Origin of the sequence: Streptomyces sp. MMBL 11-1, assembly GCF_028622875.1 — a bacterium.
GTDB lineage: Bacteria > Actinomycetota > Actinomycetes > Streptomycetales > Streptomycetaceae > Streptomyces.
The window spans coordinates 7,581,008-7,806,028 of sequence record NZ_CP117709.1; the positions used below are offsets into that span (position 1 = coordinate 7,581,008).

Annotated in this window: 208 protein-coding genes and 4 pseudogenes (2 of these 212 only partly in view); 117 read left to right on the top strand and 95 right to left on the bottom strand. The window is 72.2% G+C overall.

Going from position 1 to position 225,021, the window contains the following annotated elements; all coding sequences use genetic code 11:
• A protein-coding gene (locus PSQ21_RS33440) for a DMT family transporter (RefSeq protein ID WP_274035114.1) crosses the window boundary here: on the bottom strand, window positions 1–720 show its 5' portion. 453 nt of this gene lie to the left of the window's left edge; 720 of the gene's 1,173 nt are visible here — the first part of the coding sequence; it begins with the start codon at window positions 718–720; the stop codon falls past the left edge of the window.
• Between the two features lie 242 nt (window positions 721–962).
• On the opposite strand from PSQ21_RS33440, the gene PSQ21_RS33445 reads away from it, so the two are divergent.
• On the top strand, window positions 963–1,667 hold the full coding sequence (locus PSQ21_RS33445) for a (2Fe-2S)-binding protein (protein WP_274035115.1): 705 nt from the start codon (window positions 963–965) through the stop codon (window positions 1,665–1,667).
• A gap of 23 nt (window positions 1,668–1,690) precedes the next feature.
• Here PSQ21_RS33445 and PSQ21_RS33450 read toward each other — a convergent pair whose 3' ends face one another.
• The gene (locus PSQ21_RS33450) at window positions 1,691–2,053 is read right to left on the bottom strand and encodes an STAS domain-containing protein (RefSeq protein ID WP_274035116.1); all 363 of its coding nucleotides are present in this window, start codon (window positions 2,051–2,053) and stop codon (window positions 1,691–1,693) included.
• Window positions 2,054–2,286: 233 nt separating this feature from the next.
• Window positions 2,287–2,802, bottom strand: a complete 516-nt coding sequence (locus tag PSQ21_RS33455; RefSeq protein ID WP_097868030.1) for a MarR family winged helix-turn-helix transcriptional regulator — start codon at window positions 2,800–2,802, stop codon at window positions 2,287–2,289.
• A gap of 86 nt (window positions 2,803–2,888) precedes the next feature.
• On the opposite strand from PSQ21_RS33455, the gene PSQ21_RS33460 reads away from it, so the two are divergent.
• A complete protein-coding gene (locus PSQ21_RS33460; RefSeq protein WP_274035119.1) occupies window positions 2,889–4,064 on the top strand; it encodes a PP2C family protein-serine/threonine phosphatase in 1,176 nt (391 codons plus the stop codon).
• A 36-nt stretch (window positions 4,065–4,100) separates the two neighbouring features.
• On the opposite strand, the pseudogene PSQ21_RS33465 reads toward PSQ21_RS33460, so the two are convergent.
• The 6 genes and pseudogenes from PSQ21_RS33465 to PSQ21_RS33490 all read right to left on the bottom strand — a co-directional run.
• A pseudogene (locus PSQ21_RS33465) lies at window positions 4,101–4,220 on the bottom strand (winged helix-turn-helix transcriptional regulator); the annotation flags it as partial.
• Between the two features lie 63 nt (window positions 4,221–4,283).
• On the bottom strand, window positions 4,284–4,739 hold the full coding sequence (locus PSQ21_RS33470) for an ATP-binding protein (protein ID WP_274036067.1): 456 nt from the start codon (window positions 4,737–4,739) through the stop codon (window positions 4,284–4,286).
• A 96-nt stretch (window positions 4,740–4,835) separates the two neighbouring features.
• The gene (locus PSQ21_RS33475; RefSeq protein ID WP_010058886.1) at window positions 4,836–5,279 is read right to left on the bottom strand and encodes a response regulator; all 444 of its coding nucleotides are present in this window, start codon (window positions 5,277–5,279) and stop codon (window positions 4,836–4,838) included.
• Window positions 5,276–6,895: a sensor histidine kinase gene (locus tag PSQ21_RS33480; protein WP_274035121.1), complete on the bottom strand. Its 1,620-nt coding sequence runs from the start codon at window positions 6,893–6,895 to the stop codon at window positions 5,276–5,278. Before PSQ21_RS33480 ends, PSQ21_RS33475 begins: the two co-directional genes overlap by 4 nt.
• 1 nt (window position 6,896) lies before the next feature.
• Entirely contained in the window at window positions 6,897–8,132 is a 1,236-nt protein-coding gene (locus PSQ21_RS33485) for a PP2C family protein-serine/threonine phosphatase (RefSeq protein WP_274036069.1), read from the bottom strand.
• Window positions 8,133–8,250: 118 nt separating this feature from the next.
• A complete protein-coding gene (locus tag PSQ21_RS33490; RefSeq protein WP_274035122.1) occupies window positions 8,251–9,144 on the bottom strand; it encodes an RNA polymerase sigma factor SigF in 894 nt (297 codons plus the stop codon).
• Between the two features lie 301 nt (window positions 9,145–9,445).
• On the opposite strand from PSQ21_RS33490, the gene PSQ21_RS33495 reads away from it, so the two are divergent.
• Entirely contained in the window at window positions 9,446–10,930 is a 1,485-nt protein-coding gene (locus PSQ21_RS33495; RefSeq protein ID WP_274035124.1) for an SDR family NAD(P)-dependent oxidoreductase, read from the top strand.
• 356 nt (window positions 10,931–11,286) lie between these two features.
• Window positions 11,287–11,463 carry a hypothetical protein gene (locus tag PSQ21_RS33500; protein WP_274035125.1) on the top strand — a complete coding sequence of 59 codons (177 nt, stop codon included), beginning with the start codon at window positions 11,287–11,289 and terminating at the stop codon, window positions 11,461–11,463.
• Window positions 11,464–11,479: 16 nt separating this feature from the next.
• Here PSQ21_RS33500 and PSQ21_RS33505 read toward each other — a convergent pair whose 3' ends face one another.
• From PSQ21_RS33505 to PSQ21_RS33515, 3 genes are read right to left on the bottom strand one after another with little or no spacing between them, the layout of a single operon-like run.
• On the bottom strand, window positions 11,480–12,934 hold the full coding sequence (locus PSQ21_RS33505) for a lipase maturation factor family protein (protein WP_274035126.1): 1,455 nt from the start codon (window positions 12,932–12,934) through the stop codon (window positions 11,480–11,482).
• A 22-nt stretch (window positions 12,935–12,956) separates the two neighbouring features.
• Window positions 12,957–13,469 carry a DUF1990 family protein gene (locus PSQ21_RS33510; protein WP_274035127.1) on the bottom strand — a complete coding sequence of 171 codons (513 nt, stop codon included), beginning with the start codon at window positions 13,467–13,469 and terminating at the stop codon, window positions 12,957–12,959.
• Entirely contained in the window at window positions 13,466–14,308 is an 843-nt protein-coding gene (locus PSQ21_RS33515; protein ID WP_274035129.1) for a YndJ family protein, read from the bottom strand. Before PSQ21_RS33515 ends, PSQ21_RS33510 begins: the two co-directional genes overlap by 4 nt.
• 165 nt (window positions 14,309–14,473) lie before the next feature.
• On the opposite strand from PSQ21_RS33515, the gene PSQ21_RS33520 reads away from it, so the two are divergent.
• From PSQ21_RS33520 to PSQ21_RS33555, 8 genes are all read left to right on the top strand, one after another.
• A complete protein-coding gene (locus PSQ21_RS33520; RefSeq protein WP_274035130.1) occupies window positions 14,474–15,574 on the top strand; it encodes a DUF6777 domain-containing protein in 1,101 nt (366 codons plus the stop codon).
• Window positions 15,575–15,698: 124 nt separating this feature from the next.
• Window positions 15,699–17,762: a SpoIIE family protein phosphatase gene (locus tag PSQ21_RS33525; protein ID WP_274035131.1), complete on the top strand. Its 2,064-nt coding sequence runs from the start codon at window positions 15,699–15,701 to the stop codon at window positions 17,760–17,762.
• A gap of 126 nt (window positions 17,763–17,888) precedes the next feature.
• Window positions 17,889–19,256: a wax ester/triacylglycerol synthase family O-acyltransferase gene (locus tag PSQ21_RS33530; RefSeq protein WP_274035132.1), complete on the top strand. Its 1,368-nt coding sequence runs from the start codon at window positions 17,889–17,891 to the stop codon at window positions 19,254–19,256.
• 36 nt (window positions 19,257–19,292) lie between these two features.
• Window positions 19,293–20,153: an Fpg/Nei family DNA glycosylase gene (locus tag PSQ21_RS33535; RefSeq protein WP_274035133.1), complete on the top strand. Its 861-nt coding sequence runs from the start codon at window positions 19,293–19,295 to the stop codon at window positions 20,151–20,153.
• A 79-nt stretch (window positions 20,154–20,232) separates the two neighbouring features.
• Complete coding sequence (locus PSQ21_RS33540; RefSeq protein WP_274035134.1) at window positions 20,233–20,985, top strand: LytR/AlgR family response regulator transcription factor; 753 nt, start codon at window positions 20,233–20,235, stop codon at window positions 20,983–20,985.
• Between the two features lie 87 nt (window positions 20,986–21,072).
• Entirely contained in the window at window positions 21,073–21,435 is a 363-nt protein-coding gene (locus tag PSQ21_RS33545; RefSeq protein ID WP_274035136.1) for a hypothetical protein, read from the top strand.
• On the top strand, window positions 21,432–22,937 hold the full coding sequence (locus PSQ21_RS33550) for a sodium/solute symporter (protein ID WP_274035137.1): 1,506 nt from the start codon (window positions 21,432–21,434) through the stop codon (window positions 22,935–22,937). Before PSQ21_RS33545 ends, PSQ21_RS33550 begins: the two co-directional genes overlap by 4 nt.
• Complete coding sequence (locus PSQ21_RS33555) at window positions 22,934–24,124, top strand: sensor histidine kinase (protein ID WP_274035138.1); 1,191 nt, start codon at window positions 22,934–22,936, stop codon at window positions 24,122–24,124. Before PSQ21_RS33550 ends, PSQ21_RS33555 begins: the two co-directional genes overlap by 4 nt.
• A gap of 9 nt (window positions 24,125–24,133) precedes the next feature.
• On the opposite strand, the gene PSQ21_RS33560 is transcribed toward PSQ21_RS33555, so the two are convergent.
• Window positions 24,134–24,649 (bottom strand): hypothetical protein, encoded by a 516-nt coding sequence (locus tag PSQ21_RS33560; protein ID WP_274035139.1) that lies wholly within the window; start codon window positions 24,647–24,649, stop codon window positions 24,134–24,136.
• 112 nt (window positions 24,650–24,761) lie between these two features.
• On the opposite strand from PSQ21_RS33560, the gene PSQ21_RS33565 reads away from it, so the two are divergent.
• Window positions 24,762–24,959, top strand: coding sequence for a zf-HC2 domain-containing protein (locus PSQ21_RS33565; protein ID WP_097936591.1), 198 nt, complete (start codon window positions 24,762–24,764; stop codon window positions 24,957–24,959).
• Here the strand turns inward: PSQ21_RS33565 and PSQ21_RS33570 are convergent.
• Window positions 24,893–25,465 carry a sigma-70 family RNA polymerase sigma factor gene (locus tag PSQ21_RS33570; RefSeq protein WP_274035140.1) on the bottom strand — a complete coding sequence of 191 codons (573 nt, stop codon included), beginning with the start codon at window positions 25,463–25,465 and terminating at the stop codon, window positions 24,893–24,895. The genes PSQ21_RS33565 and PSQ21_RS33570 overlap by 67 nt on opposite strands.
• Window positions 25,466–25,733: 268 nt before the next feature.
• On the opposite strand from PSQ21_RS33570, the gene PSQ21_RS33575 reads away from it, so the two are divergent.
• Window positions 25,734–26,930, top strand: a complete 1,197-nt coding sequence (locus PSQ21_RS33575) for a CapA family protein (protein ID WP_274035141.1) — start codon at window positions 25,734–25,736, stop codon at window positions 26,928–26,930.
• A gap of 7 nt (window positions 26,931–26,937) precedes the next feature.
• On the opposite strand, the gene PSQ21_RS33580 is transcribed toward PSQ21_RS33575, so the two are convergent.
• Window positions 26,938–27,399: a universal stress protein gene (locus tag PSQ21_RS33580; RefSeq protein WP_274035142.1), complete on the bottom strand. Its 462-nt coding sequence runs from the start codon at window positions 27,397–27,399 to the stop codon at window positions 26,938–26,940.
• A 152-nt stretch (window positions 27,400–27,551) separates the two neighbouring features.
• Between PSQ21_RS33580 and PSQ21_RS33585 the strand changes: the two genes are divergently transcribed.
• Window positions 27,552–28,403, top strand: coding sequence for a polysaccharide deacetylase family protein (locus PSQ21_RS33585; protein ID WP_274035143.1), 852 nt, complete (start codon window positions 27,552–27,554; stop codon window positions 28,401–28,403).
• Between the two features lie 88 nt (window positions 28,404–28,491).
• Here the strand turns inward: PSQ21_RS33585 and PSQ21_RS33590 are convergent, their stop codons facing one another.
• Complete coding sequence (locus tag PSQ21_RS33590; protein ID WP_274035144.1) at window positions 28,492–29,154, bottom strand: class F sortase; 663 nt, start codon at window positions 29,152–29,154, stop codon at window positions 28,492–28,494.
• A 325-nt stretch (window positions 29,155–29,479) separates the two neighbouring features.
• Between PSQ21_RS33590 and PSQ21_RS33595 the strand changes: the two genes are divergently transcribed.
• A complete protein-coding gene (locus PSQ21_RS33595) occupies window positions 29,480–29,962 on the top strand; it encodes a hypothetical protein (protein WP_097868952.1) in 483 nt (160 codons plus the stop codon).
• 91 nt (window positions 29,963–30,053) lie between these two features.
• On the opposite strand, the gene PSQ21_RS33600 is transcribed toward PSQ21_RS33595, so the two are convergent.
• Window positions 30,054–30,611: a hypothetical protein gene (locus tag PSQ21_RS33600; protein ID WP_274035145.1), complete on the bottom strand. Its 558-nt coding sequence runs from the start codon at window positions 30,609–30,611 to the stop codon at window positions 30,054–30,056.
• 183 nt (window positions 30,612–30,794) lie between these two features.
• Window positions 30,795–31,559, bottom strand: coding sequence for a bestrophin-like domain (locus PSQ21_RS33605; protein WP_047180050.1), 765 nt, complete (start codon window positions 31,557–31,559; stop codon window positions 30,795–30,797).
• A gap of 1,578 nt (window positions 31,560–33,137) precedes the next feature.
• On the opposite strand from PSQ21_RS33605, the gene PSQ21_RS33615 reads away from it, so the two are divergent.
• Window positions 33,138–33,956: an SAM-dependent methyltransferase gene (locus PSQ21_RS33615; RefSeq protein WP_274035146.1), complete on the top strand. Its 819-nt coding sequence runs from the start codon at window positions 33,138–33,140 to the stop codon at window positions 33,954–33,956.
• Window positions 33,953–36,127 (top strand): putative bifunctional diguanylate cyclase/phosphodiesterase, encoded by a 2,175-nt coding sequence (locus PSQ21_RS33620; RefSeq protein ID WP_274035147.1) that lies wholly within the window; start codon window positions 33,953–33,955, stop codon window positions 36,125–36,127. Before PSQ21_RS33615 ends, PSQ21_RS33620 begins: the two co-directional genes overlap by 4 nt.
• A gap of 39 nt (window positions 36,128–36,166) precedes the next feature.
• Here PSQ21_RS33620 and PSQ21_RS33625 read toward each other — a convergent pair whose 3' ends face one another.
• Window positions 36,167–37,063, bottom strand: a complete 897-nt coding sequence (locus PSQ21_RS33625) for a LysR family transcriptional regulator (protein ID WP_274036071.1) — start codon at window positions 37,061–37,063, stop codon at window positions 36,167–36,169.
• A 132-nt stretch (window positions 37,064–37,195) separates the two neighbouring features.
• Between PSQ21_RS33625 and PSQ21_RS33630 the strand changes: the two genes are divergently transcribed.
• From PSQ21_RS33630 to PSQ21_RS33640, 3 genes are read left to right on the top strand one after another with little or no spacing between them, the layout of a single operon-like run.
• Window positions 37,196–37,864 carry a succinate dehydrogenase gene (locus tag PSQ21_RS33630; RefSeq protein ID WP_274036072.1) on the top strand — a complete coding sequence of 223 codons (669 nt, stop codon included), beginning with the start codon at window positions 37,196–37,198 and terminating at the stop codon, window positions 37,862–37,864.
• Window position 37,865: 1 nt separating this feature from the next.
• Window positions 37,866–39,815 carry a fumarate reductase/succinate dehydrogenase flavoprotein subunit gene (locus PSQ21_RS33635; protein ID WP_274035148.1) on the top strand — a complete coding sequence of 650 codons (1,950 nt, stop codon included), beginning with the start codon at window positions 37,866–37,868 and terminating at the stop codon, window positions 39,813–39,815.
• Complete coding sequence (locus PSQ21_RS33640; RefSeq protein WP_274035149.1) at window positions 39,812–40,558, top strand: succinate dehydrogenase/fumarate reductase iron-sulfur subunit; 747 nt, start codon at window positions 39,812–39,814, stop codon at window positions 40,556–40,558. The genes PSQ21_RS33635 and PSQ21_RS33640 overlap by 4 nt, the downstream gene beginning before the upstream one ends.
• A gap of 88 nt (window positions 40,559–40,646) precedes the next feature.
• On the opposite strand, the gene uvrA is transcribed toward PSQ21_RS33640, so the two are convergent.
• Together uvrA and PSQ21_RS33650 are read right to left on the bottom strand one after the other, a co-directional pair.
• Window positions 40,647–43,061 carry an excinuclease ABC subunit UvrA gene (gene uvrA / locus PSQ21_RS33645; protein ID WP_274035150.1) on the bottom strand — a complete coding sequence of 805 codons (2,415 nt, stop codon included), beginning with the start codon at window positions 43,059–43,061 and terminating at the stop codon, window positions 40,647–40,649.
• Window positions 43,062–43,134: 73 nt separating this feature from the next.
• Window positions 43,135–44,226 carry an MsnO8 family LLM class oxidoreductase gene (locus PSQ21_RS33650; protein ID WP_274035152.1) on the bottom strand — a complete coding sequence of 364 codons (1,092 nt, stop codon included), beginning with the start codon at window positions 44,224–44,226 and terminating at the stop codon, window positions 43,135–43,137.
• A gap of 125 nt (window positions 44,227–44,351) precedes the next feature.
• On the opposite strand from PSQ21_RS33650, the gene PSQ21_RS33655 reads away from it, so the two are divergent.
• Window positions 44,352–44,840, top strand: coding sequence for a phosphatase domain-containing protein (locus tag PSQ21_RS33655; RefSeq protein ID WP_274035154.1), 489 nt, complete (start codon window positions 44,352–44,354; stop codon window positions 44,838–44,840).
• On the opposite strand, the gene PSQ21_RS33660 is transcribed toward PSQ21_RS33655, so the two are convergent.
• Window positions 44,841–45,056: a dodecin gene (locus PSQ21_RS33660; RefSeq protein ID WP_007451468.1), complete on the bottom strand. Its 216-nt coding sequence runs from the start codon at window positions 45,054–45,056 to the stop codon at window positions 44,841–44,843.
• 203 nt (window positions 45,057–45,259) lie between these two features.
• Between PSQ21_RS33660 and PSQ21_RS33665 the strand changes: the two genes are divergently transcribed.
• The 3 genes from PSQ21_RS33665 (at window position 45,260) to PSQ21_RS33675 (ending at window position 48,502) form a co-directional block, all read left to right on the top strand.
• Window positions 45,260–46,516, top strand: a complete 1,257-nt coding sequence (locus PSQ21_RS33665) for an extracellular solute-binding protein (protein WP_274035155.1) — start codon at window positions 45,260–45,262, stop codon at window positions 46,514–46,516.
• Window positions 46,517–46,802: 286 nt separating this feature from the next.
• Window positions 46,803–47,624: a GNAT family N-acetyltransferase gene (locus PSQ21_RS33670; RefSeq protein WP_274035156.1), complete on the top strand. Its 822-nt coding sequence runs from the start codon at window positions 46,803–46,805 to the stop codon at window positions 47,622–47,624.
• Window positions 47,621–48,502, top strand: coding sequence for a lysophospholipid acyltransferase family protein (locus tag PSQ21_RS33675; protein ID WP_274035158.1), 882 nt, complete (start codon window positions 47,621–47,623; stop codon window positions 48,500–48,502). The genes PSQ21_RS33670 and PSQ21_RS33675 overlap by 4 nt, the downstream gene beginning before the upstream one ends.
• On the opposite strand, the gene egtD is transcribed toward PSQ21_RS33675, so the two are convergent.
• From egtD to egtA, 4 genes are read right to left on the bottom strand one after another with little or no spacing between them, the layout of a single operon-like run.
• Window positions 48,445–49,407: an L-histidine N(alpha)-methyltransferase gene (egtD, locus tag PSQ21_RS33680; protein ID WP_274035160.1), complete on the bottom strand. Its 963-nt coding sequence runs from the start codon at window positions 49,405–49,407 to the stop codon at window positions 48,445–48,447. The genes PSQ21_RS33675 and egtD overlap by 58 nt on opposite strands.
• Window positions 49,404–50,159: an ergothioneine biosynthesis protein EgtC gene (gene egtC / locus PSQ21_RS33685; protein WP_097868966.1), complete on the bottom strand. Its 756-nt coding sequence runs from the start codon at window positions 50,157–50,159 to the stop codon at window positions 49,404–49,406. The genes egtD and egtC overlap by 4 nt, the downstream gene beginning before the upstream one ends.
• Window positions 50,159–51,562, bottom strand: a complete 1,404-nt coding sequence (gene egtB, locus PSQ21_RS33690) for an ergothioneine biosynthesis protein EgtB (RefSeq protein ID WP_274035161.1) — start codon at window positions 51,560–51,562, stop codon at window positions 50,159–50,161. Before egtB ends, egtC begins: the two co-directional genes overlap by 1 nt.
• Window positions 51,559–53,061 carry an ergothioneine biosynthesis glutamate--cysteine ligase EgtA gene (gene egtA / locus PSQ21_RS33695; protein WP_274035162.1) on the bottom strand — a complete coding sequence of 501 codons (1,503 nt, stop codon included), beginning with the start codon at window positions 53,059–53,061 and terminating at the stop codon, window positions 51,559–51,561. Before egtA ends, egtB begins: the two co-directional genes overlap by 4 nt.
• A gap of 146 nt (window positions 53,062–53,207) precedes the next feature.
• Here egtA and PSQ21_RS33700 point away from each other — a divergent pair.
• Window positions 53,208–53,465 (top strand): annotated as a pseudogene (locus tag PSQ21_RS33700) (poly(ADP-ribose) glycohydrolase domain-containing protein); the annotation flags it as partial.
• A gap of 100 nt (window positions 53,466–53,565) precedes the next feature.
• Here PSQ21_RS33700 and PSQ21_RS33705 read toward each other — a convergent pair.
• Window positions 53,566–54,033: a type II toxin-antitoxin system PemK/MazF family toxin gene (locus PSQ21_RS33705; RefSeq protein ID WP_274035164.1), complete on the bottom strand. Its 468-nt coding sequence runs from the start codon at window positions 54,031–54,033 to the stop codon at window positions 53,566–53,568.
• A gap of 146 nt (window positions 54,034–54,179) precedes the next feature.
• On the opposite strand from PSQ21_RS33705, the gene PSQ21_RS33710 reads away from it, so the two are divergent.
• Window positions 54,180–55,202 (top strand): LacI family DNA-binding transcriptional regulator, encoded by a 1,023-nt coding sequence (locus PSQ21_RS33710; protein WP_274035165.1) that lies wholly within the window; start codon window positions 54,180–54,182, stop codon window positions 55,200–55,202.
• A 55-nt stretch (window positions 55,203–55,257) separates the two neighbouring features.
• Window positions 55,258–55,530, top strand: a complete 273-nt coding sequence (locus PSQ21_RS33715) for a hypothetical protein (protein WP_274035167.1) — start codon at window positions 55,258–55,260, stop codon at window positions 55,528–55,530.
• A gap of 183 nt (window positions 55,531–55,713) precedes the next feature.
• Here PSQ21_RS33715 and trxA read toward each other — a convergent pair whose 3' ends face one another.
• Window positions 55,714–56,112, bottom strand: coding sequence for a thioredoxin (trxA, locus tag PSQ21_RS33720; RefSeq protein ID WP_274035169.1), 399 nt, complete (start codon window positions 56,110–56,112; stop codon window positions 55,714–55,716).
• A 126-nt stretch (window positions 56,113–56,238) separates the two neighbouring features.
• Here trxA and PSQ21_RS33725 point away from each other — a divergent pair, with 126 nt between their 5' ends.
• Window positions 56,239–57,684, top strand: a complete 1,446-nt coding sequence (locus PSQ21_RS33725) for a dihydrolipoyl dehydrogenase family protein (RefSeq protein WP_274035170.1) — start codon at window positions 56,239–56,241, stop codon at window positions 57,682–57,684.
• 197 nt (window positions 57,685–57,881) lie between these two features.
• On the opposite strand, the gene PSQ21_RS33730 is transcribed toward PSQ21_RS33725, so the two are convergent.
• Both PSQ21_RS33730 and PSQ21_RS33735 read right to left on the bottom strand, forming a co-directional pair.
• On the bottom strand, window positions 57,882–58,187 hold the full coding sequence (locus PSQ21_RS33730; RefSeq protein WP_274035173.1) for an AzlD domain-containing protein: 306 nt from the start codon (window positions 58,185–58,187) through the stop codon (window positions 57,882–57,884).
• Window positions 58,184–59,005: an AzlC family ABC transporter permease gene (locus PSQ21_RS33735; RefSeq protein ID WP_274035174.1), complete on the bottom strand. Its 822-nt coding sequence runs from the start codon at window positions 59,003–59,005 to the stop codon at window positions 58,184–58,186. Before PSQ21_RS33735 ends, PSQ21_RS33730 begins: the two co-directional genes overlap by 4 nt.
• A 96-nt stretch (window positions 59,006–59,101) precedes the next feature.
• Here PSQ21_RS33735 and PSQ21_RS33740 point away from each other — a divergent pair, with 96 nt between their 5' ends.
• Window positions 59,102–59,719, top strand: a complete 618-nt coding sequence (locus tag PSQ21_RS33740) for a CGNR zinc finger domain-containing protein (RefSeq protein ID WP_274035176.1) — start codon at window positions 59,102–59,104, stop codon at window positions 59,717–59,719.
• 23 nt (window positions 59,720–59,742) lie between these two features.
• Here PSQ21_RS33740 and PSQ21_RS33745 read toward each other — a convergent pair whose 3' ends face one another.
• On the bottom strand, window positions 59,743–59,901 hold the full coding sequence (locus PSQ21_RS33745; RefSeq protein ID WP_274035177.1) for a hypothetical protein: 159 nt from the start codon (window positions 59,899–59,901) through the stop codon (window positions 59,743–59,745).
• 187 nt (window positions 59,902–60,088) lie between these two features.
• Window positions 60,089–60,943, bottom strand: coding sequence for a pentapeptide repeat-containing protein (locus tag PSQ21_RS33750; RefSeq protein ID WP_274035178.1), 855 nt, complete (start codon window positions 60,941–60,943; stop codon window positions 60,089–60,091).
• Window positions 60,944–61,210: 267 nt separating this feature from the next.
• Here PSQ21_RS33750 and PSQ21_RS33755 point away from each other — a divergent pair, with 267 nt between their 5' ends.
• Window positions 61,211–62,602 carry a PP2C family protein-serine/threonine phosphatase gene (locus PSQ21_RS33755; RefSeq protein WP_274035180.1) on the top strand — a complete coding sequence of 464 codons (1,392 nt, stop codon included), beginning with the start codon at window positions 61,211–61,213 and terminating at the stop codon, window positions 62,600–62,602.
• A 53-nt stretch (window positions 62,603–62,655) separates the two neighbouring features.
• Here PSQ21_RS33755 and PSQ21_RS33760 read toward each other — a convergent pair whose 3' ends face one another.
• Window positions 62,656–63,018, bottom strand: a complete 363-nt coding sequence (locus PSQ21_RS33760; protein ID WP_274035181.1) for a helix-turn-helix transcriptional regulator — start codon at window positions 63,016–63,018, stop codon at window positions 62,656–62,658.
• 190 nt (window positions 63,019–63,208) lie between these two features.
• Here PSQ21_RS33760 and PSQ21_RS33765 point away from each other — a divergent pair, with 190 nt between their 5' ends.
• From PSQ21_RS33765 to PSQ21_RS33775, 3 genes and pseudogenes are all read left to right on the top strand, one after another.
• Entirely contained in the window at window positions 63,209–63,538 is a 330-nt protein-coding gene (locus tag PSQ21_RS33765; RefSeq protein WP_274035182.1) for an STAS domain-containing protein, read from the top strand.
• Window positions 63,539–63,993: 455 nt separating this feature from the next.
• Window positions 63,994–65,358 (top strand): MBL fold metallo-hydrolase, encoded by a 1,365-nt coding sequence (locus tag PSQ21_RS33770; protein WP_274035183.1) that lies wholly within the window; start codon window positions 63,994–63,996, stop codon window positions 65,356–65,358.
• A 138-nt stretch (window positions 65,359–65,496) separates the two neighbouring features.
• A pseudogene (locus PSQ21_RS33775) lies at window positions 65,497–65,912 on the top strand (TSUP family transporter); the annotation flags it as partial.
• A 21-nt stretch (window positions 65,913–65,933) separates the two neighbouring features.
• Here PSQ21_RS33775 and PSQ21_RS33780 read toward each other — a convergent pair.
• Complete coding sequence (locus PSQ21_RS33780) at window positions 65,934–66,221, bottom strand: metal-sensitive transcriptional regulator (RefSeq protein ID WP_274036074.1); 288 nt, start codon at window positions 66,219–66,221, stop codon at window positions 65,934–65,936.
• A 435-nt stretch (window positions 66,222–66,656) separates the two neighbouring features.
• Here PSQ21_RS33780 and PSQ21_RS33785 point away from each other — a divergent pair, with 435 nt between their 5' ends.
• The 3 genes from PSQ21_RS33785 (at window position 66,657) to PSQ21_RS33795 (ending at window position 69,029) form a co-directional block, all read left to right on the top strand.
• Window positions 66,657–67,928, top strand: a complete 1,272-nt coding sequence (locus PSQ21_RS33785) for an APC family permease (protein WP_274036076.1) — start codon at window positions 66,657–66,659, stop codon at window positions 67,926–67,928.
• A gap of 230 nt (window positions 67,929–68,158) precedes the next feature.
• A complete protein-coding gene (locus tag PSQ21_RS33790; RefSeq protein ID WP_274035185.1) occupies window positions 68,159–68,674 on the top strand; it encodes a DUF4396 domain-containing protein in 516 nt (171 codons plus the stop codon).
• Window positions 68,675–68,798: 124 nt separating this feature from the next.
• Entirely contained in the window at window positions 68,799–69,029 is a 231-nt protein-coding gene (locus PSQ21_RS33795; RefSeq protein ID WP_274035186.1) for a hypothetical protein, read from the top strand.
• Window positions 69,030–69,254: 225 nt separating this feature from the next.
• Here PSQ21_RS33795 and PSQ21_RS33800 read toward each other — a convergent pair whose 3' ends face one another.
• Window positions 69,255–70,652 (bottom strand): NAD(P)-binding domain-containing protein, encoded by a 1,398-nt coding sequence (locus PSQ21_RS33800; protein ID WP_274035187.1) that lies wholly within the window; start codon window positions 70,650–70,652, stop codon window positions 69,255–69,257.
• Window positions 70,653–70,900: 248 nt separating this feature from the next.
• Between PSQ21_RS33800 and PSQ21_RS33805 the strand changes: the two genes are divergently transcribed.
• Window positions 70,901–71,272: an ArsR/SmtB family transcription factor gene (locus tag PSQ21_RS33805; protein WP_274035188.1), complete on the top strand. Its 372-nt coding sequence runs from the start codon at window positions 70,901–70,903 to the stop codon at window positions 71,270–71,272.
• Window positions 71,273–71,280: 8 nt separating this feature from the next.
• Window positions 71,281–71,799, top strand: coding sequence for a GNAT family N-acetyltransferase (locus tag PSQ21_RS33810; protein WP_274035190.1), 519 nt, complete (start codon window positions 71,281–71,283; stop codon window positions 71,797–71,799).
• Between the two features lie 53 nt (window positions 71,800–71,852).
• Here the strand turns inward: PSQ21_RS33810 and arsB are convergent, their stop codons facing one another.
• Together arsB and PSQ21_RS33820 are read right to left on the bottom strand one after the other, a co-directional pair.
• Window positions 71,853–72,971 carry an ACR3 family arsenite efflux transporter gene (arsB, locus tag PSQ21_RS33815; RefSeq protein ID WP_274035191.1) on the bottom strand — a complete coding sequence of 373 codons (1,119 nt, stop codon included), beginning with the start codon at window positions 72,969–72,971 and terminating at the stop codon, window positions 71,853–71,855.
• Window positions 72,968–73,276: an ArsR/SmtB family transcription factor gene (locus PSQ21_RS33820; RefSeq protein ID WP_274035193.1), complete on the bottom strand. Its 309-nt coding sequence runs from the start codon at window positions 73,274–73,276 to the stop codon at window positions 72,968–72,970. Before PSQ21_RS33820 ends, arsB begins: the two co-directional genes overlap by 4 nt.
• Window positions 73,277–73,374: 98 nt before the next feature.
• Between PSQ21_RS33820 and PSQ21_RS33825 the strand changes: the two genes are divergently transcribed.
• Window positions 73,375–73,785 (top strand): arsenate reductase ArsC, encoded by a 411-nt coding sequence (locus PSQ21_RS33825; protein ID WP_274035195.1) that lies wholly within the window; start codon window positions 73,375–73,377, stop codon window positions 73,783–73,785.
• A 643-nt stretch (window positions 73,786–74,428) separates the two neighbouring features.
• A complete protein-coding gene (locus PSQ21_RS33830) occupies window positions 74,429–75,631 on the top strand; it encodes an MraY family glycosyltransferase (RefSeq protein WP_274035196.1) in 1,203 nt (400 codons plus the stop codon).
• A gap of 17 nt (window positions 75,632–75,648) precedes the next feature.
• Here PSQ21_RS33830 and PSQ21_RS33835 read toward each other — a convergent pair whose 3' ends face one another.
• On the bottom strand, window positions 75,649–76,536 hold the full coding sequence (locus PSQ21_RS33835) for a glycosyltransferase family 2 protein (RefSeq protein WP_274035197.1): 888 nt from the start codon (window positions 76,534–76,536) through the stop codon (window positions 75,649–75,651).
• Window positions 76,537–76,604: 68 nt separating this feature from the next.
• Here PSQ21_RS33835 and PSQ21_RS33840 point away from each other — a divergent pair, with 68 nt between their 5' ends.
• The 3 genes from PSQ21_RS33840 (at window position 76,605) to PSQ21_RS33850 (ending at window position 80,669) form a co-directional block, all read left to right on the top strand.
• Entirely contained in the window at window positions 76,605–78,818 is a 2,214-nt protein-coding gene (locus PSQ21_RS33840; RefSeq protein ID WP_274035198.1) for a hypothetical protein, read from the top strand.
• Between the two features lie 154 nt (window positions 78,819–78,972).
• On the top strand, window positions 78,973–79,953 hold the full coding sequence (locus PSQ21_RS33845; protein ID WP_274035199.1) for a metallophosphoesterase family protein: 981 nt from the start codon (window positions 78,973–78,975) through the stop codon (window positions 79,951–79,953).
• Complete coding sequence (locus PSQ21_RS33850; RefSeq protein ID WP_274035200.1) at window positions 79,950–80,669, top strand: 4'-phosphopantetheinyl transferase family protein; 720 nt, start codon at window positions 79,950–79,952, stop codon at window positions 80,667–80,669. The genes PSQ21_RS33845 and PSQ21_RS33850 overlap by 4 nt, the downstream gene beginning before the upstream one ends.
• 18 nt (window positions 80,670–80,687) lie before the next feature.
• Here the strand turns inward: PSQ21_RS33850 and PSQ21_RS33855 are convergent, their stop codons facing one another.
• Window positions 80,688–81,350, bottom strand: a complete 663-nt coding sequence (locus PSQ21_RS33855; RefSeq protein WP_274035201.1) for a hypothetical protein — start codon at window positions 81,348–81,350, stop codon at window positions 80,688–80,690.
• A 109-nt stretch (window positions 81,351–81,459) separates the two neighbouring features.
• Window positions 81,460–81,825, bottom strand: a complete 366-nt coding sequence (locus tag PSQ21_RS33860) for a tetratricopeptide repeat protein (RefSeq protein WP_274035202.1) — start codon at window positions 81,823–81,825, stop codon at window positions 81,460–81,462.
• 147 nt (window positions 81,826–81,972) lie between these two features.
• Between PSQ21_RS33860 and PSQ21_RS33865 the strand changes: the two genes are divergently transcribed.
• Entirely contained in the window at window positions 81,973–82,938 is a 966-nt protein-coding gene (locus PSQ21_RS33865) for a pirin family protein (RefSeq protein WP_274035203.1), read from the top strand.
• A gap of 699 nt (window positions 82,939–83,637) precedes the next feature.
• A complete protein-coding gene (locus PSQ21_RS33870; protein ID WP_443334413.1) occupies window positions 83,638–85,239 on the top strand; it encodes an ISL3 family transposase in 1,602 nt (533 codons plus the stop codon).
• A gap of 8 nt (window positions 85,240–85,247) precedes the next feature.
• Here the strand turns inward: PSQ21_RS33870 and PSQ21_RS33875 are convergent, their stop codons facing one another.
• The 4 genes from PSQ21_RS33875 to PSQ21_RS33890 form a co-directional block, all read right to left on the bottom strand.
• Window positions 85,248–85,547, bottom strand: coding sequence for a hypothetical protein (locus tag PSQ21_RS33875; protein ID WP_397989443.1), 300 nt, complete (start codon window positions 85,545–85,547; stop codon window positions 85,248–85,250).
• A 1,411-nt stretch (window positions 85,548–86,958) separates the two neighbouring features.
• Window positions 86,959–87,930, bottom strand: a complete 972-nt coding sequence (locus PSQ21_RS33880; protein WP_274035204.1) for a pentapeptide repeat-containing protein — start codon at window positions 87,928–87,930, stop codon at window positions 86,959–86,961.
• Window positions 87,927–88,256 carry a hypothetical protein gene (locus PSQ21_RS33885; RefSeq protein WP_274035205.1) on the bottom strand — a complete coding sequence of 110 codons (330 nt, stop codon included), beginning with the start codon at window positions 88,254–88,256 and terminating at the stop codon, window positions 87,927–87,929. The genes PSQ21_RS33880 and PSQ21_RS33885 overlap by 4 nt, the downstream gene beginning before the upstream one ends.
• Window positions 88,253–88,687 carry a DUF6313 family protein gene (locus tag PSQ21_RS33890; protein WP_337961692.1) on the bottom strand — a complete coding sequence of 145 codons (435 nt, stop codon included), beginning with the start codon at window positions 88,685–88,687 and terminating at the stop codon, window positions 88,253–88,255. The genes PSQ21_RS33885 and PSQ21_RS33890 overlap by 4 nt, the downstream gene beginning before the upstream one ends.
• 460 nt (window positions 88,688–89,147) lie before the next feature.
• On the opposite strand from PSQ21_RS33890, the gene PSQ21_RS33895 reads away from it, so the two are divergent.
• A complete protein-coding gene (locus PSQ21_RS33895) occupies window positions 89,148–89,351 on the top strand; it encodes a hypothetical protein (protein WP_274035206.1) in 204 nt (67 codons plus the stop codon).
• 360 nt (window positions 89,352–89,711) lie between these two features.
• On the opposite strand, the gene PSQ21_RS33900 is transcribed toward PSQ21_RS33895, so the two are convergent.
• Together PSQ21_RS33900 and PSQ21_RS33905 are read right to left on the bottom strand one after the other, a co-directional pair.
• Window positions 89,712–90,209 carry a GNAT family N-acetyltransferase gene (locus PSQ21_RS33900; RefSeq protein ID WP_274035207.1) on the bottom strand — a complete coding sequence of 166 codons (498 nt, stop codon included), beginning with the start codon at window positions 90,207–90,209 and terminating at the stop codon, window positions 89,712–89,714.
• Between the two features lie 504 nt (window positions 90,210–90,713).
• On the bottom strand, window positions 90,714–91,325 hold the full coding sequence (locus tag PSQ21_RS33905; protein ID WP_274035208.1) for a TetR/AcrR family transcriptional regulator: 612 nt from the start codon (window positions 91,323–91,325) through the stop codon (window positions 90,714–90,716).
• 66 nt (window positions 91,326–91,391) lie between these two features.
• On the opposite strand from PSQ21_RS33905, the gene PSQ21_RS33910 reads away from it, so the two are divergent.
• Both PSQ21_RS33910 and PSQ21_RS33915 read left to right on the top strand, forming a co-directional pair.
• Entirely contained in the window at window positions 91,392–92,387 is a 996-nt protein-coding gene (locus tag PSQ21_RS33910; protein WP_274035209.1) for a VOC family protein, read from the top strand.
• A gap of 72 nt (window positions 92,388–92,459) precedes the next feature.
• A complete protein-coding gene (locus PSQ21_RS33915; protein ID WP_274035210.1) occupies window positions 92,460–93,320 on the top strand; it encodes a helix-turn-helix domain-containing protein in 861 nt (286 codons plus the stop codon).
• A 113-nt stretch (window positions 93,321–93,433) separates the two neighbouring features.
• On the opposite strand, the gene PSQ21_RS33920 is transcribed toward PSQ21_RS33915, so the two are convergent.
• Window positions 93,434–94,711 carry a hypothetical protein gene (locus tag PSQ21_RS33920; protein WP_274035211.1) on the bottom strand — a complete coding sequence of 426 codons (1,278 nt, stop codon included), beginning with the start codon at window positions 94,709–94,711 and terminating at the stop codon, window positions 93,434–93,436.
• 480 nt (window positions 94,712–95,191) lie between these two features.
• Here PSQ21_RS33920 and PSQ21_RS33925 point away from each other — a divergent pair, with 480 nt between their 5' ends.
• Window positions 95,192–95,920, top strand: a complete 729-nt coding sequence (locus PSQ21_RS33925; RefSeq protein ID WP_274035213.1) for an HAD family hydrolase — start codon at window positions 95,192–95,194, stop codon at window positions 95,918–95,920.
• Window positions 95,921–95,956: 36 nt separating this feature from the next.
• Here the strand turns inward: PSQ21_RS33925 and PSQ21_RS33930 are convergent, their stop codons facing one another.
• Window positions 95,957–96,553, bottom strand: coding sequence for a GNAT family N-acetyltransferase (locus tag PSQ21_RS33930; protein WP_274035215.1), 597 nt, complete (start codon window positions 96,551–96,553; stop codon window positions 95,957–95,959).
• 159 nt (window positions 96,554–96,712) lie between these two features.
• Between PSQ21_RS33930 and PSQ21_RS33935 the strand changes: the two genes are divergently transcribed.
• The 8 genes from PSQ21_RS33935 (at window position 96,713) to PSQ21_RS33970 (ending at window position 108,519) form a co-directional block, all read left to right on the top strand.
• Window positions 96,713–98,053, top strand: a complete 1,341-nt coding sequence (locus PSQ21_RS33935) for a condensation domain-containing protein (protein WP_274035216.1) — start codon at window positions 96,713–96,715, stop codon at window positions 98,051–98,053.
• 161 nt (window positions 98,054–98,214) lie between these two features.
• Window positions 98,215–98,817, top strand: coding sequence for a GTP cyclohydrolase I FolE (gene folE, locus PSQ21_RS33940; protein ID WP_274035217.1), 603 nt, complete (start codon window positions 98,215–98,217; stop codon window positions 98,815–98,817).
• Window positions 98,814–100,745, top strand: a complete 1,932-nt coding sequence (locus PSQ21_RS33945) for an AMP-binding protein (RefSeq protein ID WP_274035218.1) — start codon at window positions 98,814–98,816, stop codon at window positions 100,743–100,745. Before folE ends, PSQ21_RS33945 begins: the two co-directional genes overlap by 4 nt.
• Entirely contained in the window at window positions 100,742–105,211 is a 4,470-nt protein-coding gene (locus tag PSQ21_RS33950) for an SDR family NAD(P)-dependent oxidoreductase (protein WP_274035219.1), read from the top strand. The genes PSQ21_RS33945 and PSQ21_RS33950 overlap by 4 nt, the downstream gene beginning before the upstream one ends.
• Complete coding sequence (locus PSQ21_RS33955; protein WP_274035220.1) at window positions 105,208–105,765, top strand: 6-pyruvoyl trahydropterin synthase family protein; 558 nt, start codon at window positions 105,208–105,210, stop codon at window positions 105,763–105,765. The genes PSQ21_RS33950 and PSQ21_RS33955 overlap by 4 nt, the downstream gene beginning before the upstream one ends.
• Complete coding sequence (locus PSQ21_RS33960; RefSeq protein ID WP_274035221.1) at window positions 105,762–106,622, top strand: alpha/beta fold hydrolase; 861 nt, start codon at window positions 105,762–105,764, stop codon at window positions 106,620–106,622. The genes PSQ21_RS33955 and PSQ21_RS33960 overlap by 4 nt, the downstream gene beginning before the upstream one ends.
• The gene (locus PSQ21_RS33965; RefSeq protein ID WP_274035223.1) at window positions 106,619–107,833 is read left to right on the top strand and encodes an MFS transporter; all 1,215 of its coding nucleotides are present in this window, start codon (window positions 106,619–106,621) and stop codon (window positions 107,831–107,833) included. Before PSQ21_RS33960 ends, PSQ21_RS33965 begins: the two co-directional genes overlap by 4 nt.
• A 23-nt stretch (window positions 107,834–107,856) precedes the next feature.
• On the top strand, window positions 107,857–108,519 hold the full coding sequence (locus PSQ21_RS33970; RefSeq protein WP_274035225.1) for an NADPH-dependent F420 reductase: 663 nt from the start codon (window positions 107,857–107,859) through the stop codon (window positions 108,517–108,519).
• A 14-nt stretch (window positions 108,520–108,533) separates the two neighbouring features.
• On the opposite strand, the gene PSQ21_RS33975 is transcribed toward PSQ21_RS33970, so the two are convergent.
• Entirely contained in the window at window positions 108,534–110,648 is a 2,115-nt protein-coding gene (locus PSQ21_RS33975; protein WP_274035227.1) for a penicillin acylase family protein, read from the bottom strand.
• Between the two features lie 323 nt (window positions 110,649–110,971).
• Between PSQ21_RS33975 and PSQ21_RS33980 the strand changes: the two genes are divergently transcribed.
• Genes PSQ21_RS33980 through PSQ21_RS33990 form a run of 3 tightly spaced genes read left to right on the top strand, consistent with a single transcriptional unit; the run spans window position 110,972 to window position 114,665 of the window.
• Window positions 110,972–112,288 carry a lysine N(6)-hydroxylase/L-ornithine N(5)-oxygenase family protein gene (locus tag PSQ21_RS33980; RefSeq protein ID WP_274035229.1) on the top strand — a complete coding sequence of 439 codons (1,317 nt, stop codon included), beginning with the start codon at window positions 110,972–110,974 and terminating at the stop codon, window positions 112,286–112,288.
• Window positions 112,285–112,866: a GNAT family N-acetyltransferase gene (locus PSQ21_RS33985; RefSeq protein WP_274035230.1), complete on the top strand. Its 582-nt coding sequence runs from the start codon at window positions 112,285–112,287 to the stop codon at window positions 112,864–112,866. Before PSQ21_RS33980 ends, PSQ21_RS33985 begins: the two co-directional genes overlap by 4 nt.
• Window positions 112,863–114,665 carry an IucA/IucC family protein gene (locus PSQ21_RS33990; protein ID WP_274035231.1) on the top strand — a complete coding sequence of 601 codons (1,803 nt, stop codon included), beginning with the start codon at window positions 112,863–112,865 and terminating at the stop codon, window positions 114,663–114,665. The genes PSQ21_RS33985 and PSQ21_RS33990 overlap by 4 nt, the downstream gene beginning before the upstream one ends.
• A gap of 141 nt (window positions 114,666–114,806) precedes the next feature.
• On the opposite strand, the gene PSQ21_RS33995 is transcribed toward PSQ21_RS33990, so the two are convergent.
• The 11 genes from PSQ21_RS33995 to PSQ21_RS34045 all read right to left on the bottom strand — a co-directional run bounded on the left by PSQ21_RS33995 (window position 114,807) and on the right by PSQ21_RS34045 (window position 129,623).
• Window positions 114,807–115,298 (bottom strand): hypothetical protein, encoded by a 492-nt coding sequence (locus PSQ21_RS33995; protein WP_274035232.1) that lies wholly within the window; start codon window positions 115,296–115,298, stop codon window positions 114,807–114,809.
• Complete coding sequence (locus PSQ21_RS34000; RefSeq protein ID WP_274035233.1) at window positions 115,295–117,784, bottom strand: molybdopterin oxidoreductase family protein; 2,490 nt, start codon at window positions 117,782–117,784, stop codon at window positions 115,295–115,297. Before PSQ21_RS34000 ends, PSQ21_RS33995 begins: the two co-directional genes overlap by 4 nt.
• A 269-nt stretch (window positions 117,785–118,053) precedes the next feature.
• The gene (locus PSQ21_RS34005; protein ID WP_274035235.1) at window positions 118,054–119,589 is read right to left on the bottom strand and encodes an FAD-binding oxidoreductase; all 1,536 of its coding nucleotides are present in this window, start codon (window positions 119,587–119,589) and stop codon (window positions 118,054–118,056) included.
• A 95-nt stretch (window positions 119,590–119,684) separates the two neighbouring features.
• Window positions 119,685–121,475, bottom strand: a complete 1,791-nt coding sequence (locus PSQ21_RS34010) for an FAD-dependent monooxygenase (protein ID WP_274035236.1) — start codon at window positions 121,473–121,475, stop codon at window positions 119,685–119,687.
• Complete coding sequence (locus PSQ21_RS34015; protein WP_274035238.1) at window positions 121,472–122,965, bottom strand: class I adenylate-forming enzyme family protein; 1,494 nt, start codon at window positions 122,963–122,965, stop codon at window positions 121,472–121,474. Before PSQ21_RS34015 ends, PSQ21_RS34010 begins: the two co-directional genes overlap by 4 nt.
• Entirely contained in the window at window positions 122,952–124,211 is a 1,260-nt protein-coding gene (kynU, locus tag PSQ21_RS34020; RefSeq protein ID WP_274035239.1) for a kynureninase, read from the bottom strand. Before kynU ends, PSQ21_RS34015 begins: the two co-directional genes overlap by 14 nt.
• Before the next feature lie 87 nt (window positions 124,212–124,298).
• Window positions 124,299–124,808 (bottom strand): flavin reductase family protein, encoded by a 510-nt coding sequence (locus PSQ21_RS34025; RefSeq protein ID WP_274035240.1) that lies wholly within the window; start codon window positions 124,806–124,808, stop codon window positions 124,299–124,301.
• Window positions 124,805–126,100: a cation:proton antiporter gene (locus PSQ21_RS34030; protein ID WP_274035242.1), complete on the bottom strand. Its 1,296-nt coding sequence runs from the start codon at window positions 126,098–126,100 to the stop codon at window positions 124,805–124,807. Before PSQ21_RS34030 ends, PSQ21_RS34025 begins: the two co-directional genes overlap by 4 nt.
• A gap of 70 nt (window positions 126,101–126,170) precedes the next feature.
• On the bottom strand, window positions 126,171–127,766 hold the full coding sequence (locus PSQ21_RS34035) for a tryptophan halogenase family protein (protein ID WP_274035243.1): 1,596 nt from the start codon (window positions 127,764–127,766) through the stop codon (window positions 126,171–126,173).
• A gap of 55 nt (window positions 127,767–127,821) precedes the next feature.
• A complete protein-coding gene (locus tag PSQ21_RS34040) occupies window positions 127,822–128,712 on the bottom strand; it encodes an alpha/beta hydrolase (RefSeq protein ID WP_274035244.1) in 891 nt (296 codons plus the stop codon).
• Window positions 128,712–129,623 (bottom strand): tryptophan 2,3-dioxygenase, encoded by a 912-nt coding sequence (locus PSQ21_RS34045; RefSeq protein WP_274035246.1) that lies wholly within the window; start codon window positions 129,621–129,623, stop codon window positions 128,712–128,714. Before PSQ21_RS34045 ends, PSQ21_RS34040 begins: the two co-directional genes overlap by 1 nt.
• A gap of 609 nt (window positions 129,624–130,232) precedes the next feature.
• On the opposite strand from PSQ21_RS34045, the gene PSQ21_RS34050 reads away from it, so the two are divergent.
• The 13 genes from PSQ21_RS34050 to PSQ21_RS34110 all read left to right on the top strand — a co-directional run bounded on the left by PSQ21_RS34050 (window position 130,233) and on the right by PSQ21_RS34110 (window position 142,892).
• Entirely contained in the window at window positions 130,233–130,709 is a 477-nt protein-coding gene (locus PSQ21_RS34050; protein ID WP_097868787.1) for an RrF2 family transcriptional regulator, read from the top strand.
• Window positions 130,710–130,831: 122 nt separating this feature from the next.
• Window positions 130,832–132,481: an MFS transporter gene (locus tag PSQ21_RS34055; RefSeq protein WP_274035248.1), complete on the top strand. Its 1,650-nt coding sequence runs from the start codon at window positions 130,832–130,834 to the stop codon at window positions 132,479–132,481.
• Window positions 132,482–132,525: 44 nt separating this feature from the next.
• Window positions 132,526–134,178: an AMP-binding protein gene (locus PSQ21_RS34060; protein ID WP_274035250.1), complete on the top strand. Its 1,653-nt coding sequence runs from the start codon at window positions 132,526–132,528 to the stop codon at window positions 134,176–134,178.
• A gap of 38 nt (window positions 134,179–134,216) precedes the next feature.
• Window positions 134,217–134,498 (top strand): acyl carrier protein, encoded by a 282-nt coding sequence (locus tag PSQ21_RS34065; protein WP_274035252.1) that lies wholly within the window; start codon window positions 134,217–134,219, stop codon window positions 134,496–134,498.
• Window positions 134,495–135,535, top strand: coding sequence for a hypothetical protein (locus PSQ21_RS34070; RefSeq protein ID WP_274035254.1), 1,041 nt, complete (start codon window positions 134,495–134,497; stop codon window positions 135,533–135,535). Before PSQ21_RS34065 ends, PSQ21_RS34070 begins: the two co-directional genes overlap by 4 nt.
• Window positions 135,532–135,783 carry an acyl carrier protein gene (locus PSQ21_RS34075; RefSeq protein WP_274035256.1) on the top strand — a complete coding sequence of 84 codons (252 nt, stop codon included), beginning with the start codon at window positions 135,532–135,534 and terminating at the stop codon, window positions 135,781–135,783. Before PSQ21_RS34070 ends, PSQ21_RS34075 begins: the two co-directional genes overlap by 4 nt.
• Window positions 135,784–135,818: 35 nt before the next feature.
• Window positions 135,819–136,460 carry a 4'-phosphopantetheinyl transferase family protein gene (locus PSQ21_RS34080; protein ID WP_274035258.1) on the top strand — a complete coding sequence of 214 codons (642 nt, stop codon included), beginning with the start codon at window positions 135,819–135,821 and terminating at the stop codon, window positions 136,458–136,460.
• Between the two features lie 15 nt (window positions 136,461–136,475).
• Window positions 136,476–136,952, top strand: coding sequence for a PaaI family thioesterase (locus PSQ21_RS34085; protein ID WP_274035259.1), 477 nt, complete (start codon window positions 136,476–136,478; stop codon window positions 136,950–136,952).
• A 56-nt stretch (window positions 136,953–137,008) separates the two neighbouring features.
• Window positions 137,009–138,598 carry a class I adenylate-forming enzyme family protein gene (locus PSQ21_RS34090; protein WP_274035260.1) on the top strand — a complete coding sequence of 530 codons (1,590 nt, stop codon included), beginning with the start codon at window positions 137,009–137,011 and terminating at the stop codon, window positions 138,596–138,598.
• Window positions 138,599–138,612: 14 nt separating this feature from the next.
• Window positions 138,613–139,944: a cytochrome P450 gene (locus PSQ21_RS34095; RefSeq protein WP_274035262.1), complete on the top strand. Its 1,332-nt coding sequence runs from the start codon at window positions 138,613–138,615 to the stop codon at window positions 139,942–139,944.
• Complete coding sequence (gene thyX, locus PSQ21_RS34100; protein WP_274035263.1) at window positions 139,941–140,738, top strand: FAD-dependent thymidylate synthase; 798 nt, start codon at window positions 139,941–139,943, stop codon at window positions 140,736–140,738. Before PSQ21_RS34095 ends, thyX begins: the two co-directional genes overlap by 4 nt.
• A gap of 51 nt (window positions 140,739–140,789) precedes the next feature.
• Window positions 140,790–141,791: a beta-ketoacyl-ACP synthase III gene (locus tag PSQ21_RS34105; RefSeq protein ID WP_274035265.1), complete on the top strand. Its 1,002-nt coding sequence runs from the start codon at window positions 140,790–140,792 to the stop codon at window positions 141,789–141,791.
• 360 nt (window positions 141,792–142,151) lie between these two features.
• The gene (locus PSQ21_RS34110; protein ID WP_274035266.1) at window positions 142,152–142,892 is read left to right on the top strand and encodes a dienelactone hydrolase family protein; all 741 of its coding nucleotides are present in this window, start codon (window positions 142,152–142,154) and stop codon (window positions 142,890–142,892) included.
• Between the two features lie 84 nt (window positions 142,893–142,976).
• On the opposite strand, the gene PSQ21_RS34115 is transcribed toward PSQ21_RS34110, so the two are convergent.
• Window positions 142,977–144,365, bottom strand: a complete 1,389-nt coding sequence (locus PSQ21_RS34115; protein WP_274035268.1) for a hypothetical protein — start codon at window positions 144,363–144,365, stop codon at window positions 142,977–142,979.
• 123 nt (window positions 144,366–144,488) lie between these two features.
• Entirely contained in the window at window positions 144,489–145,754 is a 1,266-nt protein-coding gene (locus PSQ21_RS34120; protein WP_274035269.1) for an MFS transporter, read from the bottom strand.
• Between the two features lie 712 nt (window positions 145,755–146,466).
• On the opposite strand from PSQ21_RS34120, the gene PSQ21_RS34125 reads away from it, so the two are divergent.
• The 9 genes from PSQ21_RS34125 to PSQ21_RS34165 all read left to right on the top strand — a co-directional run bounded on the left by PSQ21_RS34125 (window position 146,467) and on the right by PSQ21_RS34165 (window position 155,308).
• Entirely contained in the window at window positions 146,467–147,417 is a 951-nt protein-coding gene (locus PSQ21_RS34125; RefSeq protein ID WP_274035271.1) for an acetaldehyde dehydrogenase (acetylating), read from the top strand.
• Complete coding sequence (gene dmpG / locus PSQ21_RS34130; RefSeq protein WP_274035272.1) at window positions 147,414–148,427, top strand: 4-hydroxy-2-oxovalerate aldolase; 1,014 nt, start codon at window positions 147,414–147,416, stop codon at window positions 148,425–148,427. The genes PSQ21_RS34125 and dmpG overlap by 4 nt, the downstream gene beginning before the upstream one ends.
• A 39-nt stretch (window positions 148,428–148,466) precedes the next feature.
• Window positions 148,467–149,336, top strand: a complete 870-nt coding sequence (locus PSQ21_RS34135) for a cupin-like domain-containing protein (RefSeq protein WP_274035274.1) — start codon at window positions 148,467–148,469, stop codon at window positions 149,334–149,336.
• Window positions 149,333–150,586 carry an 8-amino-7-oxononanoate synthase family protein gene (locus PSQ21_RS34140; RefSeq protein WP_274035275.1) on the top strand — a complete coding sequence of 418 codons (1,254 nt, stop codon included), beginning with the start codon at window positions 149,333–149,335 and terminating at the stop codon, window positions 150,584–150,586. Before PSQ21_RS34135 ends, PSQ21_RS34140 begins: the two co-directional genes overlap by 4 nt.
• Entirely contained in the window at window positions 150,583–151,452 is an 870-nt protein-coding gene (locus PSQ21_RS34145; protein ID WP_274035277.1) for an HpcH/HpaI aldolase/citrate lyase family protein, read from the top strand. The genes PSQ21_RS34140 and PSQ21_RS34145 overlap by 4 nt, the downstream gene beginning before the upstream one ends.
• Entirely contained in the window at window positions 151,449–152,474 is a 1,026-nt protein-coding gene (locus tag PSQ21_RS34150) for an ornithine cyclodeaminase family protein (protein WP_274035279.1), read from the top strand. Before PSQ21_RS34145 ends, PSQ21_RS34150 begins: the two co-directional genes overlap by 4 nt.
• Window positions 152,461–153,819 carry a hypothetical protein gene (locus tag PSQ21_RS34155; protein WP_274035281.1) on the top strand — a complete coding sequence of 453 codons (1,359 nt, stop codon included), beginning with the start codon at window positions 152,461–152,463 and terminating at the stop codon, window positions 153,817–153,819. The genes PSQ21_RS34150 and PSQ21_RS34155 overlap by 14 nt, the downstream gene beginning before the upstream one ends.
• Before the next feature lie 90 nt (window positions 153,820–153,909).
• On the top strand, window positions 153,910–154,464 hold the full coding sequence (locus tag PSQ21_RS34160) for a MaoC family dehydratase (protein WP_274035283.1): 555 nt from the start codon (window positions 153,910–153,912) through the stop codon (window positions 154,462–154,464).
• Between the two features lie 178 nt (window positions 154,465–154,642).
• A complete protein-coding gene (locus PSQ21_RS34165) occupies window positions 154,643–155,308 on the top strand; it encodes an ATP-dependent endonuclease (protein WP_274035284.1) in 666 nt (221 codons plus the stop codon).
• Between the two features lie 43 nt (window positions 155,309–155,351).
• On the opposite strand, the pseudogene PSQ21_RS37915 reads toward PSQ21_RS34165, so the two are convergent.
• From PSQ21_RS37915 to PSQ21_RS34180, 4 genes and pseudogenes are all read right to left on the bottom strand, one after another.
• A pseudogene (locus PSQ21_RS37915) lies at window positions 155,352–155,466 on the bottom strand (LacI family transcriptional regulator); the annotation flags it as partial.
• A 52-nt stretch (window positions 155,467–155,518) separates the two neighbouring features.
• On the bottom strand, window positions 155,519–157,666 hold the full coding sequence (locus PSQ21_RS34170; RefSeq protein ID WP_274035285.1) for an iron ABC transporter permease: 2,148 nt from the start codon (window positions 157,664–157,666) through the stop codon (window positions 155,519–155,521).
• A 2-nt stretch (window positions 157,667–157,668) separates the two neighbouring features.
• Entirely contained in the window at window positions 157,669–158,643 is a 975-nt protein-coding gene (locus tag PSQ21_RS34175; RefSeq protein ID WP_274035286.1) for an ABC transporter substrate-binding protein, read from the bottom strand.
• An 8-nt stretch (window positions 158,644–158,651) separates the two neighbouring features.
• Window positions 158,652–159,452 carry an ABC transporter ATP-binding protein gene (locus tag PSQ21_RS34180; RefSeq protein ID WP_397989529.1) on the bottom strand — a complete coding sequence of 267 codons (801 nt, stop codon included), beginning with the start codon at window positions 159,450–159,452 and terminating at the stop codon, window positions 158,652–158,654.
• Between the two features lie 523 nt (window positions 159,453–159,975).
• Here PSQ21_RS34180 and PSQ21_RS34185 point away from each other — a divergent pair.
• Window positions 159,976–160,419 carry a subtilase-type protease inhibitor gene (locus PSQ21_RS34185; RefSeq protein WP_274035289.1) on the top strand — a complete coding sequence of 148 codons (444 nt, stop codon included), beginning with the start codon at window positions 159,976–159,978 and terminating at the stop codon, window positions 160,417–160,419.
• A gap of 232 nt (window positions 160,420–160,651) precedes the next feature.
• Here the strand turns inward: PSQ21_RS34185 and rpsR are convergent, their stop codons facing one another.
• From rpsR to rpmG, 4 genes are all read right to left on the bottom strand, one after another.
• The gene (gene rpsR / locus PSQ21_RS34190; RefSeq protein ID WP_274035291.1) at window positions 160,652–160,900 is read right to left on the bottom strand and encodes a 30S ribosomal protein S18; all 249 of its coding nucleotides are present in this window, start codon (window positions 160,898–160,900) and stop codon (window positions 160,652–160,654) included.
• Between the two features lie 101 nt (window positions 160,901–161,001).
• Window positions 161,002–162,156 (bottom strand): CobW family GTP-binding protein, encoded by a 1,155-nt coding sequence (locus tag PSQ21_RS34195; protein ID WP_274035293.1) that lies wholly within the window; start codon window positions 162,154–162,156, stop codon window positions 161,002–161,004.
• Window positions 162,153–162,407 carry a type B 50S ribosomal protein L31 gene (locus PSQ21_RS34200; RefSeq protein ID WP_103511914.1) on the bottom strand — a complete coding sequence of 85 codons (255 nt, stop codon included), beginning with the start codon at window positions 162,405–162,407 and terminating at the stop codon, window positions 162,153–162,155. The genes PSQ21_RS34195 and PSQ21_RS34200 overlap by 4 nt, the downstream gene beginning before the upstream one ends.
• Window positions 162,408–162,466: 59 nt before the next feature.
• A complete protein-coding gene (gene rpmG, locus PSQ21_RS34205) occupies window positions 162,467–162,631 on the bottom strand; it encodes a 50S ribosomal protein L33 (protein ID WP_003964410.1) in 165 nt (54 codons plus the stop codon).
• Window positions 162,632–162,702: 71 nt separating this feature from the next.
• On the opposite strand from rpmG, the gene rpmB reads away from it, so the two are divergent.
• Both rpmB and rpsN read left to right on the top strand, forming a co-directional pair.
• Window positions 162,703–162,939 (top strand): 50S ribosomal protein L28, encoded by a 237-nt coding sequence (gene rpmB, locus PSQ21_RS34210; RefSeq protein WP_030584778.1) that lies wholly within the window; start codon window positions 162,703–162,705, stop codon window positions 162,937–162,939.
• Window positions 162,939–163,244, top strand: coding sequence for a 30S ribosomal protein S14 (gene rpsN, locus PSQ21_RS34215; RefSeq protein WP_097871825.1), 306 nt, complete (start codon window positions 162,939–162,941; stop codon window positions 163,242–163,244). Before rpmB ends, rpsN begins: the two co-directional genes overlap by 1 nt.
• Before the next feature lie 70 nt (window positions 163,245–163,314).
• On the opposite strand, the gene PSQ21_RS34220 is transcribed toward rpsN, so the two are convergent.
• On the bottom strand, window positions 163,315–164,592 hold the full coding sequence (locus PSQ21_RS34220; protein WP_274035297.1) for a hypothetical protein: 1,278 nt from the start codon (window positions 164,590–164,592) through the stop codon (window positions 163,315–163,317).
• 190 nt (window positions 164,593–164,782) lie between these two features.
• Between PSQ21_RS34220 and PSQ21_RS34225 the strand changes: the two genes are divergently transcribed.
• From PSQ21_RS34225 to PSQ21_RS34275, 11 genes are all read left to right on the top strand, one after another.
• Window positions 164,783–165,769, top strand: coding sequence for an ABC transporter substrate-binding protein (locus PSQ21_RS34225; protein ID WP_274035298.1), 987 nt, complete (start codon window positions 164,783–164,785; stop codon window positions 165,767–165,769).
• The gene (locus PSQ21_RS34230) at window positions 165,766–166,827 is read left to right on the top strand and encodes a FecCD family ABC transporter permease (RefSeq protein ID WP_274035300.1); all 1,062 of its coding nucleotides are present in this window, start codon (window positions 165,766–165,768) and stop codon (window positions 166,825–166,827) included. The genes PSQ21_RS34225 and PSQ21_RS34230 overlap by 4 nt, the downstream gene beginning before the upstream one ends.
• On the top strand, window positions 166,824–167,882 hold the full coding sequence (locus PSQ21_RS34235; RefSeq protein ID WP_274035301.1) for a FecCD family ABC transporter permease: 1,059 nt from the start codon (window positions 166,824–166,826) through the stop codon (window positions 167,880–167,882). The genes PSQ21_RS34230 and PSQ21_RS34235 overlap by 4 nt, the downstream gene beginning before the upstream one ends.
• Before the next feature lie 187 nt (window positions 167,883–168,069).
• Window positions 168,070–168,900 (top strand): ABC transporter ATP-binding protein, encoded by an 831-nt coding sequence (locus PSQ21_RS34240; protein WP_274036084.1) that lies wholly within the window; start codon window positions 168,070–168,072, stop codon window positions 168,898–168,900.
• Window positions 168,901–168,970: 70 nt separating this feature from the next.
• Window positions 168,971–169,105, top strand: a complete 135-nt coding sequence (gene amiA / locus PSQ21_RS34245) for a streptamidine family RiPP (RefSeq protein ID WP_257139051.1) — start codon at window positions 168,971–168,973, stop codon at window positions 169,103–169,105.
• A gap of 127 nt (window positions 169,106–169,232) precedes the next feature.
• Window positions 169,233–170,216 (top strand): hypothetical protein, encoded by a 984-nt coding sequence (locus PSQ21_RS34250; protein WP_274035303.1) that lies wholly within the window; start codon window positions 169,233–169,235, stop codon window positions 170,214–170,216.
• Window positions 170,213–171,835 (top strand): CocE/NonD family hydrolase, encoded by a 1,623-nt coding sequence (locus PSQ21_RS34255; RefSeq protein ID WP_274035305.1) that lies wholly within the window; start codon window positions 170,213–170,215, stop codon window positions 171,833–171,835. Before PSQ21_RS34250 ends, PSQ21_RS34255 begins: the two co-directional genes overlap by 4 nt.
• Complete coding sequence (locus PSQ21_RS34260; RefSeq protein WP_274036086.1) at window positions 171,832–173,199, top strand: YcaO-like family protein; 1,368 nt, start codon at window positions 171,832–171,834, stop codon at window positions 173,197–173,199. Before PSQ21_RS34255 ends, PSQ21_RS34260 begins: the two co-directional genes overlap by 4 nt.
• A gap of 14 nt (window positions 173,200–173,213) precedes the next feature.
• The gene (locus tag PSQ21_RS34265) at window positions 173,214–174,746 is read left to right on the top strand and encodes a nitroreductase family protein (protein ID WP_274035306.1); all 1,533 of its coding nucleotides are present in this window, start codon (window positions 173,214–173,216) and stop codon (window positions 174,744–174,746) included.
• Window positions 174,743–176,482, top strand: coding sequence for an ABC transporter ATP-binding protein/permease (locus PSQ21_RS34270; RefSeq protein ID WP_274035307.1), 1,740 nt, complete (start codon window positions 174,743–174,745; stop codon window positions 176,480–176,482). The genes PSQ21_RS34265 and PSQ21_RS34270 overlap by 4 nt, the downstream gene beginning before the upstream one ends.
• The gene (locus PSQ21_RS34275) at window positions 176,479–178,311 is read left to right on the top strand and encodes an ABC transporter ATP-binding protein (RefSeq protein WP_274035308.1); all 1,833 of its coding nucleotides are present in this window, start codon (window positions 176,479–176,481) and stop codon (window positions 178,309–178,311) included. The genes PSQ21_RS34270 and PSQ21_RS34275 overlap by 4 nt, the downstream gene beginning before the upstream one ends.
• A 19-nt stretch (window positions 178,312–178,330) precedes the next feature.
• Here the strand turns inward: PSQ21_RS34275 and PSQ21_RS34280 are convergent, their stop codons facing one another.
• The 3 genes from PSQ21_RS34280 to PSQ21_RS34290 form a co-directional block, all read right to left on the bottom strand.
• Entirely contained in the window at window positions 178,331–180,790 is a 2,460-nt protein-coding gene (locus PSQ21_RS34280) for a SpoIIE family protein phosphatase (protein WP_274035309.1), read from the bottom strand.
• Between the two features lie 228 nt (window positions 180,791–181,018).
• Window positions 181,019–182,251, bottom strand: coding sequence for a glycoside hydrolase family 26 protein (locus PSQ21_RS34285; protein ID WP_274035311.1), 1,233 nt, complete (start codon window positions 182,249–182,251; stop codon window positions 181,019–181,021).
• Window positions 182,252–182,373: 122 nt separating this feature from the next.
• Window positions 182,374–183,663 carry a cytochrome P450 gene (locus tag PSQ21_RS34290; protein WP_274035312.1) on the bottom strand — a complete coding sequence of 430 codons (1,290 nt, stop codon included), beginning with the start codon at window positions 183,661–183,663 and terminating at the stop codon, window positions 182,374–182,376.
• A gap of 253 nt (window positions 183,664–183,916) precedes the next feature.
• On the opposite strand from PSQ21_RS34290, the gene PSQ21_RS34295 reads away from it, so the two are divergent.
• Both PSQ21_RS34295 and PSQ21_RS34300 read left to right on the top strand, forming a co-directional pair.
• Window positions 183,917–184,402, top strand: coding sequence for a tyrosinase family oxidase copper chaperone (locus PSQ21_RS34295; RefSeq protein ID WP_274035314.1), 486 nt, complete (start codon window positions 183,917–183,919; stop codon window positions 184,400–184,402).
• Between the two features lie 19 nt (window positions 184,403–184,421).
• Window positions 184,422–185,285: a tyrosinase family protein gene (locus PSQ21_RS34300; protein WP_274035316.1), complete on the top strand. Its 864-nt coding sequence runs from the start codon at window positions 184,422–184,424 to the stop codon at window positions 185,283–185,285.
• Window positions 185,286–185,352: 67 nt separating this feature from the next.
• On the opposite strand, the gene PSQ21_RS34305 is transcribed toward PSQ21_RS34300, so the two are convergent.
• The 11 genes from PSQ21_RS34305 to PSQ21_RS34355 all read right to left on the bottom strand — a co-directional run bounded on the left by PSQ21_RS34305 (window position 185,353) and on the right by PSQ21_RS34355 (window position 198,199).
• Window positions 185,353–185,634 (bottom strand): chaplin, encoded by a 282-nt coding sequence (locus PSQ21_RS34305; protein WP_274035317.1) that lies wholly within the window; start codon window positions 185,632–185,634, stop codon window positions 185,353–185,355.
• A 140-nt stretch (window positions 185,635–185,774) separates the two neighbouring features.
• The gene (locus tag PSQ21_RS34310; protein ID WP_274035318.1) at window positions 185,775–186,926 is read right to left on the bottom strand and encodes a GNAT family N-acetyltransferase; all 1,152 of its coding nucleotides are present in this window, start codon (window positions 186,924–186,926) and stop codon (window positions 185,775–185,777) included.
• Window positions 186,923–187,597, bottom strand: a complete 675-nt coding sequence (locus PSQ21_RS34315) for a lipopolysaccharide biosynthesis protein (protein WP_274035319.1) — start codon at window positions 187,595–187,597, stop codon at window positions 186,923–186,925. Before PSQ21_RS34315 ends, PSQ21_RS34310 begins: the two co-directional genes overlap by 4 nt.
• Complete coding sequence (locus PSQ21_RS34320) at window positions 187,594–188,730, bottom strand: glycosyltransferase (RefSeq protein ID WP_274035320.1); 1,137 nt, start codon at window positions 188,728–188,730, stop codon at window positions 187,594–187,596. The genes PSQ21_RS34315 and PSQ21_RS34320 overlap by 4 nt, the downstream gene beginning before the upstream one ends.
• On the bottom strand, window positions 188,727–189,539 hold the full coding sequence (locus PSQ21_RS34325; protein ID WP_274035321.1) for a polysaccharide deacetylase family protein: 813 nt from the start codon (window positions 189,537–189,539) through the stop codon (window positions 188,727–188,729). Before PSQ21_RS34325 ends, PSQ21_RS34320 begins: the two co-directional genes overlap by 4 nt.
• Window positions 189,529–191,259, bottom strand: coding sequence for a murein biosynthesis integral membrane protein MurJ (gene murJ, locus PSQ21_RS34330; RefSeq protein WP_274035322.1), 1,731 nt, complete (start codon window positions 191,257–191,259; stop codon window positions 189,529–189,531). The genes PSQ21_RS34325 and murJ overlap by 11 nt, the downstream gene beginning before the upstream one ends.
• Window positions 191,256–192,620, bottom strand: a complete 1,365-nt coding sequence (locus tag PSQ21_RS34335; RefSeq protein ID WP_274035323.1) for an O-antigen ligase family protein — start codon at window positions 192,618–192,620, stop codon at window positions 191,256–191,258. The genes murJ and PSQ21_RS34335 overlap by 4 nt, the downstream gene beginning before the upstream one ends.
• A gap of 2 nt (window positions 192,621–192,622) precedes the next feature.
• Window positions 192,623–194,104: an exopolysaccharide biosynthesis polyprenyl glycosylphosphotransferase gene (locus tag PSQ21_RS34340; RefSeq protein WP_274035325.1), complete on the bottom strand. Its 1,482-nt coding sequence runs from the start codon at window positions 194,102–194,104 to the stop codon at window positions 192,623–192,625.
• On the bottom strand, window positions 194,101–195,267 hold the full coding sequence (locus PSQ21_RS34345; protein ID WP_274035326.1) for a glycosyltransferase: 1,167 nt from the start codon (window positions 195,265–195,267) through the stop codon (window positions 194,101–194,103). Before PSQ21_RS34345 ends, PSQ21_RS34340 begins: the two co-directional genes overlap by 4 nt.
• A gap of 1,263 nt (window positions 195,268–196,530) precedes the next feature.
• Window positions 196,531–196,677, bottom strand: coding sequence for a hypothetical protein (locus PSQ21_RS34350; protein WP_274035328.1), 147 nt, complete (start codon window positions 196,675–196,677; stop codon window positions 196,531–196,533).
• 118 nt (window positions 196,678–196,795) lie between these two features.
• Window positions 196,796–198,199 (bottom strand): cytochrome P450, encoded by a 1,404-nt coding sequence (locus tag PSQ21_RS34355; RefSeq protein WP_274035329.1) that lies wholly within the window; start codon window positions 198,197–198,199, stop codon window positions 196,796–196,798.
• A gap of 270 nt (window positions 198,200–198,469) precedes the next feature.
• On the opposite strand from PSQ21_RS34355, the gene PSQ21_RS34360 reads away from it, so the two are divergent.
• From PSQ21_RS34360 to PSQ21_RS34370, 3 genes are all read left to right on the top strand, one after another.
• Window positions 198,470–199,306, top strand: a complete 837-nt coding sequence (locus PSQ21_RS34360) for a helix-turn-helix domain-containing protein (protein WP_274035332.1) — start codon at window positions 198,470–198,472, stop codon at window positions 199,304–199,306.
• An 82-nt stretch (window positions 199,307–199,388) separates the two neighbouring features.
• A complete protein-coding gene (locus PSQ21_RS34365; RefSeq protein WP_274035333.1) occupies window positions 199,389–199,859 on the top strand; it encodes a cupin domain-containing protein in 471 nt (156 codons plus the stop codon).
• Entirely contained in the window at window positions 199,856–200,575 is a 720-nt protein-coding gene (locus PSQ21_RS34370; protein WP_274035334.1) for an SGNH/GDSL hydrolase family protein, read from the top strand. The genes PSQ21_RS34365 and PSQ21_RS34370 overlap by 4 nt, the downstream gene beginning before the upstream one ends.
• Window positions 200,576–200,663: 88 nt before the next feature.
• On the opposite strand, the gene PSQ21_RS34375 is transcribed toward PSQ21_RS34370, so the two are convergent.
• The 6 genes from PSQ21_RS34375 to PSQ21_RS34400 all read right to left on the bottom strand — a co-directional run bounded on the left by PSQ21_RS34375 (window position 200,664) and on the right by PSQ21_RS34400 (window position 205,748).
• Window positions 200,664–201,290 (bottom strand): cysteine hydrolase family protein, encoded by a 627-nt coding sequence (locus PSQ21_RS34375; protein ID WP_274035336.1) that lies wholly within the window; start codon window positions 201,288–201,290, stop codon window positions 200,664–200,666.
• 115 nt (window positions 201,291–201,405) lie between these two features.
• Complete coding sequence (locus tag PSQ21_RS34380; RefSeq protein WP_274035337.1) at window positions 201,406–202,455, bottom strand: polyprenyl synthetase family protein; 1,050 nt, start codon at window positions 202,453–202,455, stop codon at window positions 201,406–201,408.
• Complete coding sequence (locus PSQ21_RS34385; protein WP_274035338.1) at window positions 202,452–203,510, bottom strand: tetratricopeptide repeat protein; 1,059 nt, start codon at window positions 203,508–203,510, stop codon at window positions 202,452–202,454. The genes PSQ21_RS34380 and PSQ21_RS34385 overlap by 4 nt, the downstream gene beginning before the upstream one ends.
• Window positions 203,511–203,734: 224 nt before the next feature.
• Window positions 203,735–204,382, bottom strand: coding sequence for a TetR/AcrR family transcriptional regulator (locus PSQ21_RS34390; protein WP_274035339.1), 648 nt, complete (start codon window positions 204,380–204,382; stop codon window positions 203,735–203,737).
• Complete coding sequence (locus PSQ21_RS34395) at window positions 204,379–205,059, bottom strand: DUF4166 domain-containing protein (protein ID WP_274035340.1); 681 nt, start codon at window positions 205,057–205,059, stop codon at window positions 204,379–204,381. The genes PSQ21_RS34390 and PSQ21_RS34395 overlap by 4 nt, the downstream gene beginning before the upstream one ends.
• Window positions 205,056–205,748, bottom strand: a complete 693-nt coding sequence (locus PSQ21_RS34400) for a hypothetical protein (RefSeq protein WP_274035341.1) — start codon at window positions 205,746–205,748, stop codon at window positions 205,056–205,058. The genes PSQ21_RS34395 and PSQ21_RS34400 overlap by 4 nt, the downstream gene beginning before the upstream one ends.
• A 144-nt stretch (window positions 205,749–205,892) precedes the next feature.
• Here PSQ21_RS34400 and PSQ21_RS34405 point away from each other — a divergent pair, with 144 nt between their 5' ends.
• Genes PSQ21_RS34405 through PSQ21_RS34415 form a run of 3 tightly spaced genes read left to right on the top strand, consistent with a single transcriptional unit; the run spans window position 205,893 to window position 208,217 of the window.
• On the top strand, window positions 205,893–206,570 hold the full coding sequence (locus tag PSQ21_RS34405) for an ABC transporter permease (protein ID WP_274035343.1): 678 nt from the start codon (window positions 205,893–205,895) through the stop codon (window positions 206,568–206,570).
• Window positions 206,571–206,598: 28 nt separating this feature from the next.
• Window positions 206,599–207,270 (top strand): ABC transporter permease, encoded by a 672-nt coding sequence (locus PSQ21_RS34410; RefSeq protein WP_274035345.1) that lies wholly within the window; start codon window positions 206,599–206,601, stop codon window positions 207,268–207,270.
• Window positions 207,267–208,217 (top strand): ABC transporter substrate-binding protein, encoded by a 951-nt coding sequence (locus PSQ21_RS34415; protein WP_274035347.1) that lies wholly within the window; start codon window positions 207,267–207,269, stop codon window positions 208,215–208,217. Before PSQ21_RS34410 ends, PSQ21_RS34415 begins: the two co-directional genes overlap by 4 nt.
• 13 nt (window positions 208,218–208,230) lie before the next feature.
• On the opposite strand, the gene PSQ21_RS34420 is transcribed toward PSQ21_RS34415, so the two are convergent.
• The 3 genes from PSQ21_RS34420 to PSQ21_RS34430 form a co-directional block, all read right to left on the bottom strand.
• Window positions 208,231–209,136 carry a nitroreductase/quinone reductase family protein gene (locus PSQ21_RS34420; RefSeq protein ID WP_274035349.1) on the bottom strand — a complete coding sequence of 302 codons (906 nt, stop codon included), beginning with the start codon at window positions 209,134–209,136 and terminating at the stop codon, window positions 208,231–208,233.
• A gap of 336 nt (window positions 209,137–209,472) precedes the next feature.
• On the bottom strand, window positions 209,473–210,297 hold the full coding sequence (locus PSQ21_RS34425; protein ID WP_274035350.1) for an aldo/keto reductase: 825 nt from the start codon (window positions 210,295–210,297) through the stop codon (window positions 209,473–209,475).
• Between the two features lie 156 nt (window positions 210,298–210,453).
• On the bottom strand, window positions 210,454–211,617 hold the full coding sequence (locus tag PSQ21_RS34430) for a betaine/proline/choline family ABC transporter ATP-binding protein (protein ID WP_274035351.1): 1,164 nt from the start codon (window positions 211,615–211,617) through the stop codon (window positions 210,454–210,456).
• Between the two features lie 188 nt (window positions 211,618–211,805).
• Between PSQ21_RS34430 and PSQ21_RS34435 the strand changes: the two genes are divergently transcribed.
• On the top strand, window positions 211,806–213,101 hold the full coding sequence (locus PSQ21_RS34435; RefSeq protein ID WP_274035352.1) for an alpha/beta fold hydrolase: 1,296 nt from the start codon (window positions 211,806–211,808) through the stop codon (window positions 213,099–213,101).
• A gap of 50 nt (window positions 213,102–213,151) precedes the next feature.
• Here the strand turns inward: PSQ21_RS34435 and PSQ21_RS34440 are convergent, their stop codons facing one another.
• Window positions 213,152–213,724, bottom strand: coding sequence for a rhodanese-like domain-containing protein (locus PSQ21_RS34440; RefSeq protein WP_274035354.1), 573 nt, complete (start codon window positions 213,722–213,724; stop codon window positions 213,152–213,154).
• A 172-nt stretch (window positions 213,725–213,896) separates the two neighbouring features.
• Here PSQ21_RS34440 and PSQ21_RS34445 point away from each other — a divergent pair, with 172 nt between their 5' ends.
• The 11 genes from PSQ21_RS34445 to PSQ21_RS34495 all read left to right on the top strand — a co-directional run.
• Window positions 213,897–214,631 carry a PIG-L deacetylase family protein gene (locus tag PSQ21_RS34445; protein WP_274035355.1) on the top strand — a complete coding sequence of 245 codons (735 nt, stop codon included), beginning with the start codon at window positions 213,897–213,899 and terminating at the stop codon, window positions 214,629–214,631.
• 62 nt (window positions 214,632–214,693) lie between these two features.
• Complete coding sequence (locus tag PSQ21_RS34450; protein WP_097867970.1) at window positions 214,694–215,290, top strand: helix-turn-helix domain-containing protein; 597 nt, start codon at window positions 214,694–214,696, stop codon at window positions 215,288–215,290.
• Window positions 215,291–215,410: 120 nt separating this feature from the next.
• Entirely contained in the window at window positions 215,411–216,376 is a 966-nt protein-coding gene (locus tag PSQ21_RS34455; RefSeq protein WP_274035356.1) for an NADPH:quinone oxidoreductase family protein, read from the top strand.
• Complete coding sequence (locus PSQ21_RS34460) at window positions 216,373–217,566, top strand: acyl-CoA dehydrogenase family protein (RefSeq protein WP_274035357.1); 1,194 nt, start codon at window positions 216,373–216,375, stop codon at window positions 217,564–217,566. The genes PSQ21_RS34455 and PSQ21_RS34460 overlap by 4 nt, the downstream gene beginning before the upstream one ends.
• Window positions 217,563–218,681, top strand: coding sequence for an acyl-CoA dehydrogenase family protein (locus tag PSQ21_RS34465; RefSeq protein WP_274035358.1), 1,119 nt, complete (start codon window positions 217,563–217,565; stop codon window positions 218,679–218,681). Before PSQ21_RS34460 ends, PSQ21_RS34465 begins: the two co-directional genes overlap by 4 nt.
• A gap of 135 nt (window positions 218,682–218,816) precedes the next feature.
• On the top strand, window positions 218,817–220,433 hold the full coding sequence (locus PSQ21_RS34470) for an ABC transporter substrate-binding protein (protein ID WP_274035359.1): 1,617 nt from the start codon (window positions 218,817–218,819) through the stop codon (window positions 220,431–220,433).
• Between the two features lie 23 nt (window positions 220,434–220,456).
• Window positions 220,457–221,422, top strand: a complete 966-nt coding sequence (locus PSQ21_RS34475) for an ABC transporter permease (RefSeq protein WP_274036088.1) — start codon at window positions 220,457–220,459, stop codon at window positions 221,420–221,422.
• Window positions 221,415–222,272, top strand: a complete 858-nt coding sequence (locus PSQ21_RS34480; protein ID WP_274035360.1) for an ABC transporter permease — start codon at window positions 221,415–221,417, stop codon at window positions 222,270–222,272. The genes PSQ21_RS34475 and PSQ21_RS34480 overlap by 8 nt, the downstream gene beginning before the upstream one ends.
• Window positions 222,269–223,267, top strand: a complete 999-nt coding sequence (locus PSQ21_RS34485) for an ABC transporter ATP-binding protein (RefSeq protein ID WP_274035362.1) — start codon at window positions 222,269–222,271, stop codon at window positions 223,265–223,267. Before PSQ21_RS34480 ends, PSQ21_RS34485 begins: the two co-directional genes overlap by 4 nt.
• Window positions 223,260–223,940, top strand: a complete 681-nt coding sequence (locus PSQ21_RS34490; protein ID WP_274035363.1) for an ABC transporter ATP-binding protein — start codon at window positions 223,260–223,262, stop codon at window positions 223,938–223,940. Before PSQ21_RS34485 ends, PSQ21_RS34490 begins: the two co-directional genes overlap by 8 nt.
• 204 nt (window positions 223,941–224,144) lie before the next feature.
• A protein-coding gene (locus PSQ21_RS34495) for a phosphatidylinositol-specific phospholipase C/glycerophosphodiester phosphodiesterase family protein (RefSeq protein ID WP_274035365.1) crosses the window boundary here: on the top strand, window positions 224,145–225,021 show its 5' portion. Its footprint extends 2 nt past the window's final position; 877 of the gene's 879 nt are visible here — the first part of the coding sequence; it begins with the start codon at window positions 224,145–224,147; only part of the stop codon is in view: it crosses the right edge, with 1 base visible at window position 225,021.

Consider the following 225,021-nt stretch of genomic DNA (forward strand, 5'->3'; position numbering starts at 1 on the left):
GAACAGCGTGAGACCGATCGCGGCGGCCACCACCGGGTTGACCACCGTCACCGTCGCGAGCGGCGCCGTGAGGCCCGCGTCCCGGTAGGCGGCCTGGGACAGGAACAGGCCCGCCGCCGCGAGCCCGGCGATCACCAGCAGCGGCAGCGCGCCCGAGCGCAGCGACCCGGACGTCCACTCCACGGCCACGGTCTTGGTGAACACCGAGGCCATGCCGAACGCCGCGCCCGCGCCGGTGGCCAGGACGATGCTGCGCAGGGCTGGCCGCCGCAGCGTACGGGCGAGGACGACGAGCGCGCCGACGGCCCCGAACGTCAGTGAGGCCAGCAGGATCTGTTCGGGACCGTTCAGGGTGTGCGGCTCGGCGTTCCCCGTGAGTGCCAGCAGCCCCCCGAGCCCGGCCGTCGCCATCAGGGCGCCGCGCCAGGCCGTCGCCCCGGCCCTCCGCCCGACGAACAGAGCCGCCATCGGGAGGGCGAAGACGATCGTCAGCGCGCCGAGCGGCTGGACCAGGCTGAGCGGGCCGTAGGCGAGCGCCACCACGTGCAGGACCGCCCCGGTCCCGTTGAGGAGGACGGCGACCCACCACACGCCGTTGCGCAGCAGGGCGTGCCAGGAGGTGTCATCAGTCGCGGCCACGCGTTCCTGGATGATCGCCCCGGCCGCGTAGGCGACCGCGGAGATCAGTGACAGGAGCACGGACAGCGCAAGGGAACTCATGTACACCACGATGTCCCGTCCGGGGCCCCACGTCGTCGTCCTTGAGAGTGCACTTCGGCCTACTGCCCCAGTAGTACGGCCGTCGGCCCGACGTCCTCCTCCCGACGGTAGTCCTCTCACCCTCAGGCGTCAGAAGTTACCGCCCGGCGGATACGGTGAGCCGCGACGGCGACACCGCCGGTGCCCGTACGGCCGGTCACGAAAGCGGTCCGGAAACGGGCCGGGAACCGAGGGGGCAGGACATGGACCTGGTGCTACTGGCGTCGGTCGGTGGATTCTTCGCGCTGCGGACCACCCCGGTGCCGGGTGGTGGCCACCGGCCGCTGGAGGAGTTGTACGCGGGGGACGACGGTCCTCTCGCCGCGCGTGTCGACAAGGTCGCGGCCCGCCTCGCGGCCCCCGAACGCAGGGTCGCCGCCTCCATCGCCCACCTCGGGCTCGCCGCCCGGCTCTGGTCCCTCGCGCTGGGCCCGGCCGCGCTCTTCGGGCGGTTCCCCGCCCTGACGCCCGGTGCCCTCCACTGGGACCCGGCGGCCACCTCGCCGGACGACCTGTGGCTCGCGGGGACGACCGAGCTGCCCGGCACGGCGGCCCGGATCCGCGAGGAGGTCCAGTACGGGCATCTGGACCCGCTGTCCGAGGCGCTCCGGCGCGACGGTGCCATCTCCCCGCAGCTGCTGCGGGGCAACGCGGGGTCCGCGCTCGCCGGAGCCGTACGCGAACTCGTCGCCTTCGCACGCGCCCACGACCGGCCGGACGTGGCCGGACGGGCCCGCGCACTGGCGGCCGAGCTCTTCGACGACGAGGCGCTGCGCCACACCGGGGCCCCGCACGGCCCGGCGTTCCGGCGGCGCAGCTGCTGCCTGTACTGGCGCTGCCCGGGCGGCGGGCTGTGCGGGGACTGCGTGTTCGACCGGGCACCAGGGCCAAGGGCGGCGGGACGGTAGCCGTCCCGCCGCCCCCGGGCACGTCAGGAGGGCAGAACGGCGTCGATGGCGGCGTCCACGGACGGCAGGACGGGCAGAGCGGTGTCGAGGCCGATCATCTCGATGAGGCGGCGCATGAACGGGGACGGGGCGGCCAGCCGCAGCCGGTCGCCCAGGGCGGTGTGTCCCTGGAGGAGCACGTTCACCGTCGTCGAGTCAGCGAAGCCGACGCCGGAGAGATCCACGACGACCGGGCCGGAGCCGTGGCCGGCCGCGGAGGTCAGGGCGAGTCCCAACGGTGCGACGCTGTCGATATCGAGATCACCCGAAACGGTGAGGACCGATGCGTCCCGTTCCTGCCGGGTGGTGATTCTGACGGCTCTGTCTTCGTTGGGCGATGAAAGCACGGAAGGCACCTCAGGCGGGTCGGAAGGGGGTGGAGAGCCGTTCTGCCGGACAGGTCGGCGTGGTTCCGTCCCTGGTCGCGGCGGGTACGGGTAACGATAGAAGTAACAGTTGCCATTTGACAACATTCTCCAGCGGGTAACAATCTGATCCCCAGCGGTCGCTCGGCCGGCAGGCGAAGACGGAGAGCCGAGGGCGGAGAGCCGATGGATGCGGAAGCAGGAGCTGGATGAGGCTAGGCGCTGTCGGCGACATCATCGCGGAGTGGAGGGGCGGCCGTATCCCTTCGCGGGGAAAGGCGCTCCGAAGCGGCGGCGTGGAAGGCCGCGAGCCCCTCGGCGAGGGCGGCGAGGGCGGCGGGATCCATGCGCTCCAGCACGGCGTTCAGTTCGCCGGCGCGCAGGGCCCGGTATTCTTCGAGAAGGGTGCGGCCGCGCATGCTCAGCCGCAGTTCCACTTCGCGCCGACTGGTCGGGCTGGGCGCCCGCAGGACGAGCCCCATCGCCTCCATCCGGTCGCAGAGCCTGCTGACGGAGGGAGCGCGCGAGCCCAGGGCTTCGCCCAGCGCCCGCAGATTGGTGCCTTCCTGCTTCTCGATCACGAGCAGGGCCCGAAGCTGGGAGGGCGATACGGTTCCCGAAGCCGCCGATTCCTGGCCCCGGCCCCACAGCACCTCCAGCAGCTCCGAGGCGGCGACGGCGTCTGCGGACGCCTGTTCGCGACTGCTCGGGCGAAATCCTCGGTGGGGCATTCAGCCACTGTGTCACCCGTCGGGCCCGCTTGTCAGCCCTGTCCCGGCCCCTACCACGTCAAGGGACGAAGATTGCGCGAGAGACCGTGAACAGACGAACGGACATCGAGGCCGCGGTACGGGCCGCCGCGCCGCACGCCCTGCTGGCCACCCTGCGCACCAAGCTCTGCAGCGTCTACGGGGCCCTCGCGGTGGAGCTGCACCTCGCCGACTACGGTCTGCGGGTCCTCAAGTCCCTGGACCGTCCCGACGACGAGAACGAGCCGCTGTCCCTCCACAACAGCCCCGAGGGCCGGGCGTTCGGCAGCCAGAAGCCCCGCGAACAGCAGGTCCGGCACGACGACGCCGTCGACCACCATCTGCCCGTGACCGTACGGGGCGAACGGCTCGGCATCCTCACCGTCCGGCTGCCCCAGGCGCTGTCCACCCCGGAGCTGGTCGGCGAGCTCACCCACATGGCCGACCTGCTGGGCCACGAGATCCTCGTCGCCGAACGGGACACCGACCTGTACCAGCGCGCCCGGCGCACCACCCGCCTCACCCTCGCCGCCGAGATGCAGTGGCAGCTGCTGCCCGCCCGCGCGTGCACCGCCGCCGAGTTCGCGATCGGGGCCCAGCTGGAGCCCGCGTACGCCATCCACGGCGACAACTTCGACTGGGCCGCCGACGCCGACGAACTGACCCTCGCGGTGACCAACGGCATGGGCGAGGGCATACAGGCCTCCCTCCTCACCAATCTCGCCGTCAACGCCCTGCGCAACGCCCGCCGGGCCGGCATCGGCATCGCGGACCAGGCGGCCCTCGCCGATCAGGCGATCTACGACCAGCACCGCGGCGCGTCCCACGTCTCCACCCTGCTGCTCCGCTTCGAGCTGGCGACCGGCCGGGTGGGCGTCGTCGACGCGGGATCGCCCCAGCTGTGGATGCAGCGTGGCCGCGAGGTCCGTCGGATCGAGCTGGAAGCGCAGCTGCCGCTCGGCATGTTCGAGGAGTCGCAGTACAGGGCCCAGGAGTTCCAGGTGGAGCCCGGCGACCGGCTGCTGCTGCTCAGCGACGGCGTCTACGAGGCGGTGTCCCCGCTGGGAGAGGCGTACGGGGAACGCGCGCTGGCCCGTGCCATCCAGTCGACCCGGCTGCTTCCGGCCGCAACCGTCCCGCGAGCGATACTCGGCGAACTGGCGGAGTACCGGGGCACCGAGACGCTCGACGACGCGCTGGTGCTGTGTCTGGACTGGTTCGGCCGACCGGACGACGAGGGCTGAGCCGGCCCCGAAGCCACGGGCCTCCCGCCGCGCCCCTCAGCCGTCGAAGGCGCGGCGGGAGGCCTCGATGTGGCCGATGTGCTCATGGGCCCAGTCGCACATCGCCTGGACCGTCCGGCGCAGGCCCTGCCCCGGCCCGGTGAGCGTGTACGTGACGGGAGACCGCCGTGCCGCGCGGGCGGGGGCCCGGACGGACAGCGGGCGGGGTGCCGGCCGGGCTCAGGTGCTGAGTTGGAACTCCGCCCGGATCCGTTTGCCCACCGGCACCCGCTCGGCCGTGAGCCGGTCGCACAGGGCCACCACGATCTCCATGCCGTGACCGCCGAGGCGGGAGGGGTCGGGGGCGTACAGCACGGGCATCGCGGTGCTGCTGTCGTACACCGTGACGCTGATGAGCCGCGCGTTGCCCTCCAGCTCCAGCAGGTAGGGGCCGTGGCTGTAGCGGTCGGCGTTGGTGACCAGCTCGCTCACGGCCAGCATCAGGTCGCTGCGCGTGTGATCGCCGATCGGGGCGAGGCATTCCACCGCGAGTCTCGTCAGGAAGCGGTCGGCGAGCGCACGGGCCAGCGCGATGCAGCCCGGCTCGCCGTCGAAGACCTCGGCGCTGAGCAGTACCTCGGCGGGAGCCAGCCCCTGACCCGGATCTTCCGGTGGGGAGGTGACCTGTTCGTTCATGTGCTCCAGCCAGGGCGCCGCAGTGAGGTCGGGAACCTTTTCCGCCATGCGTCTACCCGTGGCGAACGATCCCACTCCAGGAGATCCGGCACGATCCTACGCACGTCCGGGCAGCCGCACCACGGTCACGAAGAACTCGTCGATCTGGCGCACCGCCGCGATGAACTGATCGAGGTCCACCGGCTTCGTCACATACGCGTTGGCGTGCAGCTTGTAGCTGCGCAGGATGTCCTCCTCGGCGGAGGACGTGGTGAGCACGACCACGGGGATGAGAGCGAGTTCGGGGTCGCCCTTGATCTGTTCCAGCACCTGCCGGCCGTCGTACTTGGGCAGGTTCAGGTCCAGCAGCACCAGGTCCGGGCGGGGAGCCTCGGCGTACTCGCCGCGCCGGTAGAGGAAGTCCAGCGCCTCCTGCCCGTCGCGCACGACGTGCAGGGTGTTGCGGATCTTGTTGTCCTCGAAGGCCTCACGGGTCATCAGCTCGTCGCCGGGGTCGTCCTCGACGAGCAGGACCTCGATGGGCTGGACAGGGGTGTTCACGAAGGATCTCCCGGCTGGCTGGTGAGCAGGGCGGGAGCGAGCAGCTCCGCCGTGGTGTGCGTGGGCACCTCGGGCGCCACGGGCAGGGTGAAGTGGACGCGCGTGCCTTCGCCCGGTTCGGGCTCCAGCCAGATCCGGCCACCGTGGAACTCGATGATCTTCCGGCAGAGCGCGAGGCCGATGCCCGTGCCCTCGTACTCGTCACGGGCGTGCAACCGCTGGAAGATGACGAACACCTTGTCCGCGAACTCGGGCGCGATCCCGATTCCGTTGTCCGACACCGTCAGGTGCCAGTCCTCGTCCTCCCGTACGCAGGTGATCGAGATCCGGCACGGGACGCCCGCCCGGCGGAACTTCACCGCGTTGCCGACGAGGTTCTGCCAGACCATCGTGAGCGCGGTCGGGTCCCCGAGCAGTTCGGGCAGGGACTCCGGCCGCTCGATCACCGTCCCCGACTCCTCCACCGCGAGGGTCAGATTAACCAGGGCGCGGTCCAGGGCCCGGTCGAGCTCGACCGGCTTCCAGCTCTCGTGCACCCGGCCCACCCGCGAGAACGTCAGCAGGTCGTTGATGAGGACCTGCATCCGCTTGGCGCCGTCCACCGCGAAGGCGATGTACTGCTTGCCCCGCTCGTCGAGTTCCTCGCCGTACCGCTTCTCCAGGAGCTGGCAGAAGGACGCGACCTTGCGCAGCGGCTCCTGGAGGTCGTGCGAGGCGACGTACGCGAACTGCTCCAGCTCCGAATTGGAACGGCGCAGCTCCTCCGTCTGCTCCGCGAGCAGGGACTCACGGTTCTGCGCCTCGGCCAGTTCGTCGGCCAGCCGCCGCCGCATGTCCTCCACTGCCCAGGCCACGGCCTGGACGTCGGACGGCCCCTTGATCTCGATCCGCGTTCCGAAGGCCTGCGACCGGACGCGGTCGGAGGCGTCGCGCAGCCGGTTCAGCGGGACGCCCACCACCCGGTGGAGCAGCAGGCTCAGCGCCGCCACGGTCAGTACGAAGACGCTGACCAGCGCGATCAGTACCCGGTCGCGGGTGGTGCGCGCCGAGTCGAGATCGGCGCGCGCCTGGTCGCGGGCCTCGGCGAGATGACCCTGCTGGGCGCCGTACGCCCGCCGCAGCTGGTCGAAGTCCGCCTTGCTGCGCTGCAACTGCGCGGAGGTCGCGGCCTCGCTCGGCCCCTGCGCCCGGACCGTCGCCACCAGCGGCTCGGCCTTGCTCCGCCGCCACTTCTCGGCGGCGGAGGCGATGGCGTCGAGGTCATCGGCGTACCGGCTGCCGGGGCCCACGAGGTGCCGGACCTGTGCGAGGCGCTCCTGCTCGGCGGCCTTCCCCGCCTCGTACGGTTCGAGGAAGGAGCCATCGCCGGTCAGCGCGAATCCCCTGATCCCGGTCTCCTGGTCGAGGAGGGCGTTCTGGAGCTGGAAGGACGCGGACCTGGCGGGCTGGATGCGGTCCACCAGGTCGGTCGTGCGGTCGGAGATCCGGGCCATCACGAGCCCGCCGATCACCAGACAGGCGCAGACCACCACGATGAATCCGCCGAGGATGAGATGGACCCAGTTCTGCACGGACAGCCGCGCGGCGAGACCGCCCGGCGCCGGTTCCTTCGTCATGTCACCGCTCATCGGATTCCGACCCCCAGCCCAGATGCAGAACGGCCACATCGTCCGCGAGCCCGCCGTAGGGAGCGGCCCCCTCCGAGGCCCCCGCGACCAGGGAGTCGACGAACGGGCGGGCCGGCAGATGCCCGTTGGCCCGGGCCATCGCGAGCAGCCCTTCCTCACCGAGGCGGCTGCCGGGCCCGTTGCGCCCCTCGAAGAGCCCGTCCGTGAAGAGAACGAGACCCGCACCGGGTGCGAGCGGGATGTCGACCGTCGGCCACCGGCCGGCCCCGGGCAGCAGCCCGAGCGCCATGCCGCCCTCGGGCTCGACCCAGGTCACGTCCGTGCCCTCACGCAGCAGCAGGCCGGGATGACCGGCGCGCAGGACCTGCGCGTGCCCTTGCCCGGGCGGGAACGCCAGCGAGGTGACGGTGGCGAACACGTGCGAGTCCGAGCGCTCGGCGACCAGGATCTCCTCCAGCAGGGCTATCTGCTCCGGGTGCGACGTACCGCACAGCACGGCGGTACGCCAGGCCACCCGCAGACACACACCGAGGGCGGCCTCCGCGGCGCCGTGCCCGGAGACATCGCCGATCACCGCGTGGACCGTGCCGTCCGAGGTCTGCACCACGTCGTAGAAGTCACCGCTCAGCAGCCCGTGGACCCGCCCCGGCTCGTAACGGGCGCGCGCCCGGAAGCGGTCGTCCCGCAGCAGGGGGACGGGCAGCAGCCCGCGCTCCAGCCGGGCGTTCTCCTGGGCGATCAGCCGGTTGGCGCGCAGCGCGGCGGCGGCCCGTTCCACTTCCTTGCGCTGCAGGGCGTAGCGGACCGCGCGCGAGAGCACCTCCGGGTCCAGACGGCCCTTGACCAGGTAGTCCTGGGCGCCCCCCGCGACCGCGCGGAGCCCGGTGCCGGACTCCTCCAGGCCGGTGAGGACGACGATCGCGGCGTCGCTGTCGGACTCCAGTATCTGGCGCACGGCGTCCAGGCCGTGGACGTCGGGGAGATGCAGGTCCAGGAGCACGCACACGGGGGCGGTGGCCGCGCGCAGGAAGGCGCGCGCCTCGGCCAGGGTCTTGCACCAGGTGAGGGCGGAGTCCAGCTCGCTGTCGGTGAGCATCTCCTCGACGAGCAGAGCATCCCCCGCGTCGTCCTCCACGAGCAGGATCGACGCGTTCACACTCCACAGCGGGCCCTCGGGGTGGTGCGAGGCCCCGACCTGCTGGGAGGGAATTCCGGAGATGCCCACAGGAAGCGGTGCGGTGCCGGTGGGCGACTCGGTCAACCCCCTCCACCTCCTTGTCCGACGGCGCGGTTCGTACGGCCTGATCGTCAGGAAGCATATGCGAGCGAGGGGCCTCTCAGATTCACGCCTCGACGCTCATCCCCTTGCGCAGCTGCTGGACGATCCTGCTGAGCAGCCGCGACACGTGCATCTGGGACACACCCAGCTCCGCGCCGATCTGCGACTGCGTCATCTCCGCACCGAACCGCATCTGCACGATGCGGCGCTCCCGGTCGTCGAGCCGGTCCAGCAGCGGGGCCAGGGTGTGCAGGTTCTCGACGGTCTCCATGGCCGGATCCGTCTCACCGAGGACATCGGCGTACGCCCGCTGCTCCTGGCCGGAGTCGCTGTCCGCGGAGGGGGTGTCGAGCGAGCCGGCCGAGTAGCCGTTGGCCGCCACGAGCCCCTCGATGATCTCCTCCTCGGGGAGGTCGAGGTGGGCGGCCAGTTCCTTGACGGTGGGGTCGCGGTCGAGCTCCGCGGAGAGCTGCTCCTTCGCCTTGGCGAGATCCACCCGCAGCTCCTGGAGCCGCCGCGGCACATGTACCGACCAGGTGGTGTCGCGGAAGAAGCGCTTGATCTCCCCGACGATGTAGGGCACGGCGAAGGTGGCGAACTCGACCTCGCGCGACAGGTCGAACCGGTCGATGGCCTTGATCAGGCCGATCGTGCCGACCTGGATGATGTCCTCCGTGTCGTCGCCGCCGCGGTTGCGGAACCGGGAGGCGGCGAAGCGCACCAGGGAGAGGTTCATCTCGATCAGGGTGTTACGCGCGTACTGGTGCTCGTGGGTGCCCTCCTCCAGGAGCTGGAGCCGGTCGAAGAAGATCTTCGACAGAGCCCGTGCGTCCTGCGGGGCGATCTTCCCGGCGTCCTCGACCCAGGGCAGCTCTCCGGTGACGTCCGCTGTCCGCGCACTGGTCCGACCGCCGCTCAGCGGCGTCGTTCCGGCGGCTCGCACTGACATCGCCGTCATGGTCTCACCCTCCTGCTGCCCGATGTGTCGGACGGTCGCTTGCCCGGTCCTCGCGAAGTCATGCGTCCTTTCTTCCGTTTCTTTTCCGGCTTCCTTTCCGACGGCTCGGGTCCGAGGGCGTCTGCCGGGCCTCCCGGGCCTCCTCCGCCGGAGCCCGCTCGTGGGCGAGGCCGTTCCCCACCCGTACGCCACCCGTACGGCGCTCGAACAGAGCAGTGGCCCGCGCATGGCAAACTTGGGCGGGGTGTTTCGGCCTGCGGTGATCCACGACCCGCGGTGAGAAGATGACAGAGGAACGGCAATGACGGTGACAGAGGACAGCCCGGAGCTCGCTCCCGGAATCGAGGAGTTCGGTCCCGGTATCGACCCGGAGCGGCTGGCCGTCTGCCTGAGCGTGCTCGACGAGCTCGACCGGATCGAGGTGGACCACCCGGACGCCATCGCCGTCCGCCGGGCCACCGCCGGGATCTACCGCACCGTGAAGCAGCGCCGCCGTCAGGAGCGCCGCGCGGCGAAGACCGCCCACGACCGGGCCGTCACCGAGGCCACGGCGACCGGCTCGGCCGAGCGCATCGACGACGAGACGCAGGGCGTGCTGCCCTCCTCCTCCGCCCAGGCCGAGATCGCGGGCATCCTCCAGCGGCCCCGGTCCTGCTACATCTGCAAGACGCGGTACGTCGAGGTCGACGCCTTCTACCACCAGCTCTGCCGGTCGTGCGCCAAGGAGAACCGCTCCCGCCGCGACGCCCGCACCGATCTGACCGGACGCCGGGCACTGCTCACCGGCGGCCGGGCGAAGATCGGCATGTACATCGCGCTGCGGCTGCTGCGCGACGGCGCGCACACCACCATCACCACGCGCTTCCCCAACGACGCGATCCGCCGCTTCAAGGCGATGGAGGACAGCGACGAGTGGATCCACCGGCTGAAGATCGTCGGCATCGACCTCCGCGACCCGGCCCAGGTCGTCGCGCTGGCCGACTCGGTCGCTGCCGAGGGCCCGCTGGACATCCTGATCAACAACGCGGCCCAGACCGTGCGCCGCTCCCCGGGGGCCTACAGAGAGCTGGTCAACGCCGAGTCGGCCCCGCTGCCCGCGGGCGAACTGCCCGTCGCCGAGGTCATCGGTACCTTCGGCAGCGGCACGGTCGACCGGGTCGCCGCGCTGCCCACCGCCCGCAAGGAGGGCCTGAGCGCCCAGGACGTCACGGACCTCGCCCTGGTCACCGGCTCCGCCTCGCCGGCCCGGATCGCGGCGGGCACCGCGATCGACGCGGGAGGCCTCGTCCCGGACCTGCACGACAGCAACAGCTGGATCCAGACGGTGGAGGAGGTCGAACCGATCGAGCTCCTCGAGGTCCAGCTCTGCAACTCCACCGCGCCGTTCATCCTCATCAGCCGGCTGCGCCCGGCGATGGCCGCGACCTCCGCGACCCACGCGTACGTCGTGAACGTCTCGGCGATGGAGGGCGTCTTCAGCCGGGGCTACAAGGGCGCCGGTCACCCGCACACCAACATGGCCAAGGCCGCGCTGAACATGCTGACGCGCACCAGCGCCCAGGAGATGTTCGAGAAGGACGGCATCCTGATGACGGCCGTGGACACCGGCTGGATCACGGACGAGCGCCCGCACCCGGACAAGATGCGCCTCGCCGAGGAGGGCTTCCACGCACCCCTCGACCTGGTCGACGGCGCGGCCCGGGTCTACGACCCGATCGTGCGCGGTGAGGCCGGCGAGGCCCTCTACGGCTGCTTCCTCAAGGACTACGCTCCCGCCAATTGGTGACCCGAACGGCTCAACCGGCGCGGCGGTCTCCGCGCGACGGCCGAGAACCCGGCCCAGGATGTTCCCTGGGCCGGGTTCTCGCTGTACCCGGTGGCCGAAAGTGAGCTACCGCACACATTCTATCGAGCGCGGAGGCGCTCATTTGGTTACGCTGAGGCGAACGGACGCCATCGAGGAGCCCACGAAGGTTCCCCGACCGTCCTGGGACATGGCCGGAAACCCGGCCGCTGTTCCGCCTCACACCGGCGCCACCGCGACCGACGTTTACCAACCCCCTGCCCCGCGCGGGGCGGTCGCGCCCCGGCATCGCCGGAGCGACGGCGGGCCCCGGGCGACGCGACACGAAGGAGTGCGCGGTGACGACACCGGAACTGACCGAGCGCGAAATGCGCCCTGCCGAACGGAAGACGGGGCGGCCCGGCCGCCCCGAGAAGCTGCGGAACATCGAGGTCTGGGCCAGATCGGCCCCGATCCGGCTCGCCGGATACGAGGACGACCTCGCCGAGCCGCACATCCTGCCCGGCATCGACTGAGGCATCGGCTGACCGCTCAGCGCGTCCCGCGGCCCGTCTCCCCGCTCTCCCGCTCCGGCGGCAGCGGCCGGGAGACGGGCCGCAGGAATTCCCGGACGTAGGTGCGGTGCCACCAGCAGCCGGTGGCCCGCAGTTCCCGGAGCCCGGTGAACCGGTAGCGGAACACCCGGGCGCGCACCTGCCGGGGCGGCCCGTCGGGGAACGGGTTGTGCCCGAGCAGCCGGAGCGTGTCCCGGTCGCCGTCGAGCAGCCGCTCGGCGAAGGGTCCGAACCAGGGACGGGCGTACGCGGGGGAGAGCGCCGCGAACCACATCATCCAGTCGAGCCGCAGATGGTACGGGGCGTACAGACGCGGCAGCCGCCGCGGATCGCCGGGCTTGCCGCGGAAGCCGTACTCCCGCCACTCGGTCCCCGCACGCCCCACCGGATCGGCGCTGCCCTCCACCACGACCTCCAGCCGCGTCCGGCTGATGGAACCGAACGCCCCGTAGGTGTTGACCAGGTGCAGCGGATCGTAGGACCGGTTCATCGCCTGTCGCCGCGAGAGCAGATTGCGCACCGGGCGGTAGCTGAGCACCAGCACCAGGGCGGTGACCGCGATGACGACCGCCTCGTACCAGAGGGGCGGGGCGGCCTGCTCCGGCGGCGGCCCGGCCAGGGGGGTCCAGTCGATCGCCGAGAGCGCCAGCGTGATGGTGAGCCAGTTCAGCCAGGCGAAGTTGCCCGACAGGACCAGCCAGAGCTGGGTGAGGACCATCAGACCGGCCGCCGCACTCGCCACCGGCTGCGGGGTGAACAGCAGGAAGGGGACCAGCAGCTGGGTGAGATGGTTGGCGGCGACCTCGATCCGGTGCACGGGCCTGGGCAGATGGTGGAAGAACCAGCTCAGCGGCCCCGGCATCGGCTGGGTCTCGTGGTGGAAGTCCAGGCACGTCAGCTCCCGCCAGCACGCGTCCCCGCGCATCTTGATCAGCCCCGCGCCGAACTCCACCCGGAACAGCAGCCACCGCAGCAGCCACAGCACCAGCACCGGCGCGGCCGTGTCCCCGGTGCCGAGGAAGACCGCCAGGAACCCCGTCTCCAGCAGCAGCGACTCCCAGCCGAAGCCGTACCAGACCTGCCCCACCTGGACGATCGACAGATACAGCACCCACGGCAGCGCCCAGAGCAGCATGCCGCCCCACAGCGGCAGCAGCCCGTCGAGACCGGCGATCAGGGCCACGGACACGGCGCAGCCGCTCCAGGCCACGATGGCGAAGAAGCGGTCCGAGTAGTGCAGCCGGAAGAGCCCCGGAGCGGCCCGCCAGGAGGTGCGCCGCAGCAACTCGGGGACGGGCAGCATGCCGCGCTCGCCGATCAGCGCCCGGAACTGGAGCGCGGCGGTGAGGAAGGCGGCCAGATAGACCACGGCCAGAGCCCGCTGGAAGATCAGCCGGCTCAGCCAGTAGCCGTCCGCGGTGAACCATTCCATCCCTGCCAGTATCGGCCAGGAGTCAGCTCCCGGCGACGATACGGCGCAGCGTGCGGCCGAGCCTGCGCGCGTACCAGCGCTGCGCAAGCGGCACCAGAGGTCCGGCGAGCCGGGTGTACCAGGAGGCGGGGCGCGAGAACGCCAGCACCGTGAACCACACCGTGCCGTCGTCCGCGAGCTCCACCACGAAGCACTCCTCGCCACGCTCCGGATGTCCGGCGAGGGTGCCGTAGCCGAAACCGGTGCGGCCGTCCTCCCCGTACGCCGTCCAGATCACCTCGCAGGGGGCCGTGAAGCGCAGCGGTCCGAGGCCCAGGGAGACCCGGACGCCGCAGCCAGGCTCCGCGCGGCGCCCCGGGGACTCCACCCGCGCGCCCGAGGCGCGGTGCATCCGCCACTCGGTGACCGCCGCTCCGGCGGCCGCGAAGTCCGGCTCGCCGCGGCCGATCCGGGTGCGGTGGTGGAGGTGGTGGTAGCCCCGGGGGAGCGGGCCGAGGCGGGTCGCGCCGACCTCCGGGTAGGTGAGGGTGCTCATGCGGTGCTGCCTCCGGTGCGGTCGGGTCCTTCGGTGCGGATGCGCCGCCAGGCCAGCAGCGAGCAGAGCGCGAAGCCCAGCGCGTTGCCCAGGCCATGGGTGGCGGCCATCCAGGTCAGGGTGGGGTGGGGCAGCCCGGTCGCCTCGCCGAGCGCCCAGCTCAGCGCGAGCAGCATCGTCGCCACCAGGACGCCCGCGGAGGCGAGCAGCAGGAACCGCGTCGTCCCGTCCCGGCCGTCGGCGCGCCCCATGCGCCAGGTCAGCAGGCCGACCGTCCACATCCCGGCCGTGAGAACGAGGGCTCCGGCGAGTTCGGCCCAGTCGTCGAGGAAGTACCCGACGAGGACGAGCAGGGTGCCCAGCGGCACGCTCAGTGCGGCGAAGCGGCCCGCCGGTCCGTTGGAGACCCCGAGGACCAGCCCGGCGATCAGGGCGGCGGCGAACCCGGCGAAGTGGAAGTGCGGCACGGTCAGCGCGAGGATGTCGAGGCCGAATCCGAACAGTTCGTGCCCCGACCGTTCGGCGACCAGCGCGATCGCGGCGACGGCCGGGGTGACCAGCGCGGTGATCAGCGCGATCGCCGCCGGGCCGAGGCCCCGGCCGCGGACCGCCCGGCGCGGGGCGTGCAGGGCGAGCAGGATGGTCCCCAGCGCATAACAGCAGGCGAGCGCCGTGGCCGCGGTGGAGCGCGGCAGCCACAGGGCGGCGGCGCCCGGCACGGCGAACAGCGGCCAGAGCAGCCGGATCCGGTCCAGCTCCCGCAGCCCGGTCAGCCGCAGCCCCGCCGGCACGACGACGAGCATGCCCAGCATCACGATGGCGTTGACCAGTGCGGTCACGACTCCCCCTGATTTGAACGTGTTCAAGTCCCGAGAGTGAGAGTAGAGGGTTTATTGAACACGTTCAAGACGGGGGTGGTGGGCGACTGCCCGCTTGCGGGACCGTGCCCGGTGCGGCACAGATGGTGACACCCATCCGTTCCCCGGGACAGGCAGGAGAGCTCTGTGCGCTCACCCAGACGTATCCGGCGTACGGCGCTCGCCGCGCTGTCCGCCGGAGTGCTGTTCGCCGTCGCCGGCTGCGGCGACGGCGGTGACCGGACGGCGAAGGGCACCACGGGCACCGCGGAGGCCAAGGACGTTCTCCTCCAGCCGCTCGCGTCCCCCGGCCCCGGTCCGTTCACCGAGTCCACGGCGCGGGAGACGGCCTCCCCGTCCGCCACCGGCGCGCCGGACGCCGAACCGACCTCCGCCACCCGGACGGTCCATCCGGTCTCCGGCGCCGTGCCGGGGCTCTACGGCGGCACCCGGTCGGTCGCCGCCTGCGATGTCGAACGGCAGGCCGCCCTGCTGCCCGACGACGAGGACAAGGCGCGCGCCTTCGCCGACGTGTCCGGTATCGAGGCCGTGCAGATTCCGGGCTACCTGAGGTCCCTGACCCCGGTCGTCCTGCGTGTCGACGCCCAGGTCACCAATCACGGCTACAGCGCCGGTTCGGCCACCGCCTTCCAGGCCGTGCTCCAGGCGGGCACCGCCGTCCTGGTCGACAGCCGGGGGATGCCCCGTGTCCGCTGCGTCTGCGGCAACCCGTTGGGCCCGCCCGTGGTCGCGGACGGGAAGGTCGCGCACCGGGGGGAGCGCTGGCCCGACTACGACCCCGCGCGCATCGTGGCCGTCGAGCCCGGTGTCAAGGCGGCCACCAGTCTGATCATCGTGAACGCCGACGACAACACCTGGATCGAGCGGGTCGTGGGCGACAGCGGCGGCCGCGACCGCACCCCGGACGACCCGCCGCCGTTCGAGCCCGACGCCGACCTGCTCTTCCCGTCGCCGGGCCGCCCCTCCGAATCCGCGCCCGCGGACCCCACCCCGTCCGGTCCGGCCCCTTCCGGCCCCGCCGAGCCGGAAGGGCCCACGGACCCCGGACCCCCGGAGCCGTCCGACGACTTCGGAGACCCGCCGCCCGAGGGGCCGTGGGAGTACGAGGAGGAGGGGGGTCCGGACGTCGCGCCGGAGCCGACCCAGGTCTTCCCCGCCGAGCCGGACGAACCCGTCGGGCCGGACGAGCCCATGGAAGCGGGCCTCGGCGACGTGTTCGCCGGCTGACCGGCCCTGGGCCCAGACCTTCGCGCCCCGTCGGTGGAATCCGTACGGCGCTACCTCGGCGCCGTACGGACCGGCCGAGGAATCGGACAAGAAGAATCGGATAAATGGTGGCAAAGTGGCCCACATGGATGATCGGGTAGCGGGTGCCCTGTCACTCCCCGAAGACTGGCCCGCCCACCCGGACCTCAGCCTCGCCCTGAACCGTATGGGCAGCTTCGACTGGGATCTCGACACCGGCCTCATGCACATGGACCAGGCCGCCCTCGACGTGTTCGACCTGACCGCGGACGAGTACGACGGCCGGCCGGCCTCGCTGGCACCGCGCGTGCCGACGGACGAGGCCCAGCGTCTGGACGGAATGGTCTCGCACGCGCTGAAGAGCGGGCGTACCGACTACGGCGCGTACTTCCGCATCCAGCGGCGGGACGGCACGCTGCGCTGGACGCACACCCAGGGCTTCGTGCGCCGGGACGGGACCGGCCGCCCGCGCCGCATCATCGGGATCGTCCGCGACGCCACCCAGGAACTGGCCGACTCCGCGGCCCGGCGCGAGCTGGACGGGGAGCGCCGCCAGCGCACCAGCCTGGTCGAGGGCACCACCGCCGCGCTGGCCCACGCCCGTACCGTCAAGGACGTCATCGCCGTCCTCAAGAACTCCCAGGGGCTCGCCCACCTCGGGGCCACCAGTCTCGTCATGGGTCTGCTGGAGTCCGGCCGCATCCACCTCGTGGCCGACGGCCCCGAAGGCGCGTACATCCCCGGTACCCGGTACACCCGGGTGGACGAGCCGTACCCGATGAGCGAAGTGGTGCGCACCCTGACCCCCCGCTTCATCGAGTCCGCCGACGACTTCGCCGCCTCCTACCCGATCCTCTGGCCCGGCATCAGCCACCTCGGGATCACCTCCGCCGCCTACATGCCGCTGATCGCGCAGGCCCGGCCGATCGGAGCACTCGGCCTCCTCTACCGGGACAAGGGGGGCTTCACCGCCGACGAACGCAATCTGCTGATGGCGCTCGGCACCTCGATCGCCCAGAGCCTCCAGCGCGCGATGCTCTACGAACAGGAGCACGACCTCGCCGAGGGGCTGCAGCAGGCGATGCTGCCGCGCCGGATCCCGGCCGTGCCCGGGGCGCAGGTCGCCGTCCGCTACCGCTCGGCCCGCCTCGGCCGCGACATCGGCGGCGACTGGTACGACCTGATCCCGCTGCCCGGCGGCCGGGTCGGCGCCGTCATCGGGGACGTCCAGGGGCACGACACCCACGCCGCCGCCGTCATGGGGCAGCTCAGGATCGTCCTGCGCGCGTACGCGGCCGAGGGGCACAGCCCCGCCACGGTCATGGCGCGCGCCTCCGTCTTCCTCCACGAGCTGGACACGGACCGCTTCGCCACCTGTACCTACGCCGAGGTCGACCTCACCACCGGCGTCGTCCAGGTGGTCCGCGCCGGACATGTCGACCCGCTGGTACGGGACGTGGACGGGAGCTGCCGCAGGATGCCGTCCGAGGGCGGCCTGCCGCTCGGCCTCTCGGCGGAGTTCGGCCGGCTGGAGTACCCGGTCGGCACGGTCGAGCTGGACCCCGGCCAGACGATGATCCTTTTCACCGACGGCCTCGTCGAACTGCCGGGCTCCGACCTCGACGAGGGCATGCAACTGCTCACCGCCCTCGTCACCAACGGCCCCCGGGACCTCCAGAACCTCGCCGACCAGCTCTGCGAGGCCGTCGACGAGCGCGGCGGCCAGGACGACGTCGCCCTCCTGCTGCTGCGCCGCCGGGCCGCGCACGCCCCGCAGCCGGGCGGCCGGCTCCAGCAGCACGTCGCCCAGAACGACCCCGAGGCGCTGAGTTCGTCCCGCCACATGATCCGGGCAGCGGTCCGGGCCTGGGGAGCCAAGGACCGGGCCGACGAGATCGAGCTCGCGGCCGACGAACTGATCACCAACGCGCTCATGCACACCGACGGCGGTGCCGTCGTGACGATCCGGGTACTCGCCGGAACCGAGCGACGGCTGCGCGTCGACGTCGAGGACCGCTCCAGCGCACTGCCCAGACGCCGCGACGCGGGGGAGTCGGGGGTGTCCGGGCGCGGACTGATGCTGGTCGACCGGCTGGCCGACGTCTGGGGAGTGGAGTCCCGGGGCAGCGGCAAATGCGTGTGGTGCGAATTCCTCATTCCGGCCCGCTGAGCACCGCACCGCGACGTAACAGTACGTAACATGTCTGTGCTTGACCGTAACCGACCGCAAAGGATTGACTGCGGAGAGACCGGCCGCACCCCGGCCCTGCCGCCTTCGACGACATGAGGCCCTCCGTTGGGTACCGAGCTTCTCGCCCCGCTCGATCTCGCTTTCTGGCACCTCGAATCGGACGCCCATCCGATGCACCTCGGCGCGCTCGCCGTCTTCGCACCGGCGCCCGGCGCGGGCCCGGAGCGGATCCTCGACCTGCTCGGCACCCGCGCAGCCGCGATTCCCCGGCTGCGCATGTGCGTACGGGACGTCCTGCTGCCGGTCGGCGGCAAGGCCTGGACGGTCGACAAGGACTTCGACGTGCACCGGCACGTCAGCCATGCGGCCGTGGAGGACGGCGACTTCATGGCCGGGGCCGGGCGGCTGGCCGCCGAACTGATGGAGCGACCGCTCGGGCGCGGGCTGCCGCCCTGGCGGATGTACCTCATCGGCGGCGCGGCGGGCGGGCCCTTCGCCGTCCTGGTCAAGCTGCACCACGCCCTGGCCGACGGGATGCGGGCGGTCGCCATCGGAGCCGGGATCTTCGACGAGATCGCCGCCGTCACCAGCGCCCGCACCGCTGCCCGGGGCCGCCCCGCCGTCCCGCCCCGCTCCTGGCTGCCCGACCCCCGCGAGATGGCGGGCATGGCTCTCGGCCGGATCGGAGAGGTCGGCCGGGCGCTCGGCGTGGGGGCCTCCGTCGTCCGCGCCGGCCGCCTCGACCTGCGCTCCACGACCGCCTTCACCGCCCCCTCCAGCGGCACCCGCCGCCTGGCCACCGCCGACCTCGACGCCGGGGACCTCCAGCGGATCCGACGGGCCGAGGGCGGCACCGCCAACGACGTCCTCCTCGCCGTCGTCGCCGGTGCGCTGCGCCGCTGGATGGCCGGGCGCGGCGAGCAGCTTCCCGCCGCCGACCCGCGCGCCCTGGTCCCCGTCTCCCGCCGCAGGCCCGGGGGCGCCTCCGCCACCGGCAACCGGCTCTCCGCCTATCTGCTCGGCCTGCCGGTCACCGCGGCCGACCCGCGCGAGCGGCTCCGGGCGGTCCGGACGGCGATGGACCGCAACAAGGCGGCCGGACCGCTGAAGGGCGCCGGGGCCGTCGCCGTACTGGCCGACCAACTGCCGCCGCTGGCCAGCCGGTTCGGCGCACCGCTGGCGGCCAACGTCGCCCGTGTGCTCTTCGACGTGCTGGTCACCAGCGTGCCGCTGCCCCGCTCCGCGCTCTCGCTGGGCGGCTGCCCGCTGACCGCCCTCTACCCCATGGCGCCGCTGGCCCGGGGCCAGGCCCTCGCGGTGGCCCTCTCCACCTACGGCGGCCGGGTGCACGTGGGGCTGGTGGCCGACGGCAAGGCGCTGCCCGACCTCGACCGGCTCGCCGCCGCGGTCGAGGAGGAGTTCACGGAGCTGTACGCCGTCATCACCGGCACGGACCGCTCACCGGTGTCCTGACAGGCAGCCGTCCAGCCACTGGGGCAGTCTGGAGCCATGCCCGAACTGCCCGAAGTCGAAGCCCTGCGGGTCTTCCTCGACGACCACCTGGTCGGCAAGGAGATCGCCCGCGTCATCCCGCTGGCGATCAGTGTCCTGAAGACGTTCGAGCCGCCGCTCACCGCCCTGGAAGGCGCGGCTGTCACCTCGGTCGCCCGCCACGGCAAGTTCCTCGACATCGAGGCGGGCGGCCTCCACCTGTGCACCCACCTCGCCCGGGCCGGCTGGCTCCGCTGGAAGGACTCCTTCCCGGCCACCCCGCCCCGCCCCGGCAAGGGGCCCCACGCGCTCCGCCTGACGACCGTCGACGGCGACGGCTTCGACCTCACCGAGATGGGCACCAGGAAACGCCTCTCGGTCCACCTCGTCCACGACCCCCAGGACGTCCCCGGAATCGCCCGCCTCGGCCCGGACCCCCTCGCCGACGCCTTCGACCGCGCCGCGTTCACCGCGCTGCTCGCCGGGGAACGCCGTCAGATCAAGGGCGCGCTGCGCGACCAGTCGCTCATCGCGGGCATCGGCAACGCCTACAGCGACGAGATCCTGCACGTCGCGAAGATGTCCCCGTTCAAACGCACCGCCGACCTCGACGAGGACGACGTCACCCGCCTGTACACCGCGCTGCGCACCACACTCGAGGACGCCGTCGCCCGCTCCAGCGGGGTGGAGGCAGGGAAGCTCAAGGCCGAGAAGAAGACCGGGATGCGGGTCCACGGGCGTACCGGGGAGACCTGCCCGGTCTGTGGGGACACCATCCTGGAGGTCTCCTTCAGCGACTCCTCGCTCCAGTACTGCCCCACCTGCCAGACCGGCGGGAAGCCGCTCGCGGACCGCAGGCTCTCCAAGTTCCTGAAGTGACCACCGGCCCGGTTTCCCCCGGGCCACCGGTCCCGAGACCTCTGGGGGGCACGGGACGGATCCCCTAAACTCCGGCCTCATGCTGCGCGTACTCGCCGTCGACGACGAACAACCCGCCCTGGAGGAACTCCTCTACCTCCTGCGCGCCGACCCTCGTGTCCGCAGCGCCGAGGGCGCCACCGGTGCGACCGAGGCACTGCGCCGCATCGGCGGCGCCGTGGACGCGGGCCCCGATGATCCGTCCGCGATCGACGTGGTCTTCCTCGACATCCACATGGCCGGTCTCACCGGACTCGACGTCGCCCAGCTCCTCGCCGGATTCGCCGCGCCCCCGCTCATCGTCTTCGTCACCGCGCACGAGGGCTTCGCCGTCCACGCCTTCGACCTCAAGGCCGTCGACTACGTCCTGAAACCGGTCCGCCGCGAACGCCTCGCCGAAGCCGTCCGCCGGGTCGCCGAGCAGGTGGGGGACCGGTCCGCACCGGTCCACGACAGCGCGGGCGACCAGATACCGGTCGAACTGGGCGGCGTCACCCGCTTCATCCCCATCGACGAGATCGAGTACGCCGAGGCGCAGGGCGACTACGCCCGCCTGCACACCGCCACCGGCAGCCACCTCGTGCGTATCCCGCTCACCACCCTGGAGGAGCGCTGGCGCTCCCGCGGCTTCGTCCGGATCCACCGCCGCCACCTCGTGGCGCTCGGCAGGATCGACGAACTGCGCCTGGACGCGGGCAGCATGAGCGTGCGCGTCGGGGAGGCCGAGCTGGCCGTCAGCCGCCGCCACGCCCGCGCCCTGCGCGACCTCCTGATGCGCCAGGGCGGCCGCTGAAGCAAGGCGTGAGGCCCGCCGCTGACCTGGGGAGTCCTTCTCCGAACCCTTCCCAGTACGGCCCGCCGCCGCCTACACTCCGAGCCCATGTCCGCAGAGCCACCGCCCCGGCGAGAAGTGGTCACGGGGGAGCCGCGGCGGGTGCGCCCGCTGCCCCGTTACCGCACCCAGTCGGAGATCGACGAGCAGACCGCCCTCGGCGGCGCATACGTGCGCTCGCTGATGCGCGGTCAACTGCGCGCCGGGCTCACCGTCTTCGTCGTCCTCGCGCTCGTCGCGGGGACCCTGCCGCTGCTCTTCGCAGCCCTGAACAGCTCCGCCCTTGTCTGGACGGTGCTCGGCTTCGCCACCTATCCGCCGCTCACCCTGGCCGCCTGGTGGTACGTCCGCCGGGCCGAGCGCAACGAACGCGACTTCGCCCGACTGGTGGAGGGCCGCCCCGCCCCGTGAGCACCCCCGATCACCTGGCGTCCTGGGTGGCGGTCGCCCTCGTCGTCCTCGCCACCGTCCTCGTCGGCGGATTCGGCCTGCGCATCTCCCGGACGACCTCCGACTTCTACGTGGCCTCGCGCACCGTACGGCCCCGCCTCAACGCCGCCGCGATCAGCGGCGAATACCTCTCCGCCGCCTCCTTCCTCGGCGTTGCCGGTCTCGTCCTCGTCCACGGACCCGACATGCTCTGGTACCCGGTCGGCTACACCGCCGGATACCTGGTGCTCCTGGTCTTCGTCGCCGCCCCGCTGCGCCGCTCGGGGGCGTACACCCTGCCGGACTTCGCCGAGGGACGGCTCGAATCGCGGCAGGTCCGCCGCCTGGTCAGCGCGCTCGTGGTCGGCGCGGGCTGGCTCTACCTCGTGCCGCAGCTCCAGGGCGCCGGGCTCACCCTCAAGATCCTCACGGGCGCTCCGGGCTGGCTCGGCGACGTCCTCGTCGCCACCGTCGTGACCGCCGCCGTCGCCGCGGGCGGCATGCGCTCCATCACCTTCGTCCAGGTCTTCCAGTACTGGCTCAAGCTCACCGCCCTCCTTGTCCCCGCCCTCTTTCTCGTGCTCGCCTGGCAGGGCGACGGCCGGCCCCGGGTCAGCTTCGACGACCAGCTCACCGTCTTCCGTGCCGACCATCCGCTGTACGCCACCTACGGGCTGATCGTGGCGACCTTCCTCGGCACCATGGGCCTGCCCCATGTCGTCGTCCGCTTCTACACCAGCCCGAACGGCCGCGACGCCCGCCGCACCACCGTCGCCGTCCTCGCCCTGGTCGGCTTCTTCTATCTGCTCCCGCCGATCTACGGCGCGCTCGGCCGGCTCTACACGCCCGAACTGCGGTACGGGGGAGACGCGGACGCCGCCGTCCTGCTGCTCCCCGCCCGTCTCATCGGCGGACTGGGCGGCGACCTCCTCGGGGCGTTGATCGCCGGCGGGGCGTTCGCCGCGTTCCTGTCCACCGCCTCCGGGCTCACCATGGCCGTCGCCGGAGTCATCACCCAGGACGTCCTGCCCTCGCGCGGGGTACGCCACTTCCGGCTCGCCACCGTCCTCGCCATCGCCGTACCGCTCGCCGGTTCCCTGCTGGTGAGCCGGGTGCCGGTGGCCGACGCGGTGGGCATGGCCTTCGCCGTCTCCGCCTCCTCCTTCTGCCCCCTGCTCATCCTCGGCATCTGGTGGCGGCGGCTCACCCCGCCCGGGGCCGTCGCGGGGCTCCTGCTGGGCGGCGGCTCCGCTCTCGTCGCGGTGGCCATCACCGTCAGCGGAGCCGTACGCCCGCCGGGGTGGCCGCACGCCCTGCTCGCCTGGCCCGCCGTCTGGTCCGTTCCCGTGGGGTTCCTCGCGATGATCCTCGTCTCGCTCGCCACGCCGGGGCGGATACCCCCGGGCACCAATGCCGCCATGACCCGCTTCCACCTCCCCGAGGCCCTCTCCTCGGCACGGTCCGCCGCGGGGCGGGAACGATGACCGGGGCCGCGATCGCCGTTCTCCTCGTCCTGGCCACGCTGCTGCTCGGCACCGGGTACCTGCTGGGCCGCCGAACCGCCCGGCCGCTGCGCCCCAGCGATGTCGGCACGCCCGTCGAGCACGCCACGTTCGAGACCCTGCACACCGCGTCGCTGGCCGCCCCGCCGCTGCGGGCCGGACTCACCGAGGAGAGCGCCCGGCGCGCCGCCCGCCGGCTGCGCTCCCTCCTCGGCACCGACGCCCTCTGCCTCACCGACCGGGACCGGGTGCTGGTCTGGGACGGCACCGGGCACCACCACGGCAAGGACGTCCAGGAGCACCTGCGGGCGCTCCTGGACAACGGCCGCCGTACCGCCTTCGACAGTGGCTGCGCCGACCTCGACTGCCCGCTGCGCTGGGCCGTCGCCGTCCCGCTCACCGTCGACAACCGGGTCCTGGGCGCGCTCGTCGCCTACGCCCCGCGCGAATCGGCGGTGCTGGCCCGGGCCGCGGGGGAGGTGGCGCGCTGGGTCTGCGTCCAGCTGGAACTGGCCGAGCTGGACCGCTCCCGTACGCAGCTGATCGAGGCCGAGATCAAGGCCCTGCGGGCGCAGATCTCCCCGCACTTCATCTTCAACTCGCTGGCCGCGATCGCCTCGTTCGTCCGCACCGACCCCGAGCAGGCCCGCGAACTGCTGCTGGAATTCGCCGACTTCACCCGCTACTCGTTCCGCAGGCACGGGGAGTTCACCACCCTGGCGGACGAACTGCACTCCATCGACCAGTATCTGGCCCTCGTCCGCGCCCGCTTCGGCGAGCGCCTCGCCGTGACGCTCCAGGTCGCCCCCGAGGTGCTGCCGGTGGCGCTGCCGTTCCTGTGCCTCCAGCCGCTGGTGGAGAACGCCGTCAAGCACGGCCTCGAAGGGGCGGTCACCCGCAGCCGCATCACCATCAGCGCCCTGGACGCCGGCTCGGAGGCCGAGGTGGTCATCGAGGACGACGGAACCGGCATGGACCCCGAACGGCTGCGGCAGATCCTGCGCGGCGAGGGCGGCGCCTCCACCGGTATCGGTCTGCTCAACGTGGACGAGCGGCTGCGTCAGGTCTACGGCGACGACTACGGCCTGGTCATCGAGACCGGGGTCGGGGCCGGCATGAAGATCACGCTGCGGCTGCCCAAGTACCGCGCCGGGGTGCACGGTTCCTGAAGCGGAGGCTCAGCACAGATGGACGGCCAGATGCCCCAGCGGCAGCCCCAGCTGCCAGGCGGGGGTCCAGACACGGACCTCCTGGTCGCCCGCCGGGCCGGCCCCGGCGTCCCACGGAGCGGGGCCGATCGCGTCCAGGTCCGCCGCGAGCAGTTCGGTCTCCTCCAGCCAGCGCCAGGCCGCCCGCGCCAGCGCCAGATCGGGGTCGCCGGGCTCGGTGTTCCCTCCCGCCTCCGCCAGCCGCTCGCAGATCCAGGCGCGCCAGCTGCACTCGTACGCCGTGAGCACCCGCAGTTCGTCGACCCGCGGTTCGGGCAGGGCCCCGGCAGAGGGAACGTCGCGGGTCAATCCGCACAGGAACATCGTCAGCGCGAGGGCGTCGCGCCCCGCCCGGAACTCCAGGGTCGTCGGCTCCATCAGCTCGCCGGTCCGTAGCAGCTCGTCGGCGATGTACTCGGTGGACAGCCAGGTCATCGGTACCCGGAGCCCGTTCCCACCGGTCCCATCCATGTCCTCGGGACGCATCCCGTCTCGCCTCTTTCCTTGCTCGGTGCCGGGCTTCCCGCAGCATTGAACCGGGGACGGGCGCCCCGCGTGGGCAGAAGGGGAGGATCGCCCAGGAGATGCGAGGCTGCGAATGAGTGCCGACCCCGGCGACGACCCGCATGTGCGGCTGCTGCTGGGCGCGTACGTCCTGGACGCCCTGGACGCCGAGGAGACCTGCCGGGTCGCCCGCCATGTCCAGGGCTGCGACGGCTGCGCCCGGGTCTACGTGGAGGTGGCCGAGGCCTCCGCCCTGCTGGCGCTGCTCCGGGCGGAGGATTTGAGGGAGTAGCCGGGCAGCGTCCGCGCGAGGACCCGCAGCGCGTAGTACGAGCGGGACTTGACGGTCCCCGCGGGGATGCCGAGCGCCTCGGCCGTCTCGCCGACGCTCAGCCCGCGGAAGTAGATCTGCACCAGCACCGCGCGGTGCTCGGGGCTGAGGGTGCGGACCGCCTCGCGGACGTCCAGGGCGCGGACGGCGCGGTCCGTGGCGTCCAGGGCGTCCGGGGTGCTCTCCAGCACCGTGTCGCTGACCTCGACGGGGCGGGCCTGGCGGGAGCGCCGCGCGTCGATGGCGAGGCGGCGGCCCACGGTGAACAGCCACGGCCGCATCGAGTCGTAGGGCGCGTCGAAGGCCTCGGGGTGCTGCCAGGCACGGACCAGGGTCTCCTGCACCAGGTCCTCGGCCCGCTGCCGGTCGCCGAAGGTCAGGCCGAGGAGGAAGTGGAACAGGGCGGGGCCGTGCTCCCGCTGCAACTCGACGAGGGTCCGCTCGTCGGTCGTCGTGGTGGTCCTCATGAACGCCCTCTCCCGCCGCGGCCCCTGACGGCCTCGCTGCCGACTTGGCGTATACGAACGCATTCGGCCGCGTGAAAACAGGCGGTGCGCGGAGGCGTGCGACGAGCGGTCGCTCAGTGCGGCGAATGGTGCGGTGAACGGTCGAGGGGCCGTCGGGGTCGGGCGGTACGACCAGTTCAGCTAGGTATGCGGCACTGCTCCTTGCTTACGCGGTATGAAGATATATGTAGTCGGATGGTCGTAATCATCCGAACATGGAGCCGAGCAGATGACGCAGCGCATCCGACCGGGCACGGTGGCCGCCCTCGCCCTCCTGCTCGCCGCGGCCACCGGCTGCACCGGGCAGCAGCCCACGGCCCCCGCGCCGAGCGGACCGCCTGCCGCCCGGGGCGCCGGCGGCCAGCACGCCGAGGGCCCCCGCCCCTTCACGCTTCTCGCCGCCGGCGACGTACTGCCGCACTCCTCCGTGATCGACCGGGCGGCTGTCGACGCGGGCGGCCAGGGCTACGACTTCGCCCCGATGCTGGCGGGTGTCGCCCCGGTCGTCTCCGGCGCGGACCTGGCGTTCTGCCACATGGAGACGGTGTACGGCAAGGAAGGTGGCCCGTACACCGGCTATCCGAGCTTCAAGTCGCCGCCCGAGGTCGCCGCCGCCCTGCGCACCACCGGGTTCGACTCCTGCTCCACCGCCTCCAACCACACCCTCGACGACGGGGCCGAGGGGGTCCGGCGCACGCTCGGAGCCCTGGACAGGGCGGGCATCCGGCACGCCGGCTCCGCCCGCACCGCCGCCGAGGCCGCCCGGCCCACGATCCTGCCCGCCGGGCCGGGGAAGGGCGCGGCCAAGGTCGCCCACCTCGCGTACACCTACGGCACCAACGACATCCCGGTCCCCGCCGACCGGCCCTGGACGGTCAACGTGACCGACGAGCGCCGCATCATCGAGGAGGCCAGGGCGGCCCGGCGGGCCGGTGCCGACGTCGTCGTCCTCTCCGCCCACTGGGGCACCGAATGGCAGGACGAGCCCGACGCGCAGCAGCTGGAGCTGGCCCGGCGGCTCACCGCGTCCGCCGACGGGGGCCGCCCCGACCTTGATCTGATCATCGGCACGCACGCCCATGTGCCGCAGGCCTACGAGAAGGTCAACGGGACCTGGGTGGTCTACGGCATGGGCGACCAGATCGCCGGCGCGATGATCAACTACGAGGGTGTCCAGGACCCGCGGGGCAACCAGAGCTCGATGGGCCGCTTCACCTTCGCGCCGCCCGCGAAACCCGGCGAGCGCTGGACGGTGAAGAAGGCGGAGTTCGTCCCGCAGTGGTACGACACCGTCACGGGGCGCGCCGTCAACCTCAACGCCTCCCTCGACGACGGGGCCGAGCACCTCCGCGCGGTCCGCGACCGCATCCGCGCCGTGGTCCTCGGCCGGGGGGCGGAGAGCGACGGGCTCCTCATGGGCAGGTGAACGCCCTCTACGGCACCACGGTGACCGGCCAGAGCCCCGCCTTCACCAGCCGCACCGCGACCGAACCGATGAAGCGGTGCCCGGCCGACTCCGAGGTCCCGACCACCACCGCGTCCGCCTTCAGCTCGCCGGCCGCCGTCACCAGCCCGCTGTAGGGGTCGCCCCGGAAGGTGTGGAACTCCCAGCGCAGGTTGCCCGCGTCGCTGAAGCGCTCGGCCGCCGCGCGGATCTCGGAGACCAGGTCCTCCGCGACCTCCCCCGTGGTGTCGCCCACCGGCACGCCCAGTGCCGCGCCCGCCGTCATGACCGGCTGGACGTACACCAGGGCCAGCATGGCGTTCTGCCGGCGGGCCAGTCCGGCGGCGTAGGCCGCCGCGCGCATCGACGAATCGGAGCCGTCGAGCCCCGCGACGATCACCTTGGGGCCGTCGGTACCGCGTTCGAACTGGTGAGGCTGCTGCTCTGTCACGGCTCCGAGGCTATCGGCTCGTCCTGGTGAGACGGGCCCGGGCCGCCGACCAGCCCGGACTAAAACGGGCATACTGCTTCGATCGGGTACAAAACGGTTGAAGCTCGGTGTCGGCGGGCGGAGCGGACGTCGGGCCGTGCGAGCAGTTGGCCATGAGAAGTGATCACACCGGACCCGGGCGCCGCACCCTGCTGAGGTTTGCCCTCGGCCTCGGAACCGCCACCGCCGTGCACCTGATCGCCGCCGATCCGGCGTCGACGCCCAGCCGCCCCGCACACGCCGCGGACACCCCGCCCGCCGGGGCCGCGGGCCCCCCGGGACACGTCCGGGGCCGGCCCTCCCCGTACCGGCTCGAACCCATGACCGCCAACACGCCACCCCGGTTCAGACCGGCCAGGCCGCCCGTGCGCGTCCGGCCCTTCGAGCATCTCCCCGAGATCGGTCACTCGATGGTCCTGAGCTTCGACGACGGCCCCGATCCGCTCTACACCCCGGACATTCTGGCCACCCTGCGCGAGTACCGGGTCCGCGCGATGTTCTTCGTCTGCGGAGAGATGGCCGACGGCAACCCGGACCTGCTGCGCGAGATGGCCGACGACGGGCATGTGGTGGGCAACCACACCTGGTCCCACCCGCTGATCCCGAAGCTCTCCCGCCCCGCGATCCGCGACGAACTGGGGCGCACCAGCGAGGTGGTGGACCGGACGCTCGGCGCCCCGCCGCTCTGGTACCGCGCGCCCTACGGCGCGTGGAACCGCAACTCCTTCGAGATCGGTGCCGCGTTGGGCATGGAGCCCATGGCCTGGACCGTGGACACGCTCGACTGGAAGACGCCGGGCGTCGGCACGATCGTCCGCCGGGTGCTCGGCGGAGCGGCGCCCGGCGTCGTCGTCCTCTCGCACGACGCGGGCGGCGACCGCTCGCAGAGCGTCGCGGCCCTGCGCCGCTACCTTCCCCGGCTGCTGGACTCCGGCTACCGCCTCACGGTGCCGCGCCGCATCTGAGCGGCGGAACGCGGCACCGCGCACGACGGTGCCCCCGGCTCGGCCCACCCGGGCCGCCGGGGGCACGTTCGTACGCGGTGCGCCGCTGTCAGCGGGTGTCGACGAGCCTGGCGAAGACCACCACGTTGCCGTCGTAGCCGCCCGCCTTGGAGTAACCCCCGCCGCAGGTGATGACGCGCAGCTCCGCGTGGCCGGTGTCGCCGTAGACCCGGGGGCCCGGGAAGTCGTTCTTGGAGAAGACCTCCACCCCGTAGACCTCGAAGATCCCGACCCGGCCGTCGTAGCGGGCGACCTCGACCCGGTGCCCCTTCTGGAGCGAGCCGAGACCGTAGAAGACCGCGGGCCCGGACATGTTGTCGACGTGACCGACGACCACGGCGGTGCCGCTCTGGCCGGGGGCGATGCCGTTCTGGTACCAGCCGGCGAGGTTGGGGTCCTCGGCGGGCGGGGCGTCGATCCACCCGTTGGCGTCCAGATTGACGTCGATGACCGGGGCGTCGACGTCGATGGACGAGATCTTCACCCGGGAGGCCGGGGCGTACGGCAGCGGCTGGACCGGCTCACCCTCCACCGGCGGCCCCGCGGTGTCCTTGCCCAGGTCCAGGGAGGCGGCCGCCGCGGGCTGCGGGGGGCCGGCCTCCCCGAACTCCGTGCCGTTGCGCATGAGGGCGAGGCCGCTGAGCAGCACCAGGGCGACCGCACCCCAGGGCACACGTCTGGTCCGCTCGGCGCCAGCGTAGTCCCGGCCCATGGCTCTCCCTTCGTCGCGACGCTGTGAACGTTAAGGGGGCCGTGTCCGGGCGGCGATCGGAGAGAGGCGAACGGGTGGCGGCGGGACCGGGGCCCCTCCGGATGGCTGCCCATCGGAGTAATGAGCAGATAAAAGTTCTGACGGCCCGTGACCTGCGACTCCGTCAGGTTCGGGGGTTTTCGTACGGCGTGTCGCGTCACCGTGGTGGAGCAACGCCGAAGTGCGAGCAGCCGATCCGCTGGTGAGTGTTCGTCATGGGAGGCGTTCTCGTCGATCCAGCCCGGGGGACAAGCCCTCGGGGCGTTTCCCGCTGGAGGTTCACACGATGCGTGTCTCACGCGCTCTCGCGGTCACCGCGACCGCCTTCGCGGCCGTCGGGCTGGCGGCCCCCATGGCCGCCGCCACCAACGGCCCGGTCAACGTCGCCGTCAATCCGCACTCCGTCCACCAGGGTGGCACGCTCAAGATCACCGCACAGGGCTGCGGCCACGGCGGCAAGGTCTGGTCGAACGCGTTCCCGACGACCACCCTCTCGTCGGGTGACGGCACCAACTACGCCCATGCCCGGGTCCGGAACAACACCACGCCGGGCCAGTACCACCTCTCCGTGAAGTGCAGTGACAACGACCGGATCGCGACGCACAAGTTCACCGTGCTCGCCGGAAACGGCGCGCAGGGCGGGCTCGGCGGCTCGATGGGTCCGAGCTCCGTGGAGATGCAGGTCGGCGGCGGTCTGGTGGCCGCGGCGGCCGTCGGCGGCGCGGTCTTCCTCGTCCGGCGCCGGCGGCCGAGCCATGCGGCGTTCTAAGGCGTCGAACCTCCCGCCCGGCCCGATACGCCCGTCGCCCCGAGTCCTGGACCAGGACCCGGGGCGACTGCCGTGCGCCGCATGTTCGCGATCAGTGGCGGCGGTCGGAGTTGCGGCGGCGCGCGAAGTAGAGGGCGCCCGAGGCCGCCACGGCCACCAGGGCGGCTCCGGCGGCGACCTCCACCGTGTCGGTGGTGCCGGAGCTGCCGCCGAGCCCGCCGCGCACGCCGCCCGGCACGAGGACGGTCGAACTGGCGGTCGGAACGGTGGTGGGCCTCGGGGTGGGGGTGCTCGTGGCACCGCCGGTGATCGTCAGGTTGACGTTCCGCGAGGTGCCGGTGGAGCCGCACGCGAACGTCACCGCGTACACGGCCCCTCGGCGGGCGTCCGCGTCGATGGTGGCGGTGGCCGTCGTGGAGCCACTCGGGATGGTGGTGGTGTCGAAGATGCCCGACGTGACGGTCGTCTCGCCCGTGCAGCCGCCGGCGCCGAGGGTGACCCGGCCGCCCGGTGCGATGACCGATGGGGTGATCGTCGGATTGAACGTGCTGGTCGCCCCGTCCGGCGCGGCGTGGGCGGCGGACGGGGCCAGCAGCGTCAGGGCACTGGCGCCCAGCAGGGCGAGCGGTGCGACACGTATCGCGCGCATGGTTGATCCTCCGGGATCCCCGAGGGGCAGCTGCGGAACCAATTTCCACATAGCAGGAAAAATGCACCTCGATGCCCGACACGCTAGGAGCGGTCCCCCCGGCCCGCGATCGGGGTCCGGCGAATGGGTCAGCGGTGTCCCCCGCCCGGCTCACCGACCGGCTCGCGGGCCGGGGGCGCGGACTCAGCGGGCGGCCCCCGGGAACATGTCGAGGAACGGATCCGCGGTGGCCGAGATGCCCCGGCCGAAGGGTGCGTCGAAGTCCCAGATCAGGAAGAGCAGGAAGGCGATCAGCGCGCTGAACAGGCCCGCCAGGAGCAGTTCGCGGAACGTTCTGCGGATCTGGAGGGTGAAGATGAGCCCCACGGTCACCAGCGCCCCGATGATCAGCCCGAACCAGACCACCCCCGGCATCGTCGCGCCGGCGTTCTGCCCGCGTGTGCTGCGCGCGTCGTCCGCCGCCGCTACCTGGTCGACCAGCGGCTGGTAGGCCTGCCCCTCGTGATCGGTCGTGGGCACGTAGTCGGTGACGTCCGCCCGGACCTTGTCCAGCAACTGTGTGCCGCGCTCGGTGAGGGTGTTGTGTTCGGACATCACCTTCCACTCGTCGTGCACCACATGACTGACATAGGCGTCGACGTCCGCCCGGATGCGATCGCGGACCTCCGCCGGATAGACGGAGGCCCGCGCCTGCACCTCGTGCAGCGCCTGGGCCTCGATGCGTACGGACTCCTGGGCGGCGCTGCGCCCCTCCCACACACCGGCGATGGCGAGCCCCAGGACGATCGCGTAGACCACGCCGATCATCATCGTCATGTACTCGATGACGTCGGGCGTCTCGGACGGGTCGTCGTCATCCCCGATCCGCCGGTTGTTCAGGACGGCGATGGTGAGGACGACCGCGCAGGCGGAGGCCATGGCAATGCTCAGTACGAGCCATTCGGACATGCATCTCTCCTGGTCAGCGGGACGATCGCGGTCGCAGCACGGCAACGGCGAACACCGCCGGGGCGGTGATGAGCAGCGTCAGGGACACCAGTGACGGCCCGCTCCGCGGCTGCTGGCGGGTGGGTTTGCGGTACGCCGGCAGCGCGACGGGCCGGGGGCGCGGTGGCTCGGTCCGCTCCGGGGGGCTCGGTGAGGTCGAGGGCTTCGGCGGGGGTGCGGGCGCCGGCGGCGGGGACGGTTTCGGCGGTGGCGGAGGAGGCGGTGGAGGAGGCGGAGGCGGTTCCGCGATCACCGGTGGCGGTGGCGGTGGCGGTGGAGGAGGCGGAGGCGGCTCCGCGACCACCGGTGGCGGGGGAGGAGGTGGCGGTTTCGGCGGTGGCGGTGGCTTCGGCTCGGAGACCGCGACGCAGCCCCCGTTCCCCGCCACGGCGACCGAGGAACCGCCGTCGCCCTGCCCGATCGTGGCAACCGCGCAACTGTCGGCTGTCGCGGGCAGCGGTGCGGCTGTCAGCCAGAGAAGGGCGGCGGTTGCCGTGAGCCGCGCGATGCGTGATCCGTACACGACCGGGAGCATGATCCACGCCGGCGGGGAACACGCGGTACCCGTGGGTGATTCGCCTGATCGTGCGAATAATGGGCCGTTCGTGTTTACGCCCCGTTCCCCGGCCCGCCCCGCTCTCCTCGGCCTTCTTTCGAACGCGATCCCGCCGACAACCGAAGGAAGCCGGCCAACTCACCGCCCAGCAGAGCGAGAAGCCCGGGGAGGCACTCGTCGGCAGCGTGTGCCGCACGCTCTGCCGGCTCGACAGGGACACCACGAACCCGCCCGAAGCACCGGTACGCGAAGGGCACCGCCCATGACCAGGTCAACCGGCAGCGGGCGGGCGGCATCCGGTTCGCCGCGGCCCCGGCGGGAAGAAGTCGACGAAGAGCGCCGAGAGCGCGGGCGCGGGCGAACCGGCCGATGCCGCAGGGTTTTCGGTCCGCAAGAATCCGGAACTCGGTGACCTCGTGGTGGACAGCCGCGATCTGACGGTTTACCGCTTCACCGAGGAAGCGGCTGGCCGATGAAGACCGGGTGCACGGGCGACTACCTCAAGAAGTGGCCGGTTATGGCCCCCATGGCCAAAAACGCGGTGGATGGTGTGACGAAGTAGGGATCCGTCACCTTCGACCGCCCGGCCGGGGTCGAGCAGCGGACCATCGACTGCCGCCCCCTCCACACCTGCGCGGGCGACGCCAAGCCCGGCGACCACAACGGACAAGGGCGGCGGCACCCGGTATGCCGTTTCCCCCGATTCCGAACTCGTCGGCGCTTCCCGGTAATCGGTCCCGGTCGAATACGGCCCAGGAACCCCAAGTGGCCCCGAATCGCCGGGAAACGGTGTCCGGAGTGCCGGTCCGTCGCTGTGCGCATACACGGAGCGACGGAGTGGCCGTGGATGCCACCGGAGTGTGACCAATAACGGATCGCTAATTTCCGTTTCCACTCGCTCTCTTGGCGGCCGATCAGTAGCCTCTGGTCAACACTGACCATGAACATGGCCGGATCGCCGTGGCGACTTGTTGGAGACATCGATGGAGCGTCCCGCCTGGGCACCGCAGGGCATTGACATTTCGGTGCCAAGCGTGTCTCGCATGTACGACTTCTATCTGGGCGGATCGCACAATTTCGAGGTGGACCGGGAAGCCGCGCGCAAGGCCATGGAGTTCCTTCCGGGCCTTCCCAAGATCATGCAGGCCAATCGCGCCTTTATGCGCCGGGCTGTCCGCCATGCCGTCGACATCGGCATCGACCAGTTCCTGGACATCGGTTCCGGGATACCGACCTTCGGCAACGTCCACGAGGTCGCTCAGGCCGCCGACCCCCGGGCCAAGGTGGCCTACGTCGACCACGACCCGGTCGCCGTCGCCCACAGCCAGGCCGTCCTGGAAGGCAACGACCGCGCGGTCGTCGCCACCGCCGACCTGCGCCGTCCCAAGGAGATCCTGACCGACCCGGATGTCACCGGACTGCTCGACCTGGACCGGCCGGTGGCCCTGCTGCTGGTCGCGGTGCTCCACTTCGTCGAGGACGCGGACGACCCGTGCGCCGCGGTCGCCGAGCTGCGCGAGTCGCTGGCCCCCGGCAGCCTGATCGTCCTGACCCACGCCTCGTACGAGGGCATCCCGCTGCCCAAGGAGGAAGCGGCCGGTACGGTCGGCGTCTACCAGAACATCCGCAACCCGCTGATCATGCGCTCGCGCGAGGAGATCGGCCGGTTCTTCGAGGGTTACGAGATGGTCGAGCCGGGGCTCGTGTCGATGCCCGAATGGCGGCCCGACACCCCGCAGTCCCCGGAGCAGGAAGACCCGTACGCCTTCTCGGGCTTCGCAGGGGTTGGGCGCAAGGCGTGAGCATCCCCGCCCAGGCGTCCGGGGAACCGGACGCGGAGCCCGACGGTCCGGAAGGCCGGCTGCGGAGATTCGCCAGAATCTGGAGCCGGGCCATCTTCCCCCTGACGGCCACCTCTCTCACCCGGCCGGAGTTCGAACAGCATCTGCTGCCCCTGGCACGCGAGCTGAACAGCATCCTGCACGCCCATCCCTTCGACGCCTCGCCCGCCCAGCGGATCGGTGAGGCCCTGATCGACGCTCACTGCACCGACCCGGACGCACTCAGCTCCACGCTCGGCGTCGTCGACTCCTACCTCGTCCTGTACTGCGGCGGCAACGGACCCGGCGTGCTGTCCACCGAGGACGGCCGGGCGCGCTGCGCACGGATCCAGCACACCCTCGCCGCCGGCTTCACCGGGGCCCTGCGCGAGCGCACGCTCGCCGAGCAGGAAGCCATCGCCCGCTCGGCGCTGACCGCCCGGACGAACGCCGAACAGGCCCTGCACGCGACGGAGGCCCGGTTCCGCGCGGTCTTCAAGGACGCGGCCATCGGCATCGGCGTCGCCGACCTGGACGGGAACATCCTGGAGATCAACGACACCCTCACCAAGATGTTCGGCGGGCTGGAGAACCACGTCCGCAGCCACAAGGTGAACGAGTGGGTCCACCCCGAGGACTCGCCGCAGGTGTGGAAGTTCTACGACGAGCTGGTACGCGGCGAACGCGACCACTACCGGGTCGAGAAGGCGTACTACCGCAACGACGGCACGGTCCTGTGGACCAACCTCACCGTCTCGCTGCTGCGGGACTCCGAAGGCCGCCCCGAATACCAGCTCGCGCTGATGGAGGACACCACCGAGCGGCGGCTCCTCAATCTGCGCCTGCGCTACGAGGCCACCCACGACGCGCTCACCGGACTGCCCAACCGGACGCTGTTCTTCGAGCGCCTGGAGAAGGCCCTCACCGCCCAGGAGGGGGTCCGCTTCGGCCTCTGCTATCTGGATCTCGACGGCTTCAAGGCCATCAACGACAGCCTCGGCCACGCCGCCGGTGACCGCCTCCTGGTCGAGGTCGCCGACCGGCTCCAGAGCTGCGCCACCGCTCCCGGCGAGATGGTCGCCCGGCTCGGCGGCGACGAGTTCGTGGCGCTGACCACCGGCCCGGACACCGCCGACGAGGTGGACGAACTGGCCGGCCGCATCCTGAACGCGCTCGCCACCCCCATCCGCCTCGACGGCCGCGAGCTGACCGTCCGCGGCTCGATCGGCGTCGTCGAGGGCCCTTCCGGGGAGCGCAGCGCGGCCGAGGTGCTGCGCAGCGCCGACATCACGATGTACCGGGCCAAGGCGGCGGGCGGCAACCGCTATCAGCTCGCCGACGCCGAGGCCGACGCGCGCGCCATCACCCGGCACGGGCTGACCACCGCGCTCCCGGCCGCCCTGGACCGCGGCGAGTTCTTCATCGAGTACCAGCCGCTCGTGCATCTGGGCGACGGCACGGTGCACGGCGCCGAGGCGCTCGTACGGTGGTGCCATCCGCAGCACGGGGTGCTCGGCCCCGACCGGTTCATCCCGCTCGCCGAGCACACCGGGCTCATCGTGCCGCTCGGGCGCTGGGTGCTGGAGGAGTCCGTACGGCAGGCCAACTTCTGGCAGGAGCGGCACAGCGACGGAGGCCCGCTGCGGATCAACGTCAACCTCTCGCCGACCCAGCTGCACCACCCCCACCTCGTCGCCGAGACGGTCGACGTGCTGGAACGTTCCGGTCTCGAACCGGGCGCGCTCTGCCTGGAGGTGACCGAGTCCGCCCTGATCGGCGCCGACGACGATCTCCTCAAGCCGCTGCGGCAGCTCGCGGAGATGGGTGTCGACATCGCGCTCGACGACTTCGGCACGGGCTACTCGAACCTGGCGAACCTGCGCAGGCTGCCGGTGAGCGTGCTGAAGCTGGACCGTACGTTCACCCGGGGCATGCAGCAGCACCCGGCGGACCCGGTGGATATGAAGATCGTCGAGGGCATCGTGTCGCTGGCCCACAGCCTGGAGCTGGCCGTCACGGTGGAGGGCGTGGAGACGGGCGCCCAGGCCGAGCAGCTGCGACTGCTGGGCTGCGACACCGCCCAGGGCTGGTACTACGCCCGCCCCGGGGCTCCGGACCGCATCCACTCCCTGCTGCTGGCGGACGCCATCTGAACCCGGCCGGGGCGCGCAGGGCCTTCGCGTCCCGGCCGGTCAGCCGGAGACCGGCCGGCGCTCCAGCAGCATCCGCTGGAGTTCGCGCGCGGCCCGGGGCGGGGCCACGTCGCTGCGGTGCGCGAGCGCGATCGTGCGCCGCAGCCCGGCGCCGGCCAGCGGGGTCCTGCGCAGGTCGTGGCCCGCCCGGGCGGCCGCCATGCTCGGCACCACGGCGATGCCGAGCCCCGCCCGTACGAAGCCGAGCACGGCGTCCATCTCGCCGCCCTCGACGGTGAAGGTGGGCTCGAAGCCCTCCGCGCGGCACGCGGCCAGGGTCAGCTCCCGCAGGTTGTACCCGTGCCGGAACATCACCAGGGGCGCCCCCTCCAGATCCGCGATCCGGATTCGTCCGCCCCGCCCCGGGGGCGGCTCCGCCGCCGAGGACACCACCACCAGGTCCTCGTGCAGCAGTTCCACCGTGGTCAGCGCGGGGGAGCCGGCCGGCAGGGGCAGCACCACCAGGGCCAGGTCGAGCGCCCCCCGCGCCAGCTGGCGCACCAGGTCGTGCGAGCCACCCTCCTCCAGCAGCAGCCGCACCCCCGGGTGCCGGTCGTGGAAGGCGCGCAGCATGTCCGGCAGCAGCCCGGTGCACAGGCTCGGCGTCGCCCCCAGCCGCACCCGGCCGCTGCGCAGCGAGACCAGCTCCTGGACCTCCTGCCGCGCCGTCTCCGCGTCGGCGAGGATCCGCCGGGCGAGCGGCAGCAGAGCCTCGCCCGCGTCGGTGAGGGCGATGTTGCCCCGGGCCCGGCTGAACAGGTCCGCACCCAACTCCGTCTCCAGCGCCCGGATCTGCTGGGAGAGCGAGGGCTGCGACACATGCACCGCCTCGGCGGCCCGGGTGAAGTGCCGGGCCTCGGCGACGGCCACGAAGTAGGTGAGCTGTTGGAAGTGCACCATCCGACGATACCGTCGATCGATAGTGAACGCCTATGGAGATCAGCCAGACCATGTCTTGGACTGATCGGGCTGTTCGCCCCTACCGTCGTGTTCATGGCATTGGCAACGCGGACGGACCGACGGCCGTCGATGACGCGTACGCTCTGGGACTCGACCGTCGGCAAGAAGACGATCATGGCCGTGACCGGTCTGGTCATGCTCGGATATCTCGTCGCCCACATGGCGGGCAATCTGAAGATCTTCTTCGGACCCGGCGAGTTCGACGGGTACGCCCACTGGCTGCGCACCATGGGCGAACCGGTTCTCCACTACGAGTGGGCCCTGTGGATCGTCCGGGTGGGGCTGGTCGTGGCCGTCGTGCTGCACGGAATCTCCGCGTACCAGCTGAGCCGGCGCGACATCAGGGCACGCCCGGCCAAGTACGTCCACAAGAGGCCCCGGGCGAGCTACGCCACCCGGACCATGCGCTGGGGCGGGATCATCCTCGCGCTCTTCATCGTCTGGCACATCCTCGACCTGACGACCGGCCACGTGCACACCAGCTTCGAGGCCGGGCACCCCTACCAGAACGTCATCGACACCTTCTCGACCTGGTACGGCAACGTCATCTACATCACCGCGGTGCTCGCCATGGGCCTGCACGTCCAGCACGGCTTCTGGAGCGCCGCGCAGACCCTGGGCGTCGGCAGCGCGACCCGCGAACGCATCCTGAAGACCCTCGCCAACCTCCTCGCGGCAGTGCTGACGGTGGGCTTCATCTCCGTACCCGTCGCCGTCATGACCGGAGTGGTGAGCTGACATGCCCGACTACACGCAGTACGGAACGGGCGAGCCCCTTCTCGACACCAAGGCCCCCCAGGGCCCCGTGGCCGAGCGCTGGGACACCCGCCGCTTCCAGGCGAAACTCGTGAACCCCGCCAACCGGCGCAAGCACACCGTGATCGTCGTCGGCACCGGACTGGCCGGCGGAGCCGCCGGCGCCACACTCGCCGAACAGGGCTACCACGTCGTCCAGTTCTGTTTCCAGGACTCTCCCCGGCGCGCCCACTCGGTGGCCGCCCAGGGCGGCATCAACGCCGCGAAGAACTACCGCAACGACGGCGACTCCATCCACCGGCTGTTCTACGACACCGTCAAGGGCGGCGACTTCCGCGCCCGGGAGTCCAACGTCCACCGGCTCGCCCAGATCTCCGTGGAGATCATCGACCAGTGCGTCGCCCAGGGCGTCCCCTTCGCCCGCGAGTACGGCGGTCTGCTCGACAACCGCTCCTTCGGCGGCGTCCAGGTCTCCCGTACGTTCTACGCGCGGGGCCAGACCGGGCAGCAGCTCCTCCTCGGTGCGTACCAGGCGCTGTCCCGGCAGATCGCGTCGGGCGGCGTCGAACTGCACGCCCGTACCGAGATGCTGGACCTGATCGTGGTCGACGGCAAGGCGCGCGGCATCGTCGCCCGCGACCTGGTCACCGGGAAGATCGACACCTACTTCGCCGACGCGGTCGTCCTGGCCACCGGCGGCTACGGCAACGTCTTCTACCTGTCGACGAACGCCATGAACTCCAACGCCACCGCCGTCTGGCGGGCGCACCGGCGCGGCGCGTACTTCGCCAACCCCTGCTTCACCCAGATCCACCCCACCTGCATCCCGCGGACCGGCGACCACCAGTCCAAGCTCACGCTGATGAGCGAGTCGCTGCGCAACGACGGCCGCATCTGGGTCCCCAAGGCCAAGGGCGACGACCGCCCGGCCAACAAGATCCCCGAGGACGAGCGCGACTACTACCTGGAGCGGATCTACCCCGCCTTCGGGAACCTGGTGCCCCGCGACATCGCCTCCCGCGCCGCCAAGAACGTCTGCGACGAGGGGCGCGGCGTCGGCCCCGGCGGGCAGGGCGTCTACCTGGACTTCGCCGAGGCCATCGGCCGGATGGGCCGCAAGGCCGTCGAAGCCAAGTACGGCAACCTCTTCGACATGTACCAGCGGATCACCGACGAGGACCCCTACACGGTCCCCATGCGGATCTACCCCGCCGTGCACTACACGATGGGCGGCCTCTGGGTCGACTACGACCTCTCCACCACCATCCCCGGCCTCTTCGCCATCGGCGAGGCGAACTTCTCCGACCACGGGGCCAACCGGCTCGGGGCCTCCGCCCTGATGCAGGGCCTCGCCGACGGCTACTTCGTCCTGCCCTCCACGATCAACGACTACCTCGCCCGCAATCCGCACACCGACACCGTGGACGAGGGGCACCCCGCCGTCGTGGAGGCCGTGGCCGAGACCGAGGACCGGATCAACCTGCTGCTCTCGGTCGACGGCGACCGCACCCCCGACTCCTTCCACCGCGAGATCGGTGAACTCATGTGGGAGTACTGCGGGATGGCCCGCACCGAGGACGGTCTGCGCAAGGCGCTCGCGAAGATCCCGGAAATCCGCGAGGAGTTCTGGCGCCGCATCAAGGTCCCCGGCACCGGCGAACAGTTCAACCAGTCGCTGGAGAAGGCGAACCGCATCGTCGACTACCTGGAGCTCGCCGAGCTCATGTGCCTCGACGCCCTGCACCGCGCCGAGTCCTGCGGCGGCCACTTCCGCGCGGAGTCCCAGACCCCGGACGGCGAGGCCGAGCGGCACGACGAGGAGTTCTCCTACGCCGCCGCCTGGGAGTTCACCGCCACCGGCGACGCCCCTGTCCTGCACAAGGAAGACCTCGTCTTCGAGTACGTCCACCCCACCCAGCGGAGCTACGCATGAAGCTCACCCTGCGCGTCTGGCGTCAGCGGAACGCCGACGAGCCCGGCGCCATGGCCACCTACGAAGTCGACGGCATCTCCGCCGACATGTCGTTCCTGGAGATGCTCGACACCCTCAACGAGGAACTCACCCTCGCCGGGGACGAGCCCGTCGCCTTCGACCACGACTGCCGTGAGGGCATCTGCGGCGCGTGCAGCCTCGTCATCAACGGCGACGCCCACGGCCCGGAGCGCACCACCACCTGCCAGCTCCACATGCGGTCCTTCGCCGACGGCGACACGATCGACATCGAGCCCTGGCGGGCCTCCGCCTTCCCGGTCATCAAGGACCTGGTCGTGGACCGCTCCTCGTTCGACCGGATCATCCAGTCCGGCGGATACATCTCCGCCCCCACCGGCACCGCCCCGGACGCCCACGCGACCCCGGTGCCCAAGCCGGACGCCGAGCTGGCCTTCGAGAACGCCGAGTGCATCGGCTGCGGCGCCTGCGTCGCGGCCTGCCCCAACGGCTCGGCCATGCTCTTCACGGCCGCCAAGGTCAATCACCTCAACGTCCTGCCGCAGGGCGCACCCGAGCGCGAGACCCGCGTCCTGGACATGGTGGCCCAGATGGACGACGAGGGCTTCGGCGGCTGCACCCTGACCGGGGAGTGCGCCACGGCCTGCCCCAAGGGCATCCCGCTGCCCTCGATCGCCGCGATGAACAAGGAGTGGCTGCGGGCCACCCGCAAGGTCCGCCGCTGACACGGAAGCCGATCCGTACGGCCCCGGAGCCCCGAGCCCGGGGCCGTACGCGATCAAGACCGTCCGGCCCTCCGGAGCCCGTACGGGATCAGCGCCGCAGCGCCCTCGCCAGATACGGCGCGGTAGGGCTTTCGGCCCTGCCCGCCACCTCGGCCGGGGTACCGGCCGCGACGATCCGGCCACCCCGGTCACCGCCCCCGGGGCCCAGGTCGATGACATGGTCCGCGCCCGCCACCACGGCCATGTCGTGCTCCACGACCACCACCGTGCTCCCGGCGTCGACCAGGGAGTGCAACTGCCGCGTCAGCACCTCCACATCGGCCGGATGCAGTCCCGTCGTCGGCTCGTCCAGCAGATACAGCGTGTGCCCGCGCCGGGTGCGCTGGAGCTCAGCCGCCAGCTTGATGCGCTGCGCCTCACCGCCGGACAGCTCCGTGGCGGGCTGACCGAGCCGCAGATAGCCGAGCCCCACGTCCAGCAGGGTGGTCAGCGCGCGCTCGGCGGCCGGCGTCCCGGCGAAGAAGGACGCCGCCGACTCCACGGTCAGATCCAGGACCTGGGCGATCGTCAGCCCGTTCAGGGTGACGTCCAGGGTCTGCGGGTTGTACCGCGCGCCGTGGCAGTCCGGGCAGGGCGCGTAGGTGCTCGGAAGGAACAGCAGCTCCACCGAGACGAAACCCTCGCCCTGGCAGGTCTCGCACCGCCCGCCGCTCACGTTGAACGAGAACCGCCCCGCGCCGAAGCCGCGCTCCCGGGCCGTCTCCGTCCGCGCGAACAGCTTCCGCACGGTGTCGAACAGACCGGTGTACGTGGCCAGATTGGACCGGGGCGTACGGCCGATGGGCTTCTGGTCGACCTGGACGAGCCGGTCCACCGCCTCCAGACCGGTGGCCGCCGAGCAGTACCGCTCACCCGGACCGGGCTCCTCGCCCGCCTGCCGGTCCGCCAGCACCCCGGCGAGCACCTGTCCGACCAGGGTCGACTTGCCCGAGCCGGACACCCCGGTCACCGCTGTGAAGACCCCGAGCGGGAACGCCGCGTCCACGCCCCGCACATTGTGCCGCTCCACGCCGGTGAGCCGGATCCATCCGGACGGCTCCCGTGGCTCCCGTACGGGCGCGGGCTCCTCCTCGAACAGGAACCGCCGCGTCGCCGACTCCGGGACCTGGGCGAGCCCTTCGGGCGGCCCGCTGTGCAGCACCCGCCCGCCGTGCTCCCCGGCCAGCGGACCCACGTCCACCAGCCAGTCCGCCCGCCGCACCACGTCCATCTGGTGCTCCACCACGAAGACCGTGTTCCCGGCCTCCTTCAGCCGGCTCAGCACTCCGAGCAGCGCCTTGGTGTCGGCCGGGTGCAGCCCGGCCGACGGCTCGTCCAGGACGTAGACGACGCCGAAGAGCCCCGAACGCAACTGCGTTGCCAGCCGCAGCCGTTGCAGCTCGCCGGAGGACAGCGTCGGGGCCGTCCGGTCCAGGCTCAGATAGCCGAGCCCCAGCTCCGTCACCGTCCCGATCCGCGCCAGCAGATCACCCGTCAGCACCCGGGCCGTCTCCTCGCCGCCCGCCCCCGCCCCGGACAGCACCTCGGCCAGCGCGGACAACGGCAGCCCGGCCAGCTCCGCGATGGTCCGCCCGGCGAAGGTCACCGCCATCGCCTCGGGCCGCAGCCGGCTCCCGCCGCACACCGGGCACGGGACGCTGGTCAAGAAGCGCTCCGCCTTCGCCCGCAAAGCCCGGCTCCTGGTATCGGCGAAGGTGTGCAGCACATAGCGCCGCGCGCTCATGTACGTGCCCTGGTAAGGGCGTTGGATCCGGCCCGCGTCCCGCACCGGATGCACCGTCACCACCGGCTGCTCGTCGGTGAACAGAATCCACTCCCGGTCCTCCGCGGGCAGCTCGCACCACGGCCGGTCGACATCGTGCCCCAGCGCGTCCAGCACGTCCCGCAGATTCTTGCCCTGCCACGCCCCCGGCCACGCGGCGATCGCCCCCTCACGGATCGACAGCGAGGGGTCCGGGACCAGCAGCTCCTCGTCCGTCCGGTGGATCCGCCCCAGCCCGTGGCACTCCGGGCACGCTCCGGCGGCGGTGTTGGGGGAGAAGGAGTCGGAGTCGAGCCGCTCGGCCCCCGGCGGATAGTCCCCTGCACGGGAGAAGAGCATGCGCAGCGAGTTGGAGAGCGTCGTCACCGTCCCGACGGACGACCGGGCCCCCGGGGCGGAGCGCCGCTGCTCCAGCGAGACGGCGGGCGGCAGCCCGGTGATCTCCCCGACGGCGGGCGCGCCCACCTGATGGATCAGCCGCCGGGCGTAGGGGGCCACGGACTCGAAGTAGCGGCGCTGGGCCTCCGCGTAGATGGTCCCGAAGGCGAGCGAGGACTTCCCGGACCCCGACACGCCCGTGAACACGGTCAGGGTGTCGCGCGGGATGTCGACCCGGACGTTCTTGAGGTTGTGCTCGCGGGCGCCGCGCACGCGGACGTACGGATCGTGGGGGGAGTGCATGGGGCTCGGCTCCGTACGGGTGGTTACTGACGCCTGGTGGGACAGGACGTCCGGCGGGACAAACAGTCCGATTCTAGGCGTCGGCGCCGACGGCGGCCCCCGGGACCCGGTGGCTGTCGGACGTCGAGGCCCCGCCGGGGGACCGTCCGTCGGCCAGGTCGCGGGGCCGGGCGATCCGGGCGAGCCGCCGCAGCGAGTCCACCAGCCCCTCCCGGTCGTACGTGCTGGTCGTGACGAGCACCTCGTCCGCCCCGGTCTCCTCGATCGCCCGCTCCAGCTGAGCGGCCACCTGGTCCTCGGTGCCGTATACATGGCCGTCGAGCCCCCGCTCGTACAGCGCCCGCTCCTTGGCCGACATGGTGAGGGCCTCGACGCGCTCGGCCGGGGCCAGCGGCGGAAAGTCCCCGTGCGTACGGGAGTACGCCATGGCCCACGCCTCCGGTACGAGCAGCCGGCGGGCCGCCTCCTCGGTGGCGGCGACGGCCACCGTGCCCGCGACGATCACCTCGGGCCGCCCGGCGCGGGCGGAGGGGCGGAAGTCGCGGCGGTAGACCTCGACCGCGCGCAGCACCTTCTCCCGGCCGCGCAGATCGCCGATGACGAGGGGGAGCCCGGCGGCCGCGGCGACCGACGCGCCCTCCCCGATCGCCAGGACGTACGCGGGGATGCGCAGGCCCTCCGCCGGACGGGCGTGCACCCCGGGGTGGGCCTGCTGGGTGCCGTCGATCCAGCCGAGCAGTTCGGTGAGCCGTCCGGGGAAGTCCTCGGCCTCCTCCTTGCCGTGACCGAGCGCCCGGCGGACGCCGTCGGTGAACCCCACGGAGCGACCGAGTCCCATGTCGATCCGGCCGGGAAAGAGGGAGGCGAGCACTCCGAACTGCTCGGCGACGACCAGTGGCCGGTGGTTGGGCAGCATCACTCCGCCGGTGCCGACCCGGATGGTCGAGGTCGAGGCGGCGACGGCGGCGGCCAGCACCGTCGGCGCGGACCCCGCGACTCCCGGCACGCCGTGGTGCTCGGAGACCCAGAAGCGGTGGAAGCCGAGTGCCTCTGCCTCCCGGGCCAGGTCGACGGTGTCGCGCAGCGCCCGGGGGGCGTCGTGCCCCTCACGGGTGCGGGAGCGGTCCAGGACGGAGAAACGGGTCGAGGCGATCACAGAGCTCACGCTGTGTTCAACACCCTCGTTCCCCCAGGATTCCCGTCCCCCGGATTCCCGGGGACACCACCGCTCGTCCCGGAAGGCCGCGCGACGGCCGGGGCAGGGCCCGGCGGGCTCCCTAAGCTGGGGGAGTGAACGACGACGCACGGCCGCTGGCCGTATTCGACCTGGACGGCACGCTCGCGGACACCGCGCACCGGCAGCACTTCCTGGAGGGCGCGAAGCGCGACTGGGCCGGCTTCTTCGCCGCGGCCGCGGAGGACCCGCCGCTCGCGGAGGGGGTGCGGATGGTGCTCGCGAGCGCCGAGGAGTGCCGCATCGTCTATCTGACCGGACGGCCCGAGCGCTGCCGTCGCGACACCGTGCGATGGCTGAGCCGTCAGGGGCTGCCCGAGGGCACGCTGTTCATGCGGCGCAACGACGACCGGCGCCCCGCACGCCGGACGAAGCTGGACGTCCTCCGACGGCTGGGGCGGACGGGTCACGTGCGCATGCTCGTGGACGACGACGAACTGGTCTGCGATGCGGCCCAGGTGGCCGGATTCGCCGTGGTGCGTGCCCGCTGGGGCGACCCGTCGGCGGCGCTGAAGGATGCCCAGGAGCGCGAGGGGCGTACCTGATCAGGCACTTTCGTCAAGACGGAAGCCCACCTTCAGGCCGACCTGATAGTGCGCGATTCGGCCATCTTCGATATGGCCCCGAACTTGATTAATCTCGAACCAATCGAGATTGTGCAACGTTTCCGCCGCTCTTGCGACGCCGTTCCGGATCGCCGCGTCGATGCCCTCCTCGGAGGTTCCTACGATCTCGGTGACCCGATAGGTGTGATTTCCCATGGTTTGTCTCCTCTCCTGTGACCACGTTGCCCCAATCCGAGGTCTCCCGCGAGGGGGAGCGTGGGATGAATCGGGACGAGCGACCGCCTTGACCTACTCAATGGTCCATACCAAAATTCAGCCAACTACCCGTGCGAGCGCCGCCCGCAATCCCCCCACATCGGGTCCCGATTTCGTTGTGCCGTTTCGCAGAAGGTGACCACGTGAAGAACCGCATATTGGCCGGAGCCATCGCGCTTGTCTCGTCCGTCGCGCTCGGCGGATGCGGCTTCCTACCTGGCTCGGGCAGCGGTGACCGCACGGTGACGGTCTGGCTGATGAAGGACAGCGTCTCGCCCGGCTTCCTGGACAAGTTCACCCGCTCGTACGAGGAGGAGAACCCCTCGATCGAGCTGGAGTTCAAGATCCAGGAGTGGAGCGGCATAGGTCCCAAGGTTCTCTCCGCGCTGGAGGGCGACGACGCCCCGGACGTGATCGAGGTCGGGAACACCCAGGTCGCCCAGTACGCCGAGAGCGGCGGCCTGCGCGATCTGACCCTCGAATCGATGCGCGACCTCGGCAGCGAGGACTGGCTGCCCGGCCTGGCCCAGCCCGGCAGCATCAACGGCGTGCAGTACGGCATCCCCTGGTACGCGGCCAACCGCGTGGTGATCTACAACAAGGAGATCTTCGAGGAGGCGGGCATCGACTCCCTCCCGAAGACGCGCGATCAGTGGATCGCCGCCACCGAGAAGCTCAACAAGGCGGGCAACCAGGGAATCTACCTGGCCGGTCAGAACTGGTACGTGCTCGCCGGATTCATCTGGGACGAGGGCGGCGAGCTCGCCGACGAGAACGGCGGCGACTGGCAGGGCGCCCTGGACACCCCGGAGGCCCTGGCGGGCATGAAGTTCTACCAGGAACTCCAGGCGCTCGGCGACGGTCCGACGGACGCCGACGAGGAGAAGCCCCCGCAGACCGACGTCTTCGCCAAGGGCGACGTCGCGCAGATCATCTCGACCCCGGGCAGCGCCGCGCTCATCGAGCAGAAGAATCCCGAACTCAAGGGCAAGCTCGGCTACTTCCCCATTCCCGGCAAGTCCTCGAAAGCCCCCGGCTCCGTATTCACCGGAGGCTCCGACCTCATCGTCCCGAAGAAGGCCGACGAACGCACCGCCGGCATCGCCGTCGTGAAGGCGTTGGCGAGCGAGAAGTGGCAGACGGAGCTCGCCCGGGGCATGAGCTACGTCCCCAACAAGCCGAGCCTCGCCCACGTCATCGAGGGCGACGAGGGCACCGCGGCGATGGCCGAGGGCGCCACCCGCGGTCGTGCCACCCCCAACTCGTCCCAGTGGGCCAGGGTCGAGGCGGAGAACCCGATCAAGCCCTACATGACGGCCGTGCTCGAGGGCGGCGACCCGGCCCGCGAGGCCAAGGCCGCCTCCGAGCGCATCACCGCCATACTCGCCGGCAGCGGCTGATCCTCCCGGGCGGCGGCCGCGGGGACACGTCGCCCGCGTGAGGGGACGCGCCGTGCCCGGGGAGACGCCGCGTGCGGGGGCGCGCCTCGCATGGGGACACGCCGTCCCTGGGCACATGCCGCGCCCGGGGACACGCCGTCCCTGGGGATTCAGCCGTCGCACATCCCCGCTCCCCACAACGGTCACGTCGAATCCAGCCGGTGACGGAAGAAGTAAGGGGCCGGGCCGTCGCACCCCGCGACAGCACCGGCAGCGCCACTCCCCTCTTCCGTCACCGGAGACCGCCATGACCGTGCTGCCCGTCGCCCCGCTCCCCGCCTCCGCCCCCGGCCCCGCCCTGGCGGCGGCCCCTGGCCCCGCCGCCGACGCCCCGGAACCGGCCTACCGGGTCTCCCTCGCCACCTGCCGGGAAGACGTACGCGCGGCCCAGCGCCTGCGCCACCTGGTGTTCGCGGGGGAGCTCGGAGCCCGCCTGGAAGGGCCCGAACCCGGCCTGGACAGCGACGCCTTCGACGCGTTCTGCGATCACCTGCTGGTCCGTGAGACCGCCACCGGGGAGGTCGTCGCCACCTACCGGCTGCTGCCGCCGGACCGCGCCCGCATCGCCGGACGCCTCTACGCGGAGAGCGAGTTCGACCTCACCCGGCTCGCCCCGATCCGTGACGACCTCGTCGAGGTCGGCCGCTCCTGCGTCCACCCCGCACACCGCGACGGTGCGGTCATCGCCCTCGTATGGGCCGGGCTCGCCCGCTACATGGAGCGCACCGGCCACACCTGGATCGCGGGCTGCTGCTCCCTGCCGCTGGCCGACGGCGGCGCGACGGCGGCCCGGAGCTGGAACACCGTTCGCGCGGGTCACCTCGCGCCGGAGGAGCACTGGGTCACCCCGCACCGCCTCTGGGACTCCTCCGCGCACGGCACGGAAGCCGGCTCCCGGGCGGACCTCCCGCCCCTGCTGCGCGGCTACCTCCGGCTCGGCGCCCAGGTCTGCGGAGCCCCGGCGTACGACCCCGACTTCAACGTCGCCGACCTGTACGTCCTGCTGTCGCTGCGCCGCACCGACCCGCGCTACCTGCGCCACTTCCTCTCCCTGGCCCCGTTGCGATGAGCGTCTGGCTGCCCGTCGCCCCGTGCACCCCGGACGGCTGCGCCCGGCACACCGGAGCCGTACGCGCTCCGCTGCCCGCCGCCCTCCTGCTGCTCGCCGGCTGCGCACTGGTCCTGCTGGGGGTGGCCTGCGTTCCGCTGGTCCGGCTGCTCGGGGCCGCACCGCGGCGCGGCCTGACACGGAGCTGGGCGCGCGCCCTTCCCCGGGCCTTCGGCGTACGCGTCACCGTCCGGCGGCACGCGCCGGAAGCCGAGACGGGCGGCGAACTCGTCGTCGCCAACCACATCTCCTGGCTCGACATCCCGCTGATCGCCTCGGTACTGCCCGGCCGGATGGTCGCCAAGAGCGAGATCCGGCGCTGGCCCCTGCTCGGCCCCCTCGCCGCGCTCGGCGGCACCCTGTTCATCGAACGCGACCGGCTGCGCGCCCTGCCCGCCGCCGTACGGGCCCTCACCGCGGCCCTGCGCTCCGGCTCCCGGGTCGTGGTCTTCCCCGAGGGCAGCACCTGGTGCGGACGGGGCGGCGGCGCGTTCCGGCCCGCCGCGTTCCAGGCGGCGATCGACGCCGGCGCGACGGTCCGGCCGGTCCGCATCGCCTACCGCACCGCGGAGCACCACGGCGGACCGGCCGCGGGCGCCGTCGCGTTCGTGGGGACCGACCCCCTCGCCGCCTCCCTGTGGCGGGTGGTGCGGGCGGCCGGGCTCACCGCCCAGGTCGACGTCCTCGCGCCGATCCCCGCGGCCGGCGAGAACGGCCGCCGCGCCCTGGCCCGCAGAGCACGAGCGGCCGTCCTCGAACCCGAGGTCCCCCTCCGGTCCCGTCAGACCACGGTGGCCAGCGACAGGGCGAACCGCCCCGCCGCGTCCGTCCACCACTGAGTCAGCCGCATACCGGCGGCGGCCAGCTCCTCGCGGACGTCCTCCCGCCGGAACTTCGCCGACACCTCCGTACGCAGCTCCTCACCGGCCTCGAACGGCACCACGAGGTCGAGCTCCCGGATCTTGACGCCCAGCGCCCGGCGGGCCCGCAGCCGCATCTCGATCCACCGGTCCCTGGGATTCCACACCGCGAGGTGGTCGAAGTCGTCGAGCGGGAAGTCGGCCCCCAGCTCACGGTTGACGACGTTCAGGACGTTCTTGTTGAAGGCCGCCGTCACCCCGGCCGCGTCGTCGTACGCGGCCACCAGCGTCTCCTCGTCCTTCACCAGGTCCGTGCCGAGGAGCAGCGCGTCGCCGGGGGAGAGCAGCGAGCCCACCGAGCGCAGGAACGCCGCCCGCTCCTCCGGCAGCAGATTGCCGATCGTGCCCCCCAGGAACACCACCAGCCGGGGCCCCGGCGTTCCCGGCAGGGCCAGGCCGCCGGTGAAGTCCGCGATCAGCGCGTGGACGGACAGCCCCGGGCGCTCGGCGAGCAGCGACTCCGCCGCCCCCCTCAGCGCGCTCTCGCTCACGTCCACGGGGACGTAACTGTGCAACCCGGGGAGCGCGTCCAGCAGATGACGGGTCTTCTCGGACGACCCCGAGCCCAGCTCGATCACGGTCCGGGCGCCCGACGCGGCGGCGATCTCCTCGGCGCGAACCTGGAGGATCTCGCGCTCCGCGCGGGTCGGGTAGTACTCCGGCAGCCGGGTGATCTCCTCGAACAGCTCGCTGCCGCGGGCGTCGTAGAACCACTTCGGCGGCAGGGTCTTGGGGTGCCGGGTCAGGCCGCTGAGGACGTCGGCGCGCAGCGCCGCGTCCGTCGCGTCCACCGGCAGGGTGCGGGTCAGCAGGAAGGGACTCACGCGGTGGGCTCCTTGAGCGGGGTGAGCAGGACGTCCGTGGAGGTCGCGACCAGCAGCGTGCGGTCGGGGACCTCGCGCCAGAGCGGGTCGTCGTCGTACGGCTCCGAGGCGACCGCGGTGCGGCGGCCCGGCGTCGTGAGGTACCAGAGAGTGTCGCCCCAGGCGGTCGCCGTGATCGTCTCCCCGTCGGTGAGGAGCAGATTCAGCCGGGAGCCGGGCGCGGCGGCCGCGACCTCGCGGACGGTCTCCGCGACGGCGCGCGGCAGATCGTCCCCGGCGTCGGTCCGGTGGCGGATCAGCGCCCAGATCAGCGCGGAGTCGTTACGGGCGGCCAGGGACAGCAGCCTCTCGGCCGGCAGGACGGCGGCCGCGTCGGCGAGTGAACCGGGCCAGCCCCGCACCATCCCGTTGTGGCTGAACAACCGCCGCCCGCCGGTGTACGGCGCGGCCGCGGCCTCCCCGTCCGCACCCGCCTCGGTGGCGTCCCGTACGGCGGCGAGCAGGGCGGTGCTGCGGACCACCCGGGCCAGATCGGTGAAGGTCTCGTCGCCCCATATCGGGCCCTGCCGGCGATAGCGTCCGGGCACCGGGTCCCCGTCCGCGTACCAACCGACCCCGAAACCGTCCGCGTTCACCGTGCCGTAGCGCTGGCGGCGCGGAGCCCAGGACTGCCGCACCAAGGCGTGCGGGGGCCGGAGAAGAATGTCGCCGAGCGCCACCGGTTCGCCCACATAGGCGATATGACGGCACATCAGGCATCCCTCGCAGTCCGGAACCCGGAGAAGATCTGCCGTCGCACCGGCAGGTCCCAGTTGCGGAAGGTGCCCCGGCAGACGACCTCGTCCACGGCGAACGAGCCGCCGCGCAGCACCTTGTGCCCCGGCCCGAAGAACACTTCCGAGTATTCGCGGTAGGGAAACGCCACGAATCCCGGGTAGGGCAGGAAGTCGCTGGAGGTCCACTCCCACACATCGCCGATCAACTGCCCGGCGCCGGAGGGCGAACGTCCCGCCGGATACGCCCCGGACCGCGCCGGACGGAGGTGGCGCTGTCCCAGATTGGCCCGCTCCGGCGTCGGATCCTCGTCGCCCCAGGGGTAGCGACGGGAGCGGCCGGAGGCGGGATCGTGGCGGGCGGCCTTCTCCCACTCGCTCTCCGTGGGCAGCCGCCGGCCCGCCCAGCGGGCGTACGCGTCCGCTTCGTACCAGCTGACGTGCAGGACGGGCTCGTCCTGTGGCACCGGCTCGGTCACCCCGAACCGGCGGCGCATCCACTGCCCGTCCTCCCGCCACCAGAACAGCGGTGCGGCCAGGTCGTGTTCACGGACCATCGCCCAGCCCTCGGGCGCCCACCAGTGCTTCGTCCGGTACCCGCCGTCCTCGATGAAGCGGACGTACGCGCCACAGGTGACCGGCGAGGTGTCCAGGTGGAACGCCGCCACGTCCCGCCGGTGCGCGGGCCGTTCGTTGTCCAGGGCCCACGGCTCGGCCGAGGTCCCCATGGTGAACGGGCCCGCGGGAATCAGGACTTCGTCCGCGAGTGCCTCGGCGCCGGCGGGTGCGGGCGGAGCGGGCGCGGTGAGCGCCGCGGGACCCGCACGCAGCTGATGTGTGATCAACATGGTCTCGTCGTGCTGCTGTTCGTGCTGCGCGATCATGCCGAAGGCGAACCCGGCCCGCTCCAACGGGCGTCCGCCCTCGTGGAGCGGCGCGCCCTCCAGCAGCTCCAGGGCTCTCCCCCGTACGTCGGAGGCGTACGTCCTGGCCTCGGCGGGGGCCAGCAGCGGCAGCGAGGGGCGCGAGGCGCGCGTGTGCTCGAAGGCGTTGTACAGCCCGTCGATCTCCGGGCGCAGCGCCTCCCGGCCGCCGACGGCGCGCAGCAGCCACTGCTCCTCCTGGTTGCCGATGTGCGCCAGGTCCCACACCAGCGGCGACATCAACGGGGAGTGCTGGGCGGTCAGTTCGCCGTCGTCCACGCAGTCGGTGAGCAGTGCGGTGCGCTCGCGCGCCGTCAGCAGCGCGTCGAGGGCGCGCCGCCGCAGGGCCTCCGGATCGATGCCGGTCGGTACGGCGAAGCCGGTCGACGCGGTGGAGCCGTCCGGATCGAAGGCGTCGGAGTGCTCGCGGTGGCGGGTGTCTTCACGGTGCTCGGTCATGCGGAGGCCGCCTTTCCGGGACGCGGCGGGTTCGGCGGGATCGTCGGCGGGCCGGGGACCAGGCCGTCAGGCCCGCGGGCGGGCCGGTCGACAGACCGTCTCGGCACCTCGGGACCGGCCGGCGGGACAGGGCCGGCCGACGGGGTGGGACCGGCCGACGGGGTGGGGCCGGTCGTCACGCCCGGACCGGTCAGCGGACCCGGACCGGTCAGATGCGTCAGATCGGTCAGATCGCCGGGCTCCGGCAGGTCGTCGGCCGGGCATCGGCCCCGGTCGACATAGCGGTCGGTGAAGGCGGCCACGGTGGCGCGCACCGCCTCGCTCGCTCCCATCCGCTCCAGCGCCGGGAGCGCCGCACCGAAACAGGCGGTGGCCGCGGCCCGCAGCTCCGGGTCGGCGAGCCCCTCACGGGCGGCTGCCGTCCAGAGCGGATTACGTGGTGCCGCCGCTGGGCCCGCCGTCTCGGCCAGCGGCTTCACGGTGCGGTACACGGTCTCGGCGGCCTCCGGGTCGTCGAACAGGGCCGTGGTGACGGCGAGCGGCACCAGCCACCCGTCGGGCCCGCTCTGCGCGTCGATCATGCGCAGTTCGAGATGACCACGCGGCCGGACCGGCGGGAACAGGGTGGTGAGGTGGTAGTCGAGATCGGCCCGCACCGGCGGCCGGGGCGACCCCGTACGGATCCACTCGCGGAAGGTGAGTCCTTCCGGCACGGCCCAGGGGCCCTCCTCGCACCGGACGCACAGCACGGTCGTGTCCAGCACATGCGCGGCCCAGGCCTCGCGCGGGGCCCGCCCCGAGCCCGGTGCGAGGGTCCGGCCCGGGTCGAGGTCGGCCCACAGCGACTGCCGGGTGGAACGCCAGCCCGTCCGGCGGCCCTGCTGGAACGGCGAGTTCGCGAACGCGGCCACCAGCACCGCCCCCAGCAGGTGCGCGAGCTGCCAGCGCCGTCCGTAACCGAGCGGCCCCGGCTCCTCCTCGCCCGCGTCCAGGCAGACCTGGACCGATGCGGAGGTGCACATCATCGCCCGCCCGGCCGGCCCCGCACGGTCCAGAGCCGTTTCCATCGCCTCGTAGCGCGGCTCCCGGAGCCTGCGGCGCGGCGGCCGCCACGGATCGACGCCGAGCCCGACCGGTGCCAGCCCCGCCGTGTCGAGCGAGGCGCGGACCGCCGCCAGATCGGCCGCGGTGCTGTCGACGCACTCCATGAGGGAGCCGGCCGGCTGTGAGCTGAGCTCCAACTGCCCGCCCGGCTCGAAGGTCAGCGCCGCGCTCAGCGGCAGTGCGCGGACCGCCTCGACGGCGCTGTCCAGCCGTTCGCGGCCGACCGGAAGATCAGGCCGTTCCCGGTCGTGGATGAGCCATTCGAGTTCCACACCGACGGTTCGAGGAGGGCCCGTCTTGAAGCAAATGCCGCGCAGTAAATCCTCTGCCCCGCTCTCGTCGAGGGGGGCGGCGTCCGGGCGCGAGCCGGTTGCGCCGGGAATGTCCAAGCCCATGAGGGCCTCCTTCTCAGCTGCGTACCTACCAGCCAAACCCGTACCCGGAGATCGCACAAGGGTGCCCCCGGGTCGGGTAAATCCGGTTGCGCCCAGGCCGGGTTCCCCGTCAGCATGCCCCGTATGCACCACATGGGGGAGGGCCGGTGAGCGCGCGGCCGCTCGGCATCGCGCGCGGGACGGCAGCGGTCGTCGAGGACGGGAGATACCGCGACGCGGCAGGTCGGACGGTGTCCGTCGAACGGGCCGTGACCGCCGCGCTGTGCGGAACCAGGCCCTACGGACCGGACCCGGTGCCCGTCGCAGCCCCGGACGACGACCGCACCCCGCGCATGGAGGTCACCGGCGAGAGCAGCCTCGCCGCGGCCCGCCGCATGACGGGCGAGGGACCCGGCCGGGCCGCCTCCGGCCGGACCTTCACATGACCCGGGGAGCGGCGTCCGGAGCGGGCCGGGAGACCAGCCCGTGCCCGGCGGGCCGCATCACCGCCCACCGCGCCGCCCCTCAGCTCCAGCCGTACCGCTCGCGCAGCCGCCCGGCGACCCGGTCGAACCGCTCCCGGTCCAGGGCGCACGCCTCCCGCCGCATCCCGTCCTCGTGGACGCGCAGCACCCGGTCGAGACCGGCCCAGGAGGGCCGCCCCGAGCTGTCCCAGGGGCCCGCGCCCAGCGCCACCCACTCGTGTTCCCGGTCGTGCTGCTTGCTGGAGAGCTGGACCGCGAGCAGCGTGCCCGCCTCCTCGCGGGCCACGACGAGTACCGGCCGGTCCTTCCCCCGCCCGTCGCTCTCCTCGAAGGGCACCCAGGTCCAGACGATCTCACCCGGGTCGGGATCGCCGTCGCGATCGGGGGCGTAGGAGGTGCGCACGGGGCCCACATCGTCGGGATCGACCTGCGCCGTGGCGGTCGGCCCGCTGCTACCGGGCACGTCAAAGGGGTTGTCGGAACGGTACGCGCTGTCGGGGAACGTCATCGCAACACCGTAGAACCTCCACCGCCCGATCCCGGGAGCGGGGCGTCGGACTCAAGACCGCGGGGCGGCGTTCCGGCCAGTGTGACCGAACCTGCGGGCCCCGGGCCGAAACCCGCTCCCACCGGTCTGGAAGACTGCCCGACGCCATGAGCCAGTTACCCAAGCAGCCCGCCGGAGTCTCCGTTCCGACCAGCGCCGATGTCGCGCGCCTCGCCGGAGTGTCCCGGGCCACCGTGTCGTACGTACTGAACAACAACGCCACCGTCCGGATCAGCGAACCCACCCGACGCCGGGTCAGGGAGGCCGCCCTCCAGCTCGCTTACGTTCCGCACGCGGCTGCCCGCAGCCTGCGCGCCGGACACAGCCGCATGGTCCTGTTGCCCTCCGGCCACATACCGGCGGGACCACTGCACCAGTACTTCTTCGAGGAACTCCAGTCCGGGCTGCGCCGCCTGGACTACACCGTCGTCCAGTACGGCAGCGTCGGTCTCACCGCCGACGAGGCGGCCACGGCCTGGGCCGAACTGCGGCCCGTCGCCGTCGTCGTACCGCCGGGCATCGCCCTCACCCCGCACGGCACGGGCATCCTGACCCGCTCCGGCGCCAAGGCGGTGATCACCCTGGGCCCCGGCCCGGTGGCCGGAGCGCACGGCCTGGTCATGGACCAACGCCAGGTAGGCGCCAGCGCGGTGGAACACCTGCTGGCCCGCGGCCGTCGCCATATCGGCGTGGTCATGCCCCAGGAACCGGGCCGGGCGCCCTTCTCCGAACCCCGTCTCATCGGGGCACGTCGCGTCGCCGAACCGGCGGGGGCCCGCGTATGCCCGCTCCCGCTGCGGTACGAGGAGGAGTCCGCTCATGAACTGGCCGCCCGCTGGCCGGAACTGGGACTGGACGCGGTGTTCGCGTACAACGACGAGTACGCCATGCTGCTGATGCGGGCACTCCAGGACGCGGGGGTGACCGTGCCGGCCGACACGGCGGTGATCGGCGCCGACGACTCCCTCATCGGCAGACTGCTGCGTCCCCGGCTGAGCACCGTCCGGATGGAGCTCGCCATGCCGCAGCCGCTGGCCGAGACGATCGACCGCATGGTCCAGCACCCGGGCGGGCCGCCGGTCCATCAGGATCTGCTCCGCACCAGCGCCGTGCACCGGGAATCCAGCTGACCGCCTCCGGCGCGACGACATGCGCGACCCACCGCGGATGTCTAGCGTCGGAGGCATGAGCCACCCGCAGAGTTATGAGCTCCTCCTGATCCCCGACCACAGCAGGACACGGACCGGGGCCCCCGGCCGGCCGATCCGGTCCGCGGTCGTCGCCGCCACCGGTGAGACGGGGGCCTCGGGCTACCCCCGGTACGCGGGTCAGGGCATGGAGGCGGACGTCGATCCGGAGACCCGGACGGTGGAGGCCGTGCTCATCGACGGCGAGGAACTGGACTACGGCATGTCGGTCCGCGTCGCCGGGGCCGAGGGAGAGCGGCCCGCGTCCTGAGAGCGGGAAGAGGCGGGCGGCCCCGAGAACACGGGCTCGCCGCGCGCCCTGGCAGGACCGGGACGCCGGCACGGCACGAGGGTCACGCGCGCCCGGACACGACCGAGGGCCCCGACCGCGTACACCGTAACCATGCATGGTGTCGGTCGGGGCCCAGGGCCGTACCGCGCTCCGGCAGGGCGCCTACGGGGCCTCCTGCTGCCCCTGGCCCGACTCGGCTGCCCGCTTCTGCTCCTCGACGGACTTGCGGACCTCGTCCATGTCCAGCTTCCGGGCCTGCCCGATGACGTCCTCCAGAGCCGCCGCGGGCAGCGCACCGGGCTGCGCGAAGACCGCGACGTTGTCGCGGACGATCATCAGCGTCGGGATGGAACGGATCTCGAAGGCAGCCGCCAGCTCCTGCTGCGCCTCGGTGTCGACCTTGGCGAAGACCAGGTCGGGGTGGCGCTCGGAGGCCGAGTCGTAGACGGGCGCGAACCGCAGGCACGGGCCGCACCAGGAAGCCCAGAAGTCGATCAGGACGAAATCGTTGTCGCTGACGACCTGATCGAAGTTTTCCTTGGTGAGCTCGACGGTGCTCATACTGGGGGTACCTCTTCCTCTGCCGGTGGAGACCTGACGGTTTCTGTCCGGCACAACGGTGGCTGCACGTGCGCTATTCCGCCTGCCCATGTGGCCGGGGCGCACACCCGCGAGGACACTGTTCCCATGACTGATGCAGGGATGAAATCCGAGCGCGCCTCCTACGACGTGGTGATCATCGGCGCGGGCCCGGTGGGCGAGAACGTGGCGGACCGGGCCCGCGCCGCCGGGCTCTCCGCAGCGGTGGTGGAGTCCGAGCTGGTCGGCGGCGAATGCTCCTACTGGGCATGCATGCCGAGCAAGGCGCTGCTGCGTCCCGTCGTCGCCCGCGCCGACGCCCGCCGGGTGCCGGGACTGAGCGCCGCGGTGCGGGGCCCGCTGGACGTGGAGGCCGTCCTCGCCCACCGGGACGAGGAGGCGAGCCATTGGAAGGACGACGGCCAGGTCGCCTGGCTGGAGAGCGTCGGAGCGGACGTCTACCGGGGTACGGGCAGGCTCGCCGGCCCCCGCTCGGTCACCGTCACCGCCCCCGACGGCACGGAGCACCGGCTCACGGCCCGGCACGCCGTCGCCGTCTGCACCGGCTCCCGGGCCGTCGTCCCCACCCTCCCCGGCGTCGACGAGGCCCGCCCCTGGACCAGCCGCGAAGCCACCAGCGCCAAGGAGGCTCCGGGGCGGCTCGTGATCGTCGGCGGGGGAGTCGTGGGCGTGGAGATGGCGACGGTCTGGCAGGCGCTGGGCTCGGAGGTGACCCTGCTGGTCCGGGGCAGCGGTCTGCTCCCGAGGATGGAGCCCTTCGCGGGCGAGCTGATCGCCGACGCGCTGACGGAGGCCGGGGCCCGGATCCGTACGGGCGTCTCGGTCACCGCGGTCCAGCGCCCCGCACCGGACGGCCCGGTCACCGTCGACCTGGGCGACGGCGACAGCATCGAGGCCGACGAGATCCTCTTCGCCACCGGCCGGGCCCCGCGCACGGACGACCTGGGCCTGGAGACGATCGGTCTCGAACCCGGCTCCTGGCTCACCGTGGACGACAGCTGCCTCGTCGAGGGCACGGACTGGCTGTACGCGGTCGGGGACGTCAACCACCGCGCCCTGCTGACGCACCAGGGCAAGTACCAGGCCCGCATCGCGGGCGCGGCGATCGCCGCGCGCACCGGGAAGACCGCACTGGACACCGCACCCTGGGGCGCCCACGCGGCCACCGCCGATCACGCGGCCGCCCCCCAGGTCGTCTTCACCGACCCGGAGGCCGCGTCCGTCGGCCTCACCCTCGCCGAGGCCGAACGCGCGGGCCACCGCGTACGCGCCGTGGACTACGACCTCGCCTCGGTCGCGGGCTCCGGCCTCTACGCCGACGGCTACCGGGGCCGCGCCCGGATGATCGTGGACCTGGACCGTGAAATCCTGCTCGGCGTCACCTTCGTCGGCCCGGGCATCGGCGAACTCCTGCACTCGGCGACGATCGCGGTCGCGGGGGAGGTCCCGATCGACCGCCTGTGGCACGCGGTCCCGGCGTACCCGACCATCAGCGAGGTGTGGCTGCGGCTGCTGGAGACCTTCAGAGGGTAGGGACCGCCGTCATCACCGGCAGCACCACCACGGTGGGGCGCCGCGCTCTGGCCCGGTAGGTGACGCTCTCCGGCAGGCAGCGGTGGGACCGTGCGGTGTGCGTCATCCAGGACCTTTGGCACCTGATGCTCCCCGGCTCACCGGTGAGGGGAACAGGCCCGCCGGTAACGCCGACGGGTCGACGACCGCGCACGTGCCTACACCCATATGCGCAGAGCCGCCGTCACGGCGACTGCGGCCACCAGAGCCACGGGGAGCGGGGCCCGGTGCCGAAGGAGCAGCGGAACCACCGCGAGTCCGGCGATCACCGTGGGGTCGAGCGCGGTCCAGCCGGGACCCAGTACGGCTACGACGACGAATCCGGCGAGGAGGGCGGGGGCGGAGAGGGCGATCGCCGACTGTGCTCGTGGGGGCAGGGTGCGCCCGCCGAAGAGGGCGGGGCCGAAGGCCTTGCAGGCGAAGCTGACGGCGGCGACGGCGGCGATGGTGAGCCAGAGCTTCATGGTGCGACGTCTTCGTCGGAGCGGGCGGAGCGCAGGGCCCTTCCAGGCGTTTCGGCCGGCCCTGCGGCTTGCGTGGTCTCGGCCACCGCCGTCTCGTCCGTTTCGTCGGTCTCTCGGTGCCGGGAGGGTGTCCTGAACAGGGCGACGAGAGCCGCTAGCGCCGCGCCCACCAGGGCGGGGCCCGCGGGCAGGAAGACGATGAGTCCGGCGGCGATCGCCGCGCCGAGCAGGGCCGGCAGGCGGTTGATCCGTTCCCGGCGGACTTCGTTGAAGAGGAGTGCGAGGAAGAGCGCGGGTGTGAGGACGTCCAGTCCGAGCCGGTGCAGGAGATCGGGGTCGGGGGACACCACCACGCCGAGGGCGGTGCCCGCCACCCAGGCGGGCCACTGGATCGCGGTGGCGCCGAAGAGCAGGTACCGGTCGAACCGTCCTCCTCCAAGGTGGGCGGCGGCCCAGGAGCCGTCCACCACCGTTTGGCCTTCGAGCGCGCGGCGGAACCGGCCGCCGTGCAGGTCGCCGGCGACCGCGATACCCATGGGGATGAAGCGGCTGTTGATCAGTGCCGCGGACATCACGGCGCCGGCCACACCGCCGCCGGAGCCCAGCGTGGCCACCAGGGCGAATTGGGCGGACCCCGAGAACACGGCCATCGAGCAGATCACGGGCGCGAGAAATCCCCAGCCCTGGGAGGTGCTGATCGCGCCGAAGCTCACGGCGAGGAGGAAGGAGGCCGCCGCGAGCCCGGACCCGGTTCTGAGTCCGGAGAGGAAGCTCGCACGCGGTGAGACGGCTGCCTTCGCTGATCGGGGACTGCCCATCGCTTCATCGTAACAGTCATAAACGCTTATGGGCGTTATAAGAACGACTACGATGAGGGTGTGACGAGTAAGCAAGCTGTTCCTCGCGCTCCAGACGTGTCGGCACGCCCCCACGGCTCCGGTGTGTCGCTCGTGGGCGGTCATCCGGTGCTCGACTTCGCCAACACCGTCGCCTGGCGCTTGGACCCCGCCCGAACCGTCGACCGTGTCCGAGGCACCGAGGCGTGGGCGAGCTGGGCCGTTGCCGGCGGACTGTTCACCGCCGACCGCGCCGAGGCGCTGCTCCGGGCGGAGGCGGCGGACTCCACCCCCTCGAATACCGCGACCGCGGCGCTCCTCGACCTGCGCGCCGCCCTCTGGCCGGTCCTGGATGCCCTGGTCGACGATCAGGAGCCCCCTGCCGCAGAGTGGGAGGCGCTGCGCCGGAACATGGTGCTGGCCCGGGAGGACGCCGTACTGCCCCCCGCTTTCCCTCTGCGGTGGCAGCCCGGCACGGGCCGTCTCGACGATCTGCGCCACGCGCTGGCGCTGCGGACGGAGGACCTGCTGAGCGGGGACGGCCTGGGCCGGGTCCGGCGCTGCGCGGGCCCCGGATGCGGCTGGTTCTTCCTCGACCGGTCCCGGAGCGGGACCCGGCGCTGGTGCAGCTCGGAGGACTGCGGCAACCGGGACCGCGCCAGACGCCACTACGCTCGCACCCGGCAGCGCGGATGACCCCGAGAGCCCGCCGCCGGGCCTCATCCGTAGGCGCGGGCGAGGATCGGGGCGGTCAGCCGCCGCAGTTCGGTGGAGAGCTCAGCGAAAGGTTTCTGGGGCTCCTTGGTCAGCCGGCCACCTACGAAGGCGGCGTGGCCCTCGGAACGGCGGGCGTGGTCGCTGAGCTCCAAGAGGGGCACGGCAGGTGCTGTTGAGACGGAGTGGAAGTCGCGCACAGCTCCGCACGGATGCCCATATGGCTATCGGCATTCGAGCTCAAGGCCTTGCCGATGGCTCTGGACGTGCAGCTGTGGTGTGTCCTTCGCGGCGGCTGCTGGAGACGCTTCGAGGGTAGGAACCGCCACACCGGGACTTGTGGGACAGCTTTTAGCCTGCCCAGTGCGACGGGTGTTCCAGCGGGTGGGTGACCTTCGTGCGGGCGTCGCCCCGCGCGGCGTTCAGCTGCGACTGCGTGAGGAACAGCGCGCCGCGCAGATCAGCCCCGCACAGGTCGGTGTCCCGCATGTCCGCGCCGATCAGGTCCGCGTCACGCAGGTCGGCGTCGGACAGGTCGGCCGCGATCAGAAGGGCGCCGCGCATGCTGGCGCCGCGCAGCTTCGCACCGCGCAGCCGGGCGCCCATGAGGTTGGCGCCCCGGTGGTTCTTCCCGCGCCCCGGGACCGCCGCGCGGGCCAGCTCGCCGGCGCGCAGGAGCAGCGGGTTCACCTCGCCGCGCAGCGCGTCCACGTCGACGGCGAGCAGGCTCTCCGCCGTCTCGCGGGTGAGCGCGTCGATCCGCTCGTACGCGTGGCGCAGGTCCCGGTGGACGGGTCGTGCCGCGGGCAGGTCCAGGGCCTGCGCGGTGTACTTCAGGAGCTCCTGCAACTGGCGTACGACGGGGAGGACTTCGAACATCGCACGGGCGGAGTCCGGCTCCTCGCGCCAGCTGACGCCCTTGAAGGTGACCTGGGAGACCTTCTGGCCCGCGCCGAAGCAGTCGAACACCGTGCAGCCGTTGTAGCCCTGGTCGCGCAGCCGCTCGTGGATGCCGCAGCGGAAGTCCTCCTGAAGGTTTCCGCAGGGCGTGCCGGCGGACTTGTTCACCGGGAAATCCGACGAGCGCGAAAAGGGCAGTGCCACGCAGCACAGCCCGAAGCAGTTGCCGCAGTCGGCCTGTAGGTCGGGCTGCGCGGCGAACGAGCTGCGCTCGGTCTGCGCGGCGGACGAGTCGCGCTCGGGCACGGGGACTCCTGATGCGGCGGTGGACGGCGGTGCGGTGTGGCTGAAGCGCTCCATTGTCCCTCGTGGGAGGAGTGCGCCCGAACGCGGACCGCGACGGTACGAGGGGCCGGGCGTGCGCGGCCGGGGGCGGGGCCGTGTGGGGCACGGCGGCGCGCGTGGTCGGCCGTCGTCTCCCACATGCCCGGCGTAGCCGTGTGCTGGAGACTGAGAGGGCGCCCGGCGACTCAGGTCCCCGGCGGGTGCGTACGAGAGAGGCGAGGACCCGGTATGTGCCCGAAGCAGGACGAGGCGGGTGGCCCGCCTGTTCGCGGGGCCGGCGGAGAGCGGGACCCGGGCGGCGGCGCCGACCGCTTCGAGGTCGACGAGGAGGTACAGCACGCCCTGGACCGGCTCACGCTGCTCATCAACGCGGCGGAGGCCCTCTCCAGCACGCTCGAAGTGGACCAGGGGCTCCGTCGGCTCTGCCGCACGCTCGTCCCCGGCCTGGCCGACTGGTGCGCGGTCGACCTGCTGGACGACCAGGGGCGGCTGCGCAGGCTCGTCGTCGAGCACCGGGACGCCGATGTGACGTCCCCGGGCCTGGACGAGGGGCTGCTGCCCCCGGCCGAAGGGTCGGCGGCCTCGGTCGCCCGCGCGCTGCTGGGTGTGGGCCCTGTACTGCTCACGGACTTTCCCCCGCCCAAGGAGGCGGACGACCCTCTGTGTTCCCGGGAGAAGGATCTCTTCGAGCGGCTCGGGGCCGATACGGCGGTCGTCGCCCCGCTCCGAGCCCGGCGTCAGGTGCTCGGTGTGCTGACCCTGGCTCGTACCTGTGGAGAAGCCCGGCTGACCGAGGAAGCCCTCTCCCTCGTCGAGGACCTCGCCCACCGGGTGGCGCTGGCCGTCGACAACGCGCGCCTGCACGCCGAGGCACAGCACACGGCAGAGCGGCTGCAGCGTTCCCTGTTGCCCGGCCTGCCCACGGACGGCCCACTCGACGTGGCGGCCCGCTACCGGCCGGCCAGCACCACCGCCCGCGTCGGTGGTGACTGGTACGACGCCTTCGTGCTGCCGGACGGCGCGATGACACTGATCATCGGCGATATCGCGGGACATGACCTGCGGGCCGCGGTCATGATGAGTCAGACCCGCAACATGCTCCGGGGCATCGCCTGCGACCGCAAGGAACCGCCCGGCAAGATCCTCGCCCGGCTGGACGCGGCCCATCACATCCTCTATCCCCATCAGACGCTGACCTGTATCTACGCGCTGGTCGAACGGCTGGGCGCGGACGAGCCGTGGCTGCTGCACTACGCGGTGGCGGGCCACCCCGCCCCCCTGTTGGTGACGCACGACGGGGAGACCCGCTTTCTCACCGGGGGCCGTAGCGTCATGCTCGGGGTGGAGCCCGAGGTCCATCGCCCCGCCACGACCGACACACTTCCGCCCGACTCGACCGTGCTGCTCTACACGGACGGCCTCGTCGAGCGCCGTGAGGAGGACATGGACCGGGGTCTGGCGCGCCTGCGGCAGCACGCGGCGGCCCTGGCCCGTGAACCGCTCGAGACGTTCTGCGACGAGATCCTGGAAGGCATGGCCGGAGGCGGCTCGGACGACGTCGCCCTGATCGCGGTCAGGATCGCGCCCCCGCACGCCGGCCCCGACGTGGCCGCCCCCTGACCTGGAAACGCCACCGGCAGGAGGCGCACCAGCCGGACCGGGGCGGTCCTGCGCTACCCCGCGGCGGTGATGTCCACCGGATGCTGCTCGTGGGTGGCCGGTGCGCCGGTGCGTTCGGTCTCGTCCTGGACGAGCAGGGAGAGCAGGGAAGCCACGGGCAGGCCGGCTTCGGCGGGGTGGCGCAGGACCTTGTCCGGGCCGATGCGGTAGGTGTTCGTACGTCCTTCCCGGGTGTGGGAGAGGTATCCGTCCCGTTCCAGGTCGGAGATGATCCTCGAGACGGCGCGCTCGGTGAGCCGACAGCGGGCGGCGATCTCGCGGATGCGGATGGTGGGGTTGTCGGCGATGGCTGCCAGCACGCGGGCGTGACTGGTGATGAACGTCCATCCGGTGTGGGACTCAGGTACAGCTGCCATGGACACCATTTTAAGGGACACAGGTTGCCGGAAGCATGTTGCATGACATATTTTTCCGGTAACCGATGACCTGTTCCCGTGTTCCCGTACGGGAGAAGAGCAGAAGGAGCCCGAGGTGTTCTGGAACGACGCGGCCTTGTCGACGTGCACGAGCAGCGCCAGCGGGACTCCGGCCCCGGAGGTTTTCAGCGTGGACGCTTACCGCGGTCCGAAGGTGCGGCAGTACGAGTACCGCGGGGCCTGGGTGGTCGCCGCCGCCGGCGAGTACGACCTGGGCTCGATCGCTCCGCTCCGGGAGGCGCTGCACACCGCGACCAGGCAGTACCCGAAGGTGGTGCTCGAAGCCTCCGCCGTCACTTTCGCCGACTCGGCGTTCCTGAACCTGCTGATCCTGACCCACCGGACGGGGAGGCTGCGGGTCGCCGCACCCTCCGCGCGGGTGCGACGCCTCCTCGAGATCTCCCGCGTCGACAGCGTCCTGGAGATCCGCCGGACGGTCGAGGAGGCTGCCGCCTCGTAACCCGGCGCGCCCCATCGTCATCACGCAGAGCTGACCGGTACGCGATCCACCGCGCCGTGCGCACTGCGAAGCCCGGTGATCGGTGAGGGAGTGCCGGAGAGCTGTCCGGCGGAACTCTGCGGGGCGCCCGGGGCTCTTCCCCGGCTCGCCGCCACCGCTGGGCCCCGGCCTTTCCTTGGTGGTGGGGACCTCCGGGTTCCCGCGCGCTGGGTCCGAAGGGCTCGTCGTGGCGCCCGCCCACCGGCGCTCCCGCCACCGCAGCCCGCTTCCCGCTCCCCGCTCCACCACCACGTAAGACACGGTCGCAGACCTTCACGTAAGACGCGGTCGCAGACCCTTTTCCGGCCCTGCCCCCCGGCGGATGGCCTCCACGGCGCGAAATATACCCCCGGGGGTAAGCGTGTTACGGTGCTAGGCATACCCCGGGGGGTAACTTTCGTCGGAAGGGGAATCCTGTGTTCTTCGTTGAGGCCATCAACGTGGAGGGCTTGGGCAACCGCGGCTACGTGGCCGGTGGTCGGCAGACGGCGGTCGCGGTGGACCCGCCCCGCGACATCGATCGGGTGCTGGCCGCCGCCGCCCGGCGTGGTGTGGCGATAACCCATGTGGTCGAGACGCACCTCCACAACGACTATGTGACCGGCGGTCTCGAACTGGCCCGTATCACCGGAGCCGCCTACCACGTTCCGGCCGGGGCGCACGTTTCGTTCGCCCGGACCGCCGTGTCCGACGGTGACACCGTCGTCATCGACGCCGAACTGACCCTGGCCGCGGTGGCGACGCCCGGGCATACGCCGCACCACATGGCGTACGTGCTGAGCGAGGCGGGCAGGCCCGTCGCCGCGTTCACCGGCGGCTCTCTCCTCATCGGTACGGTGGGGCGGCCCGATCTCGTGGAGCCGCGGCTCACCGATCGGTTGGCCCGAGCTCAGCACGCTTCCGTCCGGCGCCTCGCCGACGCCCTGCCCGACGAGACCGAGGTGCTGCCGACGCATGGGTTCGGCAGCTTCTGCTCGTCCGCCCAGGCCGACGGGGAGGCGACCACGATCGGCAAGGAGAAGGCGGTCAATCCGGCTCTCACCGTGGAAGTGGACAGCTTCGTCGCCGAACTGCTGGCGGGTCTGGAGGACGTGCCCGCGTACTACGCGCACATGAGCCCCGTCAACGCGGCCGGGCCCGCTGCCGTGGACCTGACCGCGCCGGCCGTCGCCGACCCCCACGACATCGCCGCGCGGCTCGCGGCGGGGGAGTGGGTGGTGGATCTGCGCAACCGCGTCGCTTTCGCCGAGGGGCATGTCGCGGGTTCGTACAACTTCGAGGCGGACGGCAAGCTCGCCACGTATCTCGCCTGGTTGATCCCCTGGGGCAAGCCGGTGACGCTGCTTGCCGAGTCGGCCGAGCAACTCGCCGCGGCCCAGCGGGAGCTGGTGCGCGTCGGCATCGACCGGCCGGCCGCCGCCGCGACCGGGGGTCCGGCGGACTGGCTCCGTGCCGGCGAGAGTGCCGCGTCCTTCCCCCGCGCCACGTTCGCCGAACTGGCCGGTCAGGAGAGGGGCCGGATCGTCGTACTGGACGTACGCCGCTCGTCCGAACGGGCGGGGGGCTGGATCGAGGGCTCCGTCCACATCCCGGTCCACCAGATCCACCAGCGTATCGACGACGTGCCCGACGGCACGGTCTGGGTGCACTGTGCGGGCGGGATGCGTGCGGGCATCGCCGCGTCGCTGCTGGACGCGGCGGGGCGGGACGTGGTCGCCGTGGACGACGGCTTCGCCGCCGCCGCCGAGGCCGGGCTGGCCCTCGTCACCGGAGAAGGGTGACGTCGTCGATGTATCTCCTCCGGGGAAGCGGACAACGCCTCTCCCCGGGCGAGGCGTTGTCCGCACCGCCGGGGAGCGGCCCGAAGCCGCGTGGGCCGCCGCAGGGCCGCCGGTGATCGACGAGCACGGTGACGGTGACTCGAGGCGCTGCGGATGCTGCGGCCCTCTGCTGCCCGGCCGAAAGAGGGGACACGGCCAGTGAAGGCGGCCGGGACCGGTGCCGGTCTCGGCGCCGTGACGGGATTCCTCGGGGTAGGAGGCGGATTTCTCGCCGTGCCCCCCTGGTCGGTGTTCTCGGCCTGCGCATGAAACAGGCCGTGGGCGCCAGCGTCCTGGTCATCACCCTCAACTCCCTCGCCGCCCTCGTGGCACGGTCGGGAACCGGCGACGACCTGAGATGGGAAGTGATTGCCCCGTTCGCCGGAGCGGCGATCCTCGGGGCCTGGGACGGCACACGGCTGGCAGCGAAGGTCGACGACGCCAGGCCGCGGAAAGCCTTCGCGTACACGCTTTTCGCGGTGGCGGCCTTCATGCTCGTCGACGTGGTCGCCTGAGCACGCGGGCCGCCCCCGGCGTCAGGCGAGCGACAGGAAGAGCTTCTCGAGCCGGGCACGCATCTCGTCCCGGGACTCACCGGAACGCTGCCCGTCCTCCACCTCGGTCAGGCACTGCTGGAGCCCGGTGGCGATAATCGCGAACCCGGCCCGGTCCAGCGCCCGCGACGCCGCCGCCAGCTGGGTGACGACATCCTCGCAGTCCCGCCCCTCCTCGATCATCCGGATCACGCCGGCGATCTGCCCCTGCGCCCGGCGCAGCCGGTTCAGAACCGCCTTGAGCTCCGCTCCCGCCAGATCAAGCTCCATCATCACTCCTCATGAAATACCCCCAGGGGTAATGTACTCCCTTTGGCCGGGGATCCGACAGAAAAGGATGACACCTGCCATGAGCCCCCAACCGCCCCGGCGCGGCGGGCCTCGACGCCACCCTCGCGGCGCTGCGCGGGCGCTGACCGGCCTCGGCGCCTCCCACCGGGCGCGAGGGTGAAGGGTGGAGCTGCGGAACGGTTTCCGCTCCGGGGCCGCCATGGGCGATCTCCTCCGTCCCTGGCGTCGAGACGTACACGGAAATGACCTCGTCACCCATGGTGGTGGGCGCGCCGGGGCGTGCGGCCGTCGTCCACCCGGTGCCCGCAACGCACGCTGCGTTACCGCTCCCGCCGCGGCACCGGCGCGACATGCGGTTCCGGTACGGTGCGTTGGGTTCGTGGGGCGGGGCGAGAGGAAGAGCACGTGAGCACGATGGATGGCGCGGGGCGCGGCGTCGCGGGCGGGATGCGGCGTCGGCTGGGCGTGTTCGACGCGGTGGTGATCGGTCTGGGGTCGATGATCGGGGCGGGGATCTTCGTGGCGCTGGGCCCGGCCGCGGAGGCCGCGGGTTCGGGGCTGCTGCTCGCCCTGGCCCTTGCCGCGGTGGTGGCCTACTGCAACGCGACGTCTTCGGCGAGGCTGGCCGCCCGCTATCCCCGGTCCGGCGGCACCTATGTCTACGGCCGGGAACGGCTGGGTGACTTCTGGGGCTATGTGGCCGGATGGGCGTTCGTCGTGGGCAAGACGGCCTCCTGCGCGGCCATGGCCCTCACGGTCGGCGCGTACCTGTGGCCCGGTCAGGAGCACGCGGTGGCCGTGGCCGCCGTGGCGGTGCTGACCGCGGTGAACTACGCCGGGGTGCAGAAGTCCGCCCGGCTCACCCGGGTCATCGTCGCGGTGGTCCTGACCGTGCTCGCCGCCGTGGTCCTCACCGCCCTGACCTCGTCCGGCGCGGACGCCTCGCGGGTGCGCATCGGCTCGGACGCCGGCATCGGCGGGGTGATCCAGTCCGCCGGCCTGCTGTTCTTCGCCTTCGCCGGGTACGCCCGCATCGCCACGCTCGGCGAGGAGGTTCGGGATCCCGCCCGTACCATTCCGCGCGCCATCCCGATCGCGCTCGGCATCGCGCTCGCCGTCTACGCGCTCGTTGCCGGTGCCGTACTGGCGGTACTGGGCCCGGGCGGACTGGCGGACGCGACCGCCCCGTTGGCGGACGCCGTACGCGCCGCGGGGGCCGACTGGCTCGTGCCGGTCGTCCGCGTGGGCGGCGCCGTCGCGGCACTCGGCTCCCTGCTCGCCCTGATCCTCGGCGTCTCCCGCACCACCCTGGCCATGGCCCGCGACCGGCATCTGCCGTACGCACTGGCCGCCGTCCACCCCCGTTTCGGGGTCCCGCACCGCGCCGAACTCACCGTCGGCGCTGTCGTGGCCGTGCTCGCCGCGACCACCGACGTACGCGGAGCGATCGGGTTCTCCTCCTTCGGCGTGCTGGCCTACTACGCCGTCGCCAACGCCTCTGCCTGGACGCTCACCCCCGAAGAAGGCCGGCCCCACCGCCTCGTTCCCGTGGTCGGGCTGACCGGCTGCGTGGTCCTCGCCTTCGCGCTGCCCCCGGGTGCCGTGATCTCCGGGGCCGTGGTCCTCGCCGCCGGAGCCGCTGTCTTCGGTGTCCGAAAGGCGGTCAGCGGCCGTACGCTCCGCTGACCCGTAAGCCGTGCTCCAGGTGGCGGGTGGCGGGTGAGTCGCGGGCGGAGAAATCCCGCCACGGAACTCCGGTCCGGGACCGCCGCCGCGCACCGTCCATCAGCCGCCGACAACTGAGGGCGGTCACGTGATCTCCGGCGGGCGGGCGAGAAGCGTTATACCCCTGTCGGGTATATCGTTGGTCGCGTAGGGCAGCGGAACCGCACCGGACGGGACGGGAGACGGCGACCATGGATCACGGCACGCACCACACCGATCACGACCCCGGCGGGCAGCCTACGCACACGGATCACGCCGGACATCAGAAGGGCGGCGCGACGTGGGGGACAGCCGCGAAGGCGACGCTGCACTGTCTCACCGGCTGTGCGATCGGTGAGATTCTCGGCATGGTCATCGGCACCGCCCTGCTGTGGGGCAATGTCGAGACGATGATCCTGGCGATCGCGCTGGCGTTCGTGTTCGGCTACTCGTTCACGCTGTTCGCGGTCCGCAGGGCGGGGCTGGACTTCAGGTCCGCGCTGAAGGTGGCACTGGCCGCCGACACCGTCTCGATCGCGGTGATGGAGTTCGTCGACAACGGCATCATCGCCCTGACGCCCGGAGCCATGGACGCCCACCTGTCGGACGCGCTGTTCTGGACGGCCCTTCTGGGCGGCTTCGCCGTGGCCTTTGTGATCACGACGCCGATCAACAAGTGGATGATCGGCCGCGGCAAGGGCCACGCCGTCGTTCACGCCTACCACTGACCGCATCCCCGCAGCCGCGCAGCCGCGTCAGGCTCGGGCCGGGGTGCGTGTCCTGTTCTCCCGGGGCCCCTGTGGGTTTGGTCAAGCGCCCTGGATCGATACTGGGCATTGACTGTTTCTGTGTGTGGGGGAACTGATGAATGCGTGGGCAGAGGTCGGGCGGGGTGTGGTTCTTGGTGCCGCCGCTTTGATGGTGGCGTTCAACTATCGCGATGTCGCGTGGCGGATCCATGGCTTCATGGCGAACACAGTGGGAATCAGTCGGCTCCTGACACCGGCGGTGGTCAGGTTCACCTGTGGTGCTCTGGGCGTTGCTTCGATTGTGAGCGTCCTGGTCGATCTGCCCCGGCCCTGAGCGACCTGCGAAGTGTCGGTGGTCATACCCCTAATCAGCGGTCAGTCAGTGCCTCCGGGCCCGGTGACACCACCCCCGGATCATGGTTGACAAGGGGGGAAGCAGGGGGAAGTCATGCCGGGCCCAGAGGCCGGGAGCCCCATTGCGAGGCCACGAAAAGGTAATGGGGGTCGGGTCGGTCGGCGCGTCAGGTGCGCGAGGTGACCTGACGGTGCGACAGGGCGGTTACGACGAGCGGCGACCGCCGGCCGCGCCTGCGCCGTCGGACGGTGCGCCTACACCGAGCTCGACGAGGGCGGGTTCCGGCGCCGCGCAGCAGCCTGAGCCGTCGGACGGTGCGGCGGCCGGGTCGTCGAAGAGGCCCGCCCCGCCGCAGACTCCGGTTTCGGGGAGGGTCAGTTCGACGCGGTCGGCGGCTTCCAGGTCGCCGGCGAGGGCGGCGGCCAGGGAGCGGACCTGCTCGTAGCCGGTCATGGCGAGGAAGGTCGGGGCGCGGCCGTAGGACTTCATGCCGACCAGGTACACGCCCTTCTCCGGGTGGGAGAGCTCGCGGTGCCCGTGCGGGTAGACGGTGCCGCAGGAGTGCTGGTTGGGGTCGATCAGCGGTGCCAGCTCCGTGGGGGCCTGGAGTCGCTCGTCGAGGCCGAGGCGGAGCTCGTCGAGGAAGCCGAGGTCGGGGCGGAGGCCGGTCAGCACGATGACTTCGTCGACCGGGTCCAGGCGGCGCCCGTCCTCGCCCACCAGGACCAGGCGGCCGTCGGCGTCCCGTTCGATCGCTTCGGTACGGAAGCCGGTCACCGCGTCCGCGTACCCGTCGTCGACAGCGGCCTTCGCCGCGAGCCCGAGCGCCCCGCGGGCGGGCAGCTGGTCGGCGTCGCCCCCGCCGAAGGTGGAGCCGGAGATACCCCGGCGCAGGACCCACGCCGCCTTCGTGCCCGTGCCGTCGTCGGACACGGCGAGGTCGGCGAGGGAAGCGAGCGCGGTGAAGGCGGAGGCCCCGGAGCCGATGACGGCGGTGCGACGCCCCGCGTAGCGGGCCCGTACGGCCGGGTCCTTGAGGTCGGGGACACGGTAGGCGATCCGGTCGGCGGCGGCCTTCTCGCCGAGGGCCGGCAGGCCGCTGGCGCCCGCGGGGGACGGCGTGGACCAGGTGCCGGAGGCGTCGATGACGGCCCGGGCGAAGATCCGCTCCTCGTGGCCGTCGGCATGGGCGATGTGCACGGCGAACGGCTGCTGGTCGCGGTCGGCGTCCACGGTCCGGTCGCGGCCGGCACGCGAGACGCCGGTGACCCGGGCGCCGAGCCGGACTCGGTCGCCGAGCGCGTCGGCGAGCGGCTGCAGATACCGCTCGGCCCAGTCCCCGCCGGAGGGATAGCTCGCCGGGTCGGGCCGTGTCCAGCCGGTGGGGGCCAGCAGCTTCTCGGCGGCCGGGTCGACGACCTCGCCCCAGGTGGAGAAGAGCCGCACATGTGACCATGCGCGCACCGCGGCGGCGGCGGTGGGCCCGGCTTCCAGGACAAGAGGCTCGATGCCCCGGTCGATCAGATGGACTGCGGCGGCCAGGCCGGTGGGCCCGGCCCCGATCACGACGACGGGCAGTTCGTTGGTGACGGGCGCGTTCACGTCGACGACTCCTTGGTTGTTTCGACATCTGTCGATGGATCGTGGGGCCCAGCATGACACTTGCATCGACAGGCGTCAACATAGACAGATGTCGAAATTGTGATGGCGTCCGCGCGGTGGCTCGTGCTGCGCGTCGGAGGCGGCCGGGTGGGATCGCTGTGGTTCGCTTCCGGTCCAGCTCCGCCCGCCCCCCCCCGCGCCGGACAGGCCTCTGGTCGTCCTGGTTTGACGTGTGTCAACATAGACGTATGTCGAATGCGAAGGTGCTGCCGTTGATCGAGCCCGCCGACGGTCAGGGAGTGGTGCCGTGCTGCCCGCCCCTGACCGAGCGCCCGATGACCGCCGAGGAGGCGCAGACGGCCGCGCGGATGTTCAAGGCGCTCGGCGACCCGGTGCGGCTGCGACTGTTCTCCGCGGTGGCCTCGCACGAGGGCGGGGAGGCGTGCGTGTGCGACATCTCCGATGTCGGCGTCTCCCAGCCCACCGTGTCCCACCACCTGAAGAAGTTGAAGGAGGCCGGACTGCTGACGTCCGAACGGCGTGGCACCTGGGTCTACTACCGGGTCGAACCGTCGGTGCTGGCCGGGATGGGCAGGCTGCTGACGCGGCCGGCCGCTTGACAGCCGGGATGGGGAGAGCTTTGAGCGAGGTGCCGGGGGTCGTGGTCGTGCCGCTGACGGCGGACCACGCCGAACAGGTGCTGGCGATCTATCGGGCGGGCATCGACGAGGGGAACGCCACCTTCGAGGCCGCCCCGCCCGACTGGGAGAGCTTCGACGCCGCGAAACTGCCCGGCCACCGTTTCGTCGCGCTCGGCGGGCACGGTGAGGTCCTGGGCTGGGTGGCGGCCGGCAGGGTTTCGGACCGGGGCGCGTACGCGGGCGTCGTCGAGCACTCCGTCTACGTCGACCCCACCGCGCGTGGCCGTCGGATCGCCACCGTCTTGCTGAGGGCGCTGGTCGACTCCACGGAGCAGGCCGGGATCTGGACCATTCAGGCCGGGATCTTCCCGGAGAACACCGCCAGCCTCGCCGTTCACGAGCGGGCGGGTTTCCGGGTCATCGGCATCCGGGAGAGGATCGGGCGCCACCGCGGCGTCTGGCGCGACGTCGTCCTCGTCGAGCGCCGCAGCCCCGCCGTTACGTGACGACGGGGCTCTGGGCTGTCCCGCGTACGGCGTCGCGGGACAGCCGCGCCGTGTCACGGGGCCGTCGTCACCGAACCGGGGGAGAACGTGCGCCGCCAGGCGAGCGCCACGTACACCAGGCCGATCAGCACCGGCACTTCGATGAGGGGGCCGACGACCCCGGACAGGGCCTGTCCGGAGGTGACGCCGAAGGTGGCGATGGCCACCGCGATGGCGAGTTCGAAGTTGTTGCCCGCCGCGGTGAACGCGAGCGTGGTGGTGCGGTCGTACGCCAGGCCGAGGCTCTTCCCGAGGAGGAAGGTCCCGAAGAACATGATCGCGAAGTACACCAGCAGTGGCAGGGCGATCCGGGCGACGTCGAGCGGCTGCGAGGTGATCGTCTTTCCCTGGAGGGCGAAGAGGACGACGATCGTGAACAGCAGGCCGTACAGGGCCCAGGGCCCGATCTTCGGCAGGAACCGCTGCTCGTAGTGCTCGCGCCCCATCCTCTTCTCTCCGAGGCGGCGGGTGAGGAAACCGGCCAGCAGCGGGATGCCGAGGAAGATGACGACGTTCAGCGCGATGTGCCACACGGAGACGTCCAGGCCCTGGCCGTCTCCGAGGTTCATCCACCGGGGCAGCAGGTCGAGGTAGAACCAGCCCAACAGGCCGAAGGCGAACACCTGGAACACCGAGTTGAGGGCGACGAGGACGGCCGCGGCCTCCCGGTCGCCGCACGCGAGGTCGTTCCAGATGATGACCATGGCGATACAGCGGGCGAGTCCCACGATGATCAGGCCGGTGCGGTATTCAGGCAGGTCCGGCAGGAAGATCCAGGCCAGGGCGAACATGACCGCGGGGCCGATGATCCAGTTGACCACCAGGGAGGAGACCAGCAGTCTGCGGTCGCCGGTCACGCGGTCGAGCCGGTCGTAGCGCACCTTGGCCAGCACCGGGTACATCATGACCAGCAGGCCGAGAGCGATCGGGAGGGAGATCCCGCCGATCTCGATCTTCGCGAGTGCGTCGTTCATCCCGGGGACGAGGCGGCCCAGGCCCAGGCCGACGGCCATGGCGAGCAGGATCCACACCGCGAGATAGCGGTCGAGGGTGGAGAGTTTCCTGACGATGGAGTCGTCCCCGTCCGGGCCGGCGCCCCGGGCGGACGTGGTGGTGGGCTCGGCGGAGGTCACGGGCAGGCCCTCTTGCTCTCACCGGCGGTACGGGCGGACTCGGCCAGCGCGGCGAACTGCGCGGACAGCCCGGCCAGGACCTCGGGCCTGAGCTTGTAGTAGGTGAAGCGGCCGCACGGCTCGGTCTCCACCAGCCCGGCCTCGCGCAGGACCTTCAGGTGGTTGGACAGGTTGGTCTGCTTGGCTCCGGTCTCCTCGACCAGGTGCGTCGTGCAGAGCGTCTCGCGGGCGAGCAGGGTCACGATCCGGAGGCGGAGCGGATCGCCCAGCACCCGGATCACATCAGGATCGACTGAAGTCAGCATGCGCTGATACTCTCACATCACCGCCCGCTGATACCCGCGGGTGTCATCGGAGTCATCGGCGGCCGAGTTCCGCCGTGCGACGGGAGAGAACGATCACCATGGCCGAGTCCCCCGGCAAGCCGTCCGTCCTGTTCGTCTGCGTCCACAACGCCGGCCGCTCCCAGATGGCCGCCGCCTGGCTGACCCACCTGGCCGGCGACCGCGTCGAGGTCCGTTCCGCGGGCTCGAACCCAGCAGGCGCCGTCAACCCCGCCGCCGTCGAGGCGATGGCCGAGGTGGGGATCGACATCTCCGCCGAGGCGCCGAAGGTGCTCACCGTCGACGCGGTCCGTGCGTCGGACGTGTGTATCACGATGGGCTGCGGTGATACCTGCCCCGTCTTCCCCGGCAAGCGCTACCTCGACTGGAAGCTGGAGGACCCGGCCGGTCAGGGCGTGGCGGCCGTACGCCCGATCCGCGACGAGATCAAGACCCTCGTCGAGGACCTGATCGCCGAGATCGCGCCCTAGTTCTCCTGGGCCGACGACCGATGACCGACGACCGGCGACCGGCGACCGGCGTTCGACGTCGAGCGTTCGACGTCGGGCGTCCTGTGGGTCGCGGGGTCGTCCAGGGGCGGCGGGACGCACCGGGCGATCGTCGTGCCGTGCGAGAACCTGACGGGCTGCCCGCGGCCCCGGCGGCCCTCCGTGCCTGACCGCTTGACCGCAGGGCCGCAGGCCCAGGCCGTGCGGACGGGCTGCGCGGCCCGGCCTGGGCCTGCGCCCCGGTCGGCCGGTCGCCGTGGTGACCGGCCGACGCTCCGTCCCGCTTGTGGCGCGCCGCCGTCGAAGCGCAACGCCGAACGGCTCGTCGGGGGCTGACGGCCCCTCCGGCCGCGCCCTCTCCCAACTTCGTTCCCGGGTTGCCCCTTTGGAGGCCAACGGCCGGGCCGACCCGCGCCCTCCCGTAGCCGGCCGACAGAACAATGCGTCGCCCTTTTCGTGTTATTTAGGGCGAATGGGGACATTGGCCCGTAGGTTGGGGAGAAACGCCACCCAGGTGGCGTCCCGTGTCCCCCGACCCGGAACCGGCCCGGTGCCGGGCTGCCGCCGTTCCACCGGCCGCCCGGCCTTCCGCGCCGCAGGTCATGAACGAGGAAAGGCAGGGCAGGTGAACGTGCTGGGGATCATCGCCTCCGCTGTGGCCGCGCTGTTCATCACGGTCGCACTCGCCAAGGGCGCCCGTCGTGCGGCGCTCCGCCCCCACGCCCAGGACGAACCGGGCGGGCATGCGCCACGGGCCGAAGCGCTGCGCAGGACCGGCGGTACGGCGGTCGTGCTCGGCGTCGGGACGGCTGTGGGCGCGGCCCTGTGGCTCGGCGCGGCGGACGACTCCGCGGGCTCCGTCGCGGGTCTGCTCGCCGGGACGGGGATCGTCGCCGCCCTCGGGCTCGTCCACGACCTGAAGCCGTTCCGGGCCGTCCTCCGCCTCCCCGTTCAGACGGCCGCCGCGGTCCTCGTCGTCTTCCTCGCCGGACTGTCACCGACTGCGGGCGTCCTGGCCGTGCTCTGGATCGTCCTCGTCACCAACGCGTTCGCCCTTCTCGACCAGGCCGACGGGCTGTTGACCGCCGTCGGCCTGGTCACCGCCGCCGGGCTCCTCGCCTGCGCCGCCGTCGGAGGGGGCCCCGCCCTCGTGCTGTTCCCGGCGGCCCTGGTGGCGGGTCTTGCGGGCTTCCTGCTCCACAACTGGTACCCGGCCCGCCTGCGGCTCGGCGCGTCCGGTGCGCAGTTCACCGGATTCGCGCTGGCCGCCTCCGGCGCGCTGGTCCAGGCGGCCGCCCCGTCGGGCCGTGCCGCCTGGGCCGCGCTGCCGGTCCTGGCGACGGTGGCCCTCGCCGACACCGCCCTGGTCCTGATCTCCCGCCGCCGCGCCGCGCGTTCCCCGCTGCGCGACACGGACGACCACATCGCGCACCGCCTGCGCCGGATCCGCGTCACCGTGCCGGGCACGGCGGTTCTCCTGGCTCTGTGGGCGGTCGTGCCGGTCACCACCGCGACACTGGTGTATGCGGAACTGCTGCACCCCGCGTTCCTCCTCCTGCCGCTGGCCGGGACGGCGGCCGCCGTGCACGCCCTGCTGAGGATCCCGGCGTACGCGCCGCCCCGCACGGCCGCGCCCCGTACCGCCGCCCGGCGCACCGCGGCGCCCGGCACCGCGATCCCCTCCGCCGCCTCCGCGCCGGGTGTCACGGGTCCCGCTCGCGGGAAGGGCACTCCTTCCGGCACCGCCAGGACCGCGGCGGGGCGTCCCACCGTGCCGCCCCCGCCCACCGGCCGGTCCGCCGCCGCGGTCGCTGCCGAGCGGAGCTGACGCGGCCCGGCCCGTGGTCATCCCCGGAGCCGGCCGAGTGCGGCGCGGGCCGCGGTGCGCGCGTACGGGGAGAACATCAGATACGGCGCCCACGGCCAGGTGTGCCGCAGGCAGTACACCCACCACTGGTGGAGTGGCAGCTCCTGCACGGAGGTCGCACGGCGCAGTGCCTCCCGGACGCCGATCCCCGGCTCCCAGGACCCGGGAGCGTCCGGTCCGCCCGCGCACGCACCGGCGTGCCCCGGGGCGACGAACGCGGCCACCCCGGCCCGCCGCGCGCGGCGGCCGTGGTCGTAGTCGCCCAGCCGGTGGGGGAAGATCTTGTCGGGGTCCCCGACGAGGTCGTACACGGCACGGGGCACCAGGACCACGCGCCCGTCGTACGTGTCGCAGGGCTCGGGCCGGTGCGCGCCGGGCTCGACGAGCGCCAGGGACCGGCCCCGCCGACCGGAGTACACGGTGTCCCCGTACGCGTTCCGCACCGCGCCCACGACCACGCTTCCGGGCCCTGCCGCCCCGGCCGTGCGCAGGAGGTTCGCGAGGGCGTCCGGGAACAGTTCGACCCCGTCGTCGAGCCAGAGCTGATGCGTCCACGCATGGGTCGGCCCGGCGGGGACACCGCTGAGCGGACCGCCGCCCCCGCCGCCGCTGCGGCTGTTGCGGCTCGCGACGCGCAGCGCCAGGTTGTGGGGGACGCCCGCGTCCACCGACATGACCTCCACCGCCGGATGCCGCAGCCGGACCGCCTCCGGCGTACCGTCGGTGCTGCCGGTGTCCACGAGGTGCACGCCGAGGGTCGTCGCGGCGGGGAGCCCGCGCTGCTCCTCCAGGGCGCGCAGTGCGGACAGCGTTCGCGCGCGGCGGTCATGACTCGTCATCAGCACGGCCAGGTGAACGGAGTGCAAGGGGGCTCCTCAGCTCCTGAATATCACCAGTCACGCATAGAAGCTGATATTCCGCATAGGCTGGGCGGGTGAGCGCCGAACCGACCGCGAACCCGCTCGGGCCGCCGTGGGGATCCGCCTCCCCGTGCTGGTCCGGCCGTCTCGTGCCGGTGGCCGCCTTCCTGCTGGCTGTCCTGTGCGTGACGACGGTCGCCCTGACCGCGACCGTCCGGTCCACGGTCGCCTCGCCCGGCTTCTATCAGGCGGTGCTGGACGAGGAGTCGGCCTACGACCGCCTCTACAGCGAGGTGCTTGTCGACCCGGAGATCTCGCCGGTCACCCGCGACCTGCTCGCGCACCTGCCCGTGCCGGAGGCGTTGGTGACGTCGAACATCAAGGTCGTGCTGCCGCCCGCCACGGTCCGGGCCCTCACCGACCAGCAGATCGAGGCGGTGACCGGCTATCTGCGCGGCGACCGTGACGAGCTCCGGCTGACCGTCGGCCTGGACCCGGTGCTGCAGAATCTCATCGGCCTCGCACGCGTCTACCTCGGCGACCTGGTGGCGGGCATCCAGGGGAGCGACCAGCCGGACTTCGAACGCTTCACCGCCGACCTCGCCACGGCGCTCGACGCGCTGGAGGAGGGCCGCGCCCCGAACCTGCCCACGCTGCCGCTCACCGATAGCCAGGCCGACCGGGCTGCCGATGTCCTCCTCGCGGCGGTCCCGGAGCGGGAGCGGACGGCGCTGCGCCCCGAGATCGAGGTGGCCCTGGGGGAGGGCGACGTGTCGACCGCGCTGGCGGCCACCGCCGCCGCCGCGCTCTCCGAGGAGTCGCGGACCGCCGCCGCCGACCTCCGTGCCATCCTTCAGGACGGTACGTGGGACCTCACCAACACCCTGGCCACAGCCAGAATGGACCTCACGGCCCTGGAGAGGGCCCGTGGCGCCATCGAGCTTCTGACCCTGATCCAGGTCCTCGCCCTCACCCTCGCACCGGCCGCCCTCGCGACGCTCTGGCTCACCGGTCCCGCCGCCCCGGCCCGTCGGCTGATGCGACTGGGGCAGGCGCTCGCCTGCGCGGGAGCCCTGACCGCCGGGGCCGTGCTCCTGGCCCGCCTGATCACCGGGGGCCGCCTCGTCACCACACCGCCCTCCTGGGCGCCGAGCGTCAGCGCGCTCGTCGACGACCTCCAGCGCAACGCCGTGAACCAGGTGGTGGACACCGGGCTGAGCGCCGCCCTCGCGGCCCTCGCCGGCGGCGTGCTCCTCACGGGCGTGGGCTGGGGGCTGCTGGTGCGCCCGGGCCGGATGGAGACCCCGACCGCGGTGCGGACGACGGCGGCGGGCGTGGCCTGTGCCGCACTGGCCGGCGTACTGCTCGTGCCACCCGTGTTCGGCCCGTCCGCGCCCCGCCAGTGCCTGGGCGGCAGCCACCTGTGCGAACTGCGCTACGACGAAGCCGTCTACCTCACCTCGCACAACGCCATGTCCACCACCGCGGACCGGTTCATCGGCCCCCTCCAGGATCCCGACATCACCACCCAGCTCAACACGGGCGTCCGGGCCCTCCAGCTCGACACGTACCGCTGGGAGCGCCCGCAGGACATCGCCGGGCGCCTGGACTCCCCCGAATTCACCCCCGAGCAACGGCGCCTGATCTCCGGCGCCATCGACCGGGCCAATCCACCGCGCGAGGGCCTCTGGCTCTGCCACGGGGTCTGCCGCGCCGGGGCCATCGAACTGGTGCCGGCCCTGGAGGACATCGGCGACTGGCTGCGCGCCCACCCCACCGAGATCGTGACGCTCATCGTCCAGGACGACATCAGCCCCGAGGACACCGAGGAGGCATTCCGCGCCGCCGGTCTGGAAGACCTCCTCCACACCCCCTCGGCGGACCCGGACGCCCCGTGGCCCACCCTGGAGGAAATGATCGACAGCGGCCGACGGCTGGTGGTGTTCGCCGAGAAGGCCGACGGCCCGGCGCCCTGGTACCGCAACTTCTACCGGTACGGGATGGAGACCCCGTTCGCCTTCCGGAGCCCCTCCGAGATGACGTGCGCCCCCCACCGGGGCGGCACCGGAAAACAGCTCTTCCTGCTCAACCACTTCATCACGAACGAGGGCGGCAGTCGTCTGGACGCCGGGCGTGTCAACGCCCGCGACTGGGTCCTGAAGCGCACCCGGGCCTGCGAAGCGGAACGGGGAAGTCCGGTCACCTTCATCGCCGTCGACTACACGACGGTCGGCGACGCGCTCGGTGCGGTGGAGGAGCTGAACTCCCAGCGCGCAGAACAGAACTGACGAGCTGTCACAAGCAGGAACAGACCCGGTTGACGTGTCCGTCGCCCGAAACCCCGGGGGAACCGTGACGGGAGCGTGAGAGGCTACGTTTCCAGCGGCTCCCCACCGTGCGGACGGAGCCGGACCACTGCCGACAGATCGGGAAACAGCGCCCATGACGCATCCGAGCGACCCCGCACCGCACGGTGCTCCCGCCGCAGTTCCCGCCCCCGGCGACGGGCGCCGACAGCAGGGCGCGGGCCGTCTGCTGGCCGTGAGCGACCTGCACGCCGCGGTCACCGACAACCGGCGCATCGTGGAGTCCCTCCACCCGGTGTCCGACGCGGACTGGCTGATCGTCGCCGGCGATGTGGCGGAGCAGCCCGAGGACATCCGGTGGACGCTCGGCCTCCTCGCGGACCGCTTCGCCCATGTCATCTGGACCCCCGGCAACCACGAGCTGTGGACCCTGGGCAAGGACCCGGTCCGGCTGCGCGGCCAGGCCCGCTACGACCACCTCGTCGAGCTGTGCCGGGACCTCGGCGTGACCACTCCGGAAGACCCGTTCCCGCTCTGGCCGGGCCCGGACGGGCCAGTGGCGATCGCGCCGCTCTTCCTCCTGTACGACTACACCTTCCGCGCCCCGGGAACACACACGAAGGAGGAGTCGCTGGCCGTCGCGCACGAGTCCGGCATCGTCTGCAACGACGAATACCTCCTGCACCCGGACCCCTACCCGACCCGGGACGACTGGTGCCGCGCCCGGGTCGCCCTGACCGAACGCCGGCTCGCGGAGCACGACCCCGAGATACCCCTCGTCCTCGCCGGGCACTGGCCGCTCGTCCGGGAACCCACGTCGGTGATGTGGTACCCGGAGTTCGCCCAGTGGTGCGGCACCGAACTCACCGCCGACTGGCACCGCCGCTTCAACGTCACCGCCGTCGTCTACGGCCACCTCCACATCCCCCGTACGACCTGGTACGACGGGGTCCGCTTCGAGGAGGTCTCCATCGGCTACCCCAGGGAGTGGCGCGAGCGGGGGCACCCCCGCGGGCTGCTGCGGCAGATCCTCCCTTACGAGGGCGAACCCGCCCCACCGGCCCGGACCGACGCCGAACCGTCCGCACAGCGGCGCACCCCCGGAGGCTCCTCGTGATCGAGCGACTGCTGCCCGCCGAGGTCTCCTGTGCGGCCACCCGCGCCGAGACCGTCCCCGACGGAACCCTCTTCCCGGAGGAGGCGGCCCTGGTCGCGAAAAGCGTGGCCAAACGCAGGAACGACTTCGCGACGGCCCGCGCCTGCGCCCGGCGCGCCATGGCCGGACTCGGCCTGCCCCCGGTGGCGGTCCTCCACGGCCACCGGGGCCGACCGCTGTGGCCCGAGGGGATCGTCGGCAGCCTCACCCACTGCGAGGGGTACCGGGCGGCCGCGCTGGCCCGCGCGGCGGACGTGCTGTCGCTGGGCATCGACGCGGAGCCGCATGCTCCGCTCCCCACCGGCGTACGGGAGTTGGTGACACTGCCGGCGGAATGCGAGCGGATCGGTCCGCCCGCGCCGGAAGGCACGGGCGAAATCCACTGGGACCGTGTCCTGTTCAGCGCCAAGGAGAGCGTCTTCAAGACCTGGTACCCGATCACGGGGATCGAACTCGACTTCGGTCAGGCGGATCTGACGTTCCACCGGACAGACGGTACGGGCGGCGATCACGGACTTCGAGGCGGTACCGCCGCCGGGGGCACGTTCACCGCGCGACTGCTCCTCACGGACCCGGCCCTGCCGACGACGCTGCACGGCCATTGGCGGATCGAGGACGGCATCGTCGCCACGGCCGTGCTGGTCCAGCCCGACTGGCGGGAAAAGGAAGAGGCGTGACGACCGGTCAGCGGGTTGTCAGGGCGCGGGGGAGGGGGCGTCGTGATCGCGCAGCCCCTCCTCCGTACGGTGTGCCGTGTCGCGGACGATCCGTTCGAGGCCCTTGCGCACGTCCTGTTCCGTGCTCCCGTGCGGTGCGAACGCGGACACCGTGAGCACGAGGTCGCCGTTCCACAGGAGGAGGGTGCGTCCGGGGCGGCCCTGGTCGTCGGCCGGTATCACGTAGGCGGCGTCATGGAACTCCTCGGGCCCGCGCCCGTGGGCGCGGTCGAGGTCCTCCTTGACACGGTACGCGTGACGGGCGGCCTCGCTGTCCTCGTACACCGAGGCCCTGGTGATGAGCTTCCAGAGCATGCCGTCGGGGGCCTTCAGCTCCGCGAGGCAGCCGGTCTGCCGGTAGAGCGCCCGCGCCCCGCTCTCGCCGATGTCCTCCCGGGCGTCGGAGGAGGCGGAGTCGGTGGTGCCGCCGAGGGTGAAGCCCTCGACGGGCGCCGCGTCCATGAGGAGATCGCACGGTCTGCCGGTCCAGCTGTGGGTGCCCGGCGGGGGAGCGGCCCGATCCGCCGCCTTCCCGTTCCTTCCGTCATCGCCGCCGGAGCAGCCGGCCGCGACCGCCACCGCCAGCCCGATGAGCGCGGCCGACCGCGCCCGGCCTAATCCGGCACTCCTGGATCCGTGCATCTCCCACCCCTTCGTCCTGGAGCTTCCATTGTCCGATGCCCGTACCGGTGGGTAAAGGAGACCGGGTCCGCACCGAGGGGCGCGGGCCCGGCCGGTCGCGCGGGGCGACTCAGGAGCGGGCGGCTTCGGGGCCGAAGTCGCCGGTGAGGGCGGCGGCCATCCGCAGGTGCGGCGCCGCGTCGGCGGGCCGCCCCTGGCGCTCCAGCGTTCGGCCCAGCATCAGCCGCGCGTAGCTCTCCACCGGGTCGAGCTCCAGAACGGCCCGGAGCTCCTCCTCCGCCTTTCCCAGCCGGGCGGAGTGGTAGTAGGAGCGGGCCAGCAGCAGCCGCGGCGCGACCAGCTCCGGCGCTTCCTCGACGAGTCCGCCCAGGATGCGCGCGGCCGTCAGGTACTCCTTGGACTCGAAGAACATCCGCGCCCGGTCCCACCGGTCGGCCGCGGTGCCGAACTCGTAGTAGGTCTCGGTCTCGCTCACGTGTCCTCCTTCGTGTGGTGCGGGCCGGCTCCGGACCGCCCCGCCGTACGTTCAGCCATGACAACACCGCACAATGGTTGAACATTCCACTAAAATTCTGGCGTGGGACCCGCTGCCCCACGCTCCCACGGGAATAGGTTGAGCGTCATGAGCAATCTCGATCACCAGGCCGCGCCCTCCGTCTGCGGAGGGCGCGGCTTCGTCGTCGCCGAGCCCGTCCGCGAGCTTCTCGCTCCCCGCCGTGTCCAGCTCGGCGAGGCCACCGAGGTCCGCCGCCTGCTGCCCAACCTCGGCCGGCGCATGGTGGGCGCCTGGGCCTTCGTGGACCACTACGGCCCCGATGACATCGCCGACGAGCCCGGAATGCAGGTCCCGCCCCATCCCCACATGGGTCTCCAGACCGTCAGCTGGCTCCACGACGGGGAGGTCCTCCACCGGGACAGCCTCGGCAGCCTGCAGACGGTACGCCCTCGGGAACTGGGCCTGATGACCTCGGGCCGTGCCATCAGCCACTCCGAGGAGAGTCCGAAGGAACACGCCCGGCTGCTGCACGGAGCGCAGCTCTGGGTGGCCCTCCCGGAAGCGCACCGCGACATCGAGCCGCACTTCCAGCACCACACGGACCTGCCCGTGGTCACCGCCCCCGGCGTGACCGCCACCGTCATCCTGGGCGAACTGGACGGCGCGGCCTCGCCCGGCACCGCGTACACCCCGATCGTCGGCGCCGACGTGGCCCTGGCGGGTGGCGCCGGGGCTCGTCTGCCCCTGGACCCCGACTTCGAGTACGCGGTCCTGTCCATGTCGGGCGAGGCGGAGGTCGACGGAGTCCCCGTCCTCCCCGGCTCGATGCTCTACCTCGGCTGCGGCCGCACCGAACTGCCGCTGCGCGCCGTCTCCGACGCCGGACTGATGCTCCTGGGCGGCGAGCCGTTCGAGGAGGAACTCGTCATGTTCTGGAACTGGATCGGACGGTCCCAGGAGGACATCGCGCAGGCTCGTGACGACTGGATGAACGGCACGCGCTTCGGTGAGGTGAAGGGCTACGACGGCGCCCGTCTGTCGGCCCCCGAACTGCCCGCGACCCCGCTGAAGCCACGCGGACGACTGCGCTGACCTGCGGAAACCTATGGACGGTCTGGTCGTGTTTCCACTGGCGACCGCCATACTGGGCACCGATCCGCCTTCCGTCCTGGTGCAGAGTGCTCGGGCGTCTATTGGATGTGGGAGGAGGCGCGGCGAGTCTCGTGTTTGAGCGTGTGTGTCAGGGTTCGATCGGATCGGTGCTGACCTCTTGCTGACTTTCCTGATTTCCTGTCAGGTGGTGGTAGCCGTATGCCGGAAACCTGTCCCGGACGGATCCGCTGAAGCGTGAGCGGGTCCAGCAGAGCCCGGGCGCGAACTCGTCCGGCCGGCTTCCGAACCACCCTCGCCGAAGCCGGGAAGTGCGCATCGGCTGGTTCCGGCGGGTGCTCACCGACGAGTTCCGGAAGTGGCCCAGTCAACTTCCAGGCAGCGAGGTCAGGCGTCACTTACCTGTGCAGCAGTTCCCGGCGCCGCCAAGAGAACGGGGATCAGACGTCGCAGCGAAGCCGTGGGCGTGTGACTCCGCCTGTCCGTTGCTCACGGCCTGGACTGCCATTGACGTCACGCTCAGTCAGCCCTCCACGGAAAGTGAGCCAGAACCGAATCATGGGTTCTGGCTCACTTTCCGTGGAGCATGCACGCTGCGTGACGGTTGTCGGGCGGGTGGGCCCTGAGGAACTTGCCCGGAACTGGCCCGTACCGGGTGCGGGGTAGCTGACAGTTCGGCCCGTGGAAGAAATGGTGCTCCGGTTGGAGGGCTTACTGTTCCCGTCGATCGCCGACGTGACGGTGCTGTCCGTCGCCGTGAACGACAAGGCGGTACGTATAGAGGCCCGAAGTACGGTGCCCGGGGCCATCTGTCCCGGATGCGGGATCTGGTCACGGCGGATTCACAGCTCCTACCTGCGATTTCCCGCTGATGTGCCCAGTGGAGGCAGACAGGTCGCTCTCTGCTTGCGCGTTCGCAAATTCCTCTGCCCGGTCATCTCGTGCGGGCGGCGGACCTTCGCCGAACAGCTGCCCGGCTTGACCCGTCGGTACGGCCGACGGACCGAGCGCCTGCGGTCGACGCTGGCCGCAGTCGGCCTCGCGCTCGCCGGTCGGGCCGGTGCCCGCCTGGCGCGCCTCTTCGGCGTGTCCGTTAGCCGCAGCACGGTGCTCAGGCTGGTCGAAGCGTTGCCCGACCCCGAGGTTCCAGCCCCGCGGGTGGTCGGCGTCGACGAGTACGCGACCCGCAAGGGGCGTCGCTACGGGACTGTCCTGGTCGACGTCGAGAGCCGGCGTCCAGTGGACCTGCTGCCCGACCGGGAGGCGTCCAGCCTCGCGGCTTGGCTCGCGAAGCGGCCCGGGGTGGAGGTGGTCTGCCGCGATCGGGCGCCGTTCTTCGCCGAAGGTGCCAGGGCCGGAGCACCGCAGGCGGTGCAGGTCGCGGACAGGTGGCATCTTTGGCACAACCTGAGCGAGGCTGCAGAACGGTGCGTCGCAGACCACCGCGGATGCCTGCAGGTCCTGGTACCAGATCCGGCCCAGCCTGGCCCCGAGCCGGAGAAGTTCAAAGACCCTTCCGGCTCGCCTTGGCCGAGGGGACACCGCTTCGCTGACCGCACCCGTGCCAACCACGCGACCGTCCACGAGCTGCTGGCCGCCGGGATCAGCCGGAGGGCGATCGGCCGCCAACTCCGGATGACCTCCCGCACCGTCAAGCTCCTCGCCGACGCAGCCACCCCGGAGGACCTGTTCCAAGGGCAGTGGCAGGGCCGACCATCCAAACTCGACGACTTCAAGCCCTACCTGGATGACCGCTGGAACCAAGGCTGCACGAACGCCTGGAGAGTGTGGGAGGAGATCGTGCCGCTCGGCTATCAGGGCAGCTACCAGCGGGTTCGCGCCTATTTCCGGGAGAAGCGGCTCTCACCCGGCCTCGTCACAGCGCGGCCACCGTCCCCCCGGGCGGTCGCCGGATGGATCCTGCGCCGGCCAGAGACCCTCACCGAGACGGAGCATCTTCGGCTCAAGGCCGTTCTGGTCCACTGCCCTGAACTGGACGCCCTCACAGGCCACGTCCGCTGCTTCGCGCAGATGCTCACCGAGCGCCAGGGCGAACGGCTGCCGCAGTGGCTCGATGCCGTCCGGCGAGACAACCTCCCTGGCCTCCATACCCTCGCCGCAGGCATCGACCGTGACCGCGATGCAGTCATCGCCGGCCTCACCCTGCCCTGGAACTCCGGGGTTGTCGAAGGCCACGTCAACCGGATCAAGATGCTGAAACGTCAGATGTTCGGCCGGGCCGGCTTCCATCTTCTCCGCAAGCGCGTCCTGCTCTACTCGTGAAGCACAGGTCAGACCGCATCATCAACGAGGCCGAAGCCCTCCGGAAACCCTTCCAGGAACTCCCGCCGCGCGGGGTCTGACTCGGCTTCGGCCATCGTCCCGAGCAGGCCGATCAGCTCGCTCCGCTGGTCACTCGACAGCTTGCTGACCAGGTGGGCGACACCCTCCAGGACCTTGACTGCGTCATCCGGATCCACCTGCTCGTCTTCACTGCCCTCGATGAACCACAGGACATCGACCAAGGCCGCGGCCAAGGCGTGGGTCAGAGATGAGTACACGGGCATCAACGCGGTCTCCCAGCAGGTCACGGCAGCAGAGTCCGGCCATCCCACCACACACCACTGACATCACACTCAGTCAGCCCTCCACGGAAAGTGAGCCAGAACCGAATCATGTGAACATTCATGCGCGTGCTGACTTCAGTCTGCTGTCCGAAACTCAGCAACAATCGCTGCCGTCAGAAGTGAATGAAGCCACGTGTCCTGCTCTACTCATAGGACATCGCCTTCGCGGCCATGCACGTCGCAGGGCGCATCAGACTCAGACCGCCATGAATCGGCCCAACTCGCGCGACTTGTACTGAAGGGCAGTGATTTAAGCCGCCTCAGAGGAAACCGGGGCAGCCGGCACCTGAAGAACCTTGAGGCTGCCGCCCTCGGCAGAGCCTGATGGCTGCCATTTCACCTCAATGCCTGCCCTTTCCGCCAGGACCAGCTCCGTGGCGACGAAGCCCTCGGACTAGGCAGCCCCGGGCCCGGGGACGTGAGCGCTCCGGACCGGGGTCGGGTCGCCGTGGGTTACAGCCGCTGCGGGCACGGCTCCGGGTGAACCGGTCTGTCCCGGCCGATCGGCGCGGTCGGGACAGACCGGGAGAAGGCGTGCTGCACGAGGGACGTGGCCTGCCCAGTTTCACCGGGTGCACACCCTTCCTCCCAGGCCGCGCGGGCACTCGGATCCGCCCGCCCCGGGAGGCGACCGCACCAGCACCCCGCCCGGCTCCGTGGTCAACGCGCCGCCGGGTCGCGGCCGGCACGCCGGAAAGCCGCCGAGCGGTGTCGTCAGGCCGCTCGCCGGAGGGGTGGAGCCGTACCGGCCCCCCGGGGGTTGTCGCAGAGCAGGCCCGACGTGGTGGGGCACGCGCGCGAAGGTGAGGGCCGGACGCGTCGTCAGTGCGATCTGGCGCGGGCGGCTACGGGCTTCGTGTCCATCTCGAGTGAGGAGGCACGGCCGCTGTAGTTGAAGGACCGGCTTGCCGGGTGGAAGGGGACCAGTGCCTTTCAGCGTCACCAGGAGCCTGCGCGCGCCTGCGGTGTCGTCCTCGGTGATGAGGTCGGATACCGGCTCCTCGTCATACTTCTCGGCCCCCGCTCCCGCGCCGCCCGGTGCCACTCGGCACCAGTCGGTCGTAGGCGTGGATCGCGTCAGCAAGCCCACGCCTCGCGTGCCGCCACGTCACCGCCGGGCGAACGCAAGAGCGACCGCGTACCGGTCCGGCAGGTACGTCCCCTCTCCTAACCCCGTGCCAGCAACACGAGTTCGGCCCTCTGCCACGCAGCTGAGGGCCGAACGTCTTGAACAGGGCTAGATGGCTCCAAGGGAACGGACTGGGCCGGGCCGGGATGATGGAGAGCATCAGGGGCGACGACGTGCACCAGGTCGCCGTGCCGGTATGACCGCCCCGTGGTCTGACACATACGTCAGCCTGCGTGTGAGGGGCTGTCACACCCCGGCGGTGTCACGATCCGAGCTCCGCCCGCCGCCGCGTACCTGGTAGACGCCCGGACTCACCTCGTCTGAGTGTTCGGCAATAGTTCGTACCAATTCGGCGGGCCACATGGTTTCGCGGTTCCAGGTCGCTCCTACTGGAAGGCGCATGTTCGAAGCGCTCAAGAGCGTCGCGCTGATTAGGTCGGCACCGGACAGGTCCGCGCCAGCCAGGTCCGCGCTGGTCAGATTTGCGTGGGTCAGGTCCGCGCTGATCAGGTTCGCACCGGACAGGTTCACCCTGGTCAGGTCCGCGCTAGTCAGGTTCGCGCCAGTCAGGTCCGCACCGGTCAGCACCCCGTCGGCCAGATGCGCACCAACCAGAGACGCGTCGATCAGATTCGCATCCATCAGAAGCGCGTCGGTCAGCCTCGCGTACGTCAGGTTCGCGCCGCTCAGATCCGCGTTGGTCAGCCCCGCGTAGGTCAGGTTCGCGCCGTGCAGATCCGCGCTGGTCAGCCTCGCGCGGGTCAGGTCCGCGCCGTGCAGATCCGCGTTGATCAGCTTCGCGCCGGACAGGTCCCCGCCGATCAGGTTTGCGTGGGTCAGGACCGCCTGGGTCAGGTCCGCGCCGACCAGGTTTGCGCGGGACAGTTTCGCCCTGGTCAGGTCAGCCCCGGACAGGTCGGCGTTCGACAGGTCACCGCCGGACAGGTCCGCGCCGGACAGATCGACGCGGGACAGAGCCGTGCCGGACAGATCGACGCGCGACAGCAGCCGATCCGTCTCGAACAGAGCCGGATCCGAATCGGGTCGGGGCTGGGTGAGGCCGGCGGTCTCGGGGACCGGTTCGCGGGGCATCTCCTCGGCGTGCCGGGTGATGGCTTCGGCCGTGGACTTGATAGCCCAGGCCGGGGCATCGGGGCAGGCGAGGTAGAGCAGTTCGCGCAGGCGGTCTGCGTGCTCGGCTGCTTCGGAGTGCGTCATGTCGCCTCCAGCGTAGGCCCGGGACTCACAACGGGGGTCTGGTGCCTGACACAGATGGGACACCGGTAGCCGGGTACGTCACTGACTGACAGAAGGAAGTGGACTGCCTCGTTCTCGGCCCTCTGCACAGCCGTCGCGGCTCTGTCTCGCAAGGATGCCGCCCCCATGATGATCTCGATCAGGCGCGTGAAGTGCTGCTCTGCCAGGTGCCAGTTGGGGTCGGCAGGCTGGACGGTGCGGTCCAGGGGGTGCCGGGCACCGAACGCCATGACTGCGGCCTTGACCGCTTCGCTGCCCTGTTTGTGCACGTCGTGCAGAGTGATCACGCGCCGTCTCCGGAGGCCGGTGGCGGACTGGGAGGCACAGCCAAACCGCGTAGTTCGCTGAGCACCTCGCTCAGCTCGCGTGCACGGTGGGTTTTGATCTGTTCGGTGATGACGTAGCCGGCCGCCGCTCCGACGACGGCGGGGATCGCGGCCCAGCCGATCAGGGAAAGCGGCCAGGCGCACCACTGCGGACGGACTTCGGCGGGTGAGGTGATGCCGAGCATCACGTCATAGGCGTCCGTCCAGCCGATCAGGAACCCGTTCAGGACGTACAGCATCCCGCACACTGAAAGCACGAGGGCGCCGCGGCTGAGCAGCCAGAAGCCGAACCGGGGCAGGGCGTGCCGGTCTGCCCAGCGAGCCCGTAATCGTTGCCGCCGCCCCGGAGGCGGAGGGCCGCCGCCGTGCGGAGGAGGTGGTTCGTGGGACACAGGCCCACGGTAGTAGCTGAGTTGTCTGCCAGTCAGGTGAACGGCGGCTTCCGCCGCCCCCTCTGCGTTGCCGAGCCAGGGAATGAATCAACCACCGCCAAGGGCTCACGATCCGCTCCTGGTCCGGGTGCTTCTCATGGGGTGACCCGGGTCGCACTGTTATCCGGTGGAAGCGCGGCCGGGTTCGCGGGCGGAAGTGGCGGGCTCGCCGGTGATGACGCGCAGGCTGGGTTCGTGGAGGGGCTGCACATGATCCGGAACCATGCCGGGCGGGGGCACCATCCGTCGAGGTACATGGGCCGGACGGTGCCGTAGGCGTGGCGGCGCAGGTCGGCGGTCTGGTCCCGGAGGTGACCACCCCGCGCACGACTTTGACGGCCAGGCCGTTAGCAACCGGCTCGGACTGCATCAGCGCGCCCTGGACGAGAGTCTGGACGTCGTCCTCGACAGTGCAGTCGGCTTGCGGGAAGTCCTCATCCATTCCCGCCACGACACCGCCGTCGACGCCCTCGGTGCCCTCCTGAACGCTGAAGCCGGACTGGCCGACATCCTTCAGTCCACTCTGAGCAGCGACGCCATCGCCTGGATCTCCCGCGTACTCGTCCTCCACCCCGACGAACAGACCGCCCTGTTCCGTGAGCCGGACGGCCCGTGTCCCCGCTGAGGTCGACGCGTGACTATCCCCGACGACCTGACGATGTCCCACCCCGTCTACACGCTCAACCTCACCGGCAACCAGCGCAACATCCTGGAGTAGCTGACCCAGAACGGCGCCCTGTTCACCACCTTGGAAGTCGACCCGGAGCGAATCGCGGACAGCTGCCCAACCTTCGTCTCCACCGTCTACGATGCCCTGACCCGCCTCAGCATCTTGCGCCTGAATCGGGTGCTGAGCCGCGCCGACCTGATCTCCCCGCCCTCTGGACCCACCCCCATCTCACCGTCCTCACGGATGTGCCGAAATCGGTGGTGCAGGCCATCGTGGGCCGGGCATAGAGCCCGTCGGCCACCTGCCGACGGCGGGCTACGAGAATTGCAGTACAACCTCGATCTCCTCGTCCTCGTCACCCAGCCGGCCCCCTGTCGGCTCGAAGCCCAGACGCCGGTAGAACTCCTCCGGCCCCCCGGGCCCTTCGCCGTAGCTGGTGTAGAGCTCCTTCATACCTTGGGCCCTCAGCTCCTCCACGACCTTCTCGACGACGCGGCGACCGAAGCCCAGTCCCTGGAACTGGCCGGAGATCATGAGCCGCCACAGATAGGCGCCGGGGCACTCGATGCCGTCGTCCCAGTCGGACCCGATGTGGACCATGACGAAGCCGGCCAGGGTCTCATCGGCGTAAACAGCCCTGAACCAAGCGTTGCTCGAGCAGAAGCCCTCGGCGATGGACATGCCGTTGTCGGCGACGAAGCCCTGCTGCTCCTCGGACAGTGTTTCGCTGAGTTCGCACACATCACACACATTCAGCGCGGTAATACGACGGAACGTCAGCTCCGCGCCTCTGCTGATCGATTTCTCAGGCACACGAACCACCTTGTCATCTTCCGGAGTCGGCAGCGTATGCGCTTGCACCCACGGCGTCCCAGAGGTTTTCGCCGGGCCCGACCCCGGAGGGGCCCATGGGTACAAGCGTGACCTTTAGCCGGATGCGGCTGGACAGACTCAGGCCGTTGGGGGCAACGCCTTGTGATTCACCCGCCAACCCATGCGGCGCAGTTCGGCGTGGATGCGCGGGACGCCGTAGGCGTGGCGGCAGCGATGTGCAGCACGGTGATCTCGTGCGCGAGATCCTCGTCGGCAGCCTGCCGAGCGCGGCGGGCTGCCTCGCCCTCGCACCCGGCGCTGTAGGAACAGGCAGAGGTCAAAACTCAAGCTAAGTGGTCGGCTCTGGAAATCCTTCGGGGGTTGACTCCCGCGCCAGGGCCGTGCATTCCTGTGCGTTGGTTGTCGGGCGCGGCGAGGTAGAGACCGCGCCCGGCACGTGCAGCGCCAAACAGGCCAGCTCCGTCCTCATCCGCGGTTGCGCCGTTACGCTCGCTCCTCCAGGCGCCAGGTCAGCCTGAGTCGGCCGATCAAGTCGACGAACAGCTCGAAGCTGCGGTCGACCCGGTCCCGGTCTGCGGTGGCGAGCAGGTCGAGTTGGAGGCCGCGAGCCTGCGCCACGATCATCGAGGCCACCAGGGGCGCCTGATCAGCCGGGCACCCCTCGGTCACCACCAGGCTCTCCATCAGCGCGAGTGAGTCGAGGGCGGCCCGCTGGAGGTAGCGGGCGTAGCGTTCGGGCTCCCGTACCGCTAGGGCATGTACTTCGAACAGCAGTCGGTAGACGGCCATGTCGCCCGGGGCAGTTGTGGTCCGCCACCAGCGCGTCAGGCTCGTCAGATCGCGCGGAGAGTCGGCGAGGTCCGCGGCATCCGCCAGCCGTCGCCGGAGGAGCTCGATCACCTCCGTGAGCAGGTTCTCCTTGGAGCCGAAGTGATGCAGCAGCGTCCCATGGCTCACCCCGATCGCGTCGGCCAGCGGCCGCATTGCCAGGCCGCTGACGCTGTGCTCCAGGACGTAGTCAGCGACGGCGCCTAGGAGTTCAGGCCGCCGGTGCTGGTAACGAAGACTCCGACCGTCGATGCGCTCCGTGTCCACCCGGCCGATGTTACGCGAGCGACAATAGATTGACCAAATGGTTGAGCTATTTTTACGGTGGTCGGCATGAGCCACGACATCGGACGTCTGCACCACGTAGGCCACGTCGTCCGCGACATGGGCGAGGCCCTCAACCTCTATCGGCGGCTTGGCTTCACCCTGGCACCGCCGGCCTATCCCGCGATGGCCCTGAGCAAGGGGGCCGCCCCGGAGCCGTTCGGCGCGGCGAATACTCACGCCGACTTCCCGCGCAACTTCGTCGAGCTCGTCACCTGCGTGCCGCAGGGAGGGGCCACCCAGGTCCCCAGCGAGGCGAAACTCGTCCCCCTGCGGGCTCCAGCCGAGTTGCTGCCCCAACTTGTGGAACGCATCAGCAACACCAGCGCCAATATCGCAGCGTCCCTCCAACGCTTCGAGGGCCTGCACATCCTCATGTTCTCCTCGCCCGACATCGACGCCGCCGCCGCACGACTGAGCGCTGCCCGCGTGGCGCACGGCGGAGTCAACACCGTCCACCGTGCTGTGGAGACCGCCGACGGATCCCGCACGGAGTCCGTCCGCTATCTGGAGATCGACAGCCGTGAACCGGCCGTGAGGCCGGGGACGGTGGCCGAGGGAAGGGTGGGGGTCGTCGCAGACCTGGACCCGCTGGTGCAAGCTGCTCGGCAGCTCGACCACCCCAACGGTGCCCTCGACCTCGTCGAGGTCGTGACCTGTGTGGCGGAAGCCGACCTCGACGCCACTGGGGCCAGGTACCAGGACTACCTCGGCAGCCCGGCGCAGGCCGACGGGCCGTCGCGGTTCTTCGACCTTGACGGCGCCCGGCTGACGCTCGTGCCCGATTCCCAGCTCCCGACCGTCCTGCCAGGCGAACACGCCCCCGCTGTCCCCGCATTCGTCGCCTACGCAGTCGCCGTGCGCGATCTCGCCGCCACCCGGAAGCTTCTGCACGACAACGGATTCCCACTCGGCCGAACCGACTCGGGCAACATCTTCGTACCCGCCGCGTCTGCGCTCGGCGCCGCGATCATCTTCCGCGAGGCGAGCCAGGTACGCCGGTGACCCCTCCGCACGGCAGGGCAACCCCGATGAGCGACCCGTCGTGATCTACTCCTCCCGATCGGCCTTCACTTGATGCCCGTTGCTCTGGCCCGCTCAATATCCCTGATCGCCGCCGAGCGGCACCGGCTGAAAAAGGTGGCCTGCGGTCACAAGACCGAGCACCGGCTGGGGATGCGCGCGCAGATCGTGCTGCACGCGGCGCGTGGACGCTCCAACGCGCAGATCGACCGTCAGACGGGACTGCACCTCGACACCGTGCGCAGGTGGCGGGGCCGGTTCGCCGAAGCGCGCCTGGAGAGCCTGGCGGATCGCAAGCGCTCCGGCCGTCCCGGCGCGTTCACCGCATTACGGGCCGCTTCGGTCACTGCACTGACGTGCCGACTGCCCGCCGAGAGCGGGGTGCCGATCTCACGCTGGTCGGCCCCGGAACTGGCACGTGAGGCCATCGCGCGCGGCATAGCGACCTTCCTTTCCGCCTCCACTGTGCGCCGATGGCTCGCTCAGGATGTGTTCAAGCCCTGGCAGCATCGCTCCTGGATCTCCATCACCGACCCCGACTTCCGCCCCAAGGCTCAGCGGGTGCTGGAACTGTATGCCTACGGCAGCGGTGGCGCGATGGCCTACCTGGCCGCCGACGACGTCCAGCACGCGAAGGTGTTCGGCCGCACCGAACCACGCACCGGCATCGACCCGTTCATGAATCTGGTCACCCAGGTCATGAGCCGCGAGCCCTACGCCAGCGCCAAGCGCGTGTTCTGGATCGTCGACAACGGCTCCTCCCCCGCGGCAAGAAGCCGCCGACCGGTTGACCAAGGCATACAGCACAGCCGTCTCAGGGGAAGTTCACCACCTCCGACCTGGATGATCTGCTGGCCAGGCTCGACCGGCACCCCGCCGATCACCAGGCAGAATCCTCCAGCCCAGGCAGCATGACCAACCCCCGAAGGACTTCCTGCGCCGACCACTAAGTCTGGCCCCTGTGCGCTTTCCTGCTGGGTGGGAGGGTGGCCGAGGTGCGGCCACCCTCGATGGTGCCTGTGGTCCGGTCAGGAATCGGCGGTGTCGCCGGTGTTCGGGGTGCGGTCGTCCAGGGTGATGGTGACGAGCGGGCCGTCGTCGGGGGAGAGGGCAGCGAGGCTGTTGCCGATGCGTTGGTAGACGGCTTCGGCGAGCTCCCGGTCGCCGTCGCCTTCGGTGGCGGTGTTTCGCAGGTGGGACAGGCTGATGAGGACGGCGATGAGTGAACGGCCCGAGATGTTCGCCGCGATGCGGTTCTCGCCTTGGTCGGCGATCTGCGGAGGCATCCGGAAGTGGGGGTGCCCGCCGGCCCAGCCGGACAGGAGTTCCCACAGGTCACGGTGGCACACCAGCACGGCGGAAGAGATTCCCGCGGCCTGCGTCAGTACCCTGCTGTGCTCGGGATCGGCGGCGGGTCGCCCCCGGTCTCCGGCCCCGGTCTGCGGGGCGGCCGGAAGACGCTCGACGAGGCCGGCGACCTCCGCGCGCAGAGCGGCGATCTGCCCGCCCAGCTCCCCGACGGCGGACGGCGCGTCGTCGGCCTCGGGCCCCGGAAGCGCGGCAGCCACCGCCTCACGGACCGCATCAGCGACCTGGTCCCGCGTGAGGGGAGCCTGCGTTTGCTCGGCGAGCGCCTCGCGCACAGCCTCAGCCACCTGCTCCCGCGTCAGCGGGGCCTCGGTCTCCGGGCCGGCCTGCGGTCCGTCCTCAACGTCGGGTCCGCTCTCGACTGCGGCGTTGGTTTCAGCAGCGGGCACGTCAGCCGTATCCGCGCCCTCGGCCGAGGCGGCGTCTTCCCTGGCCGAGGCGGCGCCCACGGTGACGCTGTCCACCCGCTGTTCCGGCACTCCGTCCAGCAGAGAGTATTCGCTGTACACGGTCTCCGCCGTGGTGTCGTACCCGCTGCCCGCGCCGGCTGTGACGGTCACCGCAGCCGGTGTGGGTGCCAGGGAGGTGACCTCTCGTGCGACGCCGGCCAGGGTCGCCTGCACGACGGTCACCAACTCGTGCAGCCGGCGCAGTTGGTCAGCGGTAGCACTGTCCCTGTCCGCGTCCCGGGCCGCGTACGGCACGGGCAAGAGCTTCTGCGTGTCCAGGAGCGTCCTGGTCATGCGGGCGAGCTCCTTGGTCACGGAGGTGTGGGCATCGGTGTTGGTGTTCTTCACCTCTGTGAGCCCCCGGTCGAGGGTCTCGCTCAGCGTGGTGCTGGTGTGCAGCATCGCCTGATGCAGCATGGTCAGCCCGCTGGGGGCTTCGTCGCGGTCCCCGTTGCCGTTCGCGTCTTCTCCGCCGTTCCTACCGAACAACACTTCACCCTCACTTTGAGTACGCATGCGGTTACACAGGTAGTTTTCCGTGTGGCCGTCACCCGTACAGCCGATTCCCGCAGGTCGGGGGCGAATGGCCGGATCCCGCGTAACGGCTGATAGGCATACGGTTCAACTCCCGCCGGGAGGAGCAGCGCTCGCCGGGCCCGCTTCCCGCCCGTGCAGTAGGCGCTCGCCCCGGATGCGACGTGGCAGGCACGGCGCCGGGCCGCCGACGTCGGCGGAAAGGGGCCGCGTCAGTGGCCGGCCCGTCTCGCCCGGCACCCGGACAGGCGCGACCTCTGACGCGGGTGAGCGACGGTTGTGGGAACCGGCGTGCACGCTCTCGGTCCCGTCATGCGCCCATATCGGGTCGCATTCCGAAGGCGGCTGGATGAAGGTCCAGGGCAGATCACATCTGTCCTCCACCTTGGTGCTTCCGCCTCCGTCCGCGCTATTCACGCTGCGTATGCTGTGCCGATGGAAAAGCCCGTGGAGCTGGTGATTTTCGACTGCGACGGAGTTCTCGTGGACACGGAGCGGATCGCGCTCCGGGTCCAGCTGCGCATCGGCGCCGAGCTCGGGTGGCCGCTCACCGAAGATGAGGTCGTCGAGCTCTTCATGGGGCGTTCGCTGGTTTCCCTGGCGGAAGTGGTGCGGCCCCGCCTGGGCGACCGGGCGGCGGAGCTGTGGTGCGAACGGTTCACGCGGTACCACCGGGAAGAGGTCGACGCGGGTCTGATGCCTGTGGACGGTCTGCCCGAGGCGCTCGCCGCCCTGGACCGGACGGGTCTGGCGACCTGTATCGCGTCCGGCGGCACCCACGAGAAGATGGCGCACACGCTGGGGCGTACCGGCCTCTACGAGCGGTTCGCCGGGCGTATCCACAGTGCGACCGAGGTCGAGCGGGGCAAGCCCGCTCCCGACCTGTTCCTCCGCGCGGCCGCCGCGATGGGCTTCGACCCCGCCGTGTGCGTCGTGGTGGAGGACAGCCGTCCCGGCGTGTCGGCGGCGCGCGCCGCCGGGATGCGGTGTCTCGGTTACGCGGGTGGTGTCACCCCGGGGGACTGGCTGGAGGGGCCCGGGACCACGGTGTTCCACGACATGCGCGAGCTGCCCGGTCTGCTCGCCGGACAGTTCGCCGTAGCCGGGCTCGCGGTCGACGGGGGTCCCGGTCCGGCGCCTGCCGTGGTCGGCGGGGCGGCGTGATGATGCCGCGTGCCGAGGCGGTGGGCCGGCCCGGCGTCAAGACCGTCGGTGGTCCTCCCGGTCCAGGAAGACGAGTTGGGCCCGCTTGTCGGGGAGTTCGATCTGCGGGCCCTTCGTGAAGCCGGCCCGCAGGAAGCGTGCGATCGCCCGGTCGTTGCGGGCGTCCGGTTCCGCGACGATCCTTCTGCGGTCGGGGTTCTCCAGCAGGTGGGTGAGGAAGAAGCCGAGCAGGTGGCCGGTGAATCCGGGCCTGACCGGGCCGACCGGTGTGCCGATGAGTATGTGGATGCCGTGGTCGCCGGGCTGGACCTCGTAGCACTCGGCGACCGGGTCGTGTTCGGGTTCGTAGCTCTGGAAGAGCGCCACCGGGCTGCCGTCCAGGTGGACGAGGTGGGCGTGATGGGTCGTCAGGGAGTCCACGTACGCGTAGACCTCCTGGACGCGCTCCCGGTCGGCGCCGAGCATGCCCCAGTACCGGGCACGTTCCTGACTGACCCACGCGTGGAGGACGCCGGCGTCCGACGCGGGCGCGACGGGCCGCATGCTGACCGTCCCGAACCCCTCGATCATTTCCTGATGGGTCGTCGCCGGGCGGTTCGGAGCTGTCGCTCCGTAGTTGTCATCGTGTGTCATATGCCTTCAATTCACTCGCGAGAGGCCCGGAACGCGGCCGCTTCGATTACGCGACGGAGTGCTCGGGGGACTTAAAAGCCCAGGTCGGACCCGTGTAGAGTACCTGCAGCACTTTCGGATCGAGCGCTTCTGCGAAGGCGGGGAAAGGGAGAAACCCTCGTGGCGATCAGGGGCAACAAAACGGCCGGAACTGCCGATACGGACTTCGGTCCGTCAACTCAGCTGCAAGAGATGCTGTTCACGTCGATGCTGGCGAACCCCGACGAGAACCGCGCATTCAACGTGGAGAACATCCACGTCCTCCGCGGCCCGGTCGACGTGACCGCCCTGGGCCGTGCGGTGGACCTCGTCGTCGAACGTCACGAGTCGCTGCGCACCGCCTTCGTGACCGGCCATCAGGGCGTCGGCCTGCGGGTCCTGCCCGCTCCGACCGGTGCGCTGGTCTGCCGTGACCACACCGGAGGCGCCCCGCTGTCCCCGGCGGCGCTGGAGGACATCGTCCGCGCCGACACCGAGCACCTCTTCGACCTCGCGGGTGAACGGCCCAGCCGTTTCACCCTCCACCGAACCGGCGAGGAGGAGTACGTCCTGGTCGTCGTCGTCCACCACCTCGTACTCGACGGCTGGTCGATGGGCGTCCTGCTGGACGACCTGGGCTCCGCGTACGCGGCCGTCCGCGCGGGCGAGAGGCCCTTCGGCCCAGGACGTCCCGGGCAGCTGGGCGACTTCGCCCGGTACCAGCGGGAACTGACCTCCTCCCCCGAGGCCGCCGCCCTCCTCGACTTCTGGGCCCGGCAACTGGCGGGTCTGCAGGACGGCTCGACCGTTCCCTACGACCGTCCGGCCCGCCCCTACCAGACCTTCGCCGGCGACCGGCTGGACTTCGAGCTGCCCGCGGCCCTCGCCCGGAGCGTCGGCGAGGTGGCGCGCGCCGAGCGGGTCACCGTCGCCGGTGTGACGCTGCTCGCCTACCAGTTGCTGCTGCGTGAGTACGCGGGCCAGGAGGACATCGTCGTCGGGGTGCCGACGGCGAACCGGGTGCAGCCGTGGACGCACGACTGCGTCGGATTCCTGACGAACACCCACTGCGTCCGGTCGAAACTGCCCGCTCGCACGCCACTGCGCGATCTGCTCCACGCCACGGCCCGCGCTCTCACCGACGCCCTGCGGCACCAAGAGGTGCCCCTCATCGCCGTCTACGAGGACCTGATCGCGCGCTACGGTGCGGACAACCTGCCGCCCTACCTCTTCAGGACGCTGTTCATCTGTCACACCCACCGCGTCGCCCCGCTGGCGCTGGAGGGCGTCGCCTGCGCCCGCAGACCCTTCTCCCAGCAGGCCAGCAAGGCCGACATCACGCTGAACGTGTGGCCCGACGAGGCGGGCATCCGCTGCCAGATCGAGTACAACACCGACCTCTACGACGCGTCGACGATGGAGCGGGTGGCCGAACGCTACCGGGCCGTGCTGGCCGACATCGTCAACGACCTCGTCTGGTAGTGCCCGCTCCCTGTGCGCGCGCCCGCCCCCGGGCCTGCCCCCGCCGGTCCCCGAACCTCTCGTCCGACCATCGCACCACCTCGTCCCGGAGCACGGCGAGGCGCTGCGGCGTGCCGCCCGCGCGCGGGCGCACCGTCCCTTCCACCGACCGAGGGAAACCGATGTCCATCGTCAACGAAGCCATACCCGTCGGCGGGCCCGACCCCGCCGAACAGGCGGTGACCGCACTGCTGACCGCTCTCGGCGTGGACCTCGCCGAGGAGTCCCTCGCCGACACCCCGAGGCGGGTCGCCGCGGCCTACCGTGAACTCCTGGAGCCGCACGAGTTCACGGCGACGACCTTCCCGAACGATGACGGCTGCGACGAGCTGGTCCTCGTACGGTCGATCCCCTTCCAGTCGCTGTGCTGCCACCATCTGCTGCCGTTCTTCGGCGTTGCCCACGTCGGTTACGTCCCCGGCAAGCGGGTGCTGGGCCTGTCCAAGCTGGCGCGGGTCGTCCAGGCGTCGGCGCGGGGTCTGCAGATCCAGGAGCGCATCACCACCCGCATCGCGGACTGGCTGACCGAGGAACTCGATCCGCTGGGCGCGGGTGCGGTCGTCGAGGCCCAGCACACCTGCATGTCGGTGCGGGGCGTCAAGGCCGTCGGTGCCTGGACCACCACCTCCGCCGTGCGGGGCGTCCTGCGTGAGGACCCGCACCGCCGCGAGGAGTTCATGCGCCGTGCGGAGAGCGGGAGCGGCGGCGGGGCGGGCTGGCGATGACCCGTCCCTCCCCGGGCGGGGAACCTGAAGCCCGCCCCTTCCCGGGCGGGGAACCGGAACCCCGCCCCTCCCCGGGCGGGGAACCGGAGCGCGTCGACCTGCTCGGTCGGTGTCTGGGCGCCGCTCCCCGTCGGGATGCCCCTCCGGCGGACACCGCCGCCCTCCGGGGCACGGACGGCTCGGTCCTGTCCTACCGCGAGCTGGCCGACGCGATCACGGCGCGGGCCGCGGAGCTGAGGAGCGCGGGCGCCGGTCCCGGGCGGCTGGTGCGGGTGGACGCGGAGCGCACCCCGGCCGCCGTCGTGGAGCTGCTGGCTGTCCTCGCCGCCGGAGCGGCCTTCGTGATGCTCCCGGCCGGAGCGGTGCCCGGACCCGGTGTCGCCGAGATCCTGACGGGGCGGCGGGAGCTGCCGGCGGACGCCGCGTACGTGATGACCACGTCGGGCAGCACGGGGGCGCCCAAGGACACGGTGGTGACCCGTGCGGGGTTGCGGCACGTGTTCGGCGGCCTGCGCGACGCGCCGCAACTCGGCTTTCCCCAGGGGCTGGTCTGGGCCCAGTTCCACCCCCTCACGTTCGGCTACTCGATGTGCGAGGTGCTCGGCGCGCTCGCCTTCGGCGGGGAGCTCGCCCTGGTGGACCGCGAGTCACCGCTCACCTGCGCGGGGGTAGGCGACCTGGTGACCTCGGCGCGGTCCGAAGGCCGCGGGACGGCGCTCTGCCTCACCCCATCGGAGCTGTCCCTGCTCACCGCGCGGCTCCGCGAAGCGGGCGCCGGCGTCCCCGAGTTCGTCCTGCTGAGCGGCGAACCGGCGCACCGGGGGCAGCTGGCCGAGTTCCTGGCCCTGCCGGGCGGCGACCGAAGCGTCGTCGTCAACACCTACGCGGCCACGGAGACCGCCGGGCAGATCACCGCCGACCGGGTCACCGCGGCCGACGTGCCCGCCGTCATGGCCGGATACGTCGGCCACCCCCTGCCCGGCGTCCGGGTCACCCTGCTGACGGCCGAAGGCGCACCCGTGCCGCCGGACGACCCGGGGACGACCGGCGAGGTGCACGTCCAAGGGGCCGGGGTGGCCGCCGGATACCTCGACCCGGGGCAGACGGCCGACCGGTTCGTCCGCGTCGGTCCGGAGCGGGAGATCGCGTTCCGGACCGGGGACCTGGGCCGCTGGGCCGAGGGCGGCGGCCTGCGGATCGTCGGACGGGGCGGGCGTCGCCTGAAGGTCGCCGGGCGCTGGGTCGCCCTGGAGTCCGTCGAGCGCGCCCTGCTCGCCGGGGGCTGCGTCGACGAGGTCTCCGCCGCACCCACGGAGATCCGCCTGGAGGGGGCCGACCCACAGGAGTGCCTGCAGGTCACGGCCGTTCCCCGGGACGCGTCAGGGGTGACGGCGGAGCGCATCCGGGGGCAGGTCGTCGCCGCTCTCGGCGCGCCCCTGACCGTTCGTCTGGTGCTGGTCGACACGCTGCCCCGCACCCGTAACGGCAAGGTCGACACCCGTACGCAGGCGGTCCCGGGTCCTTCGCCGACGGGCGGCGGCGGACTCGCCGCCCAGGTGCGGTCGGTGTGGCAGGAGATTCTCGGCGCGGGGATCCCGTACACCGCCAACCTCTTCGAGGCGGGCGTCGACTCGCTCGGCGTGGTCACGGCCGCCGCGCGGCTCACCCGGGTGCTCGGCCGCCCCGTCACCCCGGCCTTCCTTCTCGACCACCCGCGCCTGGACCTCCAGATCGCCGCGTTGAGCGGGGACGTCGACGGCCCGAAGGCCGCCCCGGCGTCCCGGGGCGCGGCGGCGAGGCGTGCCGCGCTCGCCGGTCGGCGCGACCGGCGGCGGGCCGCTCGCGGCGTCGCCGCGGCTGTTACGGATCCCACTCCCGATTCCCCCACGCCCACCCAGAGTCACCAAGAAGAGGAGCCAACGAGTTGAACGGCAAAGGCATAGCCGTCCTCGGATACGCGTGCCGCGTACCGGGCGGGCGCGACGTCGCCGACCTGTGGAGCATCGTGGCCGACGGCCGTGACTGCGTCACGCGGGCCTCCACCAACGTCGGAGCCACCACCGGCGGCCGGGTGCACGCGTACGGCGTACTGGACGACATCGGCATGTTCGACGCCGGTTTCTTCGGGTACTCCCCGCGCGAGGCAGCCGAGATCGACCCGCAGCAGCGTCTGCTGCTGGAGTGCGCCGTGGAGGCCCTGGAGTCCGCGGGCGTGCGGGCCGAGGGGTCCGGCCACGACATCGGCGTCTTCGCGGCCACCGGGCTGAGCGGCTACCTGCTCACCACCCACGGCGGGCGGGCGACGGCCGACGACAACCTCTCCACGCTGATGGGCGGGGACGGCCACTACGCCGCCACCCGCATCGCGTACAAGCTCGGTCTGACCGGTCCCGCGATGTCCGTCGGTTCCGCGTGTTCCTCCTCCCTGCTCGCCATCCACACCGCCGCGCAGGCCATCGCCGCGGGCGAGTGCGACCTGGCGCTGGCAGGCGGTATGGACATCGAGTTCCCCCAGCCCGTCAGCTACCTCCGGCAGGAGGGCGGCATCATGGCGCAGGACGGCGTCTGCCGTCCGTTCGACGCCGGGGCGAGCGGCACGGTCTTCGGCTCCGGCGGCGGTCTGGTCCTGCTCGCCGACGCCGAGGTCGCCGAGGAGCGCGGCTGGCCGGTCCGGGCGGTCCTGATGGGCTCCGCCGTGAACAACGACGGCGCCGAGAAGGCCTCGTTCACCGCTCCGCGTTCCTCCCGCCAGGCGGAGGCCATCGCCCAGGCCATGGAGGTCGCCGAGGTCGACCCCGCGTACATCGGTTACGTCGAGTGCCACGGCACCGGCACCCAGCTGGGCGACCGCAGCGAACTCTCGGCCCTCATGGGGGCGTTCGGAGACACCCCGCTGCCGCCGCTCGGCTCCGCCAAGGCCAACTTCGGACATCTGCGGGTCGGCGCCGGAGTCATCGGCTTCATCAAGGCCTGCGAGGTCGTGGCGCGCGGCGTCGTCCCCCCGCTCGCCAACCTCGAACGCCCCATGGACGCCCTGCGCCCCGGCGACACACCGCTGCCCCGCACCGCCGGCGCCCTGGACCTGCCCGTCGGCGAGCGGTTCGCCGGAGTCAACTCCTTCGGCTTCGGCGGCACCAACGTCGCCGCGGTCGTCCGGGGCCACCAGGACGTCCGGCCGGTCCCGGCCCCCGCCGAGGGCCCGCACGTGCTGCGGCTCTCCGCCGCCGACCCCGACTCCTGCCTGGCCACCGCGGGCGCCCTGGCCGAGCTGCTCCGCTCCGACGAGGCTCCCGCAGTGTCCGACGTCGCGCACACGCTGCGCGTGGGCCGGGACGATCACGCCTACCGTCTCGCCACGGTCGGGGCGACCCCCGCCGAGCTGACCGCCGGGCTGGAGGGCGTCGGCGCGCACACCGTCGAGGGGTGGCACAAGCCGGGTTCCGAGACCCTGCTCATGCTGCCCGGTCAGGGCAGCGACCTGCTGCCCACGGCCCGAGCCCTGTACGGCTGGGAGACGGCCTTCACCGAGGCCCTCGACCGGCTGTGGACCGCCGCGCGGACGATCGAACCGTCGCTGCCGGCCCTGTCGGCCGCACTGGAGGAGGCCCCGGCCGACTCCACCGCCGGCCTGGCCACCGCCCACTGTCTGCACACGGCCGTCCTGCTGGCCCTCACCGAGCAGCTCGCCGCGCGCGGGGTCCGCGCGGACCGCCTCGTCGGGTACTCGCTCGGCGAGTACGCGGCCGCTGCCGCCGCCGGGGTCATCGGCGAGCAGGACGCCCTGCGCCTCGTACTCGCCCGGGCGGACGTCCTGCGGGACGCCCCCGCCGGCGCCATGATCGCCGTACGGCTGCCCGCCGACGAGATCGCCGCCGTGGTCCCCGAGGAGCTGGCCGCCCCCGCCGTCACGCTGAGCGCGGACCGTACCGTCGTATCGCTCGCCTCGGACGCCCTGCGGCGGGTCACCGGCCTGCTGGCCGACGCGGGCGTCCCGCACCGGGTGCTCGAACCGGCGCTGCCCTACCACTCCGGGCTGCTGGCCGGGGCCGCCGAGGCGTTCGCCCCGGTCGCCGACGCCGTGGCCGTCCTGCCGGGATCGGCCCGCCTCGTCACCACCGCCGCCGGGCGGGAGACTCTGGGCGCCGGTTACTGGTCCGCCCATCTGGCCGGTCCGCTCGACCTCACGCCGGCCGCCCGCGCCGTCGCGGAGGCCGCCGCCTCTCGCGGCTGCGTCGTCGTCGACCTCAGCCCCGACGGGTTCCTCGCCCGTGCGGTGGACGGGTCGGCCGCCGTCGCGGTGCGCCCGCTCCGTGCCGACAAGGACCCGCGCGACGCGTGGGTCCACGGCCTCGCCGCCCTGTGGGTCGTCGGACTTCCCTGCGAGACCGGCCCGGCGGCCGGCGGCGAGGGCCGGACGATCGAGCTGCCCGCCCGCGTGTTCGCGCGGGAACAGCACCTCAAGGAGGCCGCCCCCGCCACCGCCGACCCGGCCTCCCGGGCCCGCGGCACCGTCCGGCGGGAGAAGGACCTCGATCGCTGGTCCTACTACCCGAGTTGGCGGTTCCGCCGCCGGGGTCCCGGGGTGCACGACGCCGCCGGCGAACGCTGGCTGGTCCTCGCGGAGGCCGACGGAGAGGGTGCGGAGGTCGTGGCGGCCCTGCGGGCCCGCGGCGTGGACTGCGTCCACCTGGCGCCGCGGGCGTCCGGTGCGGAGCGGACCGCCGACGACGTCCTCCTCGTCCGGCCGGGCGACGAGGAGTCGGTGAAGTCGGCCGTACGGGGACTGGGCCTGGACCAGCACCCCGTCGACCGGGTCGTCCATCTCTGGTGCACCGCCCCGCTCCTCGACGGCGAGACGCTGGACGGCCGGCTGGCCGTGCTGGAATCCGAGTACGACCGGGGCTTCTACAGTCTCCTGTACGCCGTGCAGGAGATCGGGCTGGTCCAGGGCTCGCGTCACGTGCGCCTGGACATCGCGGCCCGGGGCATGCACCCCGTCAGCACCGACCCCGCCGACACCGTGCCCGACCGCGCCCTGCTCGCCGGCCCCGGCCTGGTGATCCCGCAGGACTTCCCGGCCATGTCGGCCCGCACCCTGGACATCACCGGGCTCCCCGTGGACGGCTGGTCCGCCGAGCTGGTGGCGGAGCTCCTCGGCACCTCCGCCGACACCACCGTCGCGCTGGCTCCGGGGTCGCGCTGGGTGCGCTGCTACGAGCGCGACGAGCTGCCGCCCGTCCCCGAGGACCGGCTTCCGCTGCGTCTGCGCGAGGAGGGCGTCTACCTCATCACCGGCGGTCTCGGCGGCATCGGCATGACCCTCGCGGAATACCTGGTCCGCACCTGCCGCGCCCGCCTCGTCCTGACCGGCATGGACGCCGTCCCGGACTCCTCCCTGTGGGAGAACGGCGACGACGAACCCCTCGACGGCGTGGACCAGGCGCTGGCCGAACGGGTGACGCGCATCCGCAAGCTGGTCGCCCTCGGCGGCGAGATCGTCGCCGCCCGGTGCGACGCCGCCGACCGGGACCAGACCGCCGAACTGTTCGAGACCATCGAGAAGCGGTTCGGCCGGCTCGACGGCGTCGTGCACGCCGCCGGGGTGTTCGAGACCCAGCGGGCCTTCCGAGGCCTGGACGACACCGGTCGCGAGGACTGCGTCAGGCGGCTGCGTCCGAAGGTCGAGGGCACGCTGGTGCTCGCCGAGTTCCTGCGGGGCCGCAAGCTGGACTTCGTCCTCATGCAGTCCTCGCTCTCCTCGCACCTGGGGGGCCTCGGCTTCTACGCCTACACCGCCGGCAACGCCTTCATGGACTCCTTCGCGGAGCGCCACCGCGACGCCGACATCCCCTGGATGACGGTCAACTGGGACGGCTGGATCTTCCGCGAGCGCGACGACGACACCCTGCACCAGTCGGTGGTGTCCCCGTCCTTCGCCTCCCCGGACTTCGGCGTCGTCGCCGAGATCGCCATCCGGCCCAGCGAGGGGCAGGACTTCTACAGCCGGCTGATGAACATGACCGAGCCGCACCAGGTCCTGATCTCCACCGCGGACTTCGAACGCCGCATCGACCAGTGGGTGCGCTCCGCGGCGGACCGCCAGGCGGCGCCCGCCACCGCCGGACAGGCCGGTTCCGGCGACGACGCCGACATCGAGTCCGGTATCGCGGAGGTCTGGACGGACGTCCTCGGCATCGGCGACCTCACCGGCACCAGCGACTTCTTCGCCCTCGGCGGGGACTCCCTGCTCGGCGTCACCGTCGCGCACCGGCTCAGCCTGCGGTTCGACGTGGTCCTGTCCGTGATCACCATGTTCGACAATCCCACCATCGCCCAGACCGCTGCCGAGATCCGCCGTCTGCGCGGCCGGTCGGCTGCCGGAGGAACCAAGTGACGACCCCCACCCACCACGAGTCCCAGGCGTCGGCCTGCGCGTGTGCGGCCGACGAGGCCGCCTCCACCGTCGGCACGCCGGGCGGATACCCGGCAGGGGCGTTCGCCGTCACCAAGCTCTTCGACGACCTGCCCTGCTGCCACCGGTCGTGGGCGCACGACGGCAAGTGCCGCTTCCTGCACGGCTACGAGCGCAGCTTCGAGATCGAGTTCGTCTGCGCCGAGCTGGACCCGGTCACGGGCTTCGTCGTGGACTTCAGCGCCCTGAAGAACGTCCGCGCCCTGCTGAACGACCAGTTCGACCACACCACCCTGGTCGCCGTGAACGATCCCGAACGGCCCCTCTTCGAGGAGCTCGCCGCACGCGGCGTCGTCGACCTGCGGGTCATGGAGCACACCGGGATGGAGGGAGCCGCCGCCTGGGTCATGGACGAGGCGGGACGGCTGGTCCGCGAGGCCACCGACGGCCGGGTGTGGATCCGCCGCGTCGAGGCCCGTGAGTGCCGCAAGAACTCCGTCGTCCTCACCGCCTCCCCGGGGGACGCCGCGCGGTGAGCCTTCCCGATCTGGGCACGGGAGCGGCCGGACCGGCCGCTCCCGTGCACCCCGTACTCCCCGGCGCCACCGGCGCCGGGAAGCGCCTTCTGCTCGTCCCCGGTCTCGGCCAGAGCGCCGCGCACTGGGGGCCGTTCGCCCGCTGGCTGGCCTCCCGGGACCGCGCGCTCCTCGCCGTCGACCCGGGCGCGCTCGCCGCGCAGAGCGCCGCGCCCAGGGGCTCGTACGACCGGTTGCGGGAGATGGCCGAGGCGCTGGCCGCCGCGTGTGACGAACACGGGATCAGCGGTGTCCTCGGCCACTCGGCGGGCGCTCCGGCCGCCCTGCTGACCGCCTCGCTGGCGGACTTCGGCACGGTCACCCTGATCGAGCCGGTGCCGTCCCACTTCGCGGTGCACCCGGCGCCGCGAGGACCCGGCACGCCCGGTCCCGACGTTCCCGGCACTTCCGGTCCCGACGTTCCCGGCACTCCCGGTCTCGTCGCCCGGCCCGGCGACGATCCGGGGGAGTCCCTGCGGCGGCTCCATCCGCTCGCCGCCGAGACCACGCTGCGGGCCGTCACCGCCGCTCTCGCCGCCGTGGGGCCGTCTCCGCCGCCCGCGCCGCCCCTGCCGGAGTCGGCGCGCCCCCTCCTGCGGGACCGGGCCGACCGGACCGGCGCGGCCCTCGCCGCCCACCTGGGCAGGGTCGTCGTCCTGCGCGGGGCGCACTCGGCCCTGCTGCGCCGGACGGACGCCGAGACGCTCGCCGCGCGGGCCGCCCACGGTGAGCTCCGCGTCGTCGAACGGGCGGGCCACTCCCCGCACATCGACGCTCCCCGGGCGGCCGTCGCCGCCTTCCTCGGAGAGCGGCCGTGACCGTCGTGACCGAGCGCCGCTCGGCCCTGGGGCTCCGTGACTTCCGGCTGCTGATCGCCGGCCAGTTCCTGTCCATGATCACCTACGGCGCCTATCTGGCCGTTCTGTCCTGGTACGCCTACCAGCTCACCGGCTCACCCGGCGCGTCCGGACTCGTCCTCGGGGCCGCCGCCGTATCGGAGGTCACCACCCTGCTGCTGGGCGGCGCGCTCGCCGACCGCTGGGACCGCCGGTCGATGATGGTCGTCGCCGACGCCGGCCGCCTGGTGGCCGTGGGGGTGCTCGCCGTCGTCACCGCCGCCGGGCACACCGATCTGATGGTGCTCACGGTGTGCGCGTCCCTCGTGAGCCTCTTCGACGGCCTGTTCTACCCCGCGCTGGGCGGGATCGTCCCGGCCACGGTCCCCGGCGAGCTGATCGGCTCGGCCAACGCCACGCTCGGCTTCGTCCGTTCCGTCAGCGCCATCGCGGGGCCGGCCCTGGGCGGGGCCGTCTACGCATCGGCGGGCATGGCGACCGTCCTGGCCCTGACCGCCTTCGCGTTCCTCGTCGCCCTCGGCACGGCGCTGGCGCTGCGCCCGCTGCCGCGCAAGGGACCGCGGGTCCGCTCCCGCCCCTTGCGGGACATCGGGGAGGGCGCCCGGTACGTCCTGTCGGTTCCGCTGCTCGTCTCCATCCCGGTCGCCGCGGTCGCCCTGCTGCTCTCCGAAGGCCCGACGCAGACGCTGCTGCCGCGCCTGGTCGAGGAGCACTTCGACGGCGGCGCGGGCACGCTCTCGCTGCTCACCACCGCGTACGGTGCGGGCGCGGCGGCCGGAGCGCTGCTGTACGCGCGGCTGATGCCCCGCCGGCGGCGGGCCGTGATCGTGTACACCATGTGGACCACGGCGCACATCCTGTGCGCGGCCATGGCGCTGACGACCTGGCTGCCCGGCGCGGTCGCGCTCGCCGCCGTGCGGGGGATGTGCGGCGGCCTCGGCTTCGCCCTCTGGGAGACGCTGCTCATGCACGTCGTCGCGCCGGACAAGCTCTCCCGGGTCTACTCGGTCAACCTCTTCGGCACGAAGGCGCTCATGCCGGTCGGCTTCGCTCTCGGCGGCTGGCTGGGCGCCCACGCCCCGGCGGCGACGGTGATCGCCTGCGGTCAGCTCGCCGGCGCGGCCCTGATGGCCTCGCTGCTCCTCGTACGGCGCATCCGCGCAGTCCAATGAACCTCTCCCCGCACAAGGACACCATGATGAAGACCGTCATCCTCGGCACCGGCGAAGTCTGCCGCCACCTCGCCCCGGCTTTCCTGTCCCTCGGTCACGAGGTCGTCGTCGGCACCCGCGACCCGGAAGCGACCCTGGCGGGCAACCACCCCTACCGTCTGCTGGCCGCCCGCCACCCGGAGCTGCGGCTCGTGTCCTTCGCGGACGCCGTCGAGGCCGCCGACCGCGCCGGACTGGTCGTCAACGCGGTCTCCGGACCGGCCTGCCTGGAGGCGCTCGCCCCGCTCGCCGAGGGGCTGACCGGGCACGTGGTGATGGACGTCTCCAGCCCCTACGACTGGTCGCGTCCGGACGCGGTCCTCGATCCGGTCAACACCGACAGCCTCGGCGAGGCGATCCAGCGCGCCCTGCCCGGCGCCTTCGTGGTGAAGACGTTCAACACCCTGGCGGCGCAGGTGATGCCCCGGCCCGACGCGGTCGGGCCCGACCACACGGTGTTCCTCAGCGGTGACGACGAGGCGGCCAAGGCCCGGGTGGCGGAGCTGCTGCGGGCACTGGGCTGGCGGGACGTGCTCGACCTCGGCGGCATCGTCACGTCCCGCGCCACCGAGATGATGCTGCGCATGTGGATCGACACCTCGCGGGCGCTGGGCACCCACCTCTTCGGTTTCAAGATCGTCCGTTGAGGCCCGGCCGGCCGTCAGAGGCCGGTCTCCTCGGTGAGCGCGGACCAGTCGGTCACGACCGGAGCCAGCTCGCCCCGCAGCCACAGCGGCAGCTGGTCGGCGTAGTGGGGCGAGCCGGGCGTCCCGGAGGCTCCGAGCGGGGTGATCCACGCGCTGTTCTCCCGGCGGTGCAGGTCCCAGACGTAACGGGCGGCGGAAGCGCGGGCGCTGAGGTCGGTCAGGCCCGGCACGCTGGAGGAGGACATCACGCAGTCGTGGTCGCCGTGCACCGGTGGCCGCGGTGTGTCCTTGCCGGGCACCGCCTCCCACAGGGCCAGTCGGTGGGTCTCGCCCCAGGTCGCGGGCGCTCCGTCGGCCGCCACCCGTTCGAGCGCCTCCCGGGCGTGCGCCATCACGTCCACGTCCGGCAGCGCGCCGGGGACCGTCAGGTGTTCCAGGGCGTAGCCGACCCGGGTGAGCGGCGCCAGCCAGGGCCGGAACACCTCAGGATCGTCGGGGCGTACGGCGAGCCCGGACAGGGCGGGGTCGTCCGTCAGACGCCGGGCGAGCGCCCCCCGCCAGGCGGCGAACACGGCGGCGCCCCGCGACGCGGCGTCCATGCGCCGGTCCCAGTCGACGAGCGCCGAGCGCAACGCCTCGGCCCCGGCGGAGAGTTCCCGCTGCGGGACGATCAGCCGGTCCAGGAGCACGGAGGCGGTGGGCAGCAGGGTGTCGGTGTGGACACCGGGCAGCTCCGCCGCCGACCACCGGGGGCGGGAGCCGAGCAGTTCGGCGATGCGACGGGCGCGGTGCGGGGCGGAGAACTCGACGCCGAACGGTGCGGACAGCGCCCGCTCGTTGGCCATGACCGCCTGGCCGCGAACCTCGGCACGGGGCATCGGCTCCCAGTCGCCGGACCACGCGGCCCCGGCGTCCCAGGCGTCCACGACGCCGTGCCGGGCCGCTTCGGTCCGTACGGGGACGGCGCCGGCCACCCGGTGGAGGAGGCCTCCCCGGGTGTCGGCGGCCAGCACCACGTTGACGGGCTCCACCCAGTGGTCCATCGCCCGGTCGACGTCCGCGACCGTGCGGGCCCGCAGCAGAGCGGGGAGCGCCTCGAAGCCGAGCGAACCGAGCACCCGGGCCGGCCAGCGCAGACTGACGGCGCGCCAGCGCCCCGCCGCCCCGGGGTCCGTATCGGCGAAGGCGTCCTCGGCGAGCGCGTCCTCGGGCGGCCCCCCGATCACCACCGGTCCGCGCCGCGTCTCCACCGTACGGACCGTCACCGGCTCCCGTCCGAGGACCTCCACCGTCTCGACGCCGGTCTCGGCGGGCTCCCAGCCGTCGGCGCCCCAGGCCTCGACACCGCCCCGCCCCGGGCCGGGCACCTGCCTCAACCGCTCACGGTAGAGGTCCTGGTAGTCGGCCATGGCGTTGGTGATGCCCCAGGCCACCGTCCCGGCGTGGGCGAAGTGCGCGATGCCGGGAACCCCGGGGACGGCGAACCCCAGCACGTCGAACTCCGGGCAGGCGAGCCGGATCTGCTGGTAGATGCCCGGCGCCTCGATGAAGCGGTGGGGGTCGCCCGCCAGCAGCGGCAGCCCGGAAGAGGTCCTCCCGCCGTCGAGCAGCCAGCCGTTGCTGCCCGAGCCCGTCGGCCCGTCCGTGGCGAAGCGGGCGACCGCTTCGGAGCCCATGACGGAGGCGACCCGGTCACGCCAGAGCTTCGCGGGGAAGCCCGCGAAGAGCAGGTGGTGGGAGAGCCAGATCGCCAGCGGCGCCCACGGCTCCCACTCTCCCGGGGCGATCGCCGCATCGGCGAACTCGGGGGCCGAGGCGGCGGACCGCGGCAGGGCGGAGTTGACGCCGTCGGTGTAGGCGCGCACCCATGCGGCCGTCACGGGCGAGAGACCGGCGTAACAGCGGCGCGCGGTGTCCGCCAGTCTCACCCGCCGGGCGAGCAGGTCCCAGGGCAGGTGGTCCGGCCCCAGGAAGGCGGCGGAGGAACCGAGGGCGCGCCGGCGCTCGACCTCCAGTTGCCAGGCCCGGTCCCGGGCCGTCGCCGCCCCCTGCGCATGGGCGAGTTCGACGGGGTCCGCGGCCCGCAGATGGGGTATGCCGTGGCTGTCTCGGTAGACGCGGGCACTCAAGCGAGCTCCTCGGGGTGGTTTCCCAGCAGTCCGCGTGCGCACCGCTCCGGGGTGGCTGCGGTCACGGAAGATCGGACAGATAATCTAACTGGTCGGCAAGGAACCATCGGACGGGTATGCCGGAGTGGCCTTCGGCGGGACCTCGGAGCAACGGCCGGAAAGCGGGACTCGGGCGGCAGCCCGGTCCGGGGACCCGTCCGGACAGACGCCGCGGAGCCGGTGCGTGCCGTCCGGGGGTCCGCGCCACCACGCACCGGGCACCGCCCCGAGCAGCGGGTCCCGCCCCGCAGCCCTGGAACACCCCCCGCTGGACTGGAGAACCCATGCCCGCTCACGCCACCGGCGAAGTCCACGATTTCGTCGCGATAGGCCTCGGTCCCTTCAACCTCGGACTCGCCTGCCTGACCGCACCGCTCGATGAACTCGACGGCGTCTTCCTGGAGTCCGAGGACCGGTTCTCGTGGCATCCGGACATGATGCTGGACTTCGCCACCCTGCAGGTGCCCTTCATGGCGGACCTGGTCACGCTTGCCGACCCGACGTCCCCGTACTCCTTCCTCAGTTATCTCAAGGAGAAGGGGCGCCTCTACTCGTTCTACATCCGCGAGCGGTTCTACCCGCTGCGGGCCGAGTACAACGACTACTGTCGCTGGGCGGCGGACCGTCTGACGTCGCTGCGCTTCGGCCACCGCGTCGAGCGGGTGGACTTCGACGAGTCGGCCGGCGTCTACGTCGTCACGTCGGAGCGCACGGCGACGGGCGACCGCGTCCGCCACTACGGCCGTCATCTCGTGGTCGGCACCGGCACTCCGCCCCACATACCGGATTCCTGCCGGGGGCTGAAGGGCGACGTGATCCACAACTCCGCCTACCTGAGCAACAAGGCCGTGCTCCAGGCGAAGGAGTCGGTGACGGTCGTCGGCTCCGGGCAGAGCGCAGCGGAGATCTACTACGACCTGCTCGGTGACATCGACACCCACGGATACCGGCTCAACTGGGTGACCAGGTCGCCGCGGTTCTTCCCCCTGGAATACACCAAACTCACCCTGGAGATGACCTCGCCGGAGTACGTGGACTACTACCACGCGCTTCCCGAAGCCACCCGGTACCGGCTGGAGGGGCAGCAGAAGATGCTGTCCAAGGGGATCGACGCCGACCTGATCAACGGGATCTACGACCTGATCTACCAGAAAAACCTCGCGGGCCCGGTCGCCACCAGACTCCTGACGAACTCCGCCGTGCACAGCGCGCGGTACGACGAGGCCGAGGGCGTCTACACGCTGGGACTGCACCACTGCGAGCAGGACCGCGAGTTCACTCTCACGACGCACGGCCTGGTCCTCGCCACCGGATACTCCTGCGCACCGCCCGCGTTCCTGGAACCCGTGCGGGACCGGCTGCGGTGGGACGGCCACGGCCGCCTCGACGTCGCCCGCAACTACAGCGTCGACACCGGCGGCCGAGGGGTGTTTCTCCAGAACGGGGCCCCGCACGCGCACAGCGTCACCTCCCCGGATCTCGGAATGGGCGCCTACCGCAACTCCTCCATCATCCGCGAGCTGGTCGGCCGGGAGGTCTACCCGATCGAGAAGTCCATCGCCTTCCAGGAGTTCGGCGCCCCCGAGGACGTCATCGCGTGAACGACTTCGACCGCCCCACCCTGTTCGCACACACCTCGGCGCTGGGCACCCTGGCCGTGCACCCCCTCGACCCCGCGGCGGACCGTGTCCTGCTGCACTCCTGGGTCACCCATCCCAAGGCCGCCTACTGGCTGATGCAGGACCAGAGCGTCGACGAGGTGGAGCACTTCTACCGCGAGGTCGCCGACCACCCGCACCACGAGGCGTTCGTCGGCACGCTCGACGGCACGCCCTGCTTCCTCATCGAGCGCTACGACCCCGAGCACGTGGAGCTGGCGGGCCTGTACCCGGCCCGCCCGGGGGACATCGGCATGCACTTCCTCTGCGCGCCCACCGACCGGCCCCGGCACGGCTTCAGCCGCGCCGTGATCACCGCCGTGATGGCTTATCTCTTCGACGACCCCGCAGTCCGGCGCGTGGTGGTCGAGCCGGACCTGCGCAACACGGCCGTACACGCCCTCAACGCCGCCGTCGGCTTCGTACCGCGAGGGCCGCTGGCCAAGCCGGAGAAAGAGGCGCTGCTGAGCTTCTGCACCCGGGAACAGTTCCGGGCCGCGACCGAAGGGATCACCTCATGAGCACGGGCACCACCGACCACCCGGCCGCCCGCGACACGGTGGCGCACCTGCGTCCGGACGCCTGGGCGGCGGCCAACCGCGCCCTCGTACGGAAGGCGCTGGCCGAGTTCGCCCACGAGAAGCTGTTGCGCCCCGATCCCGAGGGCGGGGGCCGCTACACGGTCCGCTCGGACGACGGCGCCGTCGCGTACCGCTTCGCCGCCCGGCGCATGGCCCTCGACCACTGGCAGATCGACCCCCACAGCATCACCCGCCACCAGGGCGAGGTGGAACTCGCGTTGGACGCCGCTGACCTGATCCTCGAGCTGCGCGGCTCCCTCGGGCTGAGCGACGAGGTGCTGCCGGTCTACCTGGAGGAGATCAACTCAACCCTGTCCTCCGCCGCGTACAAGCTCTCCCGCGCGCACGTGCCCGCCGCCGAGCTGACCCGCGCCGGCTTCCAGGCCGTCGAGTCGGGCATGACGGAGGGGCATCCCGGTTTCGTCGCCAACAACGGCAGGATCGGCTTCGATATCGAGGAGTTCCACCAGTACGCGCCCGAGGCCGCGTCCCCGGTCCGCCTGGTGTGGCTCGCCGCCCACCGCGAGCGGACGGTGTTCACCTCCTGTTCGGACATCGACTACGACTCGCTGATCGAGCAGGAGCTGGGAGGCGCCCAGCGGGGGCGCTTCGAGGCAGTGCTGACGGACCTGGGGCTGGACCCCGCGCACTACTTCTTCTTCCCTGTCCACCCCTGGCAGTGGACCAACCGGATCAGCATCACCTTCGCCGGCGAGGTGGCCACCCGCAGGCTGGTCCATCTGGGCCGGGGCGAGGACGCCTATCTGCCGCAGCAGTCCATCCGGACCTTCTTCAACGCGGACCGGCCCGAGCGGCGGTACGTCAAGACCGCCATCTCCGTGCTCAACATGGGGTTCATGCGCGGGCTGTCGGCCGCCTACATGGAGGCGACGCCGGCGATCAACGACTGGCTGGCCGACCTCATCGCGGGCGACCCGCTGCTGCGGGGCACCGGACTGACGATCCTGCGCGAACAGGCGGCCATCGGCTACCGGCACCCCCAGTACGAGGCGGCCACCGACCGCTTCTCCCCCTACCGCAAGATGCTCGCCGCGCTGTGGCGCGAGAGTCCGACACCCGCTCTGGCCCCCGGCGAGCGCCTGGCGACCATGGCCTCCCTGCTGCACACGGACCGCGACGGAGGGTCCTTCGCCGTCTCCCTCATCGCCGCCTCCCCTCTGGCCCCCCGGGAGTGGCTGCGCCGTTACCTGGACGCCTACCTCACTCCGCTGCTGCACAGCTTCTACGCGTACGACCTGGCGTTCATGCCCCACGGCGAGAACGTGATCCTGGTGCTGGACGAGGACGGGACCGTGGTCAGGGCGGTGTTCAAGGACATCGCCGAGGAAATCGTCATCATGGACCCGGAAGCGGACCTGCCGGAGACGGTGCGGCGCATTCGCGCGGAGATCCCCGACGAGATGAGGCTGCTGTCCATCTTCACCGATGTCTTCGACAACTTCCTGCGCTACCTCTCCGCCATCCTCGATGAGGCGCGGACCCTCGGCGAGGACGACTTCTGGCGGACGGTCGCGGAATGCGTGCACGACTACCGCGAGGAGGTACCGCACCTCGCCGAGCGTTTCGAACGGTTCGATATCTTCGCCGAGGCGTTCCCGCGGTCCTGTCTCAATCGCCTCCAGCTGCGCGACAACCGGCAGATGGTCGACCTGGCCGATCCCTCGGCCGCCCTGCAGCTGATCGGCGAGCTGGACAACCCGTTGGCGCCCCACGCGTAGGGTCGTGTCCGCAAAGTCTCGTCCGGCCCGCCCGGAGGGCGGACGACGATACTTTGCGGACACTCGCCAGGCCGACGTCGCGCGGCGTGGTGCTTCGGCGCTGCCCAGGGGAAGTACGAAGACGGTTCTGCCCGGTCGTGGTCACGGACTCGTGAGGAGCTGGGGCGAAAGGTTCTTGACCATGGTGTTGGTCCAGCGCATCTGCCGCAGTGTCCGAGGATGGCACGAGGCGGCCAGCTCCAGAAGGCGGGTGTCTTTCGCTGCTTGTCCGGCTTGGGCGAGCATCTCCCAGTACAGGGAGTTTCCGGCTGCGCCGAGGTGCAGTTCCCGCAGGTCCCTCAGCAGCAGAGGACCTGGTTCCGGGCGGTGGCCGACGGCTTCGGCGGTCTTCTCCCCGATGGCCGGCACCCACCCCGAAGCGGACTTCTGCGAAGGCCCGTCGAGATCCAGGCCGTAGTGGCCGGCCGTCTCCGCCAAGCGCAGGCAGTGCTCGTTCGACCACCTGGCGAGATCCCTGGCGACGTGGTGGACCTCGTGCTCGGAGCTGTGGCGTTCGCCGATCACGATGAGCGTGTTCGCCAGCTGCCGCTCTCCGTGGTGCAGCGCACGCAGGGTGAGGACGATGCCGTTCACCGAGGACCTCCGACGGTGTCGTCCTGGTCCGTTCCGGTCGACTCCAGAACTCTCGCGGTGACACCACCCTCGGTGGGCCGGACGCCGCTCGGGCGGGAAGGCGCGGACGCGGTGGTCGTGGGGGCTGGTGCGGGCTGCCCCGCGCTCTTCTCCACCAGGGTGACCGCGGCTGCCGCCGTTTTGAACAGGGGCTGTTTCGACACGGGGTCCCAGTCGGTAATGGTCGTCTCGTTGGCCGCCCGTGGCGGTGTCGTGTCGTCGGGGCCGGAGCCGGAGGCCGTGTCCCAGTAGCCGTAGTGAAAGGGGACGAACAGGAGTCCGGGACGGATGCCGGTGATCCGCACCCGCCCCCGCAGGGCGCCACGCGGGCCGGCGACCTCGACGAGGTCGCCCTCGTCGAGTCCTTGGGCTTCCGCGTCGGAGGCGGAGAGCTCCACCCATACGTCGGGTGCCGCGGCGTTCAGCTGAGGAGCACGGCCGGTCTTGGTTCGGGTGTGAAAGTGGTAGAGCGTGCGTCCGGTCGTCAGTTGATACGGATAGTCGTCACTCGGCGCCTCATGCGGCGGAAGGAACTCGGCGGCTTTGATCATGGCTTTGCCGTCCGGGTTGAGGGAGCGGTACTCGACCACCGAAACGGACGCGCCGGTGACCAGGTCCTTGCCGTAGGTCTCGCACATGTCCGGATCCGCCCAGGCGATGCCGTCGGTGTACAGGCGGTCGGTTCCCCGCGGTGCCCGCTCGTTGCAGGGCCACTGGATGCCGCTGCCGCCGCGGAGCTTGCCGTAGGTGAGGCCGGTGTAGTCGCAGGGGCGGCCGGCGCTGCAGCGCTTCCACGCCTCGAACGCGGACTCCGGGTCGCGCCAGGAGATCAGCGGTCCGCCGTCCTTGTCCTGGAAGTCCATCCGCCGGGCGTAGTCGAGGAAGATGTCGAGGTCGGGCTTGGCCTCTCCCGGAGGTTCGACGGCCTTGTCGGACAGGTGCACGGTGCGGTCGGCGTTCGTGAAGGTTCCGGTCTTCTCACCCCACGTCGCCGCTGGCAGAACGATGTCCGCCAGCTGTGCGGTCTCCGTGAGGAACAGGTCCTGCACCACGACGAAAAGCCGGTCCTGCGCCAGGATCGAGCGGATCCGGGACAGCTCGGGCAGGGAGACAGCGGGGTTGGTGCCGCTGATCCACAGCATGCGGATCGAGCCCTGCTCCGCGTAGCGGAACATCTGCATGGCGTGGGTGGGCGGGGCGTAGTGCGGGATCGTCGTGGGCTCGACATTCCATACCTCGGCGAGGTCGGCCACGTGCTGGTCGTTCTGCCAGTTCCTGAACCCGGGCAGGTCCCCGTTCGCCCCGCACTCCCGGGTGTTCTGCGCGGTGGGCTGCCCGTTCATCTGCAGCATTCCGGCGCCCGGCCGCCCCAGCATGCCGCGGAGCAGATGCAGATTGTTGATCTGCACCGCGGCGGCCGTGGCCTGGTGGGACTGGTAGATGCCCTGCAGGGCGGTGGACAGGAGCCTGTCGGCCGTGCCGAGCACTTCCGCGGCCTCCGCGATGCGGGCGGCCGGGACGTCGCAGATGCGTTCCGCCCATTCGGGCGTGCAGTTCTCGACCGTCTTCGCCAGTTCGTCGAAGCCGACGGTACGGGCCTCGATGTAGTCGTGGTCGACGCGGTCGGTGCGGATGATCTCGTGCAGGAGCGCGTTGAGCAGCGCCACGTTGGTTCCGATCCGTGGAGCCAGGTGCACGGTGGCGGCACCAGCGACCCGTGTGGGCCGCGGGTCCACACACACCAGACGCGGCGGGTCGCTTCCCTCCAGCCGGTCGAGAACGCGCATCCACTGCACGGGCTGGGTCTCGGCAAGGTTGTGGCCGAAGAGCGCGATGACGTCCGCGTGGTCGATGTCGTCGTAGGTGCCGGGCTGTCCGTCGCAGCCGAAGGACTCCTTGAGCGCCTCCGCCGCCGTCGATGTGCACAGCCGTGTGTTGCCGTCCAGGTGGTTCGTTCCGATACCGGCCCGTGCCGCGACCGTCAGTGTGTAGTACTCCTCCAGGAACAGCTGGCCCGAGGTGTAGAAACCGACCGAGCCGGGGCCGCACTCCTGGAGCAGGTCGCGCGAACGGGCAACCACCGTCTCCATCGCGGTGTCCCAGTCCGTCTCGACCAACCGTCCGTCACGACGGATCAGCGGCCTGGTCAACCGGTCCCGCGAGGCGTTGGCCTGCCAGCCGAACGCGTCCTTCGGCCCCAGCCGGCCGCGGTTGACACGGTCCGTCACCCGGCCGCGTACACCTACCATCCGGCCGTCCTTGACGGCGATGTCCATGGCGTCACCGTCGGAATGCAGAATCGACGCGGCCTGTACCCATCGTTCCACGCCTGCGGCCTCCACCCCCTCGGCCAGGTGGGTGTCCTCCCGTGCCGGCCACGCCTCGCCTCGGGCATAAGGAGTACGGCCGCCCCACGGTCGCGCGATCCGGTCAACCGAAGTCTTCACACGTGCCTCCTGGCCTGCGCGCTCGCGGCGCTCCCTGTACCGACCGGTCATCGGTACCCGAAGCGGCCCTCCCTCAACATGACCCACGCGTTCGCCGTAACCCGGAAGGGCCACCCGTCGGCAAGCCGGGCGGCCCGGCCGGCCGCGCACGCTCGATGGGGGCGACCCTGTTCCTGTACGGGAGGGAACCCGGTCCGCGTCCGCCGCCCGGTCCTCGGGCGGCGGACTCCGGCGGACCCTCAGAACCCGCGCGTCACGTCGAACGCGGGCTAGACCGAGGCCGGAATGGCCTGGGGGAAACGGAAGAACCCGTTCGGGTCGTACGTGCGCTTGACACGGCTGAGCTCGGGGAGGTTCGAGCCGTAATACGCGTCCGCCCAGTTCGTGAGGTCGGGATCAGGGAAGTTCGCGTACGAACGGCTGTTGGAGTAGGGGTCCATCGCTCCGAACACGCCGTTCAGCCACTGCCCCGCGGCCGCCTTGTCCTCGTCGGTGAGGTACGAGCCCTTGAGGCTGGTCGTGATGGTCGCGCTGTACAGGGCGTCGCGATGCACCCAGGCCGTGGAGTCCGTGGCCGGCAGATTGGCGTTCTTGCCCAGGCCGAGCAGACTGATGACGCGGAACTGGCCGGCCCTGCGGTCGGCGTCGAACGCGGCGAGCATCTCGTCCACCCCGGTCCGGGGCAGGACACGGCTGAACATCCGGCCGCGGTTCTTGATGTAGGCGGTGCGCGGAAGGGACGCCTCGGGGGAGCTGCCCGTGGTGTGGCACGCGTCGACGGTCTTGTCCTCGCAGCCGAAGACGCGCATCATCGCCTTCTCGTACGTGAGGTCCTGCACCACGCGCGTCGCGGGCTCGCTGCCGATGAGGGCCGACAGCATCCGCAGCTCGGCGTCGAGCGCCTCCATCGAGCCGAAGTGCACACCGGAGACGCCGAACACGGGCACGGCCCCCGGGCTCGCGTCGGGCATCCGCAGGACGCCGCCGCAGGCCAGGTCGGCGGAGCCCTGCGCCACCCACTCCAGGTAACCGGCGACCGCGGCCTGCGCCTTGTCCCAGGACCACGTCAGGCTGTAGTGACCGACCCGGGGGATGGAGGTCGCCTTCATCCGGTAGTCGGTGATCACGCCGAAGTTGCCCCCGCCGCCACCGCGCAGCGCCCAGAAGAGGTCGGCGTTCTGGTACTTCGACGCGGTGACGACGCGCCCGTCAGCCAGGACCACCTGGGCCGAGAGCAGCCGGTCGGACGCCGGGCCGTACTTGCGGTACTGCCAGCCGGTGCCGCCGCCCGTGATGAAACCGCCGGGACAGACGGTCGGACAGAAGCCGGAAGGGACCGTCAGCCCGCTCGCGCTGAGCCGGTCCACGACGTCCACCGTCTGCACACCGGGGCCGAGCCGGACCTGGTCGGCCCCGGGCACGACCTGGTTCATCCGGGTCAGATTGATGACGAGGCCCTCGGTCGTCGACCAGCCGCCGTAATTGTGGCCGCCGCTGCGCACCGAGGCGTGGATGCCGTGGTCCTGGGCGAAACGGATGCACGTGCTGACGTCCTGGGGCGTCTCACAGAGGGCGACCGCTTGCGGATATATGGAGTCGAACTGGGCGCTGGCCAGCATCCTGGCGCTGTCGTAGCCGATGTCGGAGGGGAGCACCACATCGCCGGTGAGGGACGCGCGCAGCGCGGCCCACTTCGTGTCCACGCGCGGCGCGGAGCGGGCTCCGGCCACGGAGGCCGTGACGATTCCGCTGGCGGCGGCGGTGAGGCCGGCGCCTGCTCCCAGCAGGGTCCTGCGGCTGATCATCTGTCAATCTCCCTTTGTCACTCGGTTCGTGCGGATGATGGCGACGGGGCGGTACCGCGGAGGAGCGCCCCGCGCCGGCAGGCTCGCGGGCCGGGCTACTGCGGTCCCGGAACGCACCACGCGTCGATTCGACCTGCCAGGATGTGCGTCGCGACCTGGTCCGGGCGGGCCCGGAAGCCGCTCAGCATGACCGGGGCCCCCAGGGCCGTGCGTACCGTGTCGGCCGCTTCGAGGGCGTCGAGCACCGTCTCCGGTTCGGCGGTGCCGCCGGGCGGCGCCGCGAGGTCGGCCAGGTCGCACAGGCCGGCCGCGCGCAGCACGCGCAGCCGGGCCAGTACCGCCTCCGCGGCGTCGGTGAACCCGGTGCGTACGGCGACGGCCGGACCGGCCGGCCACCCGGCGGCGCGCGCGGTCCCGGCAAAGGCCTCGGCCTCCGCCGTGGCCCGCTCCGGGTCCTTCGGGCACGGCCCCATGTCGATCACGACGAGCGGAGCCGAGGCGTGAGCACGCCCGCCGAGCGGCACGTCCCCGGCGGCGACGACCACGCCCCGCGGCAGGCCCCGCGACGCGGAGCCCCGGTCCGCCGCCCGGTCCTCGGCGGCGCCCAGCACGCACCCGTACGTCTGGTCCTCGTGCTCTTCGGTCCCGGGGGCGCCGGAGGTGAGGTCCCGCACGAGGCGCCCGGGCAGGCGGGTGGCGCCCACCTCCAGGGGCAGCGCGAGCACACCGGCGGACGGCGGCGCGTCCCCGGCCAGCAGCCGCGTCGCCTGCTCCACCAGGTCGGGGGCGTCGGCCTCGACCCGTTCCAGCGGGGCCAGCGAAGCGCGGCTGAGCAGGTGCACGGTGAACTGCGGCGCGGGCCTGGCCAGGTATTCCGGGGCGCGCTCGAACCAGCGCATGCTCCGCTCGCCCGCCGCCCTCAGCTCCCGGACGCCGGGCATACGCCGCCGCTCGTACTCCGCCAGAGCGGTCCCGATGTCGTCCTCGCGCCCCAGGGCCTGCCCGAGGAGGAACGAGTCCTCCAGCGCCAGACGGGTCCCGGAGCCCACCGAGTAGTGCGCGGTGTGCGCCGCGTCGCCGATCAGCACCACGTTCTCGTGGACGCACCGGTCGAGGTGGACGGTGGGGAAGTGTGCCCACCGCAGGTCCTTGGCCTGCAGGGGCCTCTCGTCGAGGTGCTCCGCGAAGACCTGTGACCAGTGGCCGAGGTCCTGCTCCAGATCCTCCCGTGGCCCCTGGCCTCCGCACGGCACCTCCACCACGAACGTGCTGATGCCGTCGCCGTGAGGGTAGCCGTGAGCGATGACGGGACCCGCCGAGGTCTCCTCGAAGATGAACGTCATGGCGTCGAACGCGGCGGTGGTGCCGAGCCACGCGAAGCGCGACCGGCCGTATCCGACGCGGGCCCCCAGCGCCGTCGCGAGGGCGGTCCGGGTCCGGCTGCGCGCTCCGTCGGCGGCGACCACGAGGTCGTAGCGGGAGCGGAGACCGTCGATCTCGACGGGCGACTCGTAGCGCAGCTCGACACCCGCGTGGAGCGCCTGCCCGGCGAGTTCGGAGAGCAGCTGTTGCCGGGACAGGGCCACGTACCCATGGCCCGCACTGCGGTGCCGTCGGCCGTGCGCCCGGACCTCGACGTCCTGCCAGGTCACCTGGGAGGAGAGGAGGGCGCCGAGCGACGGCGTCATGAACTCGATCGTGCGGACCGCGACGTCGGAGAAGACCACCCCGTACCCGTAGGTCACGTCCTTCGGCGACCGCTCGTGGACGACGACGTCCCAGTCGGGGCGGGCCTTCTTGATCTGGGTGGCGGCCAGCAGGCCCGCGGGGCCCGCCCCCACACAGGCGACCGTCCTGCGCGCGCTGCCGGAGCGGGGGCCGGTCACAGGGCCGGGCCAACCTGTTCCGCGAGCACCCGGCGCAGGATCTTCCCCGCGGGGTTGCGGGGGATCTCGGACACGGTCCGCGCCTCCTTCGGGAGTTTGTACGAGGAGAGCCGCCCGTGCAGGAAGACGAGGAGGGCGTCGGAGGAGAACGTGGCTCCCTCTTCGACGACGACGAAGGCAAGGGGAACCTCGCCCCACACGTCGTCGGGGACGCCGATCACCGCGGCGTCCGCCACTCCGTCGAAACCGGCGATGGCGTTCTCGATCTCGGCGGGGAAGACGTTCTGGCCGCCCCGCTTGATCACGTCCTTCTTGCGGTCCTTGAGATGGATGTAGCCGCTCGCGTCCATCCAGCCCAGATCGCCGGTGCGGACCCAGTCGTCGATGATGGTGCGGCTCGTCTCGGCCGCGTTGCCGACGTAGTGCGACATGCGCCCCGCGGCCAGCACGCACACCTCGCCGATCTCACCGACGGGCAGCGGACGGTTCTGCTCGTCGTGGATCTCGACGCGGATGCCGGGCACACTCCGTCCGCTGGACTCCAGCGGGATGCTGCCGTCCTTCTCCGTGGACGCGTCCGACAGCCAGGTGCAGAAGGTGCCGCCGGCCTCCGTCATGCCGTAGATGTTGCGGAAGCCGCAGCCGAAGGCGTGCCGGGCGTCCCGGAGCAGCTCGGGGCTCATCGGCGAGGCGCCGAACATGATCTCGCGCAGCGTGTTGGGGACCTTGGTGTCCTTTCCGACCGCCATCATCACGAACCGCAGCATCTGCGGCACCATCCATATGTGCGTGATGCCGCGTTCGGTGATCTGCCGCAGGACGGCCCGGGGCTGGAACTCGCGCATGACGTGCAGGGTGGCTCCCGCCGCGACGTAGTGGAGCGTCGCGGTGATGCTGCCGTGCGACAGCGAGTTGAGGTTGAGCAGGCGGACGCTGTCGTCCACCCGGGCCTGGGCGAGCCAGGACAGCGTCATCTGCCGCAGCGCGCCCGACGTCTGGAGCACGCCCTTGGGCGCGCCGGTCGTGCCGGACGTCAGCAGCACCGCGAGCGGGTCGTCCATGGTCGCGGCGAGCGGCGGCGGGGTCCGCCCGGCGACGAGCAGCTTCTGGAACTCCTCCGAGTCGAAGACGGTCGTCCGGTCCTCGGCGAGGCCGAGCTTCTCCACCGGGCGCTGTTCGCCCATGACGTGCCGGATCTCCATGCGCTCCGCGGCGTCGGCGAACTCCGTCGGCGACATGGCGTGGTTGACGGGGACGAAGGGCGCCCCCAGGTGTGCCAGGGCGAAGTAACTCGCGATGACTTCGAGCCTGTTGCGCGAGTACACGGCGACACGGTCGCCGTGCCGGACGCCGTGCTCGCTCAGGTACGCCGCGATCGAATGCGCGGCCCCCCGGAGTTCGAGCCAGGTGAGGCTGCGGTCGCCCTCCACCACGGCGGGCGCGTCCCCGCGCTGCTGGCAGTGCCGGTCGAGAATCTCACTGAGCCACATGGGCCTCTCCGATGAGTCTGTGCGCCGCATCCGTCCGTCCGCGCGAGAGGCGGTTCGACCCCGCCAGCTCGCCGAGGGCCGTCACGGCATCGTGGATGTCCATGTACGAGACGTAGAGGCTGTTGAAGCCGAAGCGCAGCAGCGTGGGCGGACGCACATCGCCGATCACACCGCGCTCGGCCAGTTGGTCCATGAGCCGGGACGCGTCCGGGTGGCTCAACGTGACCTGGCTGCCGCGCCGTTCGTCCTCGCGGGGCGTGACCAGATCGAATCCGAGGCCGGCCAGGTGCTCGTCGAAGCACTCGATGAAGAACCGGCCGAGCAGGACGTTCTTCGCCCGGATGTCCTCGATGGACACACCGTCGAACATGTCCAGGGCCGCTTGGAGCGCCGACAGCGAGAGGATGTGCGGCGCGCCGACGCGGAACCGCGACATGTCGTCGGCCGGACGGTAGTCGGGCGTCATCTCGAAGGGCGTGGCATGGCTGAGCCATCCGGTCAGGGGCGGGTCGGCGGCGGCGCGGTGCCGCTGGGCGACGTAGATGTACGCCGGGGCGCCGGGGCCCCCGGACAGGTACTTGTAGCTGCAGCCGACCGCGAGGTCGACGCCGTCCGCGTCCAGCGACAGCGGCAGGGCTCCGGCGGCGTGGCACAGGTCCCACACCGTGACCGCGCCCGCTCGGTGGGCCCGCGCGGTCACCGCCGCCACGTCGAACGCCTCGCCCGTGCGGAAGTCGACCGGACTGCCCAGGACGACGGCGACCTCGTCGCCGTACGCGTCCAGGGCGGCACCGATGTCGCCCATGGGGGTCTGCCGGACCTCCAGCCCGAGGATCCTGGCGACGGAGGACGCGAGGTAGCGGTCCGTGGGGAAGCCGTCGCTGTCGGAGAGGACGACCGTGCGCTCCGGCCTGAGCCGGGCGGCCGTCGTCAGCGCGTTGAACAGCTGTACGGAGGTGGAGTCGCCGGTCACGGTCTGCCCCGCCGCGGCGCCGATCAGCCGGCCGATGCGGTCGCCCGTCCGCATGGGGGAGTCCAGCCACCCGTCGTCGGTCCAGCCCTTGATCAGGTGGTCGCGCCACTGCTGCCGCACGGTGCGGTCCAGGGCGTCCGGCACGCCGGCCGGCATGGCGCCGAGAGAGTTGCCGTCCAGGTACACGATGCCGGGCGGAAGCTCGAAGCGGTCACGAGCGGGTGCGAGGGGGTCGGCACGGTCCAGCCGCTCGGCGGCTGCTCGGCTCGTCATGTACGGGATCTCCGATCCGATTCTGGGGTCGTCGTGTCGTGCGGGCGGGCGTCCGTGGACGCCCGCGCCGGGGACGCGGCGAGGCGGTCAGGCTTCCGGCCAGGTGCTGTAGCGTCGCCGTCCGTAGAGCAGGGGCTGGAGGTCCGGCACGGTGGTGACGCCGAAGACCTCGCCGAACACGATGATGTGGGTGTCGCCGTCGGCGGTCCTGGTGACCCGGCAGTCCGCGACGGCGTGCGCCTGCTCCAGGAGGTGGGGCCCGCCCCCGCCGGGCGACCACGGCACCCGGTCGAACCGGTCGGAGTCCCCGGAGCTGAACAGCGCGGCGGCGGACTGCGCCTTTCCGTGCAGCAGGTTCACGGCGAAGGCGCCGCTCTCCAGCAGGGCGGCGAGCGTGGGACTCTCCGAGCGCAGGCAGGCCAGGACCGTCGGCGGTGACACGCTGAGGCTGCACAGCGAGGAACAGGTCATGCCCCACGGCCGCCCTTCGCGGTCGTGCGTCGTGACGACGGAGACCCCGGTGGGGAACTCGGACATGAGGGTGCGGAACTCCTCGGGTGTCACGGGTTTGGGGGACATGGTCGATAGGTCGGTCACGAAACGTTTCCTCTCGCTGGTGCGAGCCCAGAGGCCGCATCCGTGTCCAGCAGGCGGCGGTGTTCGGCGCGGTCGATGGTCAGCAGGGCGGGCCCGGTCAGGGCCGTGGTGGCCAGCGCCATGACGAGGAGGGCGAGGTAGAGCGTGCCGGTCAGCACGCCGGTGCTGTAGCCGATCTGGAGCACGATCAGCTCGGTGAGTCCGCGGGTGTTCATCAGCGTCCCGATCCGCAGGGCGTCGAAGTGTCCGTACTGGCCCAGGCGCGCACCGACGTACCCGCCCACCGCCTTGCCGGCGGTTCCGAGCAGGATGGTGAGCGTGATCAGGACGGCCGACGCGGATCCCAGAGCCTCGGTCAGTACGGTGATGCCACTGACCACGAAGAAGACGGGCACCAGCGCGTGTCCGACCTTGGTCACGCCGGCCACGGGGCGCTGCCACACCTTGCGGTTCCGGGTGGGGACGGCCAGCCCGGCGAGCACGGCTCCCACGATCGCGGTCATGCCGTGCTTCTCCATCGTGAAGGCCAGGGCGATGGCGAACAGGGCGACCAGGAGCGCGGCGGCCCTGGGGAACCGTGTACAGGCACGGGTACTGACGTGGGTCGCGAGCAGCGTGCGCACCGCCACCGCCACGAGTGTGCCCGCGGCGAGGACCCCGGCAGCCCGCAGGAGGCCGCTGATGTCGCCGGAGCGCAGACCCACCGCCACGGGGAGCAACAGCCACGCCACGCAGTCGATCACGATCGCGGCGAGGAGCGCGGTGCGGCCCGTGGCGGTGTCCGCCATCCCCCGGTCGTCGAGGATCCGGGCCAGCACCGGGACCGCGGTGATGGACATGGACACCGCGACCACGAGCAGGAAGGAGGCCAGCGGGGCGTCGCCGCGGGCGGCACGGTCGTCGGTGAGCAGCACCCAGCCCGCGAGCATCAGTCCCGCGGCGAACGCGGGCAGGAACGATCCCGCGATGACCCACCGGGTGGGCTTGGACCTGGAGCCGGCGGGACGCGGGTGGAGATGGCCGACCATCCCCACCATGAACAGGACGAGACCGGCTTCGGAGATCGTCTTGAGGTTGTCGAGGACGGCGTCGGGGAGGAGTGTCCGAAAGGTCTCGGGTCCGAGCAGTTGGATGAGGACGGGGCCGATCAGCAGGCCCGCCACGATCTCGCCGATCACCTCGGGCTGCCGGGTGGTGCGAGCCACCAGCCGGCCCGCACGCACGACCAGCACCGCAGCACTGAGGACCGCGAGCAGATGAGCGGCTCGAAGCAGTAGTTCCGGGGCTGTCACGGGGGTTCCTGTCGGTGTCGGGAGGAGACCGGCCGCCCGGGCCGCGCAGGGCCCGGGCGGCTCGAGAGGCCTACTTGCCGTGCAGCTGACGCAGGTAGTCGTAGGTGCTGGGCAGGGTCCTCAGCAGTTCGTCCTCGCGCTTCTTGACCTCGGCGAACGCGGCCTCGACGGTGGCGATCGACTCGGGGCGGTGGGCGAGCGCGGGCATGGAATGGTCGGGCAGGACATCGAGGCCCGCGAACACGCAGTAGTAGTTCGCGTTGCTCCAGAAGTTGCGGAACTCCGCCTCGAAGTTGCCGTAATAGTTGCTCTCGTCCGTGATCGGCAGGTTCACACCGAGGCCGGACTTGTAGAGCGCGACCTTCTCCTTGAAGCCCTCGGCGAGCTCAAGCTCCTTGCAGGCGCGCCAGAACGGCGTGTCGTTGCGCGGGGCGAAGCTGAAGTGCGCCTGCACGAAGTCCCGCGTGTCGTCGAACATGGTCTCGATCTCGCCGTTGAAGCGGTTGGTCAGGGCGGGGTCGAAGCGCTTGTCGGGGAAGTTCTTCACCAGCTGGAAGAGGGCCGCGTAGACGAAGTAGATGCCGGTGGACTCGAGCGGCTCCAGGAAGCACGAGGCCAGGCCGATGCCGACGCAGTTCTTGACCCAGGCGCGGCGGTTGCGGCCGACGCGGAACTTGACGTGGTTGAGGGGCTGCTTCTCGGGGTCGAGGCCCCACATGCGGCAGAACTCCTCGGTGGCCTCGTCCTGTGTGGCGAACCGGCTGGAGTAGACGTAGCCGGTGCCGAAGCGGCCGAGCATGGGGATCTTCCAGGTCCAGCCGGACGACATCGCGATCGATGAGGTGAACGGCTCGATGCCGTTGGCCTCGTCGTCGTGGGGCACCTGCGTGGCGACCGCACGGTCGTTGAGCAGGTGGTCGCTCATGTCCAGGAACGGTTCCTTCATCGTCTGGTTGATGAGCAGGCTGCGGAAGCCGGAGCAGTCGACGAAGAGGTCGGCCTCCAGCGTGAGACCGCCCTCGGTCCTGATGGAGGTGATGTGGCCGCGCTGGTCGATCTCCGCCCCGACGAACTTGTCCTCGATGTGGACGGCGCCCTGCCTCTCGGTGGAGAACCGCCGCAGGAAGTTGGCGACCAGGTTGGCGTCGAAGTGCCAGGCGTAGCTGGCCCACTTGGTCCCGTCGAGATAGCGCGGGGAGAGCTTCCGGTCGAAGACCGCAGGCTGCGGGTAGCAGGAGCGGTCGAACGGCTCCTCGGTCAGCCCGTTGAGCCGCTTGTGCGTCCAGTAGTGCGAGAGCGGCAGGTTGTCGTGCTCGGGCAGGAGTCCGAAGAGGTGGTCGAAGTGGTCCTTGCCCTGGCCGTGCGGGCGACCGTCGGACTGACCTGCGCCGGGCGTCCGCCAGTTGACGAATCGGATGCCCATCTTGAAGCTGGCGTTGCACTCCGGCATCCACTCCTCCTCGCTCAGTCCGAGGAAGTCGAAGAACACCTTCTGGAGGTTGGCGATGGTGGCCTCGCCGACGCCGATCCGGGGAATCGCCGGCGCCTCCAGCACCGTGATCTTCACGGTGTCGCCCAGCGCGCGCCCCAGGTAGGCGGCGGACATCCAGCCCGCGGTACCGCCTCCGAGCACGACGATGCTCTTGATCCGGTTGTCATTGGTCATGGCTGTGTTAACCCCAAGGTGATTGGTTGCAGGGAGTGGTGCGGAAGGTGCGTGATCACGCAGCCGTCAGGCCCAGCCGACGGAAGACGGCCCCACCGAGAGCCGTGGCGGGATCGTCGAGGTCGAAGGTGATGTCGAAGTGGTTGCGGTGGGAGACGACCAGGTCCTGGACCTCGGGTGAGCGAGGGACCACCGCCGACACCAGTTCGTCGTGCTGACGGCGGAACTCGTCGGTCTCGGCTCCGCCACGCGCCACCACGAGCGGCGGGAGACGGTCGGGCAGCCGGTGGATCGGGCTCATCAGACGTGCTGTCCGCGCCGTCAGGCCGAGAGGTTCGTTGACGTAGGTCAGTCTGAGCGGTTCCAGGTCGTAGACCCCACTCAGCAGGACCGCGCCCGCGAAGACATCCGCGGGGTGACGGCCGCCAGGCCGCCAGTCGTCCAGCAGGGACATGAGCACCAGATGGGCGCCCGCGGAGCTGCCGCTCAGAAGGATGCGCCGCCCGTCCACACCCAGTTCGGCGGCGTGCGCGACCAGCCACTGGAGTCCGCGGCGCACCTGGGCAACGATGTCCTCCAGCCGGTACGCCGGAGCCAGACCGTAGTCGAGGGCGGCGAAGGCGGCGCCCGCCGGCACGGTCCTGCGCGCCGGGAAGGACGAGTCGTCCTTGCTCAGCTCCTGCCAGTAGCCACCGTGGACGAACACGAGGAGGGGGGCGTCGGGCTCGGCGGCGGGGAAGAAGTCCAGCGTCTCGCACGTCCCGGTTCCGTACGGGAGCCCGGCGCGGACGGTGAGCTCGTCCCTGGTCCGCTTGCTGAGCGCGGCGTACTCGTCCAGGAATACCCTGATGTCGGTGACGCAGGAACTGGGGGAGTACTGCCTGTCCAGCGGCCTCTGGGCGTACGCTCCATAGACGAGCGTGTCCGGTCCGCCTTCCTTCGGCATCAGAACTCCGTTCGTACGGACCACAGTTCGGGGAAGAAGCGGTGCTCGGCGACCCGGCGGAGCCACTCCACGCCCAGCGTGCCGCCCGTTCCGGGCTTGTGGCCCATGATCCGTTCGACGGTCAGCAGATGCGTGGTGCGCCAGCGGGAGTACTGGTAGTTCAGCTCGGAGAGGGCCTCGGCGAGGGCGTGGAGCTGGGGGTCCGTCTCGGGGGACCGGTAGATGGCGGCCCACGCTTCCTCCACGAGCGCGTTCGGCTCGTACGGTTCGGCGTACTCCACGGGGACGCACTTCTCGGGGATGCGACCCCTGCGGTGCAGCAGGGACAACGTCGCGTCGTACAGACCCGGCGCCTCCAGGACCGATGTGACCTGCTCGTACAGCCACGGAACCGCCCGGTACGCCTCGGCCAGACGGCGCGACTTGTTGCCGAGGGAGAACTCCAACTGCCGGTACATGTACGACTGGAAGCCCGACGCGGCCCCCAGTTCGTCCCTGAAGTTGGCGAACTCCTTGGGGGTCAGCGTGCTGACCGGCTCCCAGCAGGCGACGAGAACGCGCTGGATGTGCTCGATCCTGCGGAGATACCGCAGGGACTCGTCGAGCCTGTCGTCGAACAGCAGGTCACGGACGCGGTTGATCTCGGTGAACAGCAGCTTGAACAGCAGTTCCTGGACCTGGCCCGTGATGTAGAAGGTCAGCTCCGCCGGCTCTTCGGTGCGCGGGTGCTGCAGGCTCAGGAGCGCGTCCACGCTGTGGTAGTCGATGTACGGCGTGCTGTTCTCGTTGACACGGCCCACGCTGAAGTCCAGGACCGGCTCGCCGTTGGTCTGTTCGGACTGGGCGCGCCGCTCCTCCTCGGTCATCGCGCGGTACGCGCGGGGCCCTTGTGTAACTCCATCGGTTGCCATGCGTGATGAACTCCAGTCATGCCTGGTGACCCCTGGAGCGATGTCTGCCACGGGCCACTTTGGATGGGTGTGGGGCGCATTACTCTGCGGTGGGGAAGGCGAGTTGGCCAAATATCCCCTGAAGCAACCGCGATACAGATGCGGACCCTACGGGACGCAATTTTCCTGCGTCAAGAGGGTTAGTGACGGCGTTGCGCTGTCCCTTTGACCGGGCTATTGCCCTTTGGGTAAATGCGGCGCACGCTAAGCGGAACCATCCACGTCCATATTTCTCGGTGACCGAAAATTTTCGGATTGCGGCTCCGGTCTGGCTGATTCTGATGCCCCGGCTCCCCTTTGCCGGGGTGGCGTGAATGGGTTCACGGAGCTTTCCGGCCCCGAAGTGCCGGGAGGATCCATGGGTGGTGACCGCACGGCTCCGGGTTCAATGGTGGCTCCGGTTTGGCCAATTCTGGTGCCTCCATGCTCCTTTGCCGGCGGGGCGCGCATGGTCATATGTGGCGTTCTGGCCGGTGAGCGTGGCGTCAGGATCCGTCGGCTCGCAGGCAGTTGGCGGACGGGCGACCCTGGGCGGGAACCAGGACAACTGCTATCCTGAGTGTCGTGAAGATGTCGTTGACGGTTGAGTGGACCATCCATGTGTGCCTCACGCTGGCATGCGCACCACCTGGGGAGTCCGTGCATGCCGGCGCACTGGCGGAGTTCCACGGACTGCCGAAGCCCTACCTCACGAAGCAGCTCCAGGCCCTCGTGAGGTCCGGAGTCCTGCGTTCCTCCCCAGGGGTGCGAGGCGGCTTCTCCCTGGCGCGCCCCAGCGCCGAGATCACGCTGATGGACATCGTCGCGGCAGTGGAGGGCCGAGCCGAGCTCTTCCAGTGCGTAGAGATCCGGAAAAGCGGCGTGATCGCCGAGTCCGGTCTGAGTAACATGAATCTTCCGTGCATCGTTCAGGTCGAGATGGCAAAGGCTGAGATGGTCTGGCGAAAGGCCCTGGCCGCGCAGACCATTGAGGATCTCGCCAAGCGTCTGGAAAAGGGTGCACCCCATGTGGTGGATGTCACCCGCAAGTGGATCGCAGCGATCTGAGCCCAGACGCCCCGTTCTCTACTCTTTCCCGGGATACCTCCGGCGCTGGGTGCTTCGTCGCGCACCTCTCGCCAGCGAGCACCCTCGGCATGCACTATCGGAATTACAGGCAGAAGGGTGCCATGACCAGCAACGCGACTACTTCGTTGAATGCAGATTCTTTAAAGCCCCGATCTCCAGGTCTCGCTGTTGCCATCGTTCTGGTAGCCGCGTTCCTCGTCCTCGCCGACACGTCCATCGTGAACGTGGCGGCACCCGTCCTGCAGAGCGATCTGGGCGCCAGCTTCGCCCAGACCCAGTGGGTGGTGGCCGTCTACCAGCTCACCTATGCGGTGCTGCTGGTCACCGGTGGCCGGCTCGGTGACCTGTACGGCCGCAGGCGGCTGTTCGTGATCGGTCTCGTCGGCTTCGTGATCACCTCGGCCGCGTGCGGATTGGCGACCAGCGCCCCCATGCTCATCGCGGCGCGGGCGCTCCAGGGTGCGACGGCCGCCCTCATGTACCCGCAGACGCTCGCCGTCATCCAGGTCGTGGTTCCCCCCGAGCGCCGCCCCAAGGCGTTCGCCGCCCTCGGTATGGTCATCAGCGGCGCCACCATCGCGGGCCCGATGATCTCCGGCGTCCTCATCGAACTGGACCTCTTCGGCAGCAGCTGGCGGCCGGCGTTCCTGCTGAACCTCCCCATCGGACTGCTCGGTGTGCTCGCCGCGATGCGGTACCTGCCCGAGTCGCGTTCGGAGCAGGCCCGCAAGCTCGACATCCCGTCGGTCCTGCTGATCACCGCCGCGCTCGCGTGCCTCATCTACCCCCTGATCGAGGGCCACGAGCGCGACTGGCCCTGGTGGTCCTTCGCCCTGATGGTCCTGTCCATCCCGCTGTTCGCCGCCTTCCACCTCCGGTGCACCAAGGTGCACCGGGAGACACAGTCGGCTCTCGTGCCCCCGTCCCTGTGGCGTGACCGGGCGTTCACCGTGGGGCTGGTGATGTACGTGCTGGCCTACTCGGCCATCGCGTCGTTCTTCCTCTACCAGTCCTTGATGCTTCAGTTCGCCTACGGGTACAGTGCGTTGGCCGTCGCGGCGATCATGAGCCCCTTCGCGATCGGTTCGATGGTCGGCTACTACTCCTCGACGCCCTTCGCCAGGAAGACCAGTGGGCGGGTGGCCGTCGCCGTGGGCGCGCTGATCTGGTCGATCGGCATCGCCGCGGTCGGTGCCACCACACTGCTGGCCGGAAACGGACTTCAGGGCTGGCACTTCGTTCCCGGCTTCGTGGTCGCCGGCTTCGGCCTCGGCATCGCCCTGGCCCCTCTGCTCGGAGTGGTTCTGGGTTCGGTGCGCAGCTCGGACGCCGGTTCCGCGTCCGGCACGCTGAGCACCGGCCAACAAGTCGGTGCGGTCTTGGGCGTAGCGCTGATCGGAGCCGTTTTCTTCGGTACGCTCGGCAGCGCCGGCGAGAGTTCGGCGGAGCAGCGGGCCGACACGGTGCGCGCCGCCGTCTCAGCGAGTGCGGGTGCCGAACAGGCAGAGCGGCTCACGGACGAGTTCTCGGCCTGCGTGATCGCTCAGGGCAAGGGCGGCGACGAGGCCTCGGCCGAACCGTGCCGCGCGCTGCTCGCCGGATCCGACAGCACCGTGAAGACGCAACTCGTGGAGGCCAAACGCCACGACTACCGGATGGCCTACGCGGTGAGCACCTTCGTGCTCGCGGCCGCGGTCGCCCTGGTCGCGCTCGGCGTCAGGCTCCTCCCGCGCCCCGCCCCCAAGTCGTGAACCCCGAGCCGTGAGCAGGTAGCGGCCAGAAGGGACTTCTCAGCATGACTGAAACGGTACTGCAGTTACTGGAGAGCCGAGGCGCGCTCTCCTCGCTCACCTTCGTGGAGGAGGACCGAAGACTCTCCCTCGACGGCCTGTTGGCCGAATCCCGCGTGACCGCGGGCGGGCTGTCGTCCCTGGGCGTCGCCCCGGGCGACCGCATCGCCTTCATCATGCAGAACGGCAGCGGCTTCCTCAAAGTGCTCTTCGGCGCCCAGTACGCCCACGCGGTGCCCCTGTCCATCGCCCTGCCCTTCGGGTACGGAGGGGTGGACGGTTACGTCGAGTACGTCCGTGCCATCCTCGAGGACGCCGACGCCCGCGTCCTCGTCGTGGACCCGGAGCTGGCGCGGGTACGGCGCGCCCTGGAGGCCGCGCTGCCCCAGGTCTCCGTCGTGTCGGCCGACGCCTTGGACGTGACGGCGGATGCCGGAGCGATACCTTCCGGATCCGGCACCACCGAACAGCTGGCGTACATTCAGTACACCTCCGGCAGCACGTCCCGGCCGAAGGGGGTGGCACTCACCCACGCCAACATCATCGCCGGGCTCCACGCCCTGGCGGCCCCCTCCGGCACGACCAGCGAGGACCGCTGGGGCCTGTGGGTGCCGCTCTTCCATGACATGGGCATGTTCTGTCTGCTGACCGCGCTCTCCGCGGGAGCCGATGTGGTGCTGTGGCGGCCGAGGGGCGGCATCAGGCGCCCTCTCGACTGGCTGCGCCGCTTCGCCGCCGAGGAGTGCACCCACACGGCCGCCCCCAACTTCTTCGTCGACGCGCTGGTCGAGGCCGTCAAGGCGCAGGAGGAACCACTGGAGCCGGCCGACCTGTCGAAGTGGCGGGTCTGGTGCAACGGCGCCGAGCCGGTCAACGCGCGCTCCCTCGCGGAGTTCGAGGAGTCCTTCCGCGCCTGGGGCTTCAACCCGCAGTCCATGTGCCCGGTATACGGCATGGCGGAGGCGACGCTCACCGTGACCTTCCCACCACTGGGCCGCGAGCCCGTGGTGCGCTGGGTCGACCGCGAGGCCCTCACCGACGGGCGGTTCGTCCCCTCGGAAGAAGGAGCGGGTGCGCGCGCACTCGTCGGAGTGGGCCGTCCCGTGCCCGGCATCGACGTTCGGATCTGCGGGGACGAAGGCCCCCTGCCCGAGGGGGAGCCGGGGGAGATCGAGATCTCGGGCCCTCCCGTGATGCGGGGGTACTACCGCAGGGAGCCCGGGGACGAGCGCTCGGCGGACGGCTGGTGCCGCACCGGTGACATGGGCGTGATCGCGGACGGCGAACTGTACATCTTCGGGCGCAAGAAGGACATGATCATCGTCCGGGGCGTCAACTACTACGCGGAGGACACCGAGGCGGTCATCCGCGACCTGCCCGGAGTGTTCCGCAAGCGGTGTGCCGCCGTTCCCGAAGAGGATCACATGGCGCTCGTGGTGGAGACCGCCCTGGAGACCGAGGAGGAGTGTGCCGCGCTCGTGGCCGAGTGCCACCGGCAGATCCGCTCCCGGATGGGGCTCGACAAGGTCACGGTCTACCTCGCCCCCACCCGCTTTCTGCCGCAGACGAGCAGCGGCAAGGTGCAGCGCAACAAGTTGCGTTCGTCTCTCGGCGAGCTCGTCGCCGACGGTTCCACCGGGCCCGGTGGCCAGGCGTGACCATGTCCGCGGAACGAAGAACCGAAAGGAGCACGAAGGTGGGGACCACTGTTCCGGTCGACGTCGAGGCGTCCGTCCGCGACGCTCTCGTGGCCGAGCTGGGTATCGAGGCCGACGCCGTGGTGGGGGATGCCGAACTCTCCCTCCTGCCCGGCATGGAATCCGTCAAGCTGCTGCGTATCGTCAGCGCGCTGGAGGAGGTCCACGGCGTGGCCCTCGACGATGACGCGCTGTTCTCCATCGACACCGTGGACGATCTGGTCCGGGTCCTGCGGGGCGGGCCGGCCGCCGGCGGGACCGCCGCGGAGTCCGGGCCGTGAGCGGAAGAACGGGGGCCCCGGCCGTTGCCGAGCCGCGGGGCACGGCCGGGTGGATCGACGCACTGCACCGGATCGTACCCACGCCCGACCGGTACGTGCGCTTCGACACCGAGCGCGACAGCGCCCTCGCCATCATGCGGTGTTCGCCCGACGTCCTCGACCAGCTGATGCGGGCGGGACTGCGGCACCGCACCGAAGGCGGCCGGGTGCTGTTCGACGACAGCGACATCCGGAACGTGGCCGCGGCGTCCGGATCGGGCGGTTCGGTGCTGGAGCTGGTGCAGCGCTATCTGTTCCGGTTCGCGGTCTCCCCACCGGCGGAGTGGATCGACGAACGCGCGTGGGCGATACGGAACCTGGGTGCCTGCCCCGACGTCACGGGCTGCCGGGAGCCCTGGGAGTTCGCACCCCTGGCCGCGGAGGACTTCGCGGGGCGCTCACGTGACGAGCGCACCGTGACCGACGAGGCGGTGGACGCGTCCGGCGCCAGCGTCGACGGGTACCCGCCGCTGGCGGAGTTCAGCGCCACCGTGCGGACCGTCGGTGCCGTACGGACGGTCCGCCACCAGCTGGTGCGCGACGCCTTCCACGAGTCGCTCGACGAGATGCGCACCGGCCGGATGTACTACCAGGCGATGCCGCCGGCCCTGCGCAACGACCCGGTGGCGGCCCGCGCGAACGGCACGGCGAACTGCATCAGCGTCAGCCTCCACCTGGAGCGGGTCTTCACCGAGGCCGGTCTGGAGGCCCGCAGCCGCAAGGGCTACCTGATGGGCATCCTCGGCAGCGACCACTCCTGGGTGGAGGTCCGAGAGGACGGGGAGTGGAAGGTCGTCGACCCCGTCTTCGCGCTGCTCGGCCTCCGGCAGGGAGCCTCGGAGGAGTTCGTCGAGTTCTGTCTCGGCTCGGTGTCCAACCGGCTGGTCCCCTGCGACTGCCCCGCGGATCTGGAGACCGTACGTCACACCCACCGGCAGTCACCGGCCCCGACACGCAACGTGGTGCTGGTCAAACCCCTCAAGGAGATCCCGTCATGAACGGCCGCGAATTCCTGGCCCAGTGCATATCCGCGCCCGCGATCCTCGACTCCCTGGCGGACGACGAGGACCTGCGGGAGGCGGGGCTGAACTCGGGCGAGATCGTCCTGGTGGTGATGCGCCTGGAGGAAGGCATCGGCAGGGCGCTCAGCGACGACGAGATCGCCTCGGTCACCACGATCGCGAGCATCGACGCCCTTCTGCGCGGGGCCGATCCGTCGGCCGCGTCCGCGCAGGACGCGGCGTAACCTCCGGGAACACGACGGTGGCGGCGGGGGCGGTCATGGCGGCGGCCGTCGCGCGAAGCGGCGGCCCGCCCCGAGGAACGGTCATCGGATTCGTCCGGGACGACGAGGGCGCGTCCCATGCCCTGCACGAGGCGGAGCGCCGTTTGATGACGGCGTTGCCCGCCGCGCGCCGGGACGACTTCCGGCTGGGCAGGGCGGCGTCCGCGCGCTGTCTGACCCGGCTGGGCACACCAGGACCCGTACTGGCGGACGGAAGGCTGCCGCGGTTCCCCGACGGCGTCACCGGCTCGATCAGCCACCGTGACGGCACGGCGGTGTGCCTCGCTGCCGCGAGCCCACGGATCCGCGCGGTCGGGGTGGACCTGGAACTCGCGGACGCACTGCCCCTGGCCGCGGCCCGGCTCGTGTGCACGGAGCGCGAGCGCGACTGGCTGGAAGGCCGGCCGGACGACGCCGCTCACCAGCTGACCGCGCTGTTCTCCCTGAAGGAGTCGTTGTACAAGGCGCTCTGCGTGCTGGGCGTGTCCGTCCGCGGCGTCAAGGAGGTCGAGTGCCCGGTGGGCCGTCTCGGAGGGCTCCCGGCCACCGGGTGCTTCACCGTGCGCGGAGTCCGGTTCGAGGCCGGCGGCGTGCGCTCCTCACGATCCGTACTGACCTGGGCAGTTGCCCGCACCTGATGTTAAGGACGTCTCATGCGCAGCTACCACCGGCTCCTGGACAGGATCGTCGCCGACGAAGCCAGCCCGCCTGCCGTCGTCGAGGCCCTTCGTCTGCCCGGCCTCGACGGATGGGCGGACGGCCGTGTCTGGGGCACCTGGGACGTGGACCCGGTCATGGTGGGGCCCGGGGGGATGTTCGGCGGCTACCTGGCGGCCGTCGCGGACAGCTTCTCCGGTATCTGCATGTACACCGTTCTCGAAGACGGACAGTGGCTGGCCACACGAGAACTGACCATGCGTTTCCTGCTGCCGGTGACCGGCGGCCGCGTCCGTACCGAGTCCGCCGTCGTACGGACGCAGGGCCGACGTGTGTGGGTGGACACCGTGTTCACCACCGACGACGGCCTGAAGGTCTGCACGGCTCAGGCGGTGCAGGTCGTCATACCCGCGAAGAAGTCTGTCGATGAGGCCCGGCTGCCGGCACACCCTCCGGCCCGAGCGGTGCCGTAGCGCCCGGAGCGCCATCCCCGAACATCCCACCCGACCGTACCGTTTGGAGATCCCCCGTGTCCGTACGATCCAGTGAGGCCCTTCGCATCGGCGAGCTGTTCGACATGGGTGCCGCGCAGCACCCGAACAGCCACGTGACCCTCGACCACACGCTGCGCATGTTCCCCGAGTCCGGCACCAGGATCACCTACCGCCGGCTCGCCGACCACGTCGCGGAGATATCCGCGCGCCTCACCGCGGCGGACGTCCGGGTCGGCGAACACGTCGTGCTGTTCGCCTCCAACACCTTCGACCTGGTGCTCACCGCCTGCGCGCTGGCACGCGCGGGAGCCGTACCCGTGCTGCTCTCCCCGCGGCTGGACGGCGACGTGGTGGCGCAACTGCTCACCAAGTTCGACGAGCCACCGCTGCTCCTCACCGACGCCGATACCCTGGGCGGCGCCCTGGACGGCGTCGACCTGTCCGGGGCGACGCGCCGGGTGCTGCTGATCAGTGGTGAGGCCGAGGGCCACACCTGCCTGGAGGAGTTCGCCGGCGCACCGCTCCGGGCGCCGGTGCGCCTGGAGGCCGACGCCCCCAGCCTGGTGACCCACACCTCCGGGACCACCGGCCTGCCCAAGCTCGTGCAGCAGTCGGCCAGCAGCCTGTGGTGGCACCTCAAGCCCCAGCTGAAGACCGCCAAGATCATGCGGGCCAGGGAGACCCGCGCCGTCTGCGTCTCCCTGGTGCACGCCCGGATGTGGCCCCTGCTGTACATCGTCATCTCCCGCGGCCAGCACACCGTGGTGCTGACCGACCCGGAGCCGAAGAAGGTCGCCGACCTCTTCAGCGAAACCCGGCCGGGCCTGCTGGAGGCGCACCCCAACTGCTTCATCCAGTGGGAGAAGCTGGCCGACGACCCGCGCGCCCCGCTCGCCAGCATCCGCTACTTCATCAACACCTTCGACGCCATGCACCCGCGGACGATGCGCATCCTGCTGGGCGCGAGCAAGCGCAGAATGCCCGTGTACATCCAGGGGTACGGGCAGTCCGAGACCGGCCCGATCTGCCTGCGCCCCTACACCCGCAAACTGCTCGAGTCCGCCGACGGCCGCTGCCTCGGGCACACCTTCAGGGGTATCACCGAGGTGAAGATCGGCGAACCGCTGGCGGACGCCCCGGGATCCGAGAAGGTCGGCCCCATCCTCGTCCGCACGCACGGCCACTCCCTGGGCATCATCGGCGGGGCCGAGCAGTTCGCCGAGCGTTTCGCCGGTGGCTGGTGGCGCATGGGCGACCTGGGCTACCGCAGCAAGTGGGGCTGTGTGCACCTGCTGGACCGGGAGATCGACCACATCGACGGGGTGGCCAGCAGCCTGCGGGTCGAGGACACGCTGATGGAACGGTTGCCGCAGCTGACGGAGATGGTCCTGGTGGGCGACGAGGAGGGGCGCCCCATCCCGGTCGTCTCGACCCACGACAACGAGCCTCTCGACACCAGGGCCTGGGAGCGGGCGGTGGCCGATCTGCCCACGATGGCCGCACCGCTGCACTGCCGCTGGAACGCGATCCCCATGACCTCCACCTGGAAGGTCCGGCGACAGGCCCTGAGCACCATGGTGACCGAGGGCACGCTGCCCCTCGTGGGCCCCGCGGCCAAGGTCTGACCAGGGTCATCGAGATGACCACCGAGACGTCTGCCACCGCTCCCGCGGCCGCGCACGCCGCACCCCCCATCGACCTCTTCTCCCAGGAGTTCACCGCCGACCCGTTCCCGGTCTACGCCCAGCTGCGCCGCTCCGCGCCGGTCCACTACGACCCGGCCACGAAACTGTGGTTGGTCAGCCGGGACGAGGACATCCGCCAGGTGCTCCTGGAGCCGGCCACCTACCGCAACGACAACGCGCTCGGCTCGGTCGTGCCGCTGCGCCTGCCGGCGCTGCGGATCCTGGACAGGGCAGGGTTCAAGACCCTGCCGCCCGCGCTGTTCAACAACAGCGGGGACACCCATCCGGTGCTGCGCGGGGCCGTTCTCAGGCTGTTCAGCGCACAGCAGGTACGCGCCGCCCTGCCGATGATCGAACGGATCACCCATGAGGAACTCGACCTCATGGCAGCGGAGCTGGAAACGACCGGGCACCACGACTTCGCCCGGGGCCCGGCCCGGAGGATCCCCGTCCGGGTCATGCTGGAGATGCTGGGCGTCCCCGAGGAGGCGCGCGCCGACATCACGACGGTCGCCGACTGGACGGACGCGTTCATCACCCTGTTCTGGGGACGAACGGACAAGGACCGGCAGCGGGAGCTGGCACTCCAGGTCGCCGACTTCTACAGATGGCTCAGCGAACTGGCCACCCGCGGCGACGCACCCGACGACTCCCTCCTCGGCGCCCTCGCACGGATCCGGATGCCCGACGGCTCCCCGGTGCCCCCCGAGGTCGCCGTGGCCGTCTGCTCCAACCTCATGGTCGCGGGTCATGTGACGACCTCCCAGATGATCAGTACGGCGGTCTACCGCGCCCTGGAGAGCGACGGCCAGTGGCGTGAGCTGGCGCGGGACCCCGGTCTGGCCGGGGGATGGACCGAGGAGACGCTGCGCCGGGAGCCGTCCCTGACCGCCTGGCGCCGGGTCACGAGCCGAGCCACCACTCTGGGCGGGGTCGATCTCCCGGAGGGCGCGGAAATCCTCCTCATGTTCACCAGCGCGGGCACCGACCCCGACGCCTACGAGGAGCCGGAGCGGATCTGCCCGATGCGCAAGGCCGGGCGCGGTCACCTCGGGTTCGGTCTCGGCCGTCACCGCTGCCCGGGCGGGGAACTCGCGCGGGTGGAGGGCCGGGTGGTGCTGAGTGCTGCGGCGGCACGCTTCCCGGACCTGCGGCTCGCCACGCCGGAGCGCCCGCCCTTCCTCGAACTGGTCTCGTTCCGTGCCCCGACGCGTCTGGGCGTGACCCGCGCACCCTCCCGTACACAGGGAACCCCGTACGAAGCGAAAGGCAGCACAGCACCATGAAATCGGTGGAACCCGAGGTCTCCGTGATCGCCAGGCCCGCACTCGACCTCGCAGAGATCGCCTCCTACCTCCAGGAGATCGGAGGCGAGGAGTGGCTCGCCCGGCTCGACCAGGGCCGGCTGGACGGCGAGCTGAACGACGCCCAGACCCTCGCGGAGGTCGCGGGCCGCATGTGCTACCGGTCGTGGGAGCCCGGACTCAACCCCAACGTGAAGCGCGTCCGCACCGACCAGACTGCCTACCTGCGCAACATCCTGTCGAGCGCGCACGGTTCGGTTCTGGAGCACGTCAACTTCACGTTCGTACTGAAGGACGTGAGCCGGGTCCTCACCCATGAGCTGGTCCGGCACCGGGTCGGCACCGCGGTCTCCCAGGAGTCGCTGCGCTTCGTCCGGCTCCAGGAGATCCCCTTCTGGCTGCCCGACTGGGCCCAGGAGGACCCGGAGCTCATGGAGCGGGCGAACGAGATGCTCACCGAGCTCGAACGGTTCCAGTCCTGGATGGCCGACCACTTCGGGCTGGACGACGAGGGCGTCGCCTTCGGGGAGAAGAAGCACAAGACCTCGTTCATGAGGCGCTTCGCCCCGGAGGGGGTGGGGACGAGCCTTGTCTGGACCGCGAACATCCGGACGCTGCGGCACACGGTCGAATCGCGGACCGCACCCGGCGCCGAGGAGGAGATCCGCCTGGTCTTCCACAAGGTCGGGGAGCTGATGCGGGCGGAGGCCCCGGCACTGTTCAGCGATTACGAGGTACAGGAGGGGGCCTGGGTGCCGGAGTGGCGCAGAGTCTGATCACGCCGCCCCGCAGCGCCGGTCCCGTACACCGATCACTTGGAAGGTGCCGTGAAACGAGAGATCACCACCCCGGTCGGGACACGCCACGCCCGCATCCTCGGGGTGGGCGCCTACAGGCCCCGGCGCGTCGTGGGCAACGACGAGGTATGCCGGTACATCGAGTCGACGGACGAGTGGATACGCCAGCGGACCGGCATCGTGAACCGCCGCTGGGCCGAGCCCGACGAGACCCTGGAGGCGATGGGCAGCGAGGCGGCGGACAAGGCCATGGCAGCGGCCGGGACCGACCCCGCGCAGATCGACTGCGTCATCGTGGCCACGTTCACCCATCTGATGCAGACACCGGCCGTCGCGGCGCGGATCGCTCACCGCACGGGCGCCACCCACGCGGCGGCGTTCGACGTCTCGGCGGGGTGCGCGGGCTTCGTGCACGCTGTGGCGCTCGCCGCCGACGCCGTCCGGGCTCGCGGTGGCCACGTCCTGGTGGTGGGCGTGGAACGCATGACCGACCTGCTGAACCTCCACGACCGCTCGACCGCCTTCATCTTCGGCGACGGCGCGGGGGCCGTGGTCGTCGGCCCTTCGGAGACCCCCGGAATCGGCCCGGTGGTCTGGGGGGCGGACGGCTCCCAGGCGGACGTCATCAGCCAGACGGAACCGTGGACCGCCCTCAGGGACGCGCCCGACACCGAGTTCCCCTCGCTGCGCCAGGAGGGCCAGAGCGTCTTCCGGTGGGCGGTCTACCAGATGCCCGAGGTGGCGCTGCGGGCGGTGAGCGCGGCCGGCCTCGGGGTCGAGGACCTGGACGTCTTCATTCCCCACCAGGCCAATGCCCGCGTCATCGACGCCATGGCGTCCCGCATCGGCTTCCCTCCGGCGGTGATCGTCAGCAAGGACATCATCGACAACGGGAACACCTCGGGTGCGTCGATCCCGCTGGCCATGGAGGCGCTGCTCGGGTCGGGTGCCGCCAGGAGCGGCGACACGGCGCTGCTGCTCGGATACGGAGCGGGCCTGTCCTACGCCGGGTGTGTCGTGACTCTGCCCTGAACGGTGGTGCCGTGAGGACAACTCCGAGGAGGGGGATGCCCGTCGTGTCCTCCCGGTACCCCCGCGTCGTCCGACGCGGGGGTACCGGCGGGGGCCGTCCGCTCGGTGCGCCGCCCGGGCGCAGCCGCCGGAGCGATTTGGGGCGCACCGTCACTCTGCCGGGGCGAGCGGGACCGTCGGCCACATCCGCGGCGCGTTCGGGCGGCTCGGACAGGAACGGGCCGCGCTGCTCGGCCCGAAAGGGACGGGGGCTGATGGTTCGGGTGAGCCCCCGCCGTGTTCCGGAGGGATGCCCGCACTGTTCTGCCGGCGGCAGAACACCGCTCGGGCCGGGCTCGACGGTCACTACAGTCCGGTCTCATGACGACGATGACGACGGCGCGTACGGTCGAGTATCCGGCCGACGGTCTGACGATGACCGGGCACCTCGCGCTCCCGGCCGGTGTCGACCGCCGGCCTGCCGTGCTCCTCGGACCGGAGGGCACGGGGCTCAGCGACGTCGAGCGCCACCGGGCCGACGCGCTCGCCGAGCTGGGGTATGTGGCGCTGGCCTTCGACCTTCACGGCGGGCGCTATCTGGCCGACCCCGAGGAGATGCTGGCCCGTTGTCTGCCGCTGCTCGCTGATCCCGACCGGATGCGGGGCATCGGCCGTGCGGCGCTCGACGTGTTGCGCTCCGAACCGCGGACCGACCCCGACCGGATCGCCGCGATCGGTTACGGCACCGGGGGCGCCGTCGCGCTCGAACTCGGGCGCGACGGCGTCGGCCTGCGCGCGATCGGGACCGTCAACGCGACGACCACGGGCCGGCCGGGCGAGGCGGCGCGCATTCGCTGCCCGGTGTGGGCCGGGGTCGGGTCGGAGGACCCGATCATGCCGCCCGCGCAACGGGACGCGTTCGCCGCTGAGATGCGGGCGGCGGGCGTCGACTGGCGCCTCACGGTCTACGGCGGCGCCCTGCACGCCTTCCATCACCCGCCGGTCGCCCACCGTGTGGTCCCCGGCGTCGGCTACCACCCACGGCACGCACGGCGAGCCTGGCGCGACGTCGTCGACCTGCTGACCGAGTGCCTGCCCGTGACGGAGGATCCGGGGGCATGACCCCGGCGGACACGACGGCGCCAGGTCCGGCCGGCGTCGGGCACGGCCGGCCCCGCCCGTCGAGCCCGCACCGGAGAACCGGAGTCAGCGGTCGCCGCCGTGGAAGACGCAGCCGACCGTGGCGCCGCTGCCCATACTGACCACCCCCACGGCCGGATCAGCGCTGCCCCGTACGAAACCTCCCGCGTAGCCGTCGTCCCCGGCGCCGCGCGCGCTCAGGTAGACGCCCCAGTTGAGGAAGAGATCCCGCACACCGCCGGCGCTGTCGGGAAACGGCTCGGCGCAGGGACGTACACGGCGCTGGAGCACGAACGGGCCGTTCATCGCCGAGGTGACCCTGCTCTCCCACTCGGCCGGGTCCACCGTCCAGCCGGCGATGATTCCGTTGCCGCCGTGCAGCAGCGTCGGCTTCAGGACCAGCTCGTGCTGGTGGCCCAGGGCATGGGCGAGCAGGTCGACCCGGGTGCCGCCGGGGTCCGTGGCGTGGGGGCGCACATACCGCGTCCATGGCAGGATCCGGTCGAGGCACGCCAGTTCGGCGGCATCATACAGGTCGCGGTGCTCCTCGTCGGAGAGCATCGCCAGGGTGCCCTTGTTGCCGTACAGCTCGGCGTCCAGACGGCTGAACAGGCCCAGCCTGCCCTGCTCGACCGCGGTCAGCAGGGGCTCCAGCCCGGCCGCCGCGGTGGGGTCGACGAGGTCTTCGGGCAGGAAGTACCGGAAGACGACGTCGATGGTTCGCCCCGAGGCCGTCGGACGACCGTTCGGGTACGTGATCTCGCCGAGGTCGCAGGCGATCCCCTCGACCCCGAAGTCGGCCAGCTTCTCGGCGAACACCCGCAGTCGAGGTCCCACGACGGCGAAGTTCTCCACCGTGTCCACCACGGCGACGACGGGCGCCCGGTCGGTGGGGATGTTCGCGGCGCACTCGGCGTACATGGTCCGCACCATGTGGCCCAGTGTGTCCTCGTAGCGGAGTCCGTGCCGCCGTACGAACGCTTCGAGCGGTGGATAGGCCAGCATCGCCCGGTTGATGTCGGCGTTCTCGAAGCCGCCGAGCGCGCTGGTGATATTGAATTCGAGAAGTCTGAACCCCGCGCCGTCGTGATAGAGGTCGGCCCGCCCCAGCGGGAGGAGCGACCCGGTCCGGGCGCTCCGCGTGATCAGCGCCGATGCCGAGGGGTCCAGGCCGACCGCCGCGGCCAGCGCGGTGGTGCTTCCGCCGAACCGGCGCTCCGGCAGCGAGCGCAGCAACCCGTAGACGGTGTGGAGGTCTCCCACGAGGGTGCGGAGCTCGCTCTCGCCGAGGAAGGCGGGACCGTCCAGGAACCGGTCCTGGTACGCCAGTCTCAGGGTGGCGGACTCCAGCGCGGCGGCCGTGGGGCGGCCCGTCGACCCGTTCCGCGCGAGTTGCTCCCCGTACACGTGGCCCAACCGCGACCTGGGGGGCGTGGGCGGACTCGTGGTCGTCATGGGGTGTCCCTTTCCGGAATGGACCCGTCTGTTCGGTACGGTCCCGCGTTCGGTACGGTGCCGTGCCGCGTACGGTCCCGTGTTCGGTTCGGTGCCGGCGCCCCGCGGCGGACGGCTGCCCGCTCAGTCCGTTCCCGTCGTTCGCGGAGCCGGGTCGGCGCGGGTGATCCACCGTCGGCGGGCGCCCACGAGGAGCCCCATCGCGACCATCGCCATGACGACCGCGCCGCAGCCGAACACGGCGCGGGTGCCGACCTCGGCGGCGACGATGCCGCCGGCCGCCGCGCCGACGGGCAGTCCGCCCCAGGCCACGAGCCGGTAGACGCTGTTCGCCCGCCCGAGCAGGTGCTGCGGCACCAGGGTCTGCCGCAGGACGACCACGACGACGTTCCACGTCACCGTCCCGCACGCGAAGATCGCGAGGGCCAGGCCGGCCGCGTACACCGAGGGCACGGCGGCGAGCACCGTCTCGCTCGTGGTGATCAGGACGGCGGTGGCGACCAGCGCTCCTTCCCGGCCGAGACGTTCCGTCAGCGCGGGCGCGAACCGTGAGGCCACGACGGCTCCCACCGCTTGGCAGGCGAGCAGGACGCCGTACCCGAACGGACCCAGGCCCAGCACCTTCCCGCTGTGCACCACGAGGACCGCCAGCATCGCGCTCCCGGCGAGGTTGATCAGACAGGACACCAGGGCGAGGCTGCGCAGCAGGTGATGCGAGAACAGCCATCGGGCGCCGGCCAGCATCTCCGACAGCACGCCGGTCCTGTCCGGTCCGCGCTCGACGGGCCGGGTGCGGCGGATGCGGCTGATCAGGACGGCGGAGCACAGGAAGGTGGCCGCGTCCACGCCGAAGGGCAGGGCCGTCGCCACACCGAACATCAGCGCGCCGAGGAGCGGGCCGATGAAGCCGGTACCGGCCTCCTGCGCGGCCATGATGCGGGCGTTCGCGGTGGAGAGTCCGGCCTTCGGGGTGATGAAGGGAACGAGTACCTGGGCCGCGTTGCGGCAGAGGACCTCGCCGACGCCGAGCAGGAACATGCACACGTAGAGCAGCGGCAACCCGCCCCAGCCACCGAGGATCCCGAGGGTGAGCACCGCCAGCAGGACGGCCCGGCCGACGTCGACGCGCACCATCATCGCCCGGATGTCGATGCGGTCCACCAGCAGCCCTGCCGGGATGCCGAACAGGAGGAAGGGCGCGGTGAAGGCGACCGAGGCCGCACCGATCAGGCGGGGGTCGTCGGTCAGACGGGTGGCCAGCAGGGGCGCGGCGGCGATCGTGGCCCCGTCACCGAGCGAGGACACCGCGGCGGACCACCACAGCCGGGAGAAGTCACGTCCCAGAAGGGGCCGTCGCGCGTCGGCCTTGTCGGTCGTCGACGCGGTCATGAAAGCGCGTGGCAGCGCGACCGGCAGTACATTGCCTCCCCCTTCGATGTGGCTGCCCCGCCGTCGACGCCACCAGCCCGTCGTCGTTCGCCGAGGCCCGCACAGCCAGGTGCGCGGGGTTCCCGAGAGTAGTCGGCGTCCGCGGTGGAGTCGAGAGGACGATCGGGCTCCGCCGGGAGCGCCTCATCACCGCCGCTCATGTGCCGGACGAACCGGCCGAGCGCCTCCCAACGAAGATCAAATCATGTGTGAAAGAGGGGGGTTGTGTCCTGCGGTCTTCTGATATGTTCACCGCCGCTGGGCGGGTGGACCGGCGGTCATGGACGCGCACGCAGGGGAGGACATGCCGTGAACGGGGCTTCGGCTCTCCGCGGCTGACGGCACGGACGACTGACCGACGACTGATCGCCAGCTGATCGACGACTCATCGACGACTGAAGCAATGGCCGGCCGATGGCCGGCCGAGGTCTGCAGGAAGAGGCATCGTGACCGCCCGCTTCGGCGGACGGTCCGCAACGAACGGAAATCCCCGGTGAGGCACCTGGCTGCCCGTGGCCAGGACTGCCACGGACCAGCCGCGCGCAGATGGAAGGGTGGGAACAACGTTCATGAGAACCTACGAACCCGATGCGGCGAGACAGACGACCGGCGCCCGCCGTCGTCTCTTACGCCATCCCCTGGTCCGCCACCTCCGGCGCCCCGGAGGCATACGGTGAGTCTCGCGGACAGCCTGGCGCACGCCCGGCCGGACATCGTCGAAAACCGGCCGGACATCGTCGAAAAGGTGACGGTCGCCGTCATCGGCACCGGGGCGATCGGGCGTGATCTGGTCAGCAAGATCGACCGGTCACCCACGCTGGACTGCCGGCTGGTGGCCGGACGCAACCCGGATTCGGCGGGTCTGCGGTACGCCGAGAGCCTCGGCTGCGCCACCACCGCAGCGGGTATCGACGCCGTACTGGCGGCGGCGAGCCCGTTCGACGTCGTCTTCGACGCCACCAGCGCCGCGTCCCACCGGGACCACTGGCCGCTGCTGGAGCCGCTCGGGACGCTGGTGATCGACCTGACGCCCAGCAAGGTCGGGCAGATGGTGGCGCCCACCGTGACCGGGGTCGCGGCGGAGGCCGCGCGCAACGTCAATCTGATCAGCTGCGGCGGACAGGCGTCCGTCCCGGTCGTGCACGCGCTCGCGGCCCGTTTCCCGGTGACGTACCTGGAAGTCGTGTCGACCGTGGCGAGCGACGTGGCCGGCCGCGCGACCAGACTGAATCTCGACGAGTACGTGACGGCCACCGGTCACGCCGTGACGACGTTCTCCGGCGTGCGCGACGTCAAGGTGATCCTCAACATCAGTCCCGCGGTGCCGCCGGCCACCTTCCGCACCGTCATCCACGCACGGGTGCCCGACGTTGATCCGGCGGCGGTGCGCGCGGTGGTCGGCCGGGCGGCCGAGCAGGTGCGGTCCTTCGCCCCCGGGTACCGGGTCGTCGCCTGCACCGCGGCCGGCGATCTGGTGACGATCGTCCTCAAGGTCACGGCGCACAGTGACGTCCTGCCCCCGTACGCCGGGAACCTCGACATCATCAACGCCGCCGCCGTCATGGTCGCCGAGCAGTACGCGGCCCGGCCGGACCGGGCGGCACGGACGGGGGTGACGTCGTGAAGCGACTGGTGATCCACGACCCGACGTTGCGCGACGGCCAGCACGCCGTCCGCCACCAGCTCGGACTGACCGCACTGCGCCGTTACGCGGAGGCGGCGGACGCGGCGCGGATCCCGGTGGTGGAGGTCGGCCACGGCAACGGCCTCGGCGCCTCCTCGTTGCAGGTGGGGCTCGCGGCGGCGACCGACGACGAGATGCTGTCGACCGTCCGGGAGGCGCTGCGCCACAGCCGGTTGGGTACCTTCATGCTGCCCGGCTGGGGCACTTCCGACGACCTCCGGCGGGCGATCGCCCACGGGGTCGACGTCTTCCGCGTCGGCGTGCACGCCACCGAGGCGTCCCTGGCCGAACACCATCTGGGCTTCCTGCGGGACGCGGGCGTCGAAGCCCACTGCGTCCTGATGATGAGTCATATGGCCTCCCCGGACGAACTGGCCGAGCAGGCCGCACGAGCCGTCGGATACGGAGCGCAGGCCGTGGGGATCATGGACTCCGCGGGTCACTTCCTCCCTCCGGACGTCACCGCGAGGATCGGTGCGATCGTCGAGGCGGTCGGCGCCGCCCCGGTGATCTTCCACGGACACAACAATCTCGGAATGGCCGTCGCCAACTCGGTGGCCGCCGCCGACGCCGGCGCCCAGATCATCGACGGCTGCGCCCGTGGCTTCGGAGCCGGGGCGGGCAACACCCAGCTCGAAGTGGTGGTGCCGGTGCTGGAGCGCAGCGGGTACGCCACGGGCATCGACCTGTACGCGCTGCTGGACGCCGCCGACCTCGCCGAGCGCGAACTCATGCCCGCCCCACCGGTGACCGCCTCGATGAGCATCGTCAGCGGCCTGGCGGGAGTGTTCTCCGGCTTCAAACACCGGGTCGTCGAACTCTCCGGGGCCGCGGGCGTGGACCCGCGCGAGGTCTTCTTCGAACTCGGCCGACGGCAGGCCATCGCCGGCCAGGAGGACCTGATCGTGGACGTGGTGGCGGAGTTGAGCGGCCGCGGCGCCGACGGCTGACGCGGCATGAGACCCGGCGAAGAGAGGAGGACCAGCGACATGGCAGTTCCGGAAGCTGTGCCCGGCTCGAACGGGACGGCGGGTGTCGAGATCACCCGTATGTCGTTCGACGAGTTCCTGACCGTGGGCCCCCGGGGGCTGTACGAGGCCGACCGACCCGTGGTGATCAAGCTGCCGGCCGACGTGCAGGGACTCGGACGGGACGAAGTGGCCGCGCGCCTGGCCGAGATGACCGTCACCCTGTTCACCGAGCCGGGCGACAAGAACCACCCGGGGCGCTGGGAGACACGCGACATCAAGCTCCGCGAGTTCTTCGCGGACGAGCGGCACCTGACCAGCACGGACACCTGGCACCGGGTGGTGTCGAACATCCGCAGCAGTCCGGCCGACGTGAACGCCGTCATCGGCTTCGACGCCGAGGAGTTCTTCGGCTACGGCGACAGCCTGTACGCGGCCAACCTGTGGATCAGCCACCGCGGCGTGTTCACCAAGAACCACTTCGACGAGTTCGAGAACTTCAACATCGCGCTGGAGGGCCGCAAGCGGTTCATCATCGCTCCACCCGGCGTCCGGGCCTACTACCCGAGGTCGGTCCTGCGCGGGTTCGGCGACAAGTCGAACGTCGTCGACCTCGACGACGTCGACCTGTCGCGCTACCCGAGGCTCGCGGCCGGACTCGCCCAGCGCCGCGACTTCGTCCTCGAACCGGGACACATGCTCTATCTGCCGCTCGGCTGGTGGCACCAGGCCGAGTCGCTGGGCGAGATGAACATCAACGTCAACTTCTGGCTCAAGTCCAAGAAGATCCTCCGCAGGCCGCATGTGCTCGGCGTCGCCCTGTACACGTACGCCTACCGGAGACTCAAGGGCGTCTACAGCTACAAGCCCACCGAGGGGAACTCCCGATGAGCGAGCGCAGGACCATCACCCCCACCCACCGGTACCGCAACAACGACAAACTCATCGGGATCGGCAACGCCTTCTGGAACCAGTCCTACGAGAACGGGGTCGCGGGCATCGTCGGCGACCTGGAGGACGGCGTGTTCCACATGCCCGACGGGCATGAATTCGTCAACTTCACCGTCTGCTCCTACCTCGACCTGGACACCCACCCCAAGGTCATCGACGGCGCGGTCGACTCGCTGCGCCGCTTCGGGGTGCTCGACCACTGCATCCCGCGCACCCGCGTCCAGACACCGGTACTGCTGGAGCTGGAGGAGTCGCTGGGCGAGCTGTTCGGCGCGATGGTGATCAGCGCGCTCTCCACCGCGGCGGCCAGCACCGGCCTGCTGCCGATGATCGCGTCGGGACACCTCGGCAACGGCACCAGACCGCTGATGGTGTTCGACAAGAACGCCCATGTCTCCCTGGCCAACGCCAAGCCGAGCTGCGCCGACGAGAGCGAGGTCGTGACCTGCGGCCACCACGACCTCGACTTCCTCGAGGACATGTGCCGCACCTACGAACGTGTCTGCTACGTGGTGGACGGCTCGGACAGCCTCGGCGGCTACGCGCCCGTCGGGCAACTGGCCGAACTGCAGGAGAAGTACAACCTCATGGTCTTCTACGACGACTCGCACTCGCTGTCCGCGTACGGCGAGCGTGGCATCGGCTACGTACGCACGCACTCCCCGGTGCTGGACGAGCGGACCATCACCGTGGCGACCCTGACCAAGGGATTCGGGGCCGGGGGCACGGCGATCCTGCTCGACGGCTACCCCGAGGAGACGCGCCGGCTCATCGAACGGTTCGCGGGCCCGCTGGGCTACTCGCAGAAGATGAACGCCGCCGCCGTCGGTGCGGCACTCGCCTCGGCCGAGATCCACCGCACCGAGGAGCTCACCCGGCTGCAGGAGCGCCTGCGGTCCAACATCGCGCTGTTCGACTCGCTCGTCCTGACCGAGCAGGCCGACAGCACCTACCCGATCCGGGTGGTGCCGATGGCCGACGACACGGTCGTCGAGGCGGCCAAACAGGTCTTCGCGGCAGGGTTCTACACCTCACCGGTGTTCTTCCCGATCGTCGCACGCGGCACCGCCGGACTGCGGGTGATGCTGCGGGCCGGCCAGAGCGCGGAGCAGATCAAGCGGCTCGGCGGCGCGTTGATCGAGGCCGGGGCGCGCCCGGCGGCCGCGGCCGCCGGGGCGGTGTCCCGGTGACCGGGGCGGCACGGGCGATTCCGCGCAGCATCCTCTACACGCCGGCCCTGTCGCCGGAGAAGGTGGTGAAGGCCTGGTCGTACGACGCGGACGTCCACCTCATCGACCTGGAGGACTCCGTACCGCCCGCCGACAAGCAGGCCGCCCGCACGGTCTGCCGGGCCGCGCTGGAGAAGACACCGCGGCCGGGGCACGTCGCCGTGCGGATGAACGAACTCGGCAGCCTCGCCGGGGTCCAGGACGTCCTGATGCTGGCCGAGAGCCCGGTGCGGCCCGGCATCGTCCTGATGACGATGGTGACCTCGGCGGACGAGGTCGACCTGCTGCGCCGGATGCTGGCCTCGACGGGCGCGACCCCCGAGATCTACGTGACGGTCGAGACGGTCGAGGCGGTCACCCGCGTCGACTCCATCGCGCGCTCCGCCGACGGACTGGTGCTCGGCTCGGCCGATCTGGCCGCCACGCTCGGTGTCGACATCAGCTGGGAGGCCATGCTGGCCGCCCGGCAGGCGATGGCGCTGGCCTGCGCCCGGCACGGCACGGCGTGCGTCGACACCGCCAACTACCGGCTCGCCGAACCGGCGGTCCTGGCCGAGGAGACCACCCGGGTGCGGGCGCTCGGCTTCCACGGCAAGGCCACGGTGCACCCGGGCGAACTCGATGTGATCAACCGGCTCCTGCGGCCCAGGCCCGACGAGCTGGGACACGCCCGCAGAGTGGTGGAGGCCGTGACGGCGGCCGACGGCGGGATAGCCGTCCTGGAGGGCAACATGGTCGGCCCGCCGTTCGCCCGGCTGGCCCGCACCACCGTGGCGCGCGAGGACGCCTGGACCAGCCGGTTCGGCCGCGACGGTGGAACCGCGTGAGCGCGCCGGTGATGGTCCAGGCCGCCGACATGGCCGGTACCCGGCGGATGCTCCGCGTCATCGACGTGCTCGGCGAGATGTTCGCCGACCTGGCCGCCGGCCGGACCAGGTCCCCGGCCCGCACGGTCGTCGAGCACGGTGACCGGCGTGTCCTCCTGGTCAGCCCCGCCGTCTGGGAGCAGCGCGGGGTGGGCAGCGTCAAGATCACCACGCTCACCCCCGACAACCCGGACCGCGGGCTGCCGTTGATCCACGGAGTCGTCGCGCTCACCGATCTGGAGACGGGGCAGATCACCGCGCTCCTGGACGGCGCCGAGCTCACCGCCGTCCGCACCGGCGCGGTCGCCGCCCTGGCGACCCGCTGGTGCACCCCCGACGACGCCGACGACCTGGCGGTGATCGGCGCGGGGGTGCAGGCCCGCGCCCTCGTCCGGGCGGTGACGGCGGTACGCCCGGTCCGTACCGTCCGCGTCCACTCGCGCACCCGCGCCGGGGCCGAGAAGCTCGCAGACCTGATCCGCGACACCGCATCACGACCCGTGCGCGTGACGGTCTGCGACACCGCGAGGGACGCCGTCACCGACGCGGCGATCATCTGCACCGCCACCTCGACCGACGACGGCACACCCGTGGTGGAGGCGGACTGGGTGACCCCCGGGGCGCATGTGAACGTGATCGGCGGAACCCACCCGGACGCCGTCGAGCTCGCCCCCGCCCTGCTGGTCGGCGCCGTGACCCTCGTCGAGGACCGGGCCGCGGCGCTGGACGGGGCGGGGGAGATCCGGGCCGCCCTGGCCGACGGCCTGATCAGGGCCGAAGACCTGCGCGAACTGGGCGATCTGGTGAGCGGCGGGGGCGGCGTCACCGGCCGGACCACGGTCCTGCGCACGGTCGGCATGGCCATCGAGGACACCGCCGCCGCGGTGGCGCTGTTCGAGGAGCGCGGTACGGCCGAGCGGGGAACCGGCGGTCCGACCGCCGTTCCGCGAACGAAGGAGGGAGCGCCGGATGGACACGCATGAGGACCTCGGTCCAGGACAGGGGCACCCGTGGTTCGGCCGCCACCGGCTGAGGCCCGCCGCGTCGGCGGACACGATCCGGCACATGCTGCGGCACGAGCTGCGGGACACCGGCTGGCCGTACCAGAGGGTTCTTCCCGCCGCGCCGCTGGCGATCCCGCGCGCGGCCTATGCCGAGATCTTCCGGGCGAGCGTCGCGCTGGTCGATCTGTTGCGCCGCGCCGCCCTGGAGAGCGGGCACACCACCGCCGACAGGCTGGCGGCCTACGGGATGCCCGCCACCGAGGACCGGCTGTGGATGCGCGACCCGTTCGTCGAGGAGCGCTACGCCGACTCCGTGGTCCGTCCGGACCTGGTCATCGGGCCCGACGGGCCGCAGTTCCTGGAGTTCAACGTCAGCGGCGCGCTCGGTGGCGTGGTGGAGACCCGGAGCCGTCTGGCGGTGTGGCACGGGCTGCACGCCGACGAGGAGGGCCGGGCCCCGTTCCGTTCGCCGGACCCGTTCGCCGTACGTGCCGAGATGTTCCGGTCGCTCAGCGCGGAGTCGGCGGTGGCGCCGAGGGTGGCCGTCGTCGGCAGCGCCCGGGTGACCGGAGTGGAGCGACGGTACTTCGAGATGGAGGCCGACTACTACAACAGCCACGGCCTGACCGCACGCTTCTTCGAGCCGGAGGAGCTGTCCGAGGCATGGGACTGCGCCCCGCATCTGCGCCATCCGGTCGGACTGCGGAACTTCACCATCCCGGACTGGCTCGACGCGGGCCTGGACACCACTCCCGTCCAGGACGCCCTGGACCACGGCTGCCTGCTCGTGGGCACCCAGACATCGACCTTCCTGCACAGCAAGCTCACCATGGGGCTCCTGTCGGAGGGACGGCCCTGGATGACCGAGGGCGACCGCAGGCTCATCGACCGGTACCTGCCGTGGACGCGGATCCTCTCCGAGCGCAGGACCGAGCGCGAGGGCCGGCAGGTCGACCTGCTGCCGTTCGTGCTGAAGAACCGCGAGCTGCTGGTGCTCAAGGCGGCCCTGGGCGAGAGCGGGCAACAAGTGCTCATCGGCCGCGAGACCGATCAGGCCGCGTGGGAGTCCGCCGTCGGCGAGGCCGTCCAGGGCCGCACCAGCGTGGTGCAGGAGTTCGTGCGACCGGGGACCTGCCGGGTCGCGCTGATCGCCGACGGGGTCGACGAGCCGTACGACGTCGATGTCGCCCCGGTGCTGGGGCCTCTGCTGTTCGGCGGCCGTCCGGCAGGGCTGTTCTGCCGCTTCTTCGGCGACGGTTCCGCCGGGATCGTCAGTGTCCGAGGAGGAACGAGCAGCTCCGACAACGTCATGGTGGCGATCTGACGGCAGCACCCCGCACGCTCCGCCCCCGGCGTCGGTGCGCCGTCCGCGCCGCCGCCCCCTGATCGAGTGATATCACCGGAGAGATGCCGCATGACCCTGCGTCACGTCAAGGACAACGAGTACGTCGAGGAGCACGGCGGGGACTTCGAGGACTTCGAGCCGGGCATGGTGATCCGCCACTGGCCGGGCCGTACCCTCTCCGAGGCCGACAACACCTGGCTGACCCTGCTGACGATGAATCAGCACCCGCTCCATTTCGACCAGCACTACGGCGCCGGCGCCGAGTACGGAAGGGTCCTGGTGAACAGCGGTATCACGCTGTGCCTGGTCGGCGGAATGACCGTGCAGGCGCTGTCGGCGCGGGCGGTGGCCAACCTGGGCTGGGACAAGGTCCGTCTGAAGAGCCCCGTCTTTGTCGGCGACACCCTCTACGCGACGAGCCGCATCCTCGACAAGCGGCTGTCCCGGTCCCGGCCGGGCCAGGGGATCATCACCGTGGAGACGACGGGCACGAAGTCGACGGGAGAGACCGTCATCGTCTTCGAGCGGTCCTTCATGGTCCGGTGCCGTGAGCTGCCCGACCCGCCCGAGGGCCAAGGAGGCCAGGACGCGACCGCCGCCGACGAGGACGGCGAGACCGCGTAGCGCACCGGGCCGCCGACCCCGTACCGCCCCGTTCCCCCAGCCCGTCGGACACCCGGCCCTGACCGGCGGAGGAAACACACCGCGTTCGCCGGGCCCGCTGACGTACCCGGGAACAGCCCCGGCCCACGGCCCGGAAAACCCTTGTCGTCCCCGCCGATCACGGTGCGACACTGGCCCCGTGGACACAGCGACGCGCTTCCGGCAGACGGTCATGTCCTGGGCCGCGGGCGACGGGGACGCCCCCGTGCCCGCCGAGGCCCGGGCCGCCCGTGAGCTGGCGGCCCGTCTGAGCCTGCGCACCGTCGTGCTCGTCGAGGGCGTCAGCGACCGGGCGGCGGTCGAGGCGCTCGCCGAGCGCCAGGGGCGCACCCTGAGCGCCGAGGGCGTCGTGGTCGTGCCGCTCGGGGGCGCCACCAGCATCACCCGCTACCTGCGCCTGCTGGGGCCCGACGGGCTCGACGCCCGGCCCGCGGGGCTGTGTGACGCGGCGGAGGAGCGCTTCTTCCGCCAGGGCCTGGAGCGGACCGGCTTCGGCCTCGCCCCGGCCCCCGGCGACCTGGAGGCGCTGGGCTTCTTCACCTGCCACGCCGACCTGGAGGACGAGCTGATCCGGGCACTCGGCTCGGACGGCGTCCAGCAGGTCGTCGACGCCCAGGGCGACCTGCGCTCCTTCCGGATCTTCCAACGGCAGCCCGCCCAGCGGGAGCGGACGGTCGAGGCGCAGCTGCGGCGCTTCATGGGGACCATCGGCGGCCGCAAGGAGCACTACGCGCGAGCGCTGACGGAAGCGCTGGACCTCGCACGCCTGCCGGAACCGCTGGACGGACTCCTCTCCCACATCTGACCGAAGGTGGCCGTCTGACCGAAGCGTGGCCGTCCGGCCGGGTGAGCAGGTCGTCGGCGCAGAACACTGCGTCGGACGGTCGGACGGTCGGGCAGCCCCGGCAGCCGGCCCCCCGCCCGCCCCGCCGCCACGTCGAACCGTTCCGTGGGCAGCTCCCGTCCTGGGCAGCTCCCCCAGGGCGTCCGGACCGAGCCCCGCCCCGGCGCCCGCTCACCCCTCGCGGCGCGACCGCCAGAGCAGCCAGATGAAGTACGGGGCGCCGATCACGGCCGTCAGCAGTCCGACCGGGATCTGCGCCGGGGCGATGACGGTCCGGCCGACCAGGTCCGACACGACCACCAGCAGCGCGCCGAGCAGCGCGCTCACCGGTATCACCCGCACATGTCCGCGGCCCACCAGGGCGCGTGCCGCGTGCGGGGCGACGAGGCCGACGAACCCGATCACGCCGACCGCCGCCACGGCTCCGGCCGTCAGCAGGACGGCCAGGCTCAGCAGTGCCAGCCGGGTGGCACCGATCCGCACCCCGAGCAGGGCGGGCGTCTCGTCGTCCAGCCCGATCAGGTCCAGCTCGCGGCGCATCAGGGCGAGGGCGGGCAGCGCGACCACCAGGCCCACCAGCACCGGGATCAGCTCGGGGAACGTCCGCCCGTACGTCGAACCACCGAGCCAGGCCAGCGCCTTGGTCTCGTTGTGCGGGTCGGTGAGCACGATCAGCAGACTCACGAACGCGCCCGCACCGGCCTGGACGCCGATACCGATCAGCACCAGGCGGTTCTGCTCCAGCCCGCGGCGGGCGGCCAGACCGAACACCAGCGCCGCGGCGGCCGTCGCGCCGGCCAGCGCGGAGCCGCCGATCAGCCAGAAGCTCGCCAGCGGTACGACGGTGAGGACGGCGACCGCCCCGACCCCCGCCCCGCTGACGACGCCGAGGACCCCCGGCTCCGCCAGCGGATTGCGCGACACCGCCTGGACGACGGCTCCCGCCACCGCCAGCGCCGCACCGGCCAGCAGGGCCGCGGCGACCCGGGGGACGCGCGTGTCGAGGACGTAACCGACGAACTGCCCCGCCCGGCCGCCGAGCCAGTTGCCCACGTCGCCCAGGAGCAGCGTCGCGTCGCCGAACAGCGTCGCCGCCACCACCGCTCCGACGAGCCCCACGACCGTCGCCACCAGGGTGAGGACGAACGCCCGCCGGCCGCGCAGCCGGGTGAACGCCGTCGAGCCGCTGTCCGTGCCCATGTCGCGCGACCGGTAGGCCAGGACGACCAGGACGAGCGCGCCGAAGCAGGTCGTGACGATGCCGGTGGGCACCTCGGCCCCCGCCCGGGCGCCGAACACCGCGCGCAACAGCACATCCGCGCCGAGTACCACGAGCACACCCGCGAGCGCCGACGCGGGGATGAACGCGCGGTGCCGGACCAGGCCGGGGATCCAGGTGCTCAGCAGGCGGACCACGGCGGGCGCGCACAGTCCGACGAAGCCGACCGGACCCGCGACCGCCACGGACACCGCCGCGAGCAGCACGGCGAGGATCACGGCCATGCTGCGCGTCAGCCGGGGACTCACGCCCACGACCGCGGCGCCGTCGTCGCCGAGGGCGAGGATGTCCAGCCGCCTGCCCAGCAGCATCAGTCCGGCGAACGCCACGAGCGCGACCGGGGCGAGCCGGTCGATGGACTGCATGCCGATCTGGGCGAGCGAACCATTGCCCCAGGCGAACAGCCCGGTCGTCTGCTGGGAGCGCAGGAGCAGCAGCATCCCGCTCAGCCCGGACAGGGCGAGGGTGAGCGCCGAACCCGCCAGTACCAGCCGGATCGGCCCGGCCCCCGCCCGGGACAGGCCGAGGACGACGCCCGCCGCCAGCAGTCCGCCGAGGAACGCCGTGGCCCCGGCCGGCAGCGCGGGCAGCGTGATGCCGAACGCGGCGACGGCGACCACCGCGAGGTACGCGCCCGCGTTCACGGCGAGCGTGTCGGGGGAGGCCAGCATGTTGCGTGACACCGACTGGAGGGCCGCGCCCGCCGCGCCGAGCGCGCAGCCGACGAGGAGCCCCGCGGCGAGCCGGGGCAGCCGGGAGTCCAGGACCACGGCCGCCGTCTGCTCGTCGGCGCTCCGGTCGGAAGCGGCCCCGGTCGCCAACTGCCAGAGCGTGTGCAGGTCCACGGCGGCGGTGCCCTGACCCACGTGCACGATCGCGAGGGCGGCCAGGGCGACGATCCCCGCGATCGCGAGGAGGAACATCCGGCCGCGGCGGGCCGGCGGGCCGGCCGCCACCGGGGGCGCGGCCCCGAGCGGACCGGCCGCGCCCGTCCCCGTCTGCACGGGGGCGGGCGGGGCGGTTGCGGTGCGTGTACGCATCGTCAGGCGGTCAGTGCGCCGACGAGGGCATCGACGTAGTCGCGCATCGACGCCGTGCCGCCGAACATCCAGATGCCGTCGGGCAGCCGGTGGACCTCGTCGTTCTTGACGAACGGGAGGGACTTCCACACCGCGTTGTCCTTGAGGCCGTCGGCGAACGGGTCGCCGCCGTCGGAGTCGTTGGCGATGTACGCGAACTGCGCGTCGCCGATCTTCGTGAGGCCCTCGACATCGGTCGCCGCCAGGCCGTAGGCCTTGTCGCCCTTCAGCTTCCACGGGTCGACGAGGCCGAGTTCGGTGTTCACGTCGGAGAGCAGCGAGCCCTTGACGTACGGGCGCACCGAGACCTGGTTGCCCTCCTGCCAGCCGTCGGCGAAGGCGACCTTCTCGCCGTCGAGACCGGCGTCCGCGAGCTTCTTCCTGCCGTCCGCGACCGCCTTGCGGAAGGAGCCGATCTCGGACTCGGCCCTGTCCTCCTTGCCGGTGGCCTTGCCGATGAGCTCGACGGTGTCGACCATCTGGTCGATCTGCCGGCTCGCGTCGGCCGAGCGGACCACGGCGACGGGGGCGGCCTTGGAGAGCTGCGCGATGGCGGAGTCGGACAGGTCGGTGGTGGCGACGATGAGGTCGGGCTTGAGGCTCGCGACCGTGGCGACGCTGGGCTCGCCCCGGGTGCCTATGTCCTTGACGCCCTCGGTGAGCGGCGCGGCGGTGTTGTACGCGGTGTAGCCCTTGACGTCGGCCACGCCGACCGGCTGGACGCCGAGGGTCACGAGCGTCTCGACGACGTTCCACTCGGTCCCGACGACACGCTTGGCCGGTCCGTCGAGCGTGATCTTCTTGCCGCGCGAGTCGGTGACCGTCACCGCGCTGTTCCCGGCGGACTCCTTCATCGGCGCCTCGGTGGTGCCGCAGGCCGTGAGGGCGAGCGCGGCCGCGGCGGCGAGGGCGGGCCACGTCAGGTGCTGGTTCTTCATGGGGGTGTTCAGGGCCTTTCGGAACGGAGGTGGTGGCGGCCGACCGCGCGGGTACGCGGGATACCGGTGGAGGAGTCGGGTTCGACGTCGATGCGGATGCCGTACGCGTCGCTGAGCCGCTCGGGGGCGTACACCTCCGTCGGCGTGCCCGCGGCGACGATCCGCCCGCACGACAGGAGTACGACCTGGTCGGCGACGGAGGCGGCCTGGTCCAGGTCGTGCAGCACGACCCCGACGGTGACGCCGTGGGTGTCGGCGAGGTCGCGGACGAGGTCGAGGATCTCGACCTGATAGCGCAGATCGAGATAGGTGGTCGGCTCGTCGAGGAGGAGGACGTCGGTGTCCTGGGCCAGGCAGCAGGCGAACCAGACGCGCTGCAACTGCCCGCCGGAGAGGCTCTCGACCCCGCGGTCGGCGAACGCCGAGAGGTTGGTGACGGTCAGCGCGTGCTCGACCATCCGGGCGCCGTCGGGATCGGTTCCCCGGAGCCGGTCCCGGTAGGGGTGCCGGCCGAAACCGACCACGTCGCGCACGCTGAGGCCGGCCGGTGCGTTCCGGCTCTGCGCGAGGAGGGTGACACGGCGGGCGAAGTCGGAGCGCGACAGGGCGAGGGCGTCGACGGGTCCGCTCTCCTCCGCCTGGCCCGCCACGGTCACGCTGCCGGCGCGGGCCTTGTGCAGCCGGGCCACGGCCCGCAACAGGGTGGACTTCCCACTGCCGTTCGGGCCGATGAGCGCGGTGACGCGACCGCGCGGCAGCCGGAGGTCGGCCCCGTGCACGACGTCGGTACGGTCGTACGCGATCGTCATGCCGCGGGCGTCGAGGCCGGCGGCGGTTTCGGGGGCGGGGAAGGACGCGGCCGGGCCGGGCTCGGCGCCGGGGGGCGCGGTGGTGGGACCGGCGGCGGGCGCGGAGCGCCGACGTGGCGGCGGGCCTTCTCGGTCGAGGGCAGAAGCGATCACGACCGTGAGGTTAGCCTAACCTAAATTCCCCCGGTCAAGAGGGATCCGGAATCGCGTCCTCCGCGTGATCCGCGTGGCTCGCGCGACCCCGGGTGATCCCCGGGTGGCGGTGCTTTCCGGTCGAAGGGGCGGCTGGTCGCATCCGGGCCTTCTCTGTGTATCCGCAGGTCAAGGGATGGTTTTGCGTTGAACCGCCGAAGTTCGTCCACATGTTGGACGGTTCACGCGCACGGCCTGAGCTGCCCGAATGATCATTCGGTCGGGTCGAACGCCTGTCTTCGGCCGGAAGCTGGCCGTCGATGTGCGCTCACTTTCCGCATGCGTAAGACTCCTGACCGCAATCAGGCACACGACCAAGGAGCCTTCACTCATGCGACACAACCCTCACGCGATCTTCGCGACCATCACGGCCGGCGCCCTTCTGCTCGGCGGATTCGCGGCCGCCACCGCCCAGGCGGCACCGGCGGGGGCGGAGAGCCTCTACGCGCCCTCGGCGCTCGTCCTCACCGTGGCCGGCGGCGAGGACCCGCGGACCGCCACCGTCGAACGGGCCGTGACGCTCAGCTGCGCTCCCACCGCGGAGGGGACGCATCCCGATCCCGCCGCGGCCTGCGAGGAACTGGCGGCGGTCCGGGGGGAGTTCTCCGAACTGACCGCGGGCCCGTCGAACCGGACCTGCACTCGCCAGTGGGACCCGGTCGTGGTGACCGCCCACGGTGTCTGGCAGGGCGAGCAGGTCGAGTTCAGCGCCACGTACGGCAACGCCTGCGAGATGGCGGGCAGCATGAACGGCAACGCCGTATTCGCCTTCTGACCCACCAGGGCGTGCCGACGCCGGGGTGACGGAGCGCGCCACCCTCCCACCGAGGCGTCCGGTGATCCGCCCCGCCAGGCGTGCCCCGCACACGCCACCCGTTCACGACGACCGGGAGCCATGCGGTCGCCCCAGCCGTTTCCGCCGCGGCGGGCGGCGACCCGTCCCGGTCGGCTCGTCACCGTCACCGGACGGCCGCATCCGGAAGGCCCCGGGCCGGGGGTGTCGCTTGCTACCTGCCCGCCGCGGAGCCGGAGTACGGCAGCAGGGCCATCTCTCGGGCGTTCTTGATGGCCGCGGTCATCTGACGCTGCTGCTGGGCGCTGATCCGGGTGACCCGCCGGCTGCGGATCTTCCCCCGGTCGGAGATGAACCGCCGCAGCAGATCGGTGTCCTTGTAGTCGACATACGTGATTCCGGCGGCGTCCAAGGGGTTCGGTCGGGGCTTGAGCGGCTTGCGGGGGTCCTGCTGACGTGCCATGGGACTTCCTCGTGCTCGGTGTGTCGGGAATGTTCGGCGGGCGGTCGGTGGGCCGTGGCCGCAGGGGGGCGGGGCCGGGGTGCGGGCGGTACGGAGCGGGGTCAGTGGACCGGGTCGAGGAGCGCGTCGAACGCGGCGGGCAGGCTCTTCCACGCCTCCCGGCCGGAGCCGTACTCCTCGTCCGTGAGCAGGCAGGAGTCCAGCAGGCCGGTCAGACCGTCGCGGTCGAGGCCGGGGGAGACGAAGACCAGGTGCTGGCAGCAGTCCCCGTGCTCCGGGTGCCAGTCCAGTGCGGCGGCCGCCCGCCGGTAGGGCGGCACCATGGACCAGGCGGCGTCCGGGAGTGAGGCGAGCCAGGGGCCGGTGTCCTCCACGCACAGCGCGCCGCCCGCGGCGTCCCAGGAGAGCAGGGTGTCGGGCCGGTCCGCGAGCCAGAACCGGCCGCGGCTGCGGGCGGCCGCGCAGCTCAGGTCCTCCAGCGCGTCGAGGAGGCGTTCGGGGTGGAAGGGCCGGTGCCGCCGCCAGACGAGCGTGCCCACCCCGGCCTCGTCCGCCTCCTGCGGCAGCAGCGCGCAGGCCGGGTGCTGGCCCGCGTCCGCCGCCTCCACGTCGAATCCCGCGAAGGCGAGCCGGGCCAACTCGGCGGAACCGGCCCCGGCCTGGCGGGCCGTCGGGTGCAGCTGCCGGATCAGGGCGTGGTCCTCGTCGTCGGCCGCCGGGCTCGGCGTCACGGCCAGGACGGGCGCGTACTCCATCTGCCGGGCCCACGTGTCGCCGATGGTCCGCCGGTCGCCGGGCGCCGCCGCGAGGCCGGCCTCGGCCAGATCGTCGCCGTTGGAAAGGCAGGGCAGGACGAGGGTGGGGTCGACCGCCGTGAACACGTTGGTGACCTCGGCGGCGGTGGTGTGCGCGGCGATCACCTCCGCCATGGACTTCGGCTCGACGGAGTCCCAGAGCTCCAGGACGGCGAGGCGGGTCCGCCCGTCCCCCGCGAGGCGTTCGAGTTCGGGGACGAGGTCCTCGCGCAGCGCGCAGCAGGCGCATTCGTTCACCAGCGGCGTCTCGCCGGAGGCCAGTTCACCGCCGGCGTCCCGCAGGGAGCGACGTACCGTCCCGCCGGTGGCCGTGGACAGGTCGTGGTGCAGCGCGACGCTGTGCGGGACATCCCGCAGCAGCCCTTCCACCACGTCGCGGCGTGCTTCGGAGTGCAGGCCGCAGACGATGACGACGGGCAGTTTCGTACGGTGCTCGCTCACCGGGCCTCACCGCGTCCGTAGCGGCGTTCGAAGCGCTCGACGCGTCCGGCGGTGTCCAGAACGCGGGCGGTGCCGGTGTAGAAGGGGTGGCTCGCGGAGGAGATCTCCACGTCGACCACCGGGTAGGTGTTGCCGTCCTCCCACGCGACGGTGCGGTCGCTGGTCATGGTGGAGCGGGTGAGGAACGCGAAGTCGGCGGCCTTGTCGCGGAAGACGACGGGGCCGTAGGAGGGGTGGATTCCGGGCTTCATGACGATCTCCTGGGGGGTCGGGTCTGTGGTGTGTGCGGGTGGGCCGGACCGACGGGGCCTCAGCGCTCCTCGCGGAAGTCGACATGGCGGCGGGCGACCGGGTCGTACTTCCGCAGCACCATCCGGTCGGGGTCGTTGCGCCGGTTCTTGCGGGTGACATAGGTGTAGCCGGTCCCCGCGGTGGAGCGGAGCTTGATGACCGGGCGTACTTCGTTGCGAGCCATGGGCGCTACTATATGGCAATGGTTTCCATTTTCAATAATGGATGCGTCGAAGGAGAGGCAGGTAACCTTTCATGTCCGCCCACTGCCAACTGACCGGCTCGAAGCCGGGATTCGGCAACAACATCTCCCACTCGCACCGCCGGACGTCCCGCCGGTTCGACCCGAATGTCCAGCGCAAGCGGTACTGGCTGCCCGGCGAGGGGCGGTACGTGCGCCTCACGCTGAGTGCTCGGGCTATCAAGACCGTCGACAGCATCGGCATCGAGGCCGCGGTCGCGCGCATCCGCGCGCGGGGAGGGAAGGTCTGATGGCGAAGAAGAGCAAGATCGCGCGGAACGACCGGCGCCGGGAGACCGTCGACCGCTACGCCGCCCGCAGGGCCGAGCTGAAGGAGATCATCCGTCGGCCCGGCACGCCGGAGCGTGAACGCGTCGCGGCGGTCGAGGAGTTGCGGCGTCAGCCGCGCGACGCCAGTGCCACGCGGGTCCGCAATCGCGACAGCGTCGACGGCAGGCCGCGGGGGTACCTGCGCAGGTTCGGGCTCTCCCGGGTCCGGATGCGTGAGCAGGCCCACGCCGGATTCCTCCCGGGGGTGACCAAGTCCTCCTGGTGAGGACGGCCCGAGCGCCGGCAGCGGGTGGTGGTGCGGCGGTCGCGCCGCGCCACCACCCGCGACGCGTCGGTCAGCGGCCGACCGGGTCGGCGTGCGCCCCGTCCCCGGGAGCGAGGAGGGCGAGGTGGCCGCCGTCGTCCAGGGGCGTCGGGACGGTCAGGGTCGTGAGCAGGTCCGCCCGGTCCGCGTCGAAGACGTGGACCTCGCCGTGGCCTCCCCGGCTGACCGCCACCAGGCCCGCGCCGGGGGAGGCGGCGACGGCCCGCCGCTGCACACCGTCCCAGGGGGTTCCGCCGCGCCGGGGCGCACCGGACATGGCGGGCAGGGGTAGGCGCGCGCCGACCTCCGGGCGGCCTCCGGCTACCGGGGGCGCGGTGAGCAGGACGAGCTCGTCGCCGTCCGGGTGGACGCGGGTGTACGCGATGTGGCGTGCCGTCACCGCGAGCCGGAACACCAGACCGGGGCCCAGCTCAAGTCGGCCCGTGGCACCCGTGTCGAGGTGGTGCCACCAGGCGTCGTTGGACCAGTCCGGCCACTGTCCGGGGTCGCCCGGCCCGCCGCGCACGCAGGACCAGAGCATGCGTCGCACGGGGTCGAGCCGCAGGTAGTAGCCGCGTCCGCCGGAGCGCCCGTCGGCGGACCAGGACAGGGGGGCCTCGGGCGTGAGGCCGTCCCCCTCCCGTCGTACGCGATGCACCCCCGAGCCCGCGGCGGCGAACGCCCGGCCGGTGAGCGGGTCATGGGCGTCGCCGTGCCCGTCGTCGTCCGGCAGGGCGATCCGCCGGAGCGGCGTCGCCGGAGGGCACGCGGGGGCCGAACGCATCAGGTCGTGGTGCCGGTGGACCAGCAGCTCGCCCGGCTCCCGGTGGCGCAGCACCACGAGGGGGGACCGCCCGCCGAGGACCGTGACCCCCGGCTCGCCGGTCCGCCCCCGTACGCGTACGGCGACGGCCCCGTCGGGTGCGTCGAGGTCGACGGCCGTCAGGAGCCCGGTCCAGGCCTCCTCGTTGCGGCCGAGACCGGTGGTCACCGCGAGGTGCCGCCCTCCCGGGTCCGCCGCCAGGTGCTCGGCGGGGACCGCGACCGGTATCCGCCGCCGGACCAGCGGCCGGCCGGCGCCGGGTCCGTAGGGGTCGAGGACCAGCAGCTCGCCCGCCCGGTCGTCCACGCAGGCGGTGAGGTCGCCCGGCAGGGGGAGGAAGCCGGCGTGCTCGGCGAGGTGCCGGTGGGTCAGCTCCGCGCGCTCCGTGCCGTCCGGGAGGTCCAACAGGCTGATCCGGCCGGCGACATGATCGGAGATCAGCAGGCGCGGCGGCGCCTGGGGCGAGGGGTTTGGGGTCTGCGGCATGGCGAACTCCTGAGCTCGGCGGGGTCGTAGGGGTGATGGGGGCCGGTGGGGTCCAGCTGTGCCTCCCGCCCACTTTATTGGAAATGATAATCATGTGTATGGTTCCGGTCTGTGGCGGGGATCGCTCCCGGGGCTCCGCCGCCGTCTCTGCCGCACCCCGGGACCGCACAGGAACGTTGAGGGACCGTCGATGCCACGAACCGCGCTGAGAGTCCGCCGCTGGGCCGCGATCGCCGTACTGGGAGGCCTGCTGGCCGGCTGCGGGACCGGGGAGGCCGACACCGCGAAGGACGCCGTCGCTCCCGGGAACGGGACCGCGGCCCGTACGAGCACCGACGTGCGGCCCATCGAGGCCGCCACCCGGATCACCGACGCCCAGGGCGTCACGGTCTCCCTGCCGAAGCCGCCGCAGAAGATCGTCTGCCTGGTCGCCCTCTGCGACGACATCCTCGTCGAGCTGGGTATGACCCCGGCCGCCACCAACTCCCAGGTGCTGGCGCACCCGAGGTTCCTGGGCGAGGAGAAGGCGGCGAGGATACCGGTCGTGCCCGGCGGCTTCCTCAGCCCCGAGGTCGAGGCGATCCTGTCCCACCGGCCCGACCTGGTGATCGGTCTCAAGGACACGCACGGCAAGCTGGCCCCCGCGCTGAAGGGCGCCACGACGTTCTGGCCGGTCCAGCCCGGATCCTGGCAGGACAGCGTCGGCTACCTGCGGGACCTGGCCGCGCTCACCGGCCGCACCGAGCAGGGCGAGCAGGCGGAGAAGGCCTTCCGTGCCCGCCTGGCACAGGCGGAGAAGAGGAAGAGCGACAAGACCGCGCTGATCATCTACGGCAGCGACGAGAACTTCGGCGTGGCCACCCCGGAGACCGATGTGGCGGCCGGACTGTTCCCGAAGATCTCCCACTACCCATGGAAGAGCCGGGGCGTCGACGGCAGCTACAGCCTGGAGGAGATCCTCGCCCGTGACGTCGACGTCCTCTTCGTGGAGACCCTCTCGTTCGGTGCGCCGGACGGCAAGCTGTCCGACAAGCTGGCCGACAACCCGCTCTGGTCGCGGATCCCGGCCGTGAAGAACGGCAAGGTCATCGAGGTCGACTCCGAGGTGTGGGCCAAGGGGCGCGGCACCCGGTCCCTGGGGGTCGTCCTCGACGAGGCGACGGCCGCACTGCGGTGAGGCGCCCACCCGTGGCGCCGCTCTGCCTGGGCGCGGTGGCCCTGGCGAGCGCGGTCTGCGCGCTCAGCCTCGGCACGCCGTACGTCCCGCCCGCCACGCTCCCGGCCACGCTGGGGGACGACGGGCTGGCGGGGCTCGTGGTCACCGAACTGCGCCTGCCCCGCATGGTGCTGGCGCTGATCGCCGGGGCCTGTCTGGGCGCGGCGGGCCTCGTCCTCCAGGAGGCCCTGCGCAACCCGCTGGCCGTGCCCGAGATGCTGGGAGTCTCCTCCGGGGCGGCCCTGGGCGTTGCCGCACCGCTGGTCCTGGCCCTGTCCGTGCCCCTCGGGCTCCAGCCGTTCCTCGCCCTCGCCGGGGCGGCGTTCGGCGGTCTGCTCACCCTGGTCGCCGCAGGATTCGGACGGAGCCCCTCGGCCGTCCTGCTGACCGGAGCGGCCGTCGCCGCCGCGCTCCAGGCGGGCCTGCTGGTGCTCATGGTCATGGCCGACCAGCTCGACCTCCAGCTCATCTACCGCTATCTGCTGGGCAGTCTGTCCGCCCGCACCTGGGACGACGTCACCGGCCTGCTGCCCTGGCTCGTCGTGGCCGTCCCGGCTCTGGTGCTGTGCGTGCCGGTGCTCGGAGTGCTGCGCCTCGGCGACGACGACGCCCGGGCGCTGGGCGTAAGGGTCGAACGCGCGCGCGTGGCCGCGCTGGGCATCGCCGTCGTTCTGATCGCCCCCGTCGTCGCGGTCTGCGGGCCGGTGGCCTGGGTCGGCTTCCTCGCCCCCCATCTCGCCCGCCGCCTTCGCCCGGACGGCGGCGCGGCCGGCTGGCTCGTCCGGTCCGCCGTGTGCGGCGCGATCGTCGTGCTGTGCGCCGATCAGCCGGCCCGGCTGGCGCTCGCCCCGGTCGAGACGCCTGTCGGCGCCTGGACCGCCCTGGTCGGGGTGCCGGTCGGGGTCGTTCTGCTCAAGCGCGGCGGCCGGCCCGCCCGGGACCGGGGGCCCGTGGCCCCGCCCGCCCCGGGGGCCCTGTCGGACCTCGCCGCTCCCGTCCTGCGGAAGGCGGAACGATGACGCTCATCGACACCGTGCCCGGACCGGCCCGTCGGGCCCTGCGCGCGCCGGGGGTCCGGCTGGGCGGCCTGGCACTGCTCGTCGCCGCGGTGGCCTGCGCCGACCTGTTCGCCGGCCGGGGTGTCACCCCCGAAGGCGTACGGACCGTGCTGCTCGGGGGCGGCGACGACCCGACCGCCGAGCACATCGTGCTCCAACTGCGGCTGCCCCGGCTGCTGGTGGCGCTGGTCGCCGGAGCCTGCCTCGGGGTGGCCGGGCTCGTGCTCCAGTCGGCCCTGCGCAATCCGCTGGCCGGGCCCGAGGTCACCGGGGTCACTCCCGGCGCGGTGCTCGGCGCGGTCGCCGCGACCGGCCTCGGCCTCGCGGGCTGGGAATCCCCCACCGCCGTGGTCGTGGCCGCCTGCCTCGGCGGCTTCGCCGGAGCGGGGCTGCTGTGGCTGCTCGCCGGGCGGGACCGCGGCGACCCGGAACAGACCGCGGTCTACGGGGTCCTCGTCTCGGCGGTGCTCGCCGGGCTCACCGCGGTCGTCCTCCTGGTGGCACCCGGCGAACTCGGCAGCGTCGTCCAGTGGTTGATCGGTTCCACCGAGGGCCGGGTGTGGCAGCACTGGAATCTGCTCTGGCCGTGGGCCGCCTTCTGGGGCGCGGCGGCCTGGCTGCTCGCCGGGCCGCTGACCCTGTTGCGCTGCGGCGACGAACAGGCCTCCGCCGCGGGCCTGGCCACCGGCCGGGGCCGGGGCGCGGCGCTCGTCTGCGCCGTGGCGCTGACGGCCGGCGCCGTGTCGGCCGTGGGAGCGCTCGGCTTCGTGGGGCTGCTGGTGCCCCATCTGGCGCTGGCCGTCTTCGGGGCCGACCTGCGCATCACCCTTCCGGGTGCCGCGCTGCTCGGCGGGGCGGTGGTGTGCGGGGCGGACGCCGCTGCCCAAGTGCTGTCCCGGCTGCTGGCCACCGCGCTCGACGCGGACCGGCTGACCCTTCCGGTCGGAGCCCTGACCACGTTTGTCGGGGCGACGCTGCTGATGGTCGTGGCGCGGCGACGGGCGGACGAGCGATGACGGAGAGCGGTACGCGGACGGGACACGTCGGCATCGGCATCGGCACCGACGTCGGCACCGGCATCGGCATCGACGTTGACGGAAGTGGAGGACAGCGGATGAGGAGGGTGGCATGCCGGAAGGCCTGACCGGACAAGTGGAATCGAGCCCGGCGGAGGCGGCCGGGCCGGAAGCGGAACCGTACGTCATGCCCGGCCCGGAGGTCGTCCGGGCGGAGGGGCTGGCCTTCGGCTACCCCGGACGGATGGTTCTGCGCGGGGTGGACCTGAGTGTCCGGGCCGGCGAGCTGGTCGCCCTGATCGGGCTGAACGGCTGCGGCAAGAGCACCTTCCTCAAGCTGGCCGCCGGGCTGCTCGCCCCGAGCGGCGGGCGCGTCCTGCTCGGGGGCGACGACGTGGCGCGGCTGCCCCGCCGCACCGCCGCCCGGCGCGTCGCCCTGCTCCATCAGTCGGCGCCCGCCGTACCGGGACTGACCGTGCGGCAGCTGGTGCGCCAGGGGCGCTATGCCGCCCGGGGGCCGCTCGGGATGCTGCGGGAGGGCGACGACGAGGTGACCTCGCGGGCGCTCGCGGACGTCGGCGTCACCGCCTGGGCCGACCGGCCCGTGGACGCGCTGTCCGGAGGCGAACGCCAGCGGGTCCGGCTGGCCATGGCGCTGGCCCAGGACGCCCGCGTGCTCTTCCTCGACGAGCCGACCACCTATCTCGATCTCCGGCACCAGCTGGAGGTGCTCCAGACGGTCGTACGGCTGCGCGCGGAACGCCGTCTGACGGTGGTGATGGTGCTGCACGACCTCAACCACGCCGCGCGGTTCGCCGATCGGATCGTCGCCCTGCGTGAGGGGCGCGTCGCCGCCGACGGGCCTCCGGCCGAGGTGGTCACCCGGCGTCTGCTGGCCGAAGTCCTCGGCGTGGAGGGCCGGGTGGGGATCGACAGCGAGGGCGGCTGGCCGGTCTGTTACCCAGATCACCCTCTCGACCCGCTCCAGCTATTGCGGAATGAAAATCATATTCATTAGTGTCTGTGCTGCGGCACGCACCGACGCCGCGAACGACACTCATCCGAACGACCGAATGGAGACTCAACTCATGGAGCAGAACAAGGTGTTCAGCCCGATCGCCGACCAGGGCCAGCTCGCTCACCTCTCCGCCACCCACTCGAACGCCCTCGTCGAGAACCCCTTCGACGACGCCGTCGAGGCCGACGCCCCGGCCGAGAAGTAAGCGGCTCCTGCCGCTGACGGCAGGTTTCCCGCGTAGCGCGGGGGCGGGCCCGCCCGGTGACCTCCCGGGCGGGCCCGCCCCGTTCAGCCCCGAACGTCCCTTCCCGCTTCCAGCTCCGGAGGAATCCGTGACCCGCAGTCGACTCGCTCCCGGCACCGGGATCGTCACCGTCCCCGGTGGCGCCCCCGTGCTCCGGACCTCCGGAGGGGAGTTCCTGCGCATCGACACCGGTGGCGTCGCCGGCGAGGACCTGGTGCGTCGGCTGGCGGGGGAGGAGGCGCGGGACGAGGGCGCCCACGCGGCCGAACTCACCCGACTCGTCGAGGCGTTCGAGCAAGGCGGGCACGCGGTCTCCGCGCCGGCCCGGGCCCCGCTCGAAGGCCGTACCGTCCATGTCCTCGGCGACCCCGTGCTCACCGTGCCGGTGGCGCGCTGCGCCGGGGCCGAGGGTGCAGAGGTCCACCGGATCACCCCGGACGGCGTGGCGGAGCTCGCCCGGGCGATCCCGGACCGCGGCGCCGAAGGGCGCGTCGCCGTGGTGTGGTGCCTCGACTCGCCCGTGCCCGAGGGTCTCTGGGACGCGGCGGACCGGCTGCCCGGGCGGGGCATCGCCTGGCTGCGCTGCCACCGTGAGGGCGCCCACAGCTGGACCGAACCCCTTGCCGCGGCCCCGGGAGACGTCACCTCCCGCCACATCCGGCTCCGCAGGCTCGCGGCCACCCCCGCCCACCGTGAACTCGCCGCGTACTGGGCCGGACACCGGACGCCCGACACCGGGCCGCATCCCACCGAAGCCTCGGCCGCCCTGATCGCCGCTCTCCTCACCGCCGATCTGATCGCCTGGGCCGAAGCCGAAGCCGAAGCCGAAGCCGAAGCAGGAGTGGCAGCCGAAGCGGAAGCCGGAGCCGGAGTTGGAGCAGGAGTGGCAGCCGGAGCCGGGGGAGGCCGGGCGACCGTTCTCCCGGTGCGCCGACGGCTGCGCCGCATCGACCTGCGCGATCTCACCCTCACCGAGCACCCCGTGCTCCCCGTCCCGGACGTCGCGCCTCTGCCCGCCCCGACGCCGGTGCGGGCGCGCACCGGGGCCCGGACCGCCGAGGCACGCCCGTGAACACCCGTACGGTGGACGTCCCCACGCCGGACGGAGCCGTACTCGCCACCGACGTATGCCTCCCGGACGGAACCCGCGCTCTCCCCGCCGTCCTGATCAGAACCCCTTACGGGCGCGACGCCCACCGCGCCGAGCTGCGCGGCTGGGCGGCGCACGGTTTCGCCGCCGTCGCCCAGGACGTGCGCGGCCGCCACGGCTCACCGGGGGAGTGGCACCCCTACCGGGGCCACGAGAGGACGGACGGCGCGGCCACCGTCGCGTGGATGCGCGCACAGGCATGGAGCAACGGGGAGGTCGTCGCCGTCGGCGCTTCCTACGCCGCGCACTGCGCCCTCGTCACCGCACTCGCCACCCCTGACGCCGCCGGGTGCGACGGCGTCCCCGACGCGGTCATCGCCGCCGTCCCCGCGCTCGGGCTCGCCGAGACGGCACGCGAGCCCGGGGGCCCCGAGCGACTGTGGGCCCGGGCCGGCTGGTGGGCGGCCCACGGCGACCGTCGCGACTCCGACCCGGACGCGTTGGCCCGCGCCCTGGCGGACGACCCCCGCCTGCTCGAACATCTCCCTGTTGCCCGCCTCGCCGAGCGGCTGGCCGAGAGCCTGGGACGCGAACTGCCCTCCTGGTCCGGGCTCTGGGCCGCCCGAGGGCGGGGCCGGCTGGCCGCGCTGGGCTCCAACTGCCGCCTCCCACTGCTCGCCGTCGGTGGCACCCGTGACCCGTTCGCCGACGACACCGTGGCCCTGTGGCGCGCCTGGGGCGGACCGTCCCGCCTGCTGCTCGGGCCCTGGGGCCACCGCCTCACCGCCGACCCGGCCGCACCGGCCCGCGCACGCGTCAACCTCGGTGCGCTGTACGTACGGTGGGCCCGCGCGGCGCTCGCCGGGCGTCTGGAACCGACGCGGCACGGCGTCATCGCCCTCGGCGACAGCGGTCGCTGGCACAGCACCCGGGTGCGAAGCACTCCCCCGCCGGCCCTGCCCGCCACCCCGCGGGAGGGACCGGAGTGGCGGGCAGGGCCGGCGGGGGAGGACCGGCCTGACCGGCCGGAGGCGGAGTCCCGCTGGGCCTTCGGCTCGCCCACCGGTCTACGGCTGCTCCACGGAGCCGAGTTCAGCGCCGACCCGGACCGCCCCGTACGCTCCGACGACCTCGCCGTCCCGGCCGGCGGCGACCGCGCCGACCGCTGTCTGCTCCTCTCGCCGCCGCTGCCCGGCCCGCTCGACCTGGCGGGAGCCGCCGTCGCCCGGATCAACGTCACGGCCGACGCGCCCTGTGCCGACTGGGCCGTACGCCTGACCGCTCTCGACCCGTCCGGCCACGCGGACCCGCTCGCCTTCGGCATCGTCCGGCGCACCGACCCGCCAGGTGAGGCCGCCGACATCACCGTGCCGCTCGGCACGCTGGGCCGCCGGCTGCCCGCCGGGACCCGGTTGCGCGCGGAGATCGCCGGACACCACTTTCCCGCCCACGCCCGGAACCCGCACACCGGGGAGGACCCGGTCACCGCCACCCGGCTCGCCCCGTCCCGCCGCACCGTGAACCCCCGGGGCAGCGTCCTCCACCTGCCCGTCGTCGCCCGACGCCGCTACGTCGAGCCCGCACCGGAGATATGCCGTTGACCAGCGTCCTGCCCATCGAAGCACTCGTCGATCCCGTCAGCGGGATCATCCGTGACGTCGCGCCCGTCGAGCACCCCGCCGGTGCGCCGCCCCGCTACACCGCGATGACCGCCGACGTCGCCGACGCCCGCCGCCTCGGCGCCTGGCCCGCCGACCGCGTCTCGCTCGGCACCACGTTCGGCGACCCCCGGGGCGCGTGGATCGCAGCGGTGGCCGAGGCCGTCGAGCGCTACTGCGGCAACCGTCTCCCGCCGCCCGGCCACGCCCAGGCGCCGCGTCGGGCCACCGCCGCCGAACTGACCGCCGAGGGCCACCGGGTCTACGGGCCGGGCGCTCTGCCGGCCTACGCCCCCTGGCAGTTGGTCCGGCCGCGATTCCCGTACGCCGAACTCACCCCCGACACACCGGCGCTGTGGACCCGGGCCGCCGAGGGCGGTCGCCCCTGCTGGGCCCCCGTCGCGCTGACCCACCTCAACTGGCGGCAGGGCGAACTGCGTTCGCTGCCCCGTACCCACCACCTCAACTACGCGGGCATCGCCACCGGGCAGGGCCTCGACGACGCCGTCGAGCGCGGGCTCCTCGAAGTCGTGGAGCGGGACGCCCTGGAGCTGTGGTGGCACCTGGACGGGCCCACCCGGGGCATCGACCCGGCGACCGTCCCCGGGCTCACCGAGGACCTGGCCGGCTGCGGGCTCGACGTGCACATCGTGGAGATGCCCTCCGAGTTCGCCCCCTGCGTGGCGGCCCTCGTGCACGACCCCGGACGCGGCATCCACGCGGCCGGGTTCGCCTGCCGGTACGACCCGGCGGAGGCGGCCCGCAAGGCCGTGCTGGAGGCCGTGCACACCTGGGTGTTCACCCAGGGCGCGGTGGACGCCGACGGCTGGGTGTACCGGGCGGTCGAAGCCGGGATGCTCGCCCGCGGCCTCTACCTCGACCACCGCGCCGACCGGCGCTATCTCGACGACTGCGGGCCCGAGTTCGCCGCCGTCCGGGACCTCGGGGCCCATGTCCAGGTCTGGCTGGACGACCGGATGGCCCCGCTCGCCCGCCGCTTCACCGAACCCGCCCTCGGCACGGTCCCGGTCACCGCGATCGATCCCGGCAGCCGTACCGCGCTCGACGCGGCGCTCGCCGCCGGGGGGCACCGGGTGATCACCGCGGACCTCACCACGGAGGACGTCGCCGAGACACCACTGCGCGTCGCCCGCGTGCTGGTCTCCGGACTGATCCCCAACGCACCGGCGGCCTTCGGCTACTTCGGCTGCCCGCGGTTCGCGGACGCCGCGCTCGCACGGGGCTGGCGCACCCGACCGCCCACCGCGCCGGGGGACTTCACCCTGGCCCCGCCCCCGCACATGTGAAGGAGCGCGCCGCCATGCCCGACACCCCGGCCCGGACCGCCGCCCCCGATCCCGGGACGCACCCCGCGTCCGGCCTGCTGCGCCGGGCCCTCGCGGACGCCCGCTCCTCGCGCGCGCCGGGCCTCGCCCCCTACGTGCCCGAGCGCCCGTTCCCCTGGAGCGGGCCCGGGCTGCCGTTGACCGGGGTCGCGTTCCGGTCCGGGGCGGGTCCGGGGACCGGGGGCCGGGCCGCGATCGACCTGGACCGCGTCCTGCGCCTCTCCCTGGCCGCACCCGCCGGAACACCGGGCCGACTGCGGCCCGTTCCCTCGGCGGGAGCCCTGCACCCGGTGCGCGCCCACCTCCTGATCGGGCCGCGGTGCTCACTGCCGCCCGGTCGCTACGCCTACGACCCGCGCGCCCACCGCGCCCACCCACGCGGCCCGGCCCCCGACGGCGCACCCCCGGGCGGGCTCGTCGTCCTCACCGTGGCCGCGTCCCGCACCGTCGTGCACTACGGCCATCGGGCCTGGCCGCTCCTCCTGCTGGACACGGGCCACGCCGCCGCGGCCCTGGCACTGGCCGGGCCCCCGGCCGCCGACGTACGGGTCTGCCTCGACGCGGACGCCGACCTTCTCTCCGCCGCCGCCGGACTGCCCGCCGCGCCGGACTGGCCGGACACATGGCCCGGCACCGAGCCGGAACTGGCCCTCGCGGCAGTCAGGTTGACCCCTGCCGGCGTGACCGGCGACGACCTCGGGACACTGGCCGTCTGGGCCTGCCCGCCCCGCGCCGGAACCCCGTCGCCGCAACCCGGCGCGGAGACCGCCCCGCCCGGCGAACTCGCGGCGACACGGCATCTGTTGCACCACATCGCCCGAGCCCGCGAACGGCCCGGCGGCACCTGGCACCCGGCTCCCCGCCCCGCACCGGTGACCGACGAGGCACTGGCGACCCGCCGGAGCGCCCCGCCCGACGACCTGAACCACCCGCCCAGCGAGGATCTGCTCGTCCGGCTCCTGATCACCGCGCGGACAGCACGGCCGGACGGACCCGCCTGGACCGTGGCCGTCGGTGATGACGCCCCGGCGCTGTACGCGAAGGCCCCCGGCAGCCGCGGCCTCGCCGTCCGGGCCTCCGGGGACGCGCGCCCCACCCTCGCCCGCTGGGCCGCCGGCCAGCAGTGGATCGGCGGCGCGGGCGCGGTGCTCCTCGCCCACGGCTGCCCCGGGGACGCCCCGCCGGCCGCGGTCCGCAGCGGCCACCTCGCCGCCGGGTACGCGGCCGGAGCGGTCCAGATCCACGCCACCGCGCTGGGCCTGCGCTCCCGGCCGATCGGCTCCTGGCAGCGGGCGGACCTGGGCGCTGCGCTCGGCGAGGCACCCGGACGCGACTGGGTCATGCACGGCCTGGCGGTGGGGGCGCCCCCACCGCCAGGACCCGTTGTCCCTGGCTTCGCCCGACGCCCACCGACGCCGAACGTGCCACCGACCCCGACGGCACCTGACACAGCGACCACGACACCCGCCACTCCGGCGGCTCCGCCCGGCGAGGAAGAACGCCCATGATGCTCCACCCCGAACTCCTGCGCGCCGCGAACACCGCGCGCCGCCCGCTCGGTCTCGCCACCGCGCTGCTCGCGGCGGTCACGGCCACCCACCTCGCCCAGGCCGTCCTCCTCGCCCTCGTGCTCGCCCGGATCGCCCGGGGGGAGACGGCCACCCTCCCCCCGCTGCTCGCCGCCGTCATCGCCGTCGTCCTGGTCCGCGCAGCCCTCGGCCGCGCCCAGCGCCTGACCGCCGTCACGGCGGGAGCCGCCGTACGGGTGAGGCTTCGCGACACCCTGCTGGAGCGGCTCGGCGCACTCGGCCCCACCGCGATCACCGGTGCGCGGGCCGGAGCCGTGCGCGCCACCCTGGTGGACGGCGTCGAGGGCGTCGACGCGTACATCTCGCGCTATCTGCCCCAAGCGCTCATCACCTGCGCCGTCCCGCCGCTGCTGCTCGTCGCCGTCGCCCTCGTCGAGCCGTACGCGGCCCTCGCTCTCGGCCCCGCCCTCCTGCTCGCCCTCTTCGGGCCGCGCTGGTGGGACCGGCTGCTCGCGCGGCGCGGCAAGGAGCACTGGGACTCCTACGAAGCCCTCGCCGCCGACTACCTGGAGGCGCTCCAAGGGATGCCGACCCTGCGGGCCACCGGTGCGGTGGGCCGCGTACGGGAACGGCTGGAGCGGCGGTCGGCCGCCCTGCACCGGACCACCGTCGCCAAACTCCGCGTCTCGCTCGTCGACACCGGCCTCACCGACCTGGCCGTCCAGGGCGGGACGGCCGCCGCCGTGCTCGTGGCGTGCTCGTCGGCGGCCACCGGCCGTACCGCGGCCACCGGTACCTATCTCCTGCTGCTCCTCGCCTCCGAATGCTTCCGCCCCGTCCGCGACCTCTCCCGCGAGTGGCACGCGGGCTACCTCGGGGTGTCCGCGGCCGACGGCATCGCCGCCCTGCGCACCGCCGAAGCCGCCGTGCCCGACCGGGGCACCGTGGCCGCCGCCTGGAAGAGCGCACCCGAAGTCCGTTTCGAGGACGTACGCTTCACCCATCCCGGGAGCGGGCGGCCCGCCCTCGACGGCGTCAGCTTCACCGCCGCCCCCGGGCGCACCACAGCCGTCGTCGGTCCTTCCGGGGCGGGGAAGTCGACCCTGCTGAGCCTGCTGCTGCGGCAACGGGACCCGGACAGCGGCCGCCTCACCGTCGCCGGGACGGCCACCGCCGCGTACACCCTCGCCTCACTGCGCCGGGGCATCGCCGTGGTCTCGCAGGACACCTATCTCTTCCACGCCACGATCGCGGAGAACCTGCGGATCGCCCGCCCGGCCGCCACCGACGAACAACTGCGCGCCGCCGCCCGCACCGCCGGGATCGACCAGGAGATCGCCCGGCTGCCGGACGGCTACGCCACCCTCGTCGGCGAACGCGGCGCCACGCTCTCCGGCGGTCAGCGCCAACGACTGGCCCTCGCACGGGCGTTGCTGGCCGACGCCCCCGTCCTGGTCCTGGACGAGGCCACCAGCGCGGTCGACGAGCGCGGCCAGGCCCGCATCGTGCGGGAACTCGCGGCGGCCGGCCGGGGCCGCACCTGCATCGTCGTCGCCCACCGGCTCGACGCCGTACGCCACGCCGACCACATCGTCGTCCTCGACGCGGGCCGCGTCGCGGCGACGGGCGACCACACCACCCTGCTCGCGGGCGGCGGCGTGTACGCCTCGCTCGTCGCGGCCGGGCGCACCGCACAGGAGGAGCGCGCCGCATGACCCCGACCCCGACCCCGGCCCCGGCTCCTGCCCCGACCGGCCCCACCCGTCCCCCCGGGCCGGACCCCGCCGCCCTCGACGACGCCGCGACCGGGGCCCTGCGCTCGCTCCTCCCGGTCCTGGGCGCACACCGCGCCACCGTCCTGCGCACCTGCCTGGCCGCCCTCGTCGACCAGGCGGCCCTGGTCGCCCTCGTGACGCTCGCCGCGTACACGGTGGGCACGGCCGTCACGGAGCACCGCCCGCCCACCCCGGGGACCGTCGCCGTCCTGATCGGACTCGTCCTGCTCCGGGCGTTCGCCACCTGGCGGGAGATGGACCTCTCGCACGACCTCGCCTACCGGGTCCTCGCCGAACTGCGCGTCCGGGTCTTCGACGGGCTGGCCCGCAGCGCCCCCGCCCGGATCGCGGGCCGGCGCAGCGGCGACCTCGCGTCCACCGCGCTCGGGGACGTCGAGGCGCTGGAGTTCTTCTACGCCCACGCCATCGCCCAACTCCTCGCCTCCGGCGTGGTCTTCGCGGTGTCGGCCGCCGTGCTGGCGGCCCTCGGCCCCTGGCTGCTGCTCGCCGTCGTCCCCGCCGCGCTCCTCCTGATCTGGTCGCCGCTCTTCGAAGCGCGCGGACGGGCCGAACGCGGGGCGCGGACCCGCGGCGCGCTCGCCGAGGTCTCGTCCGAGACCGTGGAGAGCGTCGACGGGCTGCGTGAACTCCTGATGGCGGGAGCGCTGAACCGCAGGCGGGCCCGGCTCCGGTCCGCCGGACGCGGGCTCGCCCGCGCCCAGCGTGCCGAACAGTCCTGGGAGACCGGCGCGGGAGCCACCCGCGATCTGCTGGTCGTCGCCGCCGTCATCGGCGTCGTGGCGGCCGCCGCCCACGCCGCGTCCGCCGGACGTCTGGACGGGGCGTGGGCCCCGGCCGCCATGGCGCTCGCCCTGGGGGCCCTGGCTCCGGTCGCCGAATCGGCGGCGGCACTCGGCCGGGCGGGCGGCCTGCGCGCCGCCGCCGCCCGGGTCCGGGCCGCCGTGCACGCCCCCGCCGGAGCCCCCGCCCCTGCCGCCGCCCGCACCGTACCGCCGGGACCGCTGGGGCTGCGGTTGCGCGGGGTCCGGTTCGGCTACGGGGGAGAGGCCGTGCTCGACGGCGTCGATCTGACCGTCCGGCCGGGCGAGACCGTGGCCCTGGTCGGAGCCTCCGGGGCGGGCAAGTCGACCTGCGCACACCTCCTGGCGCGGTACTGGGACCCCGAGGGCGGCTCCGTGGAGCTCGTGCCCCCCGCCCCGGCCCGCCCCGTGGACCTGCGGGACCTGACCGAGGAGGACCTGCGCGCCGTCGTGTCCGTGGTGGGGCAGGAGGCCCCGCTCTTCCACGGCAGCCTCGCCGAGAACCTCCGGCTGGGCGCTCCGGACGCCACGGCCGACGAACTGGACACGGTGACCCGGATCTGCGGCATCGCCCCCATCGCCGACGCCCTGCCCGACGGGCTGGACACCGCCGTCGGCGAGCGCGGCGCGACCCTGTCCGGCGGCCAGCGCGCCCGGGTGGCCCTGGCCCGGGGGCTGCTGAGCGGCCCGCGCGTACTCGTCCTGGACGAGACGACGGCACATCTGGACCACCGCGGTGACGAAGAACTGTCCCGGGCGCTCGCGGCCGACTCCGCCACCCGGACGACCCTGGTGATCGCCCACCGCCCGGCCACGGTCCGCAGGGCCGACCGGATCGCGGTCCTGGACGGCGGGCGCATCGTCGAGGAGGGCACCTGGGACGAGCTGATCCGGGCGGGCGGGCCGTTGACCCGCCTCTTCGCCCGCGAGGAGAGGGCTCAGGGGTGACCTGGCGGTCGGGCCCGGATCAGGGAAGGGGCTGCTCCGCCCAGATGATCTTCCCCCGGGGGGTGTAGCGCGTGCCCCACCGATGGGCGAGCTGTGCGACCAGGAACAGCCCGCGCCCGCCCTCGTCCGTCGTCCTGGCGTGCCGCAGCCGCGGCGAGGTGTTGCTGGCGTCGGACACCTCGCAGGTCAGCGACGCCTGGAACAGCAACCGCAGCCGTACCGGCCCCACCGCGTACCGGATCGCGTTGGTCACCAGCTCGCTGACGATCAGCTCCGTCGTCATCGACAGCTCCGCGAGCCCCCACGCCTCCAGCCGGCGGGAGACCTTGGCCCGCGCCTCACCGACCGCCGCGGGGTCCACGGGCACGTCCCACGAGGCCAAGTGCTCCGGGCTCAGGCGATGGGTCCGGGCGAGGATCAGCGCGATGTCGTCCGGCTGCGGTACGGGCAGCAGTTCCTTGACCACCGCCGGACACAGGTCCTCCAGCGGCATCCCGTCCCGGGACACCGCGCGGCCCAGCCGGTCCATGCCGCGTTCGAGGTCCTTGTCGGCCCCCTCGATGAGCCCGTCGGTGTAGAGGCCGAGGAGGCTTCCTTCGGGCAGCTCGATCTCCAGGGACTCGAAGGGCAGCCCGCCGAGTCCCAGGGGCGGCCCGGCGGGCAGGTCCGGGAAGCTGACCGTGTTGTCCGGAGTGACGACCACCGGCGGCGGGTGACCGGCCCGCGCCATGGTGCAGGAGCCGTTCGCCGGATCGTAGACGGCGTACAGACAGGTGGCCCCCACCACCGTCGTCCCGCCCCGCTCCGCCGGGCCCCCCGCACGCTCCTCCTCGCTGAGCCGCAGGACGAGATCGTCCAGGCGTGCCAGCAGTTCGTCCGGGGGAAGGTCCATGTCGGCCAGCGTCTGGACGGCGGTGCGCAGCCGGCCCATGGTCGCGGCGGCCCCGATGCCGTGCCCGACGACATCGCCGATGACCAGGCCGACCCGGGCTCCGGACAGCGGGATCACATCGAACCAGTCACCGCCGACCCCGTCCTTCGCGTCCGCCGGAAGATAGGACGACGCCACGTCCAGCGCCGTCCCGCCGCGCAGCGTGTGCGGCAGCAGGCTCCGCTGGAGCACCAGCGCCGCGGTGTGCTCCCGGGTGTAACGGCGGGCGTTGTCCACGCACACGGCGGCACGCGCCACCAGCTCCCGGGCGGGCGCCACGTCGTCCTCGTCGAACGGCACCGGATTCCGCGACCGCATGAAGGTGGTCAGCCCCAGTACGGTGTCGCGCGCCCGCATCGGTACGGAGATCAGCGAGTGCAGCCCGAACTCCCGCAGCCGGGCGGCCCGCGCGGGCTGCTCCACCGCCCACCCGTGGCTGTCCGGGTCGAGCACCGGGAGCAGGACCGGGTCGCCGTCCAGGAGGAAGTGCGCGTCGTGCGGCGGAGGTACGAAGCCGACCGCCTCCCCGACCCGCACGACCGCCTCCGGGCAGCCCTCCCGCACCGAGCTCAAGCCCGCCCTGCGCATGGCCGGCCGCTCGCCCTCGGCCGGCGCGCCCGGCCGGTCGCCGCCGAACGGGGTCTCCAACAGGTCGACGAAGACGAAGTCCGCGAACCGGGGCACCGCGAAGTCGGCGAGCTCCTGCGCCGTGCGCTGTACGTCCAGGGTGGAGCCGATACTCGCTCCGGCCTCGTTCACCAGCGCCAGCAGCCGGCGTGCGTTCCACCGGTCGGTGACCTCGAGGACCGTGCAGCCGATGCCGATCCGCCGGTCCCCGGCGTCGGCCAGCGGGAAGAACGAGCTCGTGAACGCCCGCCGACGGTGCGGATCGGCCCAGCTCCAGCCCAGGTACTCGTAGTCCGTGATCGCCTCGCCGGTCGACAGGACCTGCCGCATCAGCCGTTCGAGGGACGTCGCGAGCGCTCCGGGCAGCACCTCGGCCGGCCGGCGTCCCAGGCGCTGCTCCCGGGGCACGCCGCCGAACCGTTCCAGGGTGTCGTTCAGCCAGAGATAGCGCAGGTCGGGGTCGAGCACCGCCATGCCGACCGGCGACCGGGCCAGGAAGCTGTCGACCACGGGCCCGCTCATCGACCAGTGCGGGGTGAGCCGCCGCCCGGAGACCAGGAAGCCCTCCCGCCCGGCGATCAGGAACGAGGCGGTGGCCCGCACGTCGATCTCCAGCGACCGGCCGTCCCGGCTCCACAGGGGGACCAGCCCCCTCCACCCCGAACCGGCCCGGCAGCGGGCGGCCACCTCGGCCGTCCGCCGGGCTCCCCGGGGGTCCGCCAGCAACAGCGCGGCGGACCGGCCGACCACCTCGGCCGCCGGATACCCGAGCAGCGCCTCGGCCCCTCGGGTCCAGCCGATGACCGTGCCGTCCCCGGCGATCACGGCCGCCGCGTCGTCGGTCATGCGCGCGGCTTCCCACCCGTCCCCGGAGGGCAGCGGGCCGGGCTCCGCCGGGGAGCCCTCATCGGCGGACGCCATCGCACCTCACCACCCTCTGTAGGTTTCCATGGTCGCGCGTCGCGCCGGAGCCCGCCCGGCGCGGGGCCGGGGCGGGCTGTCCCTCGTTCGGCGGCGTGACGGAGCGGGCCGTGTCCGCGTTGGAGGGGGAGACAAGCGGCCGCTTGTCCACCTGCCCCCGCGCTGGACCCGTGTGGGTGGACGGCTCCGGCTCCGACAGGAGGGCCGGAGCCGTTTCCATGTCCAGGCTCAGAGACGGAAGCAGATCTCGCGCTCCCGCAGCCACGGGCCCAGCCAGTCGCCGAACGGGACGGGGACGCACCACCCGCGGGTGGGCGGTGCCCCGGCCCCCGGCGGTGTGGGCGAGGGAGCCACCGGGGACGGCACCACGGACGGCGGCACCGTCGGGTCCGAGGGAGCGGGAGAGGGAGCGGGCGGCGTCGGGGTCGGGGTCGGGCCGGGCGTGGCCGGCGCGGCCATCTCGGTCAGCATCGTCCGGTACACCTCCGAGGACCGCGGATTGCTCCCGCACTGCCAGACGCCGTGCGGGCAGTAGTCCGTGACCGTCTGGTAGAGCGGCTCGTGCCGGTCGATCCACTCCAGCATCCGCCGCATGTACTCGGGGTTGTCACCGTTGCGGAAGAGCCCCCACTCCGGGAACGAGATGGGCTTGCCGTGTTCCGCCGCGAAGTCGACGTGCTTCTGGAGCCCGTACGGGTCGGTGATCTGGTCGTCGAAGGTCTCGCCGGGAGGCTGGTCGTAGGAGTCCATCCCGATGATGTCGACGACGTCGTCGCCCGGGTAGCACTCGGTCCACGGCACCGCGTCCCGCCCCCGGCTCGGCGTGAAGTCGAAGCGGAACTCCTGACCGGGCACCGCGCGCATCGCCGTGACGATCCGTTCCCAGTACGCCTTCCAGGAGGCGGGGTCGGGACCGCACCGATGTGTGTACGTCGTGCCGTTCATCTCCCAGCCGAGCACGATCACGGTATCGGGAACGCCCAGCCCCACCAGGCGCTCCGCGAGCCGCGTGAAGTGCTGGTCGTATTCCCCGGCCGCGCCCGCCCGGAGCAGGCCGCGGACCTCGTCGTCCCCGACCCGCTCCTCGTTGCGCTCCAGCATCGGTACGTTCAGGACGAACATCCGGTCCGCGTCCGCCTGTCTCCAGTCCGCCCAGGCTTCGAGGAAATCGGGCGCCCCCTCGATGTTCACCCACAGATCACCCGGCAGGTACGTGTGTCCCGCCCGCAGCTCCGCCCCTCCGAGCCAGCGCGACAGGTCGGCCATCCTGCGGACCCCGGCGGGCCCGTAGTCCAGATACGCGCCGTGCGCGGTGCTGCTCGCCGCCCCCGGCGGGCCGGGGGCGGCGCCGTCGACGGAATCGGTGCCCGGCGGCGACTGACCCGCGATGCCGCCACCCGCCAGGAGGCTGAGAACAGCCGCCGCGATGCACGATACGAAGAGACGGCGCTTGGCCGGCATTGCTCCTCCTGGCTGCGGTGAATTCCGGCCGGTTCGGCCTGATAGGGAGAGAGTCGCATCATCGTCCACCGGGGGCATGCGCAGGAGTCCATTTATCCTGTTCGGTGGTGCGGGCGCGCCGTTCAGGTGAATGCGGGGCCGAACGTGAACGGCAGCGAGCCGACACGGTTGTCGAAATTCGAGTCGACCAGCTCCGGATCTCCCAGATTCCCCATGACAGGGCGACGGCTGATCAGTTCCCGGAACAGGGCTGTCATTTCGAGGCGAGCCAGATGGGCTCCCAAACAGTGGTGCGGGCCCCCGCCGCCGTATCCCAGATGCGGATTCGGCGACCGGGTGATATCGAATCGATCCGGATGGGTGAAAACCGCCTCGTCACGATTGGCGGAGGCGTAGACGAGCGCGACTTTCTCCCCCGGGAGGAACGTGCGGCCACCCAGTGCGCATTCTGCGGTGACCGTCCTGCGGAACTGGATGATGGGCGTCGAATGCCGCACGATCTCGTCGACGGCGCCGCCGATGTGGCGGTCGAAGTCGGACCGCAGCAGCTCCCGCTGCTCCGGGTGCCGGTCGAGCAGGAACAGCCCGTGCGCGATGGCGTTGCGGGTCGTCTCCACCCCGGCCACCAGCAGCAGGGAGAAGAAGGCCCCGAGCTGCTGCCCGGACAGTGCCTCGCCGTCGATGTCCGCGCTGACGAGAGCCGAGACGAGGTCGTCCTCGGGGTGACGGCGCCGTTCCCGGGCGAGCCGTCCCATGACGATCCGCATCCGGGCCAGCGATGCCAGCCCGCGACCGGGAATCCGCAGCCGGGCCCGGCCCCGGCGCTCGACGCCGACGTGCTCGGAGGCGTGGTCGATCTGCTCCGCGATCCGCGCCCGGTACGCCTTCGGGACGCCCATCAGGTCGCAGATCACCTCCAGCGGCAGCCGCGAGGCCGCCGAAGGCATGAAGTCCCGGGGGCGCTCGGCGATCAGCTCGCCCACCAGCCGCCCGGCGAGCCGGCCGATGTTCTCCTCGACGTCCGCCAGCAGCCGGGGGGTGAACCGCCGCGAGATGATCCGGCGCAGCGCCGCGTGCTCGGGCCCGTCCATGTTGACCATCGAGTTCCCGAACAGTGCCTTCGCCCAGCCGGCCGGCTCGGGGGTGGTGACCCCCGGAGCGCTCGCGAACACCTGGGGCGTGCGGCTCGCGGTCCGTACGTCGGCATGGCGCACCAGCGCGTGGAACGGCTTGCCGGCGGTGCGCGCGGCACCGGCCCGGGGAGTGAACAGGACCGGTGCGTCCAGCTCCCGCAGCAGGGCGAAGGCCCTGAGCCTCTCGGGGCGCGGCAGCCGCCAGAAGGCCGGGTCGGCCAGGTCGACGTCCGCCGCGCGCAGCACACGGTCCCCGGACAGCTGGTACGGAACGGTCATGCCCTTCACCTCCACGGTTCGCCAGGCCATGGTCCGGCCCACCGGCCGCGAGGCGCCTCATCGACGCGGCCCGCCGCCCCGACGACCCCGCACCCTCACGCGTTTGACGGAACGGAACCACCGCCGGTGCGCCGTACGCCGCACGCACGAGAACTGTTTCGCCCCCGCCTCGTTGTCAACATCGCCATCAGAAGCACCTCGGACGAGTTAACGAATCAATGAGGCGAGTCAACGAGAGGCAGGTAGTCATCCCATGAGCCGAACCCCCGCGCAACCGAGCGTCACCCGCACCCCCTCCCGCCGGATCGTCCTGCGCGGAGCCTTCACCGCCGCGGTGGTCACGGGCACAGCGGGCGCCCTGCTCCCGCTGCTCGACCGTGAGCAGGCCGCCGCGGCCCGGCCCGCACCGGCGCCCGGGGCGCCCGGAGCCCGCGCCGTGCCCGGCCCCGTGTCCACGACGGAACAGTTCGCCGAGATGTACCGGGGCCGGGAGATCCGGGGGGCGACGAAAGCCGTCGCCGCCGCCTCGAACGACGACCGCGTGATGGTCGCCGCCGGACCGGGCGCCGAGATCCGCATCGACGGCAGGCCGCTGCACGTCATGAGGCGGGCGGACGGCACCTATCTGAGCGACGTCCGGCACTACGAGTCGTACCCGACGCTGCTGGAGACAGCCCGTGCAGCCGTCGACGAGCTCGGCGCCGCCGGGCTCGCGCACCCCGCCGCGCACCGCATGTGAACCAGGAGGAGCAGCACCGGTGTACACCCGCAAGAACCAGCGCGACCTGACGCGCACCGAGAAGCGCCGCCTCGTCGACGCGATCCTGAAACTGAAGCGCTCGGGCCGCTACGACGACTTCGTCGTCATGCACCGGGAGTACTACGTCATGGACACCGAGAGGCGGCCGCGCCCGGCGCACATGACGTCCTCGTTCTTCCCCTGGCACCGCCAGTACCTCCTGGAGTTCGAGAAGGCGCTCCAAGCTGTCGACGCGGGCGTCAGCGTCCCGTACTGGGACTGGACCCAGGACGACAGCCCGACCTCCTCGCTCTGGGCGGAGGACTTCCTCGGCGGCAACGGCAGGCCCGGCGACCGCCGCGTCACCACCGGAGCGTTCGCCCACGACACGGGCAACTGGAACGTCGGCAGGGGCGTCACCGACGAGCGCTACCTCACCCGCAACTTCGGCAGGCCCGGCCGCAACCCGGTGTCCCTCCCCACCCGGAACGATGTGGCGCGGGCGCTCCAGGACCCCGTCTACGACACGGAGCCCTGGAACAGCGTCTGCACCGAGGGCTTCCGCAACCGCGTCGAGGGCTGGGGGATCCGGGGCGTGCGCACGGTGGGTCTCCACAACCGGGTCCACCAGTGGGTCGGCGGTCCGATGGCGGGCGCCGCCTCCCCCGAGGACCCGGTGTTCTGGCTCCACCACTCCTTCATCGACCTGCTGTGGGACCGGTGGCGCAAGGCCCACCCGAAATCCGCCTACCTGCCGGGCCGCAAGCCCGCCTCGCCCGGCCCGGACCGCGACTACGTCTTCGGCCTCGACGAGGCGATGCCCCCCTGGGGCGTGACCCCGAGGAAACTCCTCGACCACAGCAAGACCTACCGCTACGCCTGAGCCCGGAACGGGGAACGGCCGGTCCCCTCCGGGAGGAGGGGACCGGCCGTTCCGGTACTACGCGGGATCAGCGGCCGTAGCCGTAGCCGCCGTTGTCGTGGTGACCACCGTCGGCGTTGACGCAGGTGTTACCGAAGGCAGGGTTCAGCACGCCGATCACGTCGATCGTGTTGCCGCAGAGGTTCACCGGCACGTGCACGGGGACCTGGACCACGTTGCCCGAAGCGACGCCGGGGGAGGCGGCGGCGAGGCCCTGCGCGCCGGCGTCCGCGGACGCCATGCCGGCGCCGCCGGCGATCAGGGCGCCGGTGCCGGCCATGACAGCGGCAACCTTCGTGATACGAGACATTCGGAACTCCTTGTAAAGAAGGGGGTGTGCTGCGGACGCGAGGCCCGCACCCCCTGACAACGCGGCAGACGCCGGACGGTAACGGATCTGCTCACAGGTGGTACCTCCGATGCCGCTGTCCGGCGTACACCGGGCCCGCGTCAGCGTCCGATCACCGGCAACCCCGTGAGCCGCTCGCGCCAGTCCCGCGCCGCCGGGAACCGCGCCTTCACGGTCTCCACCGCCCGCTCCCGTACGGCCACCTGCGACTCGCGCAGCCGCAGCAGCGGCTCCAGACCCGGCCGGGCCAGCAGCAGCCGCTGGTTGACCACCGGCACCGGCTGCCAGTGGTTCTTGTAACGCTCCGCACCGCGCAGCAGGCTCAGCACCTCGTACCCGCTGTCCGCGGCCTGCTGGGCGACCTCGCGCAGCAGCAGCGTCGACACATCGACCTTCCGTTCGCGCAGCGCCGGATCCGCACCGTACAGATAGCCGCCCGTCAGCCGCCCGGACTGCAACGACAGGTTGGACGCCACCACCTCGCCGTTCAACCGGAACTCGGTCATGGCCGCCGTACCGTCCCCCACCATCCGTCCCACCGACCGGATCAGATGGTCCGAGAACCGCGCCCGGAGATGCTCGGGGTTGACCGCCCGGCCCTCCCACTGCCGCTCGTGCAGCCGCAGCAACGTGGCGATCGCCGCGGGCACCCCGTCCCGCGGGACTCGGAGAGCCTCGACGCCCAGGGCGTCGGCCTTGCGCAGCTTGGAGCGCAGCCGCTGACCCCGCGAGCCCGTCAGCCGCGCCACGGCGTCGCCCAGCGGCTCGGCCGGCAGTTCCATGCACGTCGAGTCCGTGAGCCGGCTCCGGGCCCCGGCCCACCGCCCGAACAGCAACTGCGCCGACGCGTCCGGTCTGACCTCCCGCAGGTCCACCACGGCGTGCCGGGCCGCCCGGTCCAGACCGCGCCCCAGCGCCCCCACCGCGCACCCGGCCTCCTCCTCGTCCAGCAGGATGTCGAAGAAGTCGGAGACCGCCCCGCCCATCGGGACCAGCAGCGGCATCGGACGGTGTACCAGCATCAGCGGCGCCGCCCCGACCAGCCGCCCCGCCCGGCGGACCAGCAGCACCCGCAGCCGGCCCTCCTGGCCGTAGGAGATCCACCACGAGTGCAGCCAGGCATGGCTCTGGAACGGGGTCGCGGTGGCGCAGCGGCGGTGCAGCGCGTCCCACTCCCCGGCGAGCGCGCCGAACTCCGCGAAATCCCGGCACAGCGTCACGACGAGCCCGCCCGCCCGCCGCCGCCCCGTCATCGGACGAGCTCCCGGTCGTCCTGGGCGACGCTGCCGCCCTCGGCCGTCGGACCGGGAACCCGCGCCGAGACGCTCCCGCCCGCCCCGCGCGGGCGCACCAGCAGCACGAGGCCGCCCAGCAGCCCGCCCGCGGCGGCCCCGACGGAGACGCCCAGTGGCACGGACGGCGAGACCGGCTGGTCCGGCGTCATCGCATGGGAGAACTTGATCAGCTTCACCCCGGTGTCCTTGGAGACATGACCACTGCTCACGATGACGGCCTCGATGACCGCGTTGGCGATGTCGGCCGCCTTCCGCCGGTCCCCGGACGTGCCCGTCACCGCGATCATCGGTGAGTCGGGAGAGGTCTCCGACCGGACGTGGGACCGCAGCTCGCGCACCGGCTCGCCCGCCGCGCCCCGGGCGTACGAGAGCGTCGCGTCGCTCGTCGTCAGCCGCCCGTACGACTGGGCGTACCCCAGGGCCGCCGAGGGATCCGTCCCCGCCTCGGCGACCGCCATCGCATAACTGGTGGCCTCGTACCGGTCCGCGGCCAGCGCACTGTACGAGAGCCCGGACGCGGTGCCGATCAGCACACAGACGGGCAGCGGCCACCAATGAGGCAGCCGGGCGAGCGCGGTGCGCAGCCGACGGACGACGACGTGTCGCTGCTGCTCGGGTGAGTCGGTCATGAAAGGGCTCTCCGGTTCGGTGGGGCGGTGTCGAGGGCGTACGCGTACACGTCCATCAGGCGCTCGCTGCTGCGCCTGATGTCGTAATGGCCGACGGCCCGGGGCGGCGGCCTCCGGTCCGCTCCGGCCTGTATCCGCTGCCGCAGCCGGGCCGTCAGCTCCTCGGGGCTCCCGGCGATCCGGGTGGCCGCGGGGGCGTGGGCGGCGGGCAGGTCGTCGATGGCCGGGCAGGCGTCGTGGAGCACCGGCAGTCCGGCGGCGAGCGCCTCCACGGCGGCGAGACCGAAGGACTCCTCGCGGGACGTGGAGACGAAGACGTCCACGGCGCTCAGCAACGCCGGGACCCCCGGGACCGGGCCGTCCCCGTGCTCGTCGCACTCCCCGAGGAACCGGATCCGGTCCACGGCCCCCAGCCGCAGGGCCAGCGCGCGCAGCGACCCGGCCTCCGGCCCGTCCCCGGCCAGCAGCAGACGGGCCTCCGGCAGGGCGGCGACCGCGCGGATCAGCACGTCGAACCGCTTGCCCGGCACCAGCCGCCCGACCCCGCCGACGACGAACGCCTCCCCGGGGAGGCCCAGTTCCGCCCGTACGGAGGCCCGTCGCCCCGCGTCGAAGCGGAACCGGTCCGCGTCGATGCCGTTCGGCACCAGCCGGATCCGGTCGGCGGGCACCCCCCAGTCCCGCAGCCGGCCGGCCACGGTGGAGGAGACGGCGACGGTCGCGGACCCGAGGCGTTCGGTCGCGAGGTAGAGGGCGCGGACGGGCCGGGTGAGCGGGCGGCCCTCGATCTCGGCACGCCCCAGGGAGTGTTCGGTCGCGACGGTGGCCCGGGCCCCGGCGAGCCGGGCCGCGATCCTGCCGTACACGCAGGCCCGGTACAGATGCGTGTGCACCACGTCGTAGCGGCCGTCCCGGATCAGCCGGGCCAGCCTTCCGACGGCCGACAGGTCCCGGTTGCCGCGCATCCCGAGGTGGGTCACCCGGATCCCGTCGGACCGCAGCTCCCCGGCCACCGCCCCCGGGTTGGTGAGCGTCACGACATCGCACTCCACCGGCAGATGACGCAGCAGCAGCCGCAACTGCCGCTCGGCGCCGCCGACCCCGAGCCCGGTGATGACGTGCAGCGCCCTCACCGCCGACCGCCCGTCAGCACCGGCCCGGCGGCCCGGGCTGCGGCGCCCGGCGGCGCCACCTGCCGCAGCCCGTGCCGCAGGTCCTTCGCCCAGAGGCGCACCCCCCGGTCCGCCTGGCTGATGTGGGTGCGGGGGAGCGCGAACCGGCCGAGCAGCGGGCCGGGGGCCAGGGCGCAGGCGTAGCCGTAGCCCGCCGAGCGCGCGGCCTCGGTGACCCGGCGGTCGAGGATGCCGTACGGATAGCAGAAGCCCTCCGGGAGCGACCCGGTGAGATCGCCGATCAGCTCCCGGCTGTGGGCGGTCTCCCGGCGCAGCTCCTCGTCCGGAAGGGCCGTCAGATCCTGGTGGTACAGACCGTGCGAGCCGACCTCCATGCCCGCCGCGGCGACCCGCCGGACGTCGTCCTGGGTGAGCAGCGGCTTGCGTGGGCCGAGCGGATCCCACGCGTTGACTCCGCCCGGCCGGCCCGGCAGGACGAATACCGTCGCCCGGAAACCGTGCCCGCGCAGCACCGGCAGTGCCTCGTCGAGGAAGTCCGCGTACCCGTCGTCGAAGGTCAGCCCGACCAGCCCGCGCCGCCCCGCGGCCCCCGCGCGCAGCAGCTCGGACACTCCCACCCCCGTCAGCCGCCGGCTGCGCAGCCAGGACAGCTGCTCGTCGAGGCGGTCGGGGGAGACGGTGATGCCGTACGGATCGTCGCTCGGGTCCGTCACCGAGTGATACGTGAGGATCCACGGCCGGCGGCGGGTGTGCGGGCGGGGCCGGGACGAGGGAGCGTCGGCGCGAAGTGCCGAGGGATCAGCGGCCATCAGGGAACCTCCGTCGGATGAGTGCCAGCAGGGAGACGATCTCGGGCGAGCGCAGGGCGAGCCCGGTCAGGAAGAACACGGAAGGGACGAGGAGGCCTCCGGCGGCCAGGCTCAGCACCGGATCGGGGACGAGAGGCGCGCACGCCCAGCCGGCCACGCCCGCCACCAACGAGGCCCCGGTGAGCCGGGCCAGCGAGAGCGCCACGGCCCGCGTCCGGATCGGCACCACCCGGGCGCCGAGGCCCATGAGGAGCAGCAGCGCCGCCGTGCTGATCCCGATCGCGTTGGCGGTCGCGATGCCGTCCACGCCGAAGCGGAACGTCAGGGCGTACCCGGCCCCCATCGTGACCAGCAGCCCGGTGCCCATGGCGAACGCCGGGAACCAGGTGGGCCGCCCGGACGAGAAGAACGGCCGGCTCAGCGCGCCGACCAGACAGTGGCCGAGCAGCCCCAGCGTGTACACCCGCATCACCTGGGCGGTGGACGCGGTGTCGGCGGCGTCGAACGCGCCGCGCTGGAAGAGGACCTCGATGATCCGGGGCGCGTAGCCGAGGACGACCGCAGTGCCGAGCAGCACCACCGCCCCGGCCAGCGCCAGGTCCCGCTCGACGCGCAGCCGGGCCTTCTCCCGGTCCCCGGCGGCCATGGCCTGCGCGACCACCGGGAAGGTCACCGTACAGATCATCAGCGACAGCACCATCGGGAGCTGCGCGACCTTCTGCGCGTAGTTCAGATGTGAGATCGCGCCCGCCGGGAGCGTGGAGGCCAGGAACCGCTCGACCAGCACCTGGGACTGACGGCTCACCACGAACAGGACCACCGGGGCCAGCACCGCGAAGCCCAGCGGCGGAACGGTCCGCGCGGCCCGCCCCTCCCGTCGCCCGAACCGCGGCAGCCGGGGCCGCGCGAGGGGCACCAACCGCAGGAACATCGGCAGTTGGGTCAGGATCATCAGCACACTGCCGACCGCGACCCCCACCGCGGCGGCCCGCACACCCCACCGCGCGTGCAGGGCCAGCGTCATCCCGATGATGCCGAGGTTGTACGCGACATAGACCCCGGCGGGCGGCAGGAAGCTGCGGTGCGCGCGCAGCGCGGCGCTGAAGTACCCGGTGATCCCGAAGGTGAGGACGGTGACCGAGGTCAGCCGGGTGCAGTCCACCGCGAGCCGCGGATCGGCGAGGCCCGGCGCCAGCACGCCCACGACCCACGGGGCGCCCGCGATCAGCAGCGCCGCGCCGCCGGACAGCAGGAGGAACAGCCGGGGGAGCGTCGTCGCCACCAGATCCCGTACGGGGTCGGGACCGGGAAATCCTGCGGTCGCCTCCCGCCGGGTCAGGGCGAGGCCGAACGCGGGGACGAGGAGGAGCGCCATCCCGTCCTCGATCAGGAGTGTCGCCGCCATCTCGGGCACGGTCCAGGCGACCAGGAAGGCGTCGCTCGCGCCGCTCGCCCCGAAGTACCGGGCGACGGCCTGGTCCCGCACCAGACCGAGGACGGCCCCCAGCACGGTCAGCACCGCCGTGGCCGCCGCCGCGCGGGCGAGGAACGACCCCAGCAGGGGGACCTCGCCGTCGGCCGTCCCGGGCGCGGAGCCGGGGGAGAGGGACCCTTCGGACCCTCCTCCCGGGGGCGGGAGCAGGGGCGGCGCGGCTGCCGCGTCCGCCGGACGCGCCGCCGCCTCCGTCCCCGTCCCCGTCCCCGCGCCTGTGTCGCTCATGCGGCGTCCACCCGGTCCGGCCCGGCCAGCGCCCACCATGCGGCCAGCCCCAGCACGACACCGCTCAGCACCGTGGTGGGCCCGCCGATGTCCGCGTACAGGAAGTTGACGCACTGCCAGGTCATCAGGGCCACCGCCGCCAGCCCGCAGTCCAGAGCCGTGTGCCCGCGCGAGCGGGCGCGCCACAGTCTGCGGACCGCGCCGGCCAGGATCGCCGCCCAGCTGCCGACGAGCGCGGTCAGACCGATGAGGCCCTGCTCGCTGAGGACCAGGAGGTACATGTTGTGCGGGGAGAGGAGCGCCTGCCGGCGGAACTCCTGGCCCGCCCCGGCCGTGTCGCTGCCGGAGGAGAGCCCGATGGAGGCGTGTCCGTCACGGTGCGCGGGGAAGCCCTTGAGGCCGACCCCGACGACCGGCCGCTCCCGCCACATCGCGCCCGCCGCGCTCCACATGGCATAGCGGTCGCTGACCGACCGGTCCGGGGTGCTCGTCACCCGGGTCACGCTGGCGGCCCGGTCCGCGATCATCTCGGAGCCGATGCCGAACCCCCCGACCAGCACCACCCCGGCCGCGCCCAGCACGGCCAGCGACGTCCAGGCCTGCCGCCACCCGGTCAGCGCCAGGACGACGAGGACCGCGGCGGCCGTGGCGATCCACACGCCCCGGCTGAACGACAGCGTCAGAGGCACGATCAGCGTGACGGCGAGGACGGCGGCGCAGGGCCGCAGCCAGGCAGGGGCGTTCCGCGGCGTACGCAGGGCACAGGCCGCGGCGGCGAGGAGCCCGTAGGCGACGACGGTCGCCATCCCCATGATGTCGCCGGGCCCGAACGTGCCGACCGCCCGGATGTCCTCGCCCATGTACGAGGCGCCGGTCCCGGTGACGTACTGGTGGACGCCCGTGACGCCCTGGACGACCGCCAGGAGGACCAGCGAGCCGCCGACGATCCGGAACCCGTGGGCGTCCCGGAGCAGCAGAAACACGGCGATCGGTACGAGGACGAAGACCTGGAGACAGCGGACGAGCCCCGGCAGGGCCGCCGCAGGGTCCGCCGCCGTGACCGTGGCCACCGCGAAGCCCACGACGGGCAGTCCCAGGACCAGCGCGGCGGTGGCGCTCAGCGGACGTTGTCGCAGCTGGAGCAGCCGCCCCGCACACACCAGCACCGCGAGACCGGAGGCCACGTCGGCCGGACCGGCACCGCCCCCACCAAAAGCCCCGTGGGGCAGAGCGGGCAGCAGGACGGTCGCGACCAGCGGCAGCAGCGGCCAACGGCTCCGCCAACCGCCCCGCGGGGGGCGCGTGACGGTGCGCGGCCCGGTGGTCGTCGACGGTGCGGGCGGGGTCAGGACGGCGGCCATGATCAGCTGCCTCCCAGCCGGAACAGGGAACCCGCGGTCCGCGCGAGCACGCACGCGTCCTGCCACAGCGACCAGGTCTCGATGTAGTGGTTGTCGAAGCGGGCCCGCTCCTCGATCGAGGTGTCGCCGCGCAACCCGTTCACCTGGGCCAGCCCCGTGATGCCCACGGGCATCCGGTGGCGGGCCTGATAGCCCGGATGGGCACGGCTGAACTGCGCCACGAAATAAGGACGTTCGGGACGCGGACCGACCATGCTCATATCGCCGCGCAGCACGTTCCACAACTGGGGCAGCTCGTCGAGGGAGGTCCGGCGCAGCACTCGGCCGACCCGGCTCATCCGCCCGTCGGAGGCGACGTTCCAGCGGGTGGCCGACTCCTGGACGTCGGCGGGCCGAAGCGTACGGAACTTCAGCAGCACGAAAGGTCGTCCGTGCCGGCCGACGCGTTCCTGGCGGAAGATCACGCCCGGTCCGTCGGAGAGCCGCACGGCCAGGGCGCAGCCCGCCATCACCGGGGCCGCCAGCAGCAGCCCGGCCGTGGCCAGGACGGCGTCCATCGTCCGTTTCGCCCCGTGGCCGAGGGGACGGTCAGTTCCGTCGCGCAGCGGCTGGACGCTGAAGCCCCACAGGTGGTCGCGGCGGCCCTCTGCCGGGAGCCCCGCGACGGAGCCGGGACCGGTCACCAGCCACATCCGGCAGCCGTACCCGGTGAGCAGCGAGAAGAGAGCGGCACCGTCCGGAGTGGCTTCCGGCGGGGCCGTGAACACCACGTGCCGCACACTGTTCTGGACGACGGCCCGCCCCACCTCCTGGGGCGAGGCCAGGACCGGCAGCGGCACCGAGCCGGCGCCTGCCGCCCGCTGTTCGTCCCTGTACCCCGGGCCGGCGACCAGACCGACCGGCCGCAGTCCGTAGCCGGGGTGGTCGTACAGGGCGGTCGTCACCTGGCCGGCCAGTGGCCCCTGGCCCACGACCAGGGTGGACAGCGGGCGGCGGACAGCGGCCCGCCGCCGCGCCCGGTACACGGCCGCGCGTCCCGTGCAGGTCAACGCGGTCTGGGTGGCTGCCCCGTACGCGAGCACCGTCCAGCCGATCGCCTGCTGCGGGGCCCAGGCGGCCAGCATCTCCATGGTCACGTACCACTGGAGAAGGGTGAGGCCGAGGAGGGCGGGGAGTTCGGAGAGGACCGAGGGGGACAGACGCGGCCGGTGCAGGCCGCGCCGGGCGAAGAGCAGCACCTGCGCCACCGCCTGGACCGCCACCAGCGGCCAGGGCCAGGAGACCGGGACGACCAGGGCGCACGTCACGGCCGGGGCCAGAGCGTCCGCGCACAGGAGCGGCGCGAGAGTGCCGCGCCGGACGGTCCGGCGCTCGCCGGGCCGCGTCCGCGCAGCGCCACCGCTTCTTCGCGGCGGATGAACCGTGGGCGCCTGTACGGCTGTTGCCTGGCCGGTGCCGGGCACCGGTGCACTCTCCATCGTCATCGCTCGGTGCGCTTCCTCGTCGTGGGGCCGGACATGCCGACAAGTTCCTGATAGAGACCGGCAACCGCGCCCGCGGTCCGTCGGACGTCGAAGGCCGCGCGAGTGTGGCGCAGGGCCCGGCGGGACACCGCCTCGCGCAGTTCCGGGTCGGTGAGCAGGGCGGTCAGCGCCGCGGCCAGTGCCGCCGGATCCTCCGGCGGCACCAGACAGTGGTCGTCGTGGCCGGGCGGCAGGCTCTCGCGCGCCCCGTTCACGTCGGTCAGCACGACGGGGCGCCCGCAGGCCATCGCCTCCAGGGGGGCCAGTGCCATGCCCTCCCAGCGGGAGGGCAGTACGAGCAAGTCCGCCGCGTGGATCCACGGCCGCACGTCCTCACAGGCTCCGGTGAACAGCACGCCCGGCGGGGCCGACGCCTCCAGCCCGCCCCGGTCGGGCCCGTCGCCCACCAGCACCAGACGGGCCCCCGCCGCCGGCATCCGACGCCAGGCCCGCAGCAGCACGTCCTGCCCCTTCTGCCGGGTCAGCCGGCCGACGCAGACGACCAGCGGAGCGTCCCGGTCGACGCCCTCCAGGAAGGGCAGCGAGGCGCGGGCCTCCGCCCGGTCCCCGCTTCCGCCGGGGCGGAACCGGTCGAGGTCGATGCCGTTGTGGATGACCGACCAGCGGGCGGCGATGCCCGCCTCCTGCCCGGTGCGGCGTTCGGACTCGCTGACGCACAGGATGTGATCGGCCCATCGCGCGCCGAACCGCTCCCAGCCGAGCGCGAGTTCCGCGGCGCGTCCGCCGACGGCCTCGAACGACCAGGCGTGCGGCTGGAACACGGTGGGGATCCGGCCGCGTACCGCGATCCGGCCGGCCAGGCCCGCCTTGGCGCTGTGGGCGTGCACCACGTGTGGGCGACTGGCGCGGACGATCCGGCGCGCGGCGGCCACCTCACCGGCCAGCCGGGGACCGGGGGCCCGGGTGACGGACCAGTCGTGGACCTGGGCGCCCGCGGCCGCCGCCCCGAGGGCCAGCGGGCTCCCGGGCGGGCAGGCGACCAAGGGGCGCAGCCCGGATCCGGCCTGGGCCCTGACGAGATCGGTGACGACCCGGGCAACTCCGCCGTCCACGGGCTGAACCAAATGAAGGACCGTCAATTGGCTTTCTTCAGTACGACGCATGTGCAGCACGCACGGCTCTCTTCGCTCAATCCGGTGAATAAGACCCACCGGCAATGGAGGGGGCGGCGTCGCGGGGCCGGGCACGCGCTCCCCCAAGCTCTCGGAATCGCTTGAGCTGGGAGGGGCCCCCTCCGGCGTTGTCGTCCATCAACGCTCCGCGTTGCCTCGGTCCTCCGCCTTGCAGCCGCACGCACCCAGCCCTACTCCTTCTTTCACCCCCCATTGCCGGTAGGGCTAAGCCGAATTGCACTTTGGCAGAGTTGTGGCGAAATGGTGCGCGTGACTCGCTCATACGACCACAGGGGAATGACGGGAGAAGGGAGACCATTCGAGTGGTCGCGCAGCAGATCGGCGCATGACCACACGCCTTTCAAAAACAGCAGGTGAAAGGGCTTGTTGAGCGTCCCTGTACGGAAGGGCGGAGGTGTTCCGCGCGTATCCCGCCGCTTATGTCGACAGCCGATTTCCGGCATGCCGTGCTCGGCCGATCGCCACACCGGATGGCGGCACCATCTATCGGCCGCCCCGGGGCTGTTCCGGCTTGTCGCCGGTAAGGGCCGGTTCGTGATCGAGCCCGGCCGTTGCGGTGCACTCCTGTGCGGTATCCCTGGCGTTCTCCCGGGGCCCGCTGAGTGTCCGCCGCTGCGGCCGGGGGCTCTTCCCTTCCGGGGGCCACGGTGCCCGGCGACGCGGCTTCCGGATTCCTGAAGCGTTCTCAGACCGTCCGATCGGTCTGCGGTCGGACCGACGGTGGCGAGGCCTGGGCCGGTGCCGGCTGCCGTACGCGATCTGTGCCAGTTTCGCGGTACCGCCTCGGCGGAGGAGCCGGTCGCAGTTCGAGGCCGACCTGCCGGCCGGGTTCCTGCTCGCGTGGGGTGCCGCTGATCAACGGCGCCGACCGTACGCCGACGTGGTGCGGCGAGGAGGTCCGAGGCCGGTTCGGCGAGGACCCCACGCGCCCCGTGCCCCGCTGTTCCCGCGCCCGAGCGAGCAAACGCCTGCGCCTCGATCCCCGAGCGCGCTTTCGACTCCCTCACGCTGAAGGTCCACAGAACCACCCGCTACCGTCGGGCCGACGCCGCTCCCACCGCCGGAAGACTCAGGACGAATCCGCGTGACCAGCACCCCCACGGGGCGTCCCGCGAGCATCGACGGCCTGCACAGCATCGCCTTCGGCCGCACGTTCCGGGCCGGCAGTCAGGGCGCCTGGGCGGCGGGAGCGACGTCAGCAGGCACTTTCGGTCGTCCGCCGAAGAGCCGAGGTCACCGGCGTCCGCGCAGTCGGCCGAGCAGGCTGCGAGCCTGGGCGCGCTTGCGCGGGTCGGCTGCGGCTCGCCGGGCCGACGCGATGGTCCGCCGCCCTTGAGGGCTGCGGGTGAACTGTGTGAGACGGGCGATCAGTCCGGCCATGATTCCTCCTGGGAGCGGTATGCCATCCGCGTACCCAGCAAGGACGCGAAGATGTCCGGGCGTCGCACGGAGCAGAAGCCGAAGCCGGAGATCGCTTGTTCGCCCCCGGGAGCGCGGGTCACGCGTGGCCACGTTCGGGGGAAGTCACCCCGGAACCGGAAACGATGTTCGCGCCGGGCGCCGGCGTGGTGTCGGCCGGCTGAGGTTCGCATGGTGTGGCGTACATGGTCAGGCCCTTGGGTGTCGGCGTGAGTTCCAGGCTCACGCCGATCTTGCGGCCCGGCCGCGCCGGGCGCAGCGTGCGCGAACTGGCCAGGGTCGCCAGGGCGACGGGCAGCATGGCATCGGCCGCGGCTGCGCCGGGACAGTATCGGGGGCCCAGGCCATAGGCGAGGAGCGCGGTGGGGGCCGGTGGCGGCTCGGCGTGGGGGAGCCAGCGCTGCGGGTCGAAGACGTCCGGGTCGCGGTAGCGGTTCCTGTCACGGCGCAGGGCCCCCAGGGGCAGGGTGACCACGGATCCGGCCGGGATCCGTACACCGCCCAGGCAGGTCTGGCGGCGGGTGCGGCGGACCAGGAACGGGATGCCGTGGAGGCGGGTGACCTCTTGGACGAAGGCGGTCGCGAGCGGGAGCTGGTGTGCTTGGAGGCGGCTCGCGTCGGGCGCGGCGTCGGCTTCGTCCTGGAGCGCCTGCTGATAGTGCGGGGAGCGGCCCAGTTCGTAGCAGGCCCAGGCGAGGGTGGAGGCGCTGGTCTCCATGCCGGCGATCAGCAGAGCGCGGATGTCGCGCTGCACCACGTGGGGGTTCTCGGGAGCGGCGGCTTCGAGCAAGGACACCAGGTCCTGGCCGTCGGGGTCGGGCCGGTGGCGGTCTCGCACCTGGCGGACGGCCTCGTCCAGTTCGGCGAGCGCGCGGCGGCTGGCGCGGCGCCGGGGCACGGGGACCCAGGGCCAGGGTGCGAGGGCGTAGCGCCAGAAGGTGCCGCCGGACAGGGCGGAGCGGGCGGCTGCGATCTTGGCCAGGGTGTCGGGAGCGATCTCGCTGTTGAGGACACAGCTGACGAGGAGGCCGCAGGCGAGCCGGCTCATCTCCACCCGCATGTCGAGCGGTCGGTCCGCGGGCAGGTCGGCGAGGAGCTGCCGGGTACGGGCCTGGACGCCGGGCCCGAGAGCGGTGAGCCGGGACGCGCTGAACGCGGGCCTCATCACGGCGCGCCGCTCCCGGTGGGCGGCGCCCTCGATGCCGACCACCCCGTCCTCGGTGAAGTCGCGCAGGCTCGGGTCCGGGCCCCAGAACCGGAAGGTGTCCTCATCACTGCCGACCTTGCGCAGCAGTGCCGGGTCGTTGACCTGGAAGGCGGTTGCCGGGCCGGTCCTGGTGGGGACGACCGGGCCCGCTTGCTCGAGGCGGGCCGCGAGGTTGGCCGGGTCCAGCCAGAACCGCAGGGCCCGGGAGTGGGCGAGCGCTCCCGCGCCGGGCGGCACAATCGGTCGTCCGGGGCAGGCTGTCCGGTCCACACTCATCAGTTTTGCTGTCCTGTCACGTTCGTCGGTCTCCGCGGCTCCGGCCGCCAGTACGTGGCCAACGATCAACTGCGGGGGCGGTCACGGGTGGGCCGGTCCTGTGCGTAACGGGTCAGCCCGTGGCGGGCCGGAATCCGGTGGATGGCCGGGGCGGGCGGGCCGAGGACGGGGCCGGTCCTCGCGGGGGCCGAGGACCAGCGGCGAACGGCGGTGAGCCAGTCGGTCCCTGGGGGTGATCGTCCTGGGCCGGGCGCTCGTACACTGGCGAAAATGGAGGACCACACGGCCACCGGGATCGGAGCACGCCCGGCACCCGTCTTGCGGGAGTACGTCGACTCGTATGTCGGCTTCGACCTCCGCGGGCTCCCGACGGGGGTGCACTGCGGCCCGCCGAGCCGCGCGCTCACCGCGGTGATCAGCCTGTCAGATCCATTGGAGGTGGCGGCGGGCGTCGACGACGGGTCACCGGTCGCCCGATTCGGCAGCGTGGCCGGCGGTCTGATGTGCCGGTCCGTCGCGATACACCACGACGGACGCCAGCAAGGTGTTCAGGTGGCGCTGACACCCCTCGGGGCCCGGGCCATCTTCGGCATGCCCGCCGCCGAGCTCGCCCACCGGCTGGTCCCCCTCGACGCTCTTCTCGGAGCGCTTTCCGTCGAGCTGGTCGACCGGCTCCGATCGGCGACGACATGGGCGGCGCGCTTCACCACGCTGGACGCATTACTCCTCCGAGCTGTCGGTCGTGGCGCCTGCGGCGACGATGTGCGCTGGGAGCGCCCCGAGGTGGCCGAGGCATGGCGCCGCCTCGTCGCCGCGCGGGGGTGCGTCAGGGTTGGGGCCCTCGCCGCGGAACTCGGCTGGAGCCGTCGGTACCTCACCGAGCGGTTTCGCGTCGAGGTGGGCCTGTCGCCGAAGACCATGGCCCGAGTCCTGCGCTTCGAGCACGCGCACGGACTGGCGGCGGCGCGGGACCCGCTCCCGTGGGGCGAGGTGGCAACCGTCTCCGGCTACGCCGACCAGGCCCATCTCGTTCGGGACTGGCGCGAGTTCACCGGCCGGTCGCCGACGAGCTGGCGTCGCGGCGAAGTCCTCCTCGGAGCCGGGTAGCCGCCAACCGCCCGCCCCTCGCGTCGACTTCCCTTCCCATTTCTTCAAGACCGTCCCGTCGCTGTCGTGGACGATCGTCGGCATGAGACTCGTCAACCACCAACGCGATGCCCTGGACCTGCGGACCACCCCCGTGCACCTCGGACTGGGATCGAGAGCGAAACCCGTCGAGGGCTTCACCTGGGACCCGGAGGCGCTCCAGGCCTACAGCGCCGCGGTCGCGGCGGACGGCGCCGAGGGCCGGATGGTGATGATCTTCGACGGCGAGGGGCCCGGAGATCACTGGGAGAGCCACCCCGCGGGCGACGAACTGGTCGTTTGCCTCACCGGGGCCGTGACGGTCACCCGCGACGTGGACGGGGTGCGCGAACGCGTTCTGCTCGGGCCGGGTGAGGCCACCGTCAACCCGGCCGGGGTATGGCACGTGGTCGACATGGAGGGGTCGACGTCCATCCTGGCCGTCACCGCGACCCTCGGCACCGATCACCGTCCTCGGACCGACAGCCGCCCGACCGGGCCCGCCGGCACGCCCGGCCCGGAGAAGGCGCCGTGACGACACGCGTCGCGTGCCTCGGCGACAGCCTCACGCGCGCGCAGTTCAGCGTCGACTACCTGGATCTTCTCAAGCGACGCCACCCTCCCGGCGACCTGCGGATTGCCCGGTTCTGCGCCAACGGAGACTTCGCCCACAACCTCTTGCGGCGCCTCGACGCTGTCATCGCGGACCCGCCCGATGTGATCACCGTGCTGATCGGGACCAACGACGCCCGAGCGAGCCTTGCCGGCTACCCCGTAGAACAGGCCATGAAGCGCAAACGGCTCCCCGAACGCCCGTCGGCAGGCTGGTTCCAACAGTGCCTGGGAGCTGCCGTCGCACGGCTGCGAGCGGAGACCGACGCGACGATCGGTCTCCTGTCGCTACCGGTACTCGGCCAACAGCTCGACGGAGCGGCGGCACAGGCATCGCGGACGTACAGCCGGATGATCGCCGAGATCGCCGCCGCCCACGAGGTGGTCCACCTTCCGCTTCACGAACGCCAGATCGAGGAACTGCGCCGGGCGGACGCGCCGCCGATCTCCTACCGCGAGGCGACGCCCGCGGCGGTCCTCGGCGTCCTCGTCCAGCGCGCAGCGCTGCGCCGCAGCCTCGACACGATCTCGCGACGGCGAGGCCTCGTGCTCACGACCGACCACATCCACCAGAACAGCCGCGGCGCCGCTCTTGTCGCCGAGGTCATCGACACCGGTCTGCTGACCCGGAGCGCGTAGCCGGTTCCGGAGCCCGGCCGGCCGGGGAGCACTGCCGGTGCTGGACCGCGCGTCGGTCAGGCCCAGGTGCGGGTGAGGGAGTCGGCAATCAGCGGCGCGATCTCGGGCGACCGAGGCTGGAGTGTCCGGCCGTTCTCGTGGTGACGAACGGACTGGCGAAGGAGACGTCCCCGGCGCGCGCCACGATTTCCACCTCGTCGCCCAGAGCCCATTCCGCGACCCGGGACGCCATCGCCGCCGGCACCACGTCACTGATGTCCGGCGCGGCCGGAATGTCGTACGTGGCGTGGGCGTCATGAGGCAGGACGACCCGGTAGCCCAGCTCCAGGGCCCGGCGGGCGGTGGCGAGCACGCACATCTCCGACATCACGCCGCACACGGCGACCGCCCGGACACCCGCCGCCGTCAGCCCGGCCTCCAGCGACGTCTCCTCGAAACCGTCGTCCTCGCTCTTGCGGATCACCGCCTCGGCCGGTCCGGTGCGCACGGGAAGGTGCAGCTCCCACCCGGGTGACCCCGGCTCGTCGGGCTGTCCGACCGCGCCGTCGTTCTGCAGATGGACGACGAGCGCCCCGGCCTCCCGGGCCCGCCCGACCAGATCCGTCACCCGGTCCAGCAGCCGGGGCGCGGCGGGCACGGCGGCGTCACCCGCGACGAACGCCGACTGGACGTCGACGACGAGCAGCGCCGTCACAGGCGCGGGGAGGGCGGTCATGCCGGGGGAGTCCTCACGTCGGAGCCGCGGGTGCGGGGGAGAAGGCCGGGCCGAAGCCCATCGTGCCGTACGAAGGGCCGTGGCCGCCCGCCGTCTTTCCGGCGGGCGGCCACGGTCAGCCGGTGCGGTCCACGAGGTACGGGATCAGTGTGAGCAGATCCCCGCGCGCGCCCTCGGTCAGCGGCACCCGGTCCAGACAGGCGCGGGCCGCGGCCAGGTGCTCGTGCGCCTCGGCCAACGCGGCCCGCCGCCCGCCGGCCTCGTCGATCAGCTCGGCCGCACGGCGCGCCGCCAGGTCGTCGAGCGGCCCGGCGGAGGTGAGCAGCGCGTCGAGACGCCGGGCCGCCGGGTGATCGGCTGAGAGGGCCGCGAGCACCGGGTACGTCTTCTTGAGCCGCCGCAGGTCGCTGTGCACCGGCTTGCCGGTCACCTGCGGATCGCCCCAGATCCCGAGCAGGTCGTCCACCGCCTGGAACGCCACCCCCACATGCCGCCCCGCCGTGTCCAGCGCCTCGACGGTGCTTGCCGGGGCGCCGGCCAGCACGGCGCCCAGGGCGGCGGCGCAACCGAGCAGGGCGCCCGTCTTGAGGGTCGCCATCGACCGGTACTCGTGCGGCAGCACCGCCCTGGGCCCGGTCCACGGCCGGGACTCGAACAGCAGGTCCTGCGCCTGACCGCTCACCAGATCGCCGAGCGCGCCCGCCAGTTGCCGGACCGCCGCCGGGCCGGCGGGACCCGGAGCCTCCGCCAGCGTGGAGACGGCCAGCGCGAACAACGCGTCCCCCGCGAGGACCGCCGGGCCCGTGCCGTACGCCTTCCACAGCGTCGGCCGACGGCGACGGGTCTCGTCGCCGTCCATGATGTCGTCGTGGATCAGGGAGAAGGTGTGGATCAGCTCGACGGCGACCGCGCCGAGCACCGCGTCCTCCCCGCTGCCGCCGGCGGCCTCCGCGCCGAGCACCGCGAGCGCCTGGCGAACCCCCTTGCCCTGCGATCCGGGCGCCGGCTCGCCGCCTGTCCCGCTCCAGCCCAGCGAGAAGGCCGCCGTCTCCGCGTGCCAGGGGTGCAGCCGTCCCACCGACTCCACCAGGGCCGGGCGCACCAGTGCGCGGCAGCGGTCCAGTATCTGCGGCGCACTCGCCAGGCCGGTCGTGGAGAGCGTCATCGGCGGCCGCCCCTCTCGCCCGCGGCGGCCGGTTCCACGCCGAGTTCGGCGTAGGCCTTCTCGACCATCTCCTGGGCGTTGAGCAGCCCGATCCGGCTCAGCCTGCCGCGCAGTTCGTCCAGCTCGGCGGCGGTGGCGTCGCGGTCCCGGCCGAGCCTGGCGCGCGCCTTGACCAGGCCGAGCGATGCGAGCGCCTCACCCCGCGGCTCGTCCATCGCGCGGAACTCGCCGAGTGCCTGCTCGTAGACCTCGCGCGCTTCCTCGTACCGCCCGGCGCGGAAGAGCACGTTGGCCCGCATCTTGTGGTTGTACGCCAGGGCGCTGGAGAGGTTCATCTCGCGGCAGGTGATCTCGGCCTCGGAGAGCAGACCGAGTGCCCGCCCGGTCGCCCCGTCCCGGAGGGAGACGATGTCGGCGATGCCCCGCAGGGCCCAGGCCCGGCCGCGCCGGTCGTCCGCGTCGCCCGCGAGGACGGCCGCCTCCTCGAACATCTCCAACGCGGTGTCCAGGGAGCCGGTGTTGCGGTGGATCTGCGCGATGCCCTCCAGCGCCCAGACGGTGTGCCGGGCCTCGCCCCGGGCGCGGGCCTCGGCCAGCAGCTGTTCGTGCAGCGTCGCGACGGTCGCGTAGTCGCCCTGTATCCGTCCGGTCTCGGCGAGGCCGGCCAGCGAATAGCCGCGGGCGACCACGTCGCCGCCCCGCTTCCCCAACTCCGCGGCGAGGCCGAGCAGCCTGAACGCGAGGCGCAGCGAACCGCGTTGGCGCGCCAGCGTGCCCCCGCTCCACAGCGCCCATGCCATCGCCCCCGTGTTCCCCGCCGTCCGCGCGGCCCGGTAGCTGGCCTTCCAGGCCCGGTCGGCCTCCGCGACCTGCCCGAGCCTGCGGTGCGCCTCGGCCACGGCGAGGCCCGAACGCGCCACCTCCTCCTGTGATCCTGAGAGCTCGGCCTGCCTCAAATGGCGTATGCCTTCGGCCAGTACGTCGGTGAGGGAGGCGTTCACCGACATCTTGGTGAGTGCTCCCTGGTACTCGGGCGCCAGTGCCTTGGTCTGCATGGGGGCCTTCCGCGCGGTGCCGGGCCCGTTCCGGCGTGGCTATACCCTCCATGTATACGCGGAGGGTATAGTCCGGCGGTCGTGCGGGCCCGGATCTTGTGGGGGTTGGACGCCGCACGTCACACGCGGCGCACCGTCCTGTCGTCGATCAAGACGGCAGCCGGGCGAGGAGGGTTGCTCGGGAAGTCCAGGTCGTTCCGCGTTTCCGTCCCGAGTCGCCCTCCCTACGCCCTCCCCGTGCGCCGCAGCCGGTGGCGTACCGCACGCCGGGCGACCGGGCCCAGCTCGTCCAGCACCCCGGCGAGTCCGGCGAGCTGCTCCAACGCGTCGAAGGCGCGCCTCGCCCCTGCGGGGTCGACGCCCTCGTACAGCTCCAGGCCCACGAACGACCCGGTCACGGCGCGCGCCAGCCCCACCGGGTCGGTGAACTCGCCGAGCGGCGAGTCCGCCAGGACCCGGACCAGCACCTTCTCGATCTCAACGGTCCACAGATCGAGCCCGGCCGCGGTCGCGGGCGCCAGCCGGGGCTGGCTCTGGGCCCCCGCGAGAACCTGTGCGAGAAAGGCGACATGGCCGCCGGCCCGCTCCTCCTCGTGCAGTGCGCGCCCGCACTCCAGCAGCTCGGCGAGGGTCGTCACGGCGGCGAGCCGGTCGCGGTGGCGGGCCACCCGCTGCTCCGCGCCGTACCGGCAGGCCGCCGCCAGCAGCTCGTCGACCGAGCCGAAGTGGTAGAAGACCAGCGCCTGGTTGACCCCGGCCGAGGCGGCCACCGAGCGGGCCGACGTCCTGGCGATCCCCTGTTCGGCGAGCGTGCGCAGCGCGCCCTCCAGGAGTTTCGTGCGGGTGTCCGTGCCCGCCGCGCTCCCCGTCACGCCCGCGCCTCTTCGCGGACCGGGCGCAGACCCGCCCGCACGCCGTGGCGCAGGGCGTCGACATAGCGGGCGCGGAACGTGCCCTCGTACCCGAACAGCGGGCCGAAGCGGCGGTTGGTCACCGCCACCCGGATGCGGAAACGGCCCGTGGCGTCGTCGAAGGACTCGCGGACCTCGGCGTCGCCCCCGATCAGCCGGGGGACCCGCACGTCGACGGGCCCCTCGCGGAAACGGTGTTCCCCGGAGCGGATGAGCAGGGAACCGTCGGGCTCCGCGGTGAGCCGCAGGTCGGAGGCCAGGTGCTGGTGGGTGCCGAGGTAGTCCAGCACGCAGGACCGCTCGGGGCTGTGCACCATCGTCGCGTCGAAGCGGCGCGGGCCGCCCGGCATCGCGAACGTCCGGACGAAGGTCACGGTCTCGCGGCCGTGGGCGTCGGTGTACGGCACGTTCTCGATGGTGAAGGGGATGTCGCGGCCGGTCCTCGGCACCAGGATGTTGCGCGTGGCGCCGAGCGCGAGGAACGGTTTCACGAATGCCCGGCCGTGCCAGATCCGGTCCATGGAACCGCGCCCGACGCACGCCTCCCCGCTTTCCAGGCCGACCGAGAAACGTCGGCGCAACTGCGGGTGGAGCCGTTCGAAGTCCTCCCCCATCGCACGGGCGAAGATCGAGGTCATGGGCGCTCCAGTCGGGCGAGGAGGGACGGGGCGGCGGCCGGGCGGCCGGGCGCCCTGCGCAGACAGCGGCGGGCGGCGGGCGTGAGAGGGGACGGGGGTGCCAGCAGCGCGGCCAGGGCGGCGGGCAGTACGGCCGCCGGGCCGAAGGGCAGGGCCGCCGCCACGACGAGGATCCGGGCCAGGACCTCCGCCAGAGCATGGGTCAGCGACCGGGCGGGGCTGATGTCACGCTCGCACCACAGCCGCAGCCGGTCGAAGGACCAGGCGGTCGCCCAGCCCATCAGCGGCCGGAACACCAGCCGGTCCGCGACCGCGCCGAAGCGGCCCCAGCGGGTCCGGTAGTCGTAACCGGTCAGGAAGCGGATGCCGTCGGCGGTGGGGACGTAGCGCCAGTAGCCGCTGCCCTCGGACAGCGGCGACAGCTTCTCCGGGGAGGCGAAGCGCAGCGCGGAGACCCGCTCGCCGTCCTCCCGGTGCCGCTCACCCGCGCTCGTCCCGGTCCCCCCGACGGTCAGGAAGGGCAGCACCCGGGTCGCGTACCGGAACCGCCGGGCGGAACCCGCGGGTCCGGGCAGGGGGCTGATCTCGGTGAAGCGCAGATCCCACCGCTGATGCTGACCGGGATCCTGGGTCCGTGCCCACAGGCGCTCCGGATCGGTACGGATCAACGCCTCTATGTACAGCCCCACGCGTCCCCCCGGCAGCCACGGATGTTGAGCGAGCGCTCAACCCTTGTGCGCCGGGACGCTACCAGAGAGTTGAGCACTCGCTCAAAACCCCCGAACGGCGGCCCCCGACGGGCGACGCGCCCCCTGCCACGCTCGAATGGACGGGTGACGGCGCCCCCGGACGACTGCCTCGCCCGTAACGAGTGGATCTGCGGGGCCTATCTCTCCAGCCGCCGCGAGATCCTGATGGACGCGGTGCTGCAACACCTCCAGCTGACAGCCGCCTCGGTGGCCCTCGCGTTCCTGCTCGCGGTTCCCCTGGCGCTCGCCGCCCGCCGGTGGCGCTGGGCGGCCGGCCCGGTGCTCGGACTGACGACGATCCTCTACACGATCCCGTCACTGGCGATGTTCTCGCTGCTGCTGCCGCTCTACGGACTCTCCGCCGCGCTGGTGATCGCGGGGCTCGTCCTCTACTCGCTGACGCTGCTCGTCCGCAACCTCCTGGCCGGGCTCCGGGCCGTCCCCGAGGAGACCCGGCAGGCCGCACGCGGCATGGGATACGGACCGCTGCGCCTGCTGCTCGCCGTGGAGCTCCCCCTCGCGCTGCCCGCCGCGATGGCCGGGCTGCGCATCGCCACCGTCTCCGCGGTCTCCCTGGTCACCGTCGGGGCGATCGTCGGCCACGGCGGACTCGGCAACCTCATCTACTCCGGCATGAACACCTACTTCAAGGCCCAGGTGCTCACCGCCTCCGTGCTGTGTGTCGTCATCGCCGTCGCCGCCGACCTGCTGCTCCTGGGAGCGGGACGGCTGCTGACCCCCTGGACCCGGAGGCAGGCGTGAAGACCCCCCGTTCGGTGCGGAGGCAGACATGAACACCCTCTCCGACGCCTGGTCCTGGCTCACCACCGCCGCCCACTGGTCCGGCCCCGACGGCGTCTGGAACCGGCTCGGCGAACACCTCTTCCTCACCGCCGTCTGTCTGCTCATCAGCTGTCTGATCGCCCTTCCCGTGGCCCTCGTCCTGGGCCACCTCGGCAAGGGAGGCGCGCTCGCCGTCAACCTCTCCAACATCGGCCGGGCCGTGCCCACCTTCGCCGTCCTGGTCCTGCTGCTGCTCACGCCCATCGGCACCTACGGCCAGTGGTCGACGATCATCGCCCTCGTCCTGTTCGCCGTGCCCCCGCTCCTCACCAACGCCTATGTCGGAATGCGCGAGGTCGACCGGGACGTCGTCCGGGCCGCCCGGGGGATGGGCATGACCGGCCGCCAGATGCTGGTGGGCGTGGAACTGCCGCTCGCCCTGCCGCTGATCCTCACCGGCGTGCGGATCGCCGCCGTCCAGCTGGTGGCCACCGCCACCCTCGCGGCGCTGGCCGGCGGCGGGGGGCTGGGCCGGATCATCACCGCGGGCTTCAACCTCGCCTCCACCCCGCAGGTGGTGGCCGGAGCGATCCTGGTGGCCGCCTTCGCCCTCCTCGTCGAGAGCCTCTTCGAGGCCGGGCAGCGTCTCGTCCCCCGGCGCGGAGGAGAGGCCGTATGAGCCGCGCCGGCCGGGCCCTGGCCGCGCTGGCTCTCCTCGCCGCCACCGCCTGCACCACCGGCCCGACGCTGGAGAACCGGGGCGAGGTCACCGCACCGCCCGGCGACAGCGGGGAACTCACCGTCGGGTCCGCCGGGTTCACCGAGAGCGAGCTGCTGGCCCAGATGTACGCCCTGCTCCTGGAGCACGCCGGGTACTCCGCCGACATCATTTCCGTGACCAACCGGGAGATCTACGAACCCGCCCTGGAGAACGGTCAGATCGACGTGGTGCCGGAGTACGCGGCGACCTTCGCCGACTGGTTGAACGCCAAGGCCAACGGCGCCGACGCGCCTCCCGTCGGTTCGCCCGACCGGGCCGCCACCATGAAGGCGCTCCGCGCGCTCGCCGCCCCGCGCGGGCTGACCGTGCTCGACCCCGGCCGGGCCGTCGACCAGAACGCCTTCGCCGTCACCGCCGCGTACGCGAGGAGACACGGGCTCAAGACCCTCAGCGACGTCGGCGCCGCGAAGCTGCCCGTACGGCTGGCGGCGGGCGATGAATGCGTACAGCGGCCCTACTGCGCACCCGGCCTGCGCGAGACGTACGGCATCGACGTCGTCGCCGTCGACCCCAAGGGCGTCGGCACCACCCAGGCCAAGCAGGCGGTGCAGAGTGGTCAGGACCAGATGGTCCTGACCACCACGACCGACGCCACACTGGACCAGTTCGGCCTTGTGCTGCTGGAGGACGACAGGAAGCTCCAGAACGCGGACTACGTGGTCCCCGTCGTCAACCGCGCCCGCGCCGGGAGCGCCGGGGTGCGCGACGCCCTCGGCCGGCTCAACACCGTGCTGACCACTGCCGACCTGGCGTCGATGAACGAGCGGGTCGACAGCTGGCGCAGGCTGCCCGAGGACGTGGCGCGCACCTACCTGGAGTCGAAGAAGCTCCTCCCGAGGGGCTGAGCCGCCCGACCGCTCAGGTCGTGGGCGGCGCCGGGGGCCAGGGCACATCGGCCAGCAGGGGCAGGAGGTGCTCCTCCTCGTAGTCGAGGTGGGCGGTCAGCTCCCGGGTCATCCGGGCCAGTTCGGCGCGGAAGCGGTCCGGCTCGGCCAGGGCGACATCGGCCAGCAGTGCGGCGAGCGCCGTCTGTACGGCCCCGATGCGCCGGTGCTCCTCCCGCAGCCGGTCGAAGACGTCCACCAGGTGCGGGTGGTGGCCCCGCATCGTGGGGAGCAGGTGGCCGTCCTCGGCCGTGTGGTGGAACTCCAGCACCTGGCAGAACGCCAGGCAGCGCTGCCGGATCTGCAGCCCGAGCCCGGGTGCGGGCGGTTCACCCCCGCCCGGGTGGGAAGCCCTTGCGGCGAAGTGCGCCTCCGTCTCGGCGCCCACGTGGAGCAACTGGCCGCGCAGCCAGGTGTGCGCCTCCACCAGCTTGTCGGCGAGCGAGGTGATCGCGGGAGCCGTCGCGTCGGGGTCGGGGAGTTCCAGGACCACGACCGGCAGCACCCGGTCGGTGGCGTCCTGATACTCCGCGTACCCGGGCGCTTCGGCGACGACCCGGGCGAAGAGTTCGTCGCGTCGGGCCCCTTCGGCCGGCACGGCGAGGGTCTCGAACTCCTCGTCCCCCAGCTCGACCCGCACGGTGGGACGGGCCAGGAGGTTGCGGTACCAGTCGGGGTGGAGCGGTGCGCCGAGGTTGGAGGCGACGACGAGGAGACGGCGGCCGTCGCGGACGTAACCGAGCGGTGTCGTGTGCTGGGTGCCGGAGCGGGCCCCCGTCGTCGTGAGCAACAGGAGGTCGGAGCCCTCGAAGGGGCCGCCGACCTTTCCGGCGTTGGCGCGGAACTCGGCGATGACGGACAGCTGGAAGTTCTGAGGCATGGAGGTTCTGGGTCTCCCGGAAGGAAAGCGGGCAGGCGAAGGCCCGGCGTCGCGGGGTTTTCGCGGCGAGGTGTTCGGATGCGAAGGCGCGCTCGGAGCGCGCGGCTGCTCAGAGGCAGGGGGCGATGAGTGGACTCATGGCGTCATCCCCGAGAAGAAGGTGCTGGCCCGACCGCCGGCCGGCCCAGATCTCCTTGGCCGACGTCACGCTGCACGCGCACCATCACAACCCGGGCGGTACGCGTCTGTCAACGCGAGGAGGGACCACGGCGAAAAGGCGTTGCCCCTCCTCCGGACGCCCGCGACGCTCTTGGCCTCGCTGCCCGGTGACCCGGGTCAGTTGAGGGTGTCGGGGTCCGGGCCGGTGCGCATGCCCCGGTCCAGGGCGGCCACGGCGTCCATGTCCGCGGCCGACAGTTCGAAGTCGAAGACGTCGATGTTCTGCCGGATCCGCTCGGGCGTGACCGACTTGGGGATGACGATGTTGCCGAGCTGGAGGTGCCAGCGCAGCACCACCTGGGCCGGGGACCTGCCGTGCCGCGCGGCGATGGAGACCAGCGCCTCCTCCTTGAGCAGGGCTCCCTGGGCCAGCGGGCTCCAGGCCTCGGTGGCGATGCCGTGCTCGGCGTGGAAGGCGCGCAACTCGGCCTGCTGAAGGCCCGGGTGCAGCTCGATCTGGTTGACGGCCGGGACGAGCGTGCCGGCGTCGAGCAGCCGGCGCAGGTGGGCGGGCTGGAAGTTGGAGACCCCGGCCGCGCGGATCCTGCCGTCGGCGGCCAGCTTCTCCAGGGCGCGCCAGCTTTCCGGGTACAGGTCGTGGGCGGGCGTCGGCCAGTGGATCAGGTAGAGGTCGACGTGGTCGAGGCCGAGCTTGGCCAGGCTCGCCTCGAAGGCGGCGAGTGTGGCGTCGTAACCCTGGTCGGTGTTCCACAGCTTCGTGGTGACGAACAGCTCCTCGCGGGGGATCCCGGAGCTGGCCAGAGCACGGCCGACGCCGACCTCGTTGCCGTAGACCGCCGCGGTGTCGATGGACCGGTAGCCGGCCTCCAGCGCGGCGGAGACCGCGGCGGTCGTCTCGTCGTCGGGCACCTGGAAGACGCCGAAGCCGAGCTGGGGGATGGTCACGCCGTTGTTGAGCGTGACGGTGGGGACGGTGGACATGTGAGGGCCTTCCGGTAGGGCGACAGGGCATCGGTGCGGCGGTGTGCCTCGGGCGCGCCGTCCGCCGCGATCGCCTGGCGCACGACGTTAACTGGCGTCGACAATAATTGCACACGCGGGTTATGTGCAAACGCGAGTGAGAGTGCCGGATCCCCCCTACGCGTCCGCCACGGAATCGAACTCCACCTCCTCACGGCCCACCCCCTGCGCGTCGGCGTCCACCGACCGGCGCAGCGCCTCGTGCAGCTTCGCCGGAGTGAGGACCCCGAGGAGCCGGGCCCCGTCCAGCACCGCCACCCACCCCGCGTCGTGCTGGAGCATCTCGCTGAACGCCTGCTTCAGCGGGGCGCCCACCGGCACCCACGCGTCCATCCGGCGGGCCAGAGCACCCACCGCCTCTCCCTCCCCGGCCGGCCGCAGCGCGTCCGCCGACACCCAGCCGTGCAGCTCGCCCCCGTCGTTCAGCACCACCGCCCACCGGGCCCCCGCCCTTTCCAGCCGGGCCGCCGCCTCCCGGGCGGGCTCCTCCAGCCGGGCCACCGGAGGCTCCTCCAGGTCCTCCGGCTCGATCGCGGTGACCGACAGCCGCTTCAGCCCCCGGTCGGAACCCACGAACCGGGCCACGTACGGGGTGGCCGGGGTGCCGAGCACGGCGGCCGGGGTGTCGAACTGCTCGATGCGGCCCTCCCCGTACACCGCGATCCGGTCACCCATCCGCACCGCTTCCTCGATGTCGTGCGTCACCAGGAGCACCGTCTTGCGCAGCCGCCGCTGGAGCGCCAGGAACTCGTGCCGCAGCCGCTCCCGGACCACCGGGTCCACCGCGCCGAACGGCTCGTCCATCAGCAGCACCGGCGGATCCGCCGCGAGCGCCCGTGCCACTCCCACCCGCTGGCGCTGCCCGCCGGAGAGCTGCGCGGGATAGCGCGAGCCGTACGTCCTCGGATCCAGACCCACCAGGTCCAGCAGCTCCGCCGCCCGCTCCCGGGCCCGTGCGCGCTTCCAGCCCACCAGCGCCGGAACGGTCGCGGTGTTGTCCAGGACGGTCCGATGGGGAAAGAGGCCCACCTGCTGGATCACATAGCCGATCCGCCGGCGCAGCCTCACCGGGTCGGTCCCGGCGATGTCCTCCCCGTCCACCAGGATCCGGCCGGAGGTCGGCTCGATCAGCCGGTTCACCATCATCATCGTGGTCGTCTTCCCGCAGCCGGACGGCCCCACCAGGGTGACCAGCTCGCCCTCCGCCACCTCGAAGGACAGCCCGTCGACCGCCGTCGTCCCGTCCGGATAGACCTTGCCGACCTGCTCGAACCGGATCATGTCTGAACGCTAGGCGGTGTCCGGCACTTCCGCGCGGGCACGCGGAAGTGCGCGGGAGGCCGCCGCGCCCACGGGCCCGGACCGTGCGGGGCCCCGGCCCCCGGCGGCCCCTGCGCCGGACGGTGCGGCCATGTGCTGAACTTGCCCTTTCGCCCGGACCAGCCCGCACCCCGGAATCAGGAGTTCTTGTGATCAGCTACCGGCAGCCCGGCGTCGTCCTCACCGACCGGCGTTTCACCGTGCCCCTGGACCACAGCGACCCCGGCGGCGAGCAGATCGAGGTCTACGGCCGGGAAGTCGTCGCCGCCTCCCGGGCCGGCGAGGAACTGCCCTGGCTGGTCTATCTGGAGGGCGGCCCCGGCTTCGGCGCGCGCCGGTTCGTCGGCACGGAGGCCTGGCTCGGCCGCGCCCTGCGCGAGTTCCGCGTGCTCCTCCTCGACCAGCGCGGCACCGGGCTGTCCACCCCGGCCAACCGGCAGACCCTCCCGCTGCGCGGCGGCCCGCGCGAACAGGCCGACTACCTCGCCCACTTCCGCTCCGACTCCATCGTCCGCGACTGCGAACTGATCCGGCCGCGGCTCACCGGCGGAGCGCCCTGGACGGTTCTGGGCCAGTCCTTCGGCGGCTTCTGTGCCGTCCGCTATCTTTCCTCGGCGCCCGAGGGCCTCGCCACCGTCCTGATCACCGGCGGGCTGCCCTCGCTGGACGCGCACGCGGACGACGTCTACCGGTCCGCGTACCCCCGTATCGAACGCAAGGTCGCCGCCCACTACGCCCGCTACCCCCAGGACATCGAGCGCGCCCGCGCGATCGCCGCGTACCTCGCCGAGCACCGGCCCGAGAGCGCCGGACACCGGCTCACTCCCGAGGGCTTCCAGTCGCTCGGCATCATGCTCGGCTCGGGCAGCGGCAGCCACCAGCTCCACTACCTGCTGGAGAACGCGTTCGTCCGCACCCCGGGCGGCGCCGAACTCTCCGACGCCTTCCAGGAAGCCATGCGTACCGCCGCCTCCTTTGCCGGGCACCCGCTGTACGCCCTGCTCCACGAGGCCATCTACGGACAGGGCGAGCGGCCCACCTCCTGGGCCGCCGAGCGTGTCCGGGCCGAGTTCCCGCAGTTCGACGCGGCGACGGCGCTGGCGGGCGACGGCCCGGTCCTCTTCACCGGGGAGACCGTCCACCCCTGGCACTTCGACGTCGACCCGGCCCTGCGCCCGCTGCGCGAGACCGCCGAACTGCTCGCCCGGCGCACCGACTGGCCCGTGCTGTACGACCCCGAGCGGCTCGCCGTCAACGAGGTGCCGGTCGCGGCGGCCGTCTACCACGACGACATGTACGTCGACAGCGAGGACTCGCTGCGCACGGCGGCGGCGATCCGGGGGCTGCGGGCCTGGGTGACGAACGAGTACGAGCACGACGGAGTGCGCGCGGGCGGACCCCGCGTCCTGGACCGGCTGCTGGCGCTGGCGCGCGACGAGGCCTGACCGGCCGGGCCGCCGCGCACGCCGCCCGGGGCCCGGCCCGCCCCGCAGGGTCAGCGCTGGAGCTCCTCCAGCGTGGCGTCCAGGTCACCGGCGGCACGCGGAGCCCGGTTGTGCGGCAGCCTGGAGAGCACCGCGGCCATCCCGCACGTGTTGCTGAGCGCCGAGTACACCAGGCCCGTACCGACGCCAGCGGACAGCCAGCGCGCCGCCGGGAAGCGGATCCCCGCCACCAGTCCCGCCACCACCAGCGAGCCCGCCGCGAGCCGGACCTGACGCTCCATGGGCCAGGTGGTGCGCGCGCCATCGGGGCGGTCCAGGCCGCGGCCGTCGCCCTCCCAGGCCGATGTGCCGCCGGTCAGCGTCACGGCCTCGATGTCCGCTCCCGCGAGGATCTCGCAGGCCCGCGTCGACCGGACCCCGGAAGCGCACACCACCAGCAGCGAACCGCGCGCGGAAGCGGACTTGAGCGCGGGCAGCGCGTCGGGGAGCTTGTCGAGCGGGATGTTCAGGGCGCCGGGGACGTGGCCGGCGGCGTACTCGCCAGGGGCCCGCACGTCGATGACGGTGAACTCCTCCAGACGGGCTGCGGCCTGGGCGGGGGAGAGGGATGCGGGGCTGGGCACGGGCGGGTTCCTTTCGTTCGCCGGAGCGGCGGGGCGAGGGGGCGTCCCCTCACCCCGCCCGGACGGGCCGGGCGGCCGTGTCGCGGTGACCGTCACCGGACTCCAGCCTCGCACGCCCGGCGCCGGAGCCGGGAGGCCCGCCGTGGCGACGGTACGTGGGTAGCCTGCAGGTATGACGCCGCAGCGACTCGAACCCATGCCCGCCGACTGGCAGCGCGCCCTGGCCGTGGTCGCCCACCCCGACGACCTGGAGTACGGAGCGGCCGCCGCCGTGGCGGAGTGGACCGACGGCGGCCGTGAGGTCGTCTACCTCCTCGCCAGTCGCGGGGAGGCCGGGATCGACACGCTGTCGCCCGAGGAATGCGCGCCGGTGCGCGAGCGGGAGCAGCGGGCGAGTGCGGCCGTTGTCGGCGTGCGGACGGTGGAGTTCCTGGACCACCGCGACGGCGTGATCGAGTACGGCACCGGCCTGCGCCGCGACATCGCCGCGGCCATCCGCCGTCACCGCCCCGAGCTGGTGGTCACCCTCAACCACCGGGACACCTGGGGCGGGGTCGCCTGGAACACCCCCGACCACCGCGCGGTCGGGCGCGCCGCACTGGACGCCGTCGCCGACGCCGGCAACCGCTGGATCTTCCCGGAACTCGGCGAGCGGGGACTCGACCCGTGGGACGGCGTGCGCTGGACCGCCGTGGCGGGCAGCGACCGGCCCACCCACGCGGTCGACGCGACCGCCGGCCTCGAACGCTCGGTCCGCTCGCTCCTGGAGCACCGCACGTACATCGAGGCGCTGACCCGGGAGGACCCGGAGCGGTACTGCCGGACCTTCCTGGAGGGCATGGCGAGGGAAGCGGCCGAGCGGTTCGGCGGCCGGCCGGCGGTCACGTTCGAGGTCTTCGCCCACTGAGGCCCGGCCGTCGACGAGTTCGGCCGGTTGACAAACCGGCTTGCCGATTCTGCAATGGCCGCATGAAGGAACACGACCGGGACGACCCGGAACTGGAGTCCGTCCTCTCCGGCGTCGGCCCCCGCCTGCGCCGACTGCGCAAGGACCGCGGGGTCACCCTCGCCGCCCTCTCCGCCGCCACGGGCATATCCGTCTCCACGCTCTCCCGGCTGGAGTCCGGCGGCCGTCGCCCCAGCCTGGAGCTGATGCTGCCGATAGCCCGCGCCCACGAGGTGCCGCTCGACGACCTCGTGGGCGCCGCACCGGTCGGCGATCCGCGGGTGCGGGCCAAGCCGATCGTGCAGCACGGCCGGACCATGCTGCCGCTCACCGCCCGGCCCGGTGGCCTCCAGGCGTACAAGCTGATTCAGGAGCCCGGCGGCGGTCCGCCGGAACAGCGCACGCACGAGGGGTACGAGTGGCTGTTCGTGCTCTCCGGGAAGCTGCGGCTGCTGCTGGCAGAACACGATCTGGTGCTGGAGCCGGGCGAGGCCGCCGAGTTCGACACCCGGCTGCCGCACTGGTTCGGCCCGGCCGAGGACGAGAAGGTGGAGTTCCTCAGCCTGTTCGGGCCGCAGGGTGAGCGCATGCACGTGAGGGCGAAGCCGAAGCGCGTCTGACGCCCGGGGGGCGGGGCCGAGGTGTTCCCAGATCGGCAAGCGACCGCTTAGTATGCGGCGCAGCAGTGGTAATGCCGACCGCGGCAGCGGTTGATGCCGACAGTGTTGTGGAGGCCCCTCATGCAGGCATGGCGAGTACACCGGAACGGCGAGCCGGGCGAGGTGATGCGGCTGGAGGAGACGGACCGGCCCACGCCCGGCGACGGGCAGGTGCTCGTCGAGGTCCGCGCGGCGAACGTCAACTTCCCCGACGCCCTGCTCTGCCGGGGCCAGTACCAGGTGCGGCCGCCGCTGCCGTTCACCCCGGGCGTCGAGGTGTGCGGCACCACCGAGGACGGGCGGCGGGTCCTCGCCACCCCCGCCCTGCCCCACGGCGGCTTCGCCGACCACGTGGTCGCGGACGAGGCGGCCCTGCTGCCCGCCCCCGACGCGCTGGACGACGCCGAAGCGGCCGCCCTGCACATCGGCTACCAGACAGGCTGGTTCGGTCTGCATCGCCGCGCACGCCTCCAGCCCGGCGAGACCCTCCTCGTCCACGCGGCGGCCGGGGGCGTCGGCAGCGCCGCCGTCCAGCTCGGCAGGGCGGCGGGCGCGAAGGTCATCGGCGTCGTCGGCGGCCCGGAGAAGGCGGCGGTCGCCCGCGAGCTCGGCTGCGACCTGGTCATCGACCGGCGGAGTGAGGACATCGTCGCCGCCGTGAAGGAAGCCACCGGCGGGCGCGGAGCGGACGTCGTCTACGACCCGGTCGGCGGCGACGCGTACGCCAAGTCCGCCAAGTGCGTCGCCTTCGAGGGGCGCATCCTCGTCGTCGGCTTCGCCAGCGGCGTCATCCCCACCCCGGGCCTCAACCACGCCCTGGTGAAGAACTACTCCGTCCTCGGACTGCACTGGGGCCTGTACAACACCAAGGACCCGGCCGCCGTCCGCGCCTGCCACGACGAGCTGACCGGGCTGGCCCAGCAGGGTGTCGTCAAACCCCTGGTCAGTGAGCGTGTCGCGATGGCCGGGGCGGCCGACGCCGTCCAGCGCGTCGCCGACGGCACCAGCACCGGCCGCATCGTCGTCCTGCCCGGAGGCGCCCGATGAGCCCCGCGGTCGACGCCGCCGAGGTCCGCCGCCGCACCCGCGAGCTGCTCGCGGCGCACCCGCCCGCCACCACCGCCCGCACCGACTTCCTGGGGGCCCGCTTCGACGCCGGTCTCGCCTGGGTCCACTACCCGGTGGGCCTCGGCGGACTCGACGCGCCCCGCTCCCTCCAGCAGGCCGTCGACGCCGAACTCGCCGCCGCCGACGCGCCCGACAACGACCCGCGCCGCATCGGCATCGGCCTGGGCATGGCCGCGCCCACCATCCTCGAATTCGGCACCGACGAGCAGAAGCGGCGATTCCTCCGCCCGCTGTGGGTGGGGGAGGAGGTCTGGTGCCAGCTGTTCAGCGAACCCGGCGCCGGATCCGACCTCGCGGCGCTGGCCACCCGGGCCGTCAGGGACGGGACCGGCGACTGGATCGTCGACGGGCAGAAGGTCTGGACGTCCAGCGCCCACCTGGCCCGCTGGGCGATCCTCATCGCCCGCACCGACCCGGACCTGCCCAAGCACCGCGGCATCAGCTACTTCATCTGCGACATGACCGACCCCGGCGTCGAGGTCCGGCCCCTGCGACAGATCACCGGCGAGGCAGAGTTCAACGAGGTCTTCCTCACCGGCGTACGCATCCCCGACAGCCACCGCCTGGGTCCCGTCGGCGAGGGCTGGAAGGTCGCCCAGACCACCCTGATGAACGAGCGCGTCTCCATCGGCGGCTCCCGCATCCCCCGCGAGGGCGGCATGATCGGCCCGGTCGCCCGGACCTGGCGCGAGCGTCCCGAGCTGCGCACCCCCGACACCCACCAGCGCCTGCTGACCCTCTGGGTGGAGGCCGAGGTCGCCCGGCTCACCGGCGAGCGGCTGCGTCAGCAGCTCGTCGCCGGACAACCCGGACCCGAGGGCTCGGGCATGAAGCTCGCCTTCGCCCGGCTCAACCAGGAGATCAGCGGCCTGGAAGTCGAACTGCTCGGCGACGAGGGCCTGCTGTACGGCGACTGGACCATGAGCCGCCCGGAGCTGGTCGACTTCACCGGACGGGACGCCGGCTACCGCTATCTGCGCTCCAAGGGCAACTCCATCGAGGGCGGCACCAGCGAGGTCCTGCTGAACATCGTGGCCGAGCGCGTCCTCGGCCTGCCCGCAGAACCCCGCAACGACAAGGACGTCGCCTGGAAGGACCTGAGCCGATGACCGCGCCCGCCCAGCCCCCCGCCACCCCCGACCTGCTCTACTCCAGGGACGAGGAGGACCTGCGTTCCGCCGTGCGCGCCCTCCTCGCCGACCGGGCCGACGCGCCGAAGGTGATCGCGGCGACCGAGTCCGACACGCCGTACGACCCGCGACTGTGGTCCTCGCTGGCCACCGGCATCGGCGCGGCGGGCCTCCTCGTGCCCGAGAGCCTCGGCGGCCTGGGCGCGTCCCACCGCGAGGCCGCCGTGGTCCTGGAGGAGCTCGGCCGGGCCGTGGCCCCCGCCCCGTATCTGACCAGTTCCGTCGTGGCCACCGAGACCCTGCTCGCGCTGGACGTCGAGGGCGGTCCGGTCGCCGCGCTCCTGGGCGAGCTGGCCTCCGGCGCCCGGACGGCCGTGCTCGCCGTGCCCTTCGCGACGCCGCCCGCCGGGGCGGGGGCGGTGCTCACCGCACTGGACGGGACGGTACGCGGCGTCGCGGACGCGGCGGTGGCCGATGTGCTGCTGGTGCCGACCGCCGAGGGCCTGTACGCCGTCGGGACGGCCGACCCCGGCGTCGCCGTACAGCCGCTCGTCCCGCTCGACCTGACCCGGCCCCTGGCCGCGGTCACCCTGACCGGGGCCGCCGGGACCCTGCTGGCCGACGGGGACACGAGCGCCACCGCCGTACGGCGCGGACTGCTCGCCGGAGCCGGACTGCTCGCCTCCGAACAGCTCGGCCTCGCGGAGTGGTGTCTGACCGAGACCGTCCGCTACACCCGGGAACGCCACCAGTTCAACCGGCCCGTGGGCTCGTTCCAGTCGCTCAAGCACCGGATGGCGCAGCTCTGGCTGAAGGTCGTCTCGGCCCGCGCCGCCGCCCGCAACGCCGCCGACGCGCTGGCCACCGGGAGCCCCGACGCCCCGCTCGCGGTCGCCGTGGCCCAGGCGTACTGCTCCGGCGTCGCGGTCCACGCCGCCGAGGAGTGCGTCCAGCTGCACGGGGGGATCGGCATGACCTGGGAACACCCCGCGCACCTGTATTTGAAGCGCGCCAAGGCCGACTCGATCGCGTACGGCACGGCGGGCCGTCATCGTCGGGCCGTCGCGGAGCTGGCGGAGCTTCCGGCTCCGTAGGGGACGTTCTCGCGGGCATCGGCCCTGGTACATCCGTCTCGCTTGTCGAGGCGGGCTGTACCAGGGTCTTTTACGTGCTGTTTAATTGCACACTGTTCGCAATAACAGTCGATCTTGAACAGGGATGTGCAGACTATGACGGCCCGATCGATACGGGTGGCGGTCGCCACCGCGCTGGTGACCACCCTGTCCCTGACCGCCGCGGCCTGCTCGAACCCGGACGGCGCCGGGAGCGGATCCGGATCGGCGTCCACCTCGGCCGTCGTCGGCATCGCCTACGAACCCGACAGCCTGAGCCCGCTGCTCGGCTACGGCAAGGACGGCAACTCCAAGATCTTCGACGGGCTGCTCGCCCTGGACGCGGACATGAAGCTCCGCCCCGCCCTCGCCGCCGAACTCCCCGAAGTCAGCGCCGACGGCCTGACGTACACGTACAAGCTGCGCCAGGGCGTGAAGTTCAGCGACGGGAAGCCGTTCGGAGCCAAGGACGTCGTCTTCACCTATCGCACCATTCTCGACGAGAAGACCAACAACGCCTCCCGCACCGAGCTGGACGCCGTCAAGGACGTCACGGCGAAGGGCGACGACACGGTCGTCTTCACGCTGAAGTACCCCTACGCGCCGTTCGCCCAGCGCACCGTCCTGCCCATCGCCCCCCAGCACATCGCGGGCGAGCAGGACGTCAACACCGGGGCCTTCACCACCCGCCCCATCGGCACCGGGCCCTACGTCCTCACCAAGTGGTCCAAGGGCGAGAAGATCAGCTTCACCGCCAACCCCCACTACTGGGGCGGCGAGCCCGAGGTGAAGAAGTTCACCATGGCGATCATCAAGGACGACGACGTGCGCGCCACCCGGCTGCGCTCCGGCGACCTCGACGGCGCGATCCTGCCGCCCAACCTCGCCAAGGGCTTCGCGGACGACAAGAGGAAGAAGACGTACGCGGCCACCACCTACGACTACCGCACGGTGACCCTCCCGACCCACAACAAGGTCACCGGCGACACCGCCGTGCGCCGCGCCCTCGACATCGCCGTCGACCGCGAGGCCATGGTCGACGCCATCCTCAACGGCGACGGCAAGCCCGCCTACGGGCCCGTCCCCACCGACAGCGAGTGGTTCACCCCGGGCACCGAGCGCCCCCATGACCTCGCCGCAGCCAAGAAGATCCTGGACGAGGCCGGATGGAAGCCCGGCAAGGACGGCGTCCGGGTCAAGGACGGCGTCCGCGCCGCCTTCCCGCTCTGGTACCTCACCGGCGACAAGCTCCGCCAGGAGCACGCCCTCGCCTACGCCTCCGACGCCAAGAAGGCCGGAATCGCCATCACCGCCGAGGCCGGCAGCTGGGAGGTCATCGAGCCCCGGATGAAGCACGACGCCGTGCTCGCGGGCGGCGGCTCTCCCGCCGACCCCGACTTCGACCAGTACACCCTGCTGAAGTCCTCCCTCGCGGGCGACGGCTTCACCAACATGGCCTGGTACGACAACAAGGCCGTCGACGCCGCGATCGAGGCGGGCCGCCGGAGCGGCGACAAGGCCGAGCGCAAGAAGGCCTACGACACCGTCCAGCGCGAGCTGGTGAAGAACCCGGGCTACACCTTCCTCACCCACATCGACCACATCTACGTCGTCGACGACCGCTTCGGCCCCCTCACCACCCAGGTCGAGCCGCACGACCACGGGCTGGCCTCCGGCCCCTGGTGGAACGTCGAGAAGTGGTCCACCGAGGGTTCCGGGGGCTCGAAGAAGTGAGCCGACGCCTCCCCTGGGGGCCGATGGCGCGGATGGCGGGCCGACGTGTCCTGTTCGCCGTTCCCGTCCTCGGCGTCGTCACCTTCGGCGTCTTCGCCGTCGCCGCCGCGTCCCCCTTCGACCCGGTCAAGGCCTACGCGGGCACCGCCGGGCTCACCGCGTCGCAGGAGAACCTCGACCAGCTGCGGGCCAACCTCGGCGTCGACCAGCCGCTCGTCGCCCGCTGGTGGGACTGGCTGACCTCGGCGCTCCGGGGCGACCTCGGCGACTCCAGCCTCATGCGCCAGCCGGTCGCCGACGTCATCGCGGAGCGCATGGGCTGGTCCGTCCTGCTCGCCGCCACCGCCTTCCTCGTCGCGATCCTGCTCGGCACCGGCCTCGGCGTCCTCGCCGCCCGCAGACCCGGCGGCTGGCTCGACCGGTGCGTCAGCTCCGCCGCGTACACCCTGGAGGCCGCCCCCGCCTTCTGGCTCGGGCTGCTCGCCATCTGGTTCTTCGCCCTCAAGCTGGATGTCCTCCCGGCCGGCGGACTCACCGACGCCGCCAGCGACGTCGTCACGTTCGGCCAGGTCGCCTCCCACCTGGTGCTGCCCGCCGCCGTCCTCGGCGTCTCCCAGCTGCCGTGGTTCTTCCTCTACGTACGCCAGGGCGTCGCCGACGCCCTGGCCGAGGACCCGGTACGCGGCGCCCGCGCCCGGGGGCTGAGCGAGCGCACCGTGCTCCTCGGTCACGCCCTGCGCTCCGGGATGCTGCCGATGCTCACCCTGATCGGCTCCCGCGTCCCCGAACTCATCACCGGCGCGCTGCTCGTGGAGACGGTGTTCAGCTGGCCCGGCATCGCCGCCGCCACGGTGGAGGCCGCCACCTCGGTGGACTTCTCCCTGCTCGCAGCCCTCACGGTGCTCGCCACCGCCGCCGTCCTGCTCGGCAACCTGCTCTCCGACCTCCTCTACGGACTCGCCGACCCCCGGGTGGCCTTCGATGGCTGAGACCACGCTCGCCCTCCCCGGCCGCACCTCGCGCCGCGTCCGGATCGTCACCTCGGCGACGATCGTCGTCGCCGTCCTGCTCGCCGTCCTCGTCGTCCCGCCGCTGGCCCAGCTCGACCAGCAGGCCGTCGACCTGGCCAACAAGCTCCAACCGCCGTCCCTCGCCCACCCGTTCGGCACCGACGACGTCGGCCGCGACCTCCTGCTGCGCTGCGTCTACGGCCTTCGCGTATCGCTGCTCGTCGGCCTGGTCGCGGCCCTCACCGCCACCGTCATCGGCACCGCGATCGGCGCGCTCGCCGGGGCGTTCGGCGGCTGGACGGACCGGGTCGTGATGCGGATCGTCGACGCGCTGTCCTCCGTACCGCACCTGCTGCTCGGCATCTTCATCGTCGCGATGTTCCGACCCGGAGTCTGGCCGGTGATCATCTCGGTCGCCCTGACGCACTGGCTGTCCACCGCCCGGATCGTCCGCTCCGAGGTGCTCTCGCTGCGCTCGCGCCCCTTCATCGACGCGGCCGTCTCCGGTGGCGCCTCCCGCACCCGGGTCATCGTGCGTCACCTGCTGCCCGGTGTGCTCCCGCAGGCCGGTCTTGCGGCGGTGCTGATGGTGCCGCACGCGATGTGGCACGAGTCCGCGCTGTCCTTCCTCGGGCTCGGGCTCCCGGCCCATCAGGCGAGCCTCGGCAACCTCGTCCAGTCCGCGCGCGGATCCCTGCTCGCGGGGGACTGGTGGCCCACCCTCTTCCCGGGCCTCTTCCTGATCATCCCGACCCTCGCGCTCGCGGGACTCGCGAGCGCCTGGCGCGACCGGATCAACCCGCGCCGGAAATCGGAGCTGATGCTGTGACCGACGACCGTGAGAACACCGGTGTGCCCGTCCTCGACGTGCAGAACCTCTCCGTCCGCTTCCGGATGCGCGGCGGGCGGGACATCGCGGCCGTCACCGACGCCCGCTTCTCCGTCGCTCCGGGGGAGTGCCTGGCCCTGGTCGGCGAGAGCGGCTGCGGCAAGTCGGTCCTGGCCTCCGCCCTGCTCGGACTGCTGCCCGCCAACGCGGCGACCACCGGCAGCGCGGTGCTCGGCGGGGACACGGACCTGCTGGCCTCCGACGAGCGCACCCTCGCCCGCACCGTACGGGGACGGCGCATCGGACTCGTACCGCAGAGCCCCGCCGCCCATCTCACCCCCGTGCGCACCGTCCGGGCCCAACTGGAGGAGAGCCTGCGCGAGCTGACCGGTGCGCGGGGGAGCGAACTACCGAAGGCCGCCGTGGCGGCAGCGGACCGCGCTTCCTTCCCCGAGGGCCACCTCGACCGCTACCCGCACGAACTCTCCGGCGGCCTCGCCCAGCGCGCCGCGACCGCCCTCGCCCTGATCGGCGACGCCCCGCTGCTGCTCGCCGACGAACCGACCACCGGACTCGACCGGGACCTCGTCGAGCGGACCGTCGACGAACTGCGCCGCCACACCGACGGGGGCCGGGCGCTGCTGATCATCACCCACGACCTGGCCGCCGCCGAACGCATCGCCGACCGGGTCGCCGTCATGTACGCGGGCCGGATCGTCGAGATCGCTGACGCGGCCCCGTTCTTCGGCGCGCCCGGCCCCCGCCACCCGTACGCCAGAGGCCTGCTGGACGCCCTGCCCGAGCGGAACTTCGCCCCGATCCCCGGGATGCCGCCGGAGCTCGGGGCGCTGCCCGAGGGCTGCGCCTTCGCCGCCCGCTGCGGGTACGCCGACGCCCGCTGCACCGGCGAACGCCCGGCCTTCGCGTCGGACCTGGCCTGCCACCACGCGCCGACCGGCCGGACGCACCCCCTCAAGGAGGCCGCCGATGCTTGAGCTGACCCGGATCACCGCCGGATACGACCGCCGCGACCCCGTCGTCCGCGAGGTCTCCCTGCGCGTCGCGGCGGGCGAGGCGGTCGGGCTGCTGGGTCCCAGCGGCTGCGGCAAGTCCACCCTGGCCAAGGTCGCCGCCCTCCTGCACCGCCCGGACTCCGGAACCATGACCCTGGACGGCACAGTGATACGCGGCTGGCGGCACCGGGCCCCGCGCGAGCAGCGCACGGCCGTCGGCGTCGTCTTCCAGCAGCCCCGGCTCTCCGCCGATCCCCGGCTCAGCCTGCGCGAACTGATCGCCCAGCCGCTGCGGTCCACCGGGCGCCGTCGGGACGTCCCCGAGCGGGTGGCGGAACTGGCCCCGCTCGTCGGTCTCTCCGAGGAGCTGCTGGAGCGCCGCCCGCACGCGGTGAGCGACGGCCAGCTCCAGCGGGCCTGTCTGGCACGGGCCCTGGTGCTGGAGCCCCGGCTGCTCATCTGCGACGAGATGACCGCGATGCTCGACGCCTCCACGACGGCCGCCCTGGTCGCCGTGGTCGAGCGCTACCGCTCCGAGTCCGGGGCGGCCCTGCTCGCGGTCGGCCATGACCGGGTGCTGCTGGAGCGCTGGTGCGACCGTACGGTCCGCTGGGGCGAGCGGACCGCCGGAAGCGAGCGCGTGGCGGTCGGCTGAGCAGCACACGCGTACGGCCGAGCGGTTGACGCCCACGGCCGAGCGCCTCGCGCACACGAGGAACGGCGAACAGCGGATGCGGCCCGGCCGACCGGCCGGCGACGGTCCGGCCAACTCTTGGCAGGTACCTGCCCAGCAGGAGGGGCGCGACTCCATACTCGACGCGACCGTCCACCCCGCCCGTCCGCCGCTCAGGGAGTCCCCATGGCCCACCCCACCCGCCGCCGCGCGCTCACGGTCGCCCTCGCCACCGCTGCCGCGGCCGTCGCCGCCCCCACCGCGACGGCGATCGCCGCACCCGTCCGCCCACGCGGTCCGCGCCCGTTGCGCCACGCCCACGCGCACAACGACTACCTGCACCCCCGGCCGCTGCACGACGCGCTCGCCCACGGGTTCACCAGCGTCGAGGCGGACGTCTTCCTCGTCGGCGGCGACCTGCTCGTGGCCCACGAGCCCGCCACGCTCGACCCCACCCGCACCCTCGCCTCGCTCTACCTGGACCCGCTCGCCGACCTGGTCCGCGCGGGGCACGGCAGGGTCCACCCGCACCACCGCGCCCCGGTGCAGCTCCTCATCGACATCAAGGCCGACGGCGCCGCCGCCTACCGCGAACTGGACCGGCAACTGCGTCGCCACCACCGGATCCTCACCCGCTACAGCCACGGCCGCGTCCACCCCGGCGCGGTCACCCCGGTGATCTCCGGCGACCGCGCCGCCCGCCTCCCCATGGAGGCGCAGCGCACCCGGTACGCGTTCTACGACGGCCGCCTCGACGACCTCGGCACCCCGGCCCCCGCCTCGTTCGCCCCGCTCATCAGCGCCAACTGGACCCAGACCTTCGGCTGGCTCGGCGCGGGCCCCTTCCCCCGGGCCGAGCGCGACCGGCTCCGCGTCCTCGTCGCCACCGCCCACCGGGAAGGCCGCCGCATCCGCTTCTGGGCCACCCCCGACCTGCCCGGACCCGAACGTGAGGCCGTCTGGGCCGAACTGCTCGCCGCCGGGGTCGACCACCTCAACACCGACGACCTGGCCGGACTCGAACGATTCCTCCGCGCTCGCGGGTACGGCGTCCCGACCCCGT

Excerpts from the sequence above, each read along its gene's own strand:
- PSQ21_RS33445 (WP_274035115.1), top strand. The coding sequence starts at position 963 with ATGGACCTGGTGCTACTGGCGTCGGTCGGTGGATTCTTCGCGCTGCGG.
- PSQ21_RS33455 (WP_097868030.1), bottom strand. The coding sequence starts at position 2,802 with ATGCCCCACCGAGGATTTCGCCCGAGCAGTCGCGAACAGGCGTCCGCA.
- PSQ21_RS33470 (WP_274036067.1), bottom strand. The coding sequence starts at position 4,739 with ATGAACGAACAGGTCACCTCCCCACCGGAAGATCCGGGTCAGGGGCTG.
- PSQ21_RS33480 (WP_274035121.1), bottom strand. The coding sequence starts at position 6,895 with ATGACGAAGGAACCGGCGCCGGGCGGTCTCGCCGCGCGGCTGTCCGTG.
- PSQ21_RS33490 (WP_274035122.1), bottom strand. The coding sequence starts at position 9,144 with ATGACGGCGATGTCAGTGCGAGCCGCCGGAACGACGCCGCTGAGCGGC.
- PSQ21_RS33495 (WP_274035124.1), top strand. The coding sequence starts at position 9,446 with ATGACGGTGACAGAGGACAGCCCGGAGCTCGCTCCCGGAATCGAGGAG.
- PSQ21_RS33505 (WP_274035126.1), bottom strand. The coding sequence starts at position 12,934 with ATGGAATGGTTCACCGCGGACGGCTACTGGCTGAGCCGGCTGATCTTC.
- PSQ21_RS33510 (WP_274035127.1), bottom strand. The coding sequence starts at position 13,469 with ATGAGCACCCTCACCTACCCGGAGGTCGGCGCGACCCGCCTCGGCCCG.
- PSQ21_RS33525 (WP_274035131.1), top strand. The coding sequence starts at position 15,699 with ATGGATGATCGGGTAGCGGGTGCCCTGTCACTCCCCGAAGACTGGCCC.
- PSQ21_RS33535 (WP_274035133.1), top strand. The coding sequence starts at position 19,293 with ATGCCCGAACTGCCCGAAGTCGAAGCCCTGCGGGTCTTCCTCGACGAC.
- PSQ21_RS33540 (WP_274035134.1), top strand. The coding sequence starts at position 20,233 with ATGCTGCGCGTACTCGCCGTCGACGACGAACAACCCGCCCTGGAGGAA.
- PSQ21_RS33545 (WP_274035136.1), top strand. The coding sequence starts at position 21,073 with ATGTCCGCAGAGCCACCGCCCCGGCGAGAAGTGGTCACGGGGGAGCCG.
- PSQ21_RS33555 (WP_274035138.1), top strand. The coding sequence starts at position 22,934 with ATGACCGGGGCCGCGATCGCCGTTCTCCTCGTCCTGGCCACGCTGCTG.
- PSQ21_RS33560 (WP_274035139.1), bottom strand. The coding sequence starts at position 24,649 with ATGCGTCCCGAGGACATGGATGGGACCGGTGGGAACGGGCTCCGGGTA.
- PSQ21_RS33565 (WP_097936591.1), top strand. The coding sequence starts at position 24,762 with ATGAGTGCCGACCCCGGCGACGACCCGCATGTGCGGCTGCTGCTGGGC.
- PSQ21_RS33570 (WP_274035140.1), bottom strand. The coding sequence starts at position 25,465 with ATGAGGACCACCACGACGACCGACGAGCGGACCCTCGTCGAGTTGCAG.
- PSQ21_RS33575 (WP_274035141.1), top strand. The coding sequence starts at position 25,734 with ATGACGCAGCGCATCCGACCGGGCACGGTGGCCGCCCTCGCCCTCCTG.
- PSQ21_RS33585 (WP_274035143.1), top strand. The coding sequence starts at position 27,552 with ATGAGAAGTGATCACACCGGACCCGGGCGCCGCACCCTGCTGAGGTTT.
- PSQ21_RS33590 (WP_274035144.1), bottom strand. The coding sequence starts at position 29,154 with ATGGGCCGGGACTACGCTGGCGCCGAGCGGACCAGACGTGTGCCCTGG.
- PSQ21_RS33595 (WP_097868952.1), top strand. The coding sequence starts at position 29,480 with ATGCGTGTCTCACGCGCTCTCGCGGTCACCGCGACCGCCTTCGCGGCC.
- PSQ21_RS33600 (WP_274035145.1), bottom strand. The coding sequence starts at position 30,611 with ATGCGCGCGATACGTGTCGCACCGCTCGCCCTGCTGGGCGCCAGTGCC.
- PSQ21_RS33605 (WP_047180050.1), bottom strand. The coding sequence starts at position 31,559 with ATGTCCGAATGGCTCGTACTGAGCATTGCCATGGCCTCCGCCTGCGCG.
- PSQ21_RS33615 (WP_274035146.1), top strand. The coding sequence starts at position 33,138 with ATGGAGCGTCCCGCCTGGGCACCGCAGGGCATTGACATTTCGGTGCCA.
- PSQ21_RS33630 (WP_274036072.1), top strand. The coding sequence starts at position 37,196 with ATGACGCGTACGCTCTGGGACTCGACCGTCGGCAAGAAGACGATCATG.
- PSQ21_RS33635 (WP_274035148.1), top strand. The coding sequence starts at position 37,866 with ATGCCCGACTACACGCAGTACGGAACGGGCGAGCCCCTTCTCGACACC.
- PSQ21_RS33640 (WP_274035149.1), top strand. The coding sequence starts at position 39,812 with ATGAAGCTCACCCTGCGCGTCTGGCGTCAGCGGAACGCCGACGAGCCC.
- uvrA (WP_274035150.1), bottom strand. The coding sequence starts at position 43,061 with ATGCACTCCCCCCACGATCCGTACGTCCGCGTGCGCGGCGCCCGCGAG.
- PSQ21_RS33660 (WP_007451468.1), bottom strand. The coding sequence starts at position 45,056 with ATGGGAAATCACACCTATCGGGTCACCGAGATCGTAGGAACCTCCGAG.
- PSQ21_RS33670 (WP_274035156.1), top strand. The coding sequence starts at position 46,803 with ATGACCGTGCTGCCCGTCGCCCCGCTCCCCGCCTCCGCCCCCGGCCCC.
- PSQ21_RS33675 (WP_274035158.1), top strand. The coding sequence starts at position 47,621 with ATGAGCGTCTGGCTGCCCGTCGCCCCGTGCACCCCGGACGGCTGCGCC.
- egtC (WP_097868966.1), bottom strand. The coding sequence starts at position 50,159 with ATGTGCCGTCATATCGCCTATGTGGGCGAACCGGTGGCGCTCGGCGAC.
- egtB (WP_274035161.1), bottom strand. The coding sequence starts at position 51,562 with ATGACCGAGCACCGTGAAGACACCCGCCACCGCGAGCACTCCGACGCC.
- egtA (WP_274035162.1), bottom strand. The coding sequence starts at position 53,061 with ATGGGCTTGGACATTCCCGGCGCAACCGGCTCGCGCCCGGACGCCGCC.
- PSQ21_RS33705 (WP_274035164.1), bottom strand. The coding sequence starts at position 54,033 with ATGACGTTCCCCGACAGCGCGTACCGTTCCGACAACCCCTTTGACGTG.
- PSQ21_RS33710 (WP_274035165.1), top strand. The coding sequence starts at position 54,180 with ATGAGCCAGTTACCCAAGCAGCCCGCCGGAGTCTCCGTTCCGACCAGC.
- PSQ21_RS33715 (WP_274035167.1), top strand. The coding sequence starts at position 55,258 with ATGAGCCACCCGCAGAGTTATGAGCTCCTCCTGATCCCCGACCACAGC.
- trxA (WP_274035169.1), bottom strand. The coding sequence starts at position 56,112 with ATGAGCACCGTCGAGCTCACCAAGGAAAACTTCGATCAGGTCGTCAGC.
- PSQ21_RS33725 (WP_274035170.1), top strand. The coding sequence starts at position 56,239 with ATGACTGATGCAGGGATGAAATCCGAGCGCGCCTCCTACGACGTGGTG.
- PSQ21_RS33730 (WP_274035173.1), bottom strand. The coding sequence starts at position 58,187 with ATGAAGCTCTGGCTCACCATCGCCGCCGTCGCCGCCGTCAGCTTCGCC.
- PSQ21_RS33735 (WP_274035174.1), bottom strand. The coding sequence starts at position 59,005 with ATGGGCAGTCCCCGATCAGCGAAGGCAGCCGTCTCACCGCGTGCGAGC.
- PSQ21_RS33755 (WP_274035180.1), top strand. The coding sequence starts at position 61,211 with ATGTGCCCGAAGCAGGACGAGGCGGGTGGCCCGCCTGTTCGCGGGGCC.
- PSQ21_RS33760 (WP_274035181.1), bottom strand. The coding sequence starts at position 63,018 with ATGGCAGCTGTACCTGAGTCCCACACCGGATGGACGTTCATCACCAGT.
- PSQ21_RS33780 (WP_274036074.1), bottom strand. The coding sequence starts at position 66,221 with ATGGAGCTTGATCTGGCGGGAGCGGAGCTCAAGGCGGTTCTGAACCGG.
- PSQ21_RS33785 (WP_274036076.1), top strand. The coding sequence starts at position 66,657 with ATGGATGGCGCGGGGCGCGGCGTCGCGGGCGGGATGCGGCGTCGGCTG.
- PSQ21_RS33790 (WP_274035185.1), top strand. The coding sequence starts at position 68,159 with ATGGATCACGGCACGCACCACACCGATCACGACCCCGGCGGGCAGCCT.
- PSQ21_RS33805 (WP_274035188.1), top strand. The coding sequence starts at position 70,901 with ATGTCGAATGCGAAGGTGCTGCCGTTGATCGAGCCCGCCGACGGTCAG.
- PSQ21_RS33810 (WP_274035190.1), top strand. The coding sequence starts at position 71,281 with ATGGGGAGAGCTTTGAGCGAGGTGCCGGGGGTCGTGGTCGTGCCGCTG.
- PSQ21_RS33820 (WP_274035193.1), bottom strand. The coding sequence starts at position 73,276 with ATGCTGACTTCAGTCGATCCTGATGTGATCCGGGTGCTGGGCGATCCG.
- PSQ21_RS33825 (WP_274035195.1), top strand. The coding sequence starts at position 73,375 with ATGGCCGAGTCCCCCGGCAAGCCGTCCGTCCTGTTCGTCTGCGTCCAC.
- PSQ21_RS33845 (WP_274035199.1), top strand. The coding sequence starts at position 78,973 with ATGACGCATCCGAGCGACCCCGCACCGCACGGTGCTCCCGCCGCAGTT.
- PSQ21_RS33855 (WP_274035201.1), bottom strand. The coding sequence starts at position 81,350 with ATGCACGGATCCAGGAGTGCCGGATTAGGCCGGGCGCGGTCGGCCGCG.
- PSQ21_RS33865 (WP_274035203.1), top strand. The coding sequence starts at position 81,973 with ATGAGCAATCTCGATCACCAGGCCGCGCCCTCCGTCTGCGGAGGGCGC.
- PSQ21_RS33880 (WP_274035204.1), bottom strand. The coding sequence starts at position 87,930 with ATGACGCACTCCGAAGCAGCCGAGCACGCAGACCGCCTGCGCGAACTG.
- PSQ21_RS33910 (WP_274035209.1), top strand. The coding sequence starts at position 91,392 with ATGAGCCACGACATCGGACGTCTGCACCACGTAGGCCACGTCGTCCGC.
- PSQ21_RS33915 (WP_274035210.1), top strand. The coding sequence starts at position 92,460 with ATGCCCGTTGCTCTGGCCCGCTCAATATCCCTGATCGCCGCCGAGCGG.
- PSQ21_RS33925 (WP_274035213.1), top strand. The coding sequence starts at position 95,192 with ATGGAAAAGCCCGTGGAGCTGGTGATTTTCGACTGCGACGGAGTTCTC.
- PSQ21_RS33930 (WP_274035215.1), bottom strand. The coding sequence starts at position 96,553 with ATGACACACGATGACAACTACGGAGCGACAGCTCCGAACCGCCCGGCG.
- folE (WP_274035217.1), top strand. The coding sequence starts at position 98,215 with ATGTCCATCGTCAACGAAGCCATACCCGTCGGCGGGCCCGACCCCGCC.
- PSQ21_RS33945 (WP_274035218.1), top strand. The coding sequence starts at position 98,814 with ATGACCCGTCCCTCCCCGGGCGGGGAACCTGAAGCCCGCCCCTTCCCG.
- PSQ21_RS33970 (WP_274035225.1), top strand. The coding sequence starts at position 107,857 with ATGATGAAGACCGTCATCCTCGGCACCGGCGAAGTCTGCCGCCACCTC.
- PSQ21_RS33980 (WP_274035229.1), top strand. The coding sequence starts at position 110,972 with ATGCCCGCTCACGCCACCGGCGAAGTCCACGATTTCGTCGCGATAGGC.
- PSQ21_RS33990 (WP_274035231.1), top strand. The coding sequence starts at position 112,863 with ATGAGCACGGGCACCACCGACCACCCGGCCGCCCGCGACACGGTGGCG.
- PSQ21_RS34005 (WP_274035235.1), bottom strand. The coding sequence starts at position 119,589 with ATGATCAGCCGCAGGACCCTGCTGGGAGCAGGCGCCGGCCTCACCGCC.
- PSQ21_RS34015 (WP_274035238.1), bottom strand. The coding sequence starts at position 122,965 with ATGTGGCTCAGTGAGATTCTCGACCGGCACTGCCAGCAGCGCGGGGAC.
- kynU (WP_274035239.1), bottom strand. The coding sequence starts at position 124,211 with ATGACGAGCCGAGCAGCCGCCGAGCGGCTGGACCGTGCCGACCCCCTC.
- PSQ21_RS34035 (WP_274035243.1), bottom strand. The coding sequence starts at position 127,766 with ATGACCAATGACAACCGGATCAAGAGCATCGTCGTGCTCGGAGGCGGT.
- PSQ21_RS34040 (WP_274035244.1), bottom strand. The coding sequence starts at position 128,712 with ATGCCGAAGGAAGGCGGACCGGACACGCTCGTCTATGGAGCGTACGCC.
- PSQ21_RS34045 (WP_274035246.1), bottom strand. The coding sequence starts at position 129,623 with ATGGCAACCGATGGAGTTACACAAGGGCCCCGCGCGTACCGCGCGATG.
- PSQ21_RS34050 (WP_097868787.1), top strand. The coding sequence starts at position 130,233 with ATGTCGTTGACGGTTGAGTGGACCATCCATGTGTGCCTCACGCTGGCA.
- PSQ21_RS34055 (WP_274035248.1), top strand. The coding sequence starts at position 130,832 with ATGACCAGCAACGCGACTACTTCGTTGAATGCAGATTCTTTAAAGCCC.
- PSQ21_RS34060 (WP_274035250.1), top strand. The coding sequence starts at position 132,526 with ATGACTGAAACGGTACTGCAGTTACTGGAGAGCCGAGGCGCGCTCTCC.
- PSQ21_RS34075 (WP_274035256.1), top strand. The coding sequence starts at position 135,532 with ATGAACGGCCGCGAATTCCTGGCCCAGTGCATATCCGCGCCCGCGATC.
- PSQ21_RS34080 (WP_274035258.1), top strand. The coding sequence starts at position 135,819 with ATGGCGGCGGCCGTCGCGCGAAGCGGCGGCCCGCCCCGAGGAACGGTC.
- PSQ21_RS34085 (WP_274035259.1), top strand. The coding sequence starts at position 136,476 with ATGCGCAGCTACCACCGGCTCCTGGACAGGATCGTCGCCGACGAAGCC.
- PSQ21_RS34095 (WP_274035262.1), top strand. The coding sequence starts at position 138,613 with ATGACCACCGAGACGTCTGCCACCGCTCCCGCGGCCGCGCACGCCGCA.
- thyX (WP_274035263.1), top strand. The coding sequence starts at position 139,941 with ATGAAATCGGTGGAACCCGAGGTCTCCGTGATCGCCAGGCCCGCACTC.
- PSQ21_RS34110 (WP_274035266.1), top strand. The coding sequence starts at position 142,152 with ATGACGACGATGACGACGGCGCGTACGGTCGAGTATCCGGCCGACGGT.
- PSQ21_RS34115 (WP_274035268.1), bottom strand. The coding sequence starts at position 144,365 with ATGACGACCACGAGTCCGCCCACGCCCCCCAGGTCGCGGTTGGGCCAC.
- PSQ21_RS34120 (WP_274035269.1), bottom strand. The coding sequence starts at position 145,754 with ATGACCGCGTCGACGACCGACAAGGCCGACGCGCGACGGCCCCTTCTG.
- PSQ21_RS34135 (WP_274035274.1), top strand. The coding sequence starts at position 148,467 with ATGGCAGTTCCGGAAGCTGTGCCCGGCTCGAACGGGACGGCGGGTGTC.
- PSQ21_RS34140 (WP_274035275.1), top strand. The coding sequence starts at position 149,333 with ATGAGCGAGCGCAGGACCATCACCCCCACCCACCGGTACCGCAACAAC.
- PSQ21_RS34155 (WP_274035281.1), top strand. The coding sequence starts at position 152,461 with ATGGACACGCATGAGGACCTCGGTCCAGGACAGGGGCACCCGTGGTTC.
- PSQ21_RS34160 (WP_274035283.1), top strand. The coding sequence starts at position 153,910 with ATGACCCTGCGTCACGTCAAGGACAACGAGTACGTCGAGGAGCACGGC.
- PSQ21_RS34170 (WP_274035285.1), bottom strand. The coding sequence starts at position 157,666 with ATGCGTACACGCACCGCAACCGCCCCGCCCGCCCCCGTGCAGACGGGG.
- PSQ21_RS34175 (WP_274035286.1), bottom strand. The coding sequence starts at position 158,643 with ATGAAGAACCAGCACCTGACGTGGCCCGCCCTCGCCGCCGCGGCCGCG.
- PSQ21_RS34180 (WP_397989529.1), bottom strand. The coding sequence starts at position 159,452 with ATGACGATCGCGTACGACCGTACCGACGTCGTGCACGGGGCCGACCTC.
- PSQ21_RS34185 (WP_274035289.1), top strand. The coding sequence starts at position 159,976 with ATGCGACACAACCCTCACGCGATCTTCGCGACCATCACGGCCGGCGCC.
- rpsR (WP_274035291.1), bottom strand. The coding sequence starts at position 160,900 with ATGGCACGTCAGCAGGACCCCCGCAAGCCGCTCAAGCCCCGACCGAAC.
- PSQ21_RS34200 (WP_103511914.1), bottom strand. The coding sequence starts at position 162,407 with ATGAAGCCCGGAATCCACCCCTCCTACGGCCCCGTCGTCTTCCGCGAC.
- rpmG (WP_003964410.1), bottom strand. The coding sequence starts at position 162,631 with ATGGCTCGCAACGAAGTACGCCCGGTCATCAAGCTCCGCTCCACCGCG.
- rpmB (WP_030584778.1), top strand. The coding sequence starts at position 162,703 with ATGTCCGCCCACTGCCAACTGACCGGCTCGAAGCCGGGATTCGGCAAC.
- rpsN (WP_097871825.1), top strand. The coding sequence starts at position 162,939 with ATGGCGAAGAAGAGCAAGATCGCGCGGAACGACCGGCGCCGGGAGACC.
- PSQ21_RS34220 (WP_274035297.1), bottom strand. The coding sequence starts at position 164,592 with ATGCCGCAGACCCCAAACCCCTCGCCCCAGGCGCCGCCGCGCCTGCTG.
- PSQ21_RS34225 (WP_274035298.1), top strand. The coding sequence starts at position 164,783 with ATGCCACGAACCGCGCTGAGAGTCCGCCGCTGGGCCGCGATCGCCGTA.
- PSQ21_RS34235 (WP_274035301.1), top strand. The coding sequence starts at position 166,824 with ATGACGCTCATCGACACCGTGCCCGGACCGGCCCGTCGGGCCCTGCGC.
- PSQ21_RS34240 (WP_274036084.1), top strand. The coding sequence starts at position 168,070 with ATGCCCGGCCCGGAGGTCGTCCGGGCGGAGGGGCTGGCCTTCGGCTAC.
- amiA (WP_257139051.1), top strand. The coding sequence starts at position 168,971 with ATGGAGCAGAACAAGGTGTTCAGCCCGATCGCCGACCAGGGCCAGCTC.
- PSQ21_RS34265 (WP_274035306.1), top strand. The coding sequence starts at position 173,214 with ATGCCCGACACCCCGGCCCGGACCGCCGCCCCCGATCCCGGGACGCAC.
- PSQ21_RS34270 (WP_274035307.1), top strand. The coding sequence starts at position 174,743 with ATGATGCTCCACCCCGAACTCCTGCGCGCCGCGAACACCGCGCGCCGC.
- PSQ21_RS34275 (WP_274035308.1), top strand. The coding sequence starts at position 176,479 with ATGACCCCGACCCCGACCCCGGCCCCGGCTCCTGCCCCGACCGGCCCC.
- PSQ21_RS34280 (WP_274035309.1), bottom strand. The coding sequence starts at position 180,790 with ATGGCGTCCGCCGATGAGGGCTCCCCGGCGGAGCCCGGCCCGCTGCCC.
- PSQ21_RS34285 (WP_274035311.1), bottom strand. The coding sequence starts at position 182,251 with ATGCCGGCCAAGCGCCGTCTCTTCGTATCGTGCATCGCGGCGGCTGTT.
- PSQ21_RS34290 (WP_274035312.1), bottom strand. The coding sequence starts at position 183,663 with ATGACCGTTCCGTACCAGCTGTCCGGGGACCGTGTGCTGCGCGCGGCG.
- PSQ21_RS34295 (WP_274035314.1), top strand. The coding sequence starts at position 183,917 with ATGAGCCGAACCCCCGCGCAACCGAGCGTCACCCGCACCCCCTCCCGC.
- PSQ21_RS34305 (WP_274035317.1), bottom strand. The coding sequence starts at position 185,634 with ATGTCTCGTATCACGAAGGTTGCCGCTGTCATGGCCGGCACCGGCGCC.
- PSQ21_RS34310 (WP_274035318.1), bottom strand. The coding sequence starts at position 186,926 with ATGACGGGGCGGCGGCGGGCGGGCGGGCTCGTCGTGACGCTGTGCCGG.
- PSQ21_RS34315 (WP_274035319.1), bottom strand. The coding sequence starts at position 187,597 with ATGACCGACTCACCCGAGCAGCAGCGACACGTCGTCGTCCGTCGGCTG.
- PSQ21_RS34325 (WP_274035321.1), bottom strand. The coding sequence starts at position 189,539 with ATGGCCGCTGATCCCTCGGCACTTCGCGCCGACGCTCCCTCGTCCCGG.
- murJ (WP_274035322.1), bottom strand. The coding sequence starts at position 191,259 with ATGAGCGACACAGGCGCGGGGACGGGGACGGGGACGGAGGCGGCGGCG.
- PSQ21_RS34335 (WP_274035323.1), bottom strand. The coding sequence starts at position 192,620 with ATGGCCGCCGTCCTGACCCCGCCCGCACCGTCGACGACCACCGGGCCG.
- PSQ21_RS34340 (WP_274035325.1), bottom strand. The coding sequence starts at position 194,104 with ATGACGATGGAGAGTGCACCGGTGCCCGGCACCGGCCAGGCAACAGCC.
- PSQ21_RS34345 (WP_274035326.1), bottom strand. The coding sequence starts at position 195,267 with ATGCGTCGTACTGAAGAAAGCCAATTGACGGTCCTTCATTTGGTTCAG.
- PSQ21_RS34350 (WP_274035328.1), bottom strand. The coding sequence starts at position 196,677 with ATGGCCGGACTGATCGCCCGTCTCACACAGTTCACCCGCAGCCCTCAA.
- PSQ21_RS34355 (WP_274035329.1), bottom strand. The coding sequence starts at position 198,199 with ATGAGTGTGGACCGGACAGCCTGCCCCGGACGACCGATTGTGCCGCCC.
- PSQ21_RS34360 (WP_274035332.1), top strand. The coding sequence starts at position 198,470 with ATGGAGGACCACACGGCCACCGGGATCGGAGCACGCCCGGCACCCGTC.
- PSQ21_RS34365 (WP_274035333.1), top strand. The coding sequence starts at position 199,389 with ATGAGACTCGTCAACCACCAACGCGATGCCCTGGACCTGCGGACCACC.
- PSQ21_RS34375 (WP_274035336.1), bottom strand. The coding sequence starts at position 201,290 with ATGACCGCCCTCCCCGCGCCTGTGACGGCGCTGCTCGTCGTCGACGTC.
- PSQ21_RS34380 (WP_274035337.1), bottom strand. The coding sequence starts at position 202,455 with ATGACGCTCTCCACGACCGGCCTGGCGAGTGCGCCGCAGATACTGGAC.
- PSQ21_RS34385 (WP_274035338.1), bottom strand. The coding sequence starts at position 203,510 with ATGCAGACCAAGGCACTGGCGCCCGAGTACCAGGGAGCACTCACCAAG.
- PSQ21_RS34395 (WP_274035340.1), bottom strand. The coding sequence starts at position 205,059 with ATGACCTCGATCTTCGCCCGTGCGATGGGGGAGGACTTCGAACGGCTC.
- PSQ21_RS34410 (WP_274035345.1), top strand. The coding sequence starts at position 206,599 with ATGAACACCCTCTCCGACGCCTGGTCCTGGCTCACCACCGCCGCCCAC.
- PSQ21_RS34415 (WP_274035347.1), top strand. The coding sequence starts at position 207,267 with ATGAGCCGCGCCGGCCGGGCCCTGGCCGCGCTGGCTCTCCTCGCCGCC.
- PSQ21_RS34420 (WP_274035349.1), bottom strand. The coding sequence starts at position 209,136 with ATGCCTCAGAACTTCCAGCTGTCCGTCATCGCCGAGTTCCGCGCCAAC.
- PSQ21_RS34425 (WP_274035350.1), bottom strand. The coding sequence starts at position 210,297 with ATGTCCACCGTCCCCACCGTCACGCTCAACAACGGCGTGACCATCCCC.
- PSQ21_RS34430 (WP_274035351.1), bottom strand. The coding sequence starts at position 211,617 with ATGATCCGGTTCGAGCAGGTCGGCAAGGTCTATCCGGACGGGACGACG.
- PSQ21_RS34445 (WP_274035355.1), top strand. The coding sequence starts at position 213,897 with ATGACGCCGCAGCGACTCGAACCCATGCCCGCCGACTGGCAGCGCGCC.
- PSQ21_RS34450 (WP_097867970.1), top strand. The coding sequence starts at position 214,694 with ATGAAGGAACACGACCGGGACGACCCGGAACTGGAGTCCGTCCTCTCC.
- PSQ21_RS34455 (WP_274035356.1), top strand. The coding sequence starts at position 215,411 with ATGCAGGCATGGCGAGTACACCGGAACGGCGAGCCGGGCGAGGTGATG.
- PSQ21_RS34460 (WP_274035357.1), top strand. The coding sequence starts at position 216,373 with ATGAGCCCCGCGGTCGACGCCGCCGAGGTCCGCCGCCGCACCCGCGAG.
- PSQ21_RS34465 (WP_274035358.1), top strand. The coding sequence starts at position 217,563 with ATGACCGCGCCCGCCCAGCCCCCCGCCACCCCCGACCTGCTCTACTCC.
- PSQ21_RS34470 (WP_274035359.1), top strand. The coding sequence starts at position 218,817 with ATGACGGCCCGATCGATACGGGTGGCGGTCGCCACCGCGCTGGTGACC.
- PSQ21_RS34475 (WP_274036088.1), top strand. The coding sequence starts at position 220,457 with ATGGCGCGGATGGCGGGCCGACGTGTCCTGTTCGCCGTTCCCGTCCTC.
- PSQ21_RS34480 (WP_274035360.1), top strand. The coding sequence starts at position 221,415 with ATGGCTGAGACCACGCTCGCCCTCCCCGGCCGCACCTCGCGCCGCGTC.
- PSQ21_RS34490 (WP_274035363.1), top strand. The coding sequence starts at position 223,260 with ATGCTTGAGCTGACCCGGATCACCGCCGGATACGACCGCCGCGACCCC.